This window comes from Citrobacter sp. Cpo221, from assembly GCF_030332345.1.
Classification (GTDB): Bacteria; Pseudomonadota; Gammaproteobacteria; order Enterobacterales; family Enterobacteriaceae; genus Citrobacter; species Citrobacter portucalensis.
Genome location: NZ_JAOWIA010000029.1, coordinates 461,371 through 659,400, shown reverse-complemented (window position 1 = coordinate 659,400; position 198,030 = coordinate 461,371). Strand labels below are relative to the sequence as shown.

The following is a 198,030-nucleotide window of genomic DNA, read 5'->3' as shown; positions in this document are numbered from 1 at the left end:
TCGCCGTGTCGCGGTGCATATTTCGCATCAGTTTTGCAATGGGATTAAGGAGGACTAACCCATGACAACTAACAACCACCCAGCGCACGGTCCTGTATCACTCAATCGCCTGCACCAGATAAGCGAAATACTCAGCAAAGCAGCAGCACAAAGCGACGGCGGGAATCTCGGCTACGCAATGGCTGATGCTGTGAAGGTTATTGATGGGGCTATTGCGGCATTTGGTGCTGAGCCTGCACCAGTAGATATTGAAATGCTGGCCACTGTACTGAGAAACGCTCCGTTAGCGCCGTCAGATAGCCAGGGCAAGCCGAGAGCGCCGGTAGTGCCGGATGAAGATCCGCGAGATGCATTCGAGCGAACATTCAAAATGCCGAAGCATGTCACCCGCTGCGGTACCGGATATGCAGTAACGGCATATTCCGCATGGTTAGCCCATGATTTCGTTAGGATGTGGGAGGGCTGGAACGCCTGCCGCGCCGCCATGCTTCAGGCTGGCAACTCTCCGGTAACTCCGGATGGTTGGATTCCGGTAAGCGAGCGGATGCCTGACAAGCTCATCCCAGTAATGGTCATGTACGCTGATGGTGAAATGTGGTCGGCAATGTGGAGTGGTCAATTCTGGGATGACGGATGCACAATTCCAGATCCCCACGCAATTACGCACTGGCGGGAAATGCCAGCAGCACCTCAGCAGGAGAATGTATAACGTGAACAATTTAATGATCGACCTTGAATCCATGGGCAAAAAACCGAATGCCCCTATCGTCTCCATTGGTGCCGTGTTTTTCGATCCGCAAAGCGGTGAACTGGGTCAGGAGTTTTACAGCGCCGTTAACCTTGAAAGCGCTATGGAGCAGGGAGCGGTGCCAGATGGTGACACTATTCTGTGGTGGTTAAGACAAAGCTCAGAAGCACGATCAGCAATCTGTGTTGATGATGCGATGCCGATATCATCTGCCCTATCTGAACTGAGCCATTTCATTAATCGGCATTCTGATAACCCAAAATATTTAAAAGTTTGGGGCAATGGAGCTACTTTCGACAACGTTATATTGCGCGGCGCATATGAACGCGCCGGCCAGGTTTGCCCGTGGCAATTTTGGAACGATCACGACGTCAGAACCATCGTCACATTAGGCAGAGTTGTGGGTTTCGATCCAAAGCGAGATATGCCATTCGATGGGGTTGCACATAACGCACTGGCCGATGCGCGACATCAGGCAAAATACGTGTCCGCGATCTGGCAGAAATTGATTCCTACCACCAGCAGCGAGCTTTAATTTCCCCTGGGTGCAGCCAGGGTAATGGATAAATAACCATGAGCAATATTTTCCAGTTAGCCCCCAACGAGTGGGTTTGTGAAAGCGTTCTTATCGCGGTTACCGGGCTCAAGCCCGGAACCATCACCCGCGCCAGAAAAGAATCCTGGATGCTGGGCCGCGAGTACCTGCACATTTCACCAGACGGCAATCCCAAGCCTTCTAGCGAATGCATGTACAACAGAAAAGCAGTTGATCAGTGGATCGAAGCTCAGAAAAAAAATCAACCGGGTGCGCATCGGACATGAAAAGAAGTACACTCGCCGGTGCTCCTGGACGTCAGGAGGGAATAATGGCTAATGCATCGTACCCGATAGGCGTCGAAAACCACGGCGGTTCACTCCGCATCTGGTTTCTATATAAAGGCAAAAGAGTCAGGGAAAACCTCGGTGTCCCTGATACTGCAAAGAATCGCAAGATAGCCGGCGAGCTTCGATCTTCTGTTTGTTTTGCGATAAGGATGGGGAATTTTGATTATGCAGAAAAATTCCCAAACTCACCGAATCTTGTCCGGTTCGGTCAGGATAGTAAGGAAATTACTGTGCTGGAACTTGCTGAAAAATGGTCAGAGTTGAAGCGAATGGAAATCAGCTCAAACACCATGAGTCGGTACGAATCCATCATAAAAAACATGCTTCCACGCATTGGCGAAAACAAAATGGTTTCTGCAGTGACCGCCGAGGATTTGCTGTATGTGAGGAAAGAGTTGCTGACAGGTTTTCATGTCATGAAAAAGGATCACCGGACACAGGTTAAAGGCCGGAAGTCATCCACAGTCAATAATTACATGATGCTAATGGCCGAGATCTTCCAGTTCGGAACTGATAACGGTTATGCAAAAGAAAACCCGTTTAGCGGAATTAACCGCCTCAAGAAAGCTAAGGGTGAACCCGATCCACTCACGTCAGACGAGTTCATCAGGTTTATCCAGGCATGCGGCCACCAGCAGATGAGAAATCTCTGGTCACTGGCAGTCTATACCGGAATGAGGCATGGGGAGTTGTGCGGTCTGGCATGGGAAGATATCGATCTCCATGCCGGTACCATTACTGTAAAACGCAACCTTACCCAGACGGATGAGTTCACCCTGCCAAAAACAGACGCAGGCACTGACAGGGTGATTTATCTCATTCAACCAGCTATTGATGCCCTGAGGAATCAGGCCCAGCTTACGCGCCTTGGCCGGCAGTATGAGGTTGAAGTGAAATTGCGGGAATATGGCCAGTCAGTCATACATCCATGCACTTTCGTTTTCAGCCCTCAATGCGTAAAACGTGGACCTCGGACAGGATATCACTACGCGGTTAATTCGATTAATAAAATTTGGGCCCCAATAGTTAAGCGCGCAGGCATTCGTTATCGTAACGCCTACCAATCCAGGCATACGTATGCATGCTGGTCATTGTCAGCCGGGGCAAATCCAAATTTTATTGCAGCTCAGATGGGGCATGCCGATGCCCAGATGGTGTACAAAGTTTACGGTAAATGGATGTCAGAGAAGAGTGCTGAGCAGGTGTCGTTGCTCAACCAAGCGCTTTCGCATTTTGCCCCATCCATGCCCCATGAGCTTTTAGCAGCACAGTAGAATTATTGAAAATCATAATGTTAGTAGCACTATTACTACATTTTCATAACACGTGGCACGAATTGCCCTCGACCAGAAAGAGAGCTTATGGTGTGATCGGGGTTCAATAAATCGCTAAACAGGGTATACTCCAGCGGTTTTCTTAGTTGTTTATTGTACTAAACGCTCCCGTGAGAGGATGCTACTGCGCACCTATGACACAATTCGCTTCTCCTGTTCTGCACTCGCTGCTGGATACAGACGCTTATAAGTTGCATATGCAGCAAGCCGTTTTTCACCACTACTACGATGTACAAGTAGCGGCTGAATTTCGTTGCCGTGGCGATGACCTGCTCGGTATTTATGCCGATTCTATTCGTGAGCAGGTGAATGCTATGCAGCACCTGCGACTGCAGGAGGATGAGTACCAGTGGCTCTCCGGCCTGCCTTTCTTTAAAGCTGATTACCTTACCTGGTTACGTGATTTCCGCTATAACCCGGAACAGGTTTGCGTCACCAATGATAACGGCAAGCTAAACATCCGCTTAACCGGTCCGTGGCGTGAAGTGATCATGTGGGAAGTCCCGCTGTTAGCGGTGATTAGCGAACTGGTACACCGTTACCGTTCACCTGAATCAGGCGTCCCGCAGGCACTCGATGAGCTGGAAAGCAAACTAGTAGAATTCTCTGCTTTAACGAAAGATGTCGATATGTCCCGCTTCCATTTGATGGATTTCGGTACGCGTCGTCGTTTTTCGCGCGAAGTACAGCAGGCTATAGTTAAACGCCTGCAGCAAGAGCCCTGGTTTGTTGGCACCAGTAACTACGATCTGGCCCGCCGCCTGTCATTAACCCCAATGGGTACGCAGGCGCATGAGTGGTTCCAGGCTCATCAGCAAATCAGTCCAGAACTTGCCACCAGCCAGCGCGTAGCCCTGGCAGCCTGGTTAAATGAATACCCTGATCAACTCGGCATTGCATTAACCGATTGCATCACCATGGACGCATTTTTACGCGACTTTGGCGTTGAGTTTGCTACCCGCTATCAGGGTCTACGCCATGACTCAGGCGATCCGGTGGAATGGGGTGAAAAAGCCATCGCCCATTATGAAAAACTGGGGATTGATCCGCTGAGCAAAACGCTGGTCTTCTCAGATAATCTCGATCTGAAAAAAGCGATTGAACTCTACCGCCACTTCTCTTCCCGCGTACAGTTGAGTTTTGGTATTGGGACACGGCTAACATGCGACATTCCGCAGGTTAAGCCACTCAATATTGTGATCAAGCTGGTGGAATGTAACGGCAAACCGGTGGCGAAGTTATCTGACAGCCCGGGTAAAACCATCTGCCACGATAAAGCATTTGTTCGTGCACTGCGCAAAGCCTTCGATCTCCCGCATATCAAAAAAGCCAGTTAAGCCTTCCAGGGAGCCATTTTGGCTCCCTTTTTCGCGTTTATTTCCGAAATCTTTCACTCCAGCTACGAATTCTGCTTGTCTGATTGCAGATGCCAGGTAACATAGGTATCCCCCCATTACGGGTGGACATGTGTTTATATATCCGACTATTAACAGAGAGAATATTATGAGCGTTGTGCCTGTAGCCGACGTACTCCAGGGCCGCGTAGCCGTTGACAGCGAAGTCACCGTGCGCGGATGGGTGCGTACCCGCCGAGATTCAAAAGCTGGCATCTCCTTCCTCGCCGTTTATGACGGTTCCTGCTTTGATCCTGTACAGGCCGTCATCAATAATTCTCTGCCCAATTACAATCAGGACGTACTGCGCCTGACGACGGGTTGTTCAGTTATCGTAACGGGTAAAGTCGTTGCGTCTCCTGGACAAGGACAGAGCTTTGAAATTCAGGCCACTGAGGTTGAAGTAACGGGCTGGGTTGAAGATCCTGACACTTACCCAATGGCAGCTAAGCGTCACAGCATTGAGTATCTGCGTGAAGTGGCGCACATGCGTCCGCGTACCAACATGATTGGTGCGGTAGCGCGTGTACGTCATACGCTGGCGCAGGCTCTGCATCGTTTCTTCCACGAGCAGGGTTTCTTTTGGGTATCGACTCCGTTGATCACCGCTTCCGATACGGAAGGTGCCGGTGAAATGTTCCGTGTTTCTACGCTGGATCTGGAAAACCTGCCGCGTAACGATCAGGGTAAAGTCGATTTCGACAAAGACTTCTTTGGTAAAGAGGCCTTCCTGACCGTTTCCGGTCAGCTGAACGGTGAAACCTACGCCTGCGCCCTGTCTAAAATTTATACTTTTGGCCCGACGTTCCGTGCAGAAAACTCTAACACCAGTCGTCACCTGGCAGAGTTCTGGATGCTGGAACCAGAAGTGGCTTTTGCTGACCTGAACGATGTTGCAGGCCTGGCTGAAGCGATGCTGAAGTACGCGTTTAAAGCCGTACTCGCAGAGCGTGCGGATGATATGAAATTCTTCGCTGAACGTGTCGACAAGGACGCGATTTCACGCCTGGAACGTTTCATTGACGCTGACTTCGCGCAGGTGGATTACACCGACGCGGTAAGCATTCTGGAAAAATGCGGTAAACAGTTCGAAAACCCAGTTTACTGGGGTGTGGATCTGTCTTCTGAGCATGAACGTTACCTTGCTGAAGAGCACTTTAAAGCGCCGGTGGTAGTGAAAAACTACCCGAAAGATATCAAAGCGTTTTATATGCGCCTTAACGAAGACGGTAAAACCGTTGCTGCAATGGACGTACTGGCCCCGGGAATCGGTGAAATCATCGGTGGTTCTCAGCGTGAAGAGCGCCTGGACGTGCTGGATGCCCGTATGCTGGAAATGGGTCTGAACAAAGAGGATTACTGGTGGTATCGCGACCTGCGTCGCTACGGTACCGTTCCGCATTCCGGCTTCGGATTGGGCTTCGAGCGTCTGATCGCTTACGTCACCGGCGTACAGAACGTCCGTGATGTTATTCCGTTCCCGCGTACTCCACGTAACGCCACCTTCTAAACGTGCGTTATTGTTTTGAAGGCCAGCATTGCTGGCCTTTTTTATACCCTTTTCGTGTTATCTGGATACCCATCTCACGTTAAACGCAACCTTTCAATCTCCTCCACCTGTTACGTAATATTTCATCGCAATACATTTGCACAAAAAATAATCAGCAATTTTATTGTGGATTAGCATTTTCTGATTAAATAGTACATTTTACAGCCTCTCGCACGGCACTCCAGACGTCCAAAAATCGTTACCTGTAAAATCCGAACTTTCCGGCAGAACGGAGAAAAAATGACCTTAGCAAAATTAAACATAAGAAAATCATATAAATAGAAATAAAAACGAGAATTTTAAGCGCAGGAGCATCCGAAGTTTGACGCTGTTCACAAAGTTGCACAAAAATAACATTTTGTTACACATTTTTTCTTTTTGAAACCAAATCTTTATATTTGTAGCACTTTGACGGTAGCGAAACGGTAGTTTGAATGGAAAGATGCCTGTCAGACACATAAAGACACCAAACTCTCATCAATAGTTCCGTAAATTTTGATTGACGGAATTTATTGGCGGCAGTGGCAGGTGTCATATAAAAACCGATGAGGGTAATAAATAATGATGAAGCGCAATATTCTGGCAGTGGTTATCCCTGCTCTGCTGGTAGCCGGGGCAGCTAACGCTGCAGAAGTTTATAACAAAGATGGCAACAAAGTAGACGTATACGGTAAAGCCGTTGGTCTGCATTATTTTTCCAAGCACAACGGTGATAACGCCTACGCTGCTAACGGCGATCAGACATATGCCCGTCTTGGTTTCAAAGGGGAAACTCAGATTAACGACCAACTGACCGGTTACGGCCAGTGGGAATACCAGTTCAGCGGCAATAACGCAGAAGGCGGTGACGATGCCCAGAAAGGCAACAAAACCCGTCTGGCGTTTGCTGGTTTGAAATTTGGTGACGCAGGCTCCTTCGATTACGGTCGTAACTACGGCGTTGTATACGATGCTCTGGGTTACACCGATATGCTGCCAGAATTCGGTGGTGATACCGCTGCTTCTGACCAGTTCTTCTCCCAGCGTAACGGCGGTCTCGCAACCTACCGTAACTCTAACTTCTTCGGTCTGGTTGAAGGCCTGAACTTCGCTGTACAGTACCTGGGTAAAAACGAACGCTCTAGCAGCCCAACCCGTTCTAACGGCGACGGCGTTGGCGGTTCCGTAAGCTACGAAATGGATGGCTTCGGTATCGTCGGTGCTTACGGCGCAGCTGACCGTACCAACGCGCAAGAAACGCTGACCTACGGTCGCGGTGCAAAAGCTGAGCAGTGGGCTGCTGGTGTGAAATACGATGCGAACAACATCTACCTGGCGGCGAACTACAGCGAAACCCGTAACGCAACCCGTATCTCTAACGGTTACGCTAACAAAACTGAAGACGTACTGTTGGTTGCTCAGTACCAGTTCGACTTCGGCCTGCGTCCGTCCCTCGCCTATACCAAATCTAAAGGTAAGGACATCGAAGGAATCGGCGACGTAGATCTGGTGAACTACTTCGAAGTAGGTGCGACTTACTACTTCAACAAAAACATGTCCACCTATGTTGATTACATCATCAACCAGATCGATTCTGACAACAAACTGGGCGTAGGCTCTGACGACACCGTTGCAGTGGGTATCGTTTACCAGTTCTAATAGCAGACCTCTTTGTTAAATGCCTAAAAAACAGGACTTCGGTCCTGTTTTTTTATATCTGCTAGCGGATTCTTGCGTCTTAAAAAAACACCTCAGCTTTTCGTCAGTAACGGTTGGCATTTTGTAAATCTACCGTTAACCTGATAGCGGACTTCCCTTCTGTAATCACTATGGAACCTCGTCATGTTTGAGAACATTACTGCCGCTCCTGCCGACCCCATTTTGGGTCTGGCTGATTTGTTTCGTGCCGATGACCGCCCTGGAAAAATAAACCTGGGGATCGGTGTATATAAAGATGAGACAGGCAAAACGCCGGTACTGACCAGCGTTAAAAAAGCCGAGCAATATATACTAGAAAATGAAACCACCAAAAATTACCTTGGCATTGACGGTATTCCAGAGTTTGGTCGCTGCACTCAGGAATTACTGTTTGGTAAAGAAAGTTCGCTGATCAACGATAAGCGTGCACGTACCGCACAAACCCCTGGCGGCACTGGTGCACTGCGTGTGGCAGCTGATTTCCTGGCAAAAAATACGTCGGCTAAACGCGTATGGGTGAGCAATCCAAGCTGGCCGAACCATAAGAGCGTCTTTAACTCTGCAGGCCTGGAAGTTTGTGAATACAACTATTACGATGCAGCAAACCACTCGTTAGATTTTGATGCGCTGCTGGCAAGCCTCAGCGAAGCGCAGGCTGGCGACGTGGTGCTATTCCACGGCTGCTGCCATAACCCTACCGGTATCGATCCTACGCTGGAACAGTGGCAAACGCTGGCTCAGATGTCTGTCGAAAAAGGTTGGTTACCGCTGTTTGACTTCGCATACCAGGGCTTTGCCCGTGGTCTGGAAGAAGATGCAGAAGGTCTGCGCGCATTTGCGGCTCTGCACAAAGAGCTGATCGTTGCCAGCTCCTACTCCAAGAACTTTGGACTGTACAATGAGCGTGTAGGCGCCTGTACGCTGGTTGCTGCGGATGCTGAAACCGTTGACCGTGCGTTCAGCCAGATGAAATCAGCCATTCGCGCTAACTATTCCAACCCACCAGCACACGGTGCATCCGTAGTGGCCACGATTCTGAGCAACGACGCGCTGCGTGCCATCTGGGAACAGGAACTGACTGATATGCGCCAGCGCATTCAGCGCATGCGTTTACTGTTTGTGAATACGTTGCAAGAGAAAGGTGCAAACCGCGATTTCAGCTTTATCATCAAACAGAACGGCATGTTCTCGTTTAGCGGCCTGACCAAAGAGCAGGTTCTGCGTCTGCGTGAAGAGTTTGGTGTCTACGCTGTCGCTTCCGGACGCGTAAACGTGGCAGGAATGACGCCAGACAACATGGCGCCACTGTGCGAAGCGATTGTCGCAGTACTGTAATCTATCGCGCACAAAAAAGGCCGCAATAGCGGCCTTTTTATTTATTAAACGAATTACCAGACAGGCATTTCATCTTGCAGGAACGGGTTATGTAAGCGTTCATTACCCAGCGTAGAGAGTGGGCCGTGACCCGGAATAAACGTTACGTCATCGCCTAACGGCAATAGTTTACGTTTAATCGAATCGATTAGTTGGCTGTGATCACCGCGCGGGAAATCGCTGCGCCCTACGCCACCTTTGAAAATCACGTCACCAGAAATCAGTAACTTTGATTGCTCATCAAAGAAGACCACATGTCCCGGTGTATGACCCGGACAATGCAGAACCTGTAACGTCACGTTGCCAACGCTTATCCGGTCACCTTCATTCAACCAGCGATCGGGCGTCAGCGGCTCACAATCTCCCAGGCCAAACATGCGGCTCTGAGCAGGGAGTCCCTGTAACCAGAACTCATCTTCTTTATCCGGACCAATAACCGGTACACCATAATGTTGTGCCAGTTCAGCCGCCGCTCCAACATGGTCAAGATGACCGTGAGTAAGCAGGATCTGCATTAGCGTCAGACCGCTGGCATCCACTTCCTGTTTGATTTTCTCGGCATCGCCGCCGGGATCGACCAGCGCGGCCAGACGAGTCTGCTCACACCAGATTAGCGAGCAGTTCTGGGCGAATGCAGTGACCGGAATAATACGATAGTTCATACAGCTCCTGTTTCATTAAGCTTATGGATCACCAGTGCCGTGCAGGGCCGGTGTCAATATGCACAAAGTTACTGCTGGGGTAGTATCCTACACCACCTGCGCGCATAGATAACGCAGCTTTGCGAATATTACTTAATGCGATGCCTTCAATATGGAAATCCATGGCCTGACCTTTAGTGTGGTAGCTTTTCTTGGCCACACCGCGGCTACGTGCACGGAGTTCATTATTGGTATCGATAGAGCGATAGCCTGAAATCAGCTGTACGGGTTTACGCGTGCCCAGCAGGCCCTGCAGACGGAAGAGTTGATCAAACAGTCCCGGGTCAATGGATTTCACTTTATTGGCCCGAAAATCACGGAAAAAGTGGTTAAGTTTTGCTAATTCGTCCTGAATATAGCCCCTGCCATCAAAAAACTCTGCTTTTATTGACTCACCGGTATGCAGGTTATTCAGAGTCAATATACGCGGACGTGGGGTAGAGAGTATTGCAAACGCAGGCGTAGGCAAGATGGCAGCGCCGAGGGCAATACCACCAAGCGCCAGCAGTTTGCGGCGATTAGCGTCAAATTTGTCCATGGTATTAAGGTCTACAAGGTCAATGTTATCGTATGTATGCTCTAGCGCACGCGGGAAACCTTATCTGGCTAAGTAGTCCACGTCAAGGCTCCCAACCCCAGGAAATACGGGGCTCACAGCCATTTTGCCCCGTTTCCAGCATAACTTACGACAATCATTTTCCTCGAACTGCTTCATTTATCTGATTAATTGCTCGGCTTTTGACACAATTTGTGCGCTGGATCGCGCTGTCAGATCGTAATTGTAAATATCTGTACGATACTGCGTGCGCCCATCAGGGCCGACAAATGCGGTCAGATAGTAGAGGTTGACCGGGATATTCTGGCGAATATTCACGTACCGCGTATCCCCTTGCTTCAGTGCATCCGAGATGCGCGTATCATTCCAGCCCGCATCCTGTAGCAGCATATTTGCCAGCTCAGAGGCCTTATTCACCCGCACGCAGCCGGAGCTTAATGCCCGCGTATCCTTCTGGAACAGATTGTGGTTCGGCGTGTCGTGCAGATAAATAGCGTCCGAACTCGGCATATTGAATTTATAGCGTCCGAGCGAGTTACGTGCACCCGGAGCCTGCTGAAAGCGGAACGGCAGATTGGACGCAGTGATGGTCGCCCAGTCAACCTGCCACGGATCTATCGTCTCTTTACTGTTCCAGCCGCGCATCACGGTATAACCGTGACGCTCAAGATACCCCGGATCATTCCATAACTTAGGCAGAATATCTTTACGTGCCAGCGTCGGCGGAACGTTCCACGGTGGGTTAACGACCACGTTATTCAGCGCACTGCTCATCATTGGCGTTTTACGATCGGGGCGCCCGACAATAACGCGCGAGGCCAGCACCTGATTGCCATTCTGATAATAAACCAGCGAATAGGCAGGAATGTTCACCATGATACCGGTAGACAGCTCACTCGGCAGCAGGCGCAAGCGCTGAATATTTAACGCTAGCACGCCCGCACGCTGAGCAGGCGTCACGTTCAGCCAGTCACGTGTGGCTGGGCCAATCGCGCCATCTGCGCCAAGTCCCTGCCACGTCTGAAAACGCTTTACCGCATCAACCAATTCACGATCGTAGGTACCACGCCCTTCTTTGCCAGACGTACTGACGGCAGGCTCCAGCATCCCGGTTCGACGCAAAATTTCACGCAGCGCGGGGATGTCATTACTCCACTCCCCCGGACGCAGCGTTGCTGTACTGGTGAGTTGCGGCCAGGGACGTGAATCGCCCACCAGCTTGAGCAGTGATTCATGCATGGCTGCATACTGCGGATGTTGAGGCGAAAGGCTGGCCACAAATGAAGTCAGTTGACCGTTATCCAGTGCGACCTGCCACTGGTTGATGACGGAAATCGGCGGCGTCGTTAGCGCATAGGGCTTATCGCTGTAAAGCCAGCGATTACCTTTGACAGGGATGTTAGCGATAAAGTGCAAATACCCCATCATCGCATCAGAGAGCACGACGTCTCTCGCCTGACCGGTTACTGCCGGGTCAGTCAGAAGTGCAACCCAGGTAGTGAACTGCGGCTGAAAGCCGGCAATTGCGATCTCGGCTAACTGTTGCTGAAATGCCTTTACCGCATCACGATTTTCCCACATCGGCTTCATTTCGCGTGCGGCATACAGCAGTTCCAACTGGCTCATGTAAACCGGCGTATAACCTGCTGGCAGTTGAGAGTGTATTTCGGCGCGGGCTTTATCGACAGACACGCCTTCTGGCAGCGGTTGAATACCCGCCATGATAGCCGTCGCAGAAGATTGAACCTGCGGCTGCGATAACGCTGTTGGCTGTTCACTGACGGTCGCAGAGCTATCGCCAGGGATCATTTCAGGCTCATCGGCCTGCGCATTGAACAGTGGAGCGAATGTTACGGCCAGGCACAAACTGATTGCCGACAGCCGACGACCACACATTTTATTAAGCAACATCCCTTGCCCCCTGTTTTCTTTATCATACTCTGAATAGCCAGGCCGTCTGTATTCCCCTTTATTTTGACGAGGGTCGGACCTGTAAAACGCCAATACAAACTGAAGTATGACGAGCAAGCCTGTGACGCGTTAGGCTCACCTTTAGTATATAAACATCAAAAACTTTTTGCCTAACCTAATGTAAAGAAGTCTAAAGAAATTACACCAGGCATGAAGTCTTTTCGGAAAAAGATAAGGCGGCCATGTAGCCGCCTTTTTACTTATTACTTAGCTTGCCTGCGAGGAGGCATCTTCAGTCCCCGGCAGCGGTTCCGGTAACTGAGGCGCAAATCCGCGCAGCCCCACCACGTGAACGTGTTCAGTGTTCTGGAAGACTTTACGCACCAGTTTGTAGGTGGTGCCTTTCTCTGGGCTGATGTTTTCCGGCGCAGCGATAATCAGCTGCATCTGCAAACGCTCACACAGCTCAAACAAGGTCGCAATTGAACGCGCATCGAGTCGTGCTGCTTCATCAAGGAACAGCAGGCGGCAAGGAGAGATATCTTTCCCGCGCAATCTGCGACCTTCATCTTCCCAGCTTTGTACAACCATCACCAGAATAGACATCCCGGTCCCGATCGCTTCCCCCGTTGACAGCGCGCCAGATTCAGCTCGCAGCCAGCCGTCAGAGCCACGGTTAACCTCAACTTCCATTTCCAGATAGTTACGATAATCCAGCAGCTCTTCACCAATGGTTTGCGGCGTACGTTGCCCCATGTCTATCTGCGGATTCAGACGCTGATACAGCTTCGCCAGCGCTTCTGAGAAGGTCAGGCGATTGCTGTTAAACAGATCCTGATGCTGTTCATGCTGCTCTGAAAGTACGTCCAGCAAAGTAGCATGTGTTTCACGCACATTGACGTTCAGGCGAACGCTGTTGACCTGGCCAAACGACACGCTTTGCAGCCCCTGGTTCAGCATGCGAATACGGTTCTGTTCACGCTGAATAGTCTTACGAATAATGTTCGCCACGCTGCGTGAGCTGATCGCCAGCTTCTGTTCGCGTGAGGTTAACTCTTCCGTCAGACGGCTCAGCTCAATCTCCATCTGTTCAATGGCTTCAACCGGATCGTCGGTACGAATAATATCCTGGCGAATACGTTCGCGCAGATGCTGGTAAACCGCGACGAAGAACTGAATTTTACGCTCTGGACGTTTTGGATCTTCAGACAGACGCAACACATCGCGCAGGTGCTCGTTATCTGCAACCGCCAGACGTAGCGCACCGAGCGCCTTATCCGACATCGAACGCAGTTCGTCACCGGAAAGATAGGCCAACTCGCGACGGTGCAGACGACGTTCCACACCGTTATCTTTCACCATCCGCATGACTGCACACCAGCCGGCTTTAGCGGTGACTACTTGCTCGCGCATTTCATGATAATCACGTTCCAGCTTGCGCAGTCTGCGGGTCAGGTTTTCCATCTCCGCTTCGCAGAAGGTCAGCGCTTTCTCAAGTTGGTTGCGGCGTGCACGGTTGTTGCTGAGCTGCGCATGCAGTTCGTCACGACGGATACGCGCGCGCTCTTCGGCACCGCTGTCCGCACGAACGCCAATATCCTGCAGTTCACGTTGTAAATCGTTCAGCAGCTCTTTTTTGGTGTCATAAGAGCTTTTTAGCGATGCCATGACCTGGTTGTACTGGCTTAACTGTGCAGCATGACTGCGCAGCGCTTCACGAGCGCGGGTACGTTCGGCTTCCGCCTGTTCCAGGCGTTCACGCAATTTTTCGTTCAGATCGCTGTTGCCGCTGAGCATTTCGGCTGAGTCGGAATAACTAAAGTGCGCCCGGCGCTGTACAACTTCGGTCAGCGCAAAAGCCTGCTGACGTGCGTCGCGCTGCATCTGCTGCGAATACGCATAGTCTTCCTTCAGCTGTTCAAACTGCTCAGGGTCATTTTGCAGAACCGAAACGATAGGTTCCAGTTTCGCCAACTGATTGCCATGTTGCTGTACAAAACGCGCGGCTTCCTGAGCTTCATCCAGACGCTCGCGAATTTCGTCAACGCGATCGGCCAGCGTATCATCTGCCAGCAGATTCAAGCGCGGCAGCAGGCGGTTCAGCGCAGAGACGCCCTCTTTCGCCTGTTCAAACTGCATACGGCTTTGCTGGTTATCATTTTCATGATTGGTCAGCGCACGTTCCAGTTCAACGCGACGGCTATTCAGCTGGCGAATTTCCGCTTCTGGATCGGCTTCAAACGCCACCGACAGATGGCTGCCGATAAAGCGACTGAACGCCTGATGCAGACGTTGGGTTTTCTGGACGTCAAAGGAGAGCGTGGCGAAACGTTCAGACAGCCCTTCACGCTCGGCATGCAGGGTTTCGATACGGCTTTCACGTGCTGCACGCCCAAAAATAGGCACCGTAGGGAAGCGGGAATAACGCCACTGACGCTCGGCGGTTTTCACCACCACCGCATTTTCCAGCTCATCAACGCTGAAGACGCTGTCATCAAACGACTGCGGATCCCCTTCGATGAAATAGAGATCTTCCGGGCAATCCGTCAGCCCTTCAAGCTGTTCGGTAATCAGCGACAGATCCGGTACCACGATGGCATGGCGCGAAGGACCGTACAGCGCAGAGAAGTACGGTGCATCTTCAAGGCTAACGTCATCATAAATTTCTGACAGCAGCACGCCGCCAAAGCGTTCCGCTAGCGCGTTCAGACGCTGATCTTCCGCCCCGCCCGGCTGACTTAAACGTTCAATCTCTTCATCAACCGCATTTTTACGTGCACCGACTTCATCACGCTCAACAATGGCCTCACGCTCGCGCTCCAGCAATTGTTGCAGATACTCGGTCACATCCTGGCTGGAGGTAAACTCTTCGCCACACTGCTCGCTAAGCTGGTTCAGGCTATTTTGCGCAGCCAGCCAGACGGGTGCCCGTTTCATCAAATGCTGAATACGGGATTGTAGCTGTTCCTGCTCCTGACGCAGCGTCATACGCTGTTCGCTGGCAGACGAGACGCTGTCCGACAAGGCGGCGATGCGCGCTTCCAGCTCCTGGTGCAGTGCTTCCAGCTCCTCGATATCGAACTGTTTACCCTGTCGCTTGCAGAATTCGGCCAGCAGACGCTCGGCGTCCTGCTGTTCGCGCAGACGCTGCTCCAGTTCGCTCAGTCGCATACGCAACGGCTGAACCTGTTCTGCCAGGTGGCGCTGTTCCACGCCTTCGCGCAGCAGTTCACGCGCCACGCTCCAGGCTTCACCGCGCGCCAGCGGGCCGTTGATAGCCGCCACCAGCTGATAAGCCTGTTCGAACTGGCTATGCGCGGTTTGCGCCACGCTCATTTTTTGTTCTAGCGTCAGCAGCTTTTCAGTGGCTTCCTGCTCTTTGGCCTGGAAAGTCTCCAGCCATTCGGCGGCGCTGTCGGCTGTCAGGTCCGGTAAGTGGCAGAGCTCTTTCGCCCGGTTTAGGGCCTGGATCGCCTGGGTATACTGGATGGCTCGCGTCTGCTGGACGTCCAGCGCTTGCTGGTAATCGGCAAGCTGGCTTTTCAGCTCATCCACTTCCAGCTCAGCGGCTTCCGCACGGGCTTCGTTTTCATCCTGGCGGTCAACGGCTTCCGCGACCACCTCGTTTTGTTCTTCCAGACGGACCTGCAGTTCTTCGAGATCCGCCTCATAGCGTTCAATTTTTTCCTGTTGACGCAGCGCGGTTTGCACCAGATTCAGGTGATCGCTCGCGGCCTGGTAATCAGCTTCCAGATCGCCTTCCGCACCGTTGTGCTCACCCAATTCACGTGCCATATCCACGTGTTTGTACTGCTCTGCCGCCAGCTGCTTGCGCGAGGTATACAGTTCACGACGATATTCCAGTGCTTTATCCAGATGGATACGACGTTCATTGGCGTGGCGCATATAATCTGCGGCCACATAGTTGGTCGCTTCACTGATTAAATGCTTAAACAGGTCGCGGTCAGACTGGGTTACGCGAATCGCTTCCAGCGTCATACGGTTTTCACGCAGCGCGGCTTCCATATCCTGGAACGCTTTACGTACGCCGCTGTTTTCCGGCAGCAGGTAGTCACGCAGTGAACGGGTAATGGCGCTGGAGATCCCACCGTACAGCGAGGCTTCAATCAGACGGTAGAATTTACTACGATCGGACGCGGAGCGCAGACGACGGGCAATGATGCCCAGATCGAACATCAACGAGTGATAATCGGTTATTGAGTTGAACTGCTTAAACTGCACGCCTTCCATCTCATCAAGCTTCTCTTTCAGCTCAGGTAGAGACAGTACGCGCGCCTGGCGTTCGTTCAGCGTTTCCGTCACCAGTTGGGTTGGCTGTACCGACATCGGCAGCCCCTGAATGGCAAACGGTTTGATATCCACTTTGCGATCGCGACCAGCAACCTGTTGCAGACGCACACCCACGACCACGCGCTGATGACGCGAGTTGAGGACGTCGAGCATTGAATAACAAACCCCTGCTTTCAGCTTACCGTGCAGGCCTTTATCACGTGAACCGCTGGTTGCACCGGCTTCGGTGGTGTTACGGAAATGCAGCAGGGTTAAGTCCGGAATGAGCGCCGTAACAAATGCTGCCATGGTGGTGGATTTACCCGCACCGTTACCACCGGACAGCGTGGTGACCAGCTCATCGAGATCAAACGTACGGGCAAAAAAACCATTCCAGTTAATCAGCGTAAGTGAGCGAAATTTACCGCGTTCAATCATTATTCTTCTTCTCCACTGTCCGGCTGATTCTCTTCGGGCTCATCGTTAAGCTGCAGACGGTTCTCGACCGCCATCGCTTCACCATCACGAATTAAGCGACGCTGTGCTTCACGCGGATCGTCGCCGCTACGCACATCCGCGCCAAAGCGGAAGACAGATTCCGTAATACGGAATTTGCTGCTGTCGTGGCCCAGAAACCACACCATGCCTAAGCGGCGCAAGCGGTTGAGCGAAGAACGCACTTTTTCCTGTAGCTTCTGGCGGTCAACGTCAGAACCGGTTGAACGGTTGTTCACCAGCTTCAGTAACTTCGCTTCGTCTGCCAGCGTTAGCAGCTCGTCGTACAGCTCTTGCTGGGTAAAAATCCCTTCGTTCGCCAGGCGTTCCGGGCTGAGATAGAGATAGCAAAGAATTTTACCCACCATCATGTCCAGTTCAGACAGGACCGAACGCGGAATGAGCGTCGTTGAACGCGGACGAAGGTAGAAGAACCCTTCCGGCGCACGGATCAATTCCACGTTATAGCGGCTGTAAAACTCTTCAAAATATTCCTGAAAATCCATCAGGAAGGCATGATTATCCAGTTCATCCAGACCGATATGGCGGCCCGAACGTAAGGCGCTATCCAGCGCCGGAAATAACGGATTCGCCAGCGCCTGCGCCAGCTTTACCGGCATCACTTGTTCAATATTTGTCAATGACATGCGCCTGTACCTTGGCTCCGTAATCATTAATCGGCTGCCATTTGGCTGGCAGTCCGGTGAAGTCTGCTTGCGCTACGCCAAGGCGTACCGCCTGATCGATAACAATACGCGCGACGTCGAAATGACGCGCACGTGGGTATTGCGCCAGATACTCGCGCACTACCAAACCGAGATCCAGTGGTGTTTGTCTGGATTTGTAGATAGCCAGCTGTTCTTCGATGATCGCCGCCAGCTGCTCACGGATCTCGTTAAATTCTTCATATTCCAGATCTTCCGGAAGTTCACCGGTGACCTCTTCGTCACGCAGCACCATCTCCTCGTCACGCATATCCAGCAGACGATCGGCGTTGGCATAGGTCAGCGCCCATGGGTCGTCAAAGTAGGTCTGCACGGACTGACGCAGACGCTGGGCGAAGACGCGGTTTTTATCCATATCGATCGCGGTACGGATAAATTTATGAACGTGACGATCGTAGCCGATCCACAAGTCAATGGACTGCTGACCCCAGCTAATAATGCGGTCGAGCTTGCTTTGTAAATCAAACACCAGCCGATCGACAAAATGCAAATCGTCATGCGTCATCGTGGCGTCCTGGATGCGTAACAGGTTAGCCTGCAGCTTATCCCCTGCCGCTTCCAGCGTATCTTGCAGCTCACGCAGCGTACCAGATGTTTCTGACAGCAGCATTTCACAGCTGGAAATCGCCGCCCGCCAGTCTTTGTTCAACAACTGTGCGATGTCGTCTTTTACCTGCTGCTGCTGTTCATCCATGATGCGCTGGGTCAGATCGATACTGTCGAAAATCTCCGCCACCGAGTATTTTAATGGCGCATAGACGTTGCGATGCCAGTGGAACTCATCGCCACCTTCCGCTGCCGCATCCGCCGCGCGCTTCAGTTCGCCTGCAACAATCGACAGTTGCATCGAAAGACGCAGCGTAGAGAATTCGCGCTGACGAATATAGTAATCTGTGATGCCAATCCCGAGCGGCGTTAAACGGTAAATGGCGTTGCCTTCAGCCTGCTCGCTGGTAAAGCGGTTCAGCAGACGTTGACGCACCATATCGTTGATCGCGTTGTTGGCGCGGACGCCGATGGTTTCGCTGGTTTGCTCAAACGCATCACTCACATGGCGGAACGCATCCACCAGTTCACCTTCACTCATCTCACCGTCAAGTCGCTCACCGTTCAATGTGGCGACCGCCAGCAGGAACGAAAGTCTGTCTACCGGCAGAGAGATGGAGAAGTCATTTTTTCTGGCCCAGGCAACCAGTTCGGGGACTGTCTGGGAAAATTCACTCATAGGTTATCCTTGCATCTGCGGCTCGGGCCGGACGTTTAATCGCGGTGACATGAATATAGCGCCCAAGGCTGATATACGGTTCCTGGCGGCAATAACGTGTTTCTATTTCTGTTAAAGCATCAAAACAGTCATGCTGTTTTTGTTTATCACGCAGATAATCATGAAACACCCTCACGCCCGTTTTTCCGGTTATCTCCCAGCCAATCTCCTCCAGCCAGCCATAGACCTGCTGAGGGTCGCGCGGAAAATCGGGAGACAACGTGCGCCGTTTCTTTTTATACATTCCCTGCTGTACATAGCCGAAATTACCGACCAACACATTACGCATCAACAGACCGTTTGCATTGTAGAACATCAGCGATAAAGCACCGCCCGGGCGTAACATCGACCACAATGTTTTTAAGACGGCTTGCGGATCGGCCACCCATTCCAGCACAGCATGAAACAATATCAGATCAACCTGAGAATCCAAATGCTGTGGGATGTCCTGAGCGGCACAATGTATAAAATGCATGTTGTCGCTCACACCTTGCTCTTCTGCCGCCCGTTGCGCTCGCGCCACCATCTCAGCAGAAAGATCGCACAAGGTGACGTGATGGCCCCGCTGCGCCATCAGAATGGCTGTCTGCCCTTCTCCGCCACCCGCATCAAGCACACGCAAAGTTTGGCCCGCATAGTCGGCAAGAAGTTTGTCCAGATCCTGCCAGAGGATCGTCTGACGAAGCTGACCTTTGGTGGTGCCGTAAATGTTACGGGAAAACTTCTCTGCAATGTCATCAAAATTGCGATCCCGCATCGGGCTCTCCACATGCTGGCTTTAGGGTGACTAAGTAAAACCGCTATTTTGTCACACCCACGCCGAGAATGAACCTTCCTGGTGTAATATCCCTGCTGATCCCCTGCTGTATGGTTAAAAAAGGAACCAAAAAGGATGCTTTTTACGCTGAAGAAAGTGATTGGCGGTATGATGCTGCCACTTCCGCTAATGCTCATTATCATGGGTATAGGCCTGGCGCTGCTCTGGTTTAGCCGCTTTCAAAAAACAGGGAAAATGTGCATTAGCCTGAGTTGGCTGGCACTGTTACTTCTAAGCTTGCAGCCCGTCGCCGACAGTCTGCTGAAACCGATTGAGGATAGCTATCCAACCTGGCAGGATACACAAAAAGTGGAATACATTGTGGTGCTGGGCGGAGGGTATACCTGGAATCCTCAGTGGGCGCCAAGTTCAAACCTGATCAGCAACAGTCTTCCGCGTCTGAATGAAGGTATTCGCCTTTGGCGTGCTAACCCGGGATCGAAGCTTATCTTTACCGGTGCTGCGGCAAAGAGCAATAACGTCAGTACTGCAGAAGCGGGCGCCCGCGTAGCACAGTCACTGGGTGTGCCGCCCGGTGATATCATCACGCTGGATAAACCCAAAGACACCGAAGAAGAAGCCGCAGCGGTGAAGCAGGCCATCGGCAGCGCGCCGTTCCTGCTGGTGACCTCCGCATCGCACTTACCACGAGCAATGATTTTCTTCCAACAGGCCGGACTACATCCGTTGCCCGCACCAGCCAACCAGTTAGCAATTGACTCACCGCTTAATCCGTGGGAGCGAGCGATCCCCTCTCCCGTCTGGTTGATGCATAGCGATCGTGTTGGTTACGAAACGTTGGGGCGAATCTGGCAGTGGCTAAAGGGATCGGAACATTGACAGTAATGTTGCCTGATGGCGACACTAACGCGTCTTATCAGGCCTACGTGTTCAGCGCAGAATTGTAGGCCGGATAAGGCGTTCACATGTTCATCAGGCGAGCCACGGCAGCAGTGATTTCGTGGCCAGGTCAAAGTTAGATCGATTAAAACGTCCGGTGTTGACCAGTTGCGCCACCTCATCCCATAACACATACAGCCAGCGCCGCCAGATGAAGGACTCAGCCACTGGCGCGCGTTGCAGGTATTGCCAAAGCAGGCTTTCCGCCAGCGCGTTATCCATTAAACGGAACAATTCATACTCTCTGGGTGCCCACAGCATCAAACCCGGTCCGACCATCGCCAGAAGCTGATCGCTACGGGCGTCTTTGAGCATGCTACGTAAACTAAAATTACCGTGGATTAGCACGCAGTTATCATTGAATCCTTCAAATAAAGCGGGCAAACACTCACGGGTGCGAAACAGGATCCGCTTATCCTGCATCGTCAGCCCGGTATTGTTGAACTGATTTAACGTGGTCCACAACACTTCAACACGTTGGCGATACCAGGATGGCCAGATATTCTCTTGCGTGTTATCCACCATTCCCACACAGCCACGGCTATCCTGTCGATGCCATGACAGCAGACCTTCTACGATCTGATCTTTTAAATGTTCCCAGCGTTCGGGCGTTCGGGCTGGCGCTTCCACCGGCACGCCACGTAAACGCTCAAGCAGTAACACATCAGGACCGGGATGCTCTTCGTGGGTTAAGACCCCGTAAATGACGGGCATACGCACCGTACCGCTGCGCGCCAACATGGAGGTTTTCCAAGCCAGCTGCTGCGCCATACCTGGCGTGGTGAAACTTCTCGCCATCAGCGGCATCGGATTTCCCTGGCTGTCGTACAGTGACCACAGGGCCGTATCCACTTTTTCATTCACGCATTCTATGCGACTGAGTTTTTCGCCCAGCAGGTGGCTGAGTTCGGCACGCAACTGTTCCATTTCAGATTGCCCTCATAAATGCTACTGCTTTCATAATGAGCGTCGTGCAGACAGATGTCACCCGGATGAGATCAATTGATGAAAAGAAAAGTGGAGGGAAAGCGCAACGATACGACACTCCTCCCAAAAATACGCCTCAATATGGGGGGAGTGCCGTGAGAAAAACTAATGCATTTCGGCGCGAACGCGCTCAAGATCTTCGGCAGTGTCTACGCCGGTACCCGGGACTTCTTTTGCGACGGCAACGTGAATTTTTTCGCCGTACCACAGCACTCGCAGCTGCTCCAGCATTTCGATATGCTCAAGCGGGCTTGGCTGCCAGTTAACATAGCGGCGAATAAAACCAGCGCGATAGCCGTAAATGCCCAGATGGCGCAGGAAGGTGTCCCCCACCGTTTCCAGACTTTTGGCGAAACGATCGCGATCCCATGGGATGGTCGCGCGTGAAAAATAGAGCGCATAACCTTCGGCATCTAAAACGACTTTTACCGCATTCGGATTAAATGCCTCTTCCGCACTGTGAATCGGAGCCGCAAGAGTCGCCATACCGACCTGACGCTGTGCCAGATTCTCAGCCACCTGGCGAATAATGACCGCCGGAATCATCGGCTCATCACCCTGTACGTTCACAATAACGGTATCGTCGCTAAAACCACATTTCTCGACGACTTCTGCCAGACGCTCAGTACCGGACTGGTGATCGGCGCGGGTCATGCACACTTCCCCCCCCACCGCTTCTACCGCGCGAGCGACATCCTCGTGATCGGTGGCCACGATGATACGTTCAGCGCCAGATTCACGCGCACGCTCCAGTACATGCACGATCATCGGCTTACCGTTGATATCCAGCAACGGCTTACCCGGCAGACGTGTGGACGCATAACGCGCAGGAATAATGACCACAAAACTCATGATTTACTCTCATCAGCAGTCAGAACACGGGCTTCGGTTTCCAGTAAAACGGGAATGCCATCACGCAGTGGGAAAGCAAGGTTATCCAATTTACAAATCAGTTCCTGTTTTTCCTGGTTAAACCAGAGTTTGCCATTGCATACCGGGCAGGCAATGATTTCAAGCAGACGATGATCCATAGTTCCTCCAGATGGACCGGATTGTGAATCCGTAAATATTAACATAATCGTTTAAAGGGCTGGGTCTATTTCCCAACCATGGCGAGCATCAGCAAATAAACCTTCCGGATAACGTCCCAGCGTTACGCGTGTTGCCTGCTGCCAGCGGGCAAAATCGTCAATCGCCTGGAACAATCCTTTTTGCAACGTCACTCCAGGCTTAACCCCATCCTGTAACCACAGCGAAATCACGTCCAGCACGCCCGTTTTACGGTGCATTTTGGCATCCATTCGCCCAACCAACTGCCCGCGGTGCAGCAACGGCAAGACGAAATAACCGTACTGACGTTTTGGTGCTGGCGTGTAACACTCCAGCCGGTAGCTAAAATCGAATAGCTGCTCTGCCCGTTTACGATCCCAGACCACCGGATCAAAAGGCGATAATACTGCGCTGTGGGTCGCCGTTAATTTACCCACCAGCGCCTGTTCGAGTAGCGGCTGAAGGTGGCTATGCAGCCACAAGGCTCCCAGCCCCTCAACGTCGACAGGAATAATCTGTTGCTGTTCCGCCCGTTCGTTGCACCAGTTTTTTAGCGCCGGGCGCTTCAGGCGGTAGTAGTCTGCCAGCCACTGTTCGCGGAAAATCCCCAGGCTGCGGGCGCTGTTATCCAGCATGACGCTTTCAGCATCTTCCTGCGAAAGTGGGTCGCGTTCATCGTCCCAGTGCGGCATGACGCGATGGGTTAAATCATACACTCGCTGGAAATTACGCCGTTCAACGACCATCACTTTCCCGGCAGTGAACAACCCTTCAAGATGACGCTTCTGCGGTTTCCATTCCCACCAGCCGCTGGTCCCTTTGCGTGGATGCTCAAAATCAGCTGAGCGTACCGGCCCATTATGCTGGATGTGCTGGAGCAGTTGCTCAATCTCATGCGCATGTTCTTTCATCCACGCCACTTTATATTTCCAGCCCATATTCTCCGGGGCCAGCATGCGGTGACGTATCAGCATAAAATCGCTGCGCGGCAAAAAACAGGCCTCGTGCGCCCAGTATTCCATCAGTTCGCCCTGCTGTAACGAGTCGTCCAGCCATTGGGGGGAATAATCGCCTAAACGACTAAACAGCACCAGGTAAGGGCTGCGCGCCACAATATTGATGGTGTCGATTTGCAGTAACGACATGCGCGAAATGGTCGCGAGAATATCTGCCGGGGTTGCCCGGCGGCGTGTTTTTTTCAGCAGACCTTGAGCAGCAAGGTGAAGATGACGGGCATCCATCAGAGAAAGGCGCGGCAACGACATTTATGGCCTCATAAATGATTCGCTGCCGCAGCGTGAATCAGTTAGCGAGTCAGCGAGATTAAGCTATTCAGCAATACATCAGGCCGATCGCCTGACAAATGTGCATCAACAGGTAAATACCACCAGTTTTCATCGGCAAATGCCCGGCACTTAACCGCATCTTTTTCCGTCATTACCAGCGTTTGCCCGGCGTCTACAAACGCACTGACGTCACTGTAGGTCAGAGACTGATGGTCTGCCAGCGCTATAGTTTTTTGCACGCTGGCACCACATGCTTTCAGCGTGGCAAAAAAACGCGGTGGATGACCAATGCCCGCCATGGCGACAATATTGGACAATTGCGCCACATCACGGCGTTCACCGGTACGTAAATTAACGGCCAGCCCCGGTTCAAGTCGCATAGGGATTTCCCCTGGCTGCGCAACGCCACCGTTAACAATAGTCGCATCCACCGATTTAAGGCGACCTGCACGTTCCCGCATTGGACCAGCGGGAAGCCACCAACCGTTGCCAAACCGACGTTCGCCGTCAATGACCACGATTTCAACATCTCGCGCCAGACGATAGTGCTGTAGTCCATCGTCCGTCACAATAATCTGCACATCGTGTTGGGCCAAAATGGCTTTTACCGCATCCGATCTTACCGGGGATACCGCTACCGGCACGCCGGTACGTTGGGCGATCAGCACAGGTTCATCGCCCGCTTCTGCGGTAGTAGTATCAGCGGTTAGCAACAGCGGGTAAGCAGTCGCTTTCCCACCATAACCACGCGACACCACACCCACGCGGATCCCGCGTTGTCGCAGTTGTTCAACCAACCAAATCACCACCGGCGTTTTACCGTTTCCGCCCGCGGTAAGGTTTCCGACCACCACAACCGGGACTGGCGCGCGCCATGCGCGTTTAAGCCCCAACTTGTAGCATAAGCGGATCGCGCCACTCACCAGGCCATACAGCCAGGAGAGTGGAAGTAACAATCGCCACAGCGGAGATTCACCAGACCAGATACGTGCGATCATTGACCAAATTGCATTTTGTGTAATTGTGCATACACCCCGCGCTGCTCAATCAGCTCGCTATGGGTCCCGCGTTCGACAATCAGACCATCCTCCACCACGATGATTTCGTCGGCTTGTTCAATGGTTGAAAGACGGTGAGCAATGACCAGAGAAGTACGGTTTTTCTGTAGCTCATCCAGCGCAGACTGAATCGCGCGTTCAGATTCAGTATCAAGAGCCGATGTTGCTTCATCAAGGATCAGTATTGGGCTGTCACGCAACAAGGCACGGGCAATAGCGATACGCTGACGTTGTCCGCCGGAAAGCAGGACGCCGTTTTCACCAATCACCGTATCCAGGCCATTGTCCATCTTGTTGATGAAATCCATAGCGTAGGCCATCTGTGCCGCTTTTTCGATCTGCTCACGGCTGTACATATCGGTACGCGCGTAGGCGATATTGTTGGCAACCGTATCGTTAAACAAGTGCACATTCTGCGAAACCAACGCAACCTGATCGCGCAGTGATGCCAGGGTATATTCGCGCAGATCGTGTCCGTCCATCAGAATCTGCCCTTCATCAACATCGTAGAAGCGCGTAATCAGGCTGGCGAGAGTGGATTTCCCTGAGCCCGAACGGCCAACCAGAGCAACGGTTTTACCCGCTGGAATATTCAGGTTGATGTTACGCAGAGCCGGTACTTCACGTCCCGGATAAGTGAAAGTCACGTTGCGGAACTCGAGATCGCCGGTAGCACGATCGATCACACGTTTACCTTCATCTTTCTCCTGTTCGCTATCCAGAATCGTAAATAAGGTCTGGCATGCCGCCATACCGCGCTGGAACTGCGCGTTGACGTTGGTCAGAGATTTCAACGGACGCATTAATGCGATCATTGAGGAGAAGACAACCGTAATTGTACCTGCTGTCAGGTTTTCCATTACGCTTGGGAAGCTGGCCGCATACAACACGAAGGCCAGTGCCAAAGACGCAATCAGCTGGATGATAGGGTCGGAGATAGAAGAAGCAGAAACCATCTTCATGCCCTGCAAACGCATCTTGTTGCTGACATTATCAAAGCGCTTGGTTTCAACTTCCTGACCACCAAAAATCAGAACTTCTTTATGGCCTTTCAGCATCTGCTCCGCACTGGTCGTAACCTGCCCCATAGTGTTTTGCATGTTTTTACTGATGCTACGAAAGCGCTTGGAAACCACACGGATTGCCACTGACACAATTGGCGCCAGTACAATCAGGATCAGCGACAGCTGCCAGCTGTAATAGAACATCATGATAAACAGGCCAATGATTGAGGCCCCTTCACGTACCACGGTGATCAGCGCGCCGGAAGACGATGACGCAACCTGTTCTGAATCATAGGTAATACGTGATAACAATGTCCCTGTAGACTGTTTATCAAAAAAGGAGACGGGCATGCCCATCATATGACCAAACAGGCGGCGGCGCATGGTCATGACCACTTTGCCTGACACCCATGAGATACAGTAGCTGGAGACATAGCTGGTTAAGCCACGAACTATCATCAGCCCAATGACCACCAGCGGCATCCACAGCAGCACCGAGCGATCCGTTTTACCAAAACCATCATCCAGTAATGGTTTAAGGAGCGATAACATGAAGGTATCGCTGGCCGCGTTAAGGACTAACGCTATACCCGCCACGATCAGACCCGATTTAAAAGGCGCTATGGTTGGCCATAGTCGGCGAAACGTCTGCCACGTAGAGAGATCTTTATCGTTATGCATTCAAAAAACCAGCATTTGTTAGAATAGCCGCATATTCTACCCGTTATCCTCCGACACGCCAAACCACTGATGATACCAACGAGGTAAAATCTGATCCCGCATGCTGCGTATGCGCCAGTTTTTTTGATAAAAATCCAGCGTAATCTGTCCCTGATGGGGGGTATCCAGCCATTGATAATTTTGTTGCCGATAACGTTGCTTCACTTTCCAGGACGGCAGACGCCAGGCGTTGTAACGGGATGCAGAGGCGAGTGCGACCTGCCCGTCAACCCGCTGAATGAGTGCCAGTGATGATGAAGTATTGCTGCCATGATGTGGAACCTGCATCACCGTCGACTGAAGGTGCTGCCAATAGTGACTTAGCATTTTTTGTTCAGCAGGAGATTCGATATCGCCGGTCAGCAGAATACTCTGATATCCGTCATCGACCTTAACCACACAGGAGTGGTTATTCCCCTGGTCTGTATTTCCACGCACAGGCCAGTGCGCACTGAAGGTTAACCCTTGCCATTGCCAATGCTCTCCGCGAAAACACGGGAGATGACCTTTCCAGCTCAGCGGACTTCTTACCCATAGCGACGGCCAGGCTTGTTGTAAGGAGTGCAACCCGCCGCGGTGATCCATGTGCTCATGGCTTAAAATAATTCCTTCTGGCTCCAGATTATGCCAACGCAACCAGGGAATAATCAGATGTTGTGCGCTATCGCCTTCAGGCCATGCCAGACCGGTATCGTAAAGCAGCGCTTTCCCATTTCGCGCAATCACCATCGCCAGCCCCTGCCCGACATCCAGCATATGCACTTGCCACACATCAGTACGCGGTGCACGCCAAAGCGGCCCACTCAGCAAAAGGAGCACAGAGAAACAGACCACCGGTAGCGTACGCAAGATATTTAGTCGCCATGCGATAATCATCATTCCGGGTAAAAATGCGAGCCATTGCCAGCGTGCATCAATATTGATCCACCCTTCAGGCAGACTTCTGAGCCCCCAAAATAGCAGCGCCAGAGAACGATCCGCCAGATACCACAGGCTTGATTCAACCATCACCGTCCCGGCTAAATGCATGATCATGCCTGCTAATATCAAGGGTACGGAAACAAACGTGACCAAAGGGACGGCAAACAAATTAGCCAGAAACGAGGTCAGACTAAAACCGTGAAACATTGCGATTTGCACGGGAAGAAGCAGAAGCGTAATACCCAATTGCAGATGAGTCAGCGCCAGAAATTGACGTCCAGCACGCGACAGCGGCCAGTCCGGGAGCGGTACCCATTGGTACCAGAACAGCAGTGCCGCAACGGCGGATGCAGACAACCATAGGCTTTGCGAAAGAACGGCAACCGGATCCACCACCAGAATGGCTGCCAGACAGCAGATCCAGACCGACCATCCACTCCACTGCCTGCCGCTAAGTCTTAGCGCCCCCCAGACTAGCAGCGCAACAACCGTTCGTAATGCAGGGGGTTGCAGCCCCGTCAGCCAGGCATAAAATGTGGCGCAGACAATCCCACCCACTAATGGAACCTGCCAGTAAATCCATCTGGCAGGCATAAAAAATTGTCCCGCACGAATTATTCCGGCAGCCAGAAGTGCAGCAAACGCAATATGCAGCCCGGAGATAGCCATCAAATGAGCCGTGCCGGTATCACGCATAATCGTTTTCACCTCTTGTGACACGGACAAGCGCTCCCCCATTCCCAGACCCAGTATGACCTGCTGCCAGGGATAGTCACCGAGTGCCGTTTTAAGCGAGGCGAGATACCGCGAACGCAAACTGCATTGTGGTGTGATAACCGAAGCCTGCAAGAATCGTCCCGTCAGCGGTTGATGCTGCGCCAATGCGTAACGCTGGCTATCAAATCCGCCTTCGTTTAATTGACCGTGTACAGCGCGGACTTTCAACGTCATCGCCCATGTCTGACCCGCACAAACATCACCGGGTAAATACTGCCCGTACAAGACGATTCCTTGCGCAGGAAAGATTCGTTTCCCCTGAAGGTGAGTGATCTGGCCGTAGTGCGTTGTCATATTGTCAGTTCCGGTTATCCGCACAATGGCTTGCTGGGTTTTCGCAGGCAGCGTATTACCTGCCCACATAGCCTCTTCCGCGGCCAGGATTCCCCAAAGAAAAAACAGCAGGGTTAGTCCGGCGGAACGCATATATTTGTAGGGGAGAAAACAGAGCAGACATGCCAGACAAAATACAATGCCGATACACAACATGCCTGGCAGCATGGGTAATAGCATGAGTGGGAGGATACCGAGTAATGCGCAGGTACTCACCGTTGTTATTTTCATCAATCACCTCCCTGTTACAGGGAGTGTGCAGTACTCTTCGACGGTTGTCTGGCATCAATTTATCGTTATACGGCCTGAGTTCCGCAGACATTTAGTGATGGTTGTAACGTACAAATTAACTGGGATGAGGATTCCAGGATAGGTGGACAGAAATGAAAAAAGCACCCATTTGGGTGCTTTTCTCGGCGTTAAGTCTCGCTAAAAACTTAACCGTAAATATTGGCGCGATCGCGCAATTCTTTACCTGGTTTAAAGTGCGGAACGTATTTCCCTTCCAGATCCACTTTATCGCCGGTCTTCGGATTACGTCCGGTACGTGGTGCGCGGTAATGCAAAGAGAAGCTGCCGAAACCGCGGATTTCAATACGCTCGCCCTGCGCAAGAGTCGAGGCCATATGTTCCAGCATCTCTTTAACTGCATCTTCAACCGCTTTCGCGGGAATATGAGGTTGCTGGGTTGCAAGTCTTTCAATCAATTCTGACTTGGTCATGATTCCTCCGGTTCCTTAAAGGCATAATTAGCTGCTGCATTGATTAAGGGCGGCCGTAGCCGCCCTTTGTCATTGATTACAGGACGAATCCTGTAATCTGTCAAGCTACTCGTCACCCTTTGTGCCGTTAACAGCACAAAGGATTTAGAGCACTCGATATTACTCGCCTTTAGCTGCTTTGAAAGCTTCAGCCATTGCGTTGTTAGAGAAGTTAGCATCTTCCTGTTTGTTAACAGTTGCGATTGCATCTTTCTCATCAGCTTCGTCTTTAGCACGAACAGACAGGCTGATTGCACGGTTCTTACGATCAACGCCGGTGAATTTAGCTTCAACGTCGTCGCCTACGCTCAGAACCAGAGTTGCATCTTCAACGCGGTCACGTGAAGCTTCAGAAGCGCGCAGGTAACCTTCAACGCCGTCAGCCAGTTCTACGGTTGCGCCTTTAGCGTCAACTGCAGTGACTTTACCGTTTACGATTGCGCCTTTCTTGTTCAGTGCAACCCAGTTGTTGAACGGATCTTCTGCGAGCTGTTTAACGCCCAGAGAGATACGCTCACGCTCTGCGTCAACCTGCAGAACAACTGCTGCGATTTCGTCGCCTTTTTTGTATTCACGAACTGCTTCTTCGCCTGCAACGTTCCAGGAGATGTCAGACAGGTGAACCAGGCCGTCGATGCCGCCGTCCAGGCCGATGAAGATACCGAAGTCAGTGATAGACTTGATTTTACCTTCAACACGGTCACCCTTGTTGTGGGTTTCCGCGAACTGCTGCCATGGGTTGTTTTTGCACTGCTTCAGACCCAGGGAGATACGACGACGTTCTTCGTCGATATCCAGAACCATAACTTCCACTACATCGCCAACGTTAACAACTTTGGACGGGTGGATGTTTTTGTTGGTCCAATCCATTTCGGAAACGTGAACCAGGCCTTCAACGCCTTCTTCGATTTCAACGAAGCAGCCGTAGTCGGTCAGGTTGGTCACGCGACCAGTCAGTTTGGTACCTTCCGGATAACGCTTAGCGATAGCTACCCATGGATCTTCGCCCAGCTGTTTCAGGCCCAGAGATACACGAGTACGCTCGCGGTCGAACTTCAGCACTTTAACAGTGATTTCGTCGCCAACGTTTACGATTTCGCTCGGATGCTTAACGCGTTTCCATGCCATGTCGGTGATGTGCAGCAGGCCGTCAACGCCACCCAGATCAACGAATGCACCGTAGTCAGTGAGGTTCTTAACGATACCTTTAACTTCCATGCCTTCCTGCAGGTTTTCCAGCAGCTGATCGCGTTCTGCGCTGTTTTCGGATTCGATAACGGCACGACGGGAAACAACAACGTTGTTACGCTTCTGATCCAGCTTGATTACTTTGAATTCAAGCTCTTTGCCTTCCAGGTGCAGCGTGTCGCGGACCGGACGAACGTCTACCAGGGAACCCGGCAGGAACGCGCGAATACCATTCAGCTCAACAGTGAAGCCACCCTTGACTTTGCCATTGATAACACCAGTAACGGTTGCAGCTTCTTCGTAAGCTTTTTCCAGCGTGATCCAAGCTTCGTGACGTTTAGCTTTTTCACGGGACAGCAGGGTTTCACCGAAGCCGTCTTCTACTGCATCCAGAGCAACGTCAACTTCGTCACCAACCTGGATTTCCAGCTCGCCCTGGGCGTTTTTGAACTGCTCTGCCGGAATGGCGGACTCAGATTTCAGACCAGCGTCAACCAGTACTACGTCTTTGTCGATAGCAACAACAACACCACGAACGATGGAACCCGGACGGGTTTCGATTTCTTTTAAGGATTCTTCAAACAGTTGAGCAAAAGATTCAGTCATGTTTAATCTTCAGGTTTCATATTTAACGTCCACCTGGCTCCATGCCGGATGGGGTTGTTTAACATACCCGCTGTCAATCCATTGCAACGGGGGTACTGCAAATTCGGTCGCACTTAAGCGAGAGCCAGTTTTTGGCGCGCGTATTGTAACGCTTTTTCAATCACTTGCTCAATGCTTAATCGGGTTGAATCCAAAACTAAAGCATCAGCAGCGGGAACCAGCGGCGCTACAGCACGATTACGATCGCGATAATCGCGTTCTTCGATCTCGGCCAAAAGGCGTTCAAAGTTAACACTAAAGCCCTTCTCCTGCAACTGTAGCATACGTCTATGCGCACGTTCTTGCGAGGAGGCGTCCAGAAAAATTTTCACCGGCGCATCCGGGAACACCACGGTGCCCATATCACGTCCATCAGCAATCAGACCTGGGGATTCGCGAAATGCGCGTTGACGACGTAATAACGCTTCACGCACGCGGGGAAACGCCGCAACCTGAGAGGCGGCATTCGCTACTTCCTGAGTACGTATTTCACCGCTGACATCTTCACCTTCAAGAATGACTTCCAGGTTGCCGTCTGTTGAGATAAAACGCACATCAAGGTGTGAGGCAAGCGGTACCAGAGCATCTTCAGATGTGACATCAACATGGTGATGTAACGCTGCGAGCGCCAGTACGCGGTAGATCGCGCCTGAATCTAACAGATGCCACTGCAATGCTTCCGCCATTGCCTTGCACAAGGTGCCTTTACCTGCACCACTTGGGCCATCAATGGTAATAACCGGGGCAATTGCCGTCATCTTTTTCTCCTTAAAAGGGCGTACATTAACGTGAACGCCGCGCATTATACGCGCCAACGCCAACGATCGTTATCTTTGTGTGAAAAATGCAGAATCATTGAAGCTGAGTGTAGAATAAATAGGCAACCGGAGATGTCAGAATGTGCCGCACCCGAAAGTGCGGCAATAAAATCAGGCAGATGTACTAATACGAGCCAGCTGTTCGAAATAATCCGGGAAGGTTTTGGCGGTACATTTTGGGTCAAGAATGGTCACCGGCGTGTCAGACAGCGCCACCAGCGAGAAACACATCGCCATGCGGTGATCGTTGTAGGTCGCGATGTCCGCAAATTGCAATGTTGCAGGCGGGGTGATGCGGATAAAGTCATGCCCCTCTTCCACTTCCGCGCCCACTTTGCGTAACTCCGTCGCCATCGCGAACAGGCGATCGGTCTCTTTGACACGCCAGTTATAGATGTTACGTAAAGTCGTGGTGCCTTTCGCAAACAGCGCCGCCGTTGCAATGGTCATCGCCGCGTCAGGAATATGGTTCATATCCATATCCACTGCGTTCAACTCGCCGTGAGTACAGGCAATAAAATCGTCGCCCCATGTAATGGTCGCACCCATTTTTTCCAGTACATCGGCAAAACGAATATCACCCTGCATGCTGTTGCGGCCAATCCCGGTAACTTTTACTGTACCGCCTTTAATAGCACCCGCCGCGAGGAAATAGGAAGCGGAAGAAGCATCGCCTTCAACCAGGTATGCACCCGGTGACTGATACTGCTGCTGCCCCTTCACAACAAAGCGCTGGTAGTTTTGATTTTCAATTTCAACACCAAACGTTTTCATCAGGTTCAGTGTGATATCAATGTAGGGTTTGGATACCAGGTCACCTTTAATTGCGATCGTCGTATCCTGCGGCGCCAGCGGCGCAGTCATCAGCAGCGCAGTGAGGAACTGGCTGGAAACGCTACCGTCTACCTCAACCTGGCCTCCGGTAAAGCCACCGCGCAGACGTAAAGGTGGGTAGTTTTCCTGCTCCAGATAGTCAATTTGGGCTCCGCCCTGGCGCAGCGCATCAACCAGATGGCCGATCGGGCGCTCTTTCATGCGCGGTTCGCCCGTCAGCACGATGTCATTGCTACCCAGACATAGCGCTGCAGCCAGCGGGCGCATTGCGGTTCCGGCATTGCCAAGGAACAGCTCAACTGCACCTTCTGCGTGCAACGCACCGCCATTGCCAATAATCTCGCAGCGGGTGCGATCGGCAGAAAGGGTATAGCTAATCCCTAACGCATTCAGAGCATTGAGCATATGGCGAACATCATCGCTGTCCAGCAGATTGGTCAGGACAGTGGTGCCATTGGCTAATGCAGCCAGCAGCAAAGCGCGGTTAGAAACACTTTTGGATCCAGGCAGATTGATGGTGCCATCCACCCGCGCAATGGGTTGTAACGTCAGGGATTCCATGAAACTCGACTCTCAAAAACAGACATAAAAACCCCACAGACGAGCTGTGGGGATGAAAAGTACAGCAGATTAGCCGCGGCGGCGTTCGAAATCGACCATGAAATCGGTCAGTGCTTTAACACCTTCAAGCGGCATGGCATTGTAGATGGACGCACGCATACCGCCGACTACACGATGCCCTTTCAGCGCGTGCAGGCCCGCAGCAAAAGACTCTTCCAGGAACAGTTTATCCAATGCGCTGTCAGCCAGCTGGAACGGTACGTTCATGCGTGAACGGTTGGATTTCGCCACATCGTTACGGTAGAAATCGCTGTTATCGATTACGCCGTAGAGCAATTCCGCTTTTTGCTGGTTAATTTTATCCATCGCATTAACACCGCCCTGCTTTTTCAGCCATTTAAAGACCAGGCCAGACAGATACCAGGCAAAGGTTGGCGGCGTATTGAACATGGAATCGTTGTCATTCAGCACGGTATAGTCGAGGATTGACGGGCATGAGACATGAGCTTTACCCAGCAAATCTTCACGGACGATGACAATCGTCAGGCCGGCCGGGCCGATATTTTTCTGTGCCCCAGCATAAATTACGCCATAACGGCTAACGTCAAGCGGTGCGGAAAGAATGGTAGAGGACAGATCCGCCGTGACCACAACGTTGCTGGCAAAATTCGGCGTTTCATCGATCGCAATGCCATCGATGGTTTCGTTCGGGCAATAGTGCAGGTATGCCGCGTTATCAGAAAGTTGCCATTCACTCATCGGCTTAACAGCACGCAGGCCGTCCACGGTGACTTTGGCATCAATAACGTTTGGCGTGCAGTATTTTTTCGCTTCTTTAATTGCGCTGGCGGCCCAATAACCGGCATCGACGTAATCCGCGGTGGTTTTATCGCCCAGAATATTTAACGGTATACCCGCGAATTGCCCACGACCACCACCATGGCAGAACAACACTTTATAGTTGGAGGGGATGCTGAGAAGATCGCGAAAATCCTGCTCCGCTTCCTCTGCGACCTGGATGAACTCTTTGCCACGGTGGCTAATTTCCATCACTGACGTGCCAAGACCGTTCCAGTCACAAAGATCCTGTTGAGCCAGTTTAAGTACTTCTGCCGGTAACATTGCCGGACCTGAACTAAAATTGAAGACCTGAGCCATTTCCCCTCACCACGTTGTGTTGTTGTCCAATCAACATCCTGTCATTGACGATAATCCGGTGACAGACATTGGTATAAGTTATTCCTGTGGATATCGGTTTTATCATTCAGTGACACGCGCCGCAATGGGTAAAACTGGCAAGGGTAAAAATGTGTCATCGGTCACACAACAGAATCTATCGGATTGACGGGTAAAAACCGAGATTTTTGCTGTCAGGTAACCCGTTTTGCCCGACTGGCCTTCGACCATTCTGGATTTGCACAGCGCGGACATAATTGATGATCTCCGGCGCTCATTTGCACCACTTCGCTGCAACGTATGCAGGCATAGTCCCCTGCTTCAGGTATTACTTTAAATCGTTGCGTAAAACGTTTAGGCAGAATACTGAGCCCCGGCTTTACGTCTTCATCAGCAAAGAAGTAGACGCTGATTTGCCCATTCGTCTCCAGAATAGCCAGTTTCACTTGTCCCAATTGCTCCACGCCGTTCAAACGCAGTTCCATAAAGAATTCAAATTCCGTCATATTGGCGCAATTGAGCTTTGACCATGCCAGCTCGCCGTCTTCAATGATCACGACGGGTTTGCCCTCCAGCAGGTCCTCCATTTTTTCACTATGTGCCATTAGCCACATTACCAGCCGATACAGCACAGCAAGAGTAATAAAGACCACCAGCACCGGCAGCATCGGAACATCGTCATAAAACGCCACGTCTCCCGCGGCGGAACCCAGCGTAAGGATGATAAGGACTTCAAAAAGCGACATCTGGCGTACGCCACGACGTCCGGTGATTTTTAAAAACAGAAAAACCAATATAAAGGTGTAAAGGCTGCGTAGCGCAACTTCCCCCAGAAAATCCATGGGCACCTTATCAAGCGCCATACGGTGTAAATCGAAAGCTTTCATTAATATGCTCTAAACGTGATTGGCTGTAAGAAAGCATAGCCAATGCTTTTATTTACGCATGGGCTCCGGCGACGATAGCGCCGTTCATTGAAAACCCGTATCATTGCGCGCTTTCCGTACGACAAAAGTGATTTTCATGACGCAAACATTTATCCCCGGCAAAGATGCCGCTCTGGAAGACTCCATCGCTCGCTTCCAGCAAAAATTGCTCGACCTCGGTTTTCAAATTGAAGAAGCTTCGTGGCTGAATCCCGTCCCTAACGTCTGGTCTGTACATATTCGCGACAAAGAATGCGCGCTGTGCTTCACCAACGGTAAAGGCGCGACAAAAAAAGCGGCGCTGGCTTCTGCGCTGGGTGAATACTTTGAGCGTCTGTCGACTAACTACTTCTTTGCAGATTTCTGGCTGGGCGAAACTATCGCCAATGGCCCGTTCGTGCATTATCCGAACGAAAAATGGTTCCCGCTGACTGAAGAAGACGATGTTCCAGAAGGTTTACTGGATGCGCGTCTGCGTGCGTTTTACGATCCAGATAACGAACTGACCGGCAGCATGCTTATCGATCTACAGTCTGGTAATGAAGAACGTGGCGTCTGCGGCCTGCCGTTTACCCGCCAATCTGATAACCAGACCGTCTACATTCCGATGAATATTATCGGCAACCTGTATGTTTCTAACGGCATGTCTGCGGGTAACACACCTAACGAAGCTCGCGTTCAGGGCCTGTCTGAAGTCTTTGAGCGCCATGTGAAGAACCGTATTATCGCCGAAAGCATCAGCCTGCCGGAAATCCCGGCCGAGGTGATGGCGCGCTATCCGGCAGTGGTGGAGTCCATCGCCACACTTGAAGCGGAAGGTTTCCCAATTTTTGCCTACGATGGCTCGCTGGGCGGCAAGTATCCGGTGATTTGCGTTGTCCTGTTCAACCCGGCCAACGGTACCTGCTTTGCCTCCTTCGGCGCACACCCGGATTTCGGCGTTGCGCTGGAGCGTACCGTGACTGAACTGCTGCAGGGCCGTGGTCTGAAGGATCTTGATGTCTTCACCCCACCGACCTTCGACGATGAGGAAGTGGCAGAACATACCAACCTTGAAACTCACTTCATCGATTCCAGCGGTCTGATCTCCTGGGATCTGTTCAAGCAGGATGCCGACTATCCGTTCGTTGACTGGAATTTCTCTGGCACCACGGAAGAAGAGTTCGCCACCCTGATGGCCATCTTCAATGCTGAAGATAAAGAAGTGTATATCGCTGACTATGAGCACCTGGGCGTTTACGCGTGCCGCATTATTGTTCCGGGAATGTCTGACATCTATCCGGCAGAAGATCTGTGGTTAGCCAACAACGCTATGGGCACCCATCTGCGTGACACCATTCTCTCGCTGCCAGGCAGTGAGTGGGATAAAGAAGACTACCTCAATCTGATTGAACAGTTGGATGAAGAAGGTTTTGACGACTTCACCCGCGTGCGCGAGCTGCTCGGTCTGGCGACCGGTGCGGATAACGGTTGGTACACCCTGCGTATTGGCGAGCTTAAAGTGATGCTGGCGCTGGCCGGTGGCGATCTGGAGCAAGCCCTAGTGTGGACCGAATGGACGATGGAATTTAACGCCTCCGTCTTTAGCGCGGAACGTGCAAACTACTATCGCTGCCTGCAAACATTGTTGCTGCTGTCTCAGGAAGAAGACCGTCAGCCGCTGCAGTATCTGAACGCATTCGTCCGCATGTACGGCGCTGAGGCGGTTGAAGCGGCAAGTGCGGCACTGAGTGGTGAAGCGCCGTTTTATGGACTTCAGCCAGTAGACAGCGATCTGCACGCATTCCCGGCACATCAGTCTCTGCTGAAAGCCTATGAGAAATTGCAACGCGCGAAAGCGGCACACTGGTCAAAATAGTGACAAACAACTTGCCTCGAGTAGGCTAAATGTATTGTCTGAGCTATATTACGGGGCGCTTAAAGCGCCCCGTTTTTTATTTTGGTCAAACCAAAAAATAAATGTAAAGACAAGGTTAAATATTAGTAGTTGATATTATAAAAATTAGCTTATTAATGTGGTTTTTTATCTCAATTACTCCATTTTAATTAACCGTCCCATAGGAGGCTGAAAGAAAAAATTCAACTCACTTTATAATTTTTAAAATTTATTTTTATATGGATAATCAACATGTTACACCGTAATCGCATAAAAACCATGCGTCTTACGGGCCTATAAGCCAGGCGAGATATGATCTATATCAAATTCTCATCTATAATGCTTTGTTAGTATCTCGTCGCCGACTTAATAAAGAGAGAGTTAGTGTGAAAGCTGACAACCCTTTTGATCTTATTCTACCTGCTGCAATGGCCAAAGTTGCCGAAGAAGCAGGCGTCTATAAAGCAACGAAACATCCGCTTAAGACGTTCTATCTGGCAATTACTGCCGGTGTATTCATTTCAATTGCCTTTGTTTTCTATATCACCGCCACAACCGGCACTGGTACTATGCCTTTCGGCATGGCGAAATTAGTAGGTGGTATCTGCTTTTCCCTGGGGCTGATCCTTTGTGTTGTCTGCGGTGCAGACCTCTTCACTTCAACCGTACTGATCGTCGTTGCTAAAGCCAGTGGTCGTATTACCTGGGGTCAGTTAGCGAAAAACTGGCTTAACGTTTATGTCGGCAACCTGATTGGCGCCCTGATCTTTGTGTTACTCATGTGGCTTTCTGGCGAGTATATGACCGCCAACGGCGCATGGGGGCTCAACGTTCTGCAAACAGCCGACCACAAAGTGCACCATACTTTTGTTGAGGCAGTGAGCCTTGGTATCCTGGCTAACCTGATGGTGTGTCTGGCCGTATGGATGAGCTACTCGGGCCGCAGCCTGATGGACAAAGCGTTTATCATGGTATTACCGGTCGCAATGTTTGTTGCCAGCGGTTTTGAGCACAGTATCGCAAACATGTTTATGATCCCTATGGGTATTGTAATACGCGATTTCGCCACCCCGGAATTCTGGACCGCAGTTGGGTCTTCTCCGGAGAATTTTTCTCACCTGACCGTGATGAATTTCATCACCGATAACCTGATTCCGGTTACGATCGGTAACATTATCGGCGGCGGTTTGTTGGTCGGGTTGACATACTGGGTCATTTATCTGCGTGGTAACGATCATCATTAATCTGTTGATGCCCATTACACGCAGTAAATAAAAAATCCACTTAAGAAGGTAGGTGTTACATGTCCGAGCTTAATGAAAAGTTAGCCACAGCCTGGGAAGGTTTTACCAAAGGTGATTGGCAGAATGAAGTAAACGTACGTGACTTCATTCAGAAAAACTACACTCCGTATGAGGGTGACGAGTCCTTCCTGGCTGGCGCAACTGATGCGACCACTGCACTGTGGGACAGCGTGATGGAAGGCGTTAAACAGGAAAACCGCACTCACGCGCCTGTTGACTTTGACACCTCCGTTGCTTCTACCATCACTTCTCACGACGCTGGCTACATCAACAAAGCGCTCGAGAAGATTGTTGGTCTGCAGACTGAAGCTCCGCTGAAACGTGCGATCATTCCGTTTGGCGGCATCAAAATGGTTGAAGGTTCCTGCAAAGCGTACAATCGCGAACTGGACCCGATGCTGAAAAAAATCTTCACCGAATACCGCAAAACCCACAACCAGGGCGTATTCGATGTTTACACCAAAGACATTCTGAACTGCCGTAAATCCGGTGTTCTGACTGGTCTGCCAGATGCGTATGGCCGTGGCCGTATCATCGGTGACTACCGTCGCGTTGCGCTGTACGGTATCGACTACCTGATGAAAGACAAATACGCTCAGTTCGTCTCTCTGCAGTCCGATCTGGAAAACGGCGTAAACCTGGAAGCAACTATCCGTCTGCGTGAAGAAATCGCTGAACAGCACCGCGCTCTGGGTCAGATCAAAGAAATGGCTGCTAAATATGGCTGCGATATCTCTGGTCCGGCTACCAACGCTCAGGAAGCTATCCAGTGGACTTACTTCGGCTACCTGGCCGCAGTTAAATCTCAGAACGGTGCAGCAATGTCCTTCGGTCGCGTATCCACCTTCCTGGATGCTTACATCGAACGTGACCTGAAAGCAGGCAAAATCACCGAGCAAGACGCACAGGAAATGATCGACCACCTGGTCATGAAACTGCGTATGGTTCGCTTCCTGCGTACTCCTGAATATGATGAACTGTTCTCCGGTGACCCGATTTGGGCAACTGAATCAATCGGTGGTATGGGCGTTGATGGCCGTACTCTGGTTACCAAAAACAGCTTCCGCTTCCTGAACACCCTGTACACCATGGGTCCTTCTCCGGAGCCGAACATCACTGTTCTGTGGTCTGAAAAACTGCCTCTGAACTTCAAGAAATTCGCCGCTAAAGTGTCCATCGACACCTCTTCTCTGCAGTACGAGAACGATGACCTGATGCGTCCGGACTTCAACAACGACGACTACGCTATCGCTTGCTGCGTAAGCCCGATGGTTGTTGGTAAACAAATGCAGTTCTTCGGTGCGCGTGCAAACCTGGCGAAAACCATGCTGTACGCAATCAACGGTGGCGTTGATGAAAAACTGAAAATGCAGGTTGGTCCTAAATCTGAACCGATCAAAGGCGACGTTCTGAACTTCGACGAAGTTATGGACCGCATGGATCACTTCATGGATTGGCTGGCTAAACAGTACGTCACCGCGCTGAACGTTATCCACTACATGCACGACAAGTACAGCTACGAAGCCTCTCTGATGGCGCTGCACGACCGTGACGTTATCCGCACCATGGCGTGTGGTATCGCTGGTCTGTCCGTTGCTGCTGACTCCCTGTCTGCAATCAAATATGCGAAAGTTAAACCGATTCGTGACGAAGACGGTCTGGCTATCGACTTCGAAATCGAAGGCGAATACCCGCAGTTTGGTAACAACGACTCTCGCGTTGATGACATGGCGGTTGACCTGGTAGAACGTTTCATGAAGAAAATTCAGAAACTGACTACTTATCGTAACGCTATCCCGACTCAGTCTGTTCTGACCATCACCTCTAACGTGGTTTATGGTAAGAAAACTGGTAATACCCCAGATGGTCGTCGTGCTGGCGCGCCGTTCGGACCGGGTGCTAACCCAATGCACGGTCGTGACCAGAAAGGTGCTGTTGCCTCTCTGACCTCCGTTGCTAAACTGCCGTTTGCTTACGCTAAAGATGGTATTTCTTACACCTTCTCTATCGTTCCGAACGCTCTGGGTAAAGACGACGAAGTTCGTAAGACCAACCTGGCTGGTCTGATGGATGGTTACTTCCATCACGAAGCGTCCATCGAAGGTGGTCAGCACCTGAACGTGAACGTCATGAACCGCGAAATGCTGCTGGATGCGATGGAACATCCGGAAAAATATCCGCAGCTGACCATCCGTGTTTCTGGCTACGCAGTACGTTTTAACTCCCTGACTAAAGAACAGCAGCAGGACGTTATTACTCGTACCTTCACTCAGACCATGTAATTGGTTTTGACTGAAATCGTACTTTAAAAAGCGTACAATAAAGGCTCCACGTAAGTGGGGCCTTTTTAATAGCCTGCTTTGTCAGCTATCTATACTTATATACTCGATGGATTTCGAGGTGCATTGAGGCGGCAACGGAGTGAATCCCCTGGAGCGTACAGAAGTAGGTGACTGGGGTGAGCGAAGGAAGCTAACAAAGATGCAGCTTGAAAGACGAAAAGTATGGATAGCAGCCAAAACAGACTCGACACAGTTAATAACTGTGCACTAACACTGGCCCCGGATGGGCCACACCTGGAGAAACACCGCAATGTCAGTTATTGGTCGCATTCACTCCTTTGAATCCTGTGGCACTGTTGATGGCCCGGGCATCCGCTTTATTACCTTCTTTCAGGGCTGCCTGATGCGCTGCCTGTATTGCCATAACCGTGACACGTGGGATACACACGGCGGTAAAGAAGTCACCGTCGACGAATTAATGAAAGAGGTGGTGACCTATCGCCACTTTATGAACGCATCCGGCGGCGGCGTGACGGCGTCTGGCGGCGAAGCTATCCTGCAAGCTGAATTCGTACGTGACTGGTTCCGCGCTTGTAAAAAAGAAGGTATTCATACCTGTCTGGATACCAACGGTTTTGTTCGCCGCTACGATCCGGTGATCGATGAGTTGCTGGAAGTCACCGACCTGGTCATGCTCGATCTCAAACAGATGAACGATGAAATCCATCAGAATCTGGTCGGCGTATCTAACCATCGCACGCTGGAGTTCGCGCGTTACCTGTCAAACAAAGACATCAAAGTGTGGATCCGCTATGTTGTCGTACCTGGCTGGTCTGATGACGATGACTCCGCACACCGCCTCGGCGAATTTACCCGCGATATGGGTAACGTTGAAAAAATCGAGCTGCTGCCTTACCACGAGCTGGGCAAACACAAATGGGTGGCAATGGGCGAAGAGTACAAACTGGATGGCGTCAAACCACCGAAGAAAGAGACCATGGAGCGCGTGAAGGGCATTCTCGAGCAATATGGACATAAAGTGATGTATTGAGTTTTAGCCACCACCAAACGGCTGCCCTGAACGGCAGCCGTTTTGCTATCTAAGCGACAATATTTGAGTCGAAGGCGCGGTTAACAGGAGAAAGCGACGCTATCTCCTGCCCTCGTCTTTAGCGCCCTCTTCTCGCCAGTAGCGGGAAAATCAATCCCAGTCCAACCAGCACAAATGGCGTCACGATATTCAGCGTGAGCTGGAATGTCCACTCAGGGGTAAAGGCTTCCATTTTCGGGAAGATCCCGGTCAGACAGGCAAATGCGGTAAAGGCAAAGCACCAGATCCCCACGGTCATCGCAAGCGAGCGGTTGCGAATAAAGACATATTCCGATTTATATTTTTGCGCCAGGCGAATAACGGCAATGAACGCCACAAACACCCATAAATAACGCAATGGCATCACGACAGAGTTAAGATTCAATAGCCATTTATACAGGTTGTTCATGTCGCCAATTCCCAGTGTTGGCAACATAATCAGAATCGCCACCAGCACCAGCGTCAGAATATAACCATTGACTGGCGTACCGGAAGCGTTGGTTTTACACAGGCTCTCGGGAATATATTTACGATCAGCATCACCCAGAAGAACTTTAAGCGGTGCATCAATAGAAAATACCAATGCCGCAATCTGTCCCAGCGTATTGGCAATCGCGTAAATAACCATCAGCGAATTACCCATACCATAATACTCACCCAATTTCTGGAAGGCGTAATATTGACCATTCGTCATCAGGTCATCTGGAATATGCCGGGAGTCAAACATCATTCCCATAGCCAGCGACCCGAGAATCGCGCATACCGCTACCATAACAGCCAGAACGAGCATCCCTTTTGGAAATTCTTTGCCCGGATTACGTGTCTGATTAACGTATGGCGAAATTTTCTCCGCACCGCCCACGGCAAAGACCAGCATGGAGATCGTAGTAATGTAGGTAAAATCGATGTGCGGGATAAACGATTCCCAGGTGATATTGGTTGTCGCTATTTGCACATCCGTAATTGCAGGCGCGGTTACCGCCATCACGACATACAAAATGGACATCACAAACATCGCGATGCCAGCAACTGACCCAACAATTTTCAGTGACTTCATGCCACGGGACGCAACCCACATGAAAAAGACAAACAGCGCCAGCGTCAGTCCCTGCAACGCCACGACGGTGTACTCTTTAATCAACGAACCATCGCCCTTCAGCGCCCATCCCAGCGCAATCAGAATAGCCTGCGGTTTTTGCGCCAGATAAGGTATATGCACAACCCAATAGGTCCAGGCAGCAAGATAGGCCAACCCTGGCCCCATGGTATGTTTAATCCAGGTACTGACGCCGCCTTTACCCTCTTTAAAGGTTGAGCCAAGCTGCCCGACGATCAACGCATAAGGAATAAAATAGAGCGCGAAAATAAATATCCAGGAGGAGACAACAACCAATCCCTGATTAGCATAGTTGTTGACGACGTTACCAAAACCCCAGACGGTAATAAATGACATCAATGCAATGTTGTACCATCGCAATTGTTTTTCCTGCACACCAGCCATACGCAATCCTTTGTGGAAGCTTTTTGATTATCAATATATGAGGCGTGGGATTATGCGCGGTAAAATGAGCGAGCGGAAACGGCAGGATGTAAAACTATAACCTTCTGCACACTTTATTTTCAGGACAGACGTGTGCAATTAAATAATGCAGGTTCCCATAAAGCATACATAAACAGTATGTATGGGAACCTGTTCATATTCTGTTAAATCAGGTCAAATGTGCGCAATAGAATTAGGCGTATGGCCCGTCTTACGCAACAGCATCAGTAAATAAATAAACGATACGCTAGCGATCATGATAAACAGCAAGCTATCTGAATAATTCTGCATCAGCATCGCAGTAAATGAAGGTCCCAGCAGGCTGCCCACGGTATAGCTCAATAACAATGCCTGATTCATGGCGACCAGCTGATGATGTTCCACCTTTTCACAGGCCCAGGCCATCGCGACCGGGTAGAGGGTAAAGCCTGCCGCACCCAACATAAACAACGCGGGCGCCATCGCCGCCTGGTTCAGGATGGCGATACTCCCGACGATCACCACGAAGACCTGGACGCGTAAAACCAGCAGACGTCCCAGCTTGTCCGCCAGACGGCCAATCGGCCATTGACCCAGAATACCGGCACTTACCAGGACCGCCATCCAGAAACCAATGCTGGCGTTGCTCACCCCCTGATGGTTGAGATACAGCGGCATCAGGCCATACAAAGACCCCAGCACGATCCCGGAAATAATGCAGCCATTAACGCCCAGGCGCGCCTGACGCAACCTCAGCATGGAGACAATAGGCGTAGACTGCTGTTCATCGCCCTGCTGATTAGCAATGCGCGTAAAGAGCAGTGGCAAAACACCCGCCAGGATAGTACCCGTCACCCACGGCAGGACGTTCATCAATTCTGTTGATACTTTACTAACCAGCAGTTGGCCTAAAAACGTTCCCACATAATAGATCATCATATAGGCGGCAAGTAACCGTCCGCGATTACGGGACGTCCCGCTGCACATCAGCGCGCTTTCCACGACCACCCAGATCATGGCGCAGCCAACACCGGCGATAAAACGCCATGTCATCCAGCTCCAGAATCCCACCATAATCCCCAGCCCGACACAGCCCGCGGCGAAAATAAGCGAGGCGATGTAATAGCTGCGATTAAAACCAAGGTGTTTTATTAAATAACCTGTCAGCAACGTCCCTACCAGATTACCGGTAAAGTAAGACGAGCTCACCACGCCTACCTGCCAGGTGGGCAGATTTTCATGGGCGAGCCAAAGCGGGACGAGCGTGTTTAACACGGCGATCGCCAGGGTCAACAGAAGTAGCCCGCACAGCAATAGCATGACGGGACGGGTATAGGTGGACATGAATAAAAACCGTGAGGAAGTTCAAATTTCATGCGCATCATGCCACTGCTAAAAACATTGTCAATCGGCGGAATCAGAGGGCTGAGGCGCTTTCTGGTCGTTCGATTTGCATTACTGATTCTTAATGTGAATAGATAAAAAATACAAAAACACATCTGCTTGTTTTTATTGATCTAAAACAAAAATCTCTCGTTACGTTCAGTCGAAAAATTTCATGGACTCCCCTTACTTTTATTTCTTACTAAACTCTATGCGGGATGCTGAGCTGCATTGTCTTCAAAATAGAACAGTGAGTTCCTATTTATCTATCTAATCCAAATATCGTTCTTTTCGTAGACTTAAACTCATCAAATTTCCCCCACTGATACTGAACAGGAGAAATACCATGACTAAACCTTACGTAAGACTTGATAAAGACAATGCGGCAGTACTGCTGGTCGACCATCAGGCTGGCCTGCTCTCTCTGGTTCGGGATATCGATCCCGATAAATTTAAAAACAACGTGCTTGCGCTCGGTGACTTAGCAAAATACTTCAACCTCCCAACCATTCTGACAACCAGTTTTGAGACAGGACCAAACGGACCGCTGGTACCGGAACTGAAAGCTCAATTTCCCGATGCGCCCTACATTGCTCGCCCAGGAAACATTAACGCATGGGATAACGAAGATTTCGTGAAAGCAGTAAAAGCGACCGGCAAAAAGCAGCTGATTATCGCTGGTGTCGTGACGGAAGTTTGCGTCGCTTTCCCAGCGCTCTCGGCTATTGAAGAAGGTTTTGACGTCTTTGTTGTCACCGATGCTTCAGGCACGTTTAATGAAATTACCCGCAATTCAGCATGGGATCGGATGTCTCAAGCAGGCGCTCAATTGATGACATGGTTCGGAGTAGCATGCGAACTGCACCGCGACTGGCGCAACGATATCGAAGGTCTGGCGACGTTGTTCTCTAATCACATTCCGGATTATCGCAATCTGATGACCAGCTATGACACGTTAACTAAGCAGAAGTAAAGACTGGGGCAAAACCCTGACCTGACATGTAGCCGGATAGCGCGCAGCTTTAAGGCCTACGGATATTGTAGGCTTGATAAAGCACGAGCCGCCATCCGGCATATTATGGATTAACTCGCCACCGCCATACCGACGGTCATATGCAGCCCGTAGAACACGCCACGACCAATCAGCTCGCCGACTAACAGCAGAATAAACGCGACAGAAAGCAACGGAACGGCAGGCTGGTAACCCTTCACTTGCGGTACTATCCAGCAGCATAGCGCTAAGGCCAGTGCCACAATCCGCCACGCCATCAGCGAACCGTAATCCGGAACCAGCGCAGAGGCCTGTTGAATCGAACTGTGGATTGTCGCCAATTCAGTCCCCTGCATTACCGACATGATGGCGCTCACGACCAGAGCAAGCACTGATATAGCCGGCAGCAGACGCATCGCCCAACCATCCACGCCAGCAATTCTCAGTAACAGATATCCCAGCAGCGGACCGCCCATAAACATCGTCAGGAAGAAGCCCAGCGGTGTCCAGACGCTGTACCAGGTCGGTACGGTATCGATGGTGTTATACACGCGCACCATCATCCAGACAAAAACCACACCCAGCACCATGGTGACAACTAACCACAGATTGCGTAATGCGGGCGACATTTTCTTCAACATAGCCAGCAGCCAGCCGATACCGCCAACGGCAAAGAAGAGTGAGCCGCTGGCAATTTCGTTACTCAACGCAGATGACCCAACGCGATTGAGTGAGTTAAAGGCGCGCATCGGTGAGCCCAAATGGAGCATGGAAGCAATAAATCCAATGCCCATTAATATCCACAGCCCAAACATGCAGGTAATTACGCGTTGCTGCGATTCTGGGCGTAAGCCCCCTTTCATCAACGCCAGCGCCAGAACGATAAAACCGCCAACCACACACTGCCCGAAGACCGTGAAGATCATCAGCGGCCATTCATGCCATCCACTTCCCATCTTACACCTCCTTCGGATTAGCCAGATAACCTGTGGTATCGCCGGTCGGGCGGCTATTGGCGTTAGGTTTGATAACAATGCTCGGTTTGGTAAAGTGCGCGCCCGGCAATGGCGCAACCGCAGCCAAAGTACCGTGTTTTTTGCGCAGTTCATCAATTGGGCCAAAATCCAGCGCACGCAGTGGACAGGACTCGACGCAAATAGGTTTCTTACCTTCAGCGACGCGCTCATGGCAACCATCGCATTTGGTCATATGTCCTTTGTCAGCATTATACTGTGGTGCGCCGTAAGGACAGGCCATGTGGCAATAGCGACAGCCGATGCACACATCTTCATCGACAACGACAAAGCCATCTTCACGTTTGTGCATCGCACCGCTCGGACACACTTTGGTACAGGCCGGGTCTTCACAGTGGTTACACGCAATGGAGAGGTAATAGGCAAAGACGTTCTGATGCCAGACGCCGTTGTCTTCCTGCCAGTCACCGCCCGCGTACTCATAAATGCGGCGAAAGCTGACTTCAGGGGTTAAATTTTTGAAATCTTTGCACGCCAGTTCGCAGGTTTTGCAACCGGTGCAACGGCTGGAATCAATAAAAAATCCATACTGGGTTGTCATCGGTTACTCCTTACACCTTTTCAACCTGAACAAGGTTCGTGTGTGATGGGTTCCCCTTCGCGAGAGGAGACGGACGCTGGGTCGTCAGGACGTTAATACAACCGCCCTGGTCCACGCGTTTTGCGTCCGGGTCATACCACGCCCCTTCGCCCAATGCCACCACGCCAGGCATCATACGCGGCGTTACTTTCGCCTCGATGTGCACTTCACCACGATCGTTAAAGATGCGCACCTTGTCGCCGTTGTTAATGCCGCGTCGCTGTGCATCCATCGGGTTGATCCACATTTCCTGACGGCAGGATGCTTTCAGAACATCCACGTTGCCATAGGTCGAGTGGACGCGAGACTTATAGTGGAAGCCGGTCAACTGCAGAGGGAATTTCTCCACCAGCGGATCGTCTAAGCTCTCAAAGCCTGGGGTATAAATCGGCAGTGGATCAATCACATCACCTTCCGGCAGTTCCCAGGTTGACGCGATCTCGGCAAGCTGCTGCGAATAAATTTCGATCTTACCTGACGGCGTGGTCAGCGGATTGGCGTTAGGATCCTCACGGAACGCCTTGTAGGCCACGTGATGTCCCTGTGGGTCGCGCTGTTTAAAGATCCCCTGCTTGCGGAATTCTTCAAACGTTGGCAGTTCAGGAATGGCTTTTCGCGACTGCTCGTACAGATGACGCATCCACTCTTCCTGAGTACGACCTTCTGTAAACTGCTGCTCAACACCAAGGCGTTTCGCCAGCTCACTGGTCATCTGGTAGATAGTCTTGCATTCGAAGCGTGGTTTGATCGCCTGATCGGTGAAAATCACATACGACATATTTCCGCAGGAGGCATCCAGTGCGAAGTCCATCTGCTCCGAAGCGGTGCAGTCCGGCAGCAAAATATCCGCGTATTTCGCCGAGGAGGTCATATGACAGTCGATGACAACGATCATCTCGCACTTCTTATCATCCTGTAGGATTTCATGTGTGCGGTTGATATCAGAGTGCTGGTTAATCAGACAGTTACCGGCATAGTTCCAGATCATCTTAATCGGAACATCGAGTTTATCTTTACCACGAACACCGTCACGCAGCGCCGTCATCTCCGGACCTCGCTCAATGGCGTCCGTCCACATAAACATAGAGATGCTGGTTTCGACTGGGTTTTCCAGCGTAGGCATACGTTCAAACGGCAAACTGTATGAGCCCTCACGCGCCCCACTGTTGCCGCCGTTAATCCCAACGTTACCGGTAAGGATTGCCAGCATAGAAATGGCACGGGTCGCTATTTCACCGTTAGCATGGCGCTGCGGTCCCCACCCCTGACTGATATATGCCGGTTTAGCGCTACCGATTTCACGGGCCAGTTTGACGATTCGTTCAGCAGGAATACCGGTAATTTGCGCTGCCCATTCCGGGGTCTTGGCGATACCGTCTTTGCCCTGCCCAAGAATATACGCCTTATAGTGACCGTTTTTCGGTGCGTCGGCCGGTAAGGTTTTCTCGTCGTAACCCACGCAGTATTTATCAAGGAACGGTTGATCAACCATGTTTTCGGTGATCAGCACATACGCCAGACCATTCACCAATGCCGCATCGGTACCTGGGCGGATCGGGATCCACTCATCTTCACGACCCGCGCCGGTATCCGTGTAGCGAGGATCGATAATGATCATGCGGGCATTGGATTTCTGTCGCGCCTGTTCAAGGTAATAGGTTACCCCACCCCCGCTCATACGGGTTTCACCTGGGTTATTCCCGAACAGAACCACCAGCTTGCTGTTTTCAATGTCGGACGGGCTGTTACCGTCTGCCCAGCCGCCGTAGGTGTAGTTCAACCCGGCAGCGATTTGCGCTGAAGAGTAGTCACCGTAGTGGTTCAGGTAGCCGCCACAGCAGTTCATCAGACGTGCTACCAGCGTTTTGCCTGGCGGCCAGGAGCGTGTCAGGGTGCCGCCCAGCGTACCTGTGCCGTAGTTCAGGTAGATAGACTCGTTGCCGTAGTCTTTGATAAGACGCTGCATATTGCTGGCAATGATGTCGTAGGCTTCATCCCAGCTGATGCGCTCAAATTTCCCTTCGCCACGTTTACCGACGCGTTTCATCGGGTATTTCAGACGGTCGGGATTATAAACGCGACGACGCATGGAGCGACCACGCAGACAGGCGCGTACCTGGTGCAAGCCGTCATAGTTGTCATCACCGGTGTTGTCGGTTTCAACATACTTTATTTCACCGTCTACCACGTGCATACGCAGAGGACAGCGGCTACCACAGTTCACCGTACACGCGCTCCATATGACTTTCTCATTGGCCTGTGTCGGATTAAGGGCTTCTGCAGCATTTGCAATACGGGTAAATGGCAGGGTAAACGCGCTACTGGCCACCGCCAGTCCGCCTATCGCCGTCGTTTTCACCAAACCTCGGCGACTAACCTCAGCTGCCAGCATGGCATCGGGGATCTTAGTTTTCATAGTGGCTCACTCTGCTGCTCACAATAAACAAAAGAGAAATACTCGTTATGTAGATTTTTATATAGCGTATATGTCGATATACAGTCTGGTAGATACCGAATTTGCGAAAAGACAGAGATAAATACTGACTTTCATTCGAAGGCAGTATTACTCCTATGGAGGTAGGCGTTATTGTCCGACGTCAAACGGGCATAAAAAAAGCGCCCTAAGGCGCTTTTTTAGCAAAGAAAGGTAGCTTAGCCGATAAATTCCAGGCCATTCATGTACGGGCGTAACACTTCCGGAACCTGAATACGGCCATCAGCCTGCTGATAGTTTTCCATCACCGCAACCAGCGTACGTCCAACCGCCAGACCGGAACCGTTCAGCGTATGTACTAAACGGGTCTTTTTGTCGGATTTGCTGCGGCAACGCGCCTGCATACGGCGAGCCTGGAAATCCCACACGTTGGAGCAAGAGGAGATTTCGCGATAGGTGTTCTGCGCCGGGATCCACACTTCCAGATCGTACGTTTTGCATGCGCCGAAGCCCATGTCGCCTGTGCACAGGATGATCTTACGGTACGGCAGGCCCAGCAGCTGAAGAACCTTCTCGGCATGGCCGGTCATCTCTTCCAGCGCGTCCATAGAGTCTTCCGGGCGAACGATCTGCACCATTTCAACTTTATCGAACTGGTGCATACGGATCAGACCACGGGTATCACGACCGTAAGAACCTGCTTCAGAACGGAAGCACGGCGTATGCGCGGTCATTTTGATCGGCAGCGCATCTTCGTCAATGATTTCGTCGCGAACCAGGTTGGTCAGCGGAACTTCTGCCGTTGGGATCAGCGCATAGTTGCTGCTGTCAGCTTCTTCATCCAGCGGACGGGTGTGGAACAGATCGCCAGCAAATTTCGGCAGTTGCCCTGTTCCGTACAACGTGTCATGGTTAACCAGATACGGAACGTAGTTTTCGCTGTAACCATGCTGCTCGGTATGCAGATCCAGCATGAACTGAGACAGCGCACGGTGCATGCGCGCGATCTGCCCTTTCATCACGACGAAACGAGAGCCGGTCAGCTTAACCGCAGCGGCAAAATCAAGACCCGTGTGCATTTCACCCAAGGTAACGTGATCGCGCACTTCGAAATCAAACTCACGCGGAGTACCCCAACGGCTGACTTCAACGTTGTCATTTTCATCTTTACCCACCGGAACGTCGTCCGCTGGCAGGTTAGGAATGGTCAGCGCAATGTCGCGGATCTCGGCCTGTAAGGTATCAAGTTCAGCTTTCGCGGCATCCAGCTCTTCGCCCAGTTTGTTCACTTCCAGACGTAAAGACTCGATATCTTCCCCGCGCGCTTTTGCCTGGCCGATGGATTTCGATCGAGAGTTACGCTCTGCCTGCAGGTTTTCAGTTTGTACCTGCAGAACTTTACGACGCTCTTCAAGAGCGCGCAGCTTATCTACATCCAGCTTAAAGCCCCGGCTTGCCAGTTTTTCTGCGACTGCGTCTGGCTCATTACGCAGCAGATTGGGATCGAGCATGCTTATCCTGTGCTTATCGAATTAAAATAGGAGAAAGTGACCACAGCCTGCGGTCACAGGGATACAGAGACAACATTACCGCAACGATAACACTAACGGTAGCGTTTTATAGGGCTATTTTGATCCTGTCCGGCGAGCCAGGCGAGCTTTTCGCCAATCTTGCCTTCAAGACCTCTGTTTGTGGGGTGATAATAGCGCGTTTGTGCCATTTCCTGCGGGAAGTACTCTTCTCCGGCGGCATAGGCATTTGGTTCATCATGGGCGTAACGATACTCCTGACCATAGCCCATTTCTTTCATCAGCTTAGTTGGCGCATTGCGCAGATGGACCGGCACGTCGTAATCCGGACGTTCGCGGGCATCAGCCAGCGCGGCTTTGAAGGCGGTGTAAACCGCATTACTTTTCGGCGCGCAGGCCAGATAAACAATCGCCTGAGCAATCGCTCGTTCACCTTCCGCGGGTCCCACGCGGGTAAAGCAGTCCCATGCGGAAATTGCCACCTGCATAGCGCGAGGATCGGCATTGCCCACATCTTCAGAGGCAATCGCCAGACAGCGACGGGCAACATATAGCGGGTCACCGCCTGCGCTAATGATGCGCGCATACCAATAAAGCGCTGCATCCGGAGCACTGCCGCGAACCGACTTATGTAATGCGGAGATGAGATCGTAAAAACGATCGCCTTTATTATCGAAACGCGCGCTGCGTTCACCGGCAATTTCAGTGAGCAATTCTGGTTTCAATACACGCTTGCCGGAATCATCAACTTCGGCCATATCGGCCATCATTTCCAGCGTATTCAGCGCTCGCCGCGCGTCGCCATTAACCAGTTCGGCAATCGCCCGACGCGTCTCTGGCGGCAGTACGATATCCTGGCCGCCGTAACCACGGGCTTTGTCTGACATCGCCTGGTCCAGCACCTGTTCAATATCGTCGGTGGTTAACGACTTCAGTAAATAAACACGCGCACGCGACAGCAGTGCCGAGTTCAGTTCAAACGAGGGGTTTTCTGTGGTGGCGCCAATAAACGTGATGGTACCGTCTTCAATATGCGGTAAAAACGCATCCTGCTGGCTTTTATTAAAACGGTGAACTTCGTCCACGAACAGGATCGTACGTCGACCCGCGTTACGATTCTGACGCGCCCGCTCAATTGCTTCACGAATTTCTTTTACGCCAGAGGTAACCGCCGAAATTCGTTCAACATCGGCGTTGGCGTAACGGGCAATAACTTCGGCTAGCGTGGTTTTCCCCGTCCCCGGCGGCCCCCATAAAATCATAGAGTGCAGGTGCCCGGCCTCGATGGCGCGCGGCAAGGGTTTACCCGCAGCCAGCAGATGCTGCTGGCCGATATACTGTGCTAAATTTTCTGGCCGCATGCGTGCGGCCAGTGGCTGAAAGGTATTATCAGAAAAGTCGAGCGACAGATTGCTCACTCACACGCCTCTACTTACGTTGATCGTCAACCGTTACACCTTGCGGCGGAGTAAAGGTGAATTTCGAAGGTTCAATCGCACCATTCTGCTGAGATTTCAGCTGATAACTGCTGCGCTGATCGTCTTGCTCAACGGCGCTAAACTGGTGGATCGTCCCGTCCCGCCCAACATTGATAGTAAACTGCTTCAGGTTACCGCTGCTGGTTTTTGGCGTCAGCACGAAGTCGTCGCCGTTTTGCTTAATGTTGTACTGCTGCCAGTCGCTGGCCTGGTTACGCGCAATCAGCATGAACGGCGTGTTGCCCGTGGCGTCTTTCAGCCAGGTCGCAGTCGCCTGCTCAACAAACGGGTTAAAGAACCACAGCGTTTTACCATCGGAAACCAGGATGCTCTCGTCAGGCTGCGTCATATGCCAGTTAAACAGATTAGGGCGTTTAACCCATAAGTCGCCCTGACCTTCCTGCACCGCCGCGCCGCTACCGTCCGTGACCTTCTGAGTAAAGCTGGCATGGAAGCTACTGACTTTATCCAGACGGCTTTTCAGGTCGCTGGCAGCGTCAGCCCAGACGCTGCTCACCACAAAGCTAGACAGTAATGCACAGGTGATTGCGATTCTTTTCATCGTTATTCCTCAAAATACGTCACTCCCAACGGGGAGATCCCTCTGCTATCCATTTCAGGCCAAAAATCAGCATGAGGAAAGTAGAAGATACTGAATTACTTAACTTTGCAATCATTCGAAGGGCGGCGGAGCCAGCACTTCACGATTACCATTATGCCCTTGTTCGCTGACTATTCCCTGCGCTTCCATCTGTTCGATGATGCGCGCCGCTCGGTTGTAACCGATACGGAACTGACGCTGGACGCCGGAGATTGAGGCTTTGCGTTTCTGAGTAACAAAGTTCACCGCCTGATCGAACAGCGGATCCAGTTCTTCGCCACCATCAAAGCCGCCACCGCCGCCTTCGCTTTCGCTGTCAGAGGTAATGCCATCAACGTATTGTGGACGGCCGCGCGCTTTCCAGTCCTGAACTACCGCGTGAACTTCTTCATCGCGTACAAAGGCGCCGTGTACACGTACAGGGATCGTCGAGTTTGGTGCAGAATAAAGCATGTCACCCATACCCAACAGCGATTCCGCGCCGCCCTGGTCAAGGATGGTACGCGAGTCAATTTTACTGGACACTGTAAAGGCGATACGCGTCGGGATGTTCGCTTTAATCAGACCGGTGATAACGTCAACTGATGGCCGCTGGGTGGCCAGCACCAGATGGATCCCCGCCGCACGCGCTTTTTGCGCCAGACGAGCGATCAGTTCTTCCACCTTTTTGCCAACGGTCATCATCAGGTCAGCGAATTCATCCACCAACACCACGATATACGGCAGTTTTTCCAGCACCGGATGCTGAACATCCATGCTGTCGCCCGGCTTCCAGTATGGGTCTGGAATCGGACGTCCCATACGGGCGGCTTCAGCAATCTTATCGTTATAACCGGCAAGGTTACGCACGCCAAGCGCCGACATCAGTTTGTAGCGACGTTCCATTTCATTGACGCTCCAACGCAAGGCATTGGCGGCATCTTTCATGTCGGTCACAACTTCAGTCAGCAGATGTGGAATACCTTCATAAACAGAAAGTTCCAGCATTTTCGGGTCAATCATGATAAAGCGAACGTCTTCCGGCTGCGCTTTGTACAGCATGCTGAGGATCATGGCGTTCACCCCAACAGACTTACCGGAACCGGTTGTCCCTGCCACCAGCAGGTGCGGCATTTTAGCCAGATCGGCCACCACCGGTTCGCCTGCAATATCTTTGCCCAGCACCACAGTCAGCGGAGATGAGTTATCACGGAATTTAGCGTTATCCAGTACTTCACGCAGATAAACGGTTTGACGTTTTTTGTTCGGTAACTCCAGTCCAACATACGGTTTGCCTGGAATAACCTCGACCACACGTACCGCCGCGGTCGACAATGAACGCGCCAGATCTCGTGACAGGTTAGAAATACGCGCCGCTTTAACCCCTGGAGCCAGATTAAGCTCAAAGCGGGTAATCACCGGGCCAGGAGAGTAGTTCACCACATCGGCTTTAATGCGGAAATCCGCCAGACGCGCTTCCACCAGACGTGCCATTTGTTCTAGTGCGAACGTATCTATCGGCTCAACTTCGCTCGGCGGCGGCGTGAGCAGATCTAACGATGGCAGCGGCGTGCTTGGACGGTGCGCCGGACGACTATCCCCATTACGCATCAGCAGCGGATGGATCAGACTATCCTGCGGTGGCGGTGTAACAGGCTGCGCTGGTTGCTGATAATGCTGCTGTGGTGCAACTGGCTGTGCCGGTTGCTGATAATGCTGCTGTGGTGCAACTGGCTGTGCCGGTTGCTGATAGTGCTGCTGTGGTGCAACTGGCTGTGCCGGTTGCTGATAGTGCAGCTGCGGTGCAACTGGCTGCGCCGGCTGCTGATAATGCTGCTGCTGCGCAACTGGTTCCTGGTACTGCGGCGCGGGCTCCGGCATTACGCCAGGCGTAAACAGCGGCTCATGCGGCCCCTCATCCACCAGTGTTTTCATTGGCGAAAATTCAAAGTCATCGAGGGAGAACGGATTCGCTCCGGCAGGCTGTTCACCGGAATAACGCTGCTGCTGAGAAGAAGCAAACTGGCGAGCAAGCTCCGCTTCTGCGGCTGAATCTTCGTCATCAGTCTGGTGGGTATCGTCCTGATACTCTTCGCCATAACGATGCTGCTGCGACTGAGCGAACTGACGTGCCAGCTCGTCCTGCTGCATTGCATCCATTTCATCGTCACTGTACGCATCTGTATCAAGCTGCTCTTCGCGCGCTTTCTCTTCAGCCATACGCTGTGACGGCAGTTTTATGCCATATGACGCCAGCTCACGACGAGTAGGCACGCGCACACGATTCGGACGCGGCAACTGCGGGCCAATGCCCTCTTTCACCTGCGGACGCGGCGTACCACTGCCTGCAAGGCTAAAGACAGGAGCTGCGGCAGCGGCACCTGCCCCTAACGCGGCGCTTTTTACGCCAGCGGCCAGCGGTGCAACGGCAGCAACAGACTCAACGGGTGGTATGGATGTAGTCGTCGGCATTGATGGCGTAGACGGCTTAACACGCTCAGGCTCCTGAGCAGGTTCTGGAATCGGCTGATACCATGCGGCCAGTTGCTCACGCTCACGCGCACGTTTCTCTTCGACTTCTTCAAAGTAATAAAGCGGCGGACGAGTCGGTTTAACTTCTTCAACCACGGGCTCAGGTTCCACCACCGGCGGTTGTTCAACCACAGGCTGCTGGAACGGGTTGCTCTGTTGAAAAGTTGGATCCTGCTGATAAACAGGTTGCTGCACAGGCTCCGGCTGATAAGCAGGCTGCTGGAATACGGCGTTGTGTTGAGAGGTCGGATCCTGTTGATAGACAGGTTGCAGCACGGGCTCCGGCTGATAAACAGGTTCCGGCTGCGGCTCGACAGGCTGCATATAAACAGGTTCAACGGGCTGCTGTGCGTAATATTGCGGCTGCGGACTCTGCTCCACAACCGGCTGTTGCCATGGCTCATACGGCTGCTGCACCGGAGGTTGCGCGTACTGGGCTGGCTGCGGATAACCTTCAGGCGCTGGTGCAATCGCGGCATCACCGGTTTGCGGGCCAGGCACGGGTTGCCAGGCCACAGTTGGGACCGGTTGCTCCATAACAGTGTTGGTCACGGGAGACGTTTGCAGCAACGGATCAACCGGTGCGCTCCAGGCCTGAGCGGCCGTTGTAGCTGCAGCTGCTGCAGCTACAGGCTCGGTCACCGAGTGGCCGTTAAGGAGCGGATCAAGTTCGTCATATTCAGGCAGCGTCGCGCGATTACCGGAAAACAGCACATCATTAGGATCGGCAACCACGCCACGGGCGCTGTATTCAATTTCGTCTTCATCATCCATGCGTTTGCCGGAGAACAGCGCCGCATCGGTATGACGACCAAGCGGGTTGGTAAATTTCTCAGCCAGACGTTTACGGCGCGCTAACGCACCACGCAGGATACGAGCTCGGCGCGATTCATGGGGTTTGCCATCAGCGGCGTCGACAGACTCTTCTTCGTCTTCATATTCTTCGTCATCGACCCAAGTATCGTCGCGGCGGGTACGGTTGCTGGCAAACGTCAGGATATTGAGTAACCAGCCGCCCAGTTTTTCCGCAATGCTCACCCATGACCAACCGGTGAACAGCGTTAATCCCGCAGCCCAAATGCACAACAACGTCAGCGTGCCGCCGCTGCTGTGCAGCAAGGGTTGTAGCGTGGTGCTGAGCAGACTGCCGATCACGCCGCCAGAGGCGAAATACCAGATGTCATCGGCGTTAATTGCGGCCAGGCCGCAGGAAGTGAGAATCAGCGCCAGAACGCCAATAATGCGCAGCGAGACGGCAAAATAATCGACGTATTCGTCGCTGGCCTGATGTCGCCAGGCAAACCAGCAGCCACCGACAATGATGACGGGGATAGTGTAGGCCATGACGCCAAAAATAAAGAACAGCGTGTCCGCCAGCCATGCTCCAGGTATTCCGCCCAGATTATGGATAGGCTCATGCCACGCGGTTTGCGACCAACTGGGATCCGAAGGGTTAAAGCTGAGTAAGGCAGCCATCAACCAGACGGCAAAAAGGGCAATAAGGATCAGTAGCGCTTCCAGAAGTCGGCGCCCGCTGCTTAACTTCGTCAATGTGACGTCTTTGTCTTCAGTGTATTCCTGGCTCAAAAACGGCTCTCCAGGTTTCGGGCTTTTCCTGCCCGATGCTAAAACGGACAACAGCACCGGGTTGCCCCGGCACTGTTGCTGTATGGATTAACAGGAGTGTAATCAAACTGCGTCGATTTTGCACCTGTTCCGTGTTAGCGCGTCTTAATTACCAGACGATTGCTCTGTTTGACTTCTTCCATTACTACATAAGTACGTGTGTCATTCACGCCAGGCAGACGCAGCAGGGTTTCCCCCAACAGCTTACGGTATGCTGACATATCCGGTACGCGTGTTTTCAGCAAATAGTCGAAATCACCGGAAACCAAATGACACTCTTGAATTTCTTCAAGTTTTTGTACTGCAGAGTTAAATTGTTCAAACACATCCGGGGCGCCACGATTCAGAGTAATCTCAACAAAAACCAGAAGTGATGCATCCAGATAATGCGGGTTTAACAGCGCTGTATAGCCCTGAATAAAACCCTGTCTTTCCAACCGACGCACACGCTCAAGGCAGGGCGTTGGTGAAAGTCCCACACGTTTAGAAAGCTCGACGTTAGAAATACGCCCATCCTTTTGCAGCTCATTAAGAATGTTACGATCGATACGGTCGAGATCTTTGCCAGGGCGCTTCTTACTATCTACCATTATTATTGTCTCTCTGTATTCCTTCCCTACTCCTGCCTGACTCTACCAACATCACTGTTCAGAGTCGCTACCCATCAAGATAAACCGCAACCCAGAGGGATTTTCGGTTCGCAATGTCTGGGTTTATGGTGAGAAGACCGTTGCCTGTCGGCGGCTATCGACATCACGAATGGCATCTGTCCACACCATGCGTAGATTTCGCTAACACGGTAAACATGGTATCTACATGCATGATTATGCAGCACATACATGACACAGTTTTTTTCTTCCTTGAATGTTTTCGCAAAACAGCAGGGGATTGTCAAAGCAAAACATCGATTTTTAGTACAACATGCCAGTTATTCATTCGCAGTGATGGAAAATCGTCATTTTATCACCTTATAACTGACCGATTTTAAGTAGAAATCGTTATAGTATTACGACTAATTCTGCCGTTCATCGGTTCCCGCTATTACACATATTGTTAACAAAATCGCCATACTCTTTTTTTACGCCTGTAAATTCCCTACAATCCTGCTCATTGCCTGCTAACAACTATGGGGATCTCATGGGCGCAACCAAACACAGTAAACTTCTTATTCTGGGCTCTGGCCCTGCGGGGTATACCGCTGCGGTCTACGCTGCACGCGCGAACCTGCAACCGGTACTGATTACCGGTATGGAAAAAGGTGGTCAGTTGACCACAACAACAGAAGTGGAGAACTGGCCTGGCGATCCGCACGATCTCACAGGCCCATTGCTGATGGAACGCATGCACGAACATGCGACCAAATTTGAAACTGAAATTATTTTTGATCATATCAGCAAAGTTGATCTGCAAAACCGCCCTTTCCGTCTGACCGGCGACAGCGGTGAATACACCTGTGACGCACTGATCATCGCCACCGGTGCGTCAGCACGCTACCTGGGTCTGCCTTCAGAAGAAGCCTTCAAAGGCCGTGGCGTTTCCGCCTGCGCGACCTGCGACGGTTTCTTCTACCGTAATCAAAAAGTTGCGGTGATCGGCGGCGGCAACACTGCTGTTGAAGAAGCGCTGTACCTGGCGAATATCGCATCTGAAGTGCATTTGATTCACCGTCGCGACAGCTTCCGCGCCGAGAAAATCCTGATCAAGCGTTTGATGGATAAAGTCGAAAACGGCAACATCGTGCTGCATACCCACCGCACACTGGAAGAAGTGACCGGCGATCAAATGGGCGTAACCGGACTGCGCCTGCGCGATACGCAAAACACTGACAACGTCGAGTCACTTGACGTTGCAGGGCTGTTTGTCGCTATCGGTCACAGCCCGAATACCGCCATTTTCGACGGTCAGCTAGAACTGGAAAATGGCTACATCAAAGTTCAGTCCGGTATTCATGGTAACGCCACCCAAACCAGCATTCCGGGTGTATTCGCCGCCGGTGACGTGATGGACCATATTTATCGCCAGGCGATCACTTCAGCAGGCACCGGTTGCATGGCTGCGCTTGACGCAGAGCGTTATCTCGACGGTCTGGCAGACGCTTGCAAATAAGTTTTACAAATCAGTAACAAAAGTAAAAAAGGCGACTATAAGTCGCCTTTATTTTTGCCTCGTTGTAACATTGTCCTGCCCAAAAATTCCAATAACTCACCTGCTAAGCGTGCAATGAATAAAACCCGTCAAAAAGAGCTGACCCGCTGGTTAAAACAGCAAAGTGTAATTTCCCAACGATGGCTGAACATTTCACGCCTGTTGGGGTTCGTGAGCGGCCTGTTAATTGTCGCTCAGGCCTGGCTCATGGCCCGAATTCTCGACCATATGATCATGGACAATATCCCCAGAGAGGCGCTTCTGCTCCCTTTCATTGTGCTGGTATTGATTTTCATCCTGCGAGCATGGGTCGTCTGGTTACGCGAACGCGTCGGGTTTCATGCTGGCCAACATATCCGCTTTGAGATTCGCCGCCAGGTGCTTGACCGTCTGCAACAAGCAGGTCCCGCCTGGATACAAGGCAAACCAGCCGGGAGCTGGGCTACGCTAATCCTGGAACAGATTGATGACATGCATGATTACTATGCACGTTATCTGCCGCAAATGGCGCTGGCCGTATGCGTCCCCTTATTGATCGTGGCAGCGGTATTCCCGTCAAACTGGGTAGCCGCCCTTATTCTGCTTGGAACTGCCCCGCTGATCCCGTTGTTTATGGCGATGGTTGGTATGGGTGCAGCCGACGCTAACCGCCGCAATTTTCAGGCTCTTGCTCGCCTCAGTGGCCATTTTCTCGATCGCCTGCGGGGTATGGAGACGCTAAGAATCTTTGGTCGCGGTGAAGCTGAAACAGAAAGCATCCGCGCAGCGTCACAAGATTTCCGCCAGCGCACCATGGAAGTCCTGCGCCTGGCGTTTCTGTCATCCGGTGTCCTTGAGTTCTTTACCTCCCTGTCCATCGCACTGGTCGCGGTTTACTTCGGTTTTTCCTACCTCGGTGAACTCGATTTTGGCCACTACGGGACAGGCGTCACATTGGCTGCTGGCTTCCTCGCGCTCATTCTGGCGCCGGAATTTTTCCAGCCCCTGCGCGATCTGGGCACGTTTTATCACGCCAAAGCGCAAGCCGTTGGTGCCGCGGATAGTCTGAAAACCTTCATGGAAACCCCGCTTGCACATCCTGAGCGTGGCGATATTGAGCTGACAACAAAAGACGCAGTTTCAATTGAAGCAGAAGATCTGGTCATCACCTCGCCGGAAGGTAAAGTGCTTGCAGGTCCGCTCAACTTTACCCTGCCAGCGGGCCAACGCGCGGTGCTGGTTGGCCGCAGCGGTTCCGGCAAAAGTTCGTTGCTCAATGTCCTGTCCGGTTTTCTCTCTTATCAGGGTTCGCTGCGGATTAACGGCTTTGAGCTGCGCGACCTGTCGCCTGATTGCTGGCGCAAACAGCTGTCCTGGGTTGGACAAAATCCGCAGCTCCCTGCCGCCACGTTACGCGATAACGTGCTGCTCGCTCGCCCCGATGCCAGCGAAGAACAGCTGCAGGCCGCACTCGACAGCGCCTGGGTCAGTGAGTTTTTACCACTTCTGCCACAGGGTGTGGATACACCAGTAGGCGATCAGGCTGCTCGACTTTCTGTCGGACAAGCGCAGCGCGTTGCCGTGGCTCGCGCCTTACTCAATCCATGTCAGTTGTTGCTGCTTGACGAGCCCGCCGCCAGCCTTGATGCACACAGCGAACAACGCGTGATGCAGGCGTTGAAAGCAGCGTCACGCCGCCAGACCACGCTGATGGTGACACACCAACTTGAAGATCTTGCCGACTGGGACGTTATCTGGGTGATGCAGGACGGACAGATCGTTGAACAAGGCTCTTATGCCGAACTTAGCGCAGCCAACGGGGCGTTTGCGACATTACTGGCTCATCGTCAGGAGGACATCTAAATGCGCGCTTTGCTACCTTATCTGACGCTGTATAAACGTCACAAATGGATGTTAACCCTGGGGATCGTTCTGGCGATCGTCACACTGCTGGCAAGTATTGGTTTGCTGACGCTTTCCGGCTGGTTCCTGTCGGCTTCTGCTGTGGTGGGTGTCACCGGAATTTACAGTTTTAACTATATGCTCCCTGCTGCCGGGGTACGCGGTGCGGCAATCACCCGAACCGCGGGCCGCTATTTCGAGCGGCTGGTCAGCCACGATGCGACGTTCCGCGTGCTGCAACATTTGCGTATTTATACCTTCAGCAAACTGCTGCCGCTCTCCCCTGCTGGCCTGTCCCGTTATGGACAAGGTGAATTGCTTAACCGCGTAGTGGCAGATGTCGACACGCTCGATCATCTTTATTTGCGCGTGCTCTCCCCGCTTGTGGGCGCTTTTGTCGTCATCATGGTGGTCACGCTGGGGCTAAGCGTTCTCGATTTCACGCTGGCTATCACTCTCGGCGGTATTATGCTGCTGACCTTATTTATCCTGCCCCCACTCTTTTATCAGGCAGGTAAAAGCACCGGGCAAAGCTTGACGCATTTACGTGGGCAGTATCGCCAGCAGTTAACATCCTGGCTGCAGGGCCAGGCTGAACTGACCATCTTTGGCGCCAGTGAACGTTACCGCGCCCAAATGGAAGCCACCGAGTTGCAGTGGCATGAAGCCCAACGACGTCAGTCTGAATTAACGGCGCTATCACAGGCGGTCATGCTGTTAGTCGGCGCACTGGCAGTGGTTGTGATGTTATGGATGGCCTCCGGCGGCGTGGGTGGCAATACCCAGCCTGGCGCGCTGATCGCGCTGTTTGTCTTCTGTGCGCTGGCCGCGTTTGAAGCATTAGCACCCGTCACCGGCGCGTTTCAGCATCTCGGACAGGTTATTGCCTCTGCGCTGCGCATCACCGAACTGACCGAACAGCAGCCAGAAGTCACCTTCCCGGATGCCAGTTCTCCAGTTTCTGAGCAGGTCACTCTCACGCTACGCGATGTTTCATTCAGCTATCCGGGGCAAGCACAAAAAGCGCTCGACACCCTTTCGCTGCAGGCTCAGCCCGGTGAACACATTGCGATTCTCGGTCGCACCGGCTGCGGTAAGTCAACGTTACTACAATTGCTGACCCGCGCATGGGATCCGCAGCACGGCGAAATTCTGATTAATGAGCAGCCGATTTCAGCCCTCAGTGAAGCCATGCTGCGCCAGAGCATCAGCGTCGTGCCACAGCGCGTGCACCTGTTCAGCGCGACGCTGCGTGATAACCTGCTGCTGGCAGCACCGCACGCCAGTGATGACACATTATCCGCAATGCTGTGCCGCGTCGGTCTGAACAAACTGCTAGAGGGTGATGGACTCAATGCCTGGTTAGGCGAAGGCGGTCGTCAGCTTTCTGGCGGCGAACTCCGTCGTCTGGCTATCGCCCGCGCCTTATTGCACGATGCCCCACTGATGCTGCTGGATGAACCGACCGAAGGGCTTGATGCCACAACAGAAAGCCAAATGCTTGAATTAATTGGCGATGTCATGCGCGATAAAACCGTACTGATGGTGACACATCGTCTGCGCGGCTTGTCACGTTTTGATCAAATAATAGTGATGGACAACGGACACATTATTGAGCAAGGTAATCACGCAGATTTGTTAGCCCGGCAGGGGCGTTATTACCAGTTTAAGCAACGTCTGTAAGCTATTATTGAACGATCAAACTCGCGTAGTGGAGTTTCGCTGTCATGCGCCTGGTGCAATTGTCCCGCCATTCTATAGCCTTCCCTTCACCGGAAGGCGCTTTACGCGAGCCTAACGGTTTGTTGGCGCTTGGCGGCGATCTCAGTCCAGCCCGACTGTTAATGGCCTACCAGCGCGGAATTTTCCCGTGGTTTTCACCTGGCGACCCCATTCTTTGGTGGTCGCCCGATCCACGCGCCATTCTTTGGCCCGAGAAATTTCATCTCAGCCGCAGCATGAAACGTTTTCATAAAAACTCGCCTTATCGCGTGACGCTCAATTACGCGTTCGGTCAGGTGATTGAAGGCTGCGCGAACAACCGGGAAGAAGGCACCTGGATAACGCATGATGTAGTCGACGCCTACCATCGCCTGCACGAGCTGGGCCATGCGCACTCCATTGAAGTATGGCGACAAAATGAGTTAGTGGGCGGTATGTATGGCGTGGCGCAAGGTACGCTATTTTGTGGCGAATCAATGTTCAGCCGTCAGGAAAATGCGTCCAAAACCGCACTGCTTGTTTTTTGCACTGAATTTATCCGTCAGGGCGGAAAATTAATCGACTGCCAGGTATTAAATAGCCATACAGCTTCGCTGGGCGCCGTCGAAACCCCACGTCGGGAGTACCTTGAACACCTGAGCAGACTGCGCCAGCAGCGGCTACCGAGCCATTTCTGGGTTCCCAGGACGTTATTTTCGCCTCAGGGGTGAATGTTTTCGGCACATTTTTTGTCGGGGTGTTATAATTGTCGCGCAGAGTTGGTTTAGCCCATTACCCCGCCGCCGTTAAGGAACAGTTCGCGTCAGGCAACGCCTATCGTTTATCTCCTCGTTCCCTTACACGTTGCGCTTTAAGTGCGGCTTTGCCGTGTGTGGTTAGAGTAATGCGCCAAACCCGATTTGCTGTGTTTTAAACGCACAAATCTTTACTTATTAAAAGAACTTCGGCATTATCTTGCCGGTTCAAATTACGGTAGTGATACCCCAGAGGATTAGATGGCCAAAGAAGACAATATTGAAATGCAGGGTACCGTTCTCGATACGTTACCTAATACCATGTTCCGCGTAGAGTTAGAAAACGGTCACGTGGTTACTGCACACATCTCCGGTAAAATGCGTAAAAACTATATCCGCATCCTGACGGGCGACAAAGTGACTGTTGAGCTGACCCCGTACGACCTGAGCAAAGGCCGCATTGTCTTCCGTAGTCGCTGATTGTTTTTAACGCCCGAATGGCGTCCAGATAATAAAAGGTCGGTTTAACCGGCCTTTTTTGTGGGCCAAGGTCAGGTATTTAATCCTCAATCATCCGCGCATATTCTTCCGTTAAGAAATCCACTAATGTGCGTACTGACGGCAATAATCCCCTGCGTGATGGAAAGACTGCGTGAATTATTTCTCGCTTCGGTTCCCAGCCGTCGAGCAATGCCACCAGTTCACCCGCAGCTACTTGATCTTTTACCATCAGCTGTGGAAGTTGAACTACCCCCACACCGGCAACTGCGGCTTCACGTAACGCCAGCATATCGGTGGTGATCATACGCGGCGTGAAATGCACCTCCGCACGTGCGCCCTGCGGCCCGAATAACTCCCAACGATGCACATGTTTACCCGTCGCCAGACTCAGGCCCGGCCAACGCGTCAGCTCCGCCGGAGAATGTAGCGTTCCCATTTGCTCGATTAACTGCGGGCTGGCATACAAACGATGCCCCCTGTCCGCCAGCACACGCATCACCAGGTCGCTATCCTCAAATGGTCGGGGCCTGACGCGAATCGCCACGTCCAAGCCCTCTCCAACAACGTCCACGCGGCGGTTAGTAGCCTCCAGTTGCACTGATACGTCAGGATAACGCGCCATAAAACGGGCAAGCATCGGCCCGATATGCACATGCAGCAGCGTGACCGGACACGTCAACTTCACCACGCCACGCGGTTCAACCTGTAACGCGGCAATCGCATCCTGCGCTGCCTGCGCTTCCACCAGCATCGCCTTACAGTGTTCGTAAAAGGTTTGCCCAACTTCCGTCACGTTAAACTGGCGGGTGGTTCGCTGAATCAGTCGAACTCCCAGCCTCTCTTCCAGCTGCGCTATCCGTCGGCTCAGTTTTGATTTTGGTTCATCAAGCGCCCGACCCGCCGCCGCGAATCCCCCTTCCTCTACAACATGCACAAACCATGCAAAATCATTGAGATCTGGCTTCGTCATCCAATTGTCCTATTTATGAGACAGTGAGGACTATTTTAGCTACTACTCAGCTCGCTGTCATGAATATAAGCTTATTCACATCAAGACAACGCTACTGAGGAGACACATATGAAACAAGTAACAGGCGTCTACACCGCACCTCGCCCGCACTGGGTTGGCGATGGATTTCCGGTTCGCTCGATGTTTTCTTACCAGTCTCATGCTGAACAGCTAAGTCCGTTCCTGCTGCTGGATTACGCCGGTCCACATACGTTTACGCCGGGTAACGAAAAACGCGGCGTAGGCGAACACCCTCACCGTGGTTTTGAGACGGTGACCATCGTGTACAGCGGCGAAGTTGAACACCGTGATTCAACCGGTCGCGGCGGCATTATCGGCCCCGGCGACGTGCAGTGGATGACCGCAGGAGCAGGAATATTACACGAAGAGTTCCATTCACCTGAATTTACCCGTCAGGGTGGCGAATTGGAAATGGTACAGCTGTGGGTCAATCTGCCAGCAAAAGACAAAATGGCCGTTCCGGGTTACCAGGGCATCAGCAGCGATGTGATCCCCACTGTCGCCCTGCCTGATGAAGCAGGGAGCGTTCGTGTGATTGCGGGCAGCTATCAGGATACAAAAGGCCCGGCACATACCTTCTCGCCGCTGAACGTCTGGGATATGCGTTTGCAACGTAATCATCAGCTCACGTTGTCCCAGCCGGAAGGATGGAGCACTGCCCTGGTGGTATTGAAAGGGAATATCACCGTAAACGGCACTACGTCTGCCAGCGAAGCACAACTGGTGGTGCTGAGCCAGCAGGGGAAAACGCTGCATATTGAAGCCTCCAGCGACGCCAGCGTGCTGCTGCTTTCTGGAGAACCGTTGAACGAGCCGATTGTAGGTTACGGTCCGTTTGTAATGAACACGAAACAAGAAATCGCTGAAGCCGTACGCGATTTTAACTCCGGCCGCTTTGGCCAAATCTGAATCGAAGGAGAAGAATATGTCCAGTCCTGCAAACTTTAATGGTTCACGTCCAGTCATCGATGTGAATGATTCCGTCATGCTGCTTATCGATCATCAGAGCGGGCTGTTCCAGACCGTCGGCGACATGCCAATGCCAGAACTGCGTGCGCGTGCCGCCGCGCTGGCTAAAATGGCGACTCTGGCGAAGATGCCGGTGATTACCACGGCATCCGTACCGCAGGGACCTAACGGCCCGCTGATCCCTGAGATCCACGCCAATGCGCCGCATGCCCAATACGTGGCGCGTAAAGGCGAAATCAACGCCTGGGATAACGAAGATTTCGTGAAAGCGGTCAAAGCAACTGGTCGTAAAACGCTGATTATCGCCGGTACGATTACCAGCGTGTGCATGGCTTTCCCGGCTATCAGCGCGGTTGCGGAAGGCTATAAGGTTTTCGCTGTGATCGACGCTTCCGGTACTTACAGCAAAATGGCGCAGGAAATCACCCTGGCTCGAGTTGTTCAGGCTGGCGTTGTGCCGATGGATACCGCCGCCGTCGCTTCTGAAATTCAGGGCACATGGAACCGTGAAGACGCCGCCGAATGGGCTGAAGTGTATACCAAAGTCTTCCCGGCTTATCAGTTGCTGATCGAAAGCTACAGCAAAGCCCAGGAAGTCGTGACCAGCGGCGAAAAACTGGACTCTCAGCGCTAATCCAATCCTCTGCGCCTGCCTGGGCGGAGGAATATGTATAATGCGTAACCAAACGAGAGTTAACACGTAAATTCTGCTTGACCGTTTTAGCGCAACTCCCTATAGTAACGCCCCGTTGCCCCCCAAGCGGTCAGGCAGCAATACAATATGGTGAGGTGTCCGAGTGGCTGAAGGAGCACGCCTGGAAAGTGTGTATACGGCAACGTATCCGGGGTTCGAATCCCCGCCTCACCGCCATATTTTAAGAAGAGCTCGTACGAAAGTACGGGCTTTTTTTTCGCATGTTGCATTTGCCGGATGCGGCGCAAGCACCTTATCCGGCCTACATTGCTACAGCCCTGAATATCTCCGTAGGCCTGATAAGCGAAGCGCCATCAGGCATGGCAGTTATTGTCGGCTGAGCAGCGTTAACACTTCATAGTGCGCGGTGTGTGGGAACATATCGAAAAGTTGGACGCGTTCAATGCGATACCCGGGCAACTCACAAATATCCTTCGCCATGGTTTGCGCATTACAGCTGGAATAAATGATAAAACGCGGTGCCATGCGGGTGAGAAAATCGCACAGCGGCTTTCCAATCCCGCGACGCGGCGGGTTCACCAGCACCAGGTCAGGTACTTCGCCCTGAGCGGTAGCAAACTGGGTTGAATCCAGCGCCTGAAAATGCAGATTCTGCAATCCAAGCTCCTGCGCTGACTGCTTCGCGCAGGTAATCGCTTCTGGCGCGATTTCAATCCCCGTCAGTTTCATTTGCGGTGTAGCACAGTGCAGACCAAAACCCCCAACACCGCAAAAGAGATCCCACATGTGATTAACCGGAAGCTGACGCACCCAGTCGCGCGCCGTGGCATATAACTGCCCCGCCACCACCGGGTTGGTCTGGAAGAAACTCTGCGGGCGGATCCACAACGGCACATCGTTAAAGCGTTCCGCCAGTGCCTGTTGTTCAGTCAGGAAGATTTCGGTCTCCCCTTCCATAATCGCCATATGCACCGGCTGAATATTGGCAGTAATTACTTTTAACTGTGGGAGTTGTGCCTGCAACCAGGGTAGCGCCGCGCGCAGTTGTGCCAGTTTTGCGTCAGAACGCAGGACAAAACGCAGCATCATACCGCCGTCGTACCGGCTTTCCGTTAACAGCAGATATTTCAGTTCCCCGCGTTTGCGCGCCACGTTATAGGGCGTCAGCCCCGCCCGAGCGATAAACGGCTTAAGCGCGGCAAATACGGGCGCAAAAGACTCAGGATAGAGCGGACAGTCGCACAAATCCTCAGGCGTACCGTCACGATGCAGCATTCCCAGCAGAGGTTTTTCCACGCTGCCGCTGACCACCATTTTAGCTTTATTACGAAACGCGCTTTCCGGACCACTGATCGGCGCGCACCATTCTCCGACCGGATGCTCGGCAAGCAGATTCTGCAGATCGGCTGTTTTAGCGAAGAGTTGATCGGCGACAGGCTGAGTTATCCACTGACAGGAGCGGCAGCGCTCGGCGTCATATAGTGCGCACTGCATACAAAAACCTATAAATTAACAGGGGGCCAATATTATACACGTTATTGCAAACGGAAGAACCGCCTGCTGGACGCAGGAACAAACAGTAACAGCAATACCAGCATATCCGGCAGTTTTTGCATCACCAGCGTATGCAGGATTTCGCGTCTGGACTCCCCCGCAATACTGAATAGTTCTGGGTATCCGTAGCCCAGCGAAGCAGCCCACAGATAGACGCTGGCGATAATCTGGGTCAACAGATAGATCCAGCGTGCCCAGTTCCGTCCTTTTACCAGCGAAAATGCGCAGTAAATTTCGATAAATAGCAGCACCAGACTGCCCAGAAACACCAGCGTCAAATTCCAGGTCTGCACACTGCGATGAATAAACTCACTGGTTCCACGAAACCCAAGCGTATTAAAAATCATCAACAGATCGAGACAGCGGATCATGATAATAGCCAGCGCCGCCACCTGCACCAAAGCAGGGACGTTTAAGCGAGCATGTGATGTGGATGATTTCTTAAAAAATCCCAACGCGTCGTCTTCCATGAAAACGGCGCAACCACCACAGCTGCGCCGTATAGACAGGTTGGCAGATTTTAGTTTTTTCAGCCGCGTCTTGCACGTTGGATATCGCGGATCCGTTGTTTTTCTGTTCGCGCCATCAGATACCACGCGATAAATCCGATAATTCCTACCACACCAAGGATCAGCGTCGCCAGCGCGTTGATCTCCGGGTTCACCCCCATACGTACGCTGGAGAACACCAGCATCGGTAACGTTGTGGCACCAGGACCAGAGACAAAGCTGGCAATAACCAAATCATCGAGTGACAGCGTGAAGGCTAATAGCCAACCGGAGATCACCGCAGGCATAATCATCGGCAGCGTGATGACGAAAAAGACCTTCAGCGGCGTGGCGCCAAGATCCATCGCCGCTTCCTCAATGGAATGATCCAGTTCGCGCAAACGTGAAGAAATCACCACCGCCACATATGCCGTACAGAAGGTGACGTGCGCCAGCCAGATGGTCAGCATACCGCGATCCGCCGGCCAGCCGATGGCGTGAGCCAACGCTACAAACAGCAGCAGCAGCGACAAACCGGTAATGACATCCGGCATAACCAGCGGCGCGGTGATCATAAAAGCGAAACCATTCGAACCACGAAAACGACCAAAACGCACCATAACCACGGCCGCTATAGTGCCGAGGATTGCCGCCATCGTCGCAGCACCCGCGGCAATCGTTAAGCTCATGCCGACAGCGCTAATCATCGCGCTATCGTGAAAAAGCTCGCCATACCAACGTGTTGACCACCCCGCCCAGACCGTCACCAGCTTGGAACTGTTAAACGAATAGATAACCAACATCAGCATCGGTGCGTACAGGAAGGTAAAGCCCACTACCAGGATAAAAATACGCCACGGCGAGCGAACGACCGGTAAGTTATTCATCCGTGTTCCCCCACGCTTTTTTGCTGATATTTGTGGAACCACATGATCGGCACAATCAGTAACAGCAGCATAATAATGGCGACAGCAGAAGCCACCGGCCAGTCGCGGTTATTGAAAAACTCCTGCCAAAGCACACGGCCAATCATGATGCTGTCCGGGCCGCCCAGCAACTCAGGGATCACAAACTCGCCAACAGCCGGAATAAACACCAGCATTGACCCGGCGATAATCCCGCCCTTGGTCAACGGTACAATCACACTAAAGAAGGTCTTCAGCGGTCGGGCACCTAAATCCAGTGCCGCTTCCACCAGCGAGTAATCGATACGGGTCAGCGCGGTATAAATCGGCAGCACCATAAAGGGCAAATAGGCGTAAACAATACCGATGTAGACCGCCAGATTGGTGTGCAAAATCGTCAACGGTTGGTCGATGACGCCCAGCCACATCAGGAAGTTGTTGAGCACGCCGTTGTTTTTCAGGATCCCCATCCAGGCATATACGCGAATTAAAAACGAGGTCCAGGACGGCAGGATCACCAGCAACAGCAGAATATTACGCGTTGAGGGTTTACTGTGCGCGACGGCCCATGCCAGTGGGTATCCCAGCAGCAGGCAACAGATTGTCGAAATTCCCGCCACCTGTAACGATTGCAGGTAGGCATCGAAATAGAGCGGATCGTCCGTTAACTGCAGGAAGTTGGCTAAGTTGAGTGTGATGGATAGCTGATCATCAGCCCATGAAACGAGGTCCGTATAGGGAGGAATAGCGCGCGCCATTTCAGCCAAACTGATTTTGAAGACGATCAGAAAAGGCAGCAGAAACAGGAGCAGCAGCCACACATACGGCAGCGCGATCACCAGCTTTCGCCCGTGCTTCATTTGCAGCCGCGACATAAACAGCGTGAATCGCCCTGCTTTATCCACGCGTGCCGGAGGTTCAAGTGTACTCATCTTCGCTCCTTAAACCGTCAACACCACACAGCTGTCCGCATCCCAACATAAACGGACTTCGTCACCCCAGGTTGGTAATCCCTTGCGATAACGATGCTCATTTTGTAGCTGGGCGCTCAACATCTGGCCGCTTTTCAAACGTACGTGGTACACCGACAAATCACCCAGATAGGCAATGTGCACCACTTCGCCTACCGCGAAGTTATAACCCTCTGGCGGAGGGGCTTCGCAGAGCATGATTTTTTCCGGACGCAGCGCAACATACACAGGGACGTTATCGACAACAGAAGCATCGGCGTCCACTTTCAGCGGATGTACCAGACCAGGAGACTCAATCACCAGACCATCTTCCTGGCGTTCTTTTAGCAGTCCCTCAAAAACGTTTACCGAACCGATAAACTCTGCGCTGTAACGCGTAGTCGGATGCTCATAGATCTCTTCCGGCTCGCCAATCTGGACAAATTTGCCACGGTTCATGATCGCAATACGGCCCGCCATCGTCATGGCTTCTTCCTGATCGTGTGTCACCATCACGCAGGTCACGCCGACGCGTTCAAGGATATCCACCACTTCCAGTTGCATGCGGTCTCGGAGTTTTTTATCCAGCGCCCCCATTGGCTCATCCAGCAGCAGCAGTTTTGGACGTTTTGCCAGGCTGCGCGCCAATGCCACGCGCTGACGCTGGCCGCCAGAAAGCTGATGTGGCTTGCGTTTGGCGAACTCCTGCATATGCACGAGTCCCAACATCTCATTCACCCGACTGGCGATTTCAGCCTTCGGCAGTTTGTCCTGCTTGAGGCCAAAGGCAATGTTCTGCTCCACCGTCATGTGCGGAAACAGGGCATAGGACTGAAACATCATATTAATCGGACGCAGATAAGGCGGGACATGCGCTAAATCGACGCCATCAAGCATGATTTGCCCGGTAGTCGGCAGTTCAAATCCCGCTAACATGCGCAGCAGAGTCGATTTGCCACAGCCGGACGCGCCGAGCAGAGCAAATATTTCACCTTTGTAGATAGTAAGATTGACGTCATCAACGGCGTGCTGACCGTCAAATGACTTGGTCAGATTGCGAATTTCAAGCAGCGGGGTCAGCGCCTTGCGGATTTTCGCTTGTGGGCGTGGGGTTGCATCATTCACTCAGGTGCTCTCCGGCATAAAACAAAGAAACGGTGCAAATAACGCACCATAACGGTGCGTATTGCCGGGTTATATGTGTCCGGGCTCAACACTGCCCGGCAGGCAAAAATCCTGCCGGGTCATGTCCCAAACATCGGTTTATTTCCCGCTTTTTACCTTCGTCCATGCGCGGGTACGTACACGATCGATCTTCGGATCCTGTACTTTCAGTGTGAACAGCTTGGCGCGAACATCCGCAGGCGGGTAGATACCCGGGTTGTCACGAACCTCAGGGCTGACCAGAGCCGTCGCTTCTTTGTTGGCATTGGCATAAAACACGTGGTCGGAGATATGCGCAATCACATCAGGGCGCAGCAGGTAATTGAGGAACTGATAGGCTTCATCTTTGTTTTTCGCATCGGCAGGCATCGCGAATACGTCAAAGAACGCCATTGCACCTTCTTTAGGAATTGAGAAGGAGATATTGACGCCATTTTTCGCTTCTTTCGCACGGTTTGCCGCCTGCCATACGTCCCCTGCCCAGCCAATCGCGACGCAGGTATCACCGTTTGCCAGGTCGTTAATATATTGCGAGGAGTGGAAGTAGCGAATATTTGGACGCAGCTTCAACAGCAGATCGGTTGCTGGCCCGGTGTAATCATCCGCTTTGGTACTGTTTGGGTCTTTACCCAAATAGTTCAGCACCGTGGCAAATACCTCTTCTGGCGCATCGAGGAAAGAGACGCCGCAGCTTTTGAGTTTTTCCAGATTTTCCGGTTTGAGGATCAAATCCCAGCTGTTAACCGGCGCATCCGGCCCAAGCACCGCTTTGACTTTATCCACGTTGTAGCCAATACCGGTCGTAGCCCACATATACGGCATCGCGAACTTGTTGTCCGGATCGTGTTTACCCACCAGCTTCAGCAGTTCAGGATCAAGATTTTTCCAGCCCGGCAATTTGCTCTTATCCAGCGGCTGGAATACGCCCGCAGTCAGTTGACGCTCAAGGAAGCTGGCAGAAGGAACGACAAGGTCAAAGCCGGTACTGCCAGCCATGAGCTTACCTTCCAGCACTTCATTGGAATCAAATACGTCATAGATAACTTTAATTCCGGTCTCTTTTTCAAAATTAGCCACCGTATCCGGGGCAATATAATCAGACCAGTTATAAATATGCAGCGTTTTTTGTTCAGCAGCGAGCGTGCCAGCAGAGATGGCCATCAGAGCACCCGCAACCAGGCCTGATAACCATTTTTTATTTAAGGCGGTCATAATCTCTTTCCTTCTGAAAGTTCGTTAACAAACGAACAAAAATGTCACACTCTAATGATATGCAAGAAACGTGCATATTCTTTCATGCAGCACCGATGAAAAGAGAGACCTCTCCTCATGCCGCTGTTGCTCGCTGGCATCCGCCTATGCATTCAACACACATTGTGGCCACAGGTCAGGTCACAAGGGGCTGTTTAAATGATGACGTTGGTAAGCTTCGCAAGAATAACTTTAGCCAGGAATTGTGGATATAGCCCAGATTAAAAAACGTCTTTTATCAATTTTTTATGCAGGAATTGTCTATGACATAAAGCGGAAGGCGCTGAATCGAGGTGAATAATTCTTTAATGAAAGGTTAAACACAGAATAAAAACGTGCAATACGCAACCGCTCTGGCAGCGGCTGCGCAATATATGTCCAGATTCAGGAAGAATTAATGGAGGAAATGAATTTCAGCGGTGCTGTTTTGCGCATCTTCTTCAGCATTAAATAACAGCTGATGCGCACCGGCTTCAAGGATCACCATCGATATCTGCTCTTCGCTCTGGCGAACAAAACATTCAAACTGCTCAAACGTCACGCCCGGCGTAACGGATAAAGACTGGCAAACCACCAGTTTTGGCAGATTATCATCCTGCATATCCAGAAAAGCTTTCACCGTCAGTGAACTGGCATTTATCGCGGACAAATCGGCTGCCAGTGGCAGCAGTGCAGAAGGTCTGACTTCCGCCATCGCAGAAAACAGAATGACGTTATCGACCAAATCAACTTTTGCATCAAAGATGCCGTCAAAATTCTGCATGTGTGGCAAGTGCAGCGCCTGACAGGTATCGCATTCAAAAAAACTCATGCCCAGGTCGTCGAGCCATTGACGCAACGTATCCAGAGTGGGAACGACCAGTGATGTCATAATAATGTGCGACCTCTATTGATGAAAAAAATACCGGCACAGCTTACGCAAAAAGAGCGTGTCATACCACGATCGCAATCGATATTGCGCTTAGCCGCCGATTTTAAGACAAAATTCAGGAGTAGCATGGCGCTCGATCCACTGGATCATTTTCGCGGCAATGTCTATCCCGGTAGTTTTCTCTACGCCTTCCAGCCCCGGAGACGCGTTGACCTCCATGACCAGTGGCCCTCGATCAGCGCGCAGAATATCAACGCCTGCAACGTCCAGGCCCATAGTCCGGGCGGCTTTGAGCGCAATTTCTCTTTCGCGCGGCGTGATACTCGCAATAGTCGCCACACCACCGCGATGGAGATTAGAACGAAAATCGCCCTCTTTAGCCCGTCGTTCAATGGCGGCCACTACTTCATCGCCCACCACGAAACAGCGAATATCGCGCCCCTTCGCTTCTTTGATATATTCCTGAACCAGAATATGGGCATTCACCCCACGAAACGCATCTACCACACTTTCTGCAGCCTGCCGCGTTTCCGCCAGCACCACGCCAATACCCTGGGTGCCTTCAACCAGTTTCACCACCAACGGCGCACCGCCAACCATGTCAATCATGTCGCTGGTATCGTCCGGAGAGTGAGCAATTCCGGTGATGGGTAAATCAATTCCCTGACGCGCCAGCAGCTGTAGAGAACGCAGCTTATCGCGCGCTCGCGTAATCGCTACCGATTCATTCAACGGATAGCTACCCAGCATCTCAAACTGGCGCAGCGCCGCCGTCCCATAAAAGGTAATCGCGGAACCAATCCGCGGGATCACCGCATCGAAATGAGGAAGCTGACGGCCCTTGTAATGAATAGAGGATGCCGCTGGGCTGATGTTCATATAGCAAGAAAGGGGATCGATAACTTCAACCAGGTGACCGCGCTGCATCGCCGCTTCACGCAGGCGTTTACAAGAATAGAGCGTTCCGTCCCGGGACAAAATGGCAATTTTCACCCTGCACCTCTCTGAATGACCTGGTAAAAGCTGGCGTATCATACACTGGGTTAAAATCTTTAGCGCGTGGCCCATCCCTGTTTATGCAAATATTCCAGGATAAAGGGGCGACTTTCTTTAATGATGGTACGGCGAATATGATCGCTCCAGGTGTCGCGGCGGGTATTGCTGCCTCGGGTCAGATAGTACTGCGCGAGCTGCTCATCATATTGCGCCAACACATCGCTGTTGAGTGGCTGATATTGATTTTCGTGCACCACAAGCGACGCGGGCAGCCGCGGCTTGATATCCGGGTTATCCGCAGGCCAGCCGAGGCACAAACCAAAGAGCGGAAGAACATGTTGCGGAAGCTTCAGCAGTTCGGTGACCGGCTCAATATTGTTACGCAGGCCACCAATAAACACGCCGCCAAGTCCCAGCGACTCTGCCGCCGTCAACGCATTTTGCGCCATCATTGCGGTATCAACCACGCCCAGCAGCAGCTGTTCCGCCAGCCCAAGTTGCGCATCAGGGCAAATCTGCAAATGACGATTAAAATCAGCGCAAAACACCCAGAACTCAGCGGCCTGTGCCACATGCTTTTGGCCGCCAGATAAGGTAGCCAGCGATTCGCGCAGAGATTTATCCGTTATGCGAATGATCGTCGTGCACTGTAGAAAACTGGAGCTTGACGTTCCCTGAGCGGCGGCAATAATCGCCTCACGCTGTGCATCCGAAATGGCATCATCAGTAAAATGGCGAATGGAACGGTGGCTGCGGAGTAAATCAATGGTTGGAGTCATCTCTTTTGTCTCTGTCTGAATCAGTTGAATCACCGGGTGTGCGAGACATCAGTTGCGGTGCCAGCAGTTGAGCAACACGCCACATCAACGCCACCGCAGCAGGGAGCATCAGCAGTACGCCCAGAAATATCATCACCACGCAGGCTAACGGGCTGTTAAGCGGTGCGGGCAAGGTGAGGTAATCGTTAAGCGATATCAGTGCCAGCGATAACAAAACCATCCCAATTATTTCCAGCATCAATACGCTTTTGGGTAATACACCAATTGTGCGCATACGCGGCCTCCCGGCGAAATGGCTTCCATTATAAAACGTTCCGGCTTGCCGTGTTTAACAGATATAGCTTGAGGATATCAAAGCAACAGGCTGAACCTGCTTTCCATCCGTCACAAATCGCGGCATCATAACCAGTATCGCCATCCGGCCTGATAAGTTCGAGGAGAAAGAGATGTTTGCCGTTATTTTTGGTCGCCCAGGGTGCCCGTATTGCGTGCGCGCAAAAGAATTAGCAGAAAAATTAAGCAGTGAGCATGACGATTTTAACTTCCGTTACATTGATATCCATGCTGAAGGAATTACCAAAGCAGATCTGGAAAAGACGGTAGGTAAGCCAGTTGAAACCGTTCCGCAGATTTTTGTCGATCAAAAACACATCGGCGGCTGCACGGATTTTGAAGCTTGGGCAAAAGAGAACATGAATCTGTTCGCCTGATAGCGGTTTCTACGCCCTCACCTTGAGGGCGTCATCAGTTCTTTTTCCGCCGTTGATGCTGATTGAATAAGCTACTGATAAATAAAAAACATAATGCGCCAAGCGCGCACCAAAACACCGCACTAAACAACCACGCCAGCTCTTGCCACAATGAACGCGTCGGCATAAAAACGAACCGCATCAGTAACAGGCAGCACGGCGCCGCCAACATTGCACCAAGCAGGGGTTTGAGCACTTCCCGACGATGGGAAAAAAAGCTTGCTGCAGCACCAGGTAAGATAAAAAACAACAATCCGACCTCAGGATGCCCTGCCGCTCTGAATGCCCCTTTCACGTTCAGCGTTAATGAAAGACACACCACAATAAAGAGCACAAAGCAGCAGACCGCACTCGCCCAACTTTGCTTATGTTTCAATCGTTCCTCCTGACACATTCTCTATCGAACACTCTTTTCGCCCGCAGGCGTCCAGTCAGATAAAGTAACTCGGCATTCCATGCCAAAAACACACCCACACGATTCTTATAGCCGTTGATACGTAATGAGATTAAACTAACCGCATATATTGTTATGCTGCATTATTCGGGGCTGTGTACGATGCTATCGCCCCTTAATTTCTGGCAAAAACATTAGCGTAAATTGCCATTTCTTTCAATAGCTTACTAGTAAACAAGAAGTTAGTCTCCGTGAATATAAACGTCGCAGATTTGTTAAATGGGAATTACATCCTGTTATTATTTGTGGTCCTGGCTCTGGGCCTGTGTCTGGGCAAATTACGTCTGGGTTCAGTCCAACTCGGTAATTCCATTGGCGTTTTAGTGGTCTCCCTATTATTAGGTCAGCAGCACTTTAGTATTAACACCGATGCATTAAATCTCGGCTTTATGCTGTTTATTTTTTGCGTCGGCGTCGAAGCCGGTCCCAACTTTTTTTCGATTTTTTTTCGCGATGGGAAAAATTATCTAATGCTTGCCCTGGTGATGGTCGGTAGCGCAATGCTGATCGCGCTGGGGCTGGGTAAGCTATTTGGCTGGGATATCGGCCTGACGGCGGGTATGCTGGCTGGCTCGATGACCTCAACGCCGGTGCTGGTCGGCGCGGGTGATACCTTGCGCCATTCAGGAATGACAGGGACACAACTTTCAAGCGCTCTCGATAACCTGAGCCTGGGTTACGCCCTCACCTATTTGATTGGTCTGGTCAGTCTGATTGTTGGTGCGCGCTATTTGCCGAAACTCCAGCATCAGGACCTGCAAACCAGCGCCCAACAAATCGCGCGTGAACGAGGTCTGGACACCGACGCCAATCGTAAAGTGTACCTCCCGGTGATCCGCGCCTATCGCGTTGGCCCTGAACTGGTGGCATGGGCCGATGGTAAAAATCTGCGCGAACTCGGTATTTATCGCCAGACCGGTTGTTACATTGAACGCATCCGTCGCAACGGCATTCTGGCCAACCCGGATGGTGATGCGGTATTGCAAATGGGCGATGAGATAGCCCTGGTGGGTTATCCGGACGCCCATGCTCGCCTCGATCCCAGCTTCCGTAACGGTAAAGAGGTGTTCGATCGCGATCTGCTCGATATGCGCATCGTCACTGAAGAAATTGTGGTGAAAAACCACAATGCCGTTGGTCGTCGCCTGGCCCAGTTGAAACTAACCGACCATGGTTGTTTCCTGAACCGCGTGATCCGTAGCCAGATTGAAATGCCTATTGATGACAACGTCGTACTCAATAAAGGCGACGTGTTGCAGGTCAGCGGTGATGCTCGTCGCGTGAAAACCATTGCCGATCGTATCGGCTTCATTTCAATTCACAGTCAGGTGACCGATCTGCTTGCCTTCTGCGCCTTCTTTATCATCGGTCTGATGATCGGGATGATCACATTCCAGTTCAGTAATTTCAGCTTCGGCATCGGGAATGCGGCTGGACTGCTGTTCGCTGGGATCATGCTGGGATTCCTGCGAGCCAACCACCCCACATTTGGCTATATCCCACAGGGTGCGCTGAATATGGTGAAAGAGTTTGGCCTGATGGTATTCATGGCAGGCGTCGGTTTAAGCGCAGGCAGCGGCATTGGTAATGGCCTGGGTGCCGTCGGTGGTCAAATGTTGATTGCCGGTCTGGTAGTCAGCCTGGTTCCAGTTGTCATCTGTTTCTTGTTTGGTGCTTACGTATTACGCATGAACCGCGCCCTGCTGTTTGGTGCCATGATGGGCGCACGTACCTGTGCTCCGGCAATGGAAATCATCAGCGACACCGCACGCAGCAACATCCCTGCGTTAGGTTATGCAGGGACCTACGCGATTGCCAACGTTCTGCTGACATTAGCGGGGACACTCATCGTCATCGTATGGCCTGGTCTTGGTTAGCACTGAAATTTTCCCTTAATTGAAAAATTTTTTGCAGGTAAGCAGAACTTTTCTTCAAGGCGTCAGTCATAACTATTGCCACTGCTTTTCTTTGATGTCCCCAATTTGTGGAGCCCATCAACCCCGCCGTTTTGGTTCAAGGTTGATGGGTTTTTTGTTGCCTGAAATTTGCGTTCATCACCTTCCATCTCTGAAACACCTCCCAAATTTGCAGCATGCCGGTTATGGCACATACTTTAAAACGGTGCTTTATCGGGGATGGGGGTTAGTCATGTTGCTTACTGGCAAAGTCGCAGTAATTTTTGGTGGCAGCGGGGCTATTGGTAGTACGGTTGCGCAGGCCATGGCGCGCGAAGGAGCCCATGTGTGTTTGGGTGCTCGCAGCCAGGAAAAGCTTGATCGGACGGCCAGTATTATCCGAATGACAGGAGGTACAGTCGAAACCTTTATCACCGATGTACTCGACGAGCACAACGCATCGAAGGAAGTTACCCGCCTTGTAGAGCAAACCGGTGGAATAGATGTGGTGGTTAACGCAACGGGATTTATGCACGAACAGGGCAAACGCATTAACGCATTATCCCTCTCTGAGTTTATGAGCGGTATAACCCCTTTCCTCTCGGCGCAGTTCAATATCGCAAAAGCCGTAACGCCGCACATGGGCGGCAATCGTGCGGGCGTCATTCTCAGCGTTGTTGCCCCCGCGGCCCCGATGGCGATGCCTGGTCATCTGGGTCATATTGTTGGTTGTGCAGGAACAGAGGCTTTTATTAAAGCGCTCGCCAGCGAGGTAGGACCGGCAAATATCCGGGTCGTCGGCGTGCGCTCGCATGCGATTGTGGATGCTGTTGCAGCTGGCTCCTATACCGGAGAAATTTTCTCCGCTAAAGCACAGTCAATGGGTTTAACCGTCGATCAATGGTTAGGGGGTGCGGCGCAAAGTACCATGCTCGCGCGCCTGCCTACGCTTGCACAAATCGCTGAGGTCATGACCTTTCTTGCTTCAGACCATGCCAGCGCCATGACCGCGACGGTGGTGAATATTACCGGAGGCGCTACGCACAGCTGACTGTCGCGGGTATCCCTGCAATACGCTCCACCATCAGCAAGATATCTTCTCGCTGCAGCGGTTTTTTGTCCGTGACAAAATGCAGCGTCATTCCTTCAATAAACGCATCCAGCGCCCGCGCCGTAACCGGGTCAAACCACTGCTCCAGCGTTTGTTGGCTGCGTAGCATCCAGTTCTGCATCACCGTTTTCAACGCTGGTTTACGGCTGGCAAAAGCATACAGCTGATACATGAGCTCCATATTATCAGGCGTTGTGACCTGAGAGCCGTAAATCATATCGGTAATGGCATGGCAAGCCTGCGACGCATCCTTAACATCGGCAAAAAAGTCCTGATACTGCAGCATCATCCTGTCAGTAAAACGGCCAAATGCCTCCATCAAAAGCTCATCAATTCCCGAAAAGTAATAGGTCATAGAACCCAGTGGCACCTCGGCAATCATAGCGATTTTACGGTGTGTAACCCCATGAATACCATGGGCTATTACTGCATCCAGAGTCGCCTGAACTATTTTTTCCCGCCGCTGCGGATCGTTTGCACGTCGCACTACATTTCCTCTTATTGCATTTGTGTACAAATGTACACAGTCTTGCTAATGTTGTCTCCTTCCCTCTTTTCTTTGGCCCGAATTCATGACTGGCATCTCATCACGCAAAGCCTTAAGACGTCGCACCTGGGCGCTGTTCACGTTCTTCTTTTTACCAGGATTATTAATGGCCTCCTGGGCAACGCGTACCCCTGCCATCAGAGATATCCTCTCCATCTCCACTGCCGAAATGGGCGCGGTGTTGTTTGGGCTCTCTATTGGTTCGATGAGTGGCATACTTTGTTCGGCCTGGCTGGTGAAACGATTTGGCACGCGTAAGGTGATCCGCACCACCATGTCTTGTGCCGTTCTCGGAATGGCGATCCTCAGCGTAGCGCTCTGGCTGCATTCCGCATGGCTTTTCGCGTTTGGCCTGGGCGTATTTGGCGCCAGCTTTGGCGCGGCAGAAGTTGCCATCAACGTCGAAGGTGCGGCAGTTGAGCGCGAAATGAACAAAACCGTGCTGCCGATGATGCACGGTTTTTACAGCCTGGGAACGTTGGCAGGGGCTGGAGTTGGAATGATGCTTACCGCCTTCAGCGTCCCGGCTACCGCGCATATTCTTTTGGCTGCAATGGTTGCTATCACACCTATTTTCATCGCCATCAAAGCTATTCCTGACGGCACGGGCAAAAATGCCGCTGACGGTTCTCACTCCGGTGAAAAAGGACTGCCTTTTTATCGTGATATCCAGCTATTGCTGATCGGCGTTGTAGTGCTGGCGATGGCATTTGCTGAAGGTTCCGCCAACGACTGGCTTCCACTGTTAATGGTGGACGGACATGGATTTAGCCCGACATCAGGCTCGCTGATTTATGCCGGTTTTACGCTGGGTATGACCGTTGGGCGATTTACCGGTGGCTGGTTCATCGACCGTTACAGCCGCGTTGCGGTGGTGCGCGCCAGTGCACTGATGGGCGCTCTCGGGATTAGCCTGATTATTTTTGTCGACAGCTCTTGGGTGGCCGGTGTGTCCGTTATTCTGTGGGGACTCGGCGCATCGCTCGGCTTCCCGCTGACCATTTCAGCTGCCAGCGACACCGGTCCCGATGCCCCAACCCGCGTCAGCGTTGTGGCGACCACCGGTTACCTGGCGTTCCTTGTTGGACCGCCGCTGCTGGGCTATCTGGGTGAACACTATGGCCTGCGCAGCGCTATGTTAGTGGTGCTGGCGCTGGTGCTTGTCGCCGCCGTCGTCGCGAAAGCGGTAGCGAAACCGGATCTCAAAAATACTACGGTGATGGAGAACAGCTAATGAGTATCAAATTAATTGCAGTCGACATGGACGGCACATTTTTAAGCGACCAAAAAACCTATAACCGTGAGCGCTTTATGGCGCAATACCGCCAGATGAAAGAACAAGGGATCCGCTTTGTGGTCGCCAGCGGCAACCAATATTATCAGTTGATTTCCTTTTTCCCCGAACTGGCCAATGAGATCTCATTTGTCGCCGAAAACGGTGGTTGGGTGGTCAGTGAAGGAGAAGATGTCTTTAACGGCGAACTGGCTAAAGACGATTTCCATGCCATCGTAGAGCATCTGCTGACCCGCGCCGATATCGACATTATTGCCTGTGGTAAAAACAGCGCCTATACATTGAAACAGTACAGCGATGAGCATAAGATCGTTTCCGCCATGTATTATCATCGTCTTGAATTTGTAGATAATTTTGACAACCTCAGCGACGTTTTCTTCAAGTTCGGGCTGAATATTTCCGACGACCGAATTCCACAGGTACAGGCCGATCTCCACGAGGCGATTGGCGATATTATGGTACCGGTTCATACCGGCTACGGCAGCATCGACTTAATAATTCCCGGCGTGCATAAGGCTAACGGTCTGCGCCTGCTGCAACAACGCTGGAATATTAACGACAATGAAGTTGTTGTGTTTGGCGATGGCGGAAATGATATTGAGATGCTGCGTCAGGCAGGATTTAGTTTTGCAATGGCCAACGCCCATGAGCCGGTGATCGAGGCGGCAAAATATCGCGCAGGCTCGAACAACGAAGAGGGCGTTCTGGATATTATCGACCGCGTGTTAAAGAATGAAGCACCGTTTACGCATTAACGGCTCAGCACAGACGGCAACAAAATGATGGCATGATCTATTCATAATCCGCCTCAAATTAACCCGCTGGATTATTACTTCCAGTGAATATTTCAGGCGAGCGGATCATGAAGAAAAGTGTACTGATGGCGACATTGTTGCTGGGCTTTGCGGGGACAACATTTGCACAAAGCGTTACCGTTGATGTCCCCAGCGGTTATAAAGTGGTGGTAGTACCCTCTTCCGTCAGCGTGCCCCAGGCGGTCAGCGTAACGACCGCACCACAAACGGTATATGTTGCTCCAGCGCCTGCTCCGGCCCCTGTCTATCGCGCACATCCTTATGCGCGACATGTGGCAAGCGTCGGTGAAGGGATGGTTATCGAACATCAGATTGACGACCACCACTAAGTTGTCGCCAGGCCCGGACAACCGTAATACTGGTCAGTTAAGATCTTTGGTGAGCGGTAGGCCGGATAAGGCGTTTACGCCGCCATCCGGCAATTTGCTACAGGCCGCCGGATGGCGCTTCGCTTATCCGGCCTACAGCGTGATTCTCTTATCAACATAATGATGAATTTATCGGCGTCATTATGCTCATATGCGCTGGATTGCGGAAATCCGGTCCTTAACCTTCCCGGGAATTCCCTACCCGTTTATCTTTCAGGAAGATAACCATCAGAATCAGCCACAGTACGCCGCTTGCCAGATTGAACAAGCTGAACAAGCCGTTCCCTCCCAGCAGATACGCGTGTTTACTCAGCTCAATACCAACAGTAAAAATCAGCATCTGCAGCATACCCATTGCGGCAGAAACGGTACCCTTACTCATTTCGCTGGCAAACAGCGTCAGGCGCACCAGCCCCGCATTCGCCACGCCAATGCCAAACGCATAGATACTCAAACCCGCCGTCATCCATAGATATGCATGGGATGACACCACCGTGGCCGCAGCGGCAATAATCAGGCCAACGGCGATTGGCCAGCCGCCCATGATAATTAGCGAACGCACGGTTTTTCGCGAAGTCAGACGCGCCAGCACCAGGTTACCAGCAATCAACGCGCCAAAAATCGGCACCTGCAACAGACCATATTCGTAGCTGCTGAGATGTTCACCGCTGATGATAATAATCGGGGACTGCGCAATCCACGCCAGTAACGGCAGGCTGACAAAACCCAACGCCAGTGCGCCTGCAACGAAGCGCACGTTCCTCAGCACCAGCTTATAATCCTTGCCCAACTCTTTAATGGACAGCTTTTCACCAAGCCGGGTTGCCGTTTCCGGCATCGCGCGTTGCAGACCAAAAAAGGAGATGGCCGCCAGAGCAGCAAACAGGATAAACATCCCTTCCCACGGCAGAACATGTACCCAGGCTGCGCCTACCAACGGACCCAGCAGTGGCGCAATCAGCGCCACGTTTGCCATCAGCGCGGTAATTTTTATGCAGACCGCTTCTTCAAAAGATTCCTGAATGGCGGCGTAACCCACCGCACCAATAAAGCACAGGCTTATCCCCTGCAAAAAACGCAGGAAGGTAAATTGCTCAATATTCTGTGCAAGCAGGGTTGCAAGGCAGGTAACGATGAACCAGATCACGCCGGTTAACATTACCGGACGACGACCAATACGGTCCGACAGCGGTCCTAACAACCACTGCAAAAACATGCCGCCTGCCAGATAGGCGGTCATAGACGTAGGTACCCAATCTAATCCGGCGTTATATTGCGCCACCACCGCCAACATTCCGGGCTGGATCATATCGTTGCCGATATAAGTGGAGAATTCGTAAAGCACCAGACAGAGCGGGAAAAGTAATGCCTGACGCCCCAAACGGACGCCTGAAGATAAACGGTTCTGCATGCAATCTCTTAACTATAGAAAAATCGCGCAAAGTGTAATAAATGCGCCGTACTGGTGATAGTGAATTATGTGATTTGAAAGCAAAATGCGCACATTTTTACACTCATTTGCTCAAGAACATTTTGCTTTAAGGTTAATTTAAGTTGAGACCGCTATCATGCTCAATAAGCCTCATAAATTGTCTTAAAAATCGTCATTTAACAGGCAAATAAGACAAGACCGCTTTTTATCCCGTGAAAGCAATTTTATGCTCTTCCCCCTATGGGCCTTTTTAACGATTACACTGAGTCTGGACGTTATGCTGGAAAATCTGAACAATTCTCTTTTTTACTTGATCAATGCAACACCCGACTCTGCGCAATGGGCAATTTCGCTCGCCATTTTCATTGCCAAAGATCTGATCAGCATTGTGCCGCTGTTAGCCGTTGTGCTCTGGCTTTGGGGACCTCGTGGTCAGGTTACGCTCCAGCGCCAGTTGGTCATCAAAATGGCCATTGCGTTAGTAGTCGGTCTGACGATTTCCTGGCTGATGGGGCATCTTTTCCCCCACGATCGTCCGTTCGTTAACCACATCGGCTATAACTTCCTGCACCATGCGGCAGATGACTCTTTCCCGAGCGACCACGGTACGGTTATCTTTACCTTTGCTCTGGCCTTTCTGTTCTGGCATCGCTTGTGGACGGGTGCTCTGCTGATGGTTGTCGCCGTGGCGATTGCCTGGTCACGTGTTTACCTTGGCGTTCACTGGCCGCTGGATATGCTGGGCGGATTACTGGCCGGGTTGATCGGTTGCCTGAGCGCCCAGATGATCTGGCAACGGTTCGGCACAACCTTGTACCTCGGCTTGCAGACGTGCTATCGCACCTGCTTCGCTCTCCCCATCCGTAAAGGTTGGGTACGTGACTAACCCGCGGTAAAAAGAGTAGTATTAAGCGCGAAACTGAGCACTTAATCTATTCTCCAGGGGAACTATGGAAACTCGACGCGACGAGCGTATTGGTCAATTACTGCAGGCGCTGAAACGCAGCGATAAATTACACCTCAAAGAAGCCGCGACGTTGCTGGGCGTATCTGAGATGACCATTCGTCGCGACCTGAATAATCATGATGCTCCCGTCGTGCTGCTCGGGGGCTATATTGTTCTGGAACCCCGCAGCGCTAACCACTATTTAATCAGCGATCAAAAATCCCGTCTGGTTGATGAAAAGCGTCGCGCTGCCCAGCAGGCGGCGAGTCTCGTGCAGGCGCATCAGACCATCTTTTTCGATTGCGGTACGACCACGCCGTGGATCATTGAAGCGATCGACAATGAACTGCCCTTCACCGCAATCTGCTACTCGTTGAATACGTTTCTGGTACTGCAGGAAAAACCGCAGTGCCGCGTCATTCTGTGTGGTGGTGAATTCCATGCCAGTAACGCGATTTTTAAACCGCTCGATTTCCAGGAAACGCTGAACAACCTCTGTCCGGATATCGCCTTTTATTCCGCAGCAGGTGTTCACATCGAAAAAGGCGCGACCTGCTTTAATCTGGAAGAACTGCCGGTGAAGCACTGGGCAATGTCGATGGCGCAGCATCACGTTTTGGTGGTCGATCACAGCAAGTTTGGTAAGGTGCGACCTGCAAGGATGGGGGAATTAAAACGCTTTGATACCATCATCAGTGATAACCGCCCTGACGATGCGTTTGTTGAGTACGCTAAAGCGCAACGTATCACGCTGAAGTACTAACAGATACTGCCGGACGGCGATTGCGCCATCCGGCAATAGATAAGATTAAGAGAACCAACCACCAAACCACTGGTGGAATTTCATCATCACAAAGTCCCACATGCGGCTAAAGAAACCACCCTCTTCCACATCTTCCATCACCATCAACGGACGCTGCTCAATGGATTTTCCGTTCAACTGGAAGTCGATAGTGCCCACAACCTGACCTTTCTTCAGCGGTGCTGTTAGCTGTGGTTCAGTCAGGGTAAAGCTGGCCTTCAGGTTTTTGAGCTGGCCACGCGGAATGGTCACAGAACCCCCTTCTCCGGCGCCCAAATTCACTTCACTCTTATCGCCAAACCAGACGCGCTGGGTCACGAAAGTCGCATCCGGCTTGATCGGCGTAACGGTTTCAAAAAAGCGGAAGCCCCAGGTCAGCAGCTTTTCTGACTCATTAAAACGAATGCGGTCGGTTTTTGCTCCCAGCACCACGGAGATCAGGCGCATATCGCCCTGGGTCGCGGAGGCCACCAGGTTGTATCCCGCCCCGGCAGTGGTCCCGGTTTTCATACCATCCACGTTCAGGTTGGTGCTCCACAACAGACGGTTGCGGTTCGGTTGACGTATTTTATTGAAGGTAAATTCTTTCTCTTTGTGAATAGCGTACTCTTCCGGCACATCGTGGATTAACGCCTTCCCGAGCAACGCCATATCACGTGCGGTACTGAACTGTCCTGCCGCATCCAGGCCGTGTACCGTCTGGAAAGTCGTGTTAGTCAGCCCCAGTTTTTTCGCATAGCCGTTCATCAGACCAATAAAGGATTCCTGGCTGCCAGCAACGTAATCAGCGAGTGCAATACAGGCATCGTTACCTGACTGAATGATAACGCCTTTATTCAGATCGGACACCGCAACCTGATCGCCGGGCTTGAGGAACATGACCGACGAACCGCGCAGGGCTGGATTACCGGTCGCCCAGGCGTCTTTGCCCACGGTGACCATGTCGTTGAGGTTAATTTTTCCGGCCTTCAGCGCCTGCCCAACCACATAGCTGGTCATGATTTTGGTCAGACTGGCAGGATCCAGTTTCTCATCAGCATTACCTTCCGCCAGCACCTTACCACTGGCGTAATCCATCAGAATCCACGCGCGCGCGTCCACGCTCGGCGGGGCCGTCGGTTGCTCCGCCGCCTGTACGGTCGGCACCAAAAGGATTAAGAGTGCAGAACCTGCAGCAAAGCTACGAAGTGAAGAGAAGTATTGCGTCATAAATGCCACCCGAGTATCCATTCCAAAAAACCACGTCATACCACACCGTGTTTACACAAAACCGGCCAAGCGACCTCGACCAACCCATGCAGAAAAAGTCTGATGGATGACGTGTAAAATAAGTGCGGTGAGTAATAACGCACTAACGAGCTTAAAGAAACCGTAAGTTGGTAAAGTTTTTAAAGTTTATGCAATAACGCCGCGCTGCGCTGCTCCTGGCACGATTTTTTTAGACTTTGTTGCGTAAATATTAGGTTTACCCCACCATGTGAGCTAGTCAGATGGCATCTGCAGCCATAAAGCTGCTCAATTAATTTGCGGGGTTACTATGATTACACTGTGGGGTCGCAATAACTCGACCAACGTAAAAAAAGTATTGTGGACGCTCGAGGAACTGGAACTGCCGTATAACCAAATTCTGGCGGGCGGGCAGCATGGCGGTAACCGCGATGCCGACTATCTGGCACTGAACCCGAACGGACTGGTCCCGCTACTACGCGATGATGAAACGGACGTTGTTCTGTGGGAATCCAATACCATTGTCCGCTATCTGGCCGCTCAGTACGGACAAAAACGTTTGTGGATTGACGCCCCGGCCGCGCGCGCTGTCGGTGAAAAATGGATGGACTGGGCAAATCAGACGCTAAGCCCTGCGCATCGGGTTATCTTATTTGGTTTGGTCAGAACACCTGCCGATCAGCGCGATATGGCGGCCATTGAGGCAAGTAAGCAAGTTTGCGATAACCTGTTTGCCATTCTGGATAACGCGCTGACAGACCAGCCATGGTTCTCCGGGGCTGAATTTGGCACCGCGGATATCGCTGTGGCACCGTTCATCTATAACCTGTTCAACGTTGGCCTGAGCTGGACCCCGCGCCCGCATCTGGAACGCTGGTATCAACAACTGACCGAGCGCCCGGCGTTTCAAAAAATCGTGATGATCCCGGTCAGCTAACCAAATCAGGGACTCACTTTAAGTAATTCCCCGTCGGACTCGTCGGTTAACACGTACAAATAACCGTCTGGTCCGACGCGCACATCACGGATCCGCTGCCCCCTGTCCTGCAACAGACGACCATCCTCAGTAACCGTATTCCCTTTAACGCTCAGCACGATCACTTCTTTATCTTTCAACGCGCCGATGAACAACTTCTGCCGCCACTGTGGGAAGGTATCGCTATTGTAAAAAGCCATTCCACTTACCGCCGGCGACTTTTCCCAGTAAAAGATGGGTTGTTCCGTGCCAGCAACAATTTGACCTTTTGCTTCGGGAATTTTCAAACCACTGTAGTTAACGCCCCAGGTCGCGATAGGCCAGCCGTAGTTTTTCCCTTTCTCGGGGATATTGATTTCATCGCCTCCGCGTGGACCATGCTCATTGAGCCACAACACATCACTCCACGGATTCATCGCCATACCCTGCGGGTTGCGGATGCCATACGACCAAATCTCTGCCCGCGCTCCCGCCTTGTTCACAAAAGGATTATCCGGCGGAATTTTACCCTCATCGGTCAGTCGGACTAATTTACCCTGCAATTTATCCAGATCCTGGGCGGTAGCGCGTTGATTATTCTCCCCCAGGCCAATAAACAGATAACCGTTACCATCAAATACCAGACGTCCACCAAAATGGTTTCCGGTGGAAAGCTTTGGCTGTTGGCGAAAAACGGTCTGAAATCCTTGCAGATGTTTGAGATCGTCACTCAATCGCCCGTAGCCTACCGCGGTGCCCGCTTTGCCTTCGCGGTCAGCTTCAGCGAAGCTTAGCCATACCCGGCGAGATTGTGCAAAATCCGGTGCTAACACCACATCAAGCAGTCCGCCCTGACCATTCGCCCAGACTTTTGGTACGCCGGTCAGCGGGTCGGAAAGCCCTTTATCAGGCTGCCAGAGTCGAAGTTGTCCACCTTTGAGCGTAATGAGCATACCGCGGTTATCGGGTAAAAAAGCCAGTGACCATGGGTGATCGAGTTTAGTTTGCAGGACTTCTACCTTTACCGCAGCGGCATAAGATGAAAGTAACGCGAATGAGGCAGCACAGAGAAAGAGTCGACGCATAACACCTCCTTAATGGCTCTGCTTAAAGCGTAGCCAGCAAGGGGAATTATCCCGCTACATTTACATAATCTTGACGAAAAGGGGGAGCGCCCTCCCCCTGATTCAGACGTGTTCCAGCGTTGGGTAAGATTGCAAACTCTGGATACTCAGCGTCAGCGTTGTCAGGCAGTTTTCCAGTTTCTCTGCGTTAACGGCGATAAACGTTGGACAATCGTGATGTCCACTCATAAGACAAACAGCGGCGGCGGCTAACGCCCCTTCAGCACGATGAAGGGCATTCCACTCTTCCTGATCAAGATGCATACCGTGAAGCTGTGATTGCTCGTGCAATTCGCGATTCAGTGCAAAAAAAACATCACGCAGGCGATCGCTCTCGCTAACTGACATGTAGCCTTTCGCTTTTCTCAACTGCAGATAAGCGGCAAGTTCGATACGGGCGTTTATCAATTTGTTGAGAAGATCGGTTCTCAGTCTGTCAACAACCATACTTTGTTCCTCCTCTTTCCAACTATGGTGCAACTTAATAGTATGGTTGTTTTTTGAACAAATAGATGTCCTACATCAATAAAGCCCAATTGATTAACATAATTTACAATGTTACAACTTCATTCTGTACGCTTATCGAAGGCGCCCAGTGTCTGACTCGCCTGACTTTTTTTGCTATACCTGATGTGGTTACTGCCATGGTGTTGATGATGAGGGGTCTATGTCGAAAGCAAATGATGCAGAAAAAATACGCACACTATCAAAAATAGATCTCAATCTGCTGACCATTTTCTGTTTGATCTATAGCGTGGGTAGCATTTCCAGAGTTGCTGACATGCTGAACATATCACCTTCCGCCGTCAGCCAGTCATTAAGAAAACTGCGCGAAATGATGGGTGATAATCTTTTTGTCCGTAGCGGGAATGCACTGTTACCGACGGTCTATTCTGATGAACTGTATGATAATACAATCCCAATTATCGATAAGCTGTCAACGCTGATGCCGCTTTCCACGCCTGCCGCCAAGAAAAGGTTAACGCTTTATACGGAATCTTTTATTTCCCCTATCGTTATTCCAGATGTCACCGCCAGAATAATCGAGACTGACGCCGATATCAGCCTCCTGCACCTTACCGCCGACCTGAATGAACAGAGTATTATTGAACTGCTGAATATGCGTCAGGCAGATGTCGTTTTTTCTACCTTTTCTGTAGAGTCAGCAAGTCTTTCATGCCAGAAAATATGCGATATGCGCCTGGTGCTGGCGGCCTCGCAGAATAATTCTTTATATGGTAACACCATCAGTGAAGCGCAATTCAGAAATGCTAACCTGGTCGGCTACAATACTAAGAATGAGAAAATCATTTATCATCGCAGTATTGTGGATAAAAAATTCAGAACCGGAGAACGCTGCCTGCTTACCTCATCGTTTACGGCGATTCTGACGATTGTGTCCAATACCCATTGTTTAGGGGTGATCCCGGAAAAGGTATTTGAAACACACGCTCAGCTGTATGGACTAAAAAAAATAAACACTCCGTTTCCCTTGCCACAATTTAGCGTGTTTGCCTCATCGCGCAAAGAAAGCAATACCCACAAAATCCTCTCACCTATTCTGGCTGATTTGCAAACAGCCTCCCTGTGATGAAAACCAGAGAGGCTGAGCGTTAGAAAAACTGATTACACGCGAATTTTTGCTATGCGCCAGATATGGTCGGCATATTCCTGAACCGTTCTGTCCGACGAGAAATACCCCATGTTAGCAATATTGTGCATGGTTTTTGTCGTCCACTCCCGGGGAGTACGATACAACTCGTCCACCGAATCCTGGCAATCTACATAGCTGCGATAATCGGCCAACACCTGATAGTAGTCGCCGAAGTTAATCAATGAATCCAACACCTCTCTATAACGCCCTGGCTCCTGCGGACTGAACACCCCCGTACCGATTTGCGTCAGCACCTGATGAAGTTCCTCATCCTTTTCAAAGATGTGCCTCGGGTCATAGCCATCACGTCGCAGAGTTTCAACCTGATTCGCCGTATTGCCAAAGATAAAGATGTTATCTTCCCCAACGTATTCGCGCATTTCGATATTCGCACCGTCAAGCGTACCGATAGTCAGCGCACCATTCATACCGAATTTCATATTACTGGTCCCGGAGGCTTCCGTCCCGGCCAGGGAAATTTGCTCTGACAGATCGGCTGCCGGAATAATTAGCTGAGCAAGACTGACGCTGTAATCCGGAATAAATACTACTTTCAGTTTGCCGCCAATCTGCGGATCGTTATTGACTAACTGCGCCACATCGTTAATCAAGCGAATAATTTGTTTTGCCATGTGATAAGAGGAGGCTGCTTTTCCGGCAAAGATATTCACTCGCGGTACCCAGTTGGCATCCGGCGCGGCTTTGATCCGGTTATAACGTGTAATAACGTGGAGCACATTCATGAGTTGCCGCTTGTACTCGTGGATGCGTTTCACCTGCACATCAAACAGCGCATCAGGATTCACCACCACGCCGTAGTGAGTGGCAATATGGTGCGCCAGCCGCTGCTTATTTTCACGTTTCGCACGATGCACAGCCTCATTCACCGACGGATAATCTATAAACTGCTTCAGCTCGCCCAACTGCATTAATTTAGTCCGCCAGCTGTCACCGATATTTTCGTCCAGCACTTTGGCAAGCGGTGGATTCGCCAGCGCCAGCCAACGACGCGCAGTCACACCATTGGTTACGTTGGTGAAACGCAGGGGAAAAATATTCGCAAAATCTGCAAACAGTGATTCGGTCATCAGTTTTGAATGCAATGCCGACACGCCGTTAACCTTATGACTGACAACTACTGCCAGCCAGGCCATACGAACGACGCGACCATTGGATTCATCAATTAACGACACACGTTTCAGTAGATCGCTGTCATTACGATAACGTTCCTGTAAGGTCTTCAGAAAACGATCGTTAATCTCAAAAATAATCTGCAAATGGCGCGGCAAAATTCGACTTAGCATTTCTACTGGCCAGGTCTCCAGCGCCTCACTCATCAACGTATGGTTGGTATAAGAAAAAATCTGACAGGTCACGTCAAACGCGTTATCCCAACTAAACTGATGATGATCAATCAATAAACGCATCAACTCAGGGATCGCCAGTACCGGATGCGTATCATTAAGGTGAATCGCAATTTTATCGGCCAGATTGTCGTATGTTTTGTGCAACTGATAATGACGATTCAGAATATCCTGAATCGTCGCCGAGGCCAGGAAATAGGCCTGGCGTAAACGCAATTCACGCCCCGCATCGGTGGAATCATCCGGGTACAAAACCCGCGAGATACGATCGAAGTGGTATTTGTTTTCCACTACAGTAGCAAAGTCGGCCTGCTGATTCAGTTTGCCCGCATTAACTTCGCTATTCACCTGCACGTTCCACAAGCGTAACGTATTAGTCGTGTCCGTCGCATAACCTGGAATAATTTGATCATGCGCCACGGCCAGAATATCCTCAGTTTCAAGCCAGCGGGTTTTATTCCCCTCCTGTTGAACACGCCCGCCAAAACGTACTTTATAATGCGTATTATGACGTTTGAACTCCCAGGGATTACCGTATTCCAGCCAATAATCCAGCGACTCTTTTTGTACACCGTTAACGATATTTTGTTTGAACATACCGTAGTTATAACGAATACCGTATCCACATCCCGGCAACCCAAGCGTCGCCAGTGAATCAAGGAAGCAGGCCGCCAGACGACCGAGACCACCATTACCTAACCCGGGATCGTTTTCTTCATCAATCAGTTCTTCCAGTTCAAGCCCCATTGCCTCCAGCGCGCTTCTGACTTCGTCATAAATACCTAAAGAGAGCAATGCATTGGATAGCGTACGACCAATTAAAAATTCCATCGACAGATAATATACCTGGCGCGCATCCTGAGAGAATTGCGCCCGATTAGAACGGTGCCAGCACTCGACCATCCGATCGCGTACCGCATATAACGTCGCATTAAGCCACTCCCGTTTCGTGGCGATTGCGGGATCTTTGCCAATAGTGAATAAAAGTTTATTAGCAATATCATCTCTAAGTTTATCAACATCAGAGTCCGTGGCGACCGGAAGTGGCGAAATATACATATTAACGTTACCTTTCAAATTTTGTAGGATGGTAATAGACAGGTGAATTATTTAAAGTTTGGGTACGTGAGCGTTAGCTTTTTGTCGAATATTTTCATGACTGGCGATGAACGTTAATTCTGTCATTAATACACGCCAACTTAAGCCTGTGGCAAGTGAGATATAATATAAACTCACACCATTAGCATAAAGAGTTTTAGCCATTTCAAGTTTCGACTTCAAAACAATATCTTTCAAATTAAACCTCATTAGTAACGCTCGACGAGATAAAATTTACGATAATGAGTGTCTATAGCCAAGAAGCGGCACTTAAAGCCGGAATTAGACTCACTAAACACCTTTCACTGACCGATCTACTCTTTATAGGTATCGCTCTTTATTCTCTCCGTCTTATGCTGATCAGATATAGATGTACCGTGAAGGCATCTGTATAATCCCCCGATTACGAGCAATGTACAGTATAAGAAAATGGCAAAAATTGGTTTTATATCACTAGGTTGTCCGAAAAACCTCGTCGATTCTGAGCGCATCCTGACCGAACTTCGTACCGAAGGCTATGATGTTGTGCCAAGCTACGACGACGCGGATATGGTTATCGTTAATACCTGCGGCTTTATCGACAGTGCGGTTCAGGAGTCCCTGGAAGCAATTGGCGAAGCGCTGAACGAGAACGGTAAGGTGATCGTCACCGGCTGTCTGGGCGCGAAAGTTGATCAGATCCGTGAAGTCCACCCGAAGGTGCTGGAAATCACCGGGCCGCATAGCTATGAACAGGTTCTGGAGCACGTTCACCACTATGTGCCAAAACCAAAACACAACCCGTTCCAGAGTCTGGTTCCTGAGCAGGGCGTCAAGCTGACTCCTCGCCATTATGCCTATCTGAAGATTTCTGAAGGCTGTAACCACCGCTGCACGTTCTGCATTATTCCATCCATGCGCGGCGATCTGGTGAGCCGTCCGATTGGCGACGTCCTCAGCGAAGCCAAGCGTCTGGTCGATGCGGGCGTGAAAGAGATTCTGGTAATCTCCCAGGATACCTCTGCTTACGGTGTAGATGTGAAGCATCGTACCGGTTTCCATAACGGCGAGCCGGTCAAAACCAGCATGGTGGATCTGTGCGAACAGTTATCAAAACTGGGGATCTGGACGCGCCTCCATTACGTCTACCCTTACCCGCACGTTGATGATGTTATCCCGCTGATGGCGGAAGGCAAAATCCTGCCGTATCTGGACATCCCGTTACAGCATGCCAGCCCTCGTATTCTTAAACTGATGAAACGCCCGGGCTCCGTGGACAGACAGCTGGCGCGCATCAAGCAGTGGCGTGAAATCTGCCCTGAACTGACGCTGCGCTCCACCTTCATTGTTGGTTTCCCGGGTGAAACGGAAGAAGACTTCCAGATGTTGCTCGACTTCCTGAAGGAAGCGCGTCTGGATCGCGTGGGCTGCTTTAAATACAGCCCGGTAGAAGGCGCTGGCGCTAATGACCTGCCGGATCAAATCCCGGAAGAGGTGAAAGAAGAACGCTGGAACCGCTTTATGCAATTGCAGCAGCAGATCTCTGCTGAACGTTTGCAGGAGAAAGTGGGCCGCGAGATTCTGGTTATCGTTGATGAAGTTGACGAAGAAGGCGCAATTGGTCGTAGCATGGCTGATGCTCCAGAAATCGACGGCGCGGTATACCTGAATGGTGAAACCAAGGTGAAACCTGGCGATATCATCCGCGTGAAGGTCGAAAACGCAGATGAATACGATCTGTGGGGCACCCGCGTTTAATTAGCGTAACCCAACGTAGGCCGGATAAGGCATTTATGCCGCATCCGGCAATGCCTGATGGCGACGCTGAAGCGTCTTATCAGGCCTACGGTTTACCCTTTAATTTTCGGGTCCAGCGCGTCGCGCAGACCATCTCCCAGTAAGTTAAACGCCAGCACCGTCAGGAATATCGCTACCGCCGGGAAAATCGCCACGTGCGGCGCGATCACCATATCAGCGCGCGCTTCATTAAGCATTGCCCCCCACTCCGGCGTCGGCGGCTGTGCGCCTAATCCCAGGAATGACAAGCTCGCGGCAGAGATAATCGACGTACCAATTCGCATGGTAAAGAAGACCACGATCGATGAGACCGTTCCAGGCAGAATATGGTTGAAGATGATGGTCGCATCGCTGGCACCAATACTGCGCGCAGACTCAATAAACGTCTGTTGCTTCAGCACCAGCGTATTCCCGCGCACCAGGCGCGCGAAGGCTGGAATGGAGAAAATGGCCACGGCAATGATCACATTAGCAATTCCGCTGCCCAGCACGGCGACCACGGCTATCGCCAGCAATATCCCCGGAAAGGCGAACAGCACATCGCAGATTCGCATGATCAGTCGATCCCACCAGCCTTCGTAGTATCCCGCCAGCAGCCCCAGTACCGTACCAATCGCCGCGCCAATAAACACGGCAAAGACTCCTGCCGCCAGCGAGATTTGCGCGCCAACCAGCACGCGGCTAAAAATATCCCGTCCCAGTGAGTCAACGCCAAACCAATGCAGCATCGACGGCCCATCATTCAAACGGTCATAATCGAAGTAATTCTCGGCATCAAATGGCGTCAGCCAGCGGGCAAAAATCGCCACCATGATCAGGAGCAATACAAACAGCCCAGCGACCATCGCCATGTGCTGTCGACGGAACCGACGCCAGAACTCATGCCACGGTGTGCGTATCTGCTCTGGCTTAACAAGGGGCATCGCATTTAAAATCGCCTGTCGGCGCCAGTTAAAAAATCGCATCCTTACTTGTACCTGATAGCCGGATTAATGGCAGCGTAGAGCACATCCACCACTAAGTTAATAAGAATAAATTCCAGAGAAAACAACAGTACCTCGGCCTGAATCACCGGGTAGTCGCGCATTTCGACGGAGTCCACCAACAGTCGCCCAAGCCCTGGCCAGTTGAACACCTTCTCAACCACGATTGATCCACCAAGCAAAAAGCCAAACTGTAGTCCCATCATGGTGACCACCGGGATCATCGCATTACGCAGACCATGTTTTAACACCACCCAGGTTTCACTCACCCCTTTAGCGCGCGCGGTACGCATATAATCTTCGCTGAGCACATCAACAAACGAGGCGCGAGTAAATCGGGCTAACACCGCAGCCACCGCCGCGCCCAGCGTAATAGACGGGAGGATATAGTGCATCCAGGTGTCAGCGCCAACGGTGGGTAACCAACCGAGCTCAACGGAGAATATCTGCATCAGCAGCATGCCAAGCGCAAACGCCGGGAACGAGATCCCGGTGACCGCCAGCGTCATGCTTAATCTGTCCGGCCAACGATTTCGCCATACGGCAGCAATGATCCCCGCCGTCATACCAAACAATACCGCCCACGCCATACTGGCAATAGTCAGCCATAGTGATGGCATAAAACGACTGGCTATCTCTTCAGAAACCGGGCGACGAGAAACCATCGACGTGCCAAAATCGCCCTGCAACACGTTGGTCATGTAATGCCAGAACTGAACATGCAGCGGCTGGTCCAGACCCAGCTGCTTACGCACCAATTCAATCACCTCGGCGTCAGCTTCCGGTCCGGCAATCAGCCGGGCCGGATCGCCGGGTAGCAGATGAACAAATAAAAATACCAGCACCGCAACAATCAACAGAGTTGGAATCAACCCCAGCAGGCGCTTGAAAACATAGTTAAGCATCACGCTCCCTTCGCCGGCCCCTGGGCTGCGGGGCCGAATGAATAGCTTATTTTAAATCCGCATCATCAAAGCTAAATCCGGTATCCGGCATGATCCAGAATCCGGTCAACCTGGTGCTGTGCGCCGAAATCAGTTTTTCCACTACCAGCGGGATCCACGGCGACTCTTTCCAGATAATATCCTGCGCGTCTTTGTACAGCTTCGCTTTCTGCGCCGGATCGTTAGTTTGCAACGCTGCCGATAAATCACTGTCCACCTGCTTATTGCTGTAGAACGCCGTGTTAAACAGAGTTGGCGGCCAGTTTTGTGATGCAAACAGCGGTGACAGCGCCCAGTCAGCTTCACCCGTAGACGCCGACCAGCCGGTGTAGAACATCCGTACCCCGCTCTCTTTCTGCGCTTTCCCTTCCACTTCCGCGGCGCGCTGACCAGCATCCATCGCTGTAACCTGAGCCTTAATGCCCACCTGCGCCAGCTGCTGCTGGGTAAATTGCAGCACTTTCTGCGCGGTACTGTGGTTATGCGAAGACCATAGCGTAGTGGTAAAACCGTTCGGATAACCTGCTTCTTTCAGCAGTTCGCGCGCTTTCGCCGGGTCGTAGGGCCACGGCGTATAGCTTTGCGCATAGGCTATCGACGGGGGGAGAACGCCGGTTGCCGGCGTCGCGTAACCAGCAAAAGCCACTTTCACCAGCGCCTGGCGGTTGATGGCATAGTTCAGCGCTTCACGCACTTTTGGGTTGTCGAACGGTTTTTGCGTGACGTTCATGCTGATATAACGCTGCATAATAGACGGACTGGCCACCAGTTCCAGGTTTTTGTTCTTCGCCAGTAACGCCGCCTGCTCGTAAGGGATTGGGAAGGCAAACTGCGCTTCCCCAGTTTGTAGCATGGCTGCACGCGTGTTGTTGTCGGTCACCGGACGCCAGGTAATCGTATCCAGCTTTGGCAGCCCTTGCTGCCAGTAGCCCGCGAACTTCTTAACCTTCACAAAATCCGTCTGATTCCAGGTATCAAGCTGGTACGGCCCGGTCCCCACAGGATGGAAACCGATCTCCTTACCGTATTTCTCCAGCGCGGCGGGAGAAATCATCACCGTTGCCGGGTGCGCCAGAATATTGATAAAGGCAGAGAACGGCTGTTTCAGCGTAATCTTCACCGTCGACGGATCGACGACTTCGGTTTTATCGATATTCTTATACAGGTTGTAACGTTTCAGATGGTTTTCCGGGTTACTGGCCCGATCGAGGTTAGCTTTAACCGCATCGGCGTTGAAGTCGGTGCCATCCTGAAACTTCACCCCCTGACGCAGCTTAAGGGTATAGGTCAGCCCATCATCAGAAACCGTATAACTCTCCGCGAGCACATTTTTCAGTTTCATCTCTTTATCAAGGCCAAACAACCCCTGATAAAACGACTTCGCTACCGCCTGCGACAACGTGTCATTCGCGTCATAGGGGTCGAGCGTCGTGAAATTGGATCCCACCGCCACCACCACATCTTTGGCGGCCCAGCCAGGCGATGCGGCCAGTGCAGAGACCACTCCCACAGCAACCAGCCATTTTCGAGCAACAATTTTTGTCATGTTATTCTCCTTAAACCCTGCCTGCCTGTTATAAACGCGAAAGCGCATTTTCTGGTTGCCCACGCGCAACATAATGCCCCGGACCAACTAACTGGAGCGAAACGGGGGAAATCTCTTCGCCACGTTTGCGAATATTGCTGGGGATATCGTCCGACAACAGCACGCGCTGGGGACGGTGATGGGATGGATCGGCGACCGGAACTGCCGCCATCAGCTTGCGAGTGTACGGATGTTGCGGATTTTCAAACACCGCCCGCCGGGTGCCTATCTCAACGATCTGCCCCAGATACATCACCGCCACACGGTGACTGATCCGTTCCACTACCGCCATATCGTGGGAAATAAACAGATATGCGATACCCAATTCTCGCTGCAGGTCGAGCATCAGGTTGATGATTTGCCCACGAATTGAAACATCCAGCGCCGAGACAGATTCATCGGCAATAATCACTTTGGGATTGAGCGCCAATGCCCGTGCAATACAGATACGCTGACGCTGACCGCCGGAAAACTCATGCGGATAGCGCCAGGCATGCTCAGGTAGCAAGCCTACACGTTCCAACAACCATGCAACCCGTTTTGACCCCGCATCGCCCTGCAATAATCCATGTACCCGTAGCGGCTCCAGAATGGAATATCCCACAGTCTGGCGCGGATCGAGCGAGGCATACGGATCCTGGAAGATAAACTGAATATCCCGACGCAGCGGCTGCAACTTGCTGGCAGCAAGGGTATCAATACGCTGTCCGTTGAAAATGATTTCCCCACGCTGAGACTCAACCAGGCGCAGCAGCGCCCGCCCGGTGGTGGATTTCCCGCAGCCCGACTCCCCCACCAGTGAGAGCGTTTCTCCCGGCCACAGGTCAAAGCTGACGTTTTCCACTGCATGCACCTCGCGAGTCACGCGATTTAGAATGCCGCTGCGTAGAGGAAAACGCGTCACCAAATTACGTACCCGCAGAATAGGCTCGCCTTCAACCACGGTGTCCTGCTCGGTCTGCGGTTCTACATGACTGGGATCGTGCAATGAAATGAGCGGGAAACGGCGCGGAAGCTCATGCCCGTTCATCGCCCCAAGCTGCGGCACGGCTGCCAACAGCGCTTTGGTATAGGGATGCTGGGGAGCGTGAAAAATTTGTTCAACGCTGCCGGTTTCTACCGCCTCGCCCTGATACATCACCAGCACGCGGTCAGCAATATCCGCCACAACGCCCATATCGTGGGTAATGAAGATCACTCCCATCGACATATCCTGCTGCAACACTTTTATCAGTTGCAGGATCTGCGCCTGAATGGTGACATCCAGCGCGGTCGTCGGCTCATCGGCAATTAAAACCGCAGGGCGACACGACAGTGCCATGGCGATCATCACCCGCTGGCGCATACCGCCGGAAAGCTGGTGTGGATATCGCGATAAAATCGCCTTCGCCTCGGGGATACGCACCTGATCGAGCATTCGCTTCGCTTCTACCATCGCCTCTTCATGGCTGGCGCCCTGGTGCAAGCGTATAGACTCTGCAATCTGCTCGCCCACGGTAAACACCGGATTGAGCGATGTCATAGGCTCCTGGAAGATCATCGCGATATCCGCACCGCGCACGTGACGCATTTGTGATGCGCTCTGTTCACCCAGCTCAATAACCTGTCGGTTACGGCGTCGTAGCAGCATTTCATCGCAGCTGACTTCGCCGCCTGCCTGTTCAATCAGACGCATCAGCGACAAGGCTGTTACCGATTTTCCTGAACCGGATTCGCCCACGATCGCCAGCGTTTCGCCACGCTTCAGGCGAAATGACAGATTGCGCACCGCACTGACGCGCTGCTGCTCCTGTTCAAAGGCAATATTCAGATTGTTGACTGCCAGCACGTCGCTGGCATCAAGCTCATCACTGTGTGGCAACGCTATCTCCTTTTTCCCGATAAATACCGGTGGTTGGCGTATCGCCTGCGTATCCCCAGGCGCGGTACATGCCTTCGCTATTAAACGGCAAGGCGACATTGCCCTCATGATCGATAGCAATTAAACCGCCGCTGCCACCGAGCGCCGGTAATTTTTCCATTACTACGCGTTCACACGCCTCCGATAAACTCAGACCGCCATAGTCCATCAACGCCGCAATGTCATAGGCCGCCAGCGCACGAATAAAGACTTCCCCGGTTCCGGTGCAGGAGACTGCCACACTTGCGTTATTGGCATAACAGCCTGCGCCGACCAACGGACTGTCACCCACCCGCCCCGGTAATTTGTTGGTCATTCCACCGGTCGATGTTGCGGCCGCCAGATTGCCAAACATATCTAACGCGACCGCCCCCACGGTACCCATTTTGTTGTTTTCATCCAGCGGGCTCGCGCTATGGTCCAGCACCGTTTCACCCGCTGTTCGCGCCGCCAGCAGTTGAGCATAGCGTTCTGGCGTAGAGAAAATATCCGCTGATACGCGTTCCATACCCTGCGCAATGGCAAAGTTCTCAGCCCCTTCACCTATCATCATGACGTGTGGGCTATGTTCCATTACCAGGCGCGCCGCGAGAATCGGATTGCGTAAATGGCTGACTCCGGCAACGGCTCCCGCATTAAGCGTGTTACCGTCCATCACGCAGGCATCCAGTTCATGGGTTTCATCACGGGTATATACCGCGCCAATTCCGGCATTAAACAACGGACACTCTTCCAGTAAGCGCACGGCTTCGGTCACCACATCCAGTGCGCTACGACCGTCCTCTAGCATCCGCTGGCCGGTTTCAACGATATCCGACAGCGCCTGAATATAACGCAACTCTTGCTCCTGACTCAGCTGCGAACGGGTGATAGCCCCTGCGCCGCCGTGAATTGCAATGACTGCTTTACCCATTTTTTTCGTCCATTAGGTGGCAGGTACCGGGGTTATAAATATCAGAATTTCTGTGACTTATTGATTCGATTTTTGAATATAGAAAGATGCAGACGTCATGTAAAGGTAAAGGCCCGTACCTCACGCCCCATCCCATCAGGTTATTTAAATGAGTTAAACAGAAAGTGTATCTTCCAACATCGTTGAATATATTATTCAAGCCGATCGGCAATCTGTTTTTTTGCATAAAACACAAAGCGTTCAACAGACGGCATAGACGCAGTCCAGTTCTTTTTGGTTAACCCCAGGTATTCCGCACGTGCAGCTTGCAGCGTATCCGCATACTCATCGGGTAATTGCGGTATAAGCCAGGAGGCGGCTTCATCTTTAGCGACAATATTGCCCGTAACTACGCTGTACCAAATACGCGCCAGAGTAAGGATGATATTTCGCTCGTCACCTTCTAAATCGCCCGGTTTCTGCCACATATCAAGGATATGCCGTAATATTTGCACGACATCGCTAAAAGGGATGACGTTGAATAACGTCTCAGCGGGTTCACCGAACAACGCTACGCTGGCGCGCCGGGCCTGGGTCAGCAGGATGGAAAGATCAGGATCCACCTGCGCCGGTTCATACACGCCAGCGCAGATATCATCACGCAACCATTCGCCAAACTGCATCTCTCTCGCCGGAGGGAATCGCCACGGCACAAGTTGTGAATAGACCACGATGGTCACTTCCAGCGCCCGATAGTTATCAACGCTGCCAGGCGGTGCTGATATTTCCAGAAAACCCTGCATCAGATCTTTTCTTTGCCGGGTATTCAGTGGCTGCCTAATGGTAACCAGTAAATCGATATCGCTTTGGGGCTTTAAGCCACCTTCAACAGCAGAGCCATACAAATGAACAGCAACCAGGTCGCCCTCGATAATCCGCGCAATCAGTGCACTGGCGGCATTCACCTGTTGTCGAATTGAATTCGGGATAATCGCAGCCATTTAGCCTCCTGGAAAAAAGCAGAAATAATGAGTCTATACTGCATTTTTCCTGTAGCGCTATTCTCTGGCAGAAAACCTGTCTCAGATCGGATCCTAAGCCTGAGGTAGCATACTGTCCGCGTCCATTTTCTGACATAATGAGCAGATTCGATTTTGCCCCGCAGGAGTCTTCTCATGGAATTTACCGCCGGACTGATGCCGCTTGAAACGGCTCTCTCTCAGATGCTTTCGCGTATTACCCCACTCACCGCCGTCGAAACGCTGCCGCTGGTTCAATGCTTTGGCCGCATTCTGGCCACCGACGTCATCTCCCCGATTGATGTGCCGGGATTCGATAACTCGGCAATGGATGGCTATGCGGTGCGATTAGCCGATTTACAATCAGACCAGCCTCTTGCGGTGGCTGGCAAAGCCTTTGCTGGTCAACCATTCCACGGCGAGTGGCCTGCGGGAACCTGCATCCGCATTATGACCGGTGCCCCGGTGCCTGCCGGTTGTGAAGCGGTGGTGATGCAGGAGCAAACGGAACAAACTGACGACGGTGTGCGTTTTACCGCCGAGGTCCGCAGCGGACAAAATATTCGTCTGCGCGGTGAAGATATCGCAAACGGCGCGGTGGTATTCCCCACCGGAACTCGTCTGACAACCGCCGAGCTTCCGGTTCTGGCCTCACTCGGCATTGCCGAAGTACCGGTCGTTCGCAAAGTTCGCGTGGCGTTGTTCTCCACCGGTGATGAGCTGCAACTGCCGGGTCAACCGCTGGGCGACGGGCAGATTTATGACACAAACCGTCTGACCGTTCACCTGATGCTGCAGCAGTTGGGCTGCGAAGTGATCAACTTAGGAATTATTCGCGACGATCCCAACGCGCTGCGAGCCGCATTTATCGAAGCCGACAGCCAGGCCGACGTCGTCATCAGCTCTGGCGGCGTTTCGGTAGGCGAAGCGGATTACACCAAAACCATTCTGGAAGAGCTGGGAGAAATTGCCTTCTGGAAGCTTGCCATCAAACCGGGTAAACCGTTCGCGTTTGGTAAACTGAGCAACAGCTGGTTTTGCGGCCTGCCGGGTAACCCGGTGTCTGCGGCCCTCACCTTTTATCAGCTGGTGCAACCGCTGCTGGCGAAACTCAGCGGAAACACCGCCTGTGGGTTACCTCCGCGCCAGCGCGTGCGCACCGCCTCACGCCTGAAGAAAACGCCAGGGCGTCTGGATTTTCAACGTGGTGTATTGCAGCGTACTGCGGAAGGCGAACTGGAAGTCACCACCACCGGACACCAGGGCTCGCATATTTTTAGCTCCTTTAGCCAGGGCAACTGCTTTATCGTGCTGGAGCGCGATCGCGGTAACGTTGAGGCCGGAGAATGGGTTGAGGTCGAGCCGTTTAACGCACTGTTTGGAGGCCTGTAATGGCAGAACTCAGCGACCAGGAGATGATGCGCTATAACCGGCAAATCATTCTGCGCGGCTTCGATTTCGAAGGTCAGGAAGCGCTCAAAGATGCGCGGGTACTGGTCGTTGGTCTGGGGGGGCTGGGATGCGCAGCAACCCAGTACCTTGCGGGCGCTGGCGTCGGGCATTTAACCCTGCTCGACTTTGACACGGTCTCAGTGTCAAACCTCCAACGCCAGACGCTGCACAGCGATGCGACCGTTGGACAGCCCAAAGTGCTCTCCGCCCGCGACGCACTGGCGCGGATTAACCCTTACATCGCCATTACGCCAGTGAATGCGCTGCTGGAAGAAAACCAGATTCACGCGCTGATCGCCGAGCACGATTTGGTGCTGGACTGTACGGATAACGTCAGCATCCGCAATCAGCTGAATGCCGGATGCTTCGCCGCCAGGGTTCCGTTGGTTTCTGGGGCGGCAATTCGCATGGAAGGACAAATTACCGTCTTTACGTATCAGGAAGGAGAGCCATGCTACCGTTGCCTGAGTCGTCTGTTCGGTGAAAACGCCCTGACCTGCGTCGAGGCAGGAGTGATGGCCCCGCTGATCGGCGTGATTGGCTCGTTACAGGCGATGGAGGCCATTAAGTTGCTGGCAAACTATGGTAAACCGGCGTCTGGAAAAATCGTCATGTACGACGCCATGACCTGCCAGTTTCGCGAAATGAAGCTAATGCGCAACCCGGGGTGTGAGGTTTGCGGGCAGTAAAAAAGTCGGGTGGCGGCTTCGCCTTACCCGACCTACAACGGCTCCAACGTAGGCCGGGTAAGCGTTAGCGCCATCCGGTAACAGCATCAGATCGACGTGCGTCCAAATGCGCTCTGCCAGTCATGCTCAAACTTCGCGACGGCAGCATCAACTGCCGGAGAGCTAATCATCTGCTGAGCAACATCCAGCGGTAGCGTGATGGACTCGCAGCCCGCCAGCAGACAATCCAGCGCCTGACGCGGCGTTTTAAAACTGGCTGCCAGTACTTTGGCGTGCGGGGCATGCATTTTCAGTAACGTCTGCAGGTCGGTCACCGTCTGGATGCCATCCCCTCCTTGCGCATCCACGCGGTTAACGTATGGCGCAACGTATTCCGCACCCGCCAGAGCAGCCAATAACCCTTGAGCTGCACCGTATACCGCAGTACCCAACGTCGGGATCCCTTCTTCTTTCAGCAATTTTATAGCCGCCAGACCTTCTGCTGTCACCGGCACTTTGACCACAATATTAGAAATGATTGCCCGCAGCTTACGCGCATCGCTGACCATCCCTTCGGCGGTGGTCGCCATCACCTGAGCAAACAGACGCCCTTGCCCTCCCGTCGCCTCCTGCAGTTGCGGCAGTAGTACTTCCAGCGTCTGGTTCCCTGCCGCCACAATGCTCGGGTTAGTGGTCACCCCTGCCAGCGGGAAAATGCGCGCCAGAGCTTTTACCGCATCAACATCAGACGTATCTAAATAGAGTTCCATAAGCTTTCCTCAAACGAATAATTAGCATGAATAAAAGGTAGCACAGCGAAACCTCACGGTTAGTTGACGCATGTCAATATAACTTTCATTCGAAAGTAATTTAATCTTTATACGAAAGAAAAGAGGTCGCTTATGATTTTCAATATCCAGCGCTATTCCACGCATGATGGTCCCGGGATCCGTACTGTGGTGTTCCTTAAGGGATGCTCCCTGGGCTGTCGGTGGTGCCAGAATCCGGAAAGTCGAGCCCGCACACAGGATCTGCTTTATGACGCGCGTTTGTGCCTCGACGGTTGCGATCTCTGTGCTCAGGCAGCACCTGCGGTGATTGAACGGGCGCTGAACGGATTACTGATTCATCGTGAAAAACTGACCGATGACGTCCTCGCAGCGCTGACCCACTGCTGTCCAACGCAGGCGCTAACCGTCTGTGGAGAGGTAAAAAGCGTGGACGAAATCATGGCGACCGTATTGCGTGATAAACCGTTTTACGACCGCAGTGGAGGGGGCCTCACCCTGTCCGGCGGCGAACCGTTTATGCAGCCAGAGCTGGCGGCAGCGTTACTCAAAGCCAGCCACGACGCAGGCATTCATACCGCAGTGGAAACCTGTCTGCATGTCCCGTGGAAGTATATTGAACCATCATTACCTGACGTCGATCTGTTTCTGGCCGATCTAAAACACGTAGCCGATGCACCGTTTAAACAGTGGACCGATGGCAGCGCCTCTCGTGTGCTGGAAAATCTAAAAAAACTGGCCGCTGCCGGTAAAAAAATGATCATCCGTGTGCCGCTGATTCAGGGATTCAACGCTGACGAAGCCGCTATTCAGGCCATTACCGATTTTGCCGCCGATGAGCTTCACGTCGGTGAGATTCATTTTTTGCCCTACCACACCCTTGGCATCAACAAATACCACTTACTCAGTCAACCCTACAACGCACCGGATAAACCGCTTGATGCGCCAGCACTGCTCGAATTTGCCCAGCAGTACGCCAGCCTTAAAGGTTTAACCGCGACCCTACGAGGATAATCGCCATGACCACTCTGAAACTGGACACACTCAGCGACCGTATCAAAGCGCATAAAACGGCCCTGATCCACATCGTGAAACCACCGGTTTGTACCGAGCGCGCCCAGCACTATACCGAGATGTATCAGCAACACCTGGATAAGCCTATCCCGGTACGTCGCGCACTGGCACTAGCCCATCATCTGGCGGAACGCACCATCTGGATCAAACATGACGAACTGATCATTGGTAACCAGGCAAGCGAAGTGCGTGCCGCGCCTATTTTCCCAGAATACACCGTCTCCTGGATTGAAAAAGAGATCGACGACCTCGCCGACAGACCGGGTGCAGGATTTGCGGTAAGCGAAGAGAACAAACGTGTATTGCATGAGGTGTGCCCATGGTGGCGTGGTCAAACCGTGCAGGATCGCTGCTACGGGATGTTCACTGATGAGCAGAAAGGGCTGCTGGAAACCGGCATTATCAAAGCCGAAGGTAACATGACCTCCGGCGACGCGCACCTGGCGGTAAACTTCCCGCTGCTGCTGGAAAAAGGTCTCGACGGCCTGCGTCACAAAGTCGATGAACGTCGCTCCCGCATCAATCTGACATGTCTGGAAGACCTCCATGGCGATCAGTTCCTGAAAGCGATAGATATCGTGCTGGAGGCCGTCAGCCTGCACATTGAGCGCTTTGCCGCGCTAGCACGTAAAATGGCATCCACAGAAACTCGCGCCAGTCGTCGAGATGAACTGCTGACCATGGCGGAAAACTGTGATGTTATCGCCCATGAGCCGCCAAAAACATTCTGGCAGGCGCTGCAGCTGTGCTATTTCATCCAGTTGATCCTGCAAATTGAATCTAACGGTCACTCGGTGTCGTTTGGTCGTATGGATCAATACCTCTACCCATTCTATCGTCGCGACGTCGAACTGAACCAGAGCCTTGATCGTGAGCACGCTATTGAACTGTTGCACAGCTGCTGGTTGAAACTGCTGGAAGTGAACAAAATCCGTTCCGGCTCCCATTCGAAAGCCTCGGCGGGCAGTCCGCTGTATCAGAACGTGACCATTGGTGGTCAAAACCTGGTCAACGGTCAGCCGATGGATGCCGTCAACCCGCTCTCCTACGCCATTCTGGAGTCCTGCGGCCGCCTGCGTTCTACGCAGCCAAACCTGAGCGTGCGTTATCACGCGGGGATGAGTAATGACTTCCTCGATGCCTGCGTGCAGGTGATCCGCTGCGGCTTCGGGATGCCCGCCTTTAACAACGATGAAATCGTCATACCGGAATTCATTAAACTGGGCATTGAACCGCAGGACGCCTATGACTATGCGGCTATTGGATGTATCGAAACTGCTGTTGGCGGGAAATGGGGCTATCGTTGCACCGGCATGAGCTTTATTAACTTTGCCCGCGTGATGCTGGCGGCACTGGAAGGTGGGCGCGATGCCACCAGTGGCAAAGTCTTTCTGCCACAGGAAAAAGCGCTCTCAGCCGGTAACTTCAACAATTTCGACGAAGTGATGGACGCCTGGGATACACAGATCCGCTACTACACGCGTAAATCCATCGAAATTGAGTATGTCGTCGATACCATGCTGGAAGAGAACGTGCACGATATTCTGTGCTCCGCGCTGGTAGACGACTGCATTGAGCGGGCGAAAAGCATTAAGCAAGGCGGCGCGAAGTATGACTGGGTATCGGGTTTGCAGGTGGGTATTGCCAACCTCGGTAACAGCCTGGCTGCAGTGAAGAAACTGGTCTTTGAACAGGGCGCTATCGGTCAACAACAGCTGGCCGCCGCGCTGGCCGATGATTTTGACGGTCTGACCCATGAGCAGTTACGCCAACGACTGATCAACGGCGCGCCGAAATACGGTAACGATGACGATAGCGTTGATACGCTGCTGGCCCGCGCTTATCAGACCTATATCGATGAACTGAAACAGTATCATAATCCGCGTTACGGACGTGGCCCGGTTGGCGGCAATTACTACGCCGGGACCTCGTCTATTTCTGCAAACGTGCCTTTTGGCGCAGCAACGATGGCAACGCCGGATGGCCGTAAAGCACACACTCCACTGGCAGAAGGCGCCAGTCCGGCTTCCGGTACGGACCATCTCGGCCCAACGGCGGTAATTGGTTCGGTGGGTAAACTGCCGACCGGTTCGATTCTTGGCGGCGTGCTGTTAAATCAGAAGCTCAACCCGGCCACGCTGGAAAATGAATCCGATAAGCAAAAGCTGATGATCCTGCTGCGCACCTTCTTCGAAGAGCACAAAGGCTGGCATATTCAGTACAACATTGTCTCCCGTGAAACGCTGCTGGAAGCCAAAAAACACCCGGATCAATATCGTGACCTGGTGGTCCGTGTAGCAGGTTATTCCGCCTTCTTCACTGCACTTTCTCCGGATGCGCAAGACGACATCATCGCGCGTACTGAACATATGCTGTAAACAATATTGTCGGCCGGATGAGATTCCGCACCACCATCCGGCACGCTACCCTCCCCATTGCCGGATGCGCTGACGCTTATCCGGCCTACAACGATTCTCCCCGTAGCCGGGTAAGGCGAAGCTACCACCCGGCTTTTTACTTTCATTCGAAATTAAATTTGTGCTACAGGTCACATTGTTATTAGAATGTTTCTGGTTGCAGTAATCGCCAGGAGCCTATCTTTATGACCATCAAAGTTATCGTCACCGATATGGACGGAACTTTTCTCGACGACGCCAAGAAATACGATCGTGCACGTTTTATGGCGCAGTATCAGGAACTAAAAAAACGAAATATTGAATTTGTCGTGGCCAGCGGCAACCAGTATTACCAGCTGATCTCCTTTTTCCCGGAGCTCAAAGAGGAAATTTCCTTTGTCGCCGAGAACGGGGCGTTAGTTTTTGAACATGGCAAACAGCTATTTCACGGCGAGCTAACCCGCCACGAGTCCCGTATTGTCATTGGTGAACTGCTAAAAGATAAGCAGCTCAACTTTGTGGCTTGTGGGCTGCAAAGCGCTTACGTTAGCGAAAATGCGCCGGAGTCCTTTGTCGCATTGATGTCAAAACACTACCATCGCCTGAAACCTGTAAAAGATTATCAGGATATCGACGATGTGCTGTTCAAGTTCTCGCTAAATTTACCGGACCAACAAATCCCATTGGTTATCGATCACCTGCATGCTGCGCTGGACGGCATCATGAAGCCCGTCACCAGCGGCTTCGGGTTTATCGATCTGATCATTCCGGGCCTACATAAAGCCAACGGGATCAGCCGCCTGCTTAAACGCTGGAACCTGTCACCGCAAAACGTAGTCGCCATTGGCGATAGCGGCAACGACGCGGAAATGCTGAAAATGGCGCACCACTCTTTCGCCATGGCCAACGCGGCAGAGAGTATTAAAGCGATTGCTCGCTATCAGACCGACGACAACAACCATCAGGGCGCGCTGAACGTAATTCAGGCAGTGCTGGATAACACCTCCCCTTTTAACGTCTAATCCTGCCAACCGGGGTATCCCTCATCCCGGTTTTCACTCTTTTTCCATTTTGCTCACTCCATCAAGTTTTAAACTTGCGTTAACTAAATTTTAACTTATATTATCATCTGTAAGTTATTTTTGTTTCGAATGAAAGTTAATGCGAGGTGGATATGGCTTTTACTTTTACCAGCGACACGCTGCCCGCCGATCACAAAGCGGCAATCCGGCAGATGAAACGGCAACTGCGGGCACAGCTTGGGGATGTTCAGTTGATCTTCAATCAGTTGAGCGACGCTATCGCCGCCCGCGTGGCAGAAATCAACGCCCTCAAAGCACAGGGAGCCCCGGTGTGGCCAGTGATATCTTATGCAGATATCAAAGCTGGCCACGTAAATGCAGAGCAGCGTGAAGAAATTAAGCGTCGCGGATGCGCGGTTATTAAAGGTCATTTCCCTCGCGAACAGGCTCTCGGCTGGGACAGCTCAATGCTGGACTATCTGGACCGCAACCACTTTGACGACGTCTATAAAGGACCAGGCGATAATTTCTTCGGTACCCTGAGCGCATCACGACCTGAAATCTACCCCATCTACTGGTCCCAGGCGCAGATGCAGGCCCGCCAGAGTGAAGAAATGGCCAATGCACAGTCGTTTCTCAATCGTTTGTGGACCTTTACAAGCGAAGGTAAACAATGGTTTAACCCGGATGTCAGCGTTATTTACCCTGACCGCATTCGCCGTCGACCGCCGGGAACCACGTCCAAAGGGCTGGGCGCGCATACGGATTCCGGCGCGCTGGAACGCTGGCTTCTTCCGGCATATCAGCAGGTCTTTGCTCATGTATTCAATGGCAAGCTGGAAGATTACGATCCGTGGCAGGCGGCGCATCGCACCGAGGTAGAAGAGTACACGGTGGATAACACCACCAAATGTTCGGTATTCCGTACCTTCCAGGGCTGGACTGCACTGTCCGATATGCTGCCAGGTCAGGGATTGTTGCATGTGGTCCCGATCCCTGAAGCGATGGCGTATGTACTGTTACGCCCATTGCTTGACGATGTGCCAGAAGATGAACTTTGCGGCGTCGCGCCCGGCCGGGTGCTGCCGATTTCCACGCAATGGCATCCGCTGCTGATTGAAGCGTTAACCAGCATTCCACAACTGGACGCCGGAGACTCCGTCTGGTGGCATTGTGATGTGATTCACTCCGTCGCACCGGTGGAAAATCAGCAGGGTTGGGGTAACGTGATGTACATTCCTGCCGCACCGATGTGCGAAAAGAATCTGGCCTACGCCCACAAAGTGAAGGTCGCGCTGGAAAAGGGTGCGTCGCCGGGTGATTTTCCACGGGAGGATTATGAAACTAACTGGGAAGGACGCTTCACGCTGGAGGATTTGAATATACACGGTAAACGCGCGCTGGGGATTGTTTAATTTTATATACCCTTATCCCTAAGTATCCCGTGTTACAGGTGCAACCATCACACCTGTAACACGAGAACGACGGGATAATTATTCGACGCCTTTGCTACGCAGGTAATCTTCGTAGTTACCGGTGAAGTCAATTACACGTTCTGGCGTAATTTCAATCACGCGGGTTGCCAGCGAGCTGACGAACTCACGGTCGTGAGAAACGAAGATCAGCGTGCCCTGGTACATTTCCAGCGCCATGTTCAGCGACTCGATAGATTCCATATCCAGGTGGTTGGTCGGTTCATCCATAACCAGGATATTCGGTTTCTGCATCATCAGTTTACCGAACAGCATGCGTCCTTTTTCACCACCGGAGAGCACTTTCGCAGGTTTCTTGATATCGTCCTGGCTAAACAGCAGACGACCAAGGAAGCTACGTACTACCTGCTCATCATCGCCTTCTTGTTTCCACTGGCTCATCCATTCGAAAACAGTCAGATCGTTTTCGAACTCGTATTCATGATCCTGCGCGTAGTAACCGACCTGGGCGTTTTCAGACCACTTAACGGTACCGTTGTCCGGCTGCAAGTCGCCAACCAACGTTTTCAGCATAGTGGATTTACCCACGCCGTTGGCACCAATGATGGCAACCTTCTCCCCTACTTCCAGCAGCAGGTTGAAGTTTTTAAACAGCGGGCCTTCATCAAAACCTTTCGCCAGCGCTTCCACTTCCAGCGCGTTACGGAACAGTTTCTTATCCTGTTCGAAGCGGATAAACGGGTTCTGACGGCTGGACGCTTTCACTTCGTCGAGCTTAATCTTATCAATCTGACGCGCACGAGAAGTCGCCTGTCGAGATTTTGACGCGTTGGCGCTAAAGCGGCTGACGAAGGATTGCAGATCGGCAATCTGTGCTTTCTTCTTGGCGTTATCGGCCAGCAGACGTTCACGCGCCTGGGTTGCCGCCGTCATGTATTCGTCGTAGTTACCCGGATAAACACGCAGTTCGCCGTAGTCCAGATCCGCCATGTGCGTACAGACCATGTTCAGGAAGTGACGGTCGTGCGAAATGATGATCATGGTGCTGTCACGCTCGTTCAGCGTCTGCTCCAGCCAGCGGATAGTGTCGATATCCAGGTTGTTCGTTGGTTCGTCGAGCAGCAGAATGTCCGGGTTAGAGAACAGCGCCTGCGCCAGAAGCACACGCAGCTTCCAGCCGGGCGCGACTTCGCTCATCGGGCCGTAATGCTGTTCTACCGGAATGCCTACGCCCAGCAGCAGTTCACCCGCACGCGCTTCCGCAGAGTAGCCGTCCATTTCGCCATACTGAACTTCGAGGTCAGCCACTTTATAGCCGTCTTCTTCGCTCATCTCGGCCAGGCCGTAGATACGATCGCGCTCCTGCTTCACTTCCCACAGTTCAGCATGACCCATAATAACGGTGTCAAGCACGGTGAACTCTTCAAAGGCGAACTGATCCTGACGCAGCTTACCGATGCGCTCGTTCGGATCGAGTGAAACGTTACCCAGCGTCGGTTCGAGGTCGCCGCCGAGAATTTTCATAAAGGTGGATTTACCGCTACCGTTCGCGCCAATCAGGCCGTAACGATTGCCGCCGCCAAACTTGACGGAAATATTTTCAAACAGCGGCTTACTGCCGAACTGCATAGTGACGTTGCTGGAAACTAACACAGGCGTATCCTGAAAGAGAAAGAAATATGTGACAAACCGCTTATTATGCCATAAGTCTGCAATAAGATCGCGCCGTTCATGCTGCACAGATAAAGTGAAAGCAAAAGGAAAAAAATGTGATTTAGTACACATCCGAATTCCTTGTTGCTCAGAATGCACATATAATGCGTGCCCAACACTACATAAATCTCAACCCACTAGCCTGCTTGGCTTCAGAATCTCGCAAAAATGAATATGAAATTGACAACGCTTTTCGCGGCGGCGCTCGCGGTAGTTGGTTTTTGTAACACTGCTTCGGCCGTCACGTACCCGCTGCCTACCGATGGTAGTCGTTTAATTGGCCAAAACCAGGTTATCACCATTCCTGAAGGCAACACCCAGCCGCTGGAATACTATGCGGCAGAGTACCAGATGGGTCTGTCTAACATGCTGGAAGCCAACCCGGGCGTGGATACCTTCCTGCCGAAAGGCGGCACCGTGCTGAACATTCCTCAGCAGTTGATCCTGCCGGATACTGTGCATGAAGGTATTGTTATCAACAGCGCTGAAATGCGTCTGTACTACTACCCGAAAGGCACCAACACCGTAATTGTTCTGCCGATCGGTATCGGCCAGCTGGGCAAAGACACGCCAATCAACTGGACCACCAAAGTAGAACGTAAAAAAGCGGGCCCAACCTGGACGCCAACGGCGAAAATGCATGCGGAATACCGCGCTGCGGGCGAACCGCTGCCAGCCGTTGTTCCGGCAGGTCCGGATAACCCGATGGGACTGTACGCGCTGTATATCGGTCGCCTGTATGCTATCCACGGCACCAATGCTAACTTCGGCGTAGGCTTACGCGTCAGCCACGGTTGCGTGCGTCTGCGTAACGACGACATCAAATTCCTGTTTGAAAATGTGCCAGTCGGCACCCGCGTACAGTTTATCGATGAGCCGGTAAAAGCCACTACCGAACCAGACGGCAGCCGTTACATCGAAGTACATAACCCACTGTCTACGACTGAAGCACAGTTCGAAGGCGGAGAAATCGTACCGATTACCCTGACCAAGAGCATTACCAGCATCACCGGCCAGTCTGACGTCGATCAGGCCGTCGTTGAGCAGGCGGTACAGAACCGTTCAGGTATGCCGGTTCGTCTGAACTAATCTGCTATATATGCCCGATGGCGCTACGCTTATCGGGCCTACCAACGCAGTAGGCCGGATTAGGCGCCAGCCGCCATCCGGCACACCACATCAATTACATCAACAGCAGCAAACCATACCCCACCAGCGCCGCCCATATCAGCATCGGTACCGAATACCAATGAAAACGCCACCAGATCCGTCGGTCGTTTGCCATCCGTAACGCAATGAGATTCGCCAGCGATCCCGGCAACAGCCCAAAGCCACCCACATTAACCGCCCAGGCCAGCAGCAGCGTCGGCGGGACATAGTTCAGCAGCAAAATCGTACTGGGCACATTACTGATAAACTGCGACAAGCCAATAGCCGTTAACCAAAGTCCCGGTGCTGAGAGCGTGCCAATCTGGTGGGTAATCCCCTGCAAGGCCGGGAGCTGCGTCAGCAAATGCACATCAATGAACATCGCCATAAACACTAACAGCAACGTCCAGTCCACGCTGAGGATCACGCGACGCGCCAGCACCATGAACCCTGCCGCCACAATCGCCAGACCCCACAGCTCTTGCTTTAACTCCAGCGCCGCAAGGAAGACGATATACAGCGCCAGACAGCTCCATACCAGGCGTGGTTGCCAGTCAGGTGCGCGCGTACCGGTATGATAGTGCAACGCTTTAGGCGGGAAACTGAACCAGCACAGCACCACCAGCGTCAGCATCATGGCCCCCGCAAGCGGCGCCATTTGCCAGGTAAACGCGGTAAACGATAAGCCTGAGCGTCCCCACATCAGAATGTTTTGTGGATTGCCTATTGGCGTGAGCAACGATCCGGCATTTACCGCCAGCGCCTCAAAGATAATCAGGCGATTCACCGGAATGGCACATAATTTTTTCAGCGTGATGGTTAGCGGAACAACAATAAACAATGCAACGTCGTTGGTCAGAAACGTCGACAACAACGCCGCCGCCAGCACCATAAATATCGCCAGCTGGCGCTCTGTTTTGAAGCGGCGGGTCATCTTGCGCCCTAACACATCGAAATAACCGCTTAGCTCTACGCCTTTGGTCAGTAACATCAGGCCGCTAAGCGTGATAATCGTGTGCCAGTCAATCGCCCCTGGCCAGGACCGGGGCGTAAATGGCGTGAACAGACTCAGTACAACCCCAACGATGATTAACAGCTGGAAAAAACGATCGCGCTGTAAGGCACGTAATAAAGGAAAACTCATTCAGAGCCAGTTCCTTGCTGTTGCGTAAACCGGCTAAAAGCCTCCAGCGTTTCCTTACTGACGTGATGCTCCATCCCCTCCGCGTCGCGACGGGCAATTTCCGGGCTGATGCCTAACATCAACAGGAAATTTTCCACAATCTGATGACGTTCCCGGCTCTCCTGGGCTAGTCGTTCACCTTCTGCGGTTAAAAACACCCCACGCCACGGAATCATTTCAATCAATCCGACTGAAGCAAGGCGCTTAAGCATTTTAGCAACCGTCGGCTGAGAAACCCCAAGTCGCGCTGCCATATCCACCTGGCGCGCTTCACCCACCTCAATAATGAGATCGGAAATCAGCTCTACGTAGTCATCAATCAGTTCGCGGCGATGCGCCTCCCGGACCTGACGAAATCCTTCAACGTGTTCTTCGACATTCACCAATTGCGTCACTTTTTTTGTTGTTGGCATACCTGCGCGACGACTCATTCTGCTTCCTCGTTACTGTGACGCGTTAACGGCATCTGATTAGAGAGCGCTCATTGTAAACCAGAGTTGCGTGGGCACAAAAAATTAACGTTTTAGCAATAGCTATATAATATAGCCTGTGCTATATCTGTATATAATAAAGACATCCCTCAAGGACTGATGGGATCGTGAAGTCAGGAGGTTTACATGAATGAATTTAAGAGGTGTATACGCGTGTTTAGCCACTCTCCCTTTAAAGTACGGTTGATGCTGATCTCTATGCTGTGTGACATGATTAACAGCAAACCAGAGCAGGATAAACCTTCAGAAAAATAATGCGGCGTCGCGGTACGCCGCTTCATTTTCCTACCGTCATCCGGGTACGGTGGTGGTTTTCGTCTCAATAACCCTTCTTTTTGTCAGTTTTGCCACGTCCCTCGCAAAACAATTTCTTTGTAGTAGTTGACCTTCTCTTGCGCACACTCTATCTTTTCGCAGCCCTGCGTATATTGCGGCTCGCGGATGCGGACCCTATCCCTCTTCTCGCTCTCTCAGGCAGGCAATGACCCTTAGCGCCAGGGTAAGCACATGGCGTTTTTGTAACAGTGGCATATGAATTTAACCCTCAAAGATTCAATCATTGCTCGTAGCCGGGCAATTAGTCCGTGGACTGGCCTCTATTTCTTACAGTCTCTGCTGATCAACCTTGCACTGGGCTATCCACTTAGCCTGCTCTATAGCGTTGCTTTCACCTGTATATTGATGCTGCTGTGGCGTAGCGCGCCGCGCGCGCAGAAAGCACTGATTGGCATTTGCTCACTCGTTGCGGCAATGTATTTTCCGTTCGGCCAGGCTTACGGCTCACCGAACTTCAATACCTTACTGGCGCTGCACTCAACCAATATGGAAGAGTCAACCGAGATCCTGACCATCTTCCCCTGGTACAGTTATCTGGTTGGAGTGTTTATTTTTGCCCTTGGCGTTATCGCCGTACGCCGTAAAAAAGATGTGCAGCAGCGCAGCTGGAATAAGTTCGACAGCATTTGTTTGCTGTTTAGCGTTGTCGCATTCTTTGTTACCCCGGTACAAAACCTGGCCTGGGGCGGCGTGTTCAAGCTGAAAGATACTGGCTATCCGGTTTTCCGTTTCGCCAAGGACGTTATCGTCAATAACAACGAAGTGCTCGACGAACAAGAGCGTATGGCGAAACTGTCGAGCGTAAAAGACAGCTGGACGGTAACCGCCGTTAAACCGAAGTATCACACCTACGTCGTGGTGATCGGTGAAAGCGCCCGCCGCGATGCGTTAGGCGCGTTTGGCGGTCACTGGGATAACACCCCGTTTGCCAGCTCCGTTAACGGCTATATCTTCGCGGATTACATTGCTGCCAGCGGTTCAACGCAAAAATCGCTCGGCTTAACGCTTAATCGGGTAGTGGATAATAAACCCCAGTTCCAGGATAACTTTGTCACCCTGGCTAACCGTGCGGGCTTCCAGACATGGTGGTTTTCCAATCAGGGACAGATTGGTGAATACGATACGGCCATCGCCAGCATTGCGAAGCGAGCTGATGAAGTTCAGTTCCTCAAAAGCGGTGACTTTGAAGCGGATAAAAACACCCGTGACGAAGCGCTGTTGAAGATGACTGCCCAGGTGCTGGCAACCGAGCGCACTCAACCACAGCTCATCGTGCTGCATTTAATGGGCTCGCATCCGCAGGCCTGTGACCGAACACAGGGTAAATACGAGACTTTCGTCCAGTCAAAAGAGACATCTTGTTATCTGTACACCATGACGCAGACGGATGACCTGCTTCGCCAGCTTTACGAGCAGTTACGTAACAGCGGTAATAGCTTCTCGATGGTCTATTTCTCCGATCATGGCCTCGCGTTTAAAGAGCGGGGAAAAGAGGTGCAGTACCTGGCGCATGACGATCAGTTCCAGCAGAATTTCCAGGTGCCTTTCATGGTGCTTTCGAGCGATGATAAAGCGCATCGGGTGATTAAAGCCCGTCGCTCCGCCAATGATTTCCTCAGTTTTTTCTCGCAGTGGACAGGGATCAGCGCAAAGGAAATCACCAACAGCTACCGCTTTATCTCAGAGAAAAAAGCCGGGCCGGTGTACATCACCAACTTCAAACTGCAGAAGGTGGACTACAACCATCTGGGTACCGATATTTTCTCAACCAAATAATACGCTTGTAGGCCGGATAAGACGCACTGTGTCTTATCCGGCCTACAACGAACTTCCTTCCAGGATTACAGACAAAAAAAATCCGCCCCAAGAGGCGGATTTTTCATATCACCGAAGTGATTAGAAGCGGTAACCCACGCCAGCAATCCAGGTGCCAACGTCAACGCTACGAATACGGCTCTGCTCGTAGGAGAAGTCCAGAGCAACGTTTTCGATCGGGTTGAACTGCAGGCCCGCACCATAAGAGAAACCGTAGTCGCTGGTGCTGTGGTTGTAAGTCGAAGATTCTACGTTCTGGAATTTACCGTAACCAACACCCACAACGCCGTAGATGCTTGCCCAGTCGTTCAGACGGTAAGCCGGACCAGCAGTGATGCCGTAGTATTGGGTTTTGTTGTAGTCGCCAGAAGCATCGGTACGATCTTTTTCAGTGTAAGTGAAGGAACCGATAACACCCAGCGGGTTGTTGTCCTGCTCGTAGCGATACTTCAGGTTGAAACCGTTCATTTTGTTCGCTGCGCCCTGAGCATCGCTCTGAGCGTAACCACCGGTAACGGTAGAAGTAGCAGCTACAGCAGTACCTGCGGAGAAAGCCAGAACAGCGGCCAGTGCTGAAAGACATGCAATTTTTTTCATAACCACCTCAAATGTGCTTCAAGTAAATCTTAAGTTTTAAATATACCAAAAATTGATGGGAAACTCTTTGCGATTCGCGATGTCTAACGGGGTCTTTCATGTAACAGAACATTTCAAAAACCCGCTATCTCTTTCAATTAACATCACTTTTTCAATTGAAAATACCATTATTGCGCGCACAATATGGCACATTCATCCAGAACATTCCTAATCACACAGATTATTAATCCATCGTTTTCATGCCATTGTACGGAACTGAGCAATTTTTTTTTCAACGAATACTCAACCAGTTGAGCGTAATTCCATTACACTCGCTGTTTTACTTTTCTATACATAAAATCATCTGCGTCGTAACAATGCTGAAGCGTGGCACAGATGGAGATGTGTAATCATCATTTGACAGGAGAAAGGATGCCGGGGTTGTCACGTAAAGCGCCAGTCTGGTTGCCTATTTTGGTTTTGCTTATTGCTATGTCCTCCATTCAAAGCGGAGCATCACTGGCAAAATCGTTGTTCCCACTCGTCGGTGCGCCAGGCGTTACCGCGCTGCGCCTTGCGCTGGGTACGCTCATTCTTATCACTTTCTTTAAGCCCTGGCGTTTACGATTCGCCAAAGAACAACGCCTGCCGCTACTGTTTTATGGCCTGTCTCTGGGCGGGATGAACTACCTTTTCTACCTGTCAATCCAAACCGTCCCACTGGGAATCGCCGTGGCGCTGGAATTTACCGGCCCGCTCGCGGTAGCGCTGTTTTCATCCCGACGCCCGGTGGATTTCATTTGGGTTGCGTTGGCAGTGCTCGGGCTTTGGTTCCTGCTGCCTCTGGGTCAGGACGTTTCTCACGTAGATTTAACGGGTGCTGCACTGGCGCTGGGGGCTGGTGCCTGCTGGGCCATCTATATTCTTACCGGGCAGCGAGCCGGCGCGGAACACGGTCCTGCGACCGTCGCGGTAGGGTCATTTATTGCAGCACTGGTATTTGTACCAATCGGCGCACTCCAGGCCGGAGATGCCCTGTGGCACTGGTCCATTCTGCCGTTAGGTCTGGCCATTGCAGTCCTCTCTACTGCGCTTCCCTATTCACTGGAGATGATTGCGTTGACGCGCCTGCCTACGCGTACTTTCGGTACATTGATGAGCATGGAACCCGCGCTGGCCGCGATTTCCGGAATGATCTTCCTCGGTGAAACGCTGACGCTTATCCAGACGCTCGCTCTGGGCGCTATTATTGTCGCATCAATGGGCTCTACGCTCACTATTCGTAAAGAGCCACAAATAAAACAAGTCGACGTGAATTAACCACGTAATATTCTGCATGGTTTGCATAATCATGCAGAATATCCAATTGTAAATCTGCGTGATAATAATTCTAATAAATATAATTTTCTCATCCACATATTTCATTTAATCTTAAAATTAACATAAAAATAACACCACGCAAGTAACAAAACACTCATTGCATTGATTTTATTTGATATTTTATATTTACCCTCGTCTTCGCTATTAAAGTGATAGGCAACACCGGAAACAAAAATCCAAATTTAGCGCTATACTTAATTCCGTTGAAGAGTTGGGACATAAATATCAAGAGGATATGAAAATATGAGTACCGCGAAACTGGTAAAAACAAAAGCATCCGCCCTCCTTTATACCCGCAACGATGTGTCTGATAGCGAAAAGAAAGCGACCGTAGAACTGCTGAATCAGCAAGTAATCCAATTCATTGACCTGTCATTGATCACCAAACAGGCTCACTGGAACATGCGCGGTGCAAACTTCATTGCAGTACATGAAATGCTGGATGGCTTCCGTACAGCTTTGACCGATCACCTCGACACCATGGCTGAACGCGCCGTACAGTTGGGCGGTGTGGCACTGGGCACAACTCAGGTTATTAATAGCAAAACGCCTCTGAAAAGTTACCCGCTGGATATCCATAGCGTACAGGACCACTTAAAAGAGCTGGCCGAACGTTATGCCGTAGTTGCAAACAGCGTACGTAAAGCTATCAGCGAAGCAAAAGACGAAGATACCGCGGATATCTTTACCGCAGCTTCTCGCGACCTCGATAAATTCCTGTGGTTTATCGAAGCCAACATTGAGTAACAGCAGACATAAGAATTACCTATATAACCCTCGCTCCGGCGGGGGTTTTGCACATCTATGGTGCATAACATTGATCATTCGTCACTCCAAAGTAAATTATTTGTAATAATCACCTCACACAATCGTTAACGAAAGATTGTTTTATCAACAATTTTTACGCTAAATAGTCATACCGTTTGCACCGTGACTGGTTCGCACCAAATGAGTGCCCCAAAACGGTGCAGATTACTCACTTTGCCCTACTTATTGTGCAACAAAACGAGACACCCTCTTGTTAAAACAATGAGTTGCAAAATTGGCACGATTTTTTCATTAAGCCATATGTTCTCGCAGGGGATCGCCCCGTGGATATAAAAGGAAATCCTATGAAGTCTGTATTAAAAGTTTCACTGGCTGCACTTACCCTGGCTTTTGCGGTGTCCTCCCATGCCGCAGATAAGAAACTGGTTGTCGCAACCGACACCGCGTTTGTACCGTTTGAATTCAAACAGGGTGACAAATACGTTGGTTTTGATGTGGATCTGTGGGCTGCCGTGGCCAAAGAACTGAAACTGGATTATGAACTGAAACCAATGGATTTCAGCGGCATCATCCCGGCTCTGCAAACCAAAAATATCGACCTGGCACTGGCAGGTATCACCATCACCGATGAGCGTAAAAAAGCGATCGACTTCTCCGACGGCTACTACAAAAGCGGTCTGTTAGTGATGGTGAAAGCGAATAACAACGACGTCAAAAGCGTAAAAGATCTGGATGGTAAAGTCGTTGCGGTTAAGAGTGGCACCGGTTCCGTTGATTACGCGAAAGCGAATATCAAAACCAAAGACCTGCGTCAGTTCCCGAACATCGATAACGCATATATGGAACTGGGCACCAACCGCGCAGACGCTGTACTGCACGACACACCAAACATTCTTTACTTCATCAAAACAGCTGGCAATGGTCAGTTCAAAGCTGTAGGCGAATCGCTGGAAGCCCAGCAGTACGGTATCGCCTTCCCGAAAGGCAGCGACGACCTGCGTGAGAAAGTGAACGGCGCACTGAAAACGCTGAAAGAGAACGGTACTTACAACGAAATCTACAAAAAATGGTTCGGTACTGAACCTAAATAATAACAGGCAGCGTTGCCCGGTAGCGTGATGCTTACCGGGCCTACGCCTGGATTTTTGAGACCTGTAGGCCGGATAAGCACAGCACATCCGGCAAAACGGGCATTTGAATATTTACACCACGGTAACAGGAACGACATATGCAGTTTGACTGGAGTGCCATCTGGCCCGCCATCCCGCTTTTGATTGAAGGCGCCAAAATGACCCTGTGGATCTCGGTCCTCGGTCTGGCTGGCGGTCTGATAATCGGACTTGCAGCAGGGTTTGCGCGCACTTTCGGCGGTTGGATCGCCAACCACGTAGCGCTGGTGTTTATCGAAGTCATTCGCGGTACGCCAATCGTTGTGCAGGTAATGTTTATTTACTTCGCTCTGCCAATGGCATTTAACGATTTACGCATTGACCCCTTTAGCGCCGCCGTTGTCACCATCATGATCAACTCCGGGGCCTATATTGCGGAAATCACCCGCGGTGCGGTGCTCTCAATCCATAAAGGGTTCAGCGAAGCCGGTTTGGCGCTTGGACTTTCACGCACAGAGACTATCCGCCACGTTATTTTACCTCTCGCACTGCGTCGTATGCTGCCGCCGCTGGGCAACCAGTGGATCATCAGCATTAAAGATACCTCGCTGTTTATTGTCATTGGCGTCGCTGAACTGACCCGTCAGGGCCAGGAAATCATTGCCGGTAACTTCCGCGCACTGGAAATCTGGAGCGCCGTTGCGGTGTTCTATCTGATCATTACGCTGGTGCTGAGCTTCATTCTGCGTCGTCTGGAAAGAAGGATGAAAATCCTGTGATTGAATTTAAAAACGTTTCTAAGCACTTTGGTCCAACCCAGGTGCTGCACAATATTGACCTGAACATTCAGCAGGGTGAAGTCGTGGTGATTATCGGGCCGTCAGGATCCGGTAAATCTACCCTGCTGCGCTGCATTAACAAGCTGGAAGAGATAACCTCCGGCGATCTGATCGTCGACGGTCTGAAAGTAAACGATCCGAAGGTAGACGAGCGCTTAATCCGTCAGGAAGCCGGAATGGTATTTCAGCAGTTTTACCTGTTCCCACATCTGACGGCGCTGGAAAACGTCATGTTTGGACCGCAGCGCGTACGCGGGGCGAATAAAGAACAGGCCGAGAAACTGGCGAAAGAGCTGCTGGCAAAAGTGGGTCTGGCCGAACGTGCACATCACTACCCTTCTGAACTGTCCGGCGGTCAACAACAGCGTGTGGCTATCGCCCGTGCGCTGGCGGTAAAACCGAAAATGATGCTGTTTGATGAGCCAACCTCAGCACTCGACCCGGAACTGCGCCATGAAGTTCTGAAAGTTATGCAGGACCTGGCGGAAGAAGGGATGACCATGGTGATTGTGACCCACGAAATTGGCTTTGCCGAAAAAGTGGCTTCACGCCTGATTTTCATTGATAAGGGACGAATTGCCGAAGACGGTAATCCGCAGGCCCTGATTGAAAATCCACCCAGCCAACGCTTACAGGAATTCTTGCAGCACGTTTCCTGATAGCTCAACCTCCCTTCGCCCGAAGGGAGGTTTTTCACCAGAATCCTCTCATTTCAATTCCCTCCCGCCCTGACAACTATACTTATCCTTTTGAATTTGTTTTCTCATGGGAGGAGTCATGCGCTGGATCCTGTTCATCTTTGTTTGTCTGTTGAGTCTTCCGGCACAAGCAGTGACGATACCTGGCGTCACCACGCCAACGTCAACCAACGCACAAACCGCCCCGGCAAAGGAGCCAGATGTTGAACAGAAGAAAGCAGCTTACGGCGCACTGGCTGATGTGCTGGAAAATGACACCTCGCGGAAGGAACTGATCGATCAATTACGCAAAGTGGCAACTGCGCCCCCTGCTGAGCCGGTGCCAACCATTGTCCCACCCACGTTAACGGAAGAAAAAACGGTACTGGAAAACGTCACGGATGTCACCCGGCACTACGGTGAGGCGCTCTCCAGCCGCTTTGCCCAGCTTTATCGCAATATTACCGATGCACCGCACAAGACCTTTAACTCGCAAACGTTCACCAATGCCCTGACTCATTTTTTAATGCTGGCGGCGTCAGTGTTCGGGTTTTACTGGCTGATCCGCCTGTGCGCGCTGCCTCTGTATCGCAAAATGGGGCAATGGGCACGGCGGAAAAACCGCGAACGCAGCAACTGGCTGCAGCTTCCGGCGATGATCGTTGGCGCATTCATTATTGATTTGCTTCTGCTGGCGCTGACATTGTTTGTCGGGCAGATACTGAGCGACAGAATGAATGCCGGCAGTCGCACCATCACCTTTCAGCAAAGCCTGTTTCTCAATGCCTTTGCCCTGATTGAGTTCTTCAAAGCCATTTTGCGTCTGATATTTTGCCCAACGGTGGCTGAACTACGCCCGTTTAACATTCAGGATGCCGGTGCGCGCTACTGGAATCGGCGTTTGAGTTCATTAAGCAGTTTGATTGGTTACGGGCTTATAGTTGCCGTTCCCATTATCTCCAATCAGGTCAATGTGCAGGTCGGCGCGATGGCCAACGTCATCATCATGCTGTGTATCACGCTATGGGCGCTGTACCTGATTTTCAGAAACAAGAAAGAGATAACGCTGCATTTACAGAATCTGGCAGAAAGATCGTTAGCTTTTTTCAGCCTGTTTATCCGCGCCTTTGCGATGGTATGGCACTGGCTGGCCAGCGCCTACTTCATTGTGCTGTTTTTCTTTTCGCTGTTTGATCCGGGCAACAGCCTGAAATTCATGATGGGCGCTACGCTGCGCAGCCTGGTAATCATTGGAATTGCCGCCTTTGTTTCCGGCATGTTTTCCCGCTGGATAGCCAAAACTATTACCCTTTCGCCACACACCCAGCGCAGCTATCCGGAATTACAAAAACGACTAAATGGCTGGCTGTCGACGGCGTTAAGCGTGGCCAGGATCCTGACGGTGTGCGTTGCGGTGATGCTGCTATTGAATGCCTGGGGATTGTTCGACTTCTGGAACTGGCTGCATTACGGCGCAGGAGAAAAAACGGTGGATATTCTGATCCGTATCGCGCTGATTTTATTCTTCTCCGCCATCGGCTGGACGATCCTTGCCAGCCTGATTGAAAATCGTCTGGCTTCCGATATTCACGGACGCCCGCTACCCAGCGCTCGTACCCGAACCCTGTTGACGCTGTTTCGCAACGCGCTGGCGGTGATCATCAGCACGATCACCATCATGATTGTGCTGTCGGAAATTGGCGTTAATATCGCCCCATTGCTGGCCGGGGCCGGGGCGCTGGGGTTGGCTATCTCTTTCGGCTCGCAAACGCTGGTAAAAGATATTATTACCGGGATTTTTATTCAGTTTGAAAATGGCATGAACACCGGCGACCTGGTGACCATCGGTCCACTCACCGGTACGGTTGAACGAATGTCCATTCGTTCTGTGGGCGTGCGTCAGGACACCGGGGCGTACCATATCATTCCCTGGTCATCGATTACGACCTTCGCCAACTTTGTGCGTGGAATTGGATCGGTCGTCGCCAATTACGACGTAGACCGCCATGAGGATGCGGATAAAGCGAATCAGGCGTTGAAAGACGCAGTTGCTGCGGTGATGGAAAAAGATGATATTCGCGGGCTGATTATCGGCGAGCCGTCGTTTGCCGGGATTGTAGGATTAACCAATACGGCATTCACGCTACGGGTCTCGTTTACCACCTTACCGCTGAAGCAGTGGACGGTACGTTTTGCGCTCGACAGCCAGGTGAAGAAATACTTCGATCTGGCCAACATACGCGCCCCGGTACAGACGTATCAAGTGTTACCTGCACCAGGGAATGGTCCTGCGTCGGCGGCAAGCGAACCGCTACCGCCAACCGAGCCAACGCTTTAGCGTTTACGCGCCATAAAACGACGACGCTGATCGTTATCCATAAAGGTCCAGGCAATAAAGCGGCTCTGCTTTTGCCCCTGGGCCATCTCTTTCTTGACCACTTTCACCGCGCCCGCATCCGTTAATCCGTGGTACAGCGGAGGCAAGTTCTCGCCGCGAGAAACCAGTGTAGTAAACCACATCACCTGGCGACCAAAGGCCTGGCTTTCAGCAATCATTTTCTTGATGAACGCCACTTCACCGCCTTCACACCACAACTCCTGCTGCTGTCCGCCAAAGTTCAGCGCATCGTCTTTGTCCTGTCCCAGATTACGGCGTTTGCGCTCGCTTCCGGCACGGGCTGAGGCCGCAGAATCATGGAATGGCGGGTTACATAATGTGGCTTCATACTGCTCATTTTTGTGAATGATGCCGTTGAAGATTGCCGTTGCATCTTTCTGGCGACGCAGACGAATAGCACGGGTTAATCCCGGATTGGCGTTGACGATCGCCTGAGCGCTGTTAAACGCTTCGCTACTGGTTTCACTACCCGTGAATCGCCAGCCATATTCATGCACGCCGATCAGTGGATAAATACAGTTTGCCCCAACTCCCACGTCCAGCACGCTCGCATTTGCCGGAATGGTTCCGCTGGTTTCACTCAACAGATCGGCCAAATGGTGTATGTAGTCAGCACGACCAGGCACCGGCGGACACAAAAAACCATCTGGAATATCCCAGTTTTTCACCGCATAAAAATGCGCCAGTAGCGCTTTATTGAGCGCCTTTACTGCCTGCGGATTCGCGAAATCAACACTCTGCTCGCCGCCGGGCGTGAGGGTGAGAAATTGCGTCAGCTCGGGCGTAACCTGGCATAAAGTCGCAAGATCATAACGGCCATTGTGGCGGTTGCGTGGGTGTAATCCCGGTTTCAGAGCGGACATAGCATTCTCCTTTTAACAGCGGCGTAAGATACCCGCATAACGCCACGCGGTAAACACACACAACAAGGAAATTTGATTTTTTACACCTGTTTGACGCTTTGCGAATTGTTCAAAAAACAGACAGCTCATCACCAATTTTTTGCGGTAAATGTCATCCGCTGACGACCTAAACTTATCAGGCACACCTGTTGTTTTTCAGAGGATATCACCATGAAGAAATGCCTCACATTACTTGCTGCTACCGTACTTTCCGGCATGACATTTGCCTCCTTTGCTGCACAGCCATACACCAGCCCAGCTACCGGTCAGCTACAAGCTTCCGGCACAGTATCCGCTACCGGCGCCTCTAACCTGAGCGACCTCGAAGACAAGCTGGCAGAGAAAGCGAAAGAGCAAGGGGCAAAAGGCTTTGTCGTTGATTCTGCGGGCGGCAAAAATCAGATGTACGGTACCGCAACCATCTATAAGTAACCCCCCATCTCAGCCCAACTGCATTCACCCCGAATGCAGTTTTCTGCGTGCGGTTCACTTCATTGCAGCTCAATTTGTAATCAATATGTTGGCATTTTGAATCCAATGTAAATAAATGTATTTATTTTTGAATTAATGAATGCTAAAACGTCGCACTGATTAGTAATGCTTATCAAAATCATTATCAATTACACATTCATTTCCGCGAGGCCTGCAGGGTATAACATCCATAGAGATGTCCCTTCGCGCGAGTGAAACCGTCCACTCAAACAATAATAAGTCACTCATTAACATGGATAAAAATCGCAACTTGCCGTCCAGTAGCTTTCACTCACTGACTTTTTTTGCCGGTCTGTGCATTGGCCTGTCCCCTATAGCTCAGGCTGTCGCTGCGGACGACCAGGATAAAAAACAAGAAGACACTCTGGTCGTTGAAGCGGCCAAACCTTCGCTGTACGCCCCAACACAGTCTGCCGACCCTAAATTCTCCCGTCCGGTGGCGGATACAACCCGCACCATGACGGTGATTTCTGAGCAGGTGATTAAGGATCAAGGCGCAACAAATCTGACCGACGCGCTGAAAAACGTCCCGGGCGTTGGCGCATTTTTCGCCGGTGAGAATGGTAACTCCAGCACCGGAGACGCGGTTTACATGCGTGGTGCGGATACCTCGAACAGTATTTATATCGACGGTATCCGTGATATTGGCAGCGTCACGCGCGACACCTTCAATACCGAACAAGTGGAAGTAATCAAAGGTCCTTCCGGTACCGACTATGGACGTAGCGCACCGACTGGCTCTATCAATATGATCAGCAAACAGCCACGCACCGACTCAGGAATCGATGCATCGGCCAGCGTCGGTAGCGCCTGGTTCCGCCGTGGTACGCTGGACATTAACCAGGTCATCGGCGAGACCACCGCCGCACGTTTAAACCTGATGGGCGAAAAAACGCATGATGCCGGTCGCGATAATGTTAAGAATGAACGTTACGGTGTGGCCCCCTCTCTCGCTTTTGGCTTAGGGACTGAGAACCGACTGTACCTGAACTATCTACATGTCACCCAGCACAACACGCCGGATGGCGGCATCCCTACCATTGGCCTGCCGGGATATTCCGCACCTTCTGCGGGGACTTCTGCACTGAATCATTCAGGCAAAGTGGATACGCATAATTTCTACGGTACCAACTCGGATTATGACGATTCGACAACCGATACCGCGACGATGCGTTTTGAACATGACCTGAACGACAGCACCACTATTCGCAACACCACCCGCTGGTCGCGCATTAAACAGGATTATCTGATGACGGCGGTGATGGGCGGCGCGTCTAACATCACCCAACCCACCAGCAGCGTCGACAGCTGGACCTGGTCACGCCTGGCAAATACCAAGGATGTCAGCAATAAGATCTTGACCAACCAGACCAACCTGACCTCAACGTTCTACACGGGATCCATCGGTCACGACATCAGCACCGGTGTGGAGCTGACGCGCGAAACACAAACCAACTATGGCGTGGCGCCGATCACCCCACCACCGGTGAATATCTATCACCCCGACAGCAATGTGAATATCGGCGGATTGTCTCGTAACGGCGCCAACGCTAACGGGCAAACAGACACCTTCGGTGTATACGCTTTTGATACGCTACAAATTACCCGTGAATTCGAGCTGAACGGTGGTATTCGCCTCGACAATTACCGCACAGAATATGACAGCGCCACCGCTTGCGGCGCTTCCGGTCGCGGCGCAGTCGCGTGCCCGACAGGCGTGGCTAAAGGTTCCCCGATCACCACTGTGGATACTGCCAAATCAGGCAATCTGGTGAACTGGAAAGCTGGCGCGCTGTATCACCTGACCGATAACGGTAACGTGTACATCAACTATGCCGTTTCTCAGCAACCGCCGGGCGGCAGCAACTTTGCTCTTGCTCAGGGCGGCAGCGGTAACAGTGCGAATCGTACCGATTTCAAACCGCAGAAAGCGAAAACCAGCGAGATCGGCACCAAATGGGAGGTGCTGGATAAGCGCCTGCTGTTAACCGCTGCGATTTTCCGCACGGATATTGAGAATGAAGTTGAGCAGAACGACGACGGTACCTATTCCCAGTACGGAGAGAAACGCGTTGAAGGCTACGAGCTCTCGGTAGCAGGCAACATCACCCCCGCATGGCAGATTATTGGGGGTTACACCCAGCAACGCGCGACCATCCACAGCGGTAAAAACGTTGCTCAGGATGGCTCCTCTTCCCTGCCATATACACCGGAACATGCGTTCACGCTGTGGAACCAGTATCAGGCTACCGATGATATCTCCGTTGGCGCAGGCGCTCGCTACGTGGGTAGTATGCATCGCGGTTCCGACGGTGCAGTGGGTACGCCATCCTACACTGAAGGTTACTGGGTCGCTGACGCCAAACTGGGCTATCGCGTGAATCACAATCTCGATTTCCAGCTAAACGTCTATAACCTGTTCGACACCGATTATGTATCCTCCATAAACAAGAGTGGATACCGTTATCATCCGGGCGAGCCAAGAACTTTCCTGCTCACCGCCAATATGCATTTCTAATCCATCGCGTGGGGCGTAAGCCCCACTTTCAGGAGAAATACTGATGATGTACCACATTCCCGGCGTTCTGTCGGCGCAGGATGTAGCCTGGTTTCGTGAACAACTGGACGCTGCCGACTGGGTTGATGGCCGCGCAACCACCGGCGCTCAGGGGGCGCAGGTAAAAAACAACCAGCAGGTGAATACGCAAAGTGAACGCTACGGCGTTTTACAACAGGCGGTACAGACTGCGGTAAGTAACAGCGCGCTTTTCTTCGCCGCAGCACTACCGAAAACGCTCTCCACACCGCTGTTTAATCGCTACCAGGACAACGAGACCTACGGTTTTCACGTCGACGGTGCGGTGCGTAGCCATCCGCAAAACGGCTGGATGCGCACGGACCTTTCCGCAACTTTATTCCTGAGTAACCCGAATGATTATGAAGGGGGAGAACTGCTGGTCAATGATACTTACGGCCAGCATGCGGTGAAGCTTCCGGCAGGCGATCTGGTGCTTTACCCTTCCAGCAGCCTACATTGCGTCACGCCAGTGACCCATGGCGTTCGTGTAGCGTCTTTTATGTGGATACAGTCGATGGTCCGTGACGACAAAAATCGCGCCATGCTTTTTGAACTGGATAAAAACATTCAATCCCTGAAAGCTCGCCATGGGGAGAGCAGCGAGATCCTGTCATTACTCAATCTCTACCATAACCTGCTGCGTGAATGGTCTGAAATCTGATACTGCTGGCGCGTGGTCGTTTTTCAGCCATCACCTTCGCTATACTTAGTCTGTAGACATCAGCAGGAGGTACACATGGCATCCGGATGGGCAAATGACGACGCGGTTAACGAACAGATCAACAATACTATTGAAGATGCTGTTGCCCGCGCTCGCGGTGAGTTACCGACGGGGGAAAGTCTGTATGAATGCGAAGAATGCGGCAATCCTATCCCTCAGGCCAGACGTGAGGCCGTGCCAGGGGTACGCTTGTGCATCGCCTGCCAACAGGATAAAGATTCACATAACTCAGCATTTTCAGGATATAATCGCAGAGGTTCGAAAGACAGCCAGCTACGTTGACTTATCTTTACCAAAAGTTTCAGCGCATACGATTTCCTTTACGAGCACGATTTTTTGCACCCTGTGTAGCAAAATGTGCCGTTGTCGCCTTCTCTGTAAAGCGCAATGACAAGAACTGTAAATCCCTTACTCGAATTTATTAATATTCAATAAGTTATTTGTCATTCAATTTATTTGATTGATGTGGTCAATTCTATTCGATTTTCTCTCACCAAAAAAAACGTGATACTTATCACATCGACGGAACAACGTCTTCTTAAAGAACACTGACTAACAGAACAACCCTGCGAGAGATTAATCATGAAAAATATCAAATTTGCTGTTGCTGCCATCGCCCTGTCTACCCTGTCATTTGGCGTTTTCGCTGCCGAGCCGGTTTCCTCTACTCAGGCGCAAAACATGAACAAAATTGGTGTGGTATCTGCTGACGGCGCTACTACGCTGGACGGCCTGGAAGCCAAACTGGCTGAGAAAGCGAATGCAGCTGGCGCAACTGGCTACAGCATCACTTCCGCTATCGGCAAAGACAAAATGAGCGGCACCGCGGTTATCTATAAATAACCGAAAGATTACCTGTACGACCCAATGCTCCAACCCTCATTGACCCTGTTTGTTACCCTTTGTTTGCCCGTCCGCCACTGGACGGGCTTTTTTTTGCCTATTTTTCCAGCCGTTGACAGAATTCCTGCAACACGGTGTCTGGCATCCCAATTTGCAGTGCCGCCTCACAAATCGCTTGCCAGCTTCCGGCATCCAGCGGAATACCGTGTTCCAGCCGTTCCTCGCGAGTATTCACTTCCCACTCCCCAGGCAACAGGATCGGGGCATCTTCAGCATGCGGGGACGCTTTCACCCACTCAGCAAATGCCGCGACCTGGTTGTCGCAGTCCGGCGCGCCGAACAGTTGTGGATTCATAATGATGGTGGTCATACAGTTAATGATGGCGTCCGCGCTGGTCTGCAGGCTCTCTTCATGTGTCGTTTTACCGCCAGAAAGCGCACCGCCCATAATTTCGCACATCGCCGCCAGCGCATACCCCTTGTGCTCGGCAAAGGTCAGCAACGACCCCAGCGGAGAAACCTGCATTACCGCAGGATCGGTAGTGGGCACACCCGCCACATCAATCAGGCATCCTGGAGCCACCGACTCGCCCTTATGCCATGCCACTCGGGTTTTGCCAAACGCGATGGCGCTGGTTGCATAGTCCAGCAACAGTGGGAAGGTATCTTTACGCGGGAATACGACGCAGAAGGGATTGGTGCCAAAACGGCTATCGCGGCCATGAAACGGTGCGACCATCGGGATCCCCACCACATTCACAAAATGCACCGAGACAAAACCTGCTGCCGCACATTGCTCCGCCCAGTAGCCAATACGGCCGATATGGTGCGAATTATGTAATGCCACAGCGGCGATTCCGTACTGACGCGCCTTTTCGATTCCAAGCGTGATTGCCTCGTGCGCCGCCACCTGACCAAACGCACAGTCGCCGTCAAGCGTAATCACCGCCCCCGCATCTTTTACCACTTTGGCATGACGGTTGATCTGCAGATGCCCCTGCGAGAATGAGCGAATATAGCTTGGGATCATACCGATGCCATGGGAGTCGTGACCGGCGAGGTTAGAGGCTATCAGATGGTCGGCCACCAGCCGCGCCTCCTGATCATTGCTTCCCATCTGATGAAAAACGGCCTGGATAAAGGCGTGCAGCGTTGGCACATGGAAGCGATGTCCACTGTTCATTGTTATCTCCTTTGTGTCGCGTGTTTGTTGTGTTTCTTATTTTTCAACAAACTATGCTGCGCCACGGTGCGCTGGAGGTCAATAAACGTGCAGAAATTTCACATTGCCGAAAAGAGAGAACCGACAGGCCAGGCAACAGGCCCGTCGGGATAACAAATGGTTTAGAAACTTTGCTCGACGCGGGCAAGTCCTTCAGCCAGTGAGGCGGACTCACCGGTTGCCACCAGGCAACAGGCCATCTGGATTTTCAACGATGCCGGAACAGGCTCGCTGCCAGCCAGACAACGCTCAATCCAGCGCGCGGTGGTTTCCGGGTCTTTTGCTACCGGTAGCGGTACCGGCTCGTCAGGCATCTCGCTCTGTCGGTCTTGTAGCACTCGCACACCGGATGAATCGATCAGGCTTATCTGCGGGCAGCGCTGCGGGTTGGCATACACTTCGCCCTCGGTACCATGCATCAACAGGCCGCGCCCACCGATATCGCCGAAGAACTTCGCCACGCGCGAAACGTATTCCGGGTGGGACACGCTGGAAAGACGCAGCGCGGCATCTTCAGCAAACGGCGTGGCTAATTTAGCCAGCGTGTGCGCACTGTTACGCACACCCATGCGCCAGCGCATCGCCAGCTGTTTCTCCAGCGGAGGGCACAGCGCGCTCACCGGAATAAACACCGGCTCATGACCATCCAGCTTTGCCTGCGCCTGCCCGGCATGCAGCGTTGGCGTAATTCCCATCAGTTCGAAAATGGTTTCAGTCAGCACGCGGGTCGGATCCTCGCTGACGCCGTGCACCACCACCGGGAAGCCAAGTTTATGCAATAAAATCGCCAGCAGCGGAGTCAAATTCGCCTGCTTGCGCGCACCATTGTAGCTGGGAATGACAATCGGCATGGGTTTGGCTACCGGCGGAGTCAGGCGAATGGTGTGGTTTTGCATCGCTTCGTAAAAGCCCAGCATCTCCGCTTCACCTTCGCCCTTGATACGTAGCGCAATCAGTACCCCGCCCATCTCGAGGTCAGGTACGTCGCCGTTCATCATATGGGTATACAGTCCGCGAGCGGTATCCTTGTCCAGGTCACGCGCGTGATTTTTTCCTCGCCCAATCTCTTTAATGATTTTGCGGTAATCCATCGATAACTCCTTGCCTGTTGCTCGCATCGTTAACGCCGACGGCGGCGCGTGGGTTTCGCTTTTTCTTTTGGTTTTACTATAACGTCTGGCACAGCAGGTTGCTCTATCGGAAATATGGGTAACGCGTTCAGTAAACGCTTGCCATAGCTTTTGGTCAATAAACGCTTGTCATAAATAACCACTTCTCCCCAGCAGCCATGGCTACGGATGAGTCGCCCAACCTGCTGGATCAAATTGAACGACGCCGCAGGCAGGCTCTGCACCTCGAAGGGGTAGCGGTTCAGGCTTTTCAACCACTCGCCCTCGGTGATCACCACCGGACTGTCGATAGGCGGAAAAGCAATTTTGTGAATATGCACCTGAGTCAGCAGATCGCCTTTCAAGTCCAGACCTTCAGCAAAAGATTGCAGCCCAACCAGCACGCTGCGCTCGCCGTTGGTCACCCGTTTGCGGTGCAACTCCACCAGACGGTAGCGCGGCTGATCGCCCTGCACCAACAACAGCAGGCGCAAATCGGTAACGTGCTCAAGAAAACGCTGCATCGCCCGACCGCTGGCAAAAAGTACCAGCATGCCCTGATGCTTTTTACTCTCCAGCTGTTCACGAAAATAGGCGGCCATTTCCGCGATATGCTGCTCTTCGTTATCAATTAACGGTTCGTAGCGCATTTGCGGAATGACGATTTTGCCCTGTTCAACGTGATTAAACGGTGAATCCAGCGCGACAAACCGGTCTCCTGCTTTTTCCTTCAGACCGCTCATCTCCTGCAAACGCGAGAAGCTGTTGAGCGAGCGCAGCGTTGCGGAAGTGACAATAATATGCGGGACGCTACGCCACAGCAGTCGTTCGAGCTGATCGCTCACACGAATCCCCACGCAGTGGAACCAGACGTGGATCTGCCCGTCACGCACCTCGCGCGTCGCCCATTTACTTACCGGTGCGCCTGACGACTGCGCGAGCGATGCCAGCCGCCACAGTTTGCTTTGCGCCTCAAACATGCCAAGCGCCCGGTTCATCTGCAAAATAACCCGATGCAGACGCACGATTTCGTGAGTGCCTGTTTTTTCGCTGAGATCGTTGAGGAACAGTTCCGCCAGACCGCGCAGCATTTCTGTTAGCTTTGCCAGACGCTGACAAATCTCCATCACTTCCGTAGGCAATTCGCCCATCGCGAAGCGGTGTTCCGCCTCCTGGGTAGCGGGCATATACAGATTAAGAATGTTATTGAGCGATGAAATCAGCTCATACAGCTCCTCACAGTGACCGTTCAGACGCTCGGCATTTGCCAGTGGCGGCGTGGTCTTCGGGCGAAACTGCTCCAGGCAGGTAGCCACTAATTTGCAAAATAGATCCAACTGCAGTCGATACCAAGGAGCGCTGATTTCTGCGCTCATCTCCAGCGCATCGCGCGCGACATCCGGCAAATGGTGGCCTTCATCAAGTACCAGCAGTAGATTTTTCGGCTCCGGCAAAACGGCTTCGCTTTCCATGGCCGCCATTACCAGCGCATGATTAGCCACGACCACTTCAGCTTCCTGAATCTCCCGGCGGGCGACAAAAAAAGGGCATTCACGATAGTAGTGACAGTTGCGATTCAGACAGCTGGCTTTATCGGTGCTCAGACGCTGCCAGAGTCCGTCGTCGATAGCGATATCGGTGTGATCGCGCAGCCCGTCCCACTTGTAGCTGTCGAGATCGCCTTTTAGCCTGGCACAGCGCTTTTGTTCTTCCTGGTTGTTGGGCGTCAGGTCATCGTCGAGAAAAGCCAGCAGATCCTGCTGATTGGGTTCAGTGCTGGCCAGCGCCGCTAAGTTACGCGGGCAGACATAGCGTCCGCGACCAAACGCAGCGGTAAAACGCAGGTCGGGGATAATTTTGCGCAGCAGCGGTAAATCTTTGCTGTAGATCTGGTCCTGCAAAGCGACGTTGGCGGTACTGACCACCAGCGTTTTTTGTTCTTCACGCGCGATGGCAATACCGGGAATCAGATACGACAGGGTTTTCCCCACCCCGGTCGGTGCTTCAATCGCCAGATGTCGCCCTTCTTCCCCGGAGAGCGTTTTCGCGACGTCAGCAATCATCTGCCGCTGCGGCGCACGGGGGATAAAGTCGGGGATCTGTTCCTGAAGCGCCTTGTACCAGGCGGCGATTTGCGCTTTTAGCGCAGCCGTAAGTGCCATGAGAAAACCTGAAATACTGTATAAACAGCCACTATTGTGGCACATTTCAGGCGTTGGATGTACCTTTTTCCCCCATTCTGGAAAGCGCTTCGCAGCTCTGGCTTAAATTACCGGATGGCGGCTTACACCTTATCCGGCCTACAGTCAGGTACATTGCAGGCCGAATAAACGTGTCGGTTAATAGTATCCCAGCAGCTTCCACCACAGCATGCCCACTGCAAAAATGATAATCACATTTGCCGTTACCACACAGAGGTTAATTTTGTAAAAACGCGGTCGTTCAAAATAGCCCTGGGCAAAATAAATAGGACCAGGTCCGCCACCATACTCGGTATTCCCCCACATCAGATTACTAAAGATACCGAAGCAAATAGCAACCATCATCGGCGGTGCACCCGAAGCGATCGCCGTGGCCGCGAAAGGAGCATACAGCGCAGCTACGTGCCCGGTAGCCGTAGCAAAGAGATAGTGGACGTAAATGTAAAGGATCCCCAGCACAATAAAGGACTCAATCGCACCAAACCCTTGAATACCGCTGCCTAACTTTATTGTCATCCATTTAATAAAACCCAGATCGGCAAGTCCGGTCGCAAGGCTAATAATGACGCTAAACCAGATAACCGTATCCCAGGCTGCATGGTCATTAAGCAAACTTTTCCAGCTAACAGCACCCGAAGCAAACAGATAAGCAGCCAGCCCCAGCCCGACAGATGTGGCAGACAATCCAGTAATCAAACTGGTGCCCCAGCCAACCAGCGCCAGCACAAAACCAAACGCGACCTTTTTCTCGTTGCTGCTCATCGAACCGAGCTCACCGAGCGCCTGCTTACCCATCGCTTTTGCCTCTGGCGTACGCTTAAGCTCAGGATCCAATAATTTATAGACCAGTAGCGGCATCAGACAGAAACAAACCATCGCAGGGACTACTGCGGAAATAAACCATCCGCCCCAGGTTATCTCCATACCCAATGACGATTTCGCCAGGCTCGCTACCAGCGGATTCGCCGCCATCCCGGTGAGAAATATCGCCCCGGTAATCGGCGTAAACTGGAAGCACACCATGGTTAAGAAATCGCCAATACGTTTGCCCGTTACCCCTGGAGCGGAGCCCAACACATCATTGATGGAACGCGTGATGGGAAAAATTATGCCCCCGGACCGCGCAGTTACTGACGGCATTGCCGGGGCCATAATCAGATCGGAAACCCCCAGTGAGTAAGCAATACCCAGGCTGCTGCCGCCAAAGAGCGATAACATTTTATACGCAATACGTTTCCCCAGTCCTGACGTCACAAACCCCAGAGACAAGACGTAGGCGCAGAAAATGAGCCATACCGTACCGGACGCAAACCCTGACAGCGCCTTTGCCTCTGGTAACGTTTTGGTGAAAATAACCACGCAAAGTGCAATCAACATCACCGCCCCCGAAGGGAGCGGCTGAGTGAGAATGGCGGCAATGGTCGCGGCAAATATCGCGAACATATGCCAGGCCTGAGGCGTTAGACCATCAGGAACAGGATAAAACCAAATGATCGCGCCTATCGCCAGCGGTATCAGGAACGACAGAATGGATTTTCCCGTGACAGAATTCGTTGACATAAAAATATCCTTATTCCGTTAGCCCGAGAGCATTCATTTCCGCGACATGTATCTTGCTAATACCTGATCCACCATCGCCGGTGCCATTCCAAGGTAATTTGCCGGGTCGGTCAGTTTTTCAATCAACTGTGGGTCCAGTCGTTCAGAGACAGATGGCATCGCATTCAGCACATCAGCCAATCGTCCACCTTGTTCGTTGACGATACGACAGGCGTCATACACCACGTCATGTGCATCCTGACGACCAATATACGGAGCCAACCCCATCATGACCGCTTCAGCCACAATCAATCCGTTAGTCATGCCGAGGTTACGTTTCATCGCCTCTTCATCGACCACCAGCCCCGCCAGCATAAAGTTGGCCTGATGCAATGCCCCCGCGCTGAGAACGAAACTTTCCGGGATAGCAATCCATTCGGCATGCCACGGCCCGGTTGCTCGCTCCAGATCTTGCACCATCGCATCAAGCATCAACCCTGCCTGTTGGCGAACGCCTTTGGCACAGGCCAGCATCAGCTCGCTGGAAATAGGGTTGCGTTTCTGCGGCATGGTACTGCTGGCGCCACGCCCTTTAACAAACGGCTCATACAGTTCGCCAAACTCGTTTGCTGCCAGCAGCATTACGTCGTAGGCAATCTTGCCCAGCGACCCGGTAATCACCGCTAACAGGTTCACCGCTTCGGCAAAACCATCACGCGCGACGTGCCAGGTGGATGTTGGGACATTTAGCCCAAGCTCTTCCATCATCGCTTTTTGTACCGCGAGGCCTTTATCCCCCAGTGATGCCAGCGTACCGGCTGCCCCCGCAAATTCGCCGACCAATACACGAGGACGCGCCTGGGTAAGACGTTCCGCGTGGCGTTCAAACATATCCAGCCAGATGGCAGTTTTGTAGCCAAAGGTCACGGGCAAAGCCTGTTGTAAATGGGTTCGCCCGGCCATCGGCGTATCACGGTAGCGGCGTGAAAGATCGGCCAGCGTGGCGCGGAGTTTGTCCATATCGGACTCAATGAGCGCAAAAGCATCACGAATTTGCAGAACCACTGCGGTGTCCATAATGTCCTGAGTGGTGGCCCCCCAGTGCACATAACCACCGGACTCGCCAGCCTGTTTAGAAATCTGGTGCACCAGCGGTAGGATCGGATAACCCACAATTTCGGTTTCATGGCGCAATAAATCAAAATCGAGCGTGTCAGCATTACATTTTTCTGCGATTTCCTGCGCCGCAGCCTCGGGTATCACACCGCAGCGTGCCTGGGCTTTGGCTAATGCCACTTCCACTTCCACGTATTTGCGTACCAGCTCGCGATCGTCAAACACCGCGCGCATCGCCGGTGTGCCGAAAGAATCCCTGAACAGAACAGAATCAAGTACATTCGAAGCCATAAATCCCCCTGGAAAATCTGATAATGATAAGATGCGTGTTTACGGCAGTTTGTTGGATATTCAAATGCCGCCACAATGTCCAGACATAAATAAATGTCCGTACATTTGAATGTACGGACATTTATAGTATTCATAAGAAATGTAGGGAATAGTCCGTACAAATTTTCGTGATAAAGATCACTAATATTTTGATGAAACTGCGATGAAAGAATCTCTGTACAAGCGAATAGCACGTGAACTGGCGCAGCAAATTGCGGTGGGAACTTTTGCCCCCGGTTCGCTGTTTCCTACGGAAATGGAACTGTGCGAAACATGGCAGGTCAGCCGCCACACCATGCGTGAGGCGTTAAGGGAATTAACAGAGCAAGGTCTGATATCACGGCGTAAAGGCGCGGGAACCCGCGTTTGCGAACCTAAGGCTAACGGCGTCAATCACCCGCTATCGCATCTTGAGGATCTGTTGCTGCTGGCCAAAAACAATCTGCGCGTCATCAAGAAAATCGATGAGATTGTGGCGGACATAGAGTTGTCCCAGATGATTGGCTGCCCGCCCGGTTCCCGTTGGCTGCACATTGCCAGCACTCGCGAAGATGCGCAAAACCCCGACGCGCCAATCTGCTGGACGGACAGTTATGCCAGCACGGATTACGCCAAGCTGCGTACGTACATCCGTGACGACCCACACTCGTTAATCAGCGATTTGATCGAAACGCATTACGGTATTAAAAGCCATGAGGTGCATCAGACCATTACGGCTGTCGGCGTGCCCAAAAAGGTGGCAAAGATTCTCAATGTAGCACCTGATTCGCCAGCGATGAGAATCGTGCGTCGTTATCTGGACAGGGACGGGAAAGTATTTGAGACGACGATTTCGATTCACCCGGCAGGACGATATACCTGCTCAATCGTGCTGAAATCGCAAAGTTCGGGGGAGTGATTGACCTATCCGGTCTACACAGTGTGTAGGCCGGATAGCGTGTTTATACTGCCATACAGCAAGGTGAATTACTGTGCTGCAGACGGTTTGCGCGGACGGCGCGGTGGACGAGGCTTATCGCCTGCCGGTTTGCCTTCTCCGCTACGCGGTTTCGCTTTTGGCGCACCGCCATCCTGACGACGCGGCTGCTGGCCACGCCCTGCTCCGCCCTGCCCACGACCACCGCCGCCGCCACGCTGCTGGCGACCGTTCTGGATCGGCTCAGCTTTAATGGACGGATCTGGCTCGTAGCCTGGCGTTGCAATACGCGGGATCTCTTTTTTCAGCAACTTCTCGATATCACGCAACAGCTTGTGTTCATCGACGCACACCAGAGACAACGCTTCGCCGGTAGCTGCCGCACGACCGGTACGACCAATGCGGTGCACGTAGTCTTCCGGGACGTTTGGCAGCTCGTAGTTCACCACGTGCGGTAACTCTTCAATGTCCAGACCACGTGCGGCAATATCGGTCGCTACCAGCACGCGAATATCACCGGATTTAAAATCAGCCAGCGCACGCGTACGCGCACCCTGAGATTTATTACCGTGGATAGCCGCACTGCGGATGCCGTCTTTATTCAGCTGCTCTGCCAGATGGTTCGCGCCATGTTTGGTACGGGTAAACACCAGCACCTGCTGCCAGTTGCCCTGACCAATCATCTGCGACAGCAGTTCACGTTTACGTTTTTTATCAACGAAATGAACGTGCTGAGTAACCTGCTCTGACGCGGTATTACGACGCGCCACTTCAATTTCCAGCGGGTTGTGCAACAGTTTTTCGGCCAGCGATTTAATGTCATCAGAGAACGTTGCCGAGAACAGCAGGTTCTGACGTTTTGCCGGCAGTTTTGCCAGAACGCGACGAATATCGTGAATAAAGCCCATATCCAGCATGCGGTCAGCTTCATCCAGTACCAGGATCTCAACCTGATCCAGTTTCACCGCATTCTGGTGCTCCAGATCGAGCAAACGACCCGGAGTGGCAATCAGCACATCCACGCCGCCACGCAGCTTCATCATCTGCGGGTTAATACTGACGCCACCGAAGACCACCAGCGAGCGAATATTCAGATACTTACTGTAATCACGGACGTTTTCGCCAATCTGGGCCGCCAGTTCGCGGGTTGGCGTGAGGATCAGCGCACGAACCGGACGACGGCTTTTACCATGCGGCTGATTGGTGATCAGGTGCTGCAACAGCGGCAAGGTAAATCCTGCCGTTTTCCCCGTACCGGTCTGGGCGCTGGCCATCAGATCGCGGCCTTCCAGCACGGCAGGAATAGCCTGCTGCTGAATAGGGGTAGGTTCACGGTAACCCTGCTCGGCAACGGCACGTAAAATATCAGGGTTTAAACCAAGGGAATCAAAAGACATAACAACTCCGAACCGCCCTGACCGTTACCGGTGTCGTTTTCAGGGAGATACATACAATAGAGATGACAAAAACCACAATGTCATGAAGGGGCGGAGTGTAGCAGTTTTTGTGATGTGCCGCATAAATTATCCCTTCACTGGAAAATAACGCTCCGGACTGGACAAGGCTACACATCAGTCATAATCTTAATCAATCGATTGATTAAGATCAGAGTCGTGCCATGAATACACCCACCATGACAACCAAAGGTGAACAGGCGAAGAACCAGCTCATTGCCGCCGCATTGGCGCAATTCGGCGAGTATGGTCTGCACGCCACGACGCGCGATATCGCTGCACAGGCCGGGCAAAACATTGCGGCTATCACCTACTATTTTGGCTCAAAAGAGGATTTATATCTCGCCTGCGCCCAGTGGATTGCGGACTTTATCGGTGCACAGTTTCGCCCGCACGCTGAAGAGGCCGAGCGTTTATTCGCCCAACCAGAGCCGGACCGTGGCGCGATGCGCGAACTGATCCTGCGCGCCTGCAAAAATATGATCATGCTGTTAACTCAGGACGACACCGTTAACCTGAGCAAATTTATCTCGCGTGAACAGCTTTCCCCCACCGCGGCTTATCAACTGGTGCACGACCAGGTTATCAATCCGCTGCATACACATCTGACGCGCCTGATTGCCGCCTATACGGGCGGCGATGCCAATGATACCCAAATGATTCTGCACACCCACGCCATTCTCGGCGAGGTGCTGGCTTTTCGTCTGGGGAAAGAAACCATTCTGTTGCGTACGGGCTGGTCACAATTTGATGAGGATAAAACCGCGCTGATTGACCAAACGATCACCTGTCACATCGATCTTATTCTGCAAGGTTTAACGCAAAGGAGTCTGGAGTCATGAAAAAACCTGTCGTTCTCGGGCTGGTTATCGCGGCCCTCGTTGCCGTGATTGCCGGTGGAACGTGGTGGTATCAAAGTCGGCAAGATAATGGTTTAACACTGTACGGCAATGTCGATATCCGTAGCGTCAACCTGAGTTTTCGCGTCGGCGGCAGGCTGGCCTCGCTGGCGGTTGACGAAGGCGATGCCATTACCGCCGGTCAGGTGCTGGGTGAACTGGACCGCGCACCGTATGAAAACGCATTGATGCAGGCAAAAGCCAACGTTGCCGCCGCACAGGCACAATACGATCTGATGCTGGCAGGGTATCGCGAAGAAGAGATCGCGCAAACCGCGGCAGCAGTCAAACAGGCGCAGGCCGCCTATGATTACGCGCAGAACTTTTACAATCGGCAGGTCGGATTGTGGAAAAGCCGCACCATTTCTGCCAACGATCTGGAAAACGCCCGTTCATCTCGCGATCAGGCGTTAGCTTCGCTGAAATCCGCACAGGATAAACTCACGCAATATCGCAGCGGTAATCGTGTGCAGGACATCGAGCAGGCGAAAGCCACGCTCGAACAAGCTCAGGCCGAGCTGGCACAGGCAGAGCTTAATTTGCATGACACCACGCTTACCTCGCCGTCTGACGGCACGCTTCTCACCCGTGCGGTTGAACCCGGCAGCATGCTGAACGAAGGTGGCACGGTACTGACGCTGTCGCTCACGCGTCCGGTTTGGGTTCGTGCTTACGTTGACGAACGAAATCTGAGCCAGGCGCAGCCAGGACGTGAGATCCTGCTCTATACCGATGGCCGACCGGACAAACCGTATCACGGCAAAATCGGCTTCGTTTCTCCTACCGCCGAATTTACCCCGAAAACGGTCGAGACTCCTGACCTGCGTACCGACCTGGTTTATCGCCTGCGAATTGTCGTCACCGACGCGGACGATTCGCTGCGCCAGGGAATGCCGGTAACGATTAAGTTTGGCGATGAGGCACGGCATGAATGACGCCGTCATTACGCTTAAAGGGCTGACGAAAAACTTTGCCGGAATGGAAAAGCCGGCCGTCGCCCCGCTCGACTGTACCGTTCATGCGGGCTACGTGACCGGACTTGTCGGGCCTGACGGCGCGGGCAAAACCACGCTGATGCGAATGCTGGCGGGATTATTAAAACCTGATGCCGGAAGTGCTGCGGTGATTGGTTTTGACCCCATCAAAGACGACAGCGCGCTGCATGCGGTGCTCGGCTATATGCCGCAGAAATTTGGTCTGTACGAAGATTTAACCGTCATGGAGAACCTCAATCTCTATGCCGACTTACGCAGCGTCACCGGTGAAGCGCGAGAAAAAACCTTTGCCCGACTACTGGAGTTTACCTCGTTAGGGCCGTTTACCGGGCGACTGGCGGGCAAGCTTTCTGGCGGCATGAAGCAGAAGCTCGGGCTTGCCTGTACGCTGGTTGGCGAACCTAAAGTGTTGCTGCTGGATGAGCCAGGCGTGGGTGTCGACCCTATTTCCCGTCGCGAACTGTGGCAAATGGTCCACGAACTGGCCGGGGACGGCATGCTGATCCTCTGGAGTACGTCGTATCTGGATGAAGCAGAGCAATGCCGTGATGTGCTGCTGATGAACGAAGGTGAACTGTTATACCAGGGCGATCCTACTCAGCTTACGCAAACCATGGCGGGTCGTAGCTTCCTGATGAGCAGTCCACAGGAAAACAACCGCCGACTGCTGCAACGCGCGTTAAAGCTGCCGCTGGTCAGCGACGGAATGATTCAGGGCAAATCCGTCCGTTTAATCCTGAAAAAAGAGGCTACTGCTCAGCAGATCCAAAACGCTGACGGCATGCCGGAGATAACCATCAACGAAACAGCCCCCCGCTTCGAAGATGCCTTTATCGATTTACTCGGCGGAGCCGGAACATCGGAGTCCCCGCTGGGCGCTATCCTGCATACCGTGGAAGGCACGCCTGGTGAAACGGTGATCGAAGCCAAAGCGTTGACCAAGAAATTTGGCGATTTTGCCGCTACCGACCACGTAGACTTTGCCGTGCAGCGCGGCGAGATTTTTGGTCTGTTAGGCCCTAATGGCGCTGGCAAATCCACCACCTTTAAAATGATGTGCGGCCTGCTGGTCCCCACTTCCGGCAAAGCGCTGGTGCTGGATATGGACCTGAAAGTCAGCTCCGGCAAAGCGCGTCAGCATCTGGGCTATATGGCGCAGAAATTCTCCCTGTACGGTAACCTGACGGTTGAACAGAATCTGCGCTTTTTCTCCGGCGTCTACGGCCTGCGCGGTCGGGCGCAGAAAGAGAAAATCGATCGTATGAGCGAGGCATTTGGCCTGAAGAGTATCGCTTCCCACGCCACCGACGAACTGCCGCTGGGATTTAAGCAGCGTCTGGCGCTGGCCTGCTCGCTGATGCATGAACCCGACATTCTGTTCCTTGATGAACCCACTTCCGGGGTCGATCCCCTCACCCGTCGTGAGTTCTGGTTGCATATCAACAGCATGGTGGAAAAAGGCGTCACGGTGATGGTGACCACCCACTTTATGGATGAGGCGGAATACTGCGATCGCATCGGGCTGGTGTATCGCGGCAAACTGATTGCCAGCGGTACACCGGACGACCTGAAGGCTCAGGCTGCCGACAGCGACACGCCGGACCCGACCATGGAACAGGCGTTCATCACGCTAATCAATGACTGGGATAAGGAGCATACGCATGAGTAACTCCGCTCTCTCCTGGCGTCGCGTCCGCGCGCTGTGCGTGAAAGAGACGCGCCAGATCGTCCGCGATCCCAGCAGTTGGCTGATTGCGGTGGTGATCCCGCTGCTGCTGCTGTTTATCTTCGGCTACGGGATCAACCTCGACTCCAGCAAGCTGCGGGTAGGGATTTTGCTCGAACAGCAGAGCGAAGAGGCGCTGGATTTTACCCATACCATGACCGGTTCGCCGTATATTGACGCCACCATCAGCGATAATCGCCAGGAACTGATTGAGAAAATGCAGGCCGGGCGCATTCGCGGGCTGGTGGTGATCCCGGTGGATTTTGCCCAGCAGATGGCACGACCCAATGACGTGGCACCGATCCAAGTGATCACCGACGGCAGCGAACCCAATACCGCCAACTTTGTGCAGGGTTATGTCGAAGGCATCTGGCAAATCTGGCAGCAACAGCGGGCAGAAGATCGTGGGGAATCGTTCAAACCATTGATCGACGTGCAGACCCGTTACTGGTTTAACCCGGCGGCCATCAGCCAGCACTTTATTATTCCCGGGGCGGTCACCATCATCATGACGGTCATTGGCGCCATCCTCACCTCATTAGTGGTGGCGCGCGAATGGGAGCGCGGCACCATGGAAGCGCTGCTGTCTACCGAAGTCACCCGCGTCGAGCTGCTGCTGTGCAAACTGATCCCGTATTACTTTCTGGGCATGCTGGCGATGCTGCTGTGTATGCTGGTGTCGGTGTTTATTCTTGGCGTGCCCTACCGTGGCTCGTTGCTGATCCTGTTTTTCATTACCAGCCTGTTTCTGCTCAGTACGCTGGGTATGGGGTTGCTTATTTCCACCATCACCCGCAACCAGTTTAACGCCGCGCAGGTCGCGCTGAACGCCGCCTTCCTGCCCTCGATTATGTTATCGGGTTTTATCTTCCAGATAGACAGCATGCCCGCGATTATCCGGGCGGTAACCTACATTATTCCGGCGCGTTATTTCGTCAGCACCCTGCAAAGCCTGTTCCTGGCGGGAAATATTCCGGTGGTGCTGATTATCAACGTGCTGTTTTTAATCGCTTCGGCGGTGATGTTTATTGGCCTGACGTGGCTTAAAACCAAACGTCGGCTGGATTAAATATGTGTATGGATAATTGTAGCCGTAGGCCGGATAAGGCGTTCACGTCGCCATCCGGCATTATGCCTGATGCGCTTTGCTTATCAGGCCTACAAACTGGACTGAGAGGACGGGCATGTTTCATCGCTTATGGACATTAATTCGCAAAGAGCTGCAATCGCTATTACGCGAACCGCAGACGCGAGCCATTCTGATTTTACCGGTGCTGATTCAGGTTATCCTGTTCCCGTTCGCGGCAACGCTGGAAGTCACCAACGCCACAATTGCTATCTATAACGAAGACAACGGTAAACATTCGGTTGAGCTTACCCAGCGCTTCGCTCGCGCCAGCGCTTTTACGCATGTTCTGCTGCTGAAAAGCCCGCAGGAGATCCAGCCCACCATCGACACGCAAAAAGCCCTGCTGTTGGTGCGTTTCCCGGCCAATTTTTCGCGTAATCTGGATACCTTCCAGCAGGCACCCATGCAGATTATCCTCGACGGGCGCAACTCAAACAGCGCGCAAATTGCCGCGAATTACCTGCAGCAAATCGTTAAGGAGTATCAGCAGGAGCTGATGGACGGCAAGCCGAAACCGAACAACAGCGAGCTGGTAGTGCGTAACTGGTATAACCCGAATCTGGATTACAAATGGTTTGTGGTTCCGTCGCTGATCGCCATGATCACCACCATCGGCGTAATGATCGTCACCTCGCTGTCGGTTGCCCGCGAGCGTGAGCAAGGCACACTGGATCAACTGCTGGTTTCCCCGCTGACCACCTGGCAGATTTTCATCGGTAAAGCGGTGCCCGCGCTCATTGTGGCTACTTTTCAGGCCACCATTGTGCTGGCGATCGGTATCTGGGCTTATCACATTCCGTTTGCCGGTTCACTGGGGCTGTTCTATTTCACGATGGTGATTTACGGGCTGTCGCTGGTCGGCTTTGGTCTGCTGATTTCGTCACTGTGCGCCACCCAGCAGCAGGCGTTTATCGGCGTGTTTGTGTTTATGATGCCGGCGATTTTACTCTCGGGCTACGTCTCACCGGTCGAAAACATGCCGGTCTGGTTGCAGAATCTGACGTGGATAAACCCGATCCGCCATTTTACGGACATCACGAAACAAATTTACCTGAAAGATGCGAGTTTGAAGATTGTCTGGGGAAGCTTGTGGCCGCTGTTGGTGATAGCGGCCACGACCGGATCAGCGGCGTATGCGATGTTTAGACGCAAGGTGATGTAGCTTTTTGTCTTTCGCCAGCAGCGAGACCACGGCGGGTCCGGCAAGGATTACCAGCCCCGCCAGTGCCAGCAAGACGTTGTTTTGCAGCACACGCGACAGCAGCCACAGCACGATCATTGCGGCACCGAAATACCACGTCGTGGTCAACTCTTCCAGCACATCAGCCACGTCGCGCCAGCGCTGTTCGTGGTGACGTTGCAATGCCAGCATCAATAAAACCGTAACGCCGTACACGACGCACAATCCCAGGCCAACATGCACCAGTCTGCCACTCATCCAGCCCATTACCAGCAACGCCACTACCAGTAAATGCAACACTATCTGCCAGCAACTTAGACCCGTTGCGACACGAACACGTTGTTGCCACCTCATGGCTATTCTCCTGAAGGATTTTCGACTAATTGTTCAGAGTACCGGACTTTACGGAAAATTCCGCAACACCGCATCTTTTTGTGACGACGACTACACTATTTTATTTAGGAAGTGACGCCATCGGGAGGCTCATGAGCGGATCGGGAGTTCAATTTTCATTCAATGTGCTCACCATTAATACTCACAAAGGGTTCACCGCCTTCAACCGGCGTTTTATTTTGCCTGAGCTACGGGAGGCCGTCAGAACGGTTGGTGCAGACATTGTATGTCTGCAGGAAGTCATGGGCGCACACGAAGCGCATTCGCTGCACATTGATAACTGGCCGGATACCAGCCATTACGAATTTCTGGCGGACACCATGTGGAGCGACTTCGCCTACGGGCGTAACGCCGTGTACCCGCAGGGACATCATGGTAATGCGGTGCTGTCGCGGTATCCCATTGAGCATTATGAAAATCGTGATGTGTCAGTCGGCGCGAGTGAAAAGCGCGGAGTCCTTTACTGCCGAATCGTACCGCCAATGCTCTCCCACCCCATCCATGTGATGTGTGTACATCTCGGCCTGCGTGAAGCTCACCGCCAGACCCAGCTCTCTATGCTGGCAGACTGGGTTAACGCCCTACCCAACGCGGAGCCCGTAGTGATTGCCGGAGATTTTAATGACTGGCGGCAAACGGCCAATCGTCCGTTGAAAGCCAAAGCTGGCCTTGACGAGATTTTTACCCGCGCCCACGGCCGCCCGGCGCGAACGTTTCCGGTGCAGTTTCCCCTGCTGCGCCTGGACAGGATCTATGTGAAAAACGCGAATGCCAGTACCCCAACGACGCTGGCGCCGCGTCACTGGCGACATTTGTCCGATCATGCCCCCCTGAGTGCGGAGATTCATTTATGAAATATGGCTGGCGTGAAGGCAATCAAATTCAACTGCTGGAAAATGGCGATCAATTCTACCCCGCCGTCTTTGACGCCATTGAGCAGGCAGAGCAAAAAATTATCCTTGAGACCTTTATCTGGTTTGAAGATGCGGTCGGAAAACGGCTGCATGCCGCGTTGCTCGAAGCCGCCCGGCGAGGTATCAAAGCAGAGGTGTTGCTGGATGGCTACGGCTCGCCGGATCTGAGCGACAGTTTTGTTGAAGAGCTGACCGTAGCCGGCATTGTTTTCCGCTACTACGATCCGCGCCCGCGCCTGTTCGGTATGCGCACCAATCTCTTTCGCCGTATGCATCGAAAAATAGTGGTCATTGATGACCGTGTTGCCTTTGTCGGCGGCATCAATTACTCCGCTGAACATATGTCTGATTACGGCCCGGAGGCCAAACAGGATTACGCCGTGCGCGTTGAAGGTCCAGTCGTAGCCGACATCCTAAGATTCGTGCTGGAAAACTTGCCCGGACAGAGCGCCGTACGACGCTGGTGGCGACGTCATCACCGGGCAATCGACAATCATCGCCCTGGCGAAGCGCAGGCGCTGTTTGTCTGGCGCGATAACGAGGAGCATCGCGATGATATTGAACGCCACTATCTGAAAATGCTGACCCAGGCCCGGCGGGAAGTGATTATCGCCAATGCCTATTTCTTTCCAGGATATCGCCTGCTGCATGCCCTGCGTAAAGCAGCACGACGCGGCGTTCGGGTAAAACTCATCGTGCAGGGTGAACCGGATATGCCGATTGTGAAAGTGGGTGCCCGCCTGCTGTACAACTATCTGGTTAAAGGTGGCGTTCATGTCTATGAATACCGCCGTAAACCTCTGCATGGCAAAGTGGCGCTGATGGACGATCACTGGGCGACGGTGGGCTCCAGCAATCTTGATCCGCTGAGCCTGTCGCTGAATCTGGAAGCAAATCTGATTATTCATGACCGCACGTTTAACCAGACCCTGCGCGACAACCTGAACCCTATTATTGCGCAGGACTGCAAGCGGGTTGATGAATCCATGCTGCCAAAACGCACCTGGTGGAACCTGACTAAAAGCGTGTTGGCCTTCCACTTTTTACGCCACTTCCCGGCGCTGGTCGGCTGGCTTCCGGCGCATACCCCGCATCTGGCCGAGATAGAGCCGCCCGCGCAGCCCGCTCTGGAAACTCAGGACCGTATACAAACTGAGGATGCAGGAGGGAAAACCTGATGGCAAAAAATCACCGACGCTGGCGGTTAGCGAAAAAGATCCTCACATGGTTATTTTTTATTGCGGTGATCGTGCTGCTGGTTGTTTATGCCAGCAAAGTCAACTGGCAGGAAGTGTGGACGGTAATTCGCGATTACAACCGGATCGCCCTGCTCAGCGCCGTGGGGTTGGTGATCGTCAGTTATTTACTTTACGGCTGTTATGATCTGCTCGGGCGCTACTACTGCGGTCACAAACTGGCAAAACGCCAGGTCATGCTGGTGTCGTTTATCTGTTACGCCTTCAACCTGACGTTGAGCACCTGGGTGGGCGGTATTGGGATGCGTTATCGGCTCTACTCGCGTCTCGGGTTGCCGGGGGGCACAATAACGCGGATTTTTTCGCTGAGCATTACCACCAACTGGCTGGGCTATATTCTGCTGGGCGGTTTTATATTTACCTTCGGCGTCGTCGAACTGCCCGCACACTGGTATATCGATGAAGGCACATTGCGCATTTTAGGCATAGCGCTGCTGCTGATTATTGTTGTTTATCTGTGGTTTTGCGCCTTCGCTAAACATCGTCACATCACCATCAAGGGCCAAAAGCTGGTGCTACCCTCGTGGAAATTTGCCCTCGCGCAAATGGCGATATCCGGGACTAACTGGATGGTTATGGGGGCGATTATTTGGTTATTGCTGGGTCAGAACATCAACTATTTCTTTGTGCTGGGCGTGCTGCTGGTGAGCAGTATTGCCGGGGTTATTGTGCATATTCCGGCGGGGATCGGCGTGCTGGAGGCAGTGTTTATGGCGTTGCTGGCGGGAGAGAACACGTCTCATGGGACAATCATTGCTGCCCTGCTCGCGTATCGCGTGTTGTACTATTTTATTCCGCTGCTGCTGGCGCTGATGTGTTATTTGCTGTTGGAGAGTCGGGCGAAAAAGCTACGGGCAAAGAACGAGAAGGCGATGGCGAAATAAGGGTGTATATAGTGCCGGATGCGGCGTACCGTCTGGTATCAAAAGTAGGCCGGATAAGGCGTTAAGCCGCATCCGGCAACAGACAATTAACGACGATTGCCGAAAATACGCAGCAGCATCAGGAACAGGTTGATGAAGTCCAGATACAGCGTTAAGGCCCCAAGAATCGCGTATTTACGCAGATTGGAGCTGTCGCGCAGGTCGATCTGCTCACCGATATTTTTCAGCTTCTGTGTGTCATAGGCGGTCAGACCGACAAACACAATCACCCCGATATAGGTCACCGCCCACATCAGCGCTTCGCTCTTCAGCCAGAAGTTAACCAGTGAGGCCAGCACAATACCGATCAGCGCCATGAACAGCATATTGCCGAAGCCGCTCAGATCGCGCTTGGTGGTGTAGCCATACAAGCTCATGATCCCGAACATCCCACCAGTGACCACGAAGGTGCTGGCGATAGACGAGTAGGTATAGACGATAAAAATGCTTGATAGCGTCAACCCGGTTAATGCCGAATAGAGCATAAACAGCGTGGTCGCCATACCCGCGCTCAGCCTTTGCACCATGCCGGACAGGACAAACACCAGCGCCAGTTGAGCGATGATCAGGCCAAAGAAGGTGATTTTGCTGGAGAAGACAAACATCATCACCGCGGGCGTATTTGCCGCATACCAGGCGATAAACGCCGTCAGCAACAGTCCGCAGGTCATCCAGCCGTACACCTGCGCCATATACGTTTGCAGACCGGAACGGGCCTGTACAATAGAATCGGATCGTGGGAATCGGTCCATGACAATCTCCTGAATCAGTATGAGCCTACAACAATTGTACTCTACCAGCGTTTTGCTGCTAGCTTATCGCTGTCGCGGGCATCAACCCAGCGCTCACCTTCCGGCGTAGCCTCGCGTTTCCAGAACGGCGCGCGGGTTTTCAGGTAATCCATAATGAACTGCCCGGCATCAAATGCGCTGCTGCGATGCGCACTGGTCACGCCAACAAACACGATTTCGTCACCCGGCCACAGTTCGCCAATGCGATGAATCACCGTCACCCGACCCAGCGGCCAGCGCGAACGCGCTTCGTCGACAATCTCCGCCAGCGCTTTTTCGGTCATTCCCGGATAGTGTTCCAGCGTTAACGCCTGCACGCTGTCACCGAGATTGTGATTGCGCACTTTACCGGTGAAAGTGACGACCGCGCCGTCTTCATCGCGCTCTGCCAGCCAGGGATACTCATCCCCGACGCTGAACGGCGCATGGCCAACAACAATTCGCGTTTGAGCCATTTTAGCCTCCGGTTACCGGCGGGAAGAAAGCGACTTCATCACCCGCGTTAAGAGGATGGTCAAAACTGACCAGCGTCTGATTCACCGCCGCCAGCAGCTTGCCGTCTTCCAGCGCCAGCGCCCAGCGATCGCTTTGCGCCGCCAGATGCTTGCGCAGCGCTTCTACCGTTGCAAACTCGGCGGCAACTTCTAACGCATCGGTGTTCACCAGTTCCCGTACCTGAGCAAAGAAAAGAACCTTAATCATGCGCATCCACCTTAAAATCACCCGATTTGCCGCCGCTTTTAGCCAGCAGACGCACCGGACCAATCACCATATCCTTTTGTACCGCTTTGCACATATCGTAGATGGTCAACGCCGCCACGGAGGCTGCCGTTAACGCCTCCATTTCAACGCCGGTTTTACCGGTCAGGCGACACAGCGTTTCAATGCGTACGCGATTGTGCTCCGGCTCGGCGTGCAAATTGACTTCGACCTTGCTCAGCATCAGTGGGTGACACAGCGGGATAAGATCCCAGGTGCGTTTGGCTGCCTGAATACCGGCAATACGCGCCGTGGCGAAAACGTCACCTTTATGGTGGCTGCCATCGATAATCATCGCCAGCGTTTCGCTATGCATGGTTACGAATGCTTCTGCACGCGCCTCGCGTACGGTTTCCGCTTTGGCGGAGACATCCACCATATGTGCTTCGCCAGCGGCGTTAATATGAGTCAGTTGCGACATACTTATTTCTTCAAATGTGGGTGGAAATTACACGGACGCGTACGGGCATCAAGCTGCGGCGCAATGATATTTTCCCAGGCGGTACGACACGCTTTCGTCGAACCCGGCATGGCAAAAATCAGCGTTTTATTGGCCACCCCGGCAATCGCCCGGGATTGCAGCGTCGCGGTGCCAATCTCTTCAAACGACAGCATACGGAAGACTTCGCCAAACCCTTCAACTTCTCTGTCGAACAGCGGTTGCAGCGCTTCCGGTGCCTGGTCCCCTTCGGTTAAGCCAGTGCCACCGGTAATGAGCACCACCTGTACATCGTCACTGGCAATCCAGGCAGAAACCTGGGCGCGGATGGCGTAGCGGTTCTCTTTGACAATCGCCTTATCGACAATCTGATGACCCGCTTCTTGCGCCGAGTCACGCAGATAATGGCCGGAGGTGTCATCTTCTTCGCCGCGACGGTTGGAAACAGTAAGAATAGCAATGCGTGTCGGGATAAATTCAGCGCTTACCTGACTCATGAAAAACTCCTTTTAGCGATCAGCCGCCAATGTAAGATAAGTTTTGCGTAATACCGGTATTGTTCTGATGCAGGAAATGGGTCTGCTTTTTCTCCAGCAGCGCGGCTGAAATACGTTCTTCCAGCGCCGGTTGCTGAGCATCGTCTTCCAGCAAATCACGCAGGCTTACGCCACCTTCACCAAATAAACACAGATGAAGCTTGCCGACAGAGGAAACGCGCAGACGATTACAGGTGGCGCAGAAGTCTTTCTCATAAGGCATGATCAGACCAATTTCGCCAACATAATCAGGATGACAGAATACCTGAGCCGGGCCGTCGCTACGCTGTCGGATCTGGTGGATCCAGCCGCGACGCAGCAGCTCATCGCGCAGTACCTGTCCGGAAATATGGTGTTTACGGAAGAGAGAGCTGCCCTCGCCCGTTTCCATCAGTTCAATAAAACGCAGTTGGATTGGTCGAGGTTGGATCCACGCCAGGAAGGTGTCCAGTTGATGATGGTTTACGTCGCGCATCAGCACGGTGTTGACTTTCACTTTTTCAAAACCGGCATCAAAGGCGGCATCAATGCCTGCCATCACCTGCTGAAACTTGTCCTGTCCGGTAATGGCGTGAAACTGACGGGCATCGAGGCTGTCGACGCTGACGTTGAGCGCGGTCAGTCCGGCATCGCGCCAGGCGGCGGCATCGCGCGCCAGACGATAACCATTGGTGGTTACCGCAATCTGGCGGATGGCGTCGTTTTCGCGCACGGCGGCGATGATGTCAGTGAAGTCGCGACGCAGTGAAGGTTCGCCCCCCGTCAGACGCACTTTTTCCGTTCCCAGACTGGCGAACGCACGCGTGACGCGGCGAATTTCATCAACGGTCAAAAAGCCGTTATTGGTGACCCCGCCGGGCTTATAGCCATCCGGCAGGCAGTAGGTGCAACGAAAGTTACACACATCGGTAATCGACAAACGTAAGTAGTAAAACTTACGTGCGAAAGCATCGGTAAGTTGAGAGCCCATGTACACCTTTCCAAATACGGGAGACGTAGTCATTTCTTCCTGCGCCCTGGTGACAAACTTTTTCAAGTCTTGTCACGGCCAAAGCACCGTATCATTTGACCCAGGTGCAGAGGCTAGAGTGTTTATACTCATCATACTTCGAGTTTCAGATGCGTTAGCTTCCGGCAACTCAGATTATGAAGAGTATTTTGTGGTTATGCCGATACTAGCGTGTAAATGGCGCTTTTGCCATGTACACTTTCGCTGTATAAATATGTATATAGCGACATGATCGTGCAATTTCGCTACAGAATAAGCAAAAACCACAGTTTTGCATTGATATACATCATCTTGCCATCAGGTGAGTGTCGTCAGAAAGGAGTAGATCGCAGAAAAAAATTACGGCAAATGCCGACTGGATAATTGCTGAAAACACGCTATTTACGTTACTGTAGCGCCGATCAATTGATATCAGGAAAATATATGCGCACTCGCACGCTGGCAGATCTGGACCGCGTTGTCGCTCTCGGCGGAGGGCATGGATTAGGACGCGTTCTCTCCTCTCTTTCCCCATTAGGTTCCCGCCTGACGGGTATCGTCACCACCACCGATAACGGCGGGTCGACAGGTCGTATTCGTCGCTCTGAAGGAGGGATAGCCTGGGGAGACATGCGTAACTGTCTGAACCAGTTAATTACCCAACCCAGCGTTGCATCCGCCATGTTTGAGTATCGTTTTGGCGGTAATGGTGAACTTTCCGGACATAACCTCGGAAATCTGATGTTAAAGGCGCTCGACCACCTCAGCGTGCGGCCTCTGGAAGCCATCAATTTAATTCGCAGCCTGCTGAAAGTTGACGCACACTTAATTCCGATGTCGGAGCTGCCGGTGGATCTGATGGCCATTGATGACCAGGGACATGAAGTTTATGGCGAAGTGAATATCGATCAGCTCACCGTCCCGCCTCAGGAACTGATGCTGTCGCCAAAAGTCCCGACTACGCGTGAGGCCGTTGAGGCTATCGCTGAAGCGGATTTGATTTTGATAGGCCCTGGCAGTTTTTACACCAGCCTGATGCCGATTCTGTTACTCGATGAAATGTCACAGGCATTACGTCGCACACCGGCTCCGATGGTCTATATAGGCAATCTTGGGCGCGAATTAAGCCTGCCAGCAGCCAGCCTGACGCTTAGCGATAAGCTGGCCATTATTGAACAGTACGTCGGGAAGAAAGTGATTGATGCGGTGGTTGTGGGGCCGAAAGTAGATGCTTCCGCCATTACCGACCGCGTTGTGATCCAGGAAGTGCTGGAAGCCAGCGATATTCCCTACCGCCATGACCGCCAGCTATTGCATAGTGCGCTGGAGAAAGCAGTGCAGGCGCTGGGCTGAACGGATTTGCCTGATGCGCTGCGCTTATCAGGCCTACAAAACGATTTGCTCCGGCATCAAACAATGCCTGATGCGCTGCGCTTATCAGGCCTACAAAGGCGATCTACTCCGTAGGTCGGATAAGGGGTTTACCCCGCATCCGACACCGCCTTACGATGCCGCAATAAACAACTCGCGCAGCTGATGCAACTGGTCACGGATTGTCGCGGCCTCTTCAAACTCGAGATTCTGTGCGTGCTGCATCATCTGCCCTTCCAGCTCGTGAATCTTCTGCTGCAGCGCTTTTGGCGTCATATCCAGTTCGACAACCTCAGACTTCGCGCCTGCGCGTGACTTCCCTTTGCCTTTCGCTTTGGTCTTCGCAATATTCTGACCCAGCGCCAGAATATCGACCACTTTCTTGTTCAGCCCCTGCGGCGTAATACCGTGCTCTTCGTTGTAGAGCTGCTGTTTCTCACGACGACGTTCGGTTTCACCAATCGCTTTGGCCATTGAGGCGGTAATTTTATCACCGTAAAGAATCGCCTTACCGTTGATATTACGCGCCGCACGACCGATGGTCTGGATAAGCGAACGTTCAGAACGCAGGAACCCTTCTTTGTCTGCGTCCAGAATCGCCACCAGGGAGACCTCAGGCATGTCCAGGCCTTCACGTAACAGGTTGATACCCACCAGCACGTCAAACTCGCCCAGACGCAGGTCACGAATGATTTCCATACGTTCCACGGTATCGATGTCAGAGTGCAGATAACGCACCCGCTCGCCGTGTTCTTCGAGGTATTCTGTGAGGTCTTCCGCCATCCGTTTGGTGAGCGTGGTGACCAGCACACGTTCGTTAATCGCCGCACGGGTGCGGATTTCAGACAGCAGGTCGTCAACCTGCGTCGCCACCGGACGCACCTCAATAACCGGATCCAGCAGCCCGGTCGGTCGTACCACCTGATCGACCACATCATCACCGGATTTCTCCAGCTCATAGTTGCCCGGCGTCGCCGAAACATAGATAGTTTGCGGGGCCAGCGCTTCAAACTCTTCAAATTTAAGCGGACGGTTATCCAGCGCCGACGGCAGACGGAATCCGTATTCGACAAGGGTTTCTTTACGCGCCCGGTCACCGCGATACATGCCGCCAATTTGCGGGATAGTCACGTGGGATTCATCCACAACCAGCAGGCCATCGGCAGGCAGGTAATCAAACAGCGTCGGCGGCGGCTCGCCCGGACCACGCCCGGACAGATAGCGGGAATAGTTTTCAATCCCCGAGCAGTAACCCAGCTCGTTCATCATTTCCAGATCGAACTGGGTACGCTGACTTAAGCGCTGTTCTTCCAGAAGTTTGTTATTTGCCAACAGGACTTTTCGCCGCTCTGCAAGCTCAACCTTAATTTCTTCCATCGCCTGTACAATACGTTCGCGCGGCGTCACGTAGTGCGTTTTAGGGTAGATGGTAAAGCGCGAAATAGTGGATTCGACCTGCCCGGTAAGCGGGTCAAACAGCGACAAACGTTCGACCTCTTCATCAAACAGTTCCACGCGCAACGCAATGTCGTCAGATTCTGCCGGGAATATGTCGATCACTTCACCGCGCACGCGGAAGGTCCCGCGCTGGAATGCCTGATCGTTGCGGGTATATTGCAGCTCCGCCAGACGACGCAGGATCGCGCGCTGGTCGATAATCATCCCCACCGTCAGGTGCAGCATCATTTTCAGGTACAGATCCGGGTCACCCAGACCATAAATCGCGGAAACCGACGCCACGACAACGACATCCCGTCGCTCAAGCAACGCTTTGGTCGCTGACAGTCGCATCTGCTCAATGTGTTCGTTAACCGAGGCATCCTTCTCGATGAAGGTGTCAGAACTTGGCACGTAGGCTTCCGGCTGATAATAGTCGTAGTAGGAGACGAAATATTCCACCGCGTTATCCGGGAAAAACTCTTTCATCTCACCGTACAACTGTGCGGCAAGCGTCTTATTGGGGGCCAGCACCATGGTAGGTCGCTGTAAGTCCGCAATCACGTTCGCGATGGTGAATGTTTTCCCCGACCCCGTCACCCCCAGCAGCGTCTGATGCGCCAGTCCATCCTCCAGACCTTCTTCCAGACGACGAATCGCCTCAGGCTGATCGCCAGAGGGTTTAAAAGCGGAATTTAGTTTGAACGGTTTACTCATGAGCAGCTACCTGAAGCAATGGGCGGGCAGGTGTGTAATTTTACTCGCAGCCGTATATTTTGCCAGTAAAATATACTGGATGGAAAAACAGTAACGCGCCAGAATATTTCTGTTACCCCAGCAAAATGGCCGTGACTACAGGCTAAAATTTGTCCGCAGGCAAGATAAAACACCAGCAAAAATGTGTTATCCCCAAACCAATGACTTTTTTAACATTTGTCAAGCTACCCGATGAAAGTTTTGTGGCAACACATGACACTTCTGCGACAGCCATTGCATTTATCTAACATCCTGTAATTTAATGATTATTATCTCAAGCCGTCTTTCGCATCAATTTAGTCGCAGGCCGCGTCTTCTCTCGCTTACATTGTGTTTTCTAACTCTAATACACAAGGTTATCCACAGGAATAGTGGATAACTGCCTCCAGCCCGTATGGACTGTAGCCTGGCAAAAACGTCCTGATGCTCTTTTTTGGTGGGATAAAAAAAAATTATCGCTATTTTTTGATATTTATCAGCTAACGAAGCGGTCTGGGATGGCCGAGATCTTGCTCGCATTTTCATCATTTTCCTGCCTGCACCATCACAACGCCACCAGGCACTGACAATGTGCACACTGCGCCGCTCATCCACAACAAGCCGGATACCGCAACCCGCTACCCTGCTGTATTTTCCCCTCATTCCGCTTCTGGCAAGAGATTTGCAGTTTTCTCCCGACCATCAGCCCGCGAGGCGGATATCATCATGAGGGAGAAATCTATGTTGAGTCTTCGTGCAGTGAATCACTATTACGGTAATCAACACTCGCTTTGGGATGTCGATCTCGACCTGTTGCCCGGTAAATGTACCGCCGTGCTGGGTCTTCCAGGGATGGGAAAAACCACGCTGGCCAATTGCATCACAGGCAATTTACCGATTGAGAGCGGAACCATGTTCTGGCATCAGGCTGGCGCACCACCTTGCGATCTGCTTCAGATTCCGGCGGCAAAGCGCATTGCGCTGGGTATTAACTGTGTATCACAGGAACGGCGAATTTTTTCGCAGCTGACGGTAGAGGAAAATCTGCACATTGCACGCCAGGCGGTTGAGGAAAGTGAAGCAATGAGCAGCAACGATATTTACCGCCTGTTTCCACAGCTGTTTGTACTGCGTCAGGCCAAAGGGGTGGCATTGTCGGAGGAAAACCAGCACCAGCTTGCACTCGCCAGTGCGTTGGTCACCTGCCCGCGCCTGCTGATCCTCGATGAGCCAACACGAGGAACAGGCCAGGCGTATATCCACAAACTGGGGAATCTGATTGTGAGGCTAAGTCAGGAGCTTGGCATTGCCATTATGCTCGCAGAGCAGAGCCTGCCGTTTATTCGTCGGGTCGCTGACTGCTATTGCTTGTTACATCGTGGACGCAACGTGGCTCAAGGGCAAATAACACAATTCAGCGACCCGCTAATCAACGACTGGTGGACGCCAGAGACAAAACGCTAAGATCGATATAACGGCCTGTCAAAGCTCGCTCCGGCTCTTCTGCCAGCCAGGGAATTTCCCCCAGCAGCGGAGCCGCAAGCGCACGCTTTAGTGTCGCCATATATTCAGCATGACGCTTACCGGGTGGCTGCACATCATTGGCAACCCATCCGGCGAGCGTCAGCCCGGCCTGCTGCACCGCCTGGGCGGTCAAAATGGCATGATTGATACAGCCGAGCTTAACGCCAACCACCAGAATCACCGGCAGTTGTTCCGCTTTTACCCAGTCAGAAAAACTCAGCGTTGGCGAAAGTGGCGTAAACCATCCGCCTGCACCTTCCACCAATACCCAGTCAGCCTGTTCTTCAAGCAAGCGTAAACCCGCAGACATCACTGAGGCCTGAATGGGGCGCCCTTCGTCAGCACTGATGATATGCGGTGAGGTAGGTTCGGCGAAGGTATACGGATTGATGGCCGCATAATCCACTGCCACAACGCTGTTGCGCTGTAGAGCCAGCGCATCGCTGTTTCGCAGACCTTCAGCCGTCATTTCACTACCTGACGCCACCGGCTTATAGCCGACGGTTTGCAACCCCAGCTGTCCCGCCGCCTGAAGCAACGCACAGCTGGCGATAGTTTTACCTACTTCGGTGTCCGTCCCGGTGACAAAATAGGTGTTAGTCACGTTGAATCACTCCCAAAAAAAGATGATAGGTCAGCGGATATTTCCCCTGCTGACAGGGCCAGGCGAGTTGTAGCTGACGCAGTTGCGAACGGGTCAGCACACGCTGTTCGCGTCCGTCGTGCAAATGCGTCGCGCCAATACCCTTCAGCGAGCGCATGGCGCTCAGCGCATCGTCAAACCACAGCGTGACGGCATGAGACTGGTATTCAACGTCCCAGCCGCACAGCGCGTTTTCCAGTTGCTCCACCGGCAAAAAACGGTTGGCGTGCTCCCGATCATCAACTGCTCGCCACGCCTGACGAAGTTCAGGCATCGACCCTTGCGCCAGGGTACTAAACGCCACCGTCCCGCCAGGACGCACCACCCGGTATAGCTCGCGTAACGCGCCGCGCAGGTCGTTGCACCACTGCACGGCCAGATTGCTCCAGGCCAGGTCGAAAGTGGCAGCGGCCTGCGGAATGGCTTCGATATCCGCCAGCAGATAGTGATGGGCAACATCGTGACGCTGCGCTTCGGTCAGCATTTGTGCCGACAGATCCAGCGCACAGACCTCGCTCCCCTGCTCCCGCCAGTAACGACTCATACGCCCAGGCCCACAGCCCGCGTCCAAAACCCGTGAGAACGCCCGGCCATCGAGTTGTGCCAGTAACGCATCGGCGCTCTGACGCTGAAGCTCCGCATGTTGCTCATAGTGCGTGGCCGCGCGACCAAACGCAGCGGCAATCGCCTGCTTATTGACCTGCACCATGCAGCACCTCCAGTAGGCTGTCGATATCCTGGACTTCATGCGCCTGGGTCAGCGTAATCCGCAGCCTGGCCGTCCCAACCGGCACCGTCGGTGGACGAATCGCCGTCACCCAGCACCCCTGTTGCCGTAACGTCTGTGCCAGTTGCAAGGCTTTATGATTGTCGCCAACGATCAGCGGTTGAATAGCGCTGTCTGAATGCGCCAGCGTCAAATCCGTAGTATTCACCCCTGCGCGAAAACGCTGGATAAGCTTCGCCAGCTTTTCTCTGCGCTCATCGCCTTCGCGGCTGCGGATCACCGCCAGCGCGGCGCGCAAAGCCTGAGCCTGGGCTGGCGGCATGCTGGTGCTGTAGATCAGATGACGGGCAAACTGCAGCAGATAATCGGCCACGCTATCAGAACACAGGATCGCCGCACCGCTGACGCCGAACCCTTTGCCAAATGTCACCACCAACAGCTCAGGTTTCACCTGCTGTCGAGAGCACGAACCACGTCCTTCCTCACCGCTTACGCCAATCCCATGCGCATCATCCACCAGCAGCCACGCGCCCTGCCGTTTCGCCACCACGTGGATTTCTGCCAGCGGCGCGCTGTCGCCATCCATGCTGAACACGCCTTCGGTGACCACCAGCTGCTGCCCCGGACAGGGGGCTGTCAGCAGACGATCCAGATGTTGCGAGTCGTTATGGGTAAAGCGACGTAACACGGCAGGGCTAAGACTGGCAGCCTCCAGCAGCGAGGCATGGCTGAGCCTGTCGGCAACAATCTTGTCATCTTTTCCCATCAGTGCGGCAATGACCGCCTGATTGGCGGCAAAACCAGAGATGAACAACAGCGCCCGGGAATAGCCGAGCCACTGCGCCAGCTCTTCTTCCAGCGCCTGATGAGCAACGGAATAACCGCTGACATGGCCCGAGCCGCCGCTGCCGACGCCAAAACGCTCAGCGCCCTGCTGCCACGCGCAGATAATTTGTGGATGGTGGCTTAAGCCGAGATAGTCGTTGCTGGAGAAATTCAGATACTGACGACCGTCGGCCTGCAGCCAGCGACCCGCGCCCTGCGTCACTGCATAGCGCTGACGCAGGGCATCAGCACGACGACGCGCTGTTAGCGCATCGTCTATTTTTTGCTGCCAGGTCATACAGTTGCCGCGTTGTAGTAATCGTCGGTATCCGGGGTACGCAGCGCCTGCTCCAGCCGTTGCTGCTGTTCGTTATCGCCCGCCAGTACCGCCGTTTGCTGCGGGTTAAGACCCAGCTTGCGAAATAACAGCAAATCTTTATCTTCGTTCGGGTTCGGGGTGGTCAGCAGTTTGCAGCCGTAGAAAATCGAGTTGGCCCCGGCCATAAAGCACATCGCCTGGGTTTGTTCGTTCATCTGCTCGCGCCCGGCAGAAAGACGCACGTATGAGGTCGGCATCATGATACGCGCCACGGCGATAGTACGAATAAAATCAAAGGCATCTACGTCGTCGTTATCGGCAAGCGGCGTGCCCTTCACTTTCACCAGCATGTTGATCGGCACGCTTTCCGGCGGCGTCGGCAGATTCGCTAATTGCAGCAGCAGACCCGCGCGGTCGGTCACCGTTTCGCCCAGCCCAACAATCCCGCCGGAGCAAACTTTAATGCCCGCCTCGCGCACTTTATCCAGCGTGTCCAGGCGCTCCTGGTACGAGCGGGTGGTGATGATATTGCCGTAAAATTCCGGCGAGGTGTCGAGGTTGTGGTTGTAGTAGTCCAGACCCGCATTGGCCAGGCGCTGGGCCTGAGATTCGTCCAGCGTGCCCAGCGTCATACAGGCTTCCAGCCCCAGTTCTTTCACGCCCTGCACCATCTGCTCGAGGTAAGGCATATCGCGCTCATGCGGGTTTTTCCACGCCGCGCCCATGCAAAACCGCGTTGAGCCGGCCTGCTTCGCCTTACGTGCCGAGTCCAGTACCTGTTCAACCTCCATCAACCGTTCTGTTTCCAGACCGGTTTTATAGCGGGAGCTCTGCGGGCAGTATTTGCAATCTTCCGGGCAAGCACCGGTCTTAATCGACAGCAGCGTACTAACCTGTACCTGCTGCGGATCGAAATGCTGACGATGAACCTGCTGCGCTTCAAACAGCAGATCCAACAGCGGTTTTTCAAATAATTCGGTGACTTGCGACATTGTCCAGCGAGAAGAATGAGCCATATTGGTATACGTTTCGTTGTTAGTTTGGTGTAGACTCGTAAACCTAAATCTTTTTAATTTGGTTTACAAGTCGATTATGACAACGGACGATCTTGCGTTTGACCAACGCCATATCTGGCACCCATACACCTCCATGACCTCCCCGTTGCCGGTTTATCCGGTGGCGCGTGCCGAAGGTTGCGAACTGATTTTAGCCAGCGGTGAGAAGCTGATTGACGGCATGTCATCCTGGTGGGCGGCGATCCACGGTTACAATCACCCGCAGCTGAACGCCGCGATGAAAACGCAGATTGATACCATGTCGCATGTGATGTTTGGCGGCATTACCCATGCCCCGGCCATTGCGCTGTGCCGCCAGTTGGTAGCGATGACCCCAGAGGCGCTGGAGTGCGTTTTTCTCGCGGATTCAGGGTCGGTCGCCGTAGAAGTCGCAATGAAAATGGCGCTGCAATACTGGCAGGCTAAGGGCGAATCCCGCCAGCGTTTCCTGACATTTCGTAACGGTTATCACGGTGATACCTTCGGCGCGATGTCGGTCTGCGATCCCGACAACTCAATGCACAGTCTGTGGAAGGGGTACCTGCCGGAGAACCTGTTTGCCCCTGCCCCACAAAGCCGCATGGGCGGCGAGTGGGACGAACTGGATATGGTGCCTTTTGCCCGTCTGATGGCCGCACATCGCCACGAAATTGCGGCGGTGATCCTTGAGCCAATCGTACAGGGCGCTGGCGGTATGCGCATGTATCATCCCGAATGGTTAAAACGCATCCGTAAGATGTGCGACCGGGAAGGGATCCTGCTGATTGCCGATGAAATCGCCACCGGATTTGGTCGTACAGGCAAGCTTTTTGCCTGCGAGCACGCCGACATCACTCCGGACATTTTATGCCTGGGCAAAGCGTTAACCGGCGGAACGATGACCCTTTCTGCAACCCTGACCACACGTCAGGTCGCAGAAACCATCAGCAATGGTGAAGCCGGATGCTTCATGCACGGCCCAACCTTTATGGGCAATCCGTTGGCCTGCGCCGTCGCCTCCGCCAGCCTGTCGTTACTCGAAACCGACGAGTGGCGCGTGCAGGTAGCGGCCATTGAATCGCAACTGCGGGCAGAACTCGCCCCGGCGGCAGACTCCAGTTGGGTCGCGGACGTACGCGTGCTCGGCGCCATTGGCGTAATCGAAACCACGCATCCGGTGAATATGGCAGCGTTACAGAAGTTCTTTGTCGAACAGGGCGTGTGGATAAGACCGTTTGGCAAGCTCATCTACCTGATGCCGCCGTACATCATTCAGCCCGATCAGTTGCGTCGCCTGACGCAGGCCGTGAACGAGGCTGTGCGCAATGCAACATTTTTTAGCGATTAATCAGCGGTAAGCTCTACGGTTTCTGGCTACACTTTTTGGCTAACAAGAGGAGTCAGCATGAAACTAATCAGTAACGATCTGCGCGATGGCGATAAGCTTGGGCATCGCCACGTCTTTAACGGCATGGGGTATGACGGGGATAATATTTCCCCACATCTGGCGTGGGATGACGTGCCCGCAGGAGCCAAAAGCTTTGTGGTGACCTGCTTTGATCCTGATGCGCCAACCGGCTCCGGCTGGTGGCATTGGGTGGTGGTAAATCTGCCAGCTGATACCCGCGTACTCCCGCAAGGATTCGGCTCCGGGCTGGTTGCACAGCCAGATGGGGTGATTCAGACCCGTACAGATTTTGGTAAAGCGGGTTATGGTGGCGCTGCGCCGCCGAAGGGGGAAACCCACCGCTATATCTTTACGGTTCACGCCCTGGATGTGGAGCGTATTGATGTCGATGAAGGTGCCAGCGGCGCGATGGTTGGATTTAACGTCCATTTCCACTCGCTCGCCAGCGCCTCGATTACGGCGATGTTTAGCTAAGCTGTGTTGTGCCGGATGTCGGTTTCGCCTCATCCGGCCTACAAAGCAGACCGTAGGCCTGATAAGACGCGTCAGCGTCGACATCAGGCAATTTTCTACAGAAATTCAGGCAGCAATTGCAGCAGCGTTCCTTGCGCTAACAACTCGGTCGCGCACTCAATATCCGGGGCAAAAAAGCGATCCTGCGTGTAGTGGGCAACCTGCTCGCGCAGCGCCTGTCGCGCCTGCTCCAGCAACGGGCTGGAGGTTAACCCTTCACGCAGGTCAATCCCCTGACACGCCGCCAGCCACTCCACGGCAATCACGCCGCGCGTATTTGCCGCCATCTCCCACAGTCTGCGCCCTGCCGCCGGAGCCATAGACACGTGATCTTCCTGGTTAGCAGATGTCGGCAAGCTGTCCACGCTGTGCGGATGCGCCAGCGCTTTGTTCTCGCTCGCCAGCGCGGCGGCAGTTACCTGAGCAATCATAAAGCCGGAGTTAACCCCGCCATTTTTCACCAGGAACGGCGGCAACTGCGACATATGTTTGTCCATCATCAGCGCAATGCGCCGCTCTGACAACGAGCCGATTTCCGCAATCGCCAGCGCCAGATTATCTGCCGCCATCGCCACCGGTTCAGCATGGAAATTCCCACCGGAGATCACATCGCCCTCTTCGGCAAACACCAGCGGGTTGTCGGAAACCGCGTTGGCTTCAACCAGCAGGACATCCATCACCTGGCGCATTTGTGTCAGACATGCCCCCATCACCTGTGGCTGACAGCGCAGAGAATACGGATCCTGAACTTTTTCACAGTTATGATGCGACTGCGAAAGCGCGCTGGAGTCGGTCAACACATGACGGTACAGCGTTGCGGCATCAATCTGCCCACGCTGCCCTCGCGCGGCATGAATACGGGCGTCAAACGGACGACGGGAGCCCAGCACGGCTTCTGTGGTCAGCGCCCCGCACACCGTCGCAGACGCAAACAGTTCCTGAGCTTCAATTAACCCGCGCAGTGCAAAGGCGGTGGAAGCCTGAGTGCCGTTGAGCAGCGCCAGTCCCTCTTTCGCCTCCAGCGTGATCGGCTCCAGTCCGGCCTTTTTCAGCGCGTCGGTCGCCGGGAGCCATTCCCCCTGCCAGCGCGCTTTACCTTCGCCCAGTAGCGTCAACGACATATGTGCCAGCGGCGCCAGGTCGCCCGATGCGCCCACCGACCCTTTCGCCGGGATCAGTGGATACACCTCGGCATTCACCAGCGCAATCAGCGCTTCAATCACGCTCAAACGAATGCCGGAAAAACCGCGCGCCAGGCTGTTGATTTTCAGCACCATAATCAGGCGAACCATTGCGTCATCCAGCGCTTCGCCAACGCCTGCCGCATGGGAAAGCACCAGCGAACGCTGTAAATTCTGCAAATCTTCCGTGGCGATACGGGTCTGAGCCAACAGACCAAAGCCGGTATTAATGCCATACGCCGTACGGCCTTCAGCGACAATATTATTGACGCAGGCGACGCTGGCGTTGATTGCATCAATCGCCCCGGCATCCAGGCTCAGTTTGACCGGCTGCTGCCAGATTTCACGTAGCTGGGTAAAACTCAGATGGCCCGGCGTGAGAGTCATGGTGTTCATATCAGCGTTTCTCCTGCGTCGCGGCAACCATCGGCAAATTCAGCCCTTCTTCAACTGCGCACTCCACCGCAATGTCATACCCGGCATCAGCGTGACGCATCACCCCGGTCGCCGGATCGTTATGTAATACCCGGGCGATGCGCGCCGCGGCTTCATCGGTGCCATCGCAAACAATCACCATCCCGGCATGCTGGGAGAAGCCCATGCCAACCCCGCCGCCGTGATGAAGCGACACCCAGGTCGCGCCGCTGGCGGTGTTAAGCAGCGCGTTCAGCAGCGGCCAGTCGGATACGGCGTCTGAACCGTCGCGCATAGCTTCGGTTTCGCGGTTTGGGCTGGCAACAGAACCGGAGTCCAGATGGTCACGGCCAATAACAATCGGCGCGGATACTTCACCACTGCGCACCATTTCATTAAACGCCAGCCCCAGCTTTTGTCGCCACTCCAGGCCGACCCAGCAGATACGCGCTGGTAAACCCTGGAAGTTAATCCGCTCACGCGCCATATCCAGCCAGTGATGAAGGTGCTTATCATCAGCCACGATCTCTTTCACTTTGGCATCTGTCTTATAAATATCCTGCGGATCGCCGGAAAGCGCCACCCAACGGAATGGCCCTATGCCGCGACAGAACAGGGGGCGAATATATGCAGGTACGAAGCCGGGGAAATCAAAGGCGTTTTCCACGCCCATCTCTTTGGCCATCTGGCGAATGTTGTTGCCGTAATCAAACGTCGGCACGCCCATTTTGCTAAACGCCAGCATCGCCTCAACGTGCGTTGCCATCGAACGTTTCGCCGCCTGCACCGTGCCCTGGGGATCGGACGCCGCTTTTGCCTGATACTCTTCCCAGCTCCAGCCGGACGGCAGATAACCATGCAGCGGATCGTGGGCGCTGGTCTGGTCGGTGACCATATCCGGGCGCACACCGCGCTTCACCAGTTCCGGCACAACGTCGGCAGCGTTAGCGCACAGCGCAATAGAGACCGCTTTACCCTCACGGGTGTACTTGTCGATACGCGCCAGCGCATCGTCAAGCGATGTCGCCTGCTCGTCGACGTAACGGGTACGCAGACGGAAATCGATTCGGCTTTGCTGGCATTCAATGTTCAGAGAACACGCACCCGCAAGCGTAGCGGCTAACGGTTGCGCCCCGCCCATGCCGCCCAGCCCGGCGGTCAGCACCCAACGTCCGCTCAGGTTACCCTGATAATGCTGACGCCCGGCCTCAACGAAGGTTTCATAAGTCCCCTGCACGATGCCCTGGCTGCCGATGTAGATCCAGCTCCCGGCGGTCATCTGGCCGTACATCGCCAGACCTTTGGCGTCCAGTTCGTTGAAGTGTTCCCAGGTAGCCCAATGTGGCACCAGGTTGGAGTTGGCAATCAGCACGCGCGGCGCGTTGTCGTGAGTTTTGAATACGCCTACCGGTTTTCCGGACTGGACCAGCAGAGTTTCATCGGTTTCCAGTTTGGTCAGCGCGTTGACGATGGCGTCATAACATTCCCAGTCCCGTGCGGCGCGGCCAATCCCACCGTATACCACCAGCTCATGCGGATTTTCCGCCACATCGGGATCCAGATTATTCATTAGCATGCGCAGCGGCGCTTCGGTCAGCCAGCTTTTGGCCGTTAAGGTGGTGCCGCGCGGGGCACGAATATCCTGCTGACGATATTTGCTATGGGACATGACAGAAAACTCCTCGCGAACGTCGGATAGATAAGAAACATATACTTGTCTATACAAGTCATCGCAAGGGTGATTTTAACAATTAAGATACATTTTTATTATATTGCGTCAGCAATCACGGTTTTCATGTCCTGTATCAGGACATAAACCGCCCTTGCAGCCGATAGCGAGAACCTGGAAACAGCAAGCGGGCATGAGAGACTATGGACGACGCAGACCAGGTCTTACGACGAATCAGCAGGCAGGGATCGTGTTCTTTAATATTCAGCAGCGCGCACTCTTCAGCGCTGGCACGTACCGCTTCAACAATATGCTCACCTTCCGTTAAAGGGGCTATCAGCGACAGGTATGCGTGCGGCGTGGTCTGGCTGTAATCCTGCGCCAGATACTCCGGCACAATTTCGGCATTCACGCAGCGATCTTCAATCTGTACCGGCAGATCGTTCTCGTAGTGCACCATGACAGAGTGAAAAATGGAGGTGCCTTCTTTGACGTTTAACACCAAAGCCTGCTGCGCGTTGGCCTGGGTTTTTTCCAGCGTCAGCACTTCACACCGGTGCTGATGCTGACGGGCGTTGATTTCATCCGCGATGCTGCGGATTTCAAACAGCGCGGACTGGCCTTTTGGCTCGGCGACAAACGTCCCCACGCCCTGTAAACGCACCAGTAAACCTTCATCCGTTAACTCACGCAGCGCCCGGTTGATAGTCATGCGGCTGAAACCATATTGCGCCACCAGCTCTGCCTCAGAAGGAATGCGATCGTGAGGCTGCCAGATACCGCTGGCAATTTTTTCGCTGATCTCCTGTTTGACCTTTTCGTAAAAAGGAGCCGGAGCAGAACGGGATGGGAGCATGCGTGAGCCTTCCTTAAGCTGAAAATGTGAGTGGGTAGAGTTTACAGGCATTACCCGAACCTGATAAGCGCAACGCCATCAGGTATGTCAGTGCCACCAGTGGGCGATTTGCCAGCCTAATCGCGCCGCCACGCGTGCTGCTCTGCCATCATCGTCATAGCGTGGATTAAATTCAACCATATCCACCGCCAGGAGTTTACCGCTACGACACAGAGGCTCAATCAGTCTCAGCAGCGTCGCCAACGGTACGCCAAGCGCGGCGGGGGCCGACACGCCGGGCATTTCCCACACAGGCAGCACGTCGAGGTCGATTGTCATATAGATGACATCCAGATTGGCAATGAACTGCGCTAACTGCGCCTGCGCCGTATCACGATGCAGATCCTCCACCACCGTAACACCGAGCCGCTGGGCCTCATCCCAAAGCGCCTGGGTGTTTGCCGCCCGACTGACGCCGATACAGGCATAGTGAAATTCACGCTGCTGTTCATCGCAAAGCTGCGCCAGCTGGCGAAACGGCGTACCGGATGTGGCCTGCCCGGCATGGCGCAAATCGAGATGCGCATCGAAGTTGACTATCCCCACTTTCGCCTGCGGGAACGCATCCAGTACGCCCGCGCCGTGCGCAAAGGCGGTTTCGTGTCCCCCGCCTAAAACAAAGGTACGCATATTCTCGTGCTGACAGCGCTGTACTGCATTGCGTAACGCCTGCTGCGCGCCCTCAAGATCGGGAGCCTGCGCCACAATATTTCCCAGATCCACCAGTCGATTGTGCCCATCATGACTGGCTAAATTCGCCAACGCCTTGCGTAGCACATCGGGTGCTCCGGCAGCGCCCGTGCGCCCCTGATTACGTTTAACGCCTTCGTCACAGGCAAACCCGAGCAACGCTATCTGCTCGCGGTACATTTCTGGGCTAAACGTCGGGCTCAGGGTGATAGTCTGAAACAGGCGCAGCGCATTCGGCGATTCGGCCCGGTCATCACGTCCCTGCCACAGCGCAGGTGAAGCTGGTTGCCAGTTAGTCATGCTATTTGTCCTTTGAATACGCGTTGGTAGAGCGGGTTGCGCCCGGGCTCATACAGGATCTCGACCGGGAGGGTTGCATCCCACACCACAAAATCGGCCACAAATCCGGCCTTCAGTTGGCCGTGAGTGGCATGACGCCCCAGTGCCCGAGCCGCATGACGGGTTACACCCGCCCATGCTTCTTCCGGCGTCAGGCCAAACTGGACACAAGCCATATTCATCGCCCAGTGCAGGCTGATAAACGGACTGGTACCGGGGTTAAAATCTGTCGCTACCGCCATCGGCACCTGATATTGACGCAGCAACGCTACCGGTGGGCGCTGCTGCTCTTTGAGGAAATAGAACGCGCCGGGCAGCAGCACGCCGACCGTACCGCTTTGGCTCATCGCCGCCACGCCCGCTTCATCGAGGTATTCAATATGATCGGCAGATAACCCGTGGTAGCGGCTTACCAACTGTGCGCCGCCAAGCAATGACAGTTGTTCGACATGGCCTTTAATCGGGATGCCCAGCGCCTGCGCAGCCTGAAACACCCGCTCACTCTGTGCCAACGAAAAACCAACGCTTTCACAGAACAGATCGACGGTCTCAAACAGCCCTTGTTCCCACAATTGCGGCAAAATGGTCTCACACACCAGCGTAATATAGCCGTCAGGATCATCCCGGTATTCCGCTGGAGTTGCATGCGCAGCCAACAGCGTCGGGCTGATTTCAACGATATTCTCTGCCGCCAGCGCTGCCACCACGCGCAATATTTTCTCTTCTGTCGGTAAATCCAGGCCGTAGCCGGATTTTATTTCCAGCAGCGTAACACCTTCTTTGATCAGCTGTTCCATCCGCTGATGGGCTACGTGTAAGAGTTGTTCATCCGTGGCGCTGCGGGTCGCCGATACGGTGGCATTGATCCCCCCACCCTGAGCGCTTATCTGCTGGTAGGAGACTCCATTTAGCCGCTGCTCCCACTCACCTGCGCGGTTTCCGCCAAAGACCAGATGCGTATGGCAATCAATCAGGCCAGGCGTAATCAGCCTGCCCTGCATATCAAAAGTATTGTCATGCGTGAGATATAAAGATGATTCCGGGACGATATCGCGAATCTTGCTCTGGCGGACGATCAGCGCGTGACCGTCCAACAGCCCATATGGGGTACCACGTTCAGGGTCCATAGTCGCCAGACGAACATTGCGCCAGATAACATCATCAGGGAAGAATTGCTGCATTCGACTCACCACTTGTCATAGGTTGTATAGACATTTATTTTTGATTATAGGGATGTTGTCAACCTGAAGAACTATAATTGTTATCTATTTGTGATATAAAGACTCTCCGCGCCAGACATTGCTGCGATAAAAAACAACTTTTTACCTTTTCGCCTTCCCGTTTCGCTCAACTTAGTATAAAAAAGCAGGCTTTAATGGATAACTTTTAAAGCCCGGAGCAACCTGTGAACATATCATCAGTTTCCCGTCTGGCGCTGGCAATGGCTTTTGGCGTGACGCTGACCGCCTGTAGCTCTACGCCGCCCGATCAAATTCCTTCCGATCAAACCGCGCCAGGAACCTCTTCGCGCCCGATTTTGTCGGCTAATGAAGCGAAAAACTTCGTTACTGCGCACTATTTTTCTGCGCTGACGCCAAACACTGCGCCGTGGAGCCCTTCTTCTATTTCTCTGCCTGCACAGCCTGACTTCGTCGTTGGCCCGGCAGGGACTCAGGGCGTCACCCATACCAGCATTCAGGCCGCTGTTGATGCAGCAATCATCAAACGTACTAACAAACGTCAGTACATCGCGATTATGCCAGGCGAGTACCAGGGCACGGTATATATCCCGGCAGCAACAGGTAGCCTGACGCTGTACGGCATGGGCGAAAAACCGCTTGATGTGAAAATTGGCCAGGCCATTGACGGTGAAATGAGCACCGCTGACTGGCGTCGTACGGTGAACCCAGCCGGTAAATATATGCCGGGTAAACCTGCGTGGTATATGTTTGATAATTGTCAGAACAAACGCGGCACGAATATTGGCGTGATGTGTTCTGCTGTCGTCTGGTCGCAAAACAACGGGTTGCAATTGCAGAACCTGACCATCGAAAACAACCTGGGTGACAGCGTTGATGCGGGTAACCACCCGGCCGTTGCACTGCGTACTGATGGCGATAAAGTGCAGATCAACAAGGTCAATATCCTGGGCCGCCAGAATACCTTCTTCGTGACCAATAGCGGTGTACAAAACCGTCTGGAAAACGATCGTCAACCGCGTACGCTGGTTACCAACAGCTACATTGAGGGCGATGTGGATATCGTTTCCGGTCGCGGTGCCGTAGTGTTCGATAACACCGATTTCCGCGTAGTGAACTCCCGTACCCAGCAGGAAGCCTATGTGTTCGCACCGGCTACCCTGTCTAACATCTACTACGGTTTCCTGGCGATTAATAGCCGCTTCACGGCAAGTGGCGATGGCGTGGCGCAGTTAGGCCGCTCGCTGGATGTCGATTCCAACACTAACGGTCAGGTCGTGATTCGTGACAGCGTGATTAACGAAGGCTTTAACATGGCAAAACCATGGGCTGACAGCGTTATCGCAAAACGCCCGTTTGCCGGTAATACCGGTGCGGAAGATGACAAAGGTGAAATCCAGCGTAACCTAAACGACACCAACTTCAACCGTATGTGGGAATACAACAACCGCGGTATCGGTAGCAAAGTGGTTGCTGAACCTAAGCAGTAAACGTCATTCTCTGATGTAAGCCCGGTAGATTCATGCTCTGCCGGGCAATGTGCCGGATGGCGACTAAAATCGCCCTCTCCGGCATACAATTAGCGTTACACCAAACGCGACTTATTAAAGTTAATCAAACTCCCTGCCTTAATAATTTCACGCTCTTCTGCGGTCAGGCTTTCCATATACACTCTGATTTCACTCACCTCACCATCATCGTGAAGCACATACGCTTCGATTTCTTTACTGCACTCATCTAACGCGCGGCGAATACCGGGAATATAGATATAGTCACCCACTTCAAATGAAGGTTGCTCTGCCATCTGGAGCGGTAGCATACCCCAGTTGATAACATTGGAACGGTAACGCTTGGTGGCATATTCCTGGGCAATATTTGCCAGGCCACCAATCACTCGCTGACAGCTCGCCGCCTGCTCGCGCGCCGAGCCATCGCCAGGTTTGACGGCGTAAATCATGCTACCAATCTCAGTATCCAACGGTTGCACATTTTCCTGACCGGCAATCTGTTGGATGCGTTCGAAAACTGACGCCAGTTCGCTGACGTCGCCCCCCTCCACGCGCCTTTTTTCCAGCTCCGACGTCGCTTTACTTCTTCCCACATACCCGGGATCTCGTCGAGACAGCGTAAATTCCGCCAGTCCTAGTGGATTAGAGCGATACGATGAGGTTTCACCGGACGGGATAAGCTCATCCGTTGTTGTCACATCATCAAGGATCTTCGAGGCCACTTTTAGCAGAATATTTTCCGTTAATGCGCCCAGTTCCGGCCAGTCTTTAATGTTCGGGCCGTAAATGAGCGGCTGCTGCGTAGCCCCTTTCACGAACCCCTGGTATACGCGACTCTTATAAGGTGCAGGATTAAACGCATAGTCTGGCACCGTATCCCAGCAGTCCAGATCCGTCGCAGCAGTGAGGAATCCTCCGTTGGCTGCCGTAGCCGCAATTGATCGCGCATCCATCAGCGCAACGGCTGACATTTGACCATTGCCCGGTTTCGAGCCTTCACGGTTAGGGAAGTTGCGCGTGGTATGGCGGATGCTAAGACCATTGTTGATTGGCGTATCGCCCGCGCCAAAGCATGGACCGCAGAATGCGGTTCTGATGACAGCCCCCGCGCCCAGTAAATCTGTAACAACACCTTTCTGCGCTAAATCCATAAACACCGGTTGTGACGAGGGGTAGACAGCAAGCGAGAAAGCATCATTACCGCAGGATTGACCGCGTAATGCCTGCGCCGCAGCAATCACGTTTTCATAGTTGCCGCCCGAGCATCCAGCAATGATCCCCTGCTGTACTTTTAAGCGACCATTTTCTACTTTATCCAACAACGAGAGGCTGGCTTTACCCTGAGCGATACGTGCAGATTCAACTTCAATCTCCCGGAGAATGTCCGTCAGATTCTCATTGAGAGTATCAATCTCATAGACATTACTTGGATGGAATGGCAGCGCAATCATCGGCTTAATCGCACTCAAATCAACATAAATACAACCGTCGTACCAGGCCATCGGCTGCGGACTGAGCTGGCGATAGTCTTGTTCACGTCCATGTAATGCCAGCCAACTACGAGTTTCATCATCCGTTTGCCAGACGGAACTCAGACAGGTGGTTTCGGTGGTCATCACATCAACGCTGTTGCGAAAATCCGTTGAGAGATGACGAATACCAGGGCCGACAAATTCCATGACCTTATTTTTGACGTAGCCATTTTTAAATACCGCGCCAATGATCGCTAACGCCACATCCTGTGGACCAACACCTGCTGCGGGTTTCCCGGTCAGATAAACGGCAACGACATCAGGATAATCAATGTCCCAGGTGTCGTTTAGCAGTTGCTTGACCAGCTCACCGCCCCCTTCTCCTACCGCCATCGTACCCAATGCGCCGTAACGTGTATGGCTGTCTGAGCCAAGGATCATTTTGCCGCCGCCCGCCATCATTTCACGCATGTATTGATGGATAACAGCAATATGTGGCGGCACAAAGATTCCGCCGTAACGCTGTGCCGCAGACAGACCAAACATATGATCGTCACCGTTAATAGTTCCCCCTACCGCACATAATGAGTTATGGCAGTTAGTCAGAACATACGGCAGCGGAAAACGTTCCATGCCAGAGGCTTTTGCAGTCTGAATAATACCGACAAAGGTAATATCGTGTGAGGCTAATGAATCAAACTTAATTTTAAGCTTATTCATATCACCGGACGTATTATGCGCGGAGAGAATCGACCACGCTATAGTTCCTTTTTTCGCATCCTCTTTGCAGATATGCCGAGGCAAAGAATCCTCAGCTACAATTTCATTATTATCGGAGAGATAAATTCCTTTTTCATACAGCTTAATCATTTGATACTCCGTAGTCTTGTGCTTACATAAGCGCACAGCCAATAAAAAGTTTTAAACCTGGTTTATGATTTACAGCATGTTCCAGTCAATCAACATGCTCCACCACCACACGCCGAGAGTGATATGGACAATAAAGGTCAGTAAGGTCAACATGCCCCCCACCAGCCACCACGATTTAATATCGTTATAGCCAACGCCAAAAATAACCGGACCCGCGGCACCGCCATAATGGGTGACCATTCCGCCATAGGAGTTAGAGAAGAGTAATGCCAGCGCGGTTAACATCAGTGGTGCGCCGGAGACATTCGCCAGCATGGCAAATACCGGCATCATTGCCACAATATATGCGCTGCCTGAGGCAAAGAAATATCGAACAATAATGCTCAGGAACAAAATAACGAAGAACGCCACGTTGCCGTGATTACCAAAGTCGAGATTGTTTTTGAACAGTTCGGCTAACCAGTCGAAGAATTTCACTTTCGATAATAACGAACTTAAACCGATAATACCGCCGTACCAGATTAATGTATTCCAGCCGCCCTTATTTTTAACCACATCATCCCAGGTGACTACGCCAAATAAAAGCATCGTACCCATGACGACAATCGCCACCGTTGATTCATCAACACCGAGGCTTTTACTGAAGATCCATCCCAATAATGCGAGAACGAAAATGCCCAGCAGCATTTTTTCGCGCCCTTTCATTGGTCCTAAATCCTGAAGCCCGGCTTTAGCGATGGTTTTGTTATCAACCTTTTTAATTTCAGGTGGATACATAAAATAGATAACGAGCGGCGTCGCCAACAGCATGACCAGTCCTGGCAGACCTGCAGCAAGCGCCCATCCGCCCCAACTCAACTGCAAGTGACAGATATCGTTGATCATCTTCAACGCCAGAATGTTTCCCGCCATCGCGGTAAAAAACATATAGCTGGTTGTTTTAGTGACCATATAGACCGACATCATCAGGTAGTGACCGACACGGCGCGGGCTCTTATCCGGTTCAGAACCCAGCGCCACCGCCACACTATTGATGATGGGTAATACGATTCCTCCCGCTCGCGCGGTATTTGACGGTGTTGCCGGAGCTAATACCAGATCAAGGAATACGGTCACATAGCCAAGGCCAAGCGTGGTGTTACCAATTTTGCCGATCAGAATATAAGCAATGCGCTTACCCAGCCCCGTCGTCACAAAAGCAGCACTTAACGTAAACGCGGAGAAAACCAGCCATGTCGTACCGGAAGCATAACCGCTCAGTACGCTGCTGGTCTTCAGTACGCCATGGCCTAAATTTCCGACAACCACCATAGAGGCGGCAACGGCAATCAATAACACCACCGGTTCAGGAAACGGTTTAATCACCAGTCCGACAATGGCCGCAAGATAAATACCAAACAGCACCCACGCTAGTTCACTTAATCCCGCAGGGGCAGGAATCAAACCAATAATACAGGGGATCGCTAATATTAAAATTAGCTTCCATAATGATTTAACGTTCATTTATTAATCCTGAATAATCTGTACAGGCAATACAGTATTTTTCGTTTTTCTGCGATCGCAGAGAAATGAGGCCAATGCTGTCAGGGAAGGAAAACATCACCAGCGAATATTTTTCTGGCGGTACGAATAACCGAAGCTCTGATAGTTTCAGGTTCATCCCCTTTATTGGTTAAATGAATATCAAGAGTGCCTCCAGGATGTTCGATAGTGATATTCCCGTAATGCGCACCCGCCGTTACCTGACGCGAAACAGTACCGTTAATGACACAGCTGCTGGCGATAGCTATCGCCCCAGTAATCGCCAGCGCTTTATGGCAAGAGTGCGGCATAAAATAACGAACATTAATTTCGCCGTCGTGTTGAGGTGCAGAGATGAGAATCGGTTTTGGGAGAACCTTATTGCTGACATCACCCAGCCCCATAGCTTCACCGGCCTGTAAACGAATAGACTCAATGCGCGACAATAATTCGTTGTCTGCATCCAGTTCTTCCGCTGATTCATAGCCCGTTTTCCCAAGGTATTCGGCAGGAATAATTACGACAGGTGTCGCCATATCCATACAGGTCACCGGAACTGAGTTGATATAATCGATGTGTTGGCCCGTCGGAAAAATATGCCCGGTTTTAGAACCTGCGGCATTAAGAAACGTCAACGCAATAGGGGCCGATGTTCCCGGGACGCCGTCAATTCTTGCCGTTCCTTCATACTCAACAACACCATGCGGCGTCTGTATATCAGCTTCGATAAACGTGTTGGTGTTCACATTGCGAATGCGTACGCGGGTGGTCGGCGTAGAAGCAGCAATCAACCCCTTTTCAATAGCAAACGCACCAACGGCGGAAAGCATATTGCCACAGTTGGGTGTGGTATCGACCCGTTGCTCATGTACCAGTACCTGAGCAAATAAATAATCGATATCAGCGTTGGGGTCGTTTGAAAGACTAATAATCGCGACTTTACTGGTTAACGGATTGCCACCGCCAATGCCATCTATTTCCAACGCATTGCCAGAACCCATAATTCCAATCAATATTTCATCACGCAATTTTTCTTCTTCTGGCAGGTCTTGAGCTAATAAAAACGCGCCTCTGGACGTTCCTCCGCGCATCATAACGCAAGGTATTTTTTTCATGACAATGCTCTCTTCAATATTATTTCCACTATGTACATGGTTGCATGTCATGATTAGGGTGACTAATGACTTCATTTTCGTGATTAGTGATTTATTTTTATTAATTAAAAGTGATGAATTGCAGATACACTGAACACTTTCATCTTAGACAGGGTCTTCCCCGATTGAGTCCGGAGTCAAAATGAAACACGAGTTATCGAGCATGAAGGCGTTTGTCACACTGGCAGAGTCCGATTCTTTTAACAATGCCGCCAAGTTACTTAATATTACGCAACCTGCATTAACTCGCAGGATTAAAAAGATGGAAGAGTATTTACACACTCAACTCTTTGAAAGAACAACTCGCAAAGTGACATTAACAAAAGCGGGGAAAATGCTTTTACCTGAAGCCAAAGAATTAATTAGGGCATTAGATGAAACTATTTTTAATATTAGCGATGTGAATGTTCATCATCATGGCATAGTGACACTGTCCTGTATTCCTACCGCAGTTTTCTATTTCTTACCGTTGGCAATAGGAAAATTTAATGAGCGGTATCCCAATATCAAAGTGCGAATTATTGAACAAGGGACGAATAATTGTATGGAATCCGTACTTTGCAATGAGGCTGATTTTGGAATAAACATGAACAACATCACAAATTCCTCTATCGAGTTCACTCCACTGGTTAATGAACCGTTTGTTCTGGCTTGTCGACGCGATCATCCGCTCGCTAATAAGCAGTTGGTTGAGTGGCAAGAATTGCTGAATTACAAACTGATAGGCGTTCGTTCCTCAAGCGGTAACCGATTATTGATTGAACAACATTTGGCCGATAAACCGTGGAAATTGAACTGGTTTTACGAAGTTCGTCATCTGTCCACTTCGCTGGGTCTGGTTGAAGCTGGACTGGGTGTTTCCGCATTACCAGGGTTAGCAATGCCGCAAACGCCGCATCCAACGCTGATAGGGATCCCACTGGTTGAGCCTGTGATTAGACGCACGCTGGGAGTTATTCGGCGTAAAGACGCTATCCTCTCACCTCCCGCTGAACGCTTTTTCTCTCTTCTGCTTAATTTATGGGCAGATGATACAGATAGCCTTTGGACATCTGTGGCTAAGTGTCAGGAAAACATGTCGTTTGCTAAATAAGCAAAAAAAATCCGCAATCTTCACAAGATTGCGGATCGCTTGTAACGCCTGGCGTTTTAGTACGCGTTAACCACCACCCACATCGGGCCTTGTCCTACCGCGTAACGACCTTTCTCCATCAGCAACCCTTGTTCGCCAGCAATCTCGTACACCGCGATATGGTGCGATTTTTGTCCGGCTGCAATCAGGTATTTACCTCTGTTATCGATATTAAAACCGCGCGGCTGAGTTTCGGTAGGCTGGAAACCTTCTTTGGTCAGCACGCTGCCATCTTCAGACACGCTAAAGACCGTAATCAGGCTGGCGGTGCGATCACAGGCATACAGATGACGCCCGTCCGGTGTAATGTGAATATCTGCTGCCCAACGGGTATCAGCGAAATCAGCAGGCATCATATCCAGCGTCTGCACACACTCAATCTTACCGTACGGATCTTTCAGCTCCCAGACATCAACAGAGCTGTTCAGCTCATTCACGCAGTAGGCATATTGCTTATTCGGATGGAACGCCATATGACGTGGGCCCGCGCCTTCAACGGTAGTTACTTCAGCCGGTCCCTGCGCGACCAGATGGCCATCATCGCTTACGTCAAACAGGCAGATACGATCCTGTTTCAACGCCGGAACCCACAGGGTCCGGTTATCCGGAGAGATGTTGGCTGAGTGGCAGCCATCCAGACCTTCAACCACGTCAACCAGTTCCACCGGCAGGCCATCTTCCAGACGCGTGACGCTCACGCTACCCGCGTTATAAGAGCCAACGAACACGAAACGTCCCTGATGGTCGGTAGAAATATGCGTCGGGCTCCCCGGCAGCGCAGACTCTGCTGCAAAGGTCAGCGCACCGTCATCAGGCGCAATACGATAAGCCAACACGCGAAACTCCGGGCGCACGCCAACATAGAGGTAACGCTTATCCGGGCTGACGACCATCGGCTGTACCTGACCCGGTACATCAACCACCTGCGTCAGCGTCAGAGAACCATCGTGATTCAGGCTCCAGACGTGGATTTGCTGACTTTCAGGGCTGGCGGTATAAACGGTTTGCTTCATGAATACTCCTTTGCTTTTTGGCAGGTGGCTGCAATTGCCTGACACACGCCTAAGGTAGACGCTTTTAACGGTGAATGCTTAATTAAGGCTCAGAATTTTGTCCGGCTCCCGTCTCGGTGTACCATTCCAGCAGACAAAATTCTCAACCTTAATCTGGAAAAAACTATGACCGCACGCGTGATTGCCCTGGATTTAGACGGTACCCTGCTGACCCCGAAAAAAACCTTGCTGCCATCCTCTCTCGAAGCGCTCTCGCGCGCCAGAGAAGCAGGCTACCAACTTATCATTGTCACAGGTCGTCATCACGTTGCTATTCATCCTTTTTATCAGGCACTGGCGCTGGATACACCTGCAATTTGCTGTAACGGTACCTACTTGTATGATTATCAGGCAAAAAAGGTACTGGAATCCGATCCCCTTCCAGTAGATCAGGCATTACAGCTGATCGAAATGCTGGATGAACATCAGATCCACGGGCTGATGTATGTGGATGAGGCCATGCTGTATGAGCGCCCAACCGGGCATGTGGTGCGTACCGCTAACTGGGCACAAACTCTGCCGCCGGAACAGCGCCCGACCTTCACTCAGGTACCTTCGCTGGCGCAGGCCGCACATGACGTCAACGCCGTCTGGAAATTTGCCCTGACCGACGAAGATATTCCGAAACTGCAGCAGTTTGGCCAGTACGTTGAGCAACAGCTGGGGCTGGAGTGTGAATGGTCCTGGCACGATCAGGTCGACATTGCCCGTAAAGGTAACAGCAAAGGACGACGCTTGACCCAGTGGATTGAAGCGCAGGGTGGATCAATGGAAAACGTGATTGCCTTTGGTGATAACTTTAACGATATCAGTATGCTGGAAGCCGCAGGTACCGGCGTGGCGATGGGCAATGCGGATGACGCGGTCAAAGCCCGCGCCAACATCGTGATTGGTGACAACACCACCGACAGCATCGCGAAATTTATCTACTCCCACCTGCTGTAATCAGGCGGTAATCGATACGCTCTTAATTTGCGCGTACAGCCACAGGCCAGGTTTGATACCCAGTTCATCCCTGGCCCACGGGCTAATCCTTGCCCACAGCGTCTTACCGCCCACCTCAAGCTGAACTTCCACCTGACCGTTATCGTCATAACATTGTGCGACTTTTGCCCGCAGCACGTTACGAATACTGGTCTGCTGGGGGGGTTGGAGCACCAGTGAAACATCAGATGCCTGAATACGAATACGCAGCGCGGTTTGCAGCGGTTGCTCCAGCTTATTGACCCACAGATGCTGATCGCCAAGCGCCAGCGCGGTCATCGCATAGTGCGGATGATGTTCCAGCACGCTGACTTTCAGAATACTGCTTTGCTGTTCCTTAGGCAGCCAGGGGTGCATCACACTGCTACCCCAGACATCTTCCAGCGAACCAAACGCTTTGACCTGCCCGTTCTCCAGCACCATCACTTTGTCTGCCAGGTGCAAAATCTCATCAAGCGAGTGGCTGACATACAGCATCGGAATATTGATTTCACGTGCAAGGCGTTGCAGGTAAGGCAGCAGTTCGCGTTTACGCGGTATATCCAGCGAGGCTAACGGCTCATCAAGCAACAATAACTCAGGCGCGGTCAGCAGCGCCCGACCGATGGCGACACGCTGCTTTTCACCGCCAGAAAGACCGCCTGGCAAACGGTCAAGCAGCGGTTCAATACCCAACAGCGCCACCAGCTTATCAAACTGTCCGGCCATGCTTTTCGCCATTCCGTAACGCAGGTTGCCGCGCACTTTATAGTGCGGGAACAGGCGCGCATCCTGGAAAACATAGCCCACCCGGCGTTTTTCCGGCGTTAAGCAGATACCGTTCTCAACGTCGTTTAAGACGCGACCGTTGAGCACGATGCGTCCGGACTGCGGCTGCGTCAGACCGCTGATGGCGTTAATCAGTGAGGTTTTGCCCGCACCGGAAACGCCGAAAATAGCGGTAATACCACTGGCTGGCAGCGTTTCGTTGAGCGTCAGGCAATGCGTCCCCAGCGTCTGGGAGAAATTGAGTTCCAGCATAATTATCGCCCCGTCCGCTCACGGCTAATACGCGCCAGCCATTCAGAAATCAGCAGTGAAATCAGCGCTAACACAATAGAAATAATACATAACCTCGCCGCCGCGCTTTCGCCGCCGGGAGTTTGGATCAGGGTATACATCGCCGAAGGAATGGTGCGGGTTTCGCCAGGAATATTGGAAACAAAAGTAATAGTTGCGCCGAATTCCCCGAGGGAACGCGCGAACGCCAGCACCGTACCGACAATAATGCCGGGCAGCATCAACGGTAGCGTAATGGTCATGAATACGCGCCAGCGTCCGGCTCCCAGCGTGCGGGCCGCCTGCTCCAGCTTGACGTCAACACCTTCCAGCGCCAGACGAATTGCCCGTACCATCAGAGGAAAAGACATCACCGCCGCAGCCAGTACCGCACCGCGCCAGCTAAAAGCAAAGGTAATGCCAAACCAGTCGTACAGCCATTCACCAATGAATCCGCGCCGCCCCATGGCGACCAACAGCAGATAGCCCACCACGACCGGCGGCAGTACCAGCGGCAAATGCAGAACGCTGTCGAGCAGCGCTTTGCCCGGGAACTTGCATCGCACAAGCAGCCAGGCAAAGAAGATCCCAAACGGCAGGCTAAACAAGACGGCCAGGGAAGAAACTTTCAGGCTCAGTATGACGGCCTGCCATTCAGGATCGGTCAGTATCATTACTTGGTCGTAAATCCATAACGTTTAAAGATTTCAGCAGCCTGCGGTCCTTTCAGGTAATCATAGAACGCGCTAACCGTTGCGTTTTTGTGCCCATCAACAATCGCGATAGGGTATTCCACTTTTTTGTGCGAATCTTCCGGGAAAGTCGCAACAACTTTTACGCCCTTGCTGGCGACAGCATCGGAACCATAGACGATCCCCAGCGGCGCTTCGTTACGCTCTACCAGCGCCAGCGCACCGCGCACGTCTTCAGCAGGAGCCAGTTTCGGGGCCAGGGTATCCCATGCACCCAGTTTTTGCAGCGCTTCTTTGGCATAAATGCCCGCCGGAACATGTTCCGGATCGCCAACAGCCAGGCGTCCGCCGTTCAACAGACTGGTCCAGTTGGTTTTGCTGTCGATAGTGAAATCTTTCTGCGCGCTGGCTTTCGGCGCCACCACCACCAGGCTGTTACCCAACAGCGTTTCACGCGTTGCGGTATCAATCGACTTCTTGTCTACCGCGTAGTCCATCCATTTCTGATCGGCAGAAATAAACAGATCGGCCGGTGCGCCTGCTTCAATCTGACGCGCCAGTGTGGAAGAAGAAGCAAAAGAGGAGACAACATCAACGTTCTTCTCTTTTTTATATTGCGTTGCAATGTCCTGCATCGCGTTGGTCAGCGAAGCCGCTGCGAAAACAGTAATCTTTCCTTCATCCGCCAGCGCATGTCCGGCAACAGTAAGAGAAAGTGTTGCCCCTGCAAACAAGCGTAACCATGTACGTGCCATCTGTAACTCCTTTGCGTTTCGTTATGTAGGCGCAAATATAGCGAGTAAATCAGGATTTTCCCAGAGGTTATTGCTACCAATTAGAGGTTACACAAAGAAAATATCGGCAGGGAAAGCAGGATCTTGAGAAACTGAAGCCAGAGAAAACGAGTAGAAAGGCAAAAAATATAAACGCCCGACTGAGCGGGCGTTTGGGGAATCAATGATTCTGTCTGGACTGGTCTTTCTGACCGATACCGGAGAAAATGTTAAACACTTCACCCAGTCCGTAAATCAGACCCAGAATGATGGCCATTACCACAGGTACCATGATTACGGCGAATACCAGACTTTTCAATAACTCTAACATGGTCAACTCCAGATATAGTCCTTAGTTGTATTCTAACCACATAACACAGAAAAGCACTCCCCTTTTGTGCGGTTGGCTTTGCGCGCGCGCGGTTTTCCGTCACAATACCCCTTTTGCCAGGAGCTTGTGATGCAGGCCGAAATCCTTCTTACGCTGAAACTTCAGCAAAAACTGTTTGCCGATCCCCGTCGCATTTCTCTGCTTAAACACATTGCGCTTTCCGGCTCCATCAGTCAGGGCGCAAAGGATGCAGGTATCAGTTATAAAAGCGCCTGGGATGCGATTAACGAAATGAACCAGCTCAGTGAGCAAACGCTGGTTGAGCGCGCCACTGGCGGCAAAGGCGGCGGCGGCGCGGTGTTAACGCGCTATGGCCAACGCTTAATCCAGCTGTATGATTTATTAGCGCAAATCCAACAGAAAGCCTTCGATGTTTTGAGCGATGACGATGCCCTGCCACTCAATAGCCTGCTGGCGGCGATCTCTCGCTTTTCGCTGCAAACCAGCGCCCGTAACCAGTGGTTTGGCACCATTACCGCCCGCGACCACGATCAGGTCCAACAGCATGTCGACGTCCTGCTGGCGGATGGCGAAACGCGCCTGAAAGTGGCAATCACTGCGCAAAGCGGCGAGCGTCTCGGGCTTGAAGAAGGCAAAGAAGTCCTGATTCTGTTGAAAGCGCCGTGGGTGGGAATCACTCAGGACGACGCCATTGCCCAGGCCGCCGATAACCAGTTGCAGGGTACAATTAGCCATATCGAACGCGGAGCTGAGCAGTGTGAAGTGTTGATGACCTTGCCAGACGGCCAGACGCTGTGCGCGACGTTGCCGATAGAGCAGACCCACACATTAACGGAAGGCGCTAACGTCACAGCATATTTTAATGCGGACAGAGTGATTATCGCCACACTGTGCTGAGTTAATTGACATCAGCCTGAAGAACACGTATCCCTGTTATTCATCGCTGCAAATAATGGGATACAAAATGTCATCATTGCAAATTTCGCAAGGCACGTTTCGTCTTTGCGACACAAAAACGCTCCAGTTAGATGCGTTGACGTTAAACGCGGGTGATAGCTGGGCGTTTGTTGGCTCTAACGGCAGTGGGAAATCTGCGCTGGCCCGCGCGCTGGCGGGCGAGTTGCCGCTCCTGAAAGGCGAACGCCGCTGCCAGTTCACACGTATTACCCGACTCTCCTTTGAGCAGCTCCAAAAGCTGGTCAGCGACGAGTGGCAGCGAAACAACACCGATCTTCTTAGTCCCGGTGAAGACGACACCGGGCGCACCACCGCAGAAATCATTCAGGATGAGGTTCACAACCCCGCCCGCTGCGCTACGCTGGCGCAGCAGTTTGGCATTTCTGCCCTGCTCAACAGGCGTTTCAAATACCTTTCCACCGGTGAAACCCGCAAAACTCTGCTCTGCCAGGCATTAATGTCCACGCCAGATTTGCTGATCCTTGATGAACCCTTTGACGGGCTGGACGTCGCGTCCCGCCGCCAGTTAGCAGATTTGCTCGCTGAATTGCACCAGGCCGGTTTAACGCTGGTGCTGGTGCTAAACCGCTTTGATGAAATTCCCGAGTTCGTGCAGTTTGCCGGCGTGCTTGCCGATTGCACGCTGACGGAAACCGGCGCAAAAACAGACCTTCTGCAACAGGCATTAATCGCTCAGCTTGCCCATAGCGAACGGCTGGAAGGCATCCAGTTACCCGAACCGGATGAGCCTTCGGTGCGCCACACGTTGTCAGATAACGAGCCGCGCATTGTGCTTAACGACGGCACCGTCTCGTATAACGATCGCCCTATCCTGCATCATCTGAGTTGGCGGGTAAATCCGGGGGAACACTGGCAAATCATCGGCCCCAACGGTGCGGGGAAATCAACCCTGCTCAGTTTAATCACCGGCGATCATCCCCAGGGATATAGCAACGACCTGACCCTGTTTGGCCGCCGCCGGGGCAGCGGTGAAACTATCTGGGATATCAAAAAACACATTGGCTATGTCAGCAGCAGCCTGCATCTGGATTACCGGGTAAGTACGACAGTTCGCAACGTTATTCTCTCCGGTTATTTCGATTCAATCGGCATTTATCAGGCCGTCTCCGACAGGCAGCACAAGCTGGTACAACAGTGGCTGGATATTCTGGGCATCGATAAACGTACCGCGGATGCGCCATTTCATAGTCTTTCCTGGGGGCAGCAGCGGCTGGCATTGATTGTTCGTGCACTGGTGAAACATCCTACGTTGCTGATCCTTGATGAACCGTTGCAAGGATTAGATCCGCTCAACCGTCAACTGATCCGTCGGTTTGTGGATGTCCTGATCGGTGAAGGTGAAACTCAGCTTTTGTTTGTCTCTCATCACGCCGAAGATGCCCCGGGCTGCATTACCCATCGGCTAGAGTTTGTACCCGAGGGTGATATCTACGCCTATCGACAAACCTCTCTGCGTTAATTTTCATGTCAGGGCGTTTATCACGCCCTTTTTTCTGCTTTTTTTTCAGACAAGCGCTGAAATAACAACCTAACATAATGATTTATAATAAAGTAACTGGCAGCATCGAGTGAAAACACTGGAGTGTAAACGATTCCACTAATTTATTCCGTGTCACACTTTTCGCATCTTTGTTATGCTATGGTTATTGCATACCATAGGCTTAACGGAGCGAATTATGAGAGTATTGGTTACAGGTGGTAGCGGTTACATTGGAAGCCACACTTGCGTGCAGTTGCTGAAAAACGGTCACGAAGTGGTGATCCTGGACAATCTCTGCAACAGCAAGCGCAGCGTACTGCCCGTCATTGAGCGTTTAGGCGGCAAGCATCCGACCTTCGTGGAAGGAGACATCCGTAACGAAGCGCTGATAACCGAAATTCTGCACGATCATGCCATTGATACGGTCATCCATTTTGCCGGTTTAAAAGCCGTTGGAGAATCCGTTGCCAAGCCGCTGGAGTACTATGACAACAACGTCAACGGCACTCTGCGTCTGGTGAATGCAATGCGCGCTGCTAACGTGAAAAACTTCATTTTCAGCTCCTCCGCGACCGTCTATGGCGATCAGCCGCAAATTCCTTACGTTGAAAGCTTCCCCACCGGCACGCCGCAGAGTCCGTACGGCAAAAGCAAGCTGATGGTGGAACAGATCCTGACCGATCTGCAAAAAGCCCAGCCCGACTGGAGCATTGCCCTGCTGCGCTACTTTAACCCGGTTGGCGCTCATCCATCGGGAGATATGGGGGAAGATCCGCAAGGTATTCCAAACAACCTGATGCCTTACATCGCGCAGGTTGCCGTTGGCCGCCGCGAGTCTCTTGCCATATTTGGCAATGACTACCCTACTGAAGATGGCACCGGTGTACGCGACTATATCCACGTGATGGATCTCGCCGACGGCCACGTTGCCGCCATGGAAAAACTGGCAGGCATTCAGGGCGTACATATTTACAACCTCGGTGCAGGCATCGGCAGCAGCGTGCTGGACGTGGTCAACGCCTTCAGCAAAGCTTGCGGTAAACCGGTGAATTACCATTTCGCCCCGCGCCGTGATGGCGATCTTCCGGCCTACTGGGCTGATGCCAGCAAAGCCGATCGCGAGCTCAACTGGCGCGTGACCCGCACACTGGATGAAATGGCACAAGATACCTGGCACTGGCAGTCACGCCACCCGCAGGGATATTCGGATTAAGGACCAATCATGACGCAATTCAATCCTGTCGATCATCCACATCGCCGTTTTAACCCGCTCACCGGGCAGTGGATCCTCGTCTCACCGCATCGCGCCAAACGCCCGTGGCAAGGGGCGCAGGAAACTCCGTCTAAGCAGGTACTGCCTGCACATGACCCGGACTGCTTCCTGTGCGCTGGCAATACGCGAGTTACCGGCGATAAAAACCCGGATTACACCGGGACCTATGTCTTTACCAATGACTTTGCGGCGCTGATGTCCGATACCCCGGACGCACCGGACAGTCACGATCCGTTGATGCGCTGCCAGAGCGCACGCGGTACCAGCCGTGTGATTTGCTTCTCACCCGATCACAGCAAAACGTTGCCGGAACTCAGCGTCCCTGCACTGACAGAAATCGTAAAAACGTGGCAGGAACAGACCGAAGACTTAGGGAAAACCTACCCTTGGGTGCAGGTATTTGAGAATAAAGGCGCAGCGATGGGGTGCTCGAACCCGCACCCACACGGACAAATTTGGGCCAACAGCTTTTTGCCTAACGAAGCCGAACGTGAAGATCGCCTGCAGAAAGCGTACTTCGCCGAACAAGGCGCGCCGATGCTCGTTGATTACGTCCAGCGAGAACTGGCGGATGGCAGCCGTACGGTCGTTGAAACCGAGCACTGGCTGGCGGTTGTACCTTACTGGGCCGCGTGGCCGTTCGAAACGCTGCTGCTGCCGAAAGCGCATGTGCTGCGTATTACCGATTTGACCGACGAACAGCGTGCTGACCTGGCGCTGGCGTTGAAAAAACTGACCAGTCGTTATGACAACCTGTTCCAGTGCTCATTCCCCTATTCCATGGGCTGGCACGGCGCACCGTTCAACGGTGAAGAAAACCATCACTGGCAGTTGCATGCACACTTTTATCCGCCGCTGCTGCGTTCCGCGACCGTGCGTAAATTTATGGTCGGATACGAAATGCTGGCAGAAACCCAGCGCGACCTGACGGCCGAACAAGCAGCTGAACGACTGCGTGCGGTCAGCGACATCCATTTTCGCGAATCCGGAGTTTAAATAATGAGTCTGAAAGAAAAAACACAATCTCTGTTTGCTGAAACATTTGGCTACCCTGCCACCCATACTATTCAGGCACCGGGTCGTGTGAACCTGATCGGTGAACATACCGATTATAACGACGGCTTCGTTCTACCCTGCGCTATCGACTATCAAACCGTTATCAGCTGTGCGGCACGCGACGATCAAAAAGTCCGTGTGATCGCCGCTGATTACGAGAATCAGGTTGATGAGTTCTCGCTTGATGCGCCGATTATCGCTCATGACAGCCAGCAGTGGTCAAACTACGTGCGTGGCGTAGTGAAACATCTGCAAAAGCGCAATAACGCCTTTGGCGGTGCTGATCTGGTGATCAGCGGTAATGTCCCGCAGGGTGCGGGCTTAAGTTCTTCTGCCTCGCTGGAAGTCGCTGTTGGTACGGTATTCCAGCAGCTCTATCATCTGCCGCTCGACGGCGCGCAAATTGCCCTGAATGGTCAGGAAGCTGAAAACCAGTTTGTCGGCTGTAACTGCGGCATTATGGATCAGTTGATCTCGGCACTTGGTAAGAAAGATCATGCGCTACTGATCGACTGCCGAACGCTGGGCACCAAAGCCGTTTCCATGCCTGAGGGCGTCGCGGTGGTGATCATCAACAGTAACTTTAAACGCACATTGGTCGGTAGCGAATACAACACCCGTCGCGAACAGTGTGAAACCGGCGCGCACTTCTTCCAACAGCCAGCGCTGCGTGATGTCAGCCTTGAAGCGTTTAACGCCGTCGCCCACGAGCTGGATCCGATTGTCGCCAAACGCGTTCGCCACGTGATCACGGAAAATGCGCGTACCGTTGAAGCCGCGCAGGCGCTGGAAAAAGGCGACCTGCTGCGTATGGGCCAATTGATGGAGGAATCTCACGCCTCCATGCGCGATGACTTTGAAATTACCGTGCCGCAAATTGATACGCTGGTAGAGATTGTCAAAGCGACCATTGGCGATAAAGGCGGTGTCCGTATGACCGGTGGCGGCTTCGGCGGCTGCATCGTGGCGCTGATCCCGCAAGATTTGGTTCCTGCCGTACAGCAGGCCGTCGCGGAACAATACGAAGCGAAAACCGGTATCAAAGAAACATTCTACGTCTGCAAACCTTCACAAGGAGCAGGACAATGTTAAACGAAATCCCGGTGCAGGCTCCGGACGGTCAGCCGTTTCGCCTGCTCACCCTGCGCAATGACGCAGGGATGGTCGTCACACTCATGGACTGGGGCGCGACACTGCTCTCTGCACGTATTCCGCTTAGCGATGGCAGCGTGCGCGAAGCATTGCTCGGGTGCGCCAGTCCGGAACAATACCCGGAGCAGGCTGCATTTCTGGGGGCTTCGATTGGTCGCTACGCCAACCGTATCGCCAACAGCCGCTATACCTTTGCCGGCGAAACCGTTGAATTAATACCAAGTCAGGGTGAAAACCAGCTGCATGGCGGGCCAGACGGTTTCGACAAACGTCGCTGGCAGATAGTCAATCAGAATGACCGTCAGGTGCTGTTCGCCTTAACATCTGACGATGGCGACCAGGGTTTCCCTGGCCATCTATGCGCCACCGCGCAGTATCGCCTGACTGACGATAATCGTATTTCGATAACCTACCGCGCCACGGTCGATAAGCCCTGTCCGGTGAATCTGACGAATCACGTTTATTTTAACCTCGATGGTGACAAAACAGATGTGCGCCAGCATAAGCTGCAAATTATGGCAGACGAGTACTTGCCGGTTGATGAAATGGGCATCCCGCATGACGGGCTGAAATCCGTCGCTGGTAGCAGTTTCGATTTCCGCACGCCTAAAATCATCAGCAGTGAATTTCTTGCCGATGACGATCAGCGCAAGGTAAAAGGTTACGATCACGCCTTCCTGCTTCAGGCACAGGGCAATGCGCGTACGCCGGTCGCTCGACTGTGGTCCCAGGATGAAAAACTGCAGATGGTGGTATACACCTCCGCCCCGGCATTGCAGTTTTACTCCGGCAACTTCCTCGGCGGTACGCCATCTCGCGGACCAGACGCCTACGAAGACTGGCAAGGTCTGGCGCTGGAAAGTGAGTTTCTCCCGGACAGCCCAAATCATCCTGAGTGGCAGCAGCCGGACTGCTTCCTGCGTCCGGGCGAAGAATATGCCAGCGTGACGGAATATCAGTTTATTCCAGTCTGATCCTTTCCCCTCACAGGCCCGATGACGTAACGTAGCGGGCCTGTTATTTGTTTATCACAGTATAACCGCTCAAATCCCCACCACTCAAAGACAAAATCGCAACCTTGAATTCACAAGAACCTTACACTGTGGCGCTATTTTCGCTATGGTTATGCGTAAGCATTGCCGCTGACGCTTTACGGCAATATAATGAGAATTATTATCATTCAATATGATTTATAGGAGTGAGTGTATGGCTGTAACTAAGCTGGTTCTGGTACGTCACGGTGAAAGTCAGTGGAACAACGAAAACCGTTTTACCGGTTGGTATGACGTTGATCTGTCAGAGAAAGGCGTGGGCGAAGCAAAAGCGGCAGGTAAACTGCTGAAAGAAGAAGGCTACAGCTTCGATTTTGCTTATACCTCTGTGCTGAAACGTGCCATCCACACCCTGTGGAACGTACTGGACGAACTGGATCAGGCCTGGCTGCCGGTTGAAAAATCCTGGAAACTGAACGAACGTCATTACGGCGCGCTGCAGGGTCTGAACAAAGCTGAAACCGCTGAAAAATACGGTGACGAGCAGGTTAAGCAATGGCGTCGCGGCTTTGCGGTAACACCACCGGAGCTGACCAAAGATGACGAGCGTTATCCAGGTCACGATCCGCGTTATGCGAAGTTGACCGACAAAGAGTTACCGGTTACCGAAAGCCTGGCGCTGACCATCGATCGCGTTATCCCCTACTGGAACGAAACCATTCTGCCGCGTATGAAAAGTGGTGAGCGCGTAATTATCGCCGCTCACGGTAACTCTCTGCGTGCGCTGGTTAAATACCTGGATAACATGGGCGAAGATGAGATCCTTGAACTGAACATCCCGACCGGCGTACCGCTGGTATATGAGTTCGACGAAAACTTCAAACCAATCAAACACTACTATCTGGGTAACGCTGACGAGATCGCAGCAAAAGCGGCAGCCGTTGCGAACCAGGGTAAAGCGAAGTAATTTTCATCCCGGGTCAAACGAAAAAAGCGTGGAATGCTCCACGCTTTTTTATTGCCGGATGACTGCGTTGCCTTATCCGGCCTACCGAGCGTAGCCCGGATGAATTTTTTAACCGCGGCGCGCTTTTACAGCATCCGCCAGCTGGCGCAACACCGCATCGGTATCTTCCCAACCAATGCAGGCGTCAGTGATACTTTTACCGTAGGTCAGCGGCTCACCGCTATCCGGGTTCTGATTACCTTCTACCAGATGGCTTTCGATCATCACGCCAATAATTGCTTTTTCGCCCCCAGCAACTTGTCCGCAAACATCTTTCGCGACATCCATCTGCTTTTTGAACTGCTTGCTGGAGTTGGCATGGCTAAAGTCGATCATCACCTGCGCTGAAAGCCCTGCTTTGATCAGACCTTCTTTCACGTCGGCAACGTGCTGAGCGCTGTAGTTCGGCTCTTTGCCGCCGCGCAGAATAATATGGCAATCGCCATTACCACTGGTATTCACGATCGCCGAATGGCCCCATTTGGTCACAGACAGGAAGCAGTGCGGCGCTCCCGCGGCGTTAATCGCATCAATCGCTACTTTTATCGTGCCATCAGTACCGTTTTTAAAGCCAACCGGGCAGGACAGACCAGACGCCAATTCGCGGTGCACTTGAGATTCTGTGGTACGTGCCCCAATCGCGCCCCAGCTCATCAGGTCGGCGAGGTATTGCGGCGTAATCATATCGAGGAATTCACCCGCAGCAGGCAATCCGCTGTCATTGATATCAAGCAGCAGTTTACGCGCAATGCGCAACCCATCGTTGATCTGGAAGCTGTTGTCCATGTGCGGATCGTTGATAAGCCCTTTCCAGCCGACGGTAGTTCGCGGTTTTTCAAAATAGACGCGCATAACGATTTCAAGCTCGCCTTTTAACTCTTCACGCAGCGCCAGCAGGCGAGCGGCATACTCTTTGGCGGCTGCCGGATCATGAATAGAGCAAGGCCCAATTACTACCAGCAGGCGATCGTCACTCCCTTTCAGGATTTTATGAATCGCCTTACGGGCATGAGCCACCGTGTTTGCGGCATTTTCGGTAGCGGGGAATTTTTCCAACAATGCGACTGGCGGTAATAACTCGTTGATCTCTTTAATGCGTAAATCGTCGTTCTGATAATTCATGATTATTCCAGCGTTGCCATACTTATATAAATGAATGCAATCCCTCCAATCTATATCTTCAGTCATAAAGTGTAAACGGGGTTTTACACTTTGGACGGATTAATCCTGGAATTGGCCCAAAAAACGCAATAAAGTAGCGAAAAACCAGATCCAACCTACAATTTATAACTGTAACAGCTTTAATTTTCATAAATTTCAAGATTCTATACTGGGTTTAATTTCTCTGGCAAAACTATTAACCACATATTGATGATGTAACTGGCACATGCACTGTTGGAAGACGTTATCCGACATATCGACCATAACAGGAGCATATTATGCATATGACAAAGCTGGCTTCACTCTTTCTTACCGCTACACTCAGCCTCGCCAGCGGCGCGGCGCTGGCTGCTGAAACCAATACGCAGTCCAATAACGGCCAGGCAAATTCCTCGGCGGATGCCGGTCAGGTCGCCCCAGACGCACGCGAAAACGTGGCACCAAATAATGTCGACAACAGTAACGTGAATTCGGGTGGCACAATGCTGCACCCGAACGGTTCATCAATGAACCATGAAGGGATGACCAAAGACGAGATGCACAAAAACACCATGTGTAAGGATGGTCGCTGCCCTGATGTGAATAAGAAGGTTGAGACCGGAAACGGCATTAACAATGATGCTGAGACAAAAACTGATGGCACTACGCAGTAACGCTGAAAATAAAGCTAATAATGGGAGAGCAATAGCTCTCCTTTTTAATTTTATCATCCCAAAAACGGTATGATGGCATACAGTAAAGATGAGAATAACAAAGGGATGGCATAATGGCGCACTCGCATACTCATACTTCTTCTGAGCAACCCAAGGACAATAATGCCCGCCGCTTGATGTTTGCATTCTGCATTACAGCCGGATTTATGTTGGTTGAAGTGGTGGGTGGATTACTTTCAGGTTCACTGGCCTTGTTGGCCGATGCCGGGCATATGCTCACTGATGCCGCAGCGCTCCTTTTTGCGCTGCTGGCCGTCCGGTTTTCCCAGCGCCCGCCCACAATACGACACACCTTCGGCTGGCTGAGGCTCACGACACTGGCCGCGTTTGTTAATGCCATCGCATTGGTCGTGATCACCATTTTAATCGTCTGGGAAGCCATTGAGCGTTTCCATACGCCCCGCCCCGTGGCTGGCGGCATGATGATGGTTATAGCTGTCGCGGGTTTACTGGCCAACGTGCTGGCTTTTTGGGTTCTACACCGCGGCAGTGAGGAGAAAAACCTGAACGTCCGCGCCGCGGCACTGCATGTGATGGGCGATTTACTCGGCTCGGTCGGGGCGATCATCGCTGCGCTGATTATTATCTGGACGGGCTGGACGCCTGCGGACCCGATTCTCTCGATTCTGGTTTCCGTGCTGGTACTGCGTAGCGCCTGGCGACTGTTAAAGGATAGCGTTAATGAATTACTGGAAGGCGCCCCGCTGACGCTGGATATCGCCGCACTGCAGCGCCATCTCAGCCGGGATATCCCTGAAGTCCGCAATGTACACCATGTCCATGTCTGGATGGTGGGTGAAAAACCGGTAATGACGCTGCATGTGCAGGTGGTTCCGCCGCACGATCACGACGCGCTGCTGGAGCGTATTCAGCACTTTCTTATCCATCACTACCAGATTGAACACGCCACGATCCAGATGGAGTATCAGCCGTGTAATGGGCCGGACTGCCACCTGTATCAGGGGGTATCCGGCCATTCACACCATCACCATTAATGGGACAGCGCGTGGGACCCCCGCTCACGCGCGCTGTTAATCCACATCCTGCTACCGTTCAGGGCGATAACAGTCAGGATCACATACTCCAGCGACATGGCATATACGCCTTGCAGGGCGAAAATCACTACGCTTATTACGTTAATGATCACCCACAGCAGCCAGTTTTCAACGTACTTACGCGTCATCAGGATCATCGCCGCAATCGACAACACCATCATGCAGGAGTCCCAGAATGGGAATGCATCGGGTTGCAACTCAGGCACAACAACCTGTAATCCCAATGCCTGCATAATGTTCACCGCAATGCGGGTCAGGAACGCAAAGACCGGATCGATATAGACCGACATCAGGCCGATCGCCACCACGCAAGCCGCCAGCCAGCCGATCGCTTTTGGTAACGGCAGCCAGCGAATTTTCAGTTCCGCTTCATGCTGGTTGGTTTGCCTGGACCAGGCATACCAGCCGTAGATGTTGGCGGCAAAAAAGAAAACTTGCAGCAACAGGCTTGCATAGAGCTGGATCTGAAAGAAGATAATCGCAAACAGCGTGACGTTTATCAGGCCGAAGAAGTAATTGCTGATTTTCTCAAGGCTCGCCAGGCCAATACACAGCAACCCGGCGATCGTCCCCACAGCTTCGATCCAAGACAGATCGTAACCGCCAGCGCCAATCGGAATATGTACCAGAATGTTCTGCGTGCTAAAAAAGTCCATCTTTTCCCCCAGAGCAAAAATATTAATTAAGCTCGAAGTGTAGCCGCAAATTCCAACATGCGGTTTAACGGCAACAACGCCCCTTCTCGCAGCCCAGCATCAACATGTATCTCATGAGCCGCTCCGCCTTGTTCCAGGCCCTCAGCAATCGCCTTGAGGCCGTTCATCGCCATCCACGGACAATGCGCACAGCTGCGACAGGTTGCCCCCTCACCAGCCGTCGGCGCTTCGAGTAACTCTTTATCCGGAACAGCCTGCTGCATTTTGTAAAAAATGCCCCGGTCAGTCGCCACAATCAGCTGTTGATGCGGTAACGATTTAGCTGCGTTGATTAACTGGCTGGTTGAGCCAACCGCATCGGCCATATCAACGATAGACTGGGGGGACTCCGGGTGCACCAACACCGCAGCATCAGGGTAAAGCCCCTTCATGCGTGTTAAAGCCTGAGTTTTAAATTCGTCGTGGACGATACAGGCCCCCTGCCAACAAAGAACGTCTGCACCGGTCTGTTTTTGTACGTAGTTGCCCAGATGTCTGTCCGGAGCCCAGATGATTTTTTCACCTAAACTATCAAGATGCTCAATAAGTTCTACCGCGATACTGGATGTGACGACCCAGTCCGCACGTGCTTTAACGGCGGCTGAGGTATTGGCGTAAACCACCACGGTACGATCCGGATGCGCATCGCAAAACGCGCTGAACGCATCAATCGGACAGCCCAGATCTAATGAGCATTCCGCCTGTAGGGTCGGCATCAGGATGGTCTTTTCCGGGCTGAGGATTTTGGCGGTTTCCCCCATAAACCTCACGCCTGCAACCAACAGCGTAGAGGCAGAATGCTTTGAGCCGAAACGCGCCATCTCCAGAGAATCAGAAATACAACCACCGGTCTCTTCGGCCAACTGCTGAATTTCGGGATCGGTGTAATAGTGCGCGACCATAACGGCATCACGCTCTTTCAGCAGGCGCTTGATTTTTTCACGATAAAATTGCTTTTCATCCACACTCAGCGGGGCTGGCTTCGGCGGAAACGGATAAATTGCTGCTTCTGGATCAAACATCACGCTCATCTTGCTTTCTCGTTTTACTGGCTTAACGAAATAACCGATTAAAAGCGTGACGCACGCCGTATTCGGTTAGATTTGTTTTATATGCTAAACAAGATAGCGGATTGGCGTAAGAAAGTCACAATAATTGCGTGTGATGAATGCCGGAAGGCGACTGACGTCTTATCCGGCCTACGTGAATAGTGTCGTCTGTAGGACTGATAAGCGAAGCGCATCAGGCAAGCAGGTTCGAACCTTATAAATCGCAGATAGCAAAAAGGCGCCTTTAGGGCGCCTTTTTACACTGGTGGGGCGTGCAGGATTCGAACCTGCGACCAATTGATTAAAAGTCAACTGCTCTACCAACTGAGCTAACGCCCCCTTATGGGGTTTACTTCTTTACTCTTTTCAGGAACCCACCACAATATTGGTGGGGCGTGCAGGATTCGAACCTGCGACCAATTGATTAAAAGTCAACTGCTCTACCAACTGAGCTAACGCCCCATTTGGGTGTCGCCTGAAATTTTTTACTCGGAACCACCAAAATAGTGGTGGGGCGTGCAGGATTCGAACCTGCGACCAATTGATTAAAAGTCAACTGCTCTACCAACTGAGCTAACGCCCCGAGTGGTGGGTGATGACGGGATCGAACCGCCGACCCCCTCCTTGTAAGGGAGGTGCTCTCCCAGCTGAGCTAATCACCCGATACTACGCTGGATACTACTTACTAACTGAGTTAGTGGTGGGTCGTGCAGGATTCGAACCTGCGACCAATTGATTAAAAGTCAACTGCTCTACCAACTGAGCTAACGACCCACTTTTTTTGCCGCTTTCGGGCTGTTTGATATCCCTTGGCAACGGCGGCATATATTACTGATTTCAGATTTTAGCGCAACAAAAATTTCGAGGTAAATAACTCAACTGCTTAGGAATCACACGAC

General features: G+C 52.4%; 171 protein-coding genes, 6 tRNA genes and 1 riboswitch. Of the genes, 78 read left to right on the top strand and 99 right to left on the bottom strand.

Annotated features, from left to right (window positions below; translation table 11 throughout):
* Nucleotides 1-61 precede the first annotated feature (61 nt).
* The 8 genes from OGY72_RS04240 to aspC all read left to right on the top strand — a co-directional run bounded on the left by OGY72_RS04240 (nucleotide 62) and on the right by aspC (nucleotide 8,922).
* The gene (locus OGY72_RS04240) at nucleotides 62-709 is read left to right on the top strand and encodes a DUF551 domain-containing protein (RefSeq protein ID WP_257661544.1); all 648 of its coding nucleotides are present in this window, start codon (nucleotides 62-64) and stop codon (nucleotides 707-709) included.
* 1 nt (nucleotide 710) lies between these two features.
* Nucleotides 711-1,283 carry a 3'-5' exonuclease gene (locus tag OGY72_RS04235; RefSeq protein WP_158127441.1) on the top strand — a complete coding sequence of 191 codons (573 nt, stop codon included), beginning with the start codon at nucleotides 711-713 and terminating at the stop codon, nucleotides 1,281-1,283.
* Nucleotides 1,284-1,321: 38 nt separating this feature from the next.
* Complete coding sequence (locus OGY72_RS04230; RefSeq protein WP_182318641.1) at nucleotides 1,322-1,570, top strand: excisionase family protein; 249 nt, start codon at nucleotides 1,322-1,324, stop codon at nucleotides 1,568-1,570.
* Nucleotides 1,571-1,614: 44 nt separating this feature from the next.
* Entirely contained in the window at nucleotides 1,615-2,907 is a 1,293-nt protein-coding gene (locus OGY72_RS04225) for a tyrosine-type recombinase/integrase (protein WP_286546976.1), read from the top strand.
* Nucleotides 2,908-3,101: 194 nt separating this feature from the next.
* Complete coding sequence (gene pncB, locus OGY72_RS04220) at nucleotides 3,102-4,304, top strand: nicotinate phosphoribosyltransferase (protein WP_003836860.1); 1,203 nt, start codon at nucleotides 3,102-3,104, stop codon at nucleotides 4,302-4,304.
* Between the two features lie 166 nt (nucleotides 4,305-4,470).
* On the top strand, nucleotides 4,471-5,871 hold the full coding sequence (gene asnS / locus OGY72_RS04215; RefSeq protein ID WP_020996514.1) for an asparagine--tRNA ligase: 1,401 nt from the start codon (nucleotides 4,471-4,473) through the stop codon (nucleotides 5,869-5,871).
* A 600-nt stretch (nucleotides 5,872-6,471) separates the two neighbouring features.
* Nucleotides 6,472-7,548 (top strand): porin OmpF, encoded by a 1,077-nt coding sequence (ompF, locus tag OGY72_RS04210; RefSeq protein ID WP_286546973.1) that lies wholly within the window; start codon nucleotides 6,472-6,474, stop codon nucleotides 7,546-7,548.
* A gap of 183 nt (nucleotides 7,549-7,731) precedes the next feature.
* Nucleotides 7,732-8,922: an aspartate transaminase gene (gene aspC, locus OGY72_RS04205; RefSeq protein WP_003831950.1), complete on the top strand. Its 1,191-nt coding sequence runs from the start codon at nucleotides 7,732-7,734 to the stop codon at nucleotides 8,920-8,922.
* A 53-nt stretch (nucleotides 8,923-8,975) separates the two neighbouring features.
* Here aspC and OGY72_RS04200 read toward each other — a convergent pair whose 3' ends face one another.
* The 7 genes from OGY72_RS04200 to cmoM all read right to left on the bottom strand — a co-directional run bounded on the left by OGY72_RS04200 (nucleotide 8,976) and on the right by cmoM (nucleotide 19,660).
* A complete protein-coding gene (locus tag OGY72_RS04200; protein ID WP_063940614.1) occupies nucleotides 8,976-9,623 on the bottom strand; it encodes an MBL fold metallo-hydrolase in 648 nt (215 codons plus the stop codon).
* 28 nt (nucleotides 9,624-9,651) lie between these two features.
* Nucleotides 9,652-10,200, bottom strand: a complete 549-nt coding sequence (gene mepK, locus OGY72_RS04195) for a peptidoglycan L,D-endopeptidase MepK (RefSeq protein ID WP_286546970.1) — start codon at nucleotides 10,198-10,200, stop codon at nucleotides 9,652-9,654.
* Between the two features lie 177 nt (nucleotides 10,201-10,377).
* Nucleotides 10,378-12,129, bottom strand: coding sequence for a L,D-transpeptidase (ldtD, locus tag OGY72_RS04190; RefSeq protein ID WP_286546968.1), 1,752 nt, complete (start codon nucleotides 12,127-12,129; stop codon nucleotides 10,378-10,380).
* Between the two features lie 267 nt (nucleotides 12,130-12,396).
* Nucleotides 12,397-16,857: a chromosome partition protein MukB gene (gene mukB, locus OGY72_RS04185; RefSeq protein ID WP_003831942.1), complete on the bottom strand. Its 4,461-nt coding sequence runs from the start codon at nucleotides 16,855-16,857 to the stop codon at nucleotides 12,397-12,399.
* The gene (gene mukE / locus OGY72_RS04180) at nucleotides 16,857-17,561 is read right to left on the bottom strand and encodes a chromosome partition protein MukE (RefSeq protein ID WP_003035809.1); all 705 of its coding nucleotides are present in this window, start codon (nucleotides 17,559-17,561) and stop codon (nucleotides 16,857-16,859) included. Before mukE ends, mukB begins: the two co-directional genes overlap by 1 nt.
* Entirely contained in the window at nucleotides 17,542-18,864 is a 1,323-nt protein-coding gene (mukF, locus tag OGY72_RS04175) for a chromosome partition protein MukF (RefSeq protein WP_003831939.1), read from the bottom strand. Before mukF ends, mukE begins: the two co-directional genes overlap by 20 nt.
* Nucleotides 18,857-19,660 carry a tRNA uridine 5-oxyacetic acid(34) methyltransferase CmoM gene (gene cmoM / locus OGY72_RS04170; protein WP_003035803.1) on the bottom strand — a complete coding sequence of 268 codons (804 nt, stop codon included), beginning with the start codon at nucleotides 19,658-19,660 and terminating at the stop codon, nucleotides 18,857-18,859. The genes mukF and cmoM overlap by 8 nt, the downstream gene beginning before the upstream one ends.
* 135 nt (nucleotides 19,661-19,795) lie before the next feature.
* Here cmoM and elyC point away from each other — a divergent pair, with 135 nt between their 5' ends.
* On the top strand, nucleotides 19,796-20,560 hold the full coding sequence (elyC, locus tag OGY72_RS04165; protein WP_063940617.1) for an envelope biogenesis factor ElyC: 765 nt from the start codon (nucleotides 19,796-19,798) through the stop codon (nucleotides 20,558-20,560).
* 93 nt (nucleotides 20,561-20,653) lie between these two features.
* Here the strand turns inward: elyC and OGY72_RS04160 are convergent, their stop codons facing one another.
* The 13 genes from OGY72_RS04160 to OGY72_RS04100 form a co-directional block, all read right to left on the bottom strand.
* On the bottom strand, nucleotides 20,654-21,547 hold the full coding sequence (locus OGY72_RS04160) for a YcbJ family phosphotransferase (protein WP_003831934.1): 894 nt from the start codon (nucleotides 21,545-21,547) through the stop codon (nucleotides 20,654-20,656).
* A 165-nt stretch (nucleotides 21,548-21,712) separates the two neighbouring features.
* Entirely contained in the window at nucleotides 21,713-22,459 is a 747-nt protein-coding gene (gene kdsB, locus OGY72_RS04155) for a 3-deoxy-manno-octulosonate cytidylyltransferase (protein WP_003831932.1), read from the bottom strand.
* Nucleotides 22,456-22,638: a protein YcaR gene (gene ycaR / locus OGY72_RS04150; RefSeq protein ID WP_003035793.1), complete on the bottom strand. Its 183-nt coding sequence runs from the start codon at nucleotides 22,636-22,638 to the stop codon at nucleotides 22,456-22,458. The genes kdsB and ycaR overlap by 4 nt, the downstream gene beginning before the upstream one ends.
* Before the next feature lie 51 nt (nucleotides 22,639-22,689).
* Nucleotides 22,690-23,922 carry a winged helix-turn-helix domain-containing protein gene (locus OGY72_RS04145; RefSeq protein ID WP_286546960.1) on the bottom strand — a complete coding sequence of 411 codons (1,233 nt, stop codon included), beginning with the start codon at nucleotides 23,920-23,922 and terminating at the stop codon, nucleotides 22,690-22,692.
* Nucleotides 23,923-23,963: 41 nt separating this feature from the next.
* A complete protein-coding gene (gene lpxK / locus OGY72_RS04140; protein ID WP_191221639.1) occupies nucleotides 23,964-24,941 on the bottom strand; it encodes a tetraacyldisaccharide 4'-kinase in 978 nt (325 codons plus the stop codon).
* On the bottom strand, nucleotides 24,938-26,686 hold the full coding sequence (msbA, locus tag OGY72_RS04135) for a lipid A ABC transporter ATP-binding protein/permease MsbA (RefSeq protein WP_003831926.1): 1,749 nt from the start codon (nucleotides 26,684-26,686) through the stop codon (nucleotides 24,938-24,940). The genes lpxK and msbA overlap by 4 nt, the downstream gene beginning before the upstream one ends.
* Before the next feature lie 36 nt (nucleotides 26,687-26,722).
* Nucleotides 26,723-28,987: a ComEC family protein gene (locus OGY72_RS04130; protein WP_286546953.1), complete on the bottom strand. Its 2,265-nt coding sequence runs from the start codon at nucleotides 28,985-28,987 to the stop codon at nucleotides 26,723-26,725.
* 206 nt (nucleotides 28,988-29,193) lie between these two features.
* Complete coding sequence (gene ihfB, locus OGY72_RS04125; RefSeq protein WP_003035780.1) at nucleotides 29,194-29,478, bottom strand: integration host factor subunit beta; 285 nt, start codon at nucleotides 29,476-29,478, stop codon at nucleotides 29,194-29,196.
* Between the two features lie 159 nt (nucleotides 29,479-29,637).
* On the bottom strand, nucleotides 29,638-31,311 hold the full coding sequence (gene rpsA, locus OGY72_RS04120) for a 30S ribosomal protein S1 (protein ID WP_003035776.1): 1,674 nt from the start codon (nucleotides 31,309-31,311) through the stop codon (nucleotides 29,638-29,640).
* A gap of 113 nt (nucleotides 31,312-31,424) precedes the next feature.
* On the bottom strand, nucleotides 31,425-32,108 hold the full coding sequence (gene cmk, locus OGY72_RS04115; protein WP_003831921.1) for a (d)CMP kinase: 684 nt from the start codon (nucleotides 32,106-32,108) through the stop codon (nucleotides 31,425-31,427).
* Nucleotides 32,109-32,279: 171 nt separating this feature from the next.
* Complete coding sequence (gene aroA, locus OGY72_RS04110; protein WP_126318672.1) at nucleotides 32,280-33,563, bottom strand: 3-phosphoshikimate 1-carboxyvinyltransferase; 1,284 nt, start codon at nucleotides 33,561-33,563, stop codon at nucleotides 32,280-32,282.
* A gap of 69 nt (nucleotides 33,564-33,632) precedes the next feature.
* Nucleotides 33,633-34,721 carry a 3-phosphoserine/phosphohydroxythreonine transaminase gene (serC, locus tag OGY72_RS04105; RefSeq protein ID WP_032942886.1) on the bottom strand — a complete coding sequence of 363 codons (1,089 nt, stop codon included), beginning with the start codon at nucleotides 34,719-34,721 and terminating at the stop codon, nucleotides 33,633-33,635.
* 212 nt (nucleotides 34,722-34,933) lie between these two features.
* On the bottom strand, nucleotides 34,934-35,626 hold the full coding sequence (locus tag OGY72_RS04100; RefSeq protein ID WP_286546949.1) for a DUF421 domain-containing protein: 693 nt from the start codon (nucleotides 35,624-35,626) through the stop codon (nucleotides 34,934-34,936).
* A 136-nt stretch (nucleotides 35,627-35,762) separates the two neighbouring features.
* Between OGY72_RS04100 and ycaO the strand changes: the two genes are divergently transcribed.
* From ycaO to pflA, 4 genes are all read left to right on the top strand, one after another.
* Nucleotides 35,763-37,523 carry a 30S ribosomal protein S12 methylthiotransferase accessory factor YcaO gene (gene ycaO, locus OGY72_RS04095; protein WP_020996515.1) on the top strand — a complete coding sequence of 587 codons (1,761 nt, stop codon included), beginning with the start codon at nucleotides 35,763-35,765 and terminating at the stop codon, nucleotides 37,521-37,523.
* A gap of 404 nt (nucleotides 37,524-37,927) precedes the next feature.
* Nucleotides 37,928-38,785, top strand: coding sequence for a formate transporter FocA (gene focA, locus OGY72_RS04090; protein ID WP_003831909.1), 858 nt, complete (start codon nucleotides 37,928-37,930; stop codon nucleotides 38,783-38,785).
* 59 nt (nucleotides 38,786-38,844) lie between these two features.
* Nucleotides 38,845-41,127, top strand: a complete 2,283-nt coding sequence (pflB, locus tag OGY72_RS04085) for a formate C-acetyltransferase (RefSeq protein ID WP_003035753.1) — start codon at nucleotides 38,845-38,847, stop codon at nucleotides 41,125-41,127.
* A gap of 310 nt (nucleotides 41,128-41,437) precedes the next feature.
* Nucleotides 41,438-42,178: a pyruvate formate lyase 1-activating protein gene (gene pflA / locus OGY72_RS04080; protein WP_003035751.1), complete on the top strand. Its 741-nt coding sequence runs from the start codon at nucleotides 41,438-41,440 to the stop codon at nucleotides 42,176-42,178.
* A 118-nt stretch (nucleotides 42,179-42,296) separates the two neighbouring features.
* Here the strand turns inward: pflA and OGY72_RS04075 are convergent, their stop codons facing one another.
* Together OGY72_RS04075 and OGY72_RS04070 are read right to left on the bottom strand one after the other, a co-directional pair.
* Nucleotides 42,297-43,718, bottom strand: a complete 1,422-nt coding sequence (locus tag OGY72_RS04075; protein ID WP_003035749.1) for an amino acid permease — start codon at nucleotides 43,716-43,718, stop codon at nucleotides 42,297-42,299.
* Nucleotides 43,719-43,931: 213 nt separating this feature from the next.
* Nucleotides 43,932-45,080, bottom strand: coding sequence for an MFS transporter (locus OGY72_RS04070; protein WP_286546943.1), 1,149 nt, complete (start codon nucleotides 45,078-45,080; stop codon nucleotides 43,932-43,934).
* 385 nt (nucleotides 45,081-45,465) lie between these two features.
* Between OGY72_RS04070 and ycaC the strand changes: the two genes are divergently transcribed.
* Entirely contained in the window at nucleotides 45,466-46,092 is a 627-nt protein-coding gene (gene ycaC, locus OGY72_RS04065; RefSeq protein WP_257661536.1) for an isochorismate family cysteine hydrolase YcaC, read from the top strand.
* A 110-nt stretch (nucleotides 46,093-46,202) separates the two neighbouring features.
* On the opposite strand, the gene OGY72_RS04060 is transcribed toward ycaC, so the two are convergent.
* The 8 genes from OGY72_RS04060 to lrp form a co-directional block, all read right to left on the bottom strand.
* A complete protein-coding gene (locus OGY72_RS04060) occupies nucleotides 46,203-47,066 on the bottom strand; it encodes a dimethyl sulfoxide reductase anchor subunit family protein (RefSeq protein WP_286546940.1) in 864 nt (287 codons plus the stop codon).
* A gap of 1 nt (nucleotide 47,067) precedes the next feature.
* Nucleotides 47,068-47,685, bottom strand: a complete 618-nt coding sequence (dmsB, locus tag OGY72_RS04055; RefSeq protein WP_003831905.1) for a dimethylsulfoxide reductase iron-sulfur subunit DmsB — start codon at nucleotides 47,683-47,685, stop codon at nucleotides 47,068-47,070.
* A gap of 10 nt (nucleotides 47,686-47,695) precedes the next feature.
* Nucleotides 47,696-50,140, bottom strand: a complete 2,445-nt coding sequence (gene dmsA / locus OGY72_RS04050; protein ID WP_286546938.1) for a dimethylsulfoxide reductase subunit A — start codon at nucleotides 50,138-50,140, stop codon at nucleotides 47,696-47,698.
* A 236-nt stretch (nucleotides 50,141-50,376) separates the two neighbouring features.
* The gene (gene serS, locus OGY72_RS04045; RefSeq protein ID WP_003831902.1) at nucleotides 50,377-51,669 is read right to left on the bottom strand and encodes a serine--tRNA ligase; all 1,293 of its coding nucleotides are present in this window, start codon (nucleotides 51,667-51,669) and stop codon (nucleotides 50,377-50,379) included.
* Nucleotides 51,670-51,761: 92 nt separating this feature from the next.
* Entirely contained in the window at nucleotides 51,762-53,105 is a 1,344-nt protein-coding gene (gene rarA / locus OGY72_RS04040) for a replication-associated recombination protein RarA (RefSeq protein ID WP_003836910.1), read from the bottom strand.
* 10 nt (nucleotides 53,106-53,115) lie between these two features.
* Nucleotides 53,116-53,727 (bottom strand): outer membrane lipoprotein periplasmic chaperone LolA, encoded by a 612-nt coding sequence (lolA, locus tag OGY72_RS04035; protein ID WP_003831898.1) that lies wholly within the window; start codon nucleotides 53,725-53,727, stop codon nucleotides 53,116-53,118.
* Between the two features lie 111 nt (nucleotides 53,728-53,838).
* Nucleotides 53,839-57,864: a DNA translocase FtsK gene (ftsK, locus tag OGY72_RS04030; RefSeq protein ID WP_286546934.1), complete on the bottom strand. Its 4,026-nt coding sequence runs from the start codon at nucleotides 57,862-57,864 to the stop codon at nucleotides 53,839-53,841.
* Between the two features lie 134 nt (nucleotides 57,865-57,998).
* Nucleotides 57,999-58,493, bottom strand: a complete 495-nt coding sequence (gene lrp, locus OGY72_RS04025; RefSeq protein WP_002439523.1) for a leucine-responsive transcriptional regulator Lrp — start codon at nucleotides 58,491-58,493, stop codon at nucleotides 57,999-58,001.
* 547 nt (nucleotides 58,494-59,040) lie between these two features.
* Here lrp and trxB point away from each other — a divergent pair.
* The 5 genes from trxB (at nucleotide 59,041) to infA (ending at nucleotide 64,865) form a co-directional block, all read left to right on the top strand.
* Entirely contained in the window at nucleotides 59,041-60,009 is a 969-nt protein-coding gene (gene trxB, locus OGY72_RS04020; RefSeq protein ID WP_003831889.1) for a thioredoxin-disulfide reductase, read from the top strand.
* Between the two features lie 114 nt (nucleotides 60,010-60,123).
* Entirely contained in the window at nucleotides 60,124-61,890 is a 1,767-nt protein-coding gene (gene cydD / locus OGY72_RS04015; RefSeq protein ID WP_148362179.1) for a heme ABC transporter permease/ATP-binding protein CydD, read from the top strand.
* Complete coding sequence (cydC, locus tag OGY72_RS04010; protein ID WP_286546931.1) at nucleotides 61,891-63,612, top strand: heme ABC transporter ATP-binding protein/permease CydC; 1,722 nt, start codon at nucleotides 61,891-61,893, stop codon at nucleotides 63,610-63,612.
* A gap of 44 nt (nucleotides 63,613-63,656) precedes the next feature.
* Nucleotides 63,657-64,361 carry a leucyl/phenylalanyl-tRNA--protein transferase gene (gene aat, locus OGY72_RS04005; protein ID WP_003831883.1) on the top strand — a complete coding sequence of 235 codons (705 nt, stop codon included), beginning with the start codon at nucleotides 63,657-63,659 and terminating at the stop codon, nucleotides 64,359-64,361.
* A gap of 285 nt (nucleotides 64,362-64,646) precedes the next feature.
* Nucleotides 64,647-64,865, top strand: a complete 219-nt coding sequence (gene infA / locus OGY72_RS03995; protein WP_002211347.1) for a translation initiation factor IF-1 — start codon at nucleotides 64,647-64,649, stop codon at nucleotides 64,863-64,865.
* A gap of 79 nt (nucleotides 64,866-64,944) precedes the next feature.
* Here infA and OGY72_RS03990 read toward each other — a convergent pair whose 3' ends face one another.
* Complete coding sequence (locus OGY72_RS03990) at nucleotides 64,945-65,856, bottom strand: LysR family transcriptional regulator (protein ID WP_149384738.1); 912 nt, start codon at nucleotides 65,854-65,856, stop codon at nucleotides 64,945-64,947.
* Nucleotides 65,857-65,964: 108 nt separating this feature from the next.
* Between OGY72_RS03990 and OGY72_RS03985 the strand changes: the two genes are divergently transcribed.
* The 3 genes from OGY72_RS03985 (at nucleotide 65,965) to OGY72_RS03975 (ending at nucleotide 67,756) form a co-directional block, all read left to right on the top strand.
* Nucleotides 65,965-66,825, top strand: a complete 861-nt coding sequence (locus OGY72_RS03985) for a pirin family protein (RefSeq protein WP_003831674.1) — start codon at nucleotides 65,965-65,967, stop codon at nucleotides 66,823-66,825.
* Between the two features lie 16 nt (nucleotides 66,826-66,841).
* Nucleotides 66,842-67,519 carry an isochorismatase family protein gene (locus OGY72_RS03980; protein ID WP_003831673.1) on the top strand — a complete coding sequence of 226 codons (678 nt, stop codon included), beginning with the start codon at nucleotides 66,842-66,844 and terminating at the stop codon, nucleotides 67,517-67,519.
* Nucleotides 67,520-67,668: 149 nt separating this feature from the next.
* Nucleotides 67,669-67,756: transfer RNA gene (locus OGY72_RS03975), tRNA-Ser, on the top strand.
* Nucleotides 67,757-67,906: 150 nt separating this feature from the next.
* Here OGY72_RS03975 and rlmC read toward each other — a convergent pair.
* The 10 genes from rlmC to OGY72_RS03925 all read right to left on the bottom strand — a co-directional run bounded on the left by rlmC (nucleotide 67,907) and on the right by OGY72_RS03925 (nucleotide 76,772).
* Nucleotides 67,907-69,034, bottom strand: a complete 1,128-nt coding sequence (gene rlmC / locus OGY72_RS03970) for a 23S rRNA (uracil(747)-C(5))-methyltransferase RlmC (protein WP_286546927.1) — start codon at nucleotides 69,032-69,034, stop codon at nucleotides 67,907-67,909.
* Between the two features lie 41 nt (nucleotides 69,035-69,075).
* Nucleotides 69,076-69,564, bottom strand: coding sequence for a YbjO family protein (locus OGY72_RS03965; RefSeq protein WP_003035378.1), 489 nt, complete (start codon nucleotides 69,562-69,564; stop codon nucleotides 69,076-69,078).
* Between the two features lie 59 nt (nucleotides 69,565-69,623).
* Nucleotides 69,624-70,469 carry a putrescine ABC transporter permease PotI gene (potI, locus tag OGY72_RS03960; protein ID WP_008784246.1) on the bottom strand — a complete coding sequence of 282 codons (846 nt, stop codon included), beginning with the start codon at nucleotides 70,467-70,469 and terminating at the stop codon, nucleotides 69,624-69,626.
* The gene (gene potH, locus OGY72_RS03955) at nucleotides 70,466-71,419 is read right to left on the bottom strand and encodes a putrescine ABC transporter permease PotH (protein ID WP_003831667.1); all 954 of its coding nucleotides are present in this window, start codon (nucleotides 71,417-71,419) and stop codon (nucleotides 70,466-70,468) included. Before potH ends, potI begins: the two co-directional genes overlap by 4 nt.
* Nucleotides 71,420-71,428: 9 nt before the next feature.
* Complete coding sequence (gene potG / locus OGY72_RS03950; protein ID WP_003831665.1) at nucleotides 71,429-72,562, bottom strand: putrescine ABC transporter ATP-binding subunit PotG; 1,134 nt, start codon at nucleotides 72,560-72,562, stop codon at nucleotides 71,429-71,431.
* 138 nt (nucleotides 72,563-72,700) lie between these two features.
* Nucleotides 72,701-73,813, bottom strand: a complete 1,113-nt coding sequence (gene potF / locus OGY72_RS03945; RefSeq protein WP_003831664.1) for a spermidine/putrescine ABC transporter substrate-binding protein PotF — start codon at nucleotides 73,811-73,813, stop codon at nucleotides 72,701-72,703.
* Between the two features lie 433 nt (nucleotides 73,814-74,246).
* Complete coding sequence (locus OGY72_RS03940; RefSeq protein ID WP_003831662.1) at nucleotides 74,247-74,723, bottom strand: type III secretion system chaperone family protein; 477 nt, start codon at nucleotides 74,721-74,723, stop codon at nucleotides 74,247-74,249.
* A 90-nt stretch (nucleotides 74,724-74,813) separates the two neighbouring features.
* Nucleotides 74,814-75,716 (bottom strand): 30S ribosomal protein S6--L-glutamate ligase, encoded by a 903-nt coding sequence (gene rimK / locus OGY72_RS03935; protein ID WP_003831660.1) that lies wholly within the window; start codon nucleotides 75,714-75,716, stop codon nucleotides 74,814-74,816.
* Between the two features lie 59 nt (nucleotides 75,717-75,775).
* Complete coding sequence (nfsA, locus tag OGY72_RS03930; protein ID WP_048235739.1) at nucleotides 75,776-76,498, bottom strand: nitroreductase NfsA; 723 nt, start codon at nucleotides 76,496-76,498, stop codon at nucleotides 75,776-75,778.
* Nucleotides 76,482-76,772, bottom strand: coding sequence for a DUF1418 family protein (locus tag OGY72_RS03925; RefSeq protein ID WP_286546921.1), 291 nt, complete (start codon nucleotides 76,770-76,772; stop codon nucleotides 76,482-76,484). Before OGY72_RS03925 ends, nfsA begins: the two co-directional genes overlap by 17 nt.
* 172 nt (nucleotides 76,773-76,944) lie before the next feature.
* On the opposite strand from OGY72_RS03925, the gene OGY72_RS03920 reads away from it, so the two are divergent.
* Complete coding sequence (locus tag OGY72_RS03920) at nucleotides 76,945-77,208, top strand: GrxA family glutaredoxin (protein WP_003035358.1); 264 nt, start codon at nucleotides 76,945-76,947, stop codon at nucleotides 77,206-77,208.
* Between the two features lie 34 nt (nucleotides 77,209-77,242).
* Here OGY72_RS03920 and OGY72_RS03915 read toward each other — a convergent pair whose 3' ends face one another.
* Nucleotides 77,243-77,623, bottom strand: coding sequence for an inner membrane protein YbjM (locus OGY72_RS03915; protein WP_003035356.1), 381 nt, complete (start codon nucleotides 77,621-77,623; stop codon nucleotides 77,243-77,245).
* Nucleotides 77,624-77,892: 269 nt separating this feature from the next.
* Between OGY72_RS03915 and OGY72_RS03910 the strand changes: the two genes are divergently transcribed.
* On the top strand, nucleotides 77,893-79,578 hold the full coding sequence (locus tag OGY72_RS03910; protein WP_003831652.1) for an aspartate:alanine antiporter: 1,686 nt from the start codon (nucleotides 77,893-77,895) through the stop codon (nucleotides 79,576-79,578).
* Nucleotides 79,579-79,849: 271 nt separating this feature from the next.
* Nucleotides 79,850-80,647, top strand: a complete 798-nt coding sequence (locus OGY72_RS03905) for an SDR family NAD(P)-dependent oxidoreductase (protein ID WP_148362185.1) — start codon at nucleotides 79,850-79,852, stop codon at nucleotides 80,645-80,647.
* Here OGY72_RS03905 and OGY72_RS03900 read toward each other — a convergent pair.
* Nucleotides 80,634-81,194 carry a TetR/AcrR family transcriptional regulator gene (locus OGY72_RS03900; protein WP_003831648.1) on the bottom strand — a complete coding sequence of 187 codons (561 nt, stop codon included), beginning with the start codon at nucleotides 81,192-81,194 and terminating at the stop codon, nucleotides 80,634-80,636. The genes OGY72_RS03905 and OGY72_RS03900 overlap by 14 nt on opposite strands.
* Before the next feature lie 85 nt (nucleotides 81,195-81,279).
* Here OGY72_RS03900 and OGY72_RS03895 point away from each other — a divergent pair, with 85 nt between their 5' ends.
* The 3 genes from OGY72_RS03895 (at nucleotide 81,280) to OGY72_RS03885 (ending at nucleotide 83,692) form a co-directional block, all read left to right on the top strand.
* On the top strand, nucleotides 81,280-82,488 hold the full coding sequence (locus tag OGY72_RS03895; protein ID WP_032934393.1) for an MFS transporter: 1,209 nt from the start codon (nucleotides 81,280-81,282) through the stop codon (nucleotides 82,486-82,488).
* A complete protein-coding gene (locus OGY72_RS03890; protein WP_148362186.1) occupies nucleotides 82,488-83,303 on the top strand; it encodes a Cof-type HAD-IIB family hydrolase in 816 nt (271 codons plus the stop codon). Before OGY72_RS03895 ends, OGY72_RS03890 begins: the two co-directional genes overlap by 1 nt.
* Before the next feature lie 107 nt (nucleotides 83,304-83,410).
* Nucleotides 83,411-83,692 (top strand): hypothetical protein, encoded by a 282-nt coding sequence (locus OGY72_RS03885; RefSeq protein ID WP_003831642.1) that lies wholly within the window; start codon nucleotides 83,411-83,413, stop codon nucleotides 83,690-83,692.
* A 217-nt stretch (nucleotides 83,693-83,909) separates the two neighbouring features.
* Here the strand turns inward: OGY72_RS03885 and OGY72_RS03880 are convergent, their stop codons facing one another.
* Nucleotides 83,910-85,142, bottom strand: a complete 1,233-nt coding sequence (locus tag OGY72_RS03880) for an MFS transporter (RefSeq protein WP_008784235.1) — start codon at nucleotides 85,140-85,142, stop codon at nucleotides 83,910-83,912.
* Nucleotides 85,143-85,440: 298 nt separating this feature from the next.
* Between OGY72_RS03880 and ybjG the strand changes: the two genes are divergently transcribed.
* Entirely contained in the window at nucleotides 85,441-86,049 is a 609-nt protein-coding gene (gene ybjG / locus OGY72_RS03875; protein ID WP_003831635.1) for an undecaprenyl-diphosphate phosphatase, read from the top strand.
* A 64-nt stretch (nucleotides 86,050-86,113) separates the two neighbouring features.
* Nucleotides 86,114-86,872 (top strand): DNA-binding transcriptional repressor DeoR, encoded by a 759-nt coding sequence (gene deoR, locus OGY72_RS03870; RefSeq protein WP_003831632.1) that lies wholly within the window; start codon nucleotides 86,114-86,116, stop codon nucleotides 86,870-86,872.
* A 45-nt stretch (nucleotides 86,873-86,917) separates the two neighbouring features.
* On the opposite strand, the gene dacC is transcribed toward deoR, so the two are convergent.
* Nucleotides 86,918-88,120, bottom strand: a complete 1,203-nt coding sequence (gene dacC / locus OGY72_RS03865) for a serine-type D-Ala-D-Ala carboxypeptidase (RefSeq protein ID WP_003831630.1) — start codon at nucleotides 88,118-88,120, stop codon at nucleotides 86,918-86,920.
* A 328-nt stretch (nucleotides 88,121-88,448) separates the two neighbouring features.
* Here dacC and OGY72_RS03860 point away from each other — a divergent pair, with 328 nt between their 5' ends.
* Complete coding sequence (locus tag OGY72_RS03860) at nucleotides 88,449-89,075, top strand: glutathione S-transferase family protein (protein WP_149281396.1); 627 nt, start codon at nucleotides 88,449-88,451, stop codon at nucleotides 89,073-89,075.
* Between the two features lie 5 nt (nucleotides 89,076-89,080).
* Here OGY72_RS03860 and OGY72_RS03855 read toward each other — a convergent pair whose 3' ends face one another.
* A complete protein-coding gene (locus OGY72_RS03855) occupies nucleotides 89,081-90,178 on the bottom strand; it encodes a PQQ-dependent sugar dehydrogenase (protein ID WP_286546911.1) in 1,098 nt (365 codons plus the stop codon).
* A gap of 102 nt (nucleotides 90,179-90,280) precedes the next feature.
* Complete coding sequence (gene bssR, locus OGY72_RS03850; protein WP_008784229.1) at nucleotides 90,281-90,664, bottom strand: biofilm formation regulator BssR; 384 nt, start codon at nucleotides 90,662-90,664, stop codon at nucleotides 90,281-90,283.
* Nucleotides 90,665-90,884: 220 nt separating this feature from the next.
* Here bssR and OGY72_RS03845 point away from each other — a divergent pair, with 220 nt between their 5' ends.
* Nucleotides 90,885-91,808 (top strand): LysR family transcriptional regulator, encoded by a 924-nt coding sequence (locus OGY72_RS03845; protein WP_063940643.1) that lies wholly within the window; start codon nucleotides 90,885-90,887, stop codon nucleotides 91,806-91,808.
* 35 nt (nucleotides 91,809-91,843) lie between these two features.
* Here OGY72_RS03845 and glgP read toward each other — a convergent pair whose 3' ends face one another.
* On the bottom strand, nucleotides 91,844-94,294 hold the full coding sequence (gene glgP, locus OGY72_RS03840; RefSeq protein ID WP_286546906.1) for a glycogen phosphorylase: 2,451 nt from the start codon (nucleotides 94,292-94,294) through the stop codon (nucleotides 91,844-91,846).
* A gap of 468 nt (nucleotides 94,295-94,762) precedes the next feature.
* Here glgP and rimO point away from each other — a divergent pair, with 468 nt between their 5' ends.
* Nucleotides 94,763-96,070 carry a 30S ribosomal protein S12 methylthiotransferase RimO gene (gene rimO, locus OGY72_RS03835; RefSeq protein WP_003831616.1) on the top strand — a complete coding sequence of 436 codons (1,308 nt, stop codon included), beginning with the start codon at nucleotides 94,763-94,765 and terminating at the stop codon, nucleotides 96,068-96,070.
* Between the two features lie 92 nt (nucleotides 96,071-96,162).
* Here rimO and gsiD read toward each other — a convergent pair whose 3' ends face one another.
* The 6 genes from gsiD to OGY72_RS03805 form a co-directional block, all read right to left on the bottom strand.
* The gene (gsiD, locus tag OGY72_RS03830; protein WP_003831612.1) at nucleotides 96,163-97,074 is read right to left on the bottom strand and encodes a glutathione ABC transporter permease GsiD; all 912 of its coding nucleotides are present in this window, start codon (nucleotides 97,072-97,074) and stop codon (nucleotides 96,163-96,165) included.
* A 2-nt stretch (nucleotides 97,075-97,076) separates the two neighbouring features.
* Nucleotides 97,077-97,997 (bottom strand): glutathione ABC transporter permease GsiC, encoded by a 921-nt coding sequence (gene gsiC / locus OGY72_RS03825; RefSeq protein ID WP_048235754.1) that lies wholly within the window; start codon nucleotides 97,995-97,997, stop codon nucleotides 97,077-97,079.
* A 46-nt stretch (nucleotides 97,998-98,043) separates the two neighbouring features.
* Nucleotides 98,044-99,582 (bottom strand): glutathione ABC transporter substrate-binding protein GsiB, encoded by a 1,539-nt coding sequence (gsiB, locus tag OGY72_RS03820; RefSeq protein WP_126318710.1) that lies wholly within the window; start codon nucleotides 99,580-99,582, stop codon nucleotides 98,044-98,046.
* A gap of 28 nt (nucleotides 99,583-99,610) precedes the next feature.
* Complete coding sequence (gene gsiA, locus OGY72_RS03815) at nucleotides 99,611-101,482, bottom strand: glutathione ABC transporter ATP-binding protein GsiA (protein ID WP_286546902.1); 1,872 nt, start codon at nucleotides 101,480-101,482, stop codon at nucleotides 99,611-99,613.
* On the bottom strand, nucleotides 101,469-102,434 hold the full coding sequence (gene iaaA, locus OGY72_RS03810) for a beta-aspartyl-peptidase (RefSeq protein ID WP_003836974.1): 966 nt from the start codon (nucleotides 102,432-102,434) through the stop codon (nucleotides 101,469-101,471). The genes gsiA and iaaA overlap by 14 nt, the downstream gene beginning before the upstream one ends.
* A gap of 191 nt (nucleotides 102,435-102,625) precedes the next feature.
* The gene (locus OGY72_RS03805) at nucleotides 102,626-103,414 is read right to left on the bottom strand and encodes an aminoglycoside adenylyltransferase family protein (RefSeq protein WP_286546898.1); all 789 of its coding nucleotides are present in this window, start codon (nucleotides 103,412-103,414) and stop codon (nucleotides 102,626-102,628) included.
* 174 nt (nucleotides 103,415-103,588) lie between these two features.
* On the opposite strand from OGY72_RS03805, the gene moeA reads away from it, so the two are divergent.
* Together moeA and moeB are read left to right on the top strand one after the other, a co-directional pair.
* Nucleotides 103,589-104,824: a molybdopterin molybdotransferase MoeA gene (gene moeA / locus OGY72_RS03800; protein WP_008784221.1), complete on the top strand. Its 1,236-nt coding sequence runs from the start codon at nucleotides 103,589-103,591 to the stop codon at nucleotides 104,822-104,824.
* On the top strand, nucleotides 104,824-105,573 hold the full coding sequence (gene moeB, locus OGY72_RS03795; protein WP_003831603.1) for a molybdopterin-synthase adenylyltransferase MoeB: 750 nt from the start codon (nucleotides 104,824-104,826) through the stop codon (nucleotides 105,571-105,573). The genes moeA and moeB overlap by 1 nt, the downstream gene beginning before the upstream one ends.
* Nucleotides 105,574-105,659: 86 nt before the next feature.
* Here moeB and fsa read toward each other — a convergent pair whose 3' ends face one another.
* On the bottom strand, nucleotides 105,660-106,322 hold the full coding sequence (gene fsa / locus OGY72_RS03790; RefSeq protein WP_063940650.1) for a fructose-6-phosphate aldolase: 663 nt from the start codon (nucleotides 106,320-106,322) through the stop codon (nucleotides 105,660-105,662).
* Nucleotides 106,323-106,454: 132 nt separating this feature from the next.
* Between fsa and OGY72_RS03785 the strand changes: the two genes are divergently transcribed.
* The 4 genes from OGY72_RS03785 to OGY72_RS03770 all read left to right on the top strand — a co-directional run bounded on the left by OGY72_RS03785 (nucleotide 106,455) and on the right by OGY72_RS03770 (nucleotide 112,247).
* Nucleotides 106,455-107,354 (top strand): glycyl-radical enzyme activating protein, encoded by a 900-nt coding sequence (locus OGY72_RS03785; RefSeq protein ID WP_181509028.1) that lies wholly within the window; start codon nucleotides 106,455-106,457, stop codon nucleotides 107,352-107,354.
* 5 nt (nucleotides 107,355-107,359) lie between these two features.
* On the top strand, nucleotides 107,360-109,792 hold the full coding sequence (locus OGY72_RS03780) for a glycyl radical protein (protein WP_003831600.1): 2,433 nt from the start codon (nucleotides 107,360-107,362) through the stop codon (nucleotides 109,790-109,792).
* A gap of 224 nt (nucleotides 109,793-110,016) precedes the next feature.
* Nucleotides 110,017-110,832: a Cof-type HAD-IIB family hydrolase gene (locus tag OGY72_RS03775; RefSeq protein WP_286546890.1), complete on the top strand. Its 816-nt coding sequence runs from the start codon at nucleotides 110,017-110,019 to the stop codon at nucleotides 110,830-110,832.
* Nucleotides 110,833-110,984: 152 nt separating this feature from the next.
* Entirely contained in the window at nucleotides 110,985-112,247 is a 1,263-nt protein-coding gene (locus tag OGY72_RS03770) for a DUF1479 domain-containing protein (RefSeq protein WP_003831596.1), read from the top strand.
* Nucleotides 112,248-112,325: 78 nt separating this feature from the next.
* Here OGY72_RS03770 and OGY72_RS03765 read toward each other — a convergent pair whose 3' ends face one another.
* Nucleotides 112,326-113,918, bottom strand: a complete 1,593-nt coding sequence (locus OGY72_RS03765) for an ABC-F family ATPase (protein WP_032934551.1) — start codon at nucleotides 113,916-113,918, stop codon at nucleotides 112,326-112,328.
* A gap of 228 nt (nucleotides 113,919-114,146) precedes the next feature.
* Here OGY72_RS03765 and ldtB point away from each other — a divergent pair, with 228 nt between their 5' ends.
* Nucleotides 114,147-115,067 (top strand): L,D-transpeptidase, encoded by a 921-nt coding sequence (gene ldtB, locus OGY72_RS03760; protein ID WP_063940654.1) that lies wholly within the window; start codon nucleotides 114,147-114,149, stop codon nucleotides 115,065-115,067.
* Between the two features lie 94 nt (nucleotides 115,068-115,161).
* Here the strand turns inward: ldtB and OGY72_RS03755 are convergent, their stop codons facing one another.
* Together OGY72_RS03755 and mntR are read right to left on the bottom strand one after the other, a co-directional pair.
* On the bottom strand, nucleotides 115,162-116,271 hold the full coding sequence (locus OGY72_RS03755; RefSeq protein ID WP_003831588.1) for an anion transporter: 1,110 nt from the start codon (nucleotides 116,269-116,271) through the stop codon (nucleotides 115,162-115,164).
* Nucleotides 116,268-116,741, bottom strand: a complete 474-nt coding sequence (gene mntR / locus OGY72_RS03750; RefSeq protein ID WP_003831586.1) for a manganese-binding transcriptional regulator MntR — start codon at nucleotides 116,739-116,741, stop codon at nucleotides 116,268-116,270. The genes OGY72_RS03755 and mntR overlap by 4 nt, the downstream gene beginning before the upstream one ends.
* A 186-nt stretch (nucleotides 116,742-116,927) precedes the next feature.
* Between mntR and mntS the strand changes: the two genes are divergently transcribed.
* A complete protein-coding gene (mntS, locus tag OGY72_RS03745) occupies nucleotides 116,928-117,056 on the top strand; it encodes a manganase accumulation protein MntS (RefSeq protein WP_003831584.1) in 129 nt (42 codons plus the stop codon).
* A gap of 276 nt (nucleotides 117,057-117,332) precedes the next feature.
* A complete protein-coding gene (locus OGY72_RS03740) occupies nucleotides 117,333-118,913 on the top strand; it encodes a phosphoethanolamine transferase (protein ID WP_126318725.1) in 1,581 nt (526 codons plus the stop codon).
* Between the two features lie 120 nt (nucleotides 118,914-119,033).
* Here the strand turns inward: OGY72_RS03740 and ompX are convergent, their stop codons facing one another.
* Nucleotides 119,034-119,549, bottom strand: a complete 516-nt coding sequence (gene ompX, locus OGY72_RS03735; protein ID WP_003831579.1) for an outer membrane protein OmpX — start codon at nucleotides 119,547-119,549, stop codon at nucleotides 119,034-119,036.
* A gap of 411 nt (nucleotides 119,550-119,960) precedes the next feature.
* On the opposite strand from ompX, the gene rhtA reads away from it, so the two are divergent.
* The 6 genes from rhtA to ybiO all read left to right on the top strand — a co-directional run bounded on the left by rhtA (nucleotide 119,961) and on the right by ybiO (nucleotide 126,639).
* On the top strand, nucleotides 119,961-120,848 hold the full coding sequence (rhtA, locus tag OGY72_RS03730; RefSeq protein ID WP_148362222.1) for a threonine/homoserine exporter RhtA: 888 nt from the start codon (nucleotides 119,961-119,963) through the stop codon (nucleotides 120,846-120,848).
* Between the two features lie 303 nt (nucleotides 120,849-121,151).
* Nucleotides 121,152-121,655, top strand: coding sequence for a DNA starvation/stationary phase protection protein Dps (dps, locus tag OGY72_RS03725; RefSeq protein WP_003035253.1), 504 nt, complete (start codon nucleotides 121,152-121,154; stop codon nucleotides 121,653-121,655).
* 365 nt (nucleotides 121,656-122,020) lie between these two features.
* The gene (gene glnH, locus OGY72_RS03720; protein ID WP_003035251.1) at nucleotides 122,021-122,767 is read left to right on the top strand and encodes a glutamine ABC transporter substrate-binding protein GlnH; all 747 of its coding nucleotides are present in this window, start codon (nucleotides 122,021-122,023) and stop codon (nucleotides 122,765-122,767) included.
* A gap of 137 nt (nucleotides 122,768-122,904) precedes the next feature.
* Nucleotides 122,905-123,564: a glutamine ABC transporter permease GlnP gene (gene glnP, locus OGY72_RS03715; RefSeq protein ID WP_003035248.1), complete on the top strand. Its 660-nt coding sequence runs from the start codon at nucleotides 122,905-122,907 to the stop codon at nucleotides 123,562-123,564.
* A complete protein-coding gene (glnQ, locus tag OGY72_RS03710; RefSeq protein ID WP_003035246.1) occupies nucleotides 123,561-124,283 on the top strand; it encodes a glutamine ABC transporter ATP-binding protein GlnQ in 723 nt (240 codons plus the stop codon). Before glnP ends, glnQ begins: the two co-directional genes overlap by 4 nt.
* A gap of 118 nt (nucleotides 124,284-124,401) precedes the next feature.
* Complete coding sequence (ybiO, locus tag OGY72_RS03705; protein WP_286546880.1) at nucleotides 124,402-126,639, top strand: mechanosensitive channel protein; 2,238 nt, start codon at nucleotides 124,402-124,404, stop codon at nucleotides 126,637-126,639.
* Here the strand turns inward: ybiO and rlmF are convergent.
* Nucleotides 126,636-127,562 (bottom strand): 23S rRNA (adenine(1618)-N(6))-methyltransferase RlmF, encoded by a 927-nt coding sequence (gene rlmF, locus OGY72_RS03700; protein WP_286546878.1) that lies wholly within the window; start codon nucleotides 127,560-127,562, stop codon nucleotides 126,636-126,638. The genes ybiO and rlmF overlap by 4 nt on opposite strands.
* Before the next feature lie 210 nt (nucleotides 127,563-127,772).
* On the opposite strand from rlmF, the gene mcbA reads away from it, so the two are divergent.
* From mcbA to ybiJ, 5 genes are all read left to right on the top strand, one after another.
* Entirely contained in the window at nucleotides 127,773-128,033 is a 261-nt protein-coding gene (gene mcbA / locus OGY72_RS03695; RefSeq protein ID WP_003831565.1) for a DUF1471 family periplasmic protein McbA, read from the top strand.
* 292 nt (nucleotides 128,034-128,325) lie between these two features.
* On the top strand, nucleotides 128,326-130,611 hold the full coding sequence (locus tag OGY72_RS03690) for a catecholate siderophore receptor Fiu (RefSeq protein WP_126318733.1): 2,286 nt from the start codon (nucleotides 128,326-128,328) through the stop codon (nucleotides 130,609-130,611).
* A gap of 43 nt (nucleotides 130,612-130,654) precedes the next feature.
* Nucleotides 130,655-131,332 carry a PKHD-type hydroxylase YbiX gene (ybiX, locus tag OGY72_RS03685; protein ID WP_164562979.1) on the top strand — a complete coding sequence of 226 codons (678 nt, stop codon included), beginning with the start codon at nucleotides 130,655-130,657 and terminating at the stop codon, nucleotides 131,330-131,332.
* A 75-nt stretch (nucleotides 131,333-131,407) separates the two neighbouring features.
* Nucleotides 131,408-131,674, top strand: a complete 267-nt coding sequence (locus OGY72_RS03680) for a DksA/TraR family C4-type zinc finger protein (RefSeq protein ID WP_003831562.1) — start codon at nucleotides 131,408-131,410, stop codon at nucleotides 131,672-131,674.
* Nucleotides 131,675-131,974: 300 nt separating this feature from the next.
* Nucleotides 131,975-132,235 carry a DUF1471 family protein YbiJ gene (gene ybiJ / locus OGY72_RS03675; protein ID WP_003831561.1) on the top strand — a complete coding sequence of 87 codons (261 nt, stop codon included), beginning with the start codon at nucleotides 131,975-131,977 and terminating at the stop codon, nucleotides 132,233-132,235.
* A gap of 97 nt (nucleotides 132,236-132,332) precedes the next feature.
* On the opposite strand, the gene OGY72_RS03670 is transcribed toward ybiJ, so the two are convergent.
* The 5 genes from OGY72_RS03670 to OGY72_RS03650 form a co-directional block, all read right to left on the bottom strand.
* Entirely contained in the window at nucleotides 132,333-133,418 is a 1,086-nt protein-coding gene (locus tag OGY72_RS03670) for a malate/lactate/ureidoglycolate dehydrogenase (protein WP_063940660.1), read from the bottom strand.
* A gap of 161 nt (nucleotides 133,419-133,579) precedes the next feature.
* On the bottom strand, nucleotides 133,580-134,548 hold the full coding sequence (ybiB, locus tag OGY72_RS03665; RefSeq protein ID WP_048226020.1) for a DNA-binding protein YbiB: 969 nt from the start codon (nucleotides 134,546-134,548) through the stop codon (nucleotides 133,580-133,582).
* Between the two features lie 29 nt (nucleotides 134,549-134,577).
* Nucleotides 134,578-136,728 carry an ATP-dependent DNA helicase DinG gene (dinG, locus tag OGY72_RS03660; protein WP_286546865.1) on the bottom strand — a complete coding sequence of 717 codons (2,151 nt, stop codon included), beginning with the start codon at nucleotides 136,726-136,728 and terminating at the stop codon, nucleotides 134,578-134,580.
* A 177-nt stretch (nucleotides 136,729-136,905) separates the two neighbouring features.
* Nucleotides 136,906-138,327 carry a DASS family sodium-coupled anion symporter gene (locus OGY72_RS03655; protein ID WP_286546862.1) on the bottom strand — a complete coding sequence of 474 codons (1,422 nt, stop codon included), beginning with the start codon at nucleotides 138,325-138,327 and terminating at the stop codon, nucleotides 136,906-136,908.
* 33 nt (nucleotides 138,328-138,360) lie between these two features.
* Complete coding sequence (locus OGY72_RS03650) at nucleotides 138,361-139,713, bottom strand: class-II fumarase/aspartase family protein (RefSeq protein WP_003831555.1); 1,353 nt, start codon at nucleotides 139,711-139,713, stop codon at nucleotides 138,361-138,363.
* Between the two features lie 202 nt (nucleotides 139,714-139,915).
* Between OGY72_RS03650 and OGY72_RS03645 the strand changes: the two genes are divergently transcribed.
* Nucleotides 139,916-140,650: a GntR family transcriptional regulator gene (locus OGY72_RS03645; protein ID WP_003831553.1), complete on the top strand. Its 735-nt coding sequence runs from the start codon at nucleotides 139,916-139,918 to the stop codon at nucleotides 140,648-140,650.
* 68 nt (nucleotides 140,651-140,718) lie between these two features.
* Here OGY72_RS03645 and rhlE read toward each other — a convergent pair whose 3' ends face one another.
* The gene (gene rhlE, locus OGY72_RS03640) at nucleotides 140,719-142,065 is read right to left on the bottom strand and encodes an ATP-dependent RNA helicase RhlE (RefSeq protein ID WP_286546857.1); all 1,347 of its coding nucleotides are present in this window, start codon (nucleotides 142,063-142,065) and stop codon (nucleotides 140,719-140,721) included.
* A gap of 221 nt (nucleotides 142,066-142,286) precedes the next feature.
* Between rhlE and cecR the strand changes: the two genes are divergently transcribed.
* The 5 genes from cecR to OGY72_RS03615 all read left to right on the top strand — a co-directional run bounded on the left by cecR (nucleotide 142,287) and on the right by OGY72_RS03615 (nucleotide 148,033).
* Nucleotides 142,287-142,964 (top strand): transcriptional regulator CecR, encoded by a 678-nt coding sequence (gene cecR, locus OGY72_RS03635; protein ID WP_003831550.1) that lies wholly within the window; start codon nucleotides 142,287-142,289, stop codon nucleotides 142,962-142,964.
* A complete protein-coding gene (gene hlyD, locus OGY72_RS03630) occupies nucleotides 142,961-143,956 on the top strand; it encodes a secretion protein HlyD (protein ID WP_003831548.1) in 996 nt (331 codons plus the stop codon). The genes cecR and hlyD overlap by 4 nt, the downstream gene beginning before the upstream one ends.
* A complete protein-coding gene (locus OGY72_RS03625; RefSeq protein ID WP_003831546.1) occupies nucleotides 143,949-145,685 on the top strand; it encodes an ATP-binding cassette domain-containing protein in 1,737 nt (578 codons plus the stop codon). The genes hlyD and OGY72_RS03625 overlap by 8 nt, the downstream gene beginning before the upstream one ends.
* Nucleotides 145,678-146,811, top strand: a complete 1,134-nt coding sequence (locus OGY72_RS03620) for an ABC transporter permease (RefSeq protein WP_003831545.1) — start codon at nucleotides 145,678-145,680, stop codon at nucleotides 146,809-146,811. The genes OGY72_RS03625 and OGY72_RS03620 overlap by 8 nt, the downstream gene beginning before the upstream one ends.
* Before the next feature lie 115 nt (nucleotides 146,812-146,926).
* Nucleotides 146,927-148,033, top strand: a complete 1,107-nt coding sequence (locus OGY72_RS03615) for an ABC transporter permease (protein WP_003831543.1) — start codon at nucleotides 146,927-146,929, stop codon at nucleotides 148,031-148,033.
* Here OGY72_RS03615 and OGY72_RS03610 read toward each other — a convergent pair.
* On the bottom strand, nucleotides 147,995-148,405 hold the full coding sequence (locus OGY72_RS03610) for a YbhQ family protein (RefSeq protein WP_003831542.1): 411 nt from the start codon (nucleotides 148,403-148,405) through the stop codon (nucleotides 147,995-147,997). The two genes, OGY72_RS03615 and OGY72_RS03610, sit on opposite strands and share 39 nt — an antisense overlap.
* A 131-nt stretch (nucleotides 148,406-148,536) precedes the next feature.
* Between OGY72_RS03610 and OGY72_RS03605 the strand changes: the two genes are divergently transcribed.
* From OGY72_RS03605 to OGY72_RS03595, 3 genes are read left to right on the top strand one after another with little or no spacing between them, the layout of a single operon-like run.
* The gene (locus OGY72_RS03605; protein WP_286546850.1) at nucleotides 148,537-149,298 is read left to right on the top strand and encodes an endonuclease/exonuclease/phosphatase family protein; all 762 of its coding nucleotides are present in this window, start codon (nucleotides 148,537-148,539) and stop codon (nucleotides 149,296-149,298) included.
* Nucleotides 149,295-150,536, top strand: coding sequence for a cardiolipin synthase ClsB (gene clsB / locus OGY72_RS03600; RefSeq protein ID WP_003831540.1), 1,242 nt, complete (start codon nucleotides 149,295-149,297; stop codon nucleotides 150,534-150,536). The genes OGY72_RS03605 and clsB overlap by 4 nt, the downstream gene beginning before the upstream one ends.
* Nucleotides 150,536-151,498, top strand: coding sequence for a lysylphosphatidylglycerol synthase domain-containing protein (locus OGY72_RS03595; protein ID WP_286546847.1), 963 nt, complete (start codon nucleotides 150,536-150,538; stop codon nucleotides 151,496-151,498). The genes clsB and OGY72_RS03595 overlap by 1 nt, the downstream gene beginning before the upstream one ends.
* Before the next feature lie 86 nt (nucleotides 151,499-151,584).
* On the opposite strand, the gene OGY72_RS03590 is transcribed toward OGY72_RS03595, so the two are convergent.
* From OGY72_RS03590 to moaA, 6 genes are all read right to left on the bottom strand, one after another.
* A complete protein-coding gene (locus OGY72_RS03590; RefSeq protein WP_003831536.1) occupies nucleotides 151,585-152,289 on the bottom strand; it encodes a Bax inhibitor-1/YccA family protein in 705 nt (234 codons plus the stop codon).
* A 41-nt stretch (nucleotides 152,290-152,330) separates the two neighbouring features.
* Nucleotides 152,331-152,783 carry a molybdopterin synthase catalytic subunit MoaE gene (moaE, locus tag OGY72_RS03585; protein WP_003831533.1) on the bottom strand — a complete coding sequence of 151 codons (453 nt, stop codon included), beginning with the start codon at nucleotides 152,781-152,783 and terminating at the stop codon, nucleotides 152,331-152,333.
* Nucleotide 152,784: 1 nt separating this feature from the next.
* Entirely contained in the window at nucleotides 152,785-153,030 is a 246-nt protein-coding gene (gene moaD / locus OGY72_RS03580; RefSeq protein WP_003831530.1) for a molybdopterin synthase sulfur carrier subunit, read from the bottom strand.
* Nucleotides 153,023-153,508, bottom strand: coding sequence for a cyclic pyranopterin monophosphate synthase MoaC (gene moaC / locus OGY72_RS03575; protein ID WP_003831529.1), 486 nt, complete (start codon nucleotides 153,506-153,508; stop codon nucleotides 153,023-153,025). The genes moaD and moaC overlap by 8 nt, the downstream gene beginning before the upstream one ends.
* A gap of 2 nt (nucleotides 153,509-153,510) precedes the next feature.
* A complete protein-coding gene (moaB, locus tag OGY72_RS03570) occupies nucleotides 153,511-154,023 on the bottom strand; it encodes a molybdenum cofactor biosynthesis protein B (protein ID WP_003035187.1) in 513 nt (170 codons plus the stop codon).
* 19 nt (nucleotides 154,024-154,042) lie between these two features.
* A complete protein-coding gene (gene moaA / locus OGY72_RS03565; RefSeq protein ID WP_032934386.1) occupies nucleotides 154,043-155,032 on the bottom strand; it encodes a GTP 3',8-cyclase MoaA in 990 nt (329 codons plus the stop codon).
* Nucleotides 155,020-155,165, bottom strand: a riboswitch (molybdenum cofactor riboswitch). (Overlaps the previous gene by 13 nt.)
* A 329-nt stretch (nucleotides 155,166-155,494) precedes the next feature.
* On the opposite strand from moaA, the gene yvcK reads away from it, so the two are divergent.
* Nucleotides 155,495-156,403: a uridine diphosphate-N-acetylglucosamine-binding protein YvcK gene (gene yvcK / locus OGY72_RS03560; RefSeq protein WP_286546842.1), complete on the top strand. Its 909-nt coding sequence runs from the start codon at nucleotides 155,495-155,497 to the stop codon at nucleotides 156,401-156,403.
* A gap of 150 nt (nucleotides 156,404-156,553) precedes the next feature.
* Here the strand turns inward: yvcK and uvrB are convergent, their stop codons facing one another.
* A complete protein-coding gene (gene uvrB, locus OGY72_RS03555) occupies nucleotides 156,554-158,575 on the bottom strand; it encodes an excinuclease ABC subunit UvrB (RefSeq protein ID WP_008784186.1) in 2,022 nt (673 codons plus the stop codon).
* A gap of 759 nt (nucleotides 158,576-159,334) precedes the next feature.
* Here uvrB and OGY72_RS03550 point away from each other — a divergent pair.
* Nucleotides 159,335-160,057: an ABC transporter ATP-binding protein gene (locus tag OGY72_RS03550; RefSeq protein ID WP_286546839.1), complete on the top strand. Its 723-nt coding sequence runs from the start codon at nucleotides 159,335-159,337 to the stop codon at nucleotides 160,055-160,057.
* Here the strand turns inward: OGY72_RS03550 and bioD are convergent.
* From bioD to bioB, 4 genes are read right to left on the bottom strand one after another with little or no spacing between them, the layout of a single operon-like run.
* The gene (bioD, locus tag OGY72_RS03545; protein ID WP_286546837.1) at nucleotides 160,023-160,721 is read right to left on the bottom strand and encodes a dethiobiotin synthase; all 699 of its coding nucleotides are present in this window, start codon (nucleotides 160,719-160,721) and stop codon (nucleotides 160,023-160,025) included. The genes OGY72_RS03550 and bioD overlap by 35 nt on opposite strands.
* Entirely contained in the window at nucleotides 160,714-161,469 is a 756-nt protein-coding gene (gene bioC / locus OGY72_RS03540) for a malonyl-ACP O-methyltransferase BioC (protein ID WP_149281378.1), read from the bottom strand. The genes bioD and bioC overlap by 8 nt, the downstream gene beginning before the upstream one ends.
* Nucleotides 161,453-162,610: an 8-amino-7-oxononanoate synthase gene (gene bioF, locus OGY72_RS03535; protein ID WP_286546834.1), complete on the bottom strand. Its 1,158-nt coding sequence runs from the start codon at nucleotides 162,608-162,610 to the stop codon at nucleotides 161,453-161,455. Before bioF ends, bioC begins: the two co-directional genes overlap by 17 nt.
* Nucleotides 162,607-163,647 carry a biotin synthase BioB gene (gene bioB, locus OGY72_RS03530; protein WP_008784180.1) on the bottom strand — a complete coding sequence of 347 codons (1,041 nt, stop codon included), beginning with the start codon at nucleotides 163,645-163,647 and terminating at the stop codon, nucleotides 162,607-162,609. Before bioB ends, bioF begins: the two co-directional genes overlap by 4 nt.
* A 76-nt stretch (nucleotides 163,648-163,723) precedes the next feature.
* Here bioB and bioA point away from each other — a divergent pair, with 76 nt between their 5' ends.
* Both bioA and OGY72_RS03520 read left to right on the top strand, forming a co-directional pair.
* The gene (gene bioA, locus OGY72_RS03525; protein WP_286546831.1) at nucleotides 163,724-165,013 is read left to right on the top strand and encodes an adenosylmethionine--8-amino-7-oxononanoate transaminase; all 1,290 of its coding nucleotides are present in this window, start codon (nucleotides 163,724-163,726) and stop codon (nucleotides 165,011-165,013) included.
* A gap of 57 nt (nucleotides 165,014-165,070) precedes the next feature.
* Nucleotides 165,071-165,547 (top strand): kinase inhibitor, encoded by a 477-nt coding sequence (locus OGY72_RS03520; RefSeq protein WP_286546829.1) that lies wholly within the window; start codon nucleotides 165,071-165,073, stop codon nucleotides 165,545-165,547.
* A 95-nt stretch (nucleotides 165,548-165,642) separates the two neighbouring features.
* On the opposite strand, the gene hutH is transcribed toward OGY72_RS03520, so the two are convergent.
* The 5 genes from hutH to hutI form a co-directional block, all read right to left on the bottom strand.
* On the bottom strand, nucleotides 165,643-167,163 hold the full coding sequence (gene hutH / locus OGY72_RS03515) for a histidine ammonia-lyase (protein ID WP_032942757.1): 1,521 nt from the start codon (nucleotides 167,161-167,163) through the stop codon (nucleotides 165,643-165,645).
* Between the two features lies 1 nt (nucleotide 167,164).
* On the bottom strand, nucleotides 167,165-168,850 hold the full coding sequence (gene hutU / locus OGY72_RS03510) for a urocanate hydratase (RefSeq protein WP_286546826.1): 1,686 nt from the start codon (nucleotides 168,848-168,850) through the stop codon (nucleotides 167,165-167,167).
* A gap of 136 nt (nucleotides 168,851-168,986) precedes the next feature.
* Nucleotides 168,987-169,706 carry a histidine utilization repressor gene (locus OGY72_RS03505; RefSeq protein WP_003831502.1) on the bottom strand — a complete coding sequence of 240 codons (720 nt, stop codon included), beginning with the start codon at nucleotides 169,704-169,706 and terminating at the stop codon, nucleotides 168,987-168,989.
* Nucleotides 169,707-169,793: 87 nt separating this feature from the next.
* The gene (hutG, locus tag OGY72_RS03500) at nucleotides 169,794-170,735 is read right to left on the bottom strand and encodes a formimidoylglutamase (RefSeq protein WP_126318775.1); all 942 of its coding nucleotides are present in this window, start codon (nucleotides 170,733-170,735) and stop codon (nucleotides 169,794-169,796) included.
* On the bottom strand, nucleotides 170,732-171,955 hold the full coding sequence (gene hutI, locus OGY72_RS03495) for an imidazolonepropionase (protein WP_286546822.1): 1,224 nt from the start codon (nucleotides 171,953-171,955) through the stop codon (nucleotides 170,732-170,734). Before hutI ends, hutG begins: the two co-directional genes overlap by 4 nt.
* A 224-nt stretch (nucleotides 171,956-172,179) precedes the next feature.
* Here hutI and OGY72_RS03490 point away from each other — a divergent pair, with 224 nt between their 5' ends.
* On the top strand, nucleotides 172,180-173,463 hold the full coding sequence (locus OGY72_RS03490; RefSeq protein WP_048216339.1) for a putative acyl-CoA thioester hydrolase: 1,284 nt from the start codon (nucleotides 172,180-172,182) through the stop codon (nucleotides 173,461-173,463).
* A 95-nt stretch (nucleotides 173,464-173,558) separates the two neighbouring features.
* Here OGY72_RS03490 and OGY72_RS03485 read toward each other — a convergent pair whose 3' ends face one another.
* The 3 genes from OGY72_RS03485 to OGY72_RS03475 all read right to left on the bottom strand — a co-directional run bounded on the left by OGY72_RS03485 (nucleotide 173,559) and on the right by OGY72_RS03475 (nucleotide 178,459).
* On the bottom strand, nucleotides 173,559-175,823 hold the full coding sequence (locus OGY72_RS03485) for a hydratase (RefSeq protein WP_164562991.1): 2,265 nt from the start codon (nucleotides 175,821-175,823) through the stop codon (nucleotides 173,559-173,561).
* 69 nt (nucleotides 175,824-175,892) lie between these two features.
* On the bottom strand, nucleotides 175,893-177,326 hold the full coding sequence (locus OGY72_RS03480; protein WP_063940673.1) for an anion permease: 1,434 nt from the start codon (nucleotides 177,324-177,326) through the stop codon (nucleotides 175,893-175,895).
* An 80-nt stretch (nucleotides 177,327-177,406) separates the two neighbouring features.
* Complete coding sequence (locus tag OGY72_RS03475) at nucleotides 177,407-178,459, bottom strand: 4-oxalomesaconate tautomerase (RefSeq protein WP_063940674.1); 1,053 nt, start codon at nucleotides 178,457-178,459, stop codon at nucleotides 177,407-177,409.
* A gap of 181 nt (nucleotides 178,460-178,640) precedes the next feature.
* On the opposite strand from OGY72_RS03475, the gene OGY72_RS03470 reads away from it, so the two are divergent.
* Complete coding sequence (locus tag OGY72_RS03470) at nucleotides 178,641-179,591, top strand: LysR family transcriptional regulator (protein ID WP_284968916.1); 951 nt, start codon at nucleotides 178,641-178,643, stop codon at nucleotides 179,589-179,591.
* Between the two features lie 56 nt (nucleotides 179,592-179,647).
* Here the strand turns inward: OGY72_RS03470 and pgl are convergent, their stop codons facing one another.
* Nucleotides 179,648-180,643, bottom strand: a complete 996-nt coding sequence (pgl, locus tag OGY72_RS03465) for a 6-phosphogluconolactonase (RefSeq protein ID WP_286546815.1) — start codon at nucleotides 180,641-180,643, stop codon at nucleotides 179,648-179,650.
* A 165-nt stretch (nucleotides 180,644-180,808) separates the two neighbouring features.
* On the opposite strand from pgl, the gene OGY72_RS03460 reads away from it, so the two are divergent.
* Nucleotides 180,809-181,627, top strand: coding sequence for a pyridoxal phosphatase (locus OGY72_RS03460; RefSeq protein ID WP_003831476.1), 819 nt, complete (start codon nucleotides 180,809-180,811; stop codon nucleotides 181,625-181,627).
* On the opposite strand, the gene modC is transcribed toward OGY72_RS03460, so the two are convergent.
* From modC to OGY72_RS03440, 4 genes are all read right to left on the bottom strand, one after another.
* The gene (modC, locus tag OGY72_RS03455) at nucleotides 181,628-182,686 is read right to left on the bottom strand and encodes a molybdenum ABC transporter ATP-binding protein ModC (protein ID WP_003831474.1); all 1,059 of its coding nucleotides are present in this window, start codon (nucleotides 182,684-182,686) and stop codon (nucleotides 181,628-181,630) included. It abuts the gene before it with no gap.
* Between the two features lie 2 nt (nucleotides 182,687-182,688).
* On the bottom strand, nucleotides 182,689-183,378 hold the full coding sequence (gene modB / locus OGY72_RS03450; RefSeq protein ID WP_008784169.1) for a molybdate ABC transporter permease subunit: 690 nt from the start codon (nucleotides 183,376-183,378) through the stop codon (nucleotides 182,689-182,691).
* On the bottom strand, nucleotides 183,378-184,151 hold the full coding sequence (modA, locus tag OGY72_RS03445) for a molybdate ABC transporter substrate-binding protein (protein WP_003023029.1): 774 nt from the start codon (nucleotides 184,149-184,151) through the stop codon (nucleotides 183,378-183,380). The genes modB and modA overlap by 1 nt, the downstream gene beginning before the upstream one ends.
* A gap of 199 nt (nucleotides 184,152-184,350) precedes the next feature.
* A complete protein-coding gene (locus OGY72_RS03440) occupies nucleotides 184,351-184,500 on the bottom strand; it encodes an AcrZ family multidrug efflux pump-associated protein (protein ID WP_003023026.1) in 150 nt (49 codons plus the stop codon).
* 129 nt (nucleotides 184,501-184,629) lie between these two features.
* On the opposite strand from OGY72_RS03440, the gene modE reads away from it, so the two are divergent.
* From modE to gpmA, 7 genes are all read left to right on the top strand, one after another.
* Nucleotides 184,630-185,418, top strand: a complete 789-nt coding sequence (gene modE, locus OGY72_RS03435; protein ID WP_003831465.1) for a molybdenum-dependent transcriptional regulator — start codon at nucleotides 184,630-184,632, stop codon at nucleotides 185,416-185,418.
* 67 nt (nucleotides 185,419-185,485) lie between these two features.
* Nucleotides 185,486-186,958: a molybdate ABC transporter ATP-binding protein ModF gene (gene modF, locus OGY72_RS03430; protein ID WP_286546811.1), complete on the top strand. Its 1,473-nt coding sequence runs from the start codon at nucleotides 185,486-185,488 to the stop codon at nucleotides 186,956-186,958.
* Between the two features lie 217 nt (nucleotides 186,959-187,175).
* The gene (gene galE, locus OGY72_RS03425; RefSeq protein ID WP_126318785.1) at nucleotides 187,176-188,192 is read left to right on the top strand and encodes a UDP-glucose 4-epimerase GalE; all 1,017 of its coding nucleotides are present in this window, start codon (nucleotides 187,176-187,178) and stop codon (nucleotides 188,190-188,192) included.
* Nucleotides 188,193-188,201: 9 nt separating this feature from the next.
* A complete protein-coding gene (gene galT / locus OGY72_RS03420) occupies nucleotides 188,202-189,248 on the top strand; it encodes a galactose-1-phosphate uridylyltransferase (RefSeq protein ID WP_126956687.1) in 1,047 nt (348 codons plus the stop codon).
* A gap of 3 nt (nucleotides 189,249-189,251) precedes the next feature.
* A complete protein-coding gene (galK, locus tag OGY72_RS03415; protein WP_286546806.1) occupies nucleotides 189,252-190,400 on the top strand; it encodes a galactokinase in 1,149 nt (382 codons plus the stop codon).
* Nucleotides 190,394-191,434 carry a galactose-1-epimerase gene (gene galM / locus OGY72_RS03410; protein WP_126318791.1) on the top strand — a complete coding sequence of 347 codons (1,041 nt, stop codon included), beginning with the start codon at nucleotides 190,394-190,396 and terminating at the stop codon, nucleotides 191,432-191,434. The genes galK and galM overlap by 7 nt, the downstream gene beginning before the upstream one ends.
* A gap of 232 nt (nucleotides 191,435-191,666) precedes the next feature.
* Nucleotides 191,667-192,419 (top strand): 2,3-diphosphoglycerate-dependent phosphoglycerate mutase, encoded by a 753-nt coding sequence (gpmA, locus tag OGY72_RS03405; RefSeq protein WP_003022999.1) that lies wholly within the window; start codon nucleotides 191,667-191,669, stop codon nucleotides 192,417-192,419.
* A 108-nt stretch (nucleotides 192,420-192,527) separates the two neighbouring features.
* Here gpmA and aroG read toward each other — a convergent pair whose 3' ends face one another.
* The gene (gene aroG, locus OGY72_RS03400) at nucleotides 192,528-193,580 is read right to left on the bottom strand and encodes a 3-deoxy-7-phosphoheptulonate synthase AroG (RefSeq protein ID WP_003831449.1); all 1,053 of its coding nucleotides are present in this window, start codon (nucleotides 193,578-193,580) and stop codon (nucleotides 192,528-192,530) included.
* 317 nt (nucleotides 193,581-193,897) lie between these two features.
* On the opposite strand from aroG, the gene OGY72_RS03395 reads away from it, so the two are divergent.
* Together OGY72_RS03395 and zitB are read left to right on the top strand one after the other, a co-directional pair.
* Entirely contained in the window at nucleotides 193,898-194,272 is a 375-nt protein-coding gene (locus tag OGY72_RS03395; RefSeq protein WP_003022994.1) for a YbgS-like family protein, read from the top strand.
* 113 nt (nucleotides 194,273-194,385) lie between these two features.
* The gene (gene zitB, locus OGY72_RS03390; protein WP_063940679.1) at nucleotides 194,386-195,327 is read left to right on the top strand and encodes a CDF family zinc transporter ZitB; all 942 of its coding nucleotides are present in this window, start codon (nucleotides 194,386-194,388) and stop codon (nucleotides 195,325-195,327) included.
* Here zitB and pnuC read toward each other — a convergent pair.
* The 7 genes from pnuC to OGY72_RS03355 all read right to left on the bottom strand — a co-directional run bounded on the left by pnuC (nucleotide 195,324) and on the right by OGY72_RS03355 (nucleotide 197,905).
* Nucleotides 195,324-196,043 (bottom strand): nicotinamide riboside transporter PnuC, encoded by a 720-nt coding sequence (gene pnuC, locus OGY72_RS03385; protein WP_003831446.1) that lies wholly within the window; start codon nucleotides 196,041-196,043, stop codon nucleotides 195,324-195,326. The genes zitB and pnuC overlap by 4 nt on opposite strands.
* A gap of 26 nt (nucleotides 196,044-196,069) precedes the next feature.
* Nucleotides 196,070-197,113, bottom strand: a complete 1,044-nt coding sequence (nadA, locus tag OGY72_RS03380; RefSeq protein ID WP_149281364.1) for a quinolinate synthase NadA — start codon at nucleotides 197,111-197,113, stop codon at nucleotides 196,070-196,072.
* Between the two features lie 281 nt (nucleotides 197,114-197,394).
* Nucleotides 197,395-197,470, bottom strand: a tRNA-Lys gene (locus OGY72_RS03375).
* Nucleotides 197,471-197,517: 47 nt separating this feature from the next.
* A tRNA-Lys gene (locus OGY72_RS03370) sits at nucleotides 197,518-197,593 on the bottom strand.
* Between the two features lie 45 nt (nucleotides 197,594-197,638).
* Nucleotides 197,639-197,714 (bottom strand) — tRNA-Lys (locus OGY72_RS03365).
* Nucleotides 197,715-197,717: 3 nt separating this feature from the next.
* Nucleotides 197,718-197,793: transfer RNA gene (locus tag OGY72_RS03360), tRNA-Val, on the bottom strand.
* A gap of 36 nt (nucleotides 197,794-197,829) precedes the next feature.
* Nucleotides 197,830-197,905, bottom strand: a tRNA-Lys gene (locus OGY72_RS03355).
* Nucleotides 197,906-198,030: the final 125 nt, after the last annotated feature.

Coding starts and splice junctions, on each gene's coding strand:
- ompF (WP_286546973.1), top strand. CDS start 6,472: ATGATGAAGCGCAATATTCTGGCAGTGGTTATCCCTGCTCTGCTGGTA.
- ompX (WP_003831579.1), bottom strand. CDS start 119,549: ATGAAAAAAATTGCATGTCTTTCAGCACTGGCCGCTGTTCTGGCTTTC.
- aroG (WP_003831449.1), bottom strand. CDS start 193,580: ATGAATTATCAGAACGACGATTTACGCATTAAAGAGATCAACGAGTTA.
- OGY72_RS04060 (WP_286546940.1), bottom strand. CDS start 47,066: ATGGGAAGTGGATGGCATGAATGGCCGCTGATGATCTTCACGGTCTTC.
- galM (WP_126318791.1), top strand. CDS start 190,394: ATGTTAAACGAAATCCCGGTGCAGGCTCCGGACGGTCAGCCGTTTCGC.
- gsiB (WP_126318710.1), bottom strand. CDS start 99,582: ATGACAAAAATTGTTGCTCGAAAATGGCTGGTTGCTGTGGGAGTGGTC.
- OGY72_RS03605 (WP_286546850.1), top strand. CDS start 148,537: ATGAGCGGATCGGGAGTTCAATTTTCATTCAATGTGCTCACCATTAAT.
- bioB (WP_008784180.1), bottom strand. CDS start 163,647: ATGGCTCATTCTTCTCGCTGGACAATGTCGCAAGTCACCGAATTATTT.
- moaB (WP_003035187.1), bottom strand. CDS start 154,023: ATGAGTCAGGTAAGCGCTGAATTTATCCCGACACGCATTGCTATTCTT.
- pnuC (WP_003831446.1), bottom strand. CDS start 196,043: ATGGACTTTTTTAGCACGCAGAACATTCTGGTACATATTCCGATTGGC.
- OGY72_RS03595 (WP_286546847.1), top strand. CDS start 150,536: ATGGCAAAAAATCACCGACGCTGGCGGTTAGCGAAAAAGATCCTCACA.
- pncB (WP_003836860.1), top strand. CDS start 3,102: ATGACACAATTCGCTTCTCCTGTTCTGCACTCGCTGCTGGATACAGAC.
- moaE (WP_003831533.1), bottom strand. CDS start 152,783: ATGGCTCAAACGCGAATTGTTGTTGGCCATGCGCCGTTCAGCGTCGGG.
- pflB (WP_003035753.1), top strand. CDS start 38,845: ATGTCCGAGCTTAATGAAAAGTTAGCCACAGCCTGGGAAGGTTTTACC.
- infA (WP_002211347.1), top strand. CDS start 64,647: ATGGCCAAAGAAGACAATATTGAAATGCAGGGTACCGTTCTCGATACG.
- gsiD (WP_003831612.1), bottom strand. CDS start 97,074: ATGCGATTTTTTAACTGGCGCCGACAGGCGATTTTAAATGCGATGCCC.
- OGY72_RS03770 (WP_003831596.1), top strand. CDS start 110,985: ATGGCTTTTACTTTTACCAGCGACACGCTGCCCGCCGATCACAAAGCG.
- dmsB (WP_003831905.1), bottom strand. CDS start 47,685: ATGACAACCCAGTATGGATTTTTTATTGATTCCAGCCGTTGCACCGGT.
- bssR (WP_008784229.1), bottom strand. CDS start 90,664: ATGGTTGTTGACAGACTGAGAACCGATCTTCTCAACAAATTGATAAAC.
- OGY72_RS04230 (WP_182318641.1), top strand. CDS start 1,322: ATGAGCAATATTTTCCAGTTAGCCCCCAACGAGTGGGTTTGTGAAAGC.
- lolA (WP_003831898.1), bottom strand. CDS start 53,727: ATGAAAAGAATCGCAATCACCTGTGCATTACTGTCTAGCTTTGTGGTG.
- kdsB (WP_003831932.1), bottom strand. CDS start 22,459: ATGAGTTTTGTGGTCATTATTCCTGCGCGTTATGCGTCCACACGTCTG.
- modF (WP_286546811.1), top strand. CDS start 185,486: ATGTCATCATTGCAAATTTCGCAAGGCACGTTTCGTCTTTGCGACACA.
- moaA (WP_032934386.1), bottom strand. CDS start 155,032: ATGGGCTCTCAACTTACCGATGCTTTCGCACGTAAGTTTTACTACTTA.
- modA (WP_003023029.1), bottom strand. CDS start 184,151: ATGGCACGTACATGGTTACGCTTGTTTGCAGGGGCAACACTTTCTCTT.
- OGY72_RS03485 (WP_164562991.1), bottom strand. CDS start 175,823: ATGATTAAGCTGTATGAAAAAGGAATTTATCTCTCCGATAATAATGAA.
- gsiC (WP_048235754.1), bottom strand. CDS start 97,997: ATGCTTAACTATGTTTTCAAGCGCCTGCTGGGGTTGATTCCAACTCTG.
- nfsA (WP_048235739.1), bottom strand. CDS start 76,498: ATGACTCCAACCATTGATTTACTCCGCAGCCACCGTTCCATTCGCCAT.
- OGY72_RS03845 (WP_063940643.1), top strand. CDS start 90,885: ATGTCGAAAGCAAATGATGCAGAAAAAATACGCACACTATCAAAAATA.
- OGY72_RS03395 (WP_003022994.1), top strand. CDS start 193,898: ATGCATATGACAAAGCTGGCTTCACTCTTTCTTACCGCTACACTCAGC.
- OGY72_RS04100 (WP_286546949.1), bottom strand. CDS start 35,626: ATGAAAGCTTTCGATTTACACCGTATGGCGCTTGATAAGGTGCCCATG.
- iaaA (WP_003836974.1), bottom strand. CDS start 102,434: ATGGGTAAAGCAGTCATTGCAATTCACGGCGGCGCAGGGGCTATCACC.
- hutH (WP_032942757.1), bottom strand. CDS start 167,163: ATGAACACCATGACTCTCACGCCGGGCCATCTGAGTTTTACCCAGCTA.
- ybiO (WP_286546880.1), top strand. CDS start 124,402: ATGCGCTGGATCCTGTTCATCTTTGTTTGTCTGTTGAGTCTTCCGGCA.
- OGY72_RS04075 (WP_003035749.1), bottom strand. CDS start 43,718: ATGGCTGGTGTGCAGGAAAAACAATTGCGATGGTACAACATTGCATTG.
- OGY72_RS03440 (WP_003023026.1), bottom strand. CDS start 184,500: ATGTTAGAGTTATTGAAAAGTCTGGTATTCGCCGTAATCATGGTACCT.
- mukE (WP_003035809.1), bottom strand. CDS start 17,561: ATGTCATTGACAAATATTGAACAAGTGATGCCGGTAAAGCTGGCGCAG.
- cydD (WP_148362179.1), top strand. CDS start 60,124: ATGAATAAAACCCGTCAAAAAGAGCTGACCCGCTGGTTAAAACAGCAA.
- OGY72_RS03965 (WP_003035378.1), bottom strand. CDS start 69,564: ATGGAAGACGACGCGTTGGGATTTTTTAAGAAATCATCCACATCACAT.
- OGY72_RS04160 (WP_003831934.1), bottom strand. CDS start 21,547: ATGGAACAGTTGCGTGCCGAACTCAGCCACCTGCTGGGCGAAAAACTC.
- cmoM (WP_003035803.1), bottom strand. CDS start 19,660: ATGCGGGATCGCAATTTTGATGACATTGCAGAGAAGTTTTCCCGTAAC.
- msbA (WP_003831926.1), bottom strand. CDS start 26,686: ATGCATAACGATAAAGATCTCTCTACGTGGCAGACGTTTCGCCGACTA.
- OGY72_RS03855 (WP_286546911.1), bottom strand. CDS start 90,178: ATGCGTCGACTCTTTCTCTGTGCTGCCTCATTCGCGTTACTTTCATCT.
- pflA (WP_003035751.1), top strand. CDS start 41,438: ATGTCAGTTATTGGTCGCATTCACTCCTTTGAATCCTGTGGCACTGTT.
- OGY72_RS03460 (WP_003831476.1), top strand. CDS start 180,809: ATGACCGCACGCGTGATTGCCCTGGATTTAGACGGTACCCTGCTGACC.
- OGY72_RS03940 (WP_003831662.1), bottom strand. CDS start 74,723: ATGACATCACTGGTCGTTCCCACTCTGGATACGTTGCGTCAATGGCTC.
- OGY72_RS03775 (WP_286546890.1), top strand. CDS start 110,017: ATGACCATCAAAGTTATCGTCACCGATATGGACGGAACTTTTCTCGAC.
- dacC (WP_003831630.1), bottom strand. CDS start 88,120: ATGACGCAATACTTCTCTTCACTTCGTAGCTTTGCTGCAGGTTCTGCA.
- OGY72_RS03625 (WP_003831546.1), top strand. CDS start 143,949: ATGAATGACGCCGTCATTACGCTTAAAGGGCTGACGAAAAACTTTGCC.
- OGY72_RS03925 (WP_286546921.1), bottom strand. CDS start 76,772: ATGCGCACAATTGGTGTATTACCCAAAAGCGTATTGATGCTGGAAATA.
- OGY72_RS03615 (WP_003831543.1), top strand. CDS start 146,927: ATGTTTCATCGCTTATGGACATTAATTCGCAAAGAGCTGCAATCGCTA.
- mepK (WP_286546970.1), bottom strand. CDS start 10,200: ATGGACAAATTTGACGCTAATCGCCGCAAACTGCTGGCGCTTGGTGGT.
- dps (WP_003035253.1), top strand. CDS start 121,152: ATGAGTACCGCGAAACTGGTAAAAACAAAAGCATCCGCCCTCCTTTAT.
- hutG (WP_126318775.1), bottom strand. CDS start 170,735: ATGACTAACTGGCAACCAGCTTCACCTGCGCTGTGGCAGGGACGTGAT.
- OGY72_RS03505 (WP_003831502.1), bottom strand. CDS start 169,706: ATGCTCCCATCCCGTTCTGCTCCGGCTCCTTTTTACGAAAAGGTCAAA.
- yvcK (WP_286546842.1), top strand. CDS start 155,495: ATGCGCACTCGCACGCTGGCAGATCTGGACCGCGTTGTCGCTCTCGGC.
- lrp (WP_002439523.1), bottom strand. CDS start 58,493: ATGGTAGATAGTAAGAAGCGCCCTGGCAAAGATCTCGACCGTATCGAT.
- clsB (WP_003831540.1), top strand. CDS start 149,295: ATGAAATATGGCTGGCGTGAAGGCAATCAAATTCAACTGCTGGAAAAT.
- OGY72_RS03990 (WP_149384738.1), bottom strand. CDS start 65,856: ATGACGAAGCCAGATCTCAATGATTTTGCATGGTTTGTGCATGTTGTA.
- rpsA (WP_003035776.1), bottom strand. CDS start 31,311: ATGACTGAATCTTTTGCTCAACTGTTTGAAGAATCCTTAAAAGAAATC.
- OGY72_RS03880 (WP_008784235.1), bottom strand. CDS start 85,142: ATGCAGAACCGTTTATCTTCAGGCGTCCGTTTGGGGCGTCAGGCATTA.
- OGY72_RS03520 (WP_286546829.1), top strand. CDS start 165,071: ATGAAACTAATCAGTAACGATCTGCGCGATGGCGATAAGCTTGGGCAT.
- rlmC (WP_286546927.1), bottom strand. CDS start 69,034: ATGCAGTGCGCACTATATGACGCCGAGCGCTGCCGCTCCTGTCAGTGG.
- OGY72_RS03620 (WP_003831545.1), top strand. CDS start 145,678: ATGAGTAACTCCGCTCTCTCCTGGCGTCGCGTCCGCGCGCTGTGCGTG.
- ybiX (WP_164562979.1), top strand. CDS start 130,655: ATGATGTACCACATTCCCGGCGTTCTGTCGGCGCAGGATGTAGCCTGG.
- hlyD (WP_003831548.1), top strand. CDS start 142,961: ATGAAAAAACCTGTCGTTCTCGGGCTGGTTATCGCGGCCCTCGTTGCC.
- glnP (WP_003035248.1), top strand. CDS start 122,905: ATGCAGTTTGACTGGAGTGCCATCTGGCCCGCCATCCCGCTTTTGATT.
- glnH (WP_003035251.1), top strand. CDS start 122,021: ATGAAGTCTGTATTAAAAGTTTCACTGGCTGCACTTACCCTGGCTTTT.
- galT (WP_126956687.1), top strand. CDS start 188,202: ATGACGCAATTCAATCCTGTCGATCATCCACATCGCCGTTTTAACCCG.
- pgl (WP_286546815.1), bottom strand. CDS start 180,643: ATGAAGCAAACCGTTTATACCGCCAGCCCTGAAAGTCAGCAAATCCAC.
- rlmF (WP_286546878.1), bottom strand. CDS start 127,562: ATGTCCGCTCTGAAACCGGGATTACACCCACGCAACCGCCACAATGGC.
- deoR (WP_003831632.1), top strand. CDS start 86,114: ATGGAAACTCGACGCGACGAGCGTATTGGTCAATTACTGCAGGCGCTG.
- OGY72_RS03645 (WP_003831553.1), top strand. CDS start 139,916: ATGAAAGAATCTCTGTACAAGCGAATAGCACGTGAACTGGCGCAGCAA.
- potI (WP_008784246.1), bottom strand. CDS start 70,469: ATGAATAACTTACCGGTCGTTCGCTCGCCGTGGCGTATTTTTATCCTG.
- ldtB (WP_063940654.1), top strand. CDS start 114,147: ATGAATATGAAATTGACAACGCTTTTCGCGGCGGCGCTCGCGGTAGTT.
- moaC (WP_003831529.1), bottom strand. CDS start 153,508: ATGTCGCAACTGACTCATATTAACGCCGCTGGCGAAGCACATATGGTG.
- mntR (WP_003831586.1), bottom strand. CDS start 116,741: ATGAGTCGTCGCGCAGGTATGCCAACAACAAAAAAAGTGACGCAATTG.
- gpmA (WP_003022999.1), top strand. CDS start 191,667: ATGGCTGTAACTAAGCTGGTTCTGGTACGTCACGGTGAAAGTCAGTGG.
- hutU (WP_286546826.1), bottom strand. CDS start 168,850: ATGTCCCATAGCAAATATCGTCAGCAGGATATTCGTGCCCCGCGCGGC.
- OGY72_RS03860 (WP_149281396.1), top strand. CDS start 88,449: ATGATTACACTGTGGGGTCGCAATAACTCGACCAACGTAAAAAAAGTA.
- mntS (WP_003831584.1), top strand. CDS start 116,928: ATGAATGAATTTAAGAGGTGTATACGCGTGTTTAGCCACTCTCCCTTT.
- aroA (WP_126318672.1), bottom strand. CDS start 33,563: ATGGAATCCCTGACGTTACAACCCATTGCGCGGGTGGATGGCACCATC.
- OGY72_RS03475 (WP_063940674.1), bottom strand. CDS start 178,459: ATGAAAAAAATACCTTGCGTTATGATGCGCGGAGGAACGTCCAGAGGC.
- ihfB (WP_003035780.1), bottom strand. CDS start 29,478: ATGACCAAGTCAGAATTGATTGAAAGACTTGCAACCCAGCAACCTCAT.
- OGY72_RS03470 (WP_284968916.1), top strand. CDS start 178,641: ATGAAACACGAGTTATCGAGCATGAAGGCGTTTGTCACACTGGCAGAG.
- modC (WP_003831474.1), bottom strand. CDS start 182,686: ATGCTGGAACTCAATTTCTCCCAGACGCTGGGGACGCATTGCCTGACG.
- fsa (WP_063940650.1), bottom strand. CDS start 106,322: ATGGAACTCTATTTAGATACGTCTGATGTTGATGCGGTAAAAGCTCTG.
- mcbA (WP_003831565.1), top strand. CDS start 127,773: ATGAAGAAATGCCTCACATTACTTGCTGCTACCGTACTTTCCGGCATG.
- OGY72_RS03610 (WP_003831542.1), bottom strand. CDS start 148,405: ATGAGGTGGCAACAACGTGTTCGTGTCGCAACGGGTCTAAGTTGCTGG.
- OGY72_RS03590 (WP_003831536.1), bottom strand. CDS start 152,289: ATGGACCGATTCCCACGATCCGATTCTATTGTACAGGCCCGTTCCGGT.
- OGY72_RS03755 (WP_003831588.1), bottom strand. CDS start 116,271: ATGAGTTTTCCTTTATTACGTGCCTTACAGCGCGATCGTTTTTTCCAG.
- mukB (WP_003831942.1), bottom strand. CDS start 16,857: ATGATTGAACGCGGTAAATTTCGCTCACTTACGCTGATTAACTGGAAT.
- OGY72_RS03690 (WP_126318733.1), top strand. CDS start 128,326: ATGGATAAAAATCGCAACTTGCCGTCCAGTAGCTTTCACTCACTGACT.
- ycaO (WP_020996515.1), top strand. CDS start 35,763: ATGACGCAAACATTTATCCCCGGCAAAGATGCCGCTCTGGAAGACTCC.
- OGY72_RS03550 (WP_286546839.1), top strand. CDS start 159,335: ATGTTGAGTCTTCGTGCAGTGAATCACTATTACGGTAATCAACACTCG.
- rhlE (WP_286546857.1), bottom strand. CDS start 142,065: ATGTCTTTTGATTCCCTTGGTTTAAACCCTGATATTTTACGTGCCGTT.
- potH (WP_003831667.1), bottom strand. CDS start 71,419: ATGAGTACACTTGAACCTCCGGCACGCGTGGATAAAGCAGGGCGATTC.
- cydC (WP_286546931.1), top strand. CDS start 61,891: ATGCGCGCTTTGCTACCTTATCTGACGCTGTATAAACGTCACAAATGG.
- ycaC (WP_257661536.1), top strand. CDS start 45,466: ATGACTAAACCTTACGTAAGACTTGATAAAGACAATGCGGCAGTACTG.
- OGY72_RS03980 (WP_003831673.1), top strand. CDS start 66,842: ATGTCCAGTCCTGCAAACTTTAATGGTTCACGTCCAGTCATCGATGTG.
- bioA (WP_286546831.1), top strand. CDS start 163,724: ATGACAACGGACGATCTTGCGTTTGACCAACGCCATATCTGGCACCCA.
- serC (WP_032942886.1), bottom strand. CDS start 34,721: ATGGCTCAGGTCTTCAATTTTAGTTCAGGTCCGGCAATGTTACCGGCA.
- galE (WP_126318785.1), top strand. CDS start 187,176: ATGAGAGTATTGGTTACAGGTGGTAGCGGTTACATTGGAAGCCACACT.
- OGY72_RS03890 (WP_148362186.1), top strand. CDS start 82,488: ATGAGTATCAAATTAATTGCAGTCGACATGGACGGCACATTTTTAAGC.
- ycaR (WP_003035793.1), bottom strand. CDS start 22,638: ATGGATCATCGTCTGCTTGAAATCATTGCCTGCCCGGTATGCAATGGC.
- OGY72_RS03670 (WP_063940660.1), bottom strand. CDS start 133,418: ATGAACAGTGGACATCGCTTCCATGTGCCAACGCTGCACGCCTTTATC.
- OGY72_RS03905 (WP_148362185.1), top strand. CDS start 79,850: ATGTTGCTTACTGGCAAAGTCGCAGTAATTTTTGGTGGCAGCGGGGCT.
- bioC (WP_149281378.1), bottom strand. CDS start 161,469: ATGGTGCAGGTCAATAAGCAGGCGATTGCCGCTGCGTTTGGTCGCGCG.
- serS (WP_003831902.1), bottom strand. CDS start 51,669: ATGCTCGATCCCAATCTGCTGCGTAATGAGCCAGACGCAGTCGCAGAA.
- mukF (WP_003831939.1), bottom strand. CDS start 18,864: ATGAGTGAATTTTCCCAGACAGTCCCCGAACTGGTTGCCTGGGCCAGA.
- ybiB (WP_048226020.1), bottom strand. CDS start 134,548: ATGGATTACCGCAAAATCATTAAAGAGATTGGGCGAGGAAAAAATCAC.
- OGY72_RS03920 (WP_003035358.1), top strand. CDS start 76,945: ATGTTTGCCGTTATTTTTGGTCGCCCAGGGTGCCCGTATTGCGTGCGC.
- uvrB (WP_008784186.1), bottom strand. CDS start 158,575: ATGAGTAAACCGTTCAAACTAAATTCCGCTTTTAAACCCTCTGGCGAT.
- aat (WP_003831883.1), top strand. CDS start 63,657: ATGCGCCTGGTGCAATTGTCCCGCCATTCTATAGCCTTCCCTTCACCG.
- OGY72_RS04070 (WP_286546943.1), bottom strand. CDS start 45,080: ATGTCCACCTATACCCGTCCCGTCATGCTATTGCTGTGCGGGCTACTT.
- trxB (WP_003831889.1), top strand. CDS start 59,041: ATGGGCGCAACCAAACACAGTAAACTTCTTATTCTGGGCTCTGGCCCT.
- ybjG (WP_003831635.1), top strand. CDS start 85,441: ATGCTGGAAAATCTGAACAATTCTCTTTTTTACTTGATCAATGCAACA.
- modB (WP_008784169.1), bottom strand. CDS start 183,378: ATGATACTGACCGATCCTGAATGGCAGGCCGTCATACTGAGCCTGAAA.
- rhtA (WP_148362222.1), top strand. CDS start 119,961: ATGCCGGGGTTGTCACGTAAAGCGCCAGTCTGGTTGCCTATTTTGGTT.
- aspC (WP_003831950.1), top strand. CDS start 7,732: ATGTTTGAGAACATTACTGCCGCTCCTGCCGACCCCATTTTGGGTCTG.
- ybiJ (WP_003831561.1), top strand. CDS start 131,975: ATGAAAAATATCAAATTTGCTGTTGCTGCCATCGCCCTGTCTACCCTG.
- dinG (WP_286546865.1), bottom strand. CDS start 136,728: ATGGCACTTACGGCTGCGCTAAAAGCGCAAATCGCCGCCTGGTACAAG.
- OGY72_RS03805 (WP_286546898.1), bottom strand. CDS start 103,414: ATGGCTGCGATTATCCCGAATTCAATTCGACAACAGGTGAATGCCGCC.
- moeA (WP_008784221.1), top strand. CDS start 103,589: ATGGAATTTACCGCCGGACTGATGCCGCTTGAAACGGCTCTCTCTCAG.
- OGY72_RS04130 (WP_286546953.1), bottom strand. CDS start 28,987: ATGAAAATAACAACGGTGAGTACCTGCGCATTACTCGGTATCCTCCCA.
- OGY72_RS03680 (WP_003831562.1), top strand. CDS start 131,408: ATGGCATCCGGATGGGCAAATGACGACGCGGTTAACGAACAGATCAAC.
- rimO (WP_003831616.1), top strand. CDS start 94,763: ATGGCAAAAATTGGTTTTATATCACTAGGTTGTCCGAAAAACCTCGTC.
- cecR (WP_003831550.1), top strand. CDS start 142,287: ATGAATACACCCACCATGACAACCAAAGGTGAACAGGCGAAGAACCAG.
- OGY72_RS03885 (WP_003831642.1), top strand. CDS start 83,411: ATGAAGAAAAGTGTACTGATGGCGACATTGTTGCTGGGCTTTGCGGGG.
- dmsA (WP_286546938.1), bottom strand. CDS start 50,140: ATGAAAACTAAGATCCCCGATGCCATGCTGGCAGCTGAGGTTAGTCGC.
- elyC (WP_063940617.1), top strand. CDS start 19,796: ATGCTTTTTACGCTGAAGAAAGTGATTGGCGGTATGATGCTGCCACTT.
- ldtD (WP_286546968.1), bottom strand. CDS start 12,129: ATGTTGCTTAATAAAATGTGTGGTCGTCGGCTGTCGGCAATCAGTTTG.
- hutI (WP_286546822.1), bottom strand. CDS start 171,955: ATGCAGCAATTCTTCCCTGATGATGTTATCTGGCGCAATGTTCGTCTG.
- OGY72_RS04200 (WP_063940614.1), bottom strand. CDS start 9,623: ATGAACTATCGTATTATTCCGGTCACTGCATTCGCCCAGAACTGCTCG.
- nadA (WP_149281364.1), bottom strand. CDS start 197,113: ATGAGCGTGATGTTTGATCCAGAAGCAGCAATTTATCCGTTTCCGCCG.
- bioF (WP_286546834.1), bottom strand. CDS start 162,610: ATGACCTGGCAGCAAAAAATAGACGATGCGCTAACAGCGCGTCGTCGT.
- zitB (WP_063940679.1), top strand. CDS start 194,386: ATGGCGCACTCGCATACTCATACTTCTTCTGAGCAACCCAAGGACAAT.
- OGY72_RS03785 (WP_181509028.1), top strand. CDS start 106,455: ATGATTTTCAATATCCAGCGCTATTCCACGCATGATGGTCCCGGGATC.
- OGY72_RS03895 (WP_032934393.1), top strand. CDS start 81,280: ATGACTGGCATCTCATCACGCAAAGCCTTAAGACGTCGCACCTGGGCG.
- OGY72_RS03650 (WP_003831555.1), bottom strand. CDS start 139,713: ATGGCTTCGAATGTACTTGATTCTGTTCTGTTCAGGGATTCTTTCGGC.
- OGY72_RS03740 (WP_126318725.1), top strand. CDS start 117,333: ATGAATTTAACCCTCAAAGATTCAATCATTGCTCGTAGCCGGGCAATT.
- cmk (WP_003831921.1), bottom strand. CDS start 32,108: ATGACGGCAATTGCCCCGGTTATTACCATTGATGGCCCAAGTGGTGCA.
- glgP (WP_286546906.1), bottom strand. CDS start 94,294: ATGTATATTTCGCCACTTCCGGTCGCCACGGACTCTGATGTTGATAAA.
- potF (WP_003831664.1), bottom strand. CDS start 73,813: ATGACCGCCTTAAATAAAAAATGGTTATCAGGCCTGGTTGCGGGTGCT.
- OGY72_RS03655 (WP_286546862.1), bottom strand. CDS start 138,327: ATGTCAACGAATTCTGTCACGGGAAAATCCATTCTGTCGTTCCTGATA.
- modE (WP_003831465.1), top strand. CDS start 184,630: ATGCAGGCCGAAATCCTTCTTACGCTGAAACTTCAGCAAAAACTGTTT.
- moeB (WP_003831603.1), top strand. CDS start 104,824: ATGGCAGAACTCAGCGACCAGGAGATGATGCGCTATAACCGGCAAATC.
- OGY72_RS04240 (WP_257661544.1), top strand. CDS start 62: ATGACAACTAACAACCACCCAGCGCACGGTCCTGTATCACTCAATCGC.
- OGY72_RS03985 (WP_003831674.1), top strand. CDS start 65,965: ATGAAACAAGTAACAGGCGTCTACACCGCACCTCGCCCGCACTGGGTT.
- asnS (WP_020996514.1), top strand. CDS start 4,471: ATGAGCGTTGTGCCTGTAGCCGACGTACTCCAGGGCCGCGTAGCCGTT.
- OGY72_RS04225 (WP_286546976.1), top strand. CDS start 1,615: ATGGCTAATGCATCGTACCCGATAGGCGTCGAAAACCACGGCGGTTCA.
- OGY72_RS03480 (WP_063940673.1), bottom strand. CDS start 177,326: ATGAACGTTAAATCATTATGGAAGCTAATTTTAATATTAGCGATCCCC.
- galK (WP_286546806.1), top strand. CDS start 189,252: ATGAGTCTGAAAGAAAAAACACAATCTCTGTTTGCTGAAACATTTGGC.
- lpxK (WP_191221639.1), bottom strand. CDS start 24,941: ATGATCGCACGTATCTGGTCTGGTGAATCTCCGCTGTGGCGATTGTTA.
- OGY72_RS04145 (WP_286546960.1), bottom strand. CDS start 23,922: ATGTCGTTGCCGCGCCTTTCTCTGATGGATGCCCGTCATCTTCACCTT.
- moaD (WP_003831530.1), bottom strand. CDS start 153,030: ATGATTAAGGTTCTTTTCTTTGCTCAGGTACGGGAACTGGTGAACACC.
- OGY72_RS03780 (WP_003831600.1), top strand. CDS start 107,360: ATGACCACTCTGAAACTGGACACACTCAGCGACCGTATCAAAGCGCAT.